General features: G+C 63.7%; 195 protein-coding genes, 7 pseudogenes, 2 riboswitches and 1 other annotated feature (2 of these 205 running past the window's edge). Of the genes and pseudogenes, 106 read left to right on the top strand and 96 right to left on the bottom strand.

Annotated elements, in window-relative coordinates; genetic code table 11:
* Together ASF00_RS07155 and ASF00_RS07160 are read right to left on the bottom strand one after the other, a co-directional pair.
* Positions 1-896: the start of a TonB-dependent receptor plug domain-containing protein gene (locus tag ASF00_RS07155; protein ID WP_055876286.1), read on the bottom strand. 1,552 nt of this gene lie to the left of the window's left edge; 896 of the gene's 2,448 nt are visible here — the first part of the coding sequence; the start codon lies at positions 894-896; its stop codon lies off the left edge, out of view.
* Between the two features lie 65 nt (positions 897-961).
* Positions 962-1,756 (bottom strand): gamma-glutamyl-gamma-aminobutyrate hydrolase family protein, encoded by a 795-nt coding sequence (locus ASF00_RS07160; RefSeq protein WP_235525663.1) that lies wholly within the window; start codon positions 1,754-1,756, stop codon positions 962-964.
* Positions 1,757-2,383: 627 nt separating this feature from the next.
* Between ASF00_RS07160 and ASF00_RS18950 the strand changes: the two are divergent.
* A pseudogene (locus ASF00_RS18950) lies at positions 2,384-2,820 on the top strand (glycoside hydrolase family 3 N-terminal domain-containing protein); the annotation flags it as partial.
* Positions 2,821-2,830: 10 nt separating this feature from the next.
* A pseudogene (locus ASF00_RS19285) lies at positions 2,831-2,917 on the top strand (hypothetical protein); the annotation flags it as partial.
* Between the two features lie 166 nt (positions 2,918-3,083).
* On the opposite strand, the gene ASF00_RS07170 reads toward ASF00_RS19285, so the two are convergent.
* Together ASF00_RS07170 and ASF00_RS07175 are read right to left on the bottom strand one after the other, a co-directional pair.
* Positions 3,084-4,751 carry an MFS transporter gene (locus ASF00_RS07170; protein WP_055876292.1) on the bottom strand — a complete coding sequence of 556 codons (1,668 nt, stop codon included), beginning with the start codon at positions 4,749-4,751 and terminating at the stop codon, positions 3,084-3,086.
* A 49-nt stretch (positions 4,752-4,800) separates the two neighbouring features.
* Positions 4,801-6,258: a DcaP family trimeric outer membrane transporter gene (locus ASF00_RS07175; protein ID WP_055876295.1), complete on the bottom strand. Its 1,458-nt coding sequence runs from the start codon at positions 6,256-6,258 to the stop codon at positions 4,801-4,803.
* 145 nt (positions 6,259-6,403) lie between these two features.
* Here ASF00_RS07175 and acs point away from each other — a divergent pair, with 145 nt between their 5' ends.
* A complete protein-coding gene (gene acs, locus ASF00_RS07180) occupies positions 6,404-8,359 on the top strand; it encodes an acetate--CoA ligase (protein WP_055876298.1) in 1,956 nt (651 codons plus the stop codon).
* Entirely contained in the window at positions 8,356-8,979 is a 624-nt protein-coding gene (locus tag ASF00_RS07185) for a response regulator transcription factor (RefSeq protein ID WP_055876301.1), read from the top strand. The genes acs and ASF00_RS07185 overlap by 4 nt, the downstream gene beginning before the upstream one ends.
* A gap of 255 nt (positions 8,980-9,234) precedes the next feature.
* Here ASF00_RS07185 and ASF00_RS07190 read toward each other — a convergent pair whose 3' ends face one another.
* The 5 genes from ASF00_RS07190 to ASF00_RS07210 all read right to left on the bottom strand — a co-directional run bounded on the left by ASF00_RS07190 (position 9,235) and on the right by ASF00_RS07210 (position 18,826).
* Entirely contained in the window at positions 9,235-12,552 is a 3,318-nt protein-coding gene (locus ASF00_RS07190) for a PAS-domain containing protein (RefSeq protein ID WP_055876304.1), read from the bottom strand.
* A 205-nt stretch (positions 12,553-12,757) separates the two neighbouring features.
* Positions 12,758-15,106 (bottom strand): xanthine dehydrogenase family protein molybdopterin-binding subunit, encoded by a 2,349-nt coding sequence (locus ASF00_RS07195; protein WP_055876307.1) that lies wholly within the window; start codon positions 15,104-15,106, stop codon positions 12,758-12,760.
* Positions 15,103-16,089 (bottom strand): FAD binding domain-containing protein, encoded by a 987-nt coding sequence (locus ASF00_RS07200; protein ID WP_055876310.1) that lies wholly within the window; start codon positions 16,087-16,089, stop codon positions 15,103-15,105. The genes ASF00_RS07195 and ASF00_RS07200 overlap by 4 nt, the downstream gene beginning before the upstream one ends.
* Positions 16,086-16,592 carry a 2Fe-2S iron-sulfur cluster-binding protein gene (locus tag ASF00_RS07205; protein WP_082463269.1) on the bottom strand — a complete coding sequence of 169 codons (507 nt, stop codon included), beginning with the start codon at positions 16,590-16,592 and terminating at the stop codon, positions 16,086-16,088. Before ASF00_RS07205 ends, ASF00_RS07200 begins: the two co-directional genes overlap by 4 nt.
* Positions 16,593-16,759: 167 nt before the next feature.
* Positions 16,760-18,826, bottom strand: coding sequence for a catalase (locus ASF00_RS07210; protein WP_055876317.1), 2,067 nt, complete (start codon positions 18,824-18,826; stop codon positions 16,760-16,762).
* Between the two features lie 165 nt (positions 18,827-18,991).
* On the opposite strand from ASF00_RS07210, the gene ASF00_RS07215 reads away from it, so the two are divergent.
* The 10 genes from ASF00_RS07215 to cobJ all read left to right on the top strand — a co-directional run bounded on the left by ASF00_RS07215 (position 18,992) and on the right by cobJ (position 32,127).
* Complete coding sequence (locus tag ASF00_RS07215; RefSeq protein ID WP_055876320.1) at positions 18,992-19,438, top strand: hypothetical protein; 447 nt, start codon at positions 18,992-18,994, stop codon at positions 19,436-19,438.
* A 120-nt stretch (positions 19,439-19,558) separates the two neighbouring features.
* Positions 19,559-21,586: a TonB-dependent receptor gene (locus ASF00_RS07220; protein ID WP_082463270.1), complete on the top strand. Its 2,028-nt coding sequence runs from the start codon at positions 19,559-19,561 to the stop codon at positions 21,584-21,586.
* 38 nt (positions 21,587-21,624) lie between these two features.
* Positions 21,625-22,731, top strand: coding sequence for a PepSY-associated TM helix domain-containing protein (locus ASF00_RS07225; RefSeq protein WP_200910491.1), 1,107 nt, complete (start codon positions 21,625-21,627; stop codon positions 22,729-22,731).
* A 30-nt stretch (positions 22,732-22,761) separates the two neighbouring features.
* A riboswitch (cobalamin riboswitch) is annotated at positions 22,762-22,980 on the top strand.
* A gap of 176 nt (positions 22,981-23,156) precedes the next feature.
* A complete protein-coding gene (locus ASF00_RS07230; protein ID WP_443024392.1) occupies positions 23,157-24,221 on the top strand; it encodes a HoxN/HupN/NixA family nickel/cobalt transporter in 1,065 nt (354 codons plus the stop codon).
* Positions 24,222-24,276: 55 nt separating this feature from the next.
* A riboswitch (cobalamin riboswitch) is annotated at positions 24,277-24,493 on the top strand.
* Positions 24,494-24,597: 104 nt separating this feature from the next.
* On the top strand, positions 24,598-25,647 hold the full coding sequence (gene cobW / locus ASF00_RS07235; protein ID WP_055876327.1) for a cobalamin biosynthesis protein CobW: 1,050 nt from the start codon (positions 24,598-24,600) through the stop codon (positions 25,645-25,647).
* Positions 25,648-25,656: 9 nt separating this feature from the next.
* Positions 25,657-28,887 carry a cobaltochelatase subunit CobN gene (gene cobN / locus ASF00_RS07240; RefSeq protein WP_055876329.1) on the top strand — a complete coding sequence of 1,077 codons (3,231 nt, stop codon included), beginning with the start codon at positions 25,657-25,659 and terminating at the stop codon, positions 28,885-28,887.
* Positions 28,884-30,017, top strand: a complete 1,134-nt coding sequence (locus ASF00_RS07245; protein WP_055876332.1) for a cobalamin biosynthesis protein CobG — start codon at positions 28,884-28,886, stop codon at positions 30,015-30,017. Before cobN ends, ASF00_RS07245 begins: the two co-directional genes overlap by 4 nt.
* Positions 30,018-30,647 carry a precorrin-8X methylmutase gene (locus tag ASF00_RS07250; RefSeq protein ID WP_055876335.1) on the top strand — a complete coding sequence of 210 codons (630 nt, stop codon included), beginning with the start codon at positions 30,018-30,020 and terminating at the stop codon, positions 30,645-30,647.
* A complete protein-coding gene (gene cobI / locus ASF00_RS07255) occupies positions 30,644-31,381 on the top strand; it encodes a precorrin-2 C(20)-methyltransferase (protein ID WP_055876338.1) in 738 nt (245 codons plus the stop codon). The genes ASF00_RS07250 and cobI overlap by 4 nt, the downstream gene beginning before the upstream one ends.
* Positions 31,378-32,127: a precorrin-3B C(17)-methyltransferase gene (cobJ, locus tag ASF00_RS07260; RefSeq protein WP_055876341.1), complete on the top strand. Its 750-nt coding sequence runs from the start codon at positions 31,378-31,380 to the stop codon at positions 32,125-32,127. The genes cobI and cobJ overlap by 4 nt, the downstream gene beginning before the upstream one ends.
* Here cobJ and ASF00_RS07265 read toward each other — a convergent pair.
* Positions 32,103-32,852: a cobalt-precorrin-6A reductase gene (locus ASF00_RS07265; RefSeq protein ID WP_055876344.1), complete on the bottom strand. Its 750-nt coding sequence runs from the start codon at positions 32,850-32,852 to the stop codon at positions 32,103-32,105. The genes cobJ and ASF00_RS07265 overlap by 25 nt on opposite strands.
* Between ASF00_RS07265 and ASF00_RS07270 the strand changes: the two genes are divergently transcribed.
* The 7 genes from ASF00_RS07270 to bluB are packed head-to-tail and all read left to right on the top strand — an operon-like array spanning position 32,851 to position 38,631.
* Entirely contained in the window at positions 32,851-34,050 is a 1,200-nt protein-coding gene (locus ASF00_RS07270) for a bifunctional cobalt-precorrin-7 (C(5))-methyltransferase/cobalt-precorrin-6B (C(15))-methyltransferase (protein ID WP_055876347.1), read from the top strand. The two genes, ASF00_RS07265 and ASF00_RS07270, sit on opposite strands and share 2 nt — an antisense overlap.
* Positions 34,047-34,424 carry a cobalamin biosynthesis protein gene (locus tag ASF00_RS07275; RefSeq protein ID WP_055876350.1) on the top strand — a complete coding sequence of 126 codons (378 nt, stop codon included), beginning with the start codon at positions 34,047-34,049 and terminating at the stop codon, positions 34,422-34,424. Before ASF00_RS07270 ends, ASF00_RS07275 begins: the two co-directional genes overlap by 4 nt.
* Complete coding sequence (gene cobM / locus ASF00_RS07280) at positions 34,421-35,206, top strand: precorrin-4 C(11)-methyltransferase (protein WP_055876355.1); 786 nt, start codon at positions 34,421-34,423, stop codon at positions 35,204-35,206. The genes ASF00_RS07275 and cobM overlap by 4 nt, the downstream gene beginning before the upstream one ends.
* Positions 35,203-36,510 carry a cobyrinate a,c-diamide synthase gene (locus tag ASF00_RS07285; protein ID WP_055876358.1) on the top strand — a complete coding sequence of 436 codons (1,308 nt, stop codon included), beginning with the start codon at positions 35,203-35,205 and terminating at the stop codon, positions 36,508-36,510. Before cobM ends, ASF00_RS07285 begins: the two co-directional genes overlap by 4 nt.
* Positions 36,507-37,226, top strand: coding sequence for a uroporphyrinogen-III C-methyltransferase (gene cobA, locus ASF00_RS07290; protein WP_055876361.1), 720 nt, complete (start codon positions 36,507-36,509; stop codon positions 37,224-37,226). Before ASF00_RS07285 ends, cobA (ASF00_RS07290) begins: the two co-directional genes overlap by 4 nt.
* The gene (cobF, locus tag ASF00_RS07295; RefSeq protein WP_055876365.1) at positions 37,223-37,984 is read left to right on the top strand and encodes a precorrin-6A synthase (deacetylating); all 762 of its coding nucleotides are present in this window, start codon (positions 37,223-37,225) and stop codon (positions 37,982-37,984) included. Before cobA (ASF00_RS07290) ends, cobF begins: the two co-directional genes overlap by 4 nt.
* A complete protein-coding gene (bluB, locus tag ASF00_RS07300) occupies positions 37,981-38,631 on the top strand; it encodes a 5,6-dimethylbenzimidazole synthase (protein ID WP_055876368.1) in 651 nt (216 codons plus the stop codon). The genes cobF and bluB overlap by 4 nt, the downstream gene beginning before the upstream one ends.
* Before the next feature lie 27 nt (positions 38,632-38,658).
* Here bluB and ASF00_RS07305 read toward each other — a convergent pair whose 3' ends face one another.
* The 3 genes from ASF00_RS07305 to ASF00_RS07315 form a co-directional block, all read right to left on the bottom strand.
* Entirely contained in the window at positions 38,659-40,956 is a 2,298-nt protein-coding gene (locus tag ASF00_RS07305) for a TonB-dependent receptor (RefSeq protein ID WP_082463271.1), read from the bottom strand.
* A 166-nt stretch (positions 40,957-41,122) separates the two neighbouring features.
* Positions 41,123-42,247, bottom strand: a complete 1,125-nt coding sequence (locus ASF00_RS07310) for a nucleoside hydrolase (protein ID WP_082463272.1) — start codon at positions 42,245-42,247, stop codon at positions 41,123-41,125.
* 103 nt (positions 42,248-42,350) lie between these two features.
* Positions 42,351-44,513, bottom strand: coding sequence for an ATP-binding protein (locus ASF00_RS07315; RefSeq protein ID WP_055876372.1), 2,163 nt, complete (start codon positions 44,511-44,513; stop codon positions 42,351-42,353).
* A gap of 140 nt (positions 44,514-44,653) precedes the next feature.
* Here ASF00_RS07315 and htpG point away from each other — a divergent pair, with 140 nt between their 5' ends.
* From htpG to ASF00_RS07340, 5 genes are all read left to right on the top strand, one after another.
* Complete coding sequence (htpG, locus tag ASF00_RS07320) at positions 44,654-46,606, top strand: molecular chaperone HtpG (RefSeq protein WP_082463273.1); 1,953 nt, start codon at positions 44,654-44,656, stop codon at positions 46,604-46,606.
* Positions 46,607-47,307: 701 nt separating this feature from the next.
* Complete coding sequence (locus tag ASF00_RS07325) at positions 47,308-48,207, top strand: hydrogen peroxide-inducible genes activator (protein WP_055876376.1); 900 nt, start codon at positions 47,308-47,310, stop codon at positions 48,205-48,207.
* Positions 48,208-48,295: 88 nt separating this feature from the next.
* Complete coding sequence (locus tag ASF00_RS07330; RefSeq protein ID WP_055876379.1) at positions 48,296-49,981, top strand: ABC transporter transmembrane domain-containing protein; 1,686 nt, start codon at positions 48,296-48,298, stop codon at positions 49,979-49,981.
* Positions 49,971-51,059, top strand: a complete 1,089-nt coding sequence (locus tag ASF00_RS07335) for an efflux RND transporter periplasmic adaptor subunit (RefSeq protein ID WP_055876382.1) — start codon at positions 49,971-49,973, stop codon at positions 51,057-51,059. Before ASF00_RS07330 ends, ASF00_RS07335 begins: the two co-directional genes overlap by 11 nt.
* Positions 51,056-52,474, top strand: coding sequence for a TolC family protein (locus tag ASF00_RS07340; RefSeq protein ID WP_055876384.1), 1,419 nt, complete (start codon positions 51,056-51,058; stop codon positions 52,472-52,474). The genes ASF00_RS07335 and ASF00_RS07340 overlap by 4 nt, the downstream gene beginning before the upstream one ends.
* Before the next feature lie 329 nt (positions 52,475-52,803).
* Here ASF00_RS07340 and ASF00_RS07345 read toward each other — a convergent pair whose 3' ends face one another.
* From ASF00_RS07345 to ASF00_RS07355, 3 genes are all read right to left on the bottom strand, one after another.
* Positions 52,804-54,027, bottom strand: coding sequence for a hypothetical protein (locus ASF00_RS07345; protein ID WP_443024393.1), 1,224 nt, complete (start codon positions 54,025-54,027; stop codon positions 52,804-52,806).
* 396 nt (positions 54,028-54,423) lie between these two features.
* Entirely contained in the window at positions 54,424-54,858 is a 435-nt protein-coding gene (locus ASF00_RS07350) for an acyltransferase (RefSeq protein ID WP_055876390.1), read from the bottom strand.
* A gap of 70 nt (positions 54,859-54,928) precedes the next feature.
* The gene (locus ASF00_RS07355; protein WP_082463275.1) at positions 54,929-57,844 is read right to left on the bottom strand and encodes a TonB-dependent receptor plug domain-containing protein; all 2,916 of its coding nucleotides are present in this window, start codon (positions 57,842-57,844) and stop codon (positions 54,929-54,931) included.
* Positions 57,845-58,018: 174 nt separating this feature from the next.
* On the opposite strand from ASF00_RS07355, the gene ASF00_RS07360 reads away from it, so the two are divergent.
* The 3 genes from ASF00_RS07360 to ASF00_RS07370 are packed head-to-tail and all read left to right on the top strand — an operon-like array spanning position 58,019 to position 61,013.
* Positions 58,019-59,296: an extracellular solute-binding protein gene (locus tag ASF00_RS07360; RefSeq protein ID WP_162233562.1), complete on the top strand. Its 1,278-nt coding sequence runs from the start codon at positions 58,019-58,021 to the stop codon at positions 59,294-59,296.
* Positions 59,293-60,174: a carbohydrate ABC transporter permease gene (locus tag ASF00_RS07365; RefSeq protein WP_055876397.1), complete on the top strand. Its 882-nt coding sequence runs from the start codon at positions 59,293-59,295 to the stop codon at positions 60,172-60,174. The genes ASF00_RS07360 and ASF00_RS07365 overlap by 4 nt, the downstream gene beginning before the upstream one ends.
* A complete protein-coding gene (locus ASF00_RS07370) occupies positions 60,165-61,013 on the top strand; it encodes a carbohydrate ABC transporter permease (protein ID WP_055876401.1) in 849 nt (282 codons plus the stop codon). Before ASF00_RS07365 ends, ASF00_RS07370 begins: the two co-directional genes overlap by 10 nt.
* Here ASF00_RS07370 and ASF00_RS07375 read toward each other — a convergent pair.
* A complete protein-coding gene (locus tag ASF00_RS07375; RefSeq protein WP_055876404.1) occupies positions 60,974-62,083 on the bottom strand; it encodes an ABC transporter ATP-binding protein in 1,110 nt (369 codons plus the stop codon). The two genes, ASF00_RS07370 and ASF00_RS07375, sit on opposite strands and share 40 nt — an antisense overlap.
* 385 nt (positions 62,084-62,468) lie before the next feature.
* Here ASF00_RS07375 and ASF00_RS07380 point away from each other — a divergent pair, with 385 nt between their 5' ends.
* The 3 genes from ASF00_RS07380 to ASF00_RS07390 are packed head-to-tail and all read left to right on the top strand — an operon-like array spanning position 62,469 to position 68,340.
* Positions 62,469-65,021: a TonB-dependent receptor gene (locus ASF00_RS07380; protein ID WP_055876406.1), complete on the top strand. Its 2,553-nt coding sequence runs from the start codon at positions 62,469-62,471 to the stop codon at positions 65,019-65,021.
* Positions 65,018-66,169 (top strand): YdcF family protein, encoded by a 1,152-nt coding sequence (locus tag ASF00_RS07385; RefSeq protein WP_414893363.1) that lies wholly within the window; start codon positions 65,018-65,020, stop codon positions 66,167-66,169. The genes ASF00_RS07380 and ASF00_RS07385 overlap by 4 nt, the downstream gene beginning before the upstream one ends.
* Positions 66,166-68,340, top strand: coding sequence for a glycoside hydrolase domain-containing protein (locus ASF00_RS07390; RefSeq protein ID WP_235525665.1), 2,175 nt, complete (start codon positions 66,166-66,168; stop codon positions 68,338-68,340). The genes ASF00_RS07385 and ASF00_RS07390 overlap by 4 nt, the downstream gene beginning before the upstream one ends.
* Before the next feature lie 264 nt (positions 68,341-68,604).
* On the opposite strand, the gene ASF00_RS07395 is transcribed toward ASF00_RS07390, so the two are convergent.
* From ASF00_RS07395 to ASF00_RS07410, 4 genes are all read right to left on the bottom strand, one after another.
* Entirely contained in the window at positions 68,605-69,417 is an 813-nt protein-coding gene (locus ASF00_RS07395) for a universal stress protein (protein WP_055876409.1), read from the bottom strand.
* 211 nt (positions 69,418-69,628) lie between these two features.
* A complete protein-coding gene (locus ASF00_RS07400; protein ID WP_055876412.1) occupies positions 69,629-70,294 on the bottom strand; it encodes an NAD(P)H-dependent oxidoreductase in 666 nt (221 codons plus the stop codon).
* Between the two features lie 122 nt (positions 70,295-70,416).
* Entirely contained in the window at positions 70,417-71,019 is a 603-nt protein-coding gene (locus ASF00_RS07405; RefSeq protein ID WP_162233563.1) for a LysE family translocator, read from the bottom strand.
* A gap of 118 nt (positions 71,020-71,137) precedes the next feature.
* Positions 71,138-72,058: a universal stress protein gene (locus tag ASF00_RS07410; RefSeq protein ID WP_235525666.1), complete on the bottom strand. Its 921-nt coding sequence runs from the start codon at positions 72,056-72,058 to the stop codon at positions 71,138-71,140.
* A gap of 167 nt (positions 72,059-72,225) precedes the next feature.
* Between ASF00_RS07410 and ASF00_RS07415 the strand changes: the two genes are divergently transcribed.
* From ASF00_RS07415 to ASF00_RS18345, 4 genes are all read left to right on the top strand, one after another.
* Complete coding sequence (locus ASF00_RS07415; RefSeq protein WP_055876421.1) at positions 72,226-72,873, top strand: hypothetical protein; 648 nt, start codon at positions 72,226-72,228, stop codon at positions 72,871-72,873.
* 176 nt (positions 72,874-73,049) lie between these two features.
* Positions 73,050-73,619, top strand: a complete 570-nt coding sequence (locus ASF00_RS07420) for an alpha/beta hydrolase (RefSeq protein ID WP_055876425.1) — start codon at positions 73,050-73,052, stop codon at positions 73,617-73,619.
* 214 nt (positions 73,620-73,833) lie between these two features.
* The gene (locus ASF00_RS07425) at positions 73,834-73,980 is read left to right on the top strand and encodes a hypothetical protein (RefSeq protein ID WP_162233564.1); all 147 of its coding nucleotides are present in this window, start codon (positions 73,834-73,836) and stop codon (positions 73,978-73,980) included.
* Between the two features lie 419 nt (positions 73,981-74,399).
* Complete coding sequence (locus tag ASF00_RS18345) at positions 74,400-75,104, top strand: hypothetical protein (protein WP_156348219.1); 705 nt, start codon at positions 74,400-74,402, stop codon at positions 75,102-75,104.
* A 171-nt stretch (positions 75,105-75,275) separates the two neighbouring features.
* Here the strand turns inward: ASF00_RS18345 and ASF00_RS07430 are convergent, their stop codons facing one another.
* Positions 75,276-75,707 (bottom strand): winged helix-turn-helix transcriptional regulator, encoded by a 432-nt coding sequence (locus ASF00_RS07430; protein WP_055876431.1) that lies wholly within the window; start codon positions 75,705-75,707, stop codon positions 75,276-75,278.
* Between ASF00_RS07430 and ASF00_RS07435 the strand changes: the two genes are divergently transcribed.
* Entirely contained in the window at positions 75,687-76,733 is a 1,047-nt protein-coding gene (locus ASF00_RS07435) for an aromatic alcohol reductase (protein ID WP_235525667.1), read from the top strand. The genes ASF00_RS07430 and ASF00_RS07435 overlap by 21 nt on opposite strands.
* Before the next feature lie 314 nt (positions 76,734-77,047).
* On the opposite strand, the gene ASF00_RS19140 is transcribed toward ASF00_RS07435, so the two are convergent.
* The 5 genes from ASF00_RS19140 to ASF00_RS18960 all read right to left on the bottom strand — a co-directional run bounded on the left by ASF00_RS19140 (position 77,048) and on the right by ASF00_RS18960 (position 78,843).
* Positions 77,048-77,221, bottom strand: a complete 174-nt coding sequence (locus ASF00_RS19140) for an SDR family oxidoreductase (protein ID WP_268795090.1) — start codon at positions 77,219-77,221, stop codon at positions 77,048-77,050.
* Positions 77,208-77,591: an SDR family NAD(P)-dependent oxidoreductase gene (locus ASF00_RS18955; RefSeq protein WP_327196351.1), complete on the bottom strand. Its 384-nt coding sequence runs from the start codon at positions 77,589-77,591 to the stop codon at positions 77,208-77,210. Before ASF00_RS18955 ends, ASF00_RS19140 begins: the two co-directional genes overlap by 14 nt.
* A complete protein-coding gene (locus tag ASF00_RS19220; protein ID WP_200910495.1) occupies positions 77,491-77,802 on the bottom strand; it encodes an SDR family NAD(P)-dependent oxidoreductase in 312 nt (103 codons plus the stop codon). Before ASF00_RS19220 ends, ASF00_RS18955 begins: the two co-directional genes overlap by 101 nt.
* A 293-nt stretch (positions 77,803-78,095) precedes the next feature.
* A complete protein-coding gene (locus tag ASF00_RS07445) occupies positions 78,096-78,401 on the bottom strand; it encodes a transcriptional regulator (RefSeq protein WP_055877212.1) in 306 nt (101 codons plus the stop codon).
* Complete coding sequence (locus ASF00_RS18960) at positions 78,391-78,843, bottom strand: hypothetical protein (RefSeq protein WP_055876436.1); 453 nt, start codon at positions 78,841-78,843, stop codon at positions 78,391-78,393. Before ASF00_RS18960 ends, ASF00_RS07445 begins: the two co-directional genes overlap by 11 nt.
* A gap of 249 nt (positions 78,844-79,092) precedes the next feature.
* Between ASF00_RS18960 and ASF00_RS07455 the strand changes: the two genes are divergently transcribed.
* The 4 genes and pseudogenes from ASF00_RS07455 to ASF00_RS18350 form a co-directional block, all read left to right on the top strand.
* On the top strand, positions 79,093-79,350 hold the full coding sequence (locus ASF00_RS07455) for a hypothetical protein (RefSeq protein WP_055876440.1): 258 nt from the start codon (positions 79,093-79,095) through the stop codon (positions 79,348-79,350).
* 786 nt (positions 79,351-80,136) lie between these two features.
* Positions 80,137-81,504 (top strand): glycoside hydrolase family 27 protein, encoded by a 1,368-nt coding sequence (locus ASF00_RS07460; protein WP_443024394.1) that lies wholly within the window; start codon positions 80,137-80,139, stop codon positions 81,502-81,504.
* A gap of 71 nt (positions 81,505-81,575) precedes the next feature.
* Positions 81,576-82,144: pseudogene (locus ASF00_RS17880) on the top strand (FadR/GntR family transcriptional regulator).
* 65 nt (positions 82,145-82,209) lie between these two features.
* Positions 82,210-82,346 (top strand): annotated as a pseudogene (locus tag ASF00_RS18350) (IS3 family transposase); the annotation flags it as partial.
* A gap of 274 nt (positions 82,347-82,620) precedes the next feature.
* Here the strand turns inward: ASF00_RS18350 and ASF00_RS07480 are convergent.
* The 4 genes from ASF00_RS07480 to ASF00_RS07490 form a co-directional block, all read right to left on the bottom strand.
* Positions 82,621-85,101, bottom strand: a complete 2,481-nt coding sequence (locus ASF00_RS07480) for a TonB-dependent receptor domain-containing protein (protein ID WP_055876451.1) — start codon at positions 85,099-85,101, stop codon at positions 82,621-82,623.
* Between the two features lie 774 nt (positions 85,102-85,875).
* A complete protein-coding gene (locus tag ASF00_RS07485; protein ID WP_055876453.1) occupies positions 85,876-87,405 on the bottom strand; it encodes a glycosyltransferase 61 family protein in 1,530 nt (509 codons plus the stop codon).
* A complete protein-coding gene (locus ASF00_RS18355) occupies positions 87,402-87,710 on the bottom strand; it encodes a hypothetical protein (protein ID WP_162233566.1) in 309 nt (102 codons plus the stop codon). The genes ASF00_RS07485 and ASF00_RS18355 overlap by 4 nt, the downstream gene beginning before the upstream one ends.
* A complete protein-coding gene (locus ASF00_RS07490) occupies positions 87,711-88,379 on the bottom strand; it encodes a hypothetical protein (RefSeq protein ID WP_055876455.1) in 669 nt (222 codons plus the stop codon).
* A gap of 507 nt (positions 88,380-88,886) precedes the next feature.
* Between ASF00_RS07490 and ASF00_RS07495 the strand changes: the two genes are divergently transcribed.
* Positions 88,887-89,090 carry an IS66 family transposase gene (locus ASF00_RS07495; protein WP_055876459.1) on the top strand — a complete coding sequence of 68 codons (204 nt, stop codon included), beginning with the start codon at positions 88,887-88,889 and terminating at the stop codon, positions 89,088-89,090.
* Positions 89,091-89,226: 136 nt separating this feature from the next.
* Positions 89,227-89,748 carry an IS66 family transposase gene (locus tag ASF00_RS19290; RefSeq protein ID WP_162233567.1) on the top strand — a complete coding sequence of 174 codons (522 nt, stop codon included), beginning with the start codon at positions 89,227-89,229 and terminating at the stop codon, positions 89,746-89,748.
* A gap of 233 nt (positions 89,749-89,981) precedes the next feature.
* On the opposite strand, the gene ASF00_RS07500 is transcribed toward ASF00_RS19290, so the two are convergent.
* The 9 genes from ASF00_RS07500 to ASF00_RS07525 form a co-directional block, all read right to left on the bottom strand.
* Positions 89,982-91,103, bottom strand: coding sequence for a glycosyltransferase family 61 protein (locus ASF00_RS07500; RefSeq protein ID WP_082463281.1), 1,122 nt, complete (start codon positions 91,101-91,103; stop codon positions 89,982-89,984).
* 33 nt (positions 91,104-91,136) lie between these two features.
* On the bottom strand, positions 91,137-94,193 hold the full coding sequence (locus ASF00_RS07505) for a glycosyltransferase (RefSeq protein ID WP_162233568.1): 3,057 nt from the start codon (positions 94,191-94,193) through the stop codon (positions 91,137-91,139).
* Positions 94,194-94,898: 705 nt separating this feature from the next.
* Positions 94,899-95,597, bottom strand: coding sequence for an acyltransferase (locus ASF00_RS17890; RefSeq protein WP_082463283.1), 699 nt, complete (start codon positions 95,595-95,597; stop codon positions 94,899-94,901).
* 128 nt (positions 95,598-95,725) lie between these two features.
* A complete protein-coding gene (locus ASF00_RS17895; protein ID WP_082463284.1) occupies positions 95,726-96,451 on the bottom strand; it encodes a glycosyltransferase in 726 nt (241 codons plus the stop codon).
* A gap of 37 nt (positions 96,452-96,488) precedes the next feature.
* On the bottom strand, positions 96,489-97,133 hold the full coding sequence (locus ASF00_RS18360) for a hypothetical protein (RefSeq protein ID WP_156348221.1): 645 nt from the start codon (positions 97,131-97,133) through the stop codon (positions 96,489-96,491).
* A 123-nt stretch (positions 97,134-97,256) separates the two neighbouring features.
* Positions 97,257-100,235, bottom strand: a complete 2,979-nt coding sequence (locus tag ASF00_RS07510) for a glycosyltransferase family 9 protein (RefSeq protein ID WP_055876470.1) — start codon at positions 100,233-100,235, stop codon at positions 97,257-97,259.
* Positions 100,232-101,122 carry a hypothetical protein gene (locus tag ASF00_RS07515; protein ID WP_055876473.1) on the bottom strand — a complete coding sequence of 297 codons (891 nt, stop codon included), beginning with the start codon at positions 101,120-101,122 and terminating at the stop codon, positions 100,232-100,234. The genes ASF00_RS07510 and ASF00_RS07515 overlap by 4 nt, the downstream gene beginning before the upstream one ends.
* Complete coding sequence (locus ASF00_RS07520) at positions 101,119-104,268, bottom strand: hypothetical protein (RefSeq protein WP_055876477.1); 3,150 nt, start codon at positions 104,266-104,268, stop codon at positions 101,119-101,121. Before ASF00_RS07520 ends, ASF00_RS07515 begins: the two co-directional genes overlap by 4 nt.
* A 232-nt stretch (positions 104,269-104,500) precedes the next feature.
* Positions 104,501-104,929: a DUF6165 family protein gene (locus ASF00_RS07525; RefSeq protein ID WP_055876481.1), complete on the bottom strand. Its 429-nt coding sequence runs from the start codon at positions 104,927-104,929 to the stop codon at positions 104,501-104,503.
* A 705-nt stretch (positions 104,930-105,634) separates the two neighbouring features.
* Here ASF00_RS07525 and ASF00_RS19295 point away from each other — a divergent pair.
* Both ASF00_RS19295 and ASF00_RS19300 read left to right on the top strand, forming a co-directional pair.
* Entirely contained in the window at positions 105,635-105,805 is a 171-nt protein-coding gene (locus ASF00_RS19295) for a hypothetical protein (protein WP_443024386.1), read from the top strand.
* An 89-nt stretch (positions 105,806-105,894) separates the two neighbouring features.
* Positions 105,895-106,137, top strand: a complete 243-nt coding sequence (locus ASF00_RS19300) for a hypothetical protein (RefSeq protein ID WP_055876485.1) — start codon at positions 105,895-105,897, stop codon at positions 106,135-106,137.
* Positions 106,096-106,202, bottom strand: a sequence feature (AL1L pseudoknot). Its footprint overlaps the gene before it by 42 nt.
* A 124-nt stretch (positions 106,203-106,326) precedes the next feature.
* On the opposite strand, the gene ASF00_RS19305 is transcribed toward ASF00_RS19300, so the two are convergent.
* Positions 106,327-106,482 (bottom strand): hypothetical protein, encoded by a 156-nt coding sequence (locus ASF00_RS19305; RefSeq protein ID WP_443024387.1) that lies wholly within the window; start codon positions 106,480-106,482, stop codon positions 106,327-106,329.
* A gap of 205 nt (positions 106,483-106,687) precedes the next feature.
* Positions 106,688-106,882 carry a hypothetical protein gene (locus ASF00_RS07540; protein WP_156348222.1) on the bottom strand — a complete coding sequence of 65 codons (195 nt, stop codon included), beginning with the start codon at positions 106,880-106,882 and terminating at the stop codon, positions 106,688-106,690.
* Positions 106,883-107,402: 520 nt separating this feature from the next.
* Between ASF00_RS07540 and ASF00_RS07545 the strand changes: the two genes are divergently transcribed.
* From ASF00_RS07545 to ASF00_RS18975, 4 genes are all read left to right on the top strand, one after another.
* Positions 107,403-108,098 carry a glutathione S-transferase family protein gene (locus tag ASF00_RS07545; RefSeq protein ID WP_055876491.1) on the top strand — a complete coding sequence of 232 codons (696 nt, stop codon included), beginning with the start codon at positions 107,403-107,405 and terminating at the stop codon, positions 108,096-108,098.
* A complete protein-coding gene (locus ASF00_RS19310; protein WP_055876494.1) occupies positions 108,095-108,814 on the top strand; it encodes a DUF1428 domain-containing protein in 720 nt (239 codons plus the stop codon). Before ASF00_RS07545 ends, ASF00_RS19310 begins: the two co-directional genes overlap by 4 nt.
* Before the next feature lie 11 nt (positions 108,815-108,825).
* Positions 108,826-109,611: a VOC family protein gene (locus ASF00_RS07555; protein ID WP_055876497.1), complete on the top strand. Its 786-nt coding sequence runs from the start codon at positions 108,826-108,828 to the stop codon at positions 109,609-109,611.
* 157 nt (positions 109,612-109,768) lie between these two features.
* Positions 109,769-110,134: a VOC family protein gene (locus ASF00_RS18975; RefSeq protein ID WP_327196354.1), complete on the top strand. Its 366-nt coding sequence runs from the start codon at positions 109,769-109,771 to the stop codon at positions 110,132-110,134.
* A gap of 405 nt (positions 110,135-110,539) precedes the next feature.
* On the opposite strand, the gene ASF00_RS07565 is transcribed toward ASF00_RS18975, so the two are convergent.
* Positions 110,540-111,205 carry an HAD family hydrolase gene (locus ASF00_RS07565; RefSeq protein WP_055876500.1) on the bottom strand — a complete coding sequence of 222 codons (666 nt, stop codon included), beginning with the start codon at positions 111,203-111,205 and terminating at the stop codon, positions 110,540-110,542.
* Between the two features lie 546 nt (positions 111,206-111,751).
* Here ASF00_RS07565 and ASF00_RS07570 point away from each other — a divergent pair.
* The 4 genes from ASF00_RS07570 to ASF00_RS07585 all read left to right on the top strand — a co-directional run bounded on the left by ASF00_RS07570 (position 111,752) and on the right by ASF00_RS07585 (position 114,404).
* The gene (locus tag ASF00_RS07570; RefSeq protein WP_055876503.1) at positions 111,752-112,924 is read left to right on the top strand and encodes a zinc-dependent alcohol dehydrogenase; all 1,173 of its coding nucleotides are present in this window, start codon (positions 111,752-111,754) and stop codon (positions 112,922-112,924) included.
* An 80-nt stretch (positions 112,925-113,004) separates the two neighbouring features.
* The gene (locus tag ASF00_RS18805) at positions 113,005-113,469 is read left to right on the top strand and encodes a hypothetical protein (RefSeq protein ID WP_200910496.1); all 465 of its coding nucleotides are present in this window, start codon (positions 113,005-113,007) and stop codon (positions 113,467-113,469) included.
* An 84-nt stretch (positions 113,470-113,553) separates the two neighbouring features.
* Complete coding sequence (locus ASF00_RS07580; RefSeq protein ID WP_055876506.1) at positions 113,554-114,057, top strand: ferritin-like domain-containing protein; 504 nt, start codon at positions 113,554-113,556, stop codon at positions 114,055-114,057.
* Between the two features lie 62 nt (positions 114,058-114,119).
* Positions 114,120-114,404: a hypothetical protein gene (locus tag ASF00_RS07585; RefSeq protein WP_055876509.1), complete on the top strand. Its 285-nt coding sequence runs from the start codon at positions 114,120-114,122 to the stop codon at positions 114,402-114,404.
* Positions 114,405-114,441: 37 nt separating this feature from the next.
* Here ASF00_RS07585 and ASF00_RS18365 read toward each other — a convergent pair whose 3' ends face one another.
* The 6 genes from ASF00_RS18365 to paoA all read right to left on the bottom strand — a co-directional run bounded on the left by ASF00_RS18365 (position 114,442) and on the right by paoA (position 120,300).
* Complete coding sequence (locus ASF00_RS18365; protein WP_156348223.1) at positions 114,442-114,711, bottom strand: hypothetical protein; 270 nt, start codon at positions 114,709-114,711, stop codon at positions 114,442-114,444.
* A 518-nt stretch (positions 114,712-115,229) separates the two neighbouring features.
* Positions 115,230-115,985 carry an SDR family NAD(P)-dependent oxidoreductase gene (locus ASF00_RS07590; protein WP_055876514.1) on the bottom strand — a complete coding sequence of 252 codons (756 nt, stop codon included), beginning with the start codon at positions 115,983-115,985 and terminating at the stop codon, positions 115,230-115,232.
* A 37-nt stretch (positions 115,986-116,022) separates the two neighbouring features.
* Complete coding sequence (locus ASF00_RS07595; RefSeq protein WP_235525668.1) at positions 116,023-116,514, bottom strand: (R)-mandelonitrile lyase; 492 nt, start codon at positions 116,512-116,514, stop codon at positions 116,023-116,025.
* Positions 116,514-118,724 carry an aldehyde oxidoreductase molybdenum-binding subunit PaoC gene (gene paoC / locus ASF00_RS07600; RefSeq protein ID WP_055876520.1) on the bottom strand — a complete coding sequence of 737 codons (2,211 nt, stop codon included), beginning with the start codon at positions 118,722-118,724 and terminating at the stop codon, positions 116,514-116,516. The genes ASF00_RS07595 and paoC overlap by 1 nt, the downstream gene beginning before the upstream one ends.
* Entirely contained in the window at positions 118,721-119,671 is a 951-nt protein-coding gene (locus ASF00_RS07605) for an FAD binding domain-containing protein (RefSeq protein ID WP_055876524.1), read from the bottom strand. Before ASF00_RS07605 ends, paoC begins: the two co-directional genes overlap by 4 nt.
* A complete protein-coding gene (paoA, locus tag ASF00_RS07610; RefSeq protein ID WP_055876527.1) occupies positions 119,668-120,300 on the bottom strand; it encodes an aldehyde dehydrogenase iron-sulfur subunit PaoA in 633 nt (210 codons plus the stop codon). Before paoA ends, ASF00_RS07605 begins: the two co-directional genes overlap by 4 nt.
* 117 nt (positions 120,301-120,417) lie before the next feature.
* Between paoA and ASF00_RS07615 the strand changes: the two genes are divergently transcribed.
* Positions 120,418-121,323: a LysR family transcriptional regulator gene (locus ASF00_RS07615; protein WP_055876530.1), complete on the top strand. Its 906-nt coding sequence runs from the start codon at positions 120,418-120,420 to the stop codon at positions 121,321-121,323.
* A 338-nt stretch (positions 121,324-121,661) separates the two neighbouring features.
* Here ASF00_RS07615 and ASF00_RS17910 read toward each other — a convergent pair whose 3' ends face one another.
* Complete coding sequence (locus tag ASF00_RS17910) at positions 121,662-122,561, bottom strand: SGNH/GDSL hydrolase family protein (RefSeq protein WP_162233569.1); 900 nt, start codon at positions 122,559-122,561, stop codon at positions 121,662-121,664.
* A gap of 202 nt (positions 122,562-122,763) precedes the next feature.
* Between ASF00_RS17910 and ASF00_RS07625 the strand changes: the two genes are divergently transcribed.
* From ASF00_RS07625 to ASF00_RS07675, 11 genes are all read left to right on the top strand, one after another.
* The gene (locus ASF00_RS07625) at positions 122,764-124,257 is read left to right on the top strand and encodes a carboxylesterase/lipase family protein (RefSeq protein ID WP_055877220.1); all 1,494 of its coding nucleotides are present in this window, start codon (positions 122,764-122,766) and stop codon (positions 124,255-124,257) included.
* Positions 124,254-125,030: an SDR family NAD(P)-dependent oxidoreductase gene (locus ASF00_RS07630; protein ID WP_235525669.1), complete on the top strand. Its 777-nt coding sequence runs from the start codon at positions 124,254-124,256 to the stop codon at positions 125,028-125,030. Before ASF00_RS07625 ends, ASF00_RS07630 begins: the two co-directional genes overlap by 4 nt.
* 114 nt (positions 125,031-125,144) lie before the next feature.
* Positions 125,145-127,331: a TonB-dependent receptor gene (locus ASF00_RS07635; protein ID WP_055876536.1), complete on the top strand. Its 2,187-nt coding sequence runs from the start codon at positions 125,145-125,147 to the stop codon at positions 127,329-127,331.
* Entirely contained in the window at positions 127,331-128,731 is a 1,401-nt protein-coding gene (locus ASF00_RS07640) for an FAD-linked oxidase C-terminal domain-containing protein (protein WP_156348224.1), read from the top strand. The genes ASF00_RS07635 and ASF00_RS07640 overlap by 1 nt, the downstream gene beginning before the upstream one ends.
* A 31-nt stretch (positions 128,732-128,762) precedes the next feature.
* Positions 128,763-129,698: an alpha/beta hydrolase gene (locus tag ASF00_RS07645; RefSeq protein WP_055876539.1), complete on the top strand. Its 936-nt coding sequence runs from the start codon at positions 128,763-128,765 to the stop codon at positions 129,696-129,698.
* Complete coding sequence (locus ASF00_RS07650) at positions 129,698-131,011, top strand: MFS transporter (protein WP_055876542.1); 1,314 nt, start codon at positions 129,698-129,700, stop codon at positions 131,009-131,011. Before ASF00_RS07645 ends, ASF00_RS07650 begins: the two co-directional genes overlap by 1 nt.
* A 52-nt stretch (positions 131,012-131,063) precedes the next feature.
* Positions 131,064-131,819 carry a helix-turn-helix domain-containing protein gene (locus ASF00_RS07655; protein WP_055876545.1) on the top strand — a complete coding sequence of 252 codons (756 nt, stop codon included), beginning with the start codon at positions 131,064-131,066 and terminating at the stop codon, positions 131,817-131,819.
* Complete coding sequence (locus ASF00_RS07660; protein ID WP_156348225.1) at positions 131,816-132,511, top strand: FadR/GntR family transcriptional regulator; 696 nt, start codon at positions 131,816-131,818, stop codon at positions 132,509-132,511. Before ASF00_RS07655 ends, ASF00_RS07660 begins: the two co-directional genes overlap by 4 nt.
* Before the next feature lie 233 nt (positions 132,512-132,744).
* Positions 132,745-133,911 carry an alpha-hydroxy acid oxidase gene (locus ASF00_RS07665; protein WP_055876551.1) on the top strand — a complete coding sequence of 389 codons (1,167 nt, stop codon included), beginning with the start codon at positions 132,745-132,747 and terminating at the stop codon, positions 133,909-133,911.
* A gap of 319 nt (positions 133,912-134,230) precedes the next feature.
* Positions 134,231-135,073 (top strand): DUF3667 domain-containing protein, encoded by an 843-nt coding sequence (locus ASF00_RS07670; protein ID WP_162233386.1) that lies wholly within the window; start codon positions 134,231-134,233, stop codon positions 135,071-135,073.
* A 15-nt stretch (positions 135,074-135,088) separates the two neighbouring features.
* Complete coding sequence (locus ASF00_RS07675; RefSeq protein ID WP_082463287.1) at positions 135,089-136,735, top strand: TPM domain-containing protein; 1,647 nt, start codon at positions 135,089-135,091, stop codon at positions 136,733-136,735.
* A 77-nt stretch (positions 136,736-136,812) separates the two neighbouring features.
* Here the strand turns inward: ASF00_RS07675 and ASF00_RS19315 are convergent.
* The 7 genes and pseudogenes from ASF00_RS19315 to ASF00_RS18370 form a co-directional block, all read right to left on the bottom strand.
* Positions 136,813-137,144 (bottom strand): annotated as a pseudogene (locus ASF00_RS19315) (DDE-type integrase/transposase/recombinase); the annotation flags it as partial.
* A gap of 57 nt (positions 137,145-137,201) precedes the next feature.
* A complete protein-coding gene (locus tag ASF00_RS07685; RefSeq protein ID WP_235525670.1) occupies positions 137,202-137,963 on the bottom strand; it encodes an enoyl-CoA hydratase/isomerase family protein in 762 nt (253 codons plus the stop codon).
* A 55-nt stretch (positions 137,964-138,018) separates the two neighbouring features.
* Positions 138,019-139,061, bottom strand: a pseudogene (locus ASF00_RS07690) (phosphotransferase).
* A 26-nt stretch (positions 139,062-139,087) separates the two neighbouring features.
* Complete coding sequence (locus ASF00_RS07695) at positions 139,088-140,245, bottom strand: acyl-CoA dehydrogenase family protein (protein WP_055876560.1); 1,158 nt, start codon at positions 140,243-140,245, stop codon at positions 139,088-139,090.
* Positions 140,242-141,510: an ABC transporter ATP-binding protein gene (locus ASF00_RS07700; RefSeq protein ID WP_082463329.1), complete on the bottom strand. Its 1,269-nt coding sequence runs from the start codon at positions 141,508-141,510 to the stop codon at positions 140,242-140,244. The genes ASF00_RS07695 and ASF00_RS07700 overlap by 4 nt, the downstream gene beginning before the upstream one ends.
* A gap of 17 nt (positions 141,511-141,527) precedes the next feature.
* Complete coding sequence (locus ASF00_RS07705) at positions 141,528-143,276, bottom strand: ABC transporter permease (protein ID WP_055876565.1); 1,749 nt, start codon at positions 143,274-143,276, stop codon at positions 141,528-141,530.
* A 54-nt stretch (positions 143,277-143,330) separates the two neighbouring features.
* Positions 143,331-143,471, bottom strand: a complete 141-nt coding sequence (locus tag ASF00_RS18370; protein WP_156348226.1) for a hypothetical protein — start codon at positions 143,469-143,471, stop codon at positions 143,331-143,333.
* A gap of 289 nt (positions 143,472-143,760) precedes the next feature.
* Here ASF00_RS18370 and ASF00_RS07710 point away from each other — a divergent pair, with 289 nt between their 5' ends.
* The gene (locus ASF00_RS07710; protein WP_055876568.1) at positions 143,761-144,039 is read left to right on the top strand and encodes a metal/formaldehyde-sensitive transcriptional repressor; all 279 of its coding nucleotides are present in this window, start codon (positions 143,761-143,763) and stop codon (positions 144,037-144,039) included.
* Positions 144,040-144,051: 12 nt separating this feature from the next.
* On the opposite strand, the gene lysA is transcribed toward ASF00_RS07710, so the two are convergent.
* The 6 genes from lysA to ASF00_RS07740 form a co-directional block, all read right to left on the bottom strand.
* Positions 144,052-145,284, bottom strand: coding sequence for a diaminopimelate decarboxylase (gene lysA / locus ASF00_RS07715; RefSeq protein WP_055876571.1), 1,233 nt, complete (start codon positions 145,282-145,284; stop codon positions 144,052-144,054).
* Between the two features lie 17 nt (positions 145,285-145,301).
* Positions 145,302-145,568 (bottom strand): hypothetical protein, encoded by a 267-nt coding sequence (locus ASF00_RS07720; RefSeq protein ID WP_055876574.1) that lies wholly within the window; start codon positions 145,566-145,568, stop codon positions 145,302-145,304.
* Complete coding sequence (locus ASF00_RS07725) at positions 145,565-146,080, bottom strand: methyltransferase domain-containing protein (RefSeq protein WP_156348227.1); 516 nt, start codon at positions 146,078-146,080, stop codon at positions 145,565-145,567. Before ASF00_RS07725 ends, ASF00_RS07720 begins: the two co-directional genes overlap by 4 nt.
* 13 nt (positions 146,081-146,093) lie before the next feature.
* A complete protein-coding gene (locus ASF00_RS07730; RefSeq protein ID WP_055876580.1) occupies positions 146,094-146,357 on the bottom strand; it encodes a hypothetical protein in 264 nt (87 codons plus the stop codon).
* A 366-nt stretch (positions 146,358-146,723) separates the two neighbouring features.
* A complete protein-coding gene (locus ASF00_RS07735; RefSeq protein WP_082463288.1) occupies positions 146,724-147,185 on the bottom strand; it encodes a VOC family protein in 462 nt (153 codons plus the stop codon).
* A gap of 390 nt (positions 147,186-147,575) precedes the next feature.
* Complete coding sequence (locus tag ASF00_RS07740) at positions 147,576-148,067, bottom strand: DUF4262 domain-containing protein (protein WP_235525671.1); 492 nt, start codon at positions 148,065-148,067, stop codon at positions 147,576-147,578.
* Between the two features lie 352 nt (positions 148,068-148,419).
* On the opposite strand from ASF00_RS07740, the gene ASF00_RS07745 reads away from it, so the two are divergent.
* On the top strand, positions 148,420-148,920 hold the full coding sequence (locus tag ASF00_RS07745) for a peptide-methionine (S)-S-oxide reductase (protein ID WP_055876589.1): 501 nt from the start codon (positions 148,420-148,422) through the stop codon (positions 148,918-148,920).
* Positions 148,921-149,073: 153 nt separating this feature from the next.
* Here ASF00_RS07745 and ASF00_RS18985 read toward each other — a convergent pair whose 3' ends face one another.
* Positions 149,074-149,529 carry a class I SAM-dependent methyltransferase gene (locus tag ASF00_RS18985; protein WP_235525672.1) on the bottom strand — a complete coding sequence of 152 codons (456 nt, stop codon included), beginning with the start codon at positions 149,527-149,529 and terminating at the stop codon, positions 149,074-149,076.
* 586 nt (positions 149,530-150,115) lie between these two features.
* A complete protein-coding gene (locus ASF00_RS07755; RefSeq protein WP_055876590.1) occupies positions 150,116-151,003 on the bottom strand; it encodes a LysR family transcriptional regulator in 888 nt (295 codons plus the stop codon).
* 95 nt (positions 151,004-151,098) lie between these two features.
* Between ASF00_RS07755 and ASF00_RS07760 the strand changes: the two genes are divergently transcribed.
* From ASF00_RS07760 to ASF00_RS07775, 5 genes are all read left to right on the top strand, one after another.
* Positions 151,099-152,202, top strand: coding sequence for an aldo/keto reductase (locus ASF00_RS07760; protein ID WP_055876596.1), 1,104 nt, complete (start codon positions 151,099-151,101; stop codon positions 152,200-152,202).
* A 72-nt stretch (positions 152,203-152,274) separates the two neighbouring features.
* Positions 152,275-152,625, top strand: a complete 351-nt coding sequence (locus tag ASF00_RS19320; protein ID WP_443024388.1) for an NAD(P)-binding protein — start codon at positions 152,275-152,277, stop codon at positions 152,623-152,625.
* Positions 152,626-152,897: 272 nt separating this feature from the next.
* Positions 152,898-154,622: a DUF885 domain-containing protein gene (locus ASF00_RS07770; RefSeq protein ID WP_055876601.1), complete on the top strand. Its 1,725-nt coding sequence runs from the start codon at positions 152,898-152,900 to the stop codon at positions 154,620-154,622.
* An 81-nt stretch (positions 154,623-154,703) separates the two neighbouring features.
* Positions 154,704-155,153 carry a DUF885 domain-containing protein gene (locus tag ASF00_RS17915; protein ID WP_235525695.1) on the top strand — a complete coding sequence of 150 codons (450 nt, stop codon included), beginning with the start codon at positions 154,704-154,706 and terminating at the stop codon, positions 155,151-155,153.
* Between the two features lie 136 nt (positions 155,154-155,289).
* The gene (locus tag ASF00_RS07775; RefSeq protein WP_156348229.1) at positions 155,290-155,853 is read left to right on the top strand and encodes a DUF7010 family protein; all 564 of its coding nucleotides are present in this window, start codon (positions 155,290-155,292) and stop codon (positions 155,851-155,853) included.
* Between the two features lie 313 nt (positions 155,854-156,166).
* Here the strand turns inward: ASF00_RS07775 and ASF00_RS07780 are convergent, their stop codons facing one another.
* Positions 156,167-156,535, bottom strand: coding sequence for a MerC domain-containing protein (locus ASF00_RS07780; protein ID WP_055876607.1), 369 nt, complete (start codon positions 156,533-156,535; stop codon positions 156,167-156,169).
* An 86-nt stretch (positions 156,536-156,621) separates the two neighbouring features.
* On the opposite strand from ASF00_RS07780, the gene ASF00_RS07785 reads away from it, so the two are divergent.
* The 4 genes from ASF00_RS07785 to ASF00_RS07800 all read left to right on the top strand — a co-directional run bounded on the left by ASF00_RS07785 (position 156,622) and on the right by ASF00_RS07800 (position 160,935).
* The gene (locus ASF00_RS07785) at positions 156,622-157,839 is read left to right on the top strand and encodes a GTP-binding protein (RefSeq protein WP_055876609.1); all 1,218 of its coding nucleotides are present in this window, start codon (positions 156,622-156,624) and stop codon (positions 157,837-157,839) included.
* Positions 157,839-158,480 carry a DUF1826 domain-containing protein gene (locus ASF00_RS07790; protein ID WP_055876612.1) on the top strand — a complete coding sequence of 214 codons (642 nt, stop codon included), beginning with the start codon at positions 157,839-157,841 and terminating at the stop codon, positions 158,478-158,480. Before ASF00_RS07785 ends, ASF00_RS07790 begins: the two co-directional genes overlap by 1 nt.
* 84 nt (positions 158,481-158,564) lie before the next feature.
* A complete protein-coding gene (locus ASF00_RS07795) occupies positions 158,565-159,353 on the top strand; it encodes an acid phosphatase (RefSeq protein WP_055876615.1) in 789 nt (262 codons plus the stop codon).
* Positions 159,354-159,363: 10 nt separating this feature from the next.
* Entirely contained in the window at positions 159,364-160,935 is a 1,572-nt protein-coding gene (locus tag ASF00_RS07800; RefSeq protein ID WP_082463291.1) for an alkaline phosphatase D family protein, read from the top strand.
* Between the two features lie 263 nt (positions 160,936-161,198).
* Here ASF00_RS07800 and ASF00_RS07805 read toward each other — a convergent pair whose 3' ends face one another.
* From ASF00_RS07805 to ASF00_RS07820, 4 genes are all read right to left on the bottom strand, one after another.
* Positions 161,199-161,612 carry an alpha/beta hydrolase gene (locus ASF00_RS07805; protein WP_055876618.1) on the bottom strand — a complete coding sequence of 138 codons (414 nt, stop codon included), beginning with the start codon at positions 161,610-161,612 and terminating at the stop codon, positions 161,199-161,201.
* 327 nt (positions 161,613-161,939) lie between these two features.
* A complete protein-coding gene (locus tag ASF00_RS07810; protein WP_055876620.1) occupies positions 161,940-162,431 on the bottom strand; it encodes an alpha/beta fold hydrolase in 492 nt (163 codons plus the stop codon).
* Between the two features lie 610 nt (positions 162,432-163,041).
* On the bottom strand, positions 163,042-163,902 hold the full coding sequence (locus ASF00_RS07815; protein ID WP_156348230.1) for a hypothetical protein: 861 nt from the start codon (positions 163,900-163,902) through the stop codon (positions 163,042-163,044).
* Between the two features lie 14 nt (positions 163,903-163,916).
* Positions 163,917-164,831 carry a PQQ-dependent sugar dehydrogenase gene (locus ASF00_RS07820; protein ID WP_235525673.1) on the bottom strand — a complete coding sequence of 305 codons (915 nt, stop codon included), beginning with the start codon at positions 164,829-164,831 and terminating at the stop codon, positions 163,917-163,919.
* 581 nt (positions 164,832-165,412) lie between these two features.
* Here ASF00_RS07820 and ASF00_RS07825 point away from each other — a divergent pair.
* Both ASF00_RS07825 and ASF00_RS07830 read left to right on the top strand, forming a co-directional pair.
* Positions 165,413-166,906 (top strand): FAD/NAD(P)-binding protein, encoded by a 1,494-nt coding sequence (locus tag ASF00_RS07825; RefSeq protein ID WP_156348231.1) that lies wholly within the window; start codon positions 165,413-165,415, stop codon positions 166,904-166,906.
* The gene (locus tag ASF00_RS07830) at positions 166,903-167,835 is read left to right on the top strand and encodes an AEC family transporter (RefSeq protein WP_055876633.1); all 933 of its coding nucleotides are present in this window, start codon (positions 166,903-166,905) and stop codon (positions 167,833-167,835) included. Before ASF00_RS07825 ends, ASF00_RS07830 begins: the two co-directional genes overlap by 4 nt.
* A 71-nt stretch (positions 167,836-167,906) precedes the next feature.
* Here the strand turns inward: ASF00_RS07830 and ASF00_RS07835 are convergent, their stop codons facing one another.
* Entirely contained in the window at positions 167,907-169,193 is a 1,287-nt protein-coding gene (locus ASF00_RS07835; protein ID WP_055876636.1) for a glycoside hydrolase family 130 protein, read from the bottom strand.
* Positions 169,194-169,374: 181 nt separating this feature from the next.
* Between ASF00_RS07835 and ASF00_RS07840 the strand changes: the two genes are divergently transcribed.
* The 3 genes from ASF00_RS07840 to ASF00_RS07850 all read left to right on the top strand — a co-directional run bounded on the left by ASF00_RS07840 (position 169,375) and on the right by ASF00_RS07850 (position 172,161).
* Positions 169,375-170,727 (top strand): APC family permease, encoded by a 1,353-nt coding sequence (locus ASF00_RS07840; protein ID WP_055876640.1) that lies wholly within the window; start codon positions 169,375-169,377, stop codon positions 170,725-170,727.
* Between the two features lie 264 nt (positions 170,728-170,991).
* Positions 170,992-171,612 (top strand): SAM-dependent methyltransferase, encoded by a 621-nt coding sequence (locus ASF00_RS07845; RefSeq protein WP_055876643.1) that lies wholly within the window; start codon positions 170,992-170,994, stop codon positions 171,610-171,612.
* Between the two features lie 183 nt (positions 171,613-171,795).
* Complete coding sequence (locus ASF00_RS07850) at positions 171,796-172,161, top strand: hypothetical protein (protein ID WP_055876647.1); 366 nt, start codon at positions 171,796-171,798, stop codon at positions 172,159-172,161.
* A 97-nt stretch (positions 172,162-172,258) separates the two neighbouring features.
* On the opposite strand, the gene ASF00_RS18810 is transcribed toward ASF00_RS07850, so the two are convergent.
* From ASF00_RS18810 to ASF00_RS07865, 4 genes are all read right to left on the bottom strand, one after another.
* A complete protein-coding gene (locus tag ASF00_RS18810; RefSeq protein WP_200910497.1) occupies positions 172,259-172,642 on the bottom strand; it encodes a class I SAM-dependent methyltransferase in 384 nt (127 codons plus the stop codon).
* A 51-nt stretch (positions 172,643-172,693) separates the two neighbouring features.
* Positions 172,694-172,885 carry a hypothetical protein gene (locus ASF00_RS18815; RefSeq protein WP_200910498.1) on the bottom strand — a complete coding sequence of 64 codons (192 nt, stop codon included), beginning with the start codon at positions 172,883-172,885 and terminating at the stop codon, positions 172,694-172,696.
* 100 nt (positions 172,886-172,985) lie between these two features.
* Positions 172,986-173,963, bottom strand: a complete 978-nt coding sequence (locus ASF00_RS07860) for an SDR family oxidoreductase (RefSeq protein ID WP_082463295.1) — start codon at positions 173,961-173,963, stop codon at positions 172,986-172,988.
* A 198-nt stretch (positions 173,964-174,161) separates the two neighbouring features.
* Positions 174,162-175,211, bottom strand: a complete 1,050-nt coding sequence (locus ASF00_RS07865) for a serine hydrolase domain-containing protein (RefSeq protein ID WP_055877234.1) — start codon at positions 175,209-175,211, stop codon at positions 174,162-174,164.
* 179 nt (positions 175,212-175,390) lie between these two features.
* Here ASF00_RS07865 and ASF00_RS07870 point away from each other — a divergent pair.
* The 3 genes and pseudogenes from ASF00_RS07870 to ASF00_RS07885 all read left to right on the top strand — a co-directional run bounded on the left by ASF00_RS07870 (position 175,391) and on the right by ASF00_RS07885 (position 179,302).
* Positions 175,391-176,184: pseudogene (locus ASF00_RS07870) on the top strand (SDR family oxidoreductase).
* 156 nt (positions 176,185-176,340) lie between these two features.
* Positions 176,341-176,877 carry an MAPEG family protein gene (locus ASF00_RS07875; protein WP_055876652.1) on the top strand — a complete coding sequence of 179 codons (537 nt, stop codon included), beginning with the start codon at positions 176,341-176,343 and terminating at the stop codon, positions 176,875-176,877.
* 619 nt (positions 176,878-177,496) lie between these two features.
* The gene (locus ASF00_RS07885) at positions 177,497-179,302 is read left to right on the top strand and encodes a DUF885 domain-containing protein (protein WP_055876659.1); all 1,806 of its coding nucleotides are present in this window, start codon (positions 177,497-177,499) and stop codon (positions 179,300-179,302) included.
* Between the two features lie 345 nt (positions 179,303-179,647).
* On the opposite strand, the gene ASF00_RS18820 is transcribed toward ASF00_RS07885, so the two are convergent.
* On the bottom strand, positions 179,648-181,075 hold the full coding sequence (locus ASF00_RS18820; protein WP_055876663.1) for a carbohydrate porin: 1,428 nt from the start codon (positions 181,073-181,075) through the stop codon (positions 179,648-179,650).
* A gap of 494 nt (positions 181,076-181,569) precedes the next feature.
* Here ASF00_RS18820 and ASF00_RS07895 point away from each other — a divergent pair, with 494 nt between their 5' ends.
* From ASF00_RS07895 to ASF00_RS07905, 3 genes are all read left to right on the top strand, one after another.
* Positions 181,570-183,264, top strand: coding sequence for an ABC transporter ATP-binding protein (locus ASF00_RS07895; protein ID WP_235525674.1), 1,695 nt, complete (start codon positions 181,570-181,572; stop codon positions 183,262-183,264).
* Positions 183,265-183,718: 454 nt separating this feature from the next.
* Complete coding sequence (locus tag ASF00_RS07900) at positions 183,719-184,834, top strand: sigma factor-like helix-turn-helix DNA-binding protein (protein ID WP_055876670.1); 1,116 nt, start codon at positions 183,719-183,721, stop codon at positions 184,832-184,834.
* 379 nt (positions 184,835-185,213) lie between these two features.
* Positions 185,214-187,661, top strand: coding sequence for an alpha/beta hydrolase family protein (locus tag ASF00_RS07905; protein ID WP_055876673.1), 2,448 nt, complete (start codon positions 185,214-185,216; stop codon positions 187,659-187,661).
* A 170-nt stretch (positions 187,662-187,831) separates the two neighbouring features.
* Here the strand turns inward: ASF00_RS07905 and ASF00_RS18375 are convergent, their stop codons facing one another.
* Entirely contained in the window at positions 187,832-188,086 is a 255-nt protein-coding gene (locus ASF00_RS18375; RefSeq protein WP_443024389.1) for a MerR family DNA-binding protein, read from the bottom strand.
* Positions 188,087-188,204: 118 nt separating this feature from the next.
* Positions 188,205-188,873 carry a helix-turn-helix domain-containing protein gene (locus ASF00_RS07910; protein ID WP_055876676.1) on the bottom strand — a complete coding sequence of 223 codons (669 nt, stop codon included), beginning with the start codon at positions 188,871-188,873 and terminating at the stop codon, positions 188,205-188,207.
* Positions 188,874-189,132: 259 nt separating this feature from the next.
* Here ASF00_RS07910 and ASF00_RS18380 point away from each other — a divergent pair, with 259 nt between their 5' ends.
* Positions 189,133-189,291, top strand: a complete 159-nt coding sequence (locus ASF00_RS18380) for a hypothetical protein (protein WP_156348233.1) — start codon at positions 189,133-189,135, stop codon at positions 189,289-189,291.
* A gap of 553 nt (positions 189,292-189,844) precedes the next feature.
* Here ASF00_RS18380 and ASF00_RS07915 read toward each other — a convergent pair.
* From ASF00_RS07915 to ASF00_RS07925, 4 genes are all read right to left on the bottom strand, one after another.
* Positions 189,845-190,120 (bottom strand): hypothetical protein, encoded by a 276-nt coding sequence (locus tag ASF00_RS07915; protein ID WP_235525675.1) that lies wholly within the window; start codon positions 190,118-190,120, stop codon positions 189,845-189,847.
* Positions 190,121-190,451: 331 nt separating this feature from the next.
* Positions 190,452-190,730, bottom strand: coding sequence for a hypothetical protein (locus ASF00_RS07920; RefSeq protein ID WP_055876679.1), 279 nt, complete (start codon positions 190,728-190,730; stop codon positions 190,452-190,454).
* Positions 190,727-190,849 (bottom strand): hypothetical protein, encoded by a 123-nt coding sequence (locus ASF00_RS19145; protein WP_268795091.1) that lies wholly within the window; start codon positions 190,847-190,849, stop codon positions 190,727-190,729. The genes ASF00_RS07920 and ASF00_RS19145 overlap by 4 nt, the downstream gene beginning before the upstream one ends.
* Positions 190,846-191,070 (bottom strand): hypothetical protein, encoded by a 225-nt coding sequence (locus ASF00_RS07925; protein WP_055876682.1) that lies wholly within the window; start codon positions 191,068-191,070, stop codon positions 190,846-190,848. The genes ASF00_RS19145 and ASF00_RS07925 overlap by 4 nt, the downstream gene beginning before the upstream one ends.
* A 102-nt stretch (positions 191,071-191,172) precedes the next feature.
* Here ASF00_RS07925 and ASF00_RS07930 point away from each other — a divergent pair, with 102 nt between their 5' ends.
* A complete protein-coding gene (locus ASF00_RS07930; protein WP_055876687.1) occupies positions 191,173-193,275 on the top strand; it encodes a TonB-dependent siderophore receptor in 2,103 nt (700 codons plus the stop codon).
* Positions 193,276-193,840: 565 nt separating this feature from the next.
* On the opposite strand, the gene ASF00_RS07935 is transcribed toward ASF00_RS07930, so the two are convergent.
* Positions 193,841-194,503 (bottom strand): hypothetical protein, encoded by a 663-nt coding sequence (locus ASF00_RS07935; RefSeq protein WP_156348234.1) that lies wholly within the window; start codon positions 194,501-194,503, stop codon positions 193,841-193,843.
* A 208-nt stretch (positions 194,504-194,711) separates the two neighbouring features.
* Between ASF00_RS07935 and ASF00_RS07940 the strand changes: the two genes are divergently transcribed.
* On the top strand, positions 194,712-195,578 hold the full coding sequence (locus ASF00_RS07940; protein WP_055876696.1) for a hypothetical protein: 867 nt from the start codon (positions 194,712-194,714) through the stop codon (positions 195,576-195,578).
* Between the two features lie 76 nt (positions 195,579-195,654).
* Here the strand turns inward: ASF00_RS07940 and ASF00_RS18385 are convergent, their stop codons facing one another.
* Together ASF00_RS18385 and ASF00_RS18390 are read right to left on the bottom strand one after the other, a co-directional pair.
* Complete coding sequence (locus tag ASF00_RS18385; protein ID WP_156348235.1) at positions 195,655-195,792, bottom strand: hypothetical protein; 138 nt, start codon at positions 195,790-195,792, stop codon at positions 195,655-195,657.
* A gap of 223 nt (positions 195,793-196,015) precedes the next feature.
* Positions 196,016-196,258, bottom strand: a complete 243-nt coding sequence (locus tag ASF00_RS18390) for a hypothetical protein (RefSeq protein ID WP_156348236.1) — start codon at positions 196,256-196,258, stop codon at positions 196,016-196,018.
* Here ASF00_RS18390 and ASF00_RS07945 point away from each other — a divergent pair.
* From ASF00_RS07945 to ASF00_RS07995, 12 genes are all read left to right on the top strand, one after another.
* Positions 196,242-196,820: an ANTAR domain-containing response regulator gene (locus ASF00_RS07945; RefSeq protein ID WP_055876699.1), complete on the top strand. Its 579-nt coding sequence runs from the start codon at positions 196,242-196,244 to the stop codon at positions 196,818-196,820. The two genes, ASF00_RS18390 and ASF00_RS07945, sit on opposite strands and share 17 nt — an antisense overlap.
* Positions 196,820-198,034, top strand: a complete 1,215-nt coding sequence (locus tag ASF00_RS07950; protein ID WP_055876703.1) for a CmpA/NrtA family ABC transporter substrate-binding protein — start codon at positions 196,820-196,822, stop codon at positions 198,032-198,034. Before ASF00_RS07945 ends, ASF00_RS07950 begins: the two co-directional genes overlap by 1 nt.
* Before the next feature lie 296 nt (positions 198,035-198,330).
* A complete protein-coding gene (locus ASF00_RS07955; RefSeq protein WP_055876706.1) occupies positions 198,331-199,713 on the top strand; it encodes an MFS transporter in 1,383 nt (460 codons plus the stop codon).
* Positions 199,714-199,751: 38 nt separating this feature from the next.
* A complete protein-coding gene (gene nirB, locus ASF00_RS07960) occupies positions 199,752-202,253 on the top strand; it encodes a nitrite reductase large subunit NirB (protein ID WP_055876709.1) in 2,502 nt (833 codons plus the stop codon).
* Positions 202,250-202,588, top strand: coding sequence for a nitrite reductase small subunit NirD (gene nirD, locus ASF00_RS07965; RefSeq protein ID WP_175518279.1), 339 nt, complete (start codon positions 202,250-202,252; stop codon positions 202,586-202,588). The genes nirB and nirD overlap by 4 nt, the downstream gene beginning before the upstream one ends.
* A 115-nt stretch (positions 202,589-202,703) precedes the next feature.
* On the top strand, positions 202,704-205,298 hold the full coding sequence (locus tag ASF00_RS07970; protein ID WP_055876712.1) for a nitrate reductase: 2,595 nt from the start codon (positions 202,704-202,706) through the stop codon (positions 205,296-205,298).
* Positions 205,288-206,106 (top strand): uroporphyrinogen-III C-methyltransferase, encoded by an 819-nt coding sequence (gene cobA, locus ASF00_RS07975; RefSeq protein ID WP_055876715.1) that lies wholly within the window; start codon positions 205,288-205,290, stop codon positions 206,104-206,106. The genes ASF00_RS07970 and cobA (ASF00_RS07975) overlap by 11 nt, the downstream gene beginning before the upstream one ends.
* A gap of 296 nt (positions 206,107-206,402) precedes the next feature.
* A complete protein-coding gene (locus ASF00_RS07980; protein WP_235525676.1) occupies positions 206,403-207,020 on the top strand; it encodes a tyrosine-type recombinase/integrase in 618 nt (205 codons plus the stop codon).
* Between the two features lie 332 nt (positions 207,021-207,352).
* Positions 207,353-208,057, top strand: coding sequence for an RNA polymerase sigma factor (locus ASF00_RS17925; RefSeq protein ID WP_235525677.1), 705 nt, complete (start codon positions 207,353-207,355; stop codon positions 208,055-208,057).
* Positions 208,058-208,322: 265 nt separating this feature from the next.
* Entirely contained in the window at positions 208,323-208,967 is a 645-nt protein-coding gene (locus ASF00_RS17930; RefSeq protein WP_235525678.1) for a FecR family protein, read from the top strand.
* Positions 208,968-209,088: 121 nt separating this feature from the next.
* A complete protein-coding gene (locus tag ASF00_RS07990; protein ID WP_235525679.1) occupies positions 209,089-211,854 on the top strand; it encodes a TonB-dependent siderophore receptor in 2,766 nt (921 codons plus the stop codon).
* A gap of 78 nt (positions 211,855-211,932) precedes the next feature.
* Complete coding sequence (locus ASF00_RS07995; protein ID WP_055876729.1) at positions 211,933-213,954, top strand: hypothetical protein; 2,022 nt, start codon at positions 211,933-211,935, stop codon at positions 213,952-213,954.
* Here ASF00_RS07995 and ASF00_RS08000 read toward each other — a convergent pair.
* The 4 genes from ASF00_RS08000 to ASF00_RS08015 form a co-directional block, all read right to left on the bottom strand.
* Positions 213,951-214,622 (bottom strand): DUF6445 family protein, encoded by a 672-nt coding sequence (locus ASF00_RS08000; protein WP_055876732.1) that lies wholly within the window; start codon positions 214,620-214,622, stop codon positions 213,951-213,953. The two genes, ASF00_RS07995 and ASF00_RS08000, sit on opposite strands and share 4 nt — an antisense overlap.
* Positions 214,619-216,127, bottom strand: coding sequence for a tryptophan halogenase family protein (locus ASF00_RS08005; protein ID WP_055876736.1), 1,509 nt, complete (start codon positions 216,125-216,127; stop codon positions 214,619-214,621). Before ASF00_RS08005 ends, ASF00_RS08000 begins: the two co-directional genes overlap by 4 nt.
* Positions 216,128-216,549: 422 nt before the next feature.
* The gene (locus tag ASF00_RS08010) at positions 216,550-216,888 is read right to left on the bottom strand and encodes an immunity protein YezG family protein (RefSeq protein ID WP_156348237.1); all 339 of its coding nucleotides are present in this window, start codon (positions 216,886-216,888) and stop codon (positions 216,550-216,552) included.
* A 144-nt stretch (positions 216,889-217,032) separates the two neighbouring features.
* A complete protein-coding gene (locus ASF00_RS08015) occupies positions 217,033-219,060 on the bottom strand; it encodes a putative bifunctional diguanylate cyclase/phosphodiesterase (protein WP_055876743.1) in 2,028 nt (675 codons plus the stop codon).
* A 522-nt stretch (positions 219,061-219,582) separates the two neighbouring features.
* Here ASF00_RS08015 and ASF00_RS19150 point away from each other — a divergent pair.
* From ASF00_RS19150 to ASF00_RS08030, 4 genes are all read left to right on the top strand, one after another.
* On the top strand, positions 219,583-220,320 hold the full coding sequence (locus tag ASF00_RS19150; RefSeq protein ID WP_162233571.1) for an AAA family ATPase: 738 nt from the start codon (positions 219,583-219,585) through the stop codon (positions 220,318-220,320).
* Positions 220,278-221,858 (top strand): AAA family ATPase, encoded by a 1,581-nt coding sequence (locus ASF00_RS08020; protein WP_055876747.1) that lies wholly within the window; start codon positions 220,278-220,280, stop codon positions 221,856-221,858. Before ASF00_RS19150 ends, ASF00_RS08020 begins: the two co-directional genes overlap by 43 nt.
* A gap of 537 nt (positions 221,859-222,395) precedes the next feature.
* Positions 222,396-223,136, top strand: a complete 741-nt coding sequence (locus tag ASF00_RS08025) for a hypothetical protein (protein ID WP_055876750.1) — start codon at positions 222,396-222,398, stop codon at positions 223,134-223,136.
* Between the two features lie 175 nt (positions 223,137-223,311).
* Positions 223,312-225,402, top strand: coding sequence for an epoxide hydrolase family protein (locus ASF00_RS08030; RefSeq protein ID WP_055876755.1), 2,091 nt, complete (start codon positions 223,312-223,314; stop codon positions 225,400-225,402).
* Between the two features lie 64 nt (positions 225,403-225,466).
* Here the strand turns inward: ASF00_RS08030 and ASF00_RS08035 are convergent, their stop codons facing one another.
* The 7 genes from ASF00_RS08035 to ASF00_RS08065 form a co-directional block, all read right to left on the bottom strand.
* Positions 225,467-226,177, bottom strand: coding sequence for an SDR family NAD(P)-dependent oxidoreductase (locus ASF00_RS08035; protein ID WP_055876758.1), 711 nt, complete (start codon positions 226,175-226,177; stop codon positions 225,467-225,469).
* Between the two features lie 96 nt (positions 226,178-226,273).
* Positions 226,274-227,035, bottom strand: coding sequence for an SDR family NAD(P)-dependent oxidoreductase (locus tag ASF00_RS08040; protein WP_055876761.1), 762 nt, complete (start codon positions 227,033-227,035; stop codon positions 226,274-226,276).
* A complete protein-coding gene (locus ASF00_RS08045) occupies positions 227,035-227,604 on the bottom strand; it encodes a type 1 glutamine amidotransferase domain-containing protein (RefSeq protein ID WP_055876763.1) in 570 nt (189 codons plus the stop codon). Before ASF00_RS08045 ends, ASF00_RS08040 begins: the two co-directional genes overlap by 1 nt.
* A gap of 37 nt (positions 227,605-227,641) precedes the next feature.
* Positions 227,642-228,727, bottom strand: coding sequence for a catalase family protein (locus tag ASF00_RS08050; protein WP_055877245.1), 1,086 nt, complete (start codon positions 228,725-228,727; stop codon positions 227,642-227,644).
* 76 nt (positions 228,728-228,803) lie between these two features.
* A complete protein-coding gene (locus ASF00_RS08055; protein WP_055876765.1) occupies positions 228,804-229,895 on the bottom strand; it encodes a catalase family protein in 1,092 nt (363 codons plus the stop codon).
* Positions 229,896-229,964: 69 nt separating this feature from the next.
* Positions 229,965-230,426: a hypothetical protein gene (locus ASF00_RS08060; RefSeq protein ID WP_055876767.1), complete on the bottom strand. Its 462-nt coding sequence runs from the start codon at positions 230,424-230,426 to the stop codon at positions 229,965-229,967.
* Positions 230,423-230,686, bottom strand: partial view of a carboxymuconolactone decarboxylase family protein gene (locus tag ASF00_RS08065; RefSeq protein ID WP_055876770.1) — the 3' portion only. Its footprint extends 345 nt past the window's final position; the window shows 264 of its 609 coding nt (coding positions 346-609); its start codon lies off the right edge, out of view — the gene reads right to left on this strand; its stop codon occupies positions 230,423-230,425. The genes ASF00_RS08060 and ASF00_RS08065 overlap by 4 nt, the downstream gene beginning before the upstream one ends.

Raw genomic sequence — 230,686 nt, forward strand, 5'->3', positions numbered from 1 at the left:
TGATAGCCAAGCCAGCCATACAGCTTCCACGTCCCCGTCAGTGTCGTGCCGGCATTGGCGAAGATGCTGTACTGTTCGACCGCCGGATCACCGAAACGGCCCGTGACGCGTTGCCCCGCGACGCGCGGATCGAAATCGGCGCGATTGGTCGCCTGACGGTTCAGATATTCGCCCGAAATCGTCAGGAAGCCGTCTTCGCCGAACCCGAGCCCCTGCCAGCCGGAGACGGTGACGGCATGCTCGCCGGTCCTGCTGCGACTGCCGTGCGCGGTATCGATATCGGTGTTGTAGAAGCCGTAATTGACCGTCGCGCCGCCGCCCGACCGCGCCTCCCGCAGGCGAAGGTTGACGACCCCGGCGATCGCATCGGAGCCATATTGCGCCGATGCACCATCCCGGAGCACTTCGATCCGGTCGAGCGCGACGGTCGGAATGGTGTTCAGATCGACCGCTGCCGAGCCACGCCCGACCGAACCACCGACATTGAGCAGCGCCGACGTATGGCCGCGCACGCCGTTGACCAGCACGAGCGTCTGGTCGGGCGACAGGCCGCGCAACGTCGCCGGGCGGATCGCATCGGTGCCATCGACCGCAGAGGGGCGCGGGAAGTCGATCGAGGGCGCGATCGCCGCGAGCGCTGCGCCAAGCTCGGTGGTTCCCTGGCGCTGAAGCGCGGCCGAGCTCAGCACGTCGACCGGCGACGCACTGTCGAGCCGGGACCGGCCGACCGTGCGCGTTCCGGTGACGATGATGTCGTCCTGGGTGTCGGGCATTGCGGCCGCGGCAGGGGGGGTGGCAGCGGGTTCGGCCGGTACGGTCTGGGCGAAAGCCGAGTGCGCGCCGACAAAGGCAATGGTCGACGCGGCGAGCGCCAACGCGGTACGATAGGCAGTCATGTCATGGTCCCTGATAGTGGATCGTTCGGCGACGATCTTGGTGCAAGTAAAACGAACGGACGCGCTCAATGGTCCCGACGGGTCCCTAGCGATTGCCCGACGAGCGAGAAAAAGGCCTGGCCGGACGCGCTTGCGGCGACGTTCCATTCGGGATGCCATTGCACCGCCAGAACGTCGCCGCCGCACGGCCGCGCAGAGAACGCCTCGACCAGACCGTCCGACGTCGCCCGCGCCTCGATGCTGAGCCCGGATCCCAGCCGTTCGATCCCCTGGCGATGCACCGAGGTGACCGACAGGCTGCGCCGTGCCGTGACCGTCGCGAGCATCCCACCCGCCTGAAGGTCGACGTCGTGGACATGGTCGAACAGCGTTTCATACGCAGTCGCGTCTTCGGTGACGCGGTGGTGTCCGGCGTCGAGCGTATCGGTCAGCGTTCCGCCGAACAGCACGTTGAGTTCCTGCAATCCGCGACAGATCCCGAACACCGGCCGCCCCGCTTCGATCATCCGCCCCGCCAGCTCCATCGCCACCGCATCGCGGTCGAGATCGAGCGCATCACCCGCCGCATCGGTTTTGCCATAGCGAGCGCCGGCGACGTTGGATCGCGATCCGGTCAGCAGCAGCGCGTCGAGCCGCCCCGCCAGCGCGCGCGTGTCCATTGCGTCCGCGACGGCGGGCACCAGAAGGACGGTCGCGCCGGCATACTGGACCAGCGGCTCGACGAACCGCGTCGCGACCGCCTGGATCGGGCGATCGGTGATCTCGTTACAGCATAATACTTCGATCACCGGCTTGATCGGCCCGTCATCGCTCCGGCAGCACGCAAACCGCATCATCCGCGCCCGATGTCGTTCGTCCATCGCCTCTGCATCGACCCCGCCTTTCGCAATCAATATCTATCAATCGCATGGGATATTGGAGCATTTTAACCTTTGGCCCGCGCAAAAATTGATTGTTCGTGCCGTGACGACGGCGCGTCGCAAGGGCTTGGTCAAATAAGTTAGGGGTTTGCCGACGATCCGGATGGATTTCGGGTTTCGGGGGTAGATACAGTAGGACGTGCAGCGGACCCGGCTTAAGATTGATGGCGGGGGTCTGACGATGGCGGGGGTGCCGAAGTCGCAAGGTCGTCGCGCGCCTCAGCCTCGAAGGCCAGCACGACGTCACGTTCGTCGCTACGACCGGTCTTGCCCTCACCGGCTGCCACGCGCATCCTACGACCGCAGACGATCGCCGTATCACCGCAGCGCTATCGACCTATATCGACGCGCATCGCGAAATCTCGGCAGAAGTACGCAAATGTTTCGCACATCGCTAGCGACACCCGGTAGCGGAACGGCCAAGGTACGGGCCGACATCGCATATCGTCCGGGGGAATGATGATGCAGTCAGTTTTGCCAGCGTCACGATCGCACTGCTGCTGTAATCGGTGGCAACGCCGGTAGCGCAACGTGGCGCCTCCGTGTCGGGCGCCGTCGCAAATCCATTTCGACGGCCTCGCCGTCAGCGACGGGAACGGCCACGGCCAGGTCGACGGCTGTCCGAACGAGAGCAGCGCGGCCGCGATCAACGCCGGGCTCGACATGGTCATCTATTCCTGCAGCGGCTGGAAGCCGCTCGATACCAACACCTCAGACAGGCGCAGTCGGGCAAGATCCCCGCCGCGCGCCTCGACGACGCGGTCCGCGGAATCCTGCGCTTGAAAATCCACGCGGGCAGTTTCGATCGCGGTCGCGCGTCGTCGCGCGCGCTCGTGGGCAAGATGACCCTGATCGGTGCCGCCGGCCACCGCGCAATCGCCCGGCGCGCCGTTCGCGAATCGATGATGTTGCCCAAGAACGAAGGCGGGCTTCTCCCGCCGAAACCGTCGGCCACCATCCTCGTCGCGGGTGGCAACACGGGCACTATCCCGCGACAGGCCGGTCGCGATCGGCATGGTCTGCACCGACGGCAAGCCGGTCACCGTCCCGATCACGAGGACACTCGCTACGGCCAAGGCCGGCGACTGGCGGCAGGTGATCGTCCCGCGGCAATGCTTCGTCAAGCGCGGCATCGACATGGCGCAGGTCACCGCGCCCGCTCGACGTCGTGGCGGTCGTGCTTCGACCCTGACGCCCAGAACGCTTCGGGCCCGAGGCGCCCCTAAGCGCCTCGGGCCCTATCAGATCTCGTCGGGACCGCTGTCGCTCAGCTGTGCAGCGACCGGCGGAACGTCTCAGGCAGGAACACCAGCCCGACCAGCGCGGTCACCGCGCACGCGAGGATCGGATACCAGAGCCCGTAATAGATGTCCCCGGTCGCCGCGACCATCGCGAACGCCGCGGTCGGCAGGAACCCGCCGAACCAGCCATTGCCGATATGATAGGGCAGTGACATCGACGTGTAGCGGATCTTGGTCGGGAACAGCTCGACCAGCAGCGCCGCGATCGGCCCGTAGACCATCGTCACGTACAGCACGAGGATGACGAGGATCGCGATGACCAGCGGCTTGTTGATCTGCGCCGGATCCGCCTTTTCGGGGTAGCCGACCGCGGTCAGTGCGGTCTTCACCTCGGTACCGAACGCCTTGATCGCCGCAGCCTTGTCAGGACCCGACACGACCGCCGGGTTGACGACCGGGATGGTCGCGCCGCCAATATGGATCTGCGCGACGGTGCCCGCGGGAGCAATGACGTTAGCGTAGGAGATGCCCGCCTTTGCAAGATACGCCTTGGCGATATCGCACGAGCTGCTGTCGAACTTGTTCTTGCCGACCGGATCGAACTGGACCGAGCATTCGTCGGGATTGGCGACGACGCTCACCGGCGAATTGGCCTGCGCCGCATAGAGTGCCGGGTTAGCCGCCTTCGACAGTGCGTGGAACAGCGGCATGTAGGTCAGCGCGGCAAGCGCGCAGCCGGTCAGAATGATGTATTTCCGCCCGATCTTGTCCGACAGCCAGCCGAAGAAAATGAACGCCGGCGTCGCGATCAGCAGCGCGATCGCGATCAGGATGTTGGTGGTCGGCCCGTCGACACGCAGGTTCTTCTCGAGGAAGAACAACGCGTAGAACTGGCTGGTGTAGAACACGACGCCCTGGCCGACGACCGCCCCGAACAGCGCGATGAGGACGATCTTCAGATTGCTCCACTGCCCGAACGCCTCGGTCAGCGGTGCCTTCGACGTCTTGCCCTCGTCCTTCATCTTCTGGAACACCGGGCTCTCTTCGAGCTGCATGCGGATCCACAGCGACACCGCGAGCAACGCGATCGAGACGATGAACGGAATACGCCAGCCCCAGGCGGCGAACGCCTCTTCGCCGACCAGCGTGCGCACGCCGATGACGATCAGCAGCGCCGCGAACAGCCCGAGCGACGCAGTCGTCTGGATGAAGCTGGTGAACAGCCCGCGCTTCTTGTCGGGCGCATGCTCGGCGACATAGGTCGCAGCGCCACCATATTCGCCGCCGAGCGCCAGGCCCTGCAACAGCCGCAGCACGACCAGCGCGATCGGCGCGGCGACGCCGACCGACGCGTAGCTCGGCAGCAGGCCGACCAGGAACGTCGACAGCCCCATGATCGCCATGGTGACGAGGAAGGTGTTCTTGCGGCCGACGACATCGCCGATCCGCCCGAAGACGAGCGCGCCGAACGGCCGCACCGCGAACCCGGCCGCAAACGCCGCGAGCGCGAAGATGAACCCGGTCGTCTCGTTGACGCCCGAGAAGAACTGCGCGGTGATGATCGTCGCGAGCAGGCCGTAGAGGTAGAAATCATACCATTCGAACACCGCGCCGAGCGACGACGCGATGATGATCAGCGGCTGACTTTGCTTCACGTGACCAAGGGGCGATGCGTCCCCGGTTGTCGTTGCCATGGCGGTATCCTCTCAAGTGGATCGATGGGAATTCTGCAGCGTTGGGCAATCAGAACCCGTATTTGAATGCGAATTCGAGGCGGTCGAGCGCGCCGGTGTCGCCCGAGACCAGCTCGCGGACGGCGTGGCGATACTCGACGCCGATGTCGAAGCCCTTGCCCGGCGACCAGAACAGGTTGGCCGCGCCGCCATAGGACTTGGCATTGGCCAGCCCCGTGACGATCACGCCGGCCGGATAATCGGCCGATTGGTAGCTGCCCATGACGGTCGAGTGAATCGCATCGGTCCAGCCGATCCGCAGCGCCGCGAAGCCCGCGAAATTGTCGATCCGCTCCAGCTGCGTCGCGGTGCCGCCGTAGATCGCGTCGGGGACGTATCCCAATCCCAGATACCGGCCGATGCCCTGCCCGTAGGTCGCCATGAAGCGCAGGTCGTGACGCTTGCCGATCGGAATCTTGCCCGACCCGGAAACGCCCCACCCGAAGGCGGTATCGCCGCTGCCCAGCGTATCGGTGCGCAGTTCGCGCGCGATACCGGCCAGCGCAAAATCGCCGAACGCCGACTTCCAGTTCACCCGCGCCACCACGTCGGGCAGGCGGTCGTCATCCGTGTCGACCAGCGCGGCGTTGCCCGGCAGCGCGGTTTCCGTTTCGGGATTCTCGACCGCGACCTGCAACGTCAGCCCGGTTCGCAAGGGGATGGAGTAGCGGATCAGCGCCTGGCGGTTGAACACCGTGCCGTCCAGCGGTCCGACGAAATCCGTCGTCTCCGGCAGCACCGCGATGTTCTGGAAGGTCGACCATTCCTGCCCGACCAGCAGATTGCCATATTCAATGAAGCCGCGGCGGAAGGTCGGCGTGTAGGGATTGGTCGCGCGCTGCGCGCCGACCGGCGCCGTCGCGAGCGCGAAATCGAACTCCACCAGAGTCTTTATGTCGGTGCCGTTCATCGGGGTCGCGGTGCTGAACTGCAGGCGGGTCTGGCGCGCGGAAAGCAACAGGTCCTGGCTGGAGAACCCGCCGCCGACCGGAATCTGCTGCGGCAGGAAGAACTCCTTGCCGAGCCCCCCGACCGCGATCTCGCCACCGCTGTAGCGGCTGGCAATGGCGTTGAGGCGAACGAAGCCGCCCAGCTTGACCGTCGTGTTCCCAACGCGAAAACCGTCGGTCGGTGCCGAATTTGCCGCGACAGGCTTGGCCTGCGCCACATTGGTCGCGCCGGGCGATCTGCCTGGCGACGCGGGTGCCGCGCTCATCGAAGACGCGGTCATGGGATTGGTGTTCATGGGAGTCGGGTTCATGGACGTCGGGGCGATCGGCGCCGCGGCCGTCGCGCGCGCCGCAGTCAGCTCGCCGCGCAAATCCTGCACCGCCGCTTCAAGGGCCTTCAACCGCGTCTCGAGCTCGATCTCGCGCGCCGTCTGGGCCTGTGCCATGCCCGGTACCAGCGCGGTACTGCCAAGCAATGCCGTGAAAGCCAGTCGCGTCCTGAACGCCATCCGTGTCATCCCCGTCTCCGTGCTCTTCCACTGGTCTTGCGCGTGGAATAAGCGTCGTGATCATGGCGCACCGCGCGCGCCTGGCCATCCCTGACTTTGGTGCGGGATGATCTGCCCGACACGACCGCGTATAGCGCGGCAAAAGGAGAGCCAGATGACCGAGGCAAGCTATCCCGTCCCCGCGGAATGGGCGAAGGACGCCCTGATCGACGCCGCCGCCTATGACCGGATGTATGCCGAGGCCGCGACCGATCCCGACGCGTTCTGGGCCAAGGAAGCCAAGCGCCTCGACTGGATCGTCGCCCCGACCAAGATCAAGGACACGTCGTTCGACGAGAGCGATTTCCGCATCCGCTGGTTTGCGGACGGCCAGCTCAACGTCGCCGCCAACTGCGTCGATCGCCACGCCGACGCCCGCCCCGACGCGACCGCGATCCTCTGGGAAGGCGACAACCCGGACGAATCCCGCAAGATCAGCTATGCCGAGCTGCGCGACGAGGTCTCGAAGCTTGCCAACTGCCTGAAGTCACGCGGCGTCAAAAAGGGTGACCGCGTCACGATCTACCTGCCGATGATTCCCGAGGCGGCGTTCGCGATGCTCGCCTGCGCGCGGATCGGCGCGATCCACTCGGTCGTCTTCGGCGGCTTCTCGCCCGAGAGCCTGTGCAACCGCATCCACGACTGCGACAGCCGTGTCGTCATCACCGCCGACGAAGGCCTGCGCGGGGGCAAGACCGTGCCGCTCAAGGCCAATGTCGACGCCGCGCTCGACCACGGCGATCTCGGCGTCGAGGCGGTCATCGTCGTCCGCCGCACCGGCGGCACGGTCACGATGACCGAGGGTCGCGACTGCTGGTATCACGATTGTGTCGCCGACCAGTCGACCGACTGCACACCCGAACCGATGAACGCCGAGGACCCGCTGTTCATCCTCTACACCAGCGGCTCCACCGGCCAGCCCAAGGGCGTGCTGCACACCAGCGGCGGCTATCTGGTCTGGGCGTCGATGACGCACGAATACGTCTTCAACTACCGCCCCGGCGAGATCTTCTGGTGCGCAGCCGACGTCGGCTGGGTCACCGGCCACACCTATTCGCTCTACGGCGCGCTTGCGAACGGCGCGACGACGGTGATGTTCGAGGGCGTGCCCAACTATCCCGATCACAGCCGCTTCTGGCAGATCGTCGACAAATATCAGGTCAATATCCTCTACACCGCGCCGACCGCGCTGCGCTCGCTGATGCGCGAGGGCGACGACTGGGTGACGCGGACCAGCCGCAAGTCGCTCCGCCTGATCGGCTCGGTCGGCGAGCCGATCAATCCGGAGGCGTGGAACTGGTACCATAACGTCGTCGGCGACGGCCGCTGCCCGATCGTCGATACTTGGTGGCAGACCGAGACGGGCGGTCACATGATCAGCCCCCTCCCCGGCGCGACCGCGCTGAAACCCGGCAGCGCAACGAAGCCGCTGTTCGGCGTTATGCCCGAGCTGGTCGATGCGGACGGCAAGGTCCTCGACGGAGCGGTCGAGGGCAATCTCGTCATCGCCGACAGCTGGCCCGGCCAGATGCGCACCGTGTGGAACGATCACGACCGCTTCTTCCAGACCTATTTCTCGACCTATCCGGGCAAGTATTTCACCGGCGACGGCTGCCGCCGCGACGCGGACGGCTATTACTGGATCACCGGTCGCGTCGACGACGTCATCAACGTCAGCGGCCACCGCATGGGCACCGCCGAGGTCGAGAGCGCGCTCGTCGCGCATTCGAAGGTCGCCGAAGCTGCGGTCGTCGGCATGCCGCACGATCTGAAGGGCCAGGGCATCTATGCCTATGTGACGCTCAACGCGAACGCCGAGCCGAGCGCGAACCTCCGCAAGGAACTCGTCCAGTGGGTCCGCCGCGAGATCGGCCCGATCGCGACGCCGGACATCCTCCAGTTCGCGCCCGCGCTCCCCAAGACGCGCTCGGGCAAGATCATGCGCCGCATCCTGCGCAAGATCGCGGAGAACCAGCTCGACCAGCTCGGCGACACCTCGACGCTCGCCGATCCCGCGGTGGTCGACGCCTTGATCGCAGGCCGCGAGGAGGCCACACTCGTCCCGGCATGACGCGCACAATCCTCATCGCCGACGATCACCCGCTGTTCCGCCAGGCGCTCAAGCTGGCGGTCAGCCGCGCCGCGCCCGACGCGGTGGTGATCGAGGCGGGGCAGCTGTGCGAGGCGGTGGCCGCGGTGCGCACCGCGGCGCGGCTGGACCTGATCCTGCTCGACCTGCGGATGCCGGGGTCGGAAGGGTTCGCAGGCGTCGCGCTGCTTAATGCCGAACGGCCCGATACGCCGATCCTGGTGATCTCCTCGGCAGACGCGGCCGAAGCGGCACCGCGTGCGCGGGCTTATGGTGCTGTGGGTTTCGTTTCGAAGACCGCAGACCTCGCAACGCTGGAAGACGCCGTCGCTCGCGCACTGGCCGGCGACCGCGACGCGCCGATCGAGGGCACGCCGGTCGACGACATGGCCGCGCGCGTCGCGAGCCTGACGCCGACCGAACTGAGGGTCCTGCTCGGCGTGCTCGCCGGTCGCCTGAACAAGCAGGTCGCGTTCGATCTCGGCATCTCCGAAGGCACGGTAAAGGGCCACATGACCGCGATCCTGCGCAAGCTCGGGGTGCAGAACCGGACCCAGGCGGTGCTGGCGGCGCGGGCGATGGACATCCACTTTGCGGATTAAAAGCGCGCCACCCGCACCCTGTCCGTCGTCCTGACGAACGTCAGGACCTGGCGCTACACTCGCTGAGGGCGGTATCCTGGATCCTGATTTCCGTCAGGATGACGTGTCGGATCGCCCCCGCACGATCCTTCCCTGCCAGGATGAGTCGGCGCCGGAGGCGTCGGAGGGGGGAGGATACGCGACGGCCGTTTCCCTTTCCGCCCCTCCGTCAGGCATACGCCTGCCACATCCCCCCGGCGGGGGAGGATCGCAGGTTCAACTCCCCCGCGCCGCCGCAGCCGCCGCCGCATTCTCGATGAACCGCCACAAATCCGCCGGCACCACCGGCTTCGTCAGCACCACCAGCGCAGTGCATCGCGGATCATCCGCAATGCCGCGGTCCGCGGTCACCAGCGCGATTGTCGGCGCGGGCGTCATCGCCTGCAACCGCGCGATCACGTCCAGCCCGTCGTCCGCCTCGTCGAGATGATAGTCGACCAGCGCGACATCGGGCTCCTCGTCCGCCGCCAGCTCGAGCGCCGCGGCGATCGTCCGCGCCAGTAGCGGCACGCACCGCCGCGCACGCAACGCCGCGTCGAGCGCCGCCAATATCGTCACGTCATTGTCGAGGCATAGCACGCGCAGGCCCGGCATTAGCGCGCGTGTGGCGGTCGGCGTCGGCAGCGGTACGTCAAGCCCCGCAGGCGCAATCGGCACGCGCACTGCAAATGTCGTCCCTTGCCCCGGCGCCGACCGCAATTCCACGGCCGCCCCCAGCAAGCGCGCGATCCGCCGGACGATCGCTAGTCCCAGACCGACACCGCCACCCGCGCTCCCCTTGCTTTCGAGCCGCTCGAACTCCTCGAAGATCCGCTCGCGGTCCGCCGCGGCGATGCCGGGCCCGTTGTCACGCACCTCGATCAACGCATCATCGCCCCGCCGCCGCGCACCGATCCAGATCCGCCCGTCTGCGGAATAGCGCACCGCGTTCGACAGGAAGTTCTGCAGGATCGACCGCAGCAGCGAGCGATCGGTCGCGACGCTGAACGAACCGGGATGCGACGCCAGTACCAGTCCCCGCTCGCCTGCAAGCGGCCGGAACTGCGTCGCCAGTTCCTCGATCAGCGAGCCGAGCGCAAACCGCTCGACCTTAGGCACCACGCCTCCCGCATCGAGCCGCGACACGTCGAGCAGCGCGCGCAACAACGTGTCCGCCGATCCGATCGCGCCGTCGATCGCGCGCACCAGCTCCGCCTGATGCGGCGCCTTGCCCTCGTCGAGCGCCGCGCAGAACAGCCGCGCGGCATGCAACGGCTGCAGCAGATCGTGGCTCGCCGCCGCCAGGAAGCGCGTCTTGTCGCGCGTCGCGGTCTCCGCCACCGCGCGCGCCTCGCCGAGCATCGCGTTCGACTGCGCCAAATCCTGAGTCCGCGCTGCCACCCGCGCCTCGAGATCGGCCTGCGCCGCTTTCTCCGCGGTGATGTCGGTGAAGCTCTGCACGTACCCGCCGCCCGGCATCGGCCGCCCGACCATCTTGATCCACCGCCCCGACGGCCGTTGCCGCTCGAAACTATGCGGCGTTCCGCGCGCAAGATGCCCCATCCGCCGACCGACATGCGCCGCGATGTCGCCGACCCCCTCGCGCTCGGCATTGTAGCGGATCAGGTCGGCGATCGAGCGCCCGACCACGACATAGCCCTCGGGATAGTCGAACATCTCGACATAACGCGGATTCCACGCGACCAGCCGCAGGTCCGCATCGATCACGCTGACCCCCGGATCGATCGTCTCCAGCGTCGCCGAAAGCAGTGTGCGCGAGAACCGCAGCGAGCGCCCGCGCTGGTCGAGCAGCCGGACCACGTCGCTGACGTCGATCGCCGATCCGGCAATGCTCGACGCGACGATCTTGCGCGCCGATGGAGCACCGATCACCCCCGCGATCAGCCGCTCGGCGGTACGCGCCGCCGGGCCATCGATCGGCGCCCGCAGGTCCGGCGACCCCAAACCGATCGCCTCCGCCTCGCCATCGCCGACGAACCGCGCGACCAGCATCCGCAACTCGCCGAGCGTGGTGACATGGTCGAGCGCGCTGTTCCCGCGATGCCGTTCGATCACATGCAGCCCGGCCATCAGCGTGACGTTGACGCCCAGGCTCCACACCGTGCCGTTGACCAAAGGCGAGCCGATCCGCCAGCCAAGCAACGCGTCGGGATCGAGCCACCCTTGCGTGAAGTGCGCCAGGGCCGGACCGACGCCCTCGCCGATCGACGGCAGCAACAGGCAGTAGATCCAGACGACCACGCCACCGATCAGCCCGGCGCGCGCCGCGCTATGGTTGGCGAAGTTCCACGCGACCGTCGCGATCAGCGCAGGCGCGAACTGCGCGACGCCCGCAAAGGCGATCAGCCCGATCGACGCCAGCGGCAGGTCCGCGCCGAGGCTGCGGCCATACACCAGCGCGACCGCGACGATCGCCGCGATAATGACGCGCCGCACGCGCAGCATCCGCCGGCCCAGCTCGCCCTCGCCCGCCTCGCCGTGCCGCCGGAGCAGCATAGGCGCGAGCAGGTCGTTGGCCGCCATCGTCGACAGCGCGATCGTCTCGACTACCACCATCGCCGTCGCCGCCGAGAACCCGCCGAGGAACGCGAGCAGCGCGACCAGATTTTCGCCACGCTGCAACGGCACCGTCAGCACGTAGAGATCGGGCTCGGCATCGCCCGGCAACAGCGTCATCCCCGCCAGCGCCAGCGGCAGCACCAGCAGCGATATTGCAACCATGTAGGCGATGAACGGCCAGCGCCCCCGCGCCACCGCGTCGGGCCCGCGCGCCTCGATCACGCCCACATAGAATTGCCGCGGCAGGCACAGGATCGCGAGCGCCGACAACAATGTCCGTACCCAGAAGTCGGACGTCAGCGCGCCCCAGGTGAAACCGGACCGAAGTCTGGCCAAAGGTGCCGCCAGCGTCGCGGCGGGCACGTCGACGAGTATCGCCAACGTCACTACGCCCAGCACGACGAAGCAGAGCAGCTTGATCAGCGATTCCGCCGCGATCGCCGCCACCACGCCCGGGTTGCGCCCCGCCACCTCGTACCGTCGCGCACCGAACAGGATCGCGAACACCGCCAGCAGCAACGCGACGAAGGTGCCGACCTCCGCCGAACTCCAGACGCCCGCGATCGCGCCGAAGCTGAGCGTAACCGAGCGCAACTGGAGCGCGATATAGGGCACCGACGCGAGCAACGCCGTCCCCGCGACGATCGCCGCGGTTCCCCGGCTGCGCCCATAGCGCGCGGAGATGAAGTCCGAGATCGAGCTCGACCCCTCCTCGCGCGCCAGCCGGACCAGCCGCGCAAGGAACTTGGGCGCCAGCAGGAACACCAGCGCCGGCCCGAGATAGATGGCGAGATAGTCCCAGCCGCGCGTCGCCGCGGTGCCGACCCCGCCAAAGAACGTCCAGCTGCTGCAATAGACCGCCAGCGACAGCGGATATGCGATTCGTCCGAGGCGCCGCGACAGGCCCCGCCGGTCCACCACCCACGCAATCCCGAACAGCGTCGCGCCGTACCCGAGAATGGCGAGGATGATCATCGGACGGGTGATGGAGGCGCTCCAGTCTGGCGCCGCAGCGCAGGGTCGCGGAAGACATAGCGCCAATCCGGATGGGCGGCGACCATGCGATGCGCGACGCCAGGCCGGAGTCGATTGTCGAGCCGGGTCGAGCCGGTCCCCGCTTAGCCTATGCCATCGCCGCTACCGTCGTCCCGCTGGCCGGACGAGCCGCCACGGCCTGGTATCACAACAGCTTGTCGAGCGTGATCGGCAGGTCGCGCACGCGCTTGCCGCAGGCGTTGTAGACCGCGTTGGCCACCGCTGCCGCCACGCCGGTGATGCCGATCTCGCCGATCCCGTGCGCGCCCATCGGCGTGTGCGGGTCGGCGATGTCGGTCCAGATCACATCGATCTCGGGCACGTCGAGATGCACCGGGATGTGATATTCGGCGAGACTGGGGTTCATGATCCGGCCGTTGCGTTCGTCGAACTGCGTCTCCTCCATCAACGCCATGCCGAGCCCCATGATGATCCCGCCGCGAAACTGGCTCCGCGCCGTCTTTGGATTCAGGATGCGCCCGGTATCGAACGACCCGAGAAAGCGGCTGACGCGCGTTTCCCCGGTAACGCTGTTGACGCGCACCTCGCAGAACATCGCGCCGTAGGAATGCATCGACCAGTGCATCAGTTCGAGCGGCTGTGACGCCTCCTGCGTGACCGTGACGCTGTCGCGCTGCGCGCGCGCCAGGATCGACGCATAGCTTTCGCGCCGCGACGGATCGTCGAGCTTGGCGAGCCCTGCATCGTCGCTGCCGACATCATCGGCGGAGAGGCCGGCGAGCGGCGAGTCGTTGCCCGCGAGCTTGAGCAGTTCCGCCACCAGCGCGTTATGCGCGGCGATCACCGCCGCGCCGATCGCCGCGGTCTGCTGCGATCCACCCGCGAGGATCGCGCCGGGAATGATCGAATCGCCATAGCGAACCTCGACCGCATCCATCGGCAGTCCGAGCCGCTCGGCCGCGACCATCGCCGTCGTCGTCGCGGTGCCCATCCCCATCTCCTGTGCGGAGACTTCGACGATCGCGGTGATGGGGGCCGCCGCCGATGACGACGACAGCGTGATACGCGCAGCCCCGCCGGGCATCCGGTAATAGGGGTAGGTCGCGGTCGCGCAGCCCATCCCGATCAGCCACTCGCCGTCGCGGCGCGTGCACGGCTCGGTCGGGCGCTGGTCCCATCCGAACGCCTCCGCCCCAGCGCGCCACGCCTCGACGATGTTTCGCGACGAGAAGGGCAGACCGGAGAGCGGATCGGTCTCGGGCTCGTTGCGGACGCGCAGCGCGATGGGATCAATCCCCAACTCCACCGCAAGTTCGTCAATCCCCGATTCCAGCGCGAACGTGCCCACAGACTCGCCTGGTGCGCGCATGAACGTGTTGGCCAGCATGTTCAGCCGGACGACGTCGACGGACAGCGTCACGCTGTCGGCGGCATAGCCCGATTTGGAGCCGACGATAAACGGCTCGGGCATGTCGTTGTGCGGCGTGGTCGCGGTGGTGCCCGCGTGGATCATGGCCTGGAAGTGCCCGTCTGCCGCCGCACCGATCGCCACGCGCTGTTCGGTCAGCGTACGCCCGCCGACGATCCGATAGACGCCCTCGCGGCTCAGCGCGATCCGCACCGGCCGCGTCGCCAGCTTCGCCGCCGCCGCGCCGAGGATCTGGTGGTCCCAAAGGCACTTGCCCCCAAACCCCCCGCCCACATAGGGCGACAGGACGTGCACCTGGTCGGCGGCCAGGTCGAAGACGTCGGCGATCGTCGCCGCCGCCGCGGTCACCAGCTGGCTCGCGTCGTGGATCGTCAGGCGGTCGCCTTCCCACACCACGGTCGCGGCATGCGGCTCGATCGCGTTGTGGTTGTGGCGCGGTGTCCGGTACACGTTGTCGACCGCGTGCGGCGCCGCCTTCAGCGCGGCCTCGGCATCGCCGACCTCGACCTTCAGTGCCTGCCCCATGAACGCACCGGGTTCGGTGCCCGCGGCCTTGGCCTCGGCGAACGATGTCAGCGCCGGCTCGGCGGCATAGTCGGCGACGACCAGCGAGGCGGCGTGATCCGCCTGCTCCTGCGTGTCGGCGAGCACGACGGCGATCGGCTGGCCATTCCAGTGGATCCGGTCGTCCTGCATGATCGGCAGGTCGGCAGGCGCTGCCGCGGTCGGCGACGACCCGAACACCGCGGGCGTGTTCATCCGGGGCGCATTGCGGTGGGTCATCACCAGCACGACGCCCGGCGCGGCCTCGGCGGCGTCGGTGTCGAGCGTCGCGATCCGGCCGCGCGGTATCGTGGAATAAGTGAGCGCGGCATAGACCATGCCCGCCAGCGGCACTTCGGCCGCAAAGCGCGCGGCACCCTGAACCTTCGCCGCCCCGTCCAGCCGCGAGACGGGCGTCCCGATCAGGCCGTGCTGGCGGCGGATCAGCGGATCGGGAACGCCGCCCGGGATCCAGCTGTCGGGCGCCAGCGGTACCAGTTTCTCCATCGCGCCCTGCACCGCGCCCTGCACAACACCCTTGACGCTATCGACGATGCTCATGCGTGTGCTCCTGCAAGATCGCCCAGCACGGCGACGAGGGTTCGCTTGACGAGTTCGATCTTGAACCCGTTGTCGCGCAGCGGGTGGGCGTCCGCGAGTTCGGCCAGCGCCGCCTCGCCGAACAGCGCGTCGCTTGGCACCGCCCCGCGCAGGACCGCTTCGGCCTTCAGTGCGCGCCACGGCTTGTGCGCCACGCCGCCCAGCGCGATCCGGACGTCGCCGATCCGTCCGTCATCGACGCGCAGCGCCGCTGCCACCGACACCAGCGCAAACGCATAGCTCGCCCGGTCGCGCACCTTGCGATACGTCGAATGCCGCGCGAGCGGCAGAGCCGGCAGGCTGATCGCGGTGATCAGCTCGCCCGGCGCCAGCACCGTATCCTGGTCGGGACGGTCACCCGGCAGCCGGTGGAGATCGCCGAAGGGCAGCGTCCGCGCGCCACCGACCCCGTCGATATGCACCGTCGCATCGAGCGCGGCGAACGCGACGCACATGTCCGACGGATGCGTCGCCACGCAAGCGGGCGACGCGCCGAGGATAGCGTGAATCCGGTTGAACCCCTCGGCTGCATCGCATCCTGTGCCCGGCATGCGCTTGTTGCAGTTCGCGCCATCGGTATCGTAGAAATAGGTGCACCGCGTCCGCTGCAGCAGATTGCCACCGACCGTCGCCATGTTGCGGATCTGCGGGGACGCACCCGCCAGGATCGCGCGCGCCAACACCGGATAGCGCATCCGCACCGCGGGATGCTCGGCAAGCGCGGTATTGCGGACCGAGGCGCCGATCAGCAGCCCGCCGTCCGCGGTTTCGGCGATCTCTGCGGACAGGCCGGTGACGTCGACCACGCAATCGGGGCGCGCGATCGTCTCGCGCATCAGATCGACCAGGTTGGTGCCGCCCCCCAGATAGGCGGTCGCCGGCTCCGCACCGAGCCGGATCGCATCGGCGACACCGTCGGCACGGGCGTAGGTAAACGGCGTCATGCCACGCGCTCCGCGTCGAGGGTTTGGCTGATCGCGTCGATGATGCCGTTATGCGCGCCGCAGCGGCACAGATTGCCGCTCATCCGCTCCTGAAGCTCCTCGCGGGTCAGGGTGACGAATGCGGACAGATCCGCGGTGACGTTGCTCGGCAGCCCGCGTTTTGCCTCGCTGGCCATGCCGATCGCCGAGCAGATCTGCCCAGGCGTGCAATAGCCGCACTGGAACCCGTCATGATCGATGAACGCCTGCTGCAGCGGGTGCAGCACGCTATCGGTCGCGAGGCCCTCGATCGTGGTAACGCTCCGCCCGGTATATTGCACCGCCAGCGCGAGGCAGGACACGATCCGCTCGCCATCGACAAGCACGGTACACGCCCCGCACGCGCCCTGGTTGCAGCCCTTCTTGGTGCCGGTCAGATTGAGATGCTCGCGCAGGAAATCGAGCAGCGAGACACGCGGATCGGCGGGCGGGTCGGCCGTGATCCCGTTGATGGTCATCGACATCGCGATCTCCTGTAGCGTGTATCTCTTGATTGCCGGCGGTTTATCCGAAGCCGCGTGCCGCCACCATAGCGCCGTCACCCTCGCCGATGCGACGAGACAAAAAAATACCGGAGGCGCATCGACTGCGCCCCCGGCCATTCTTGTTCACGCCGGATTTGAACCGGCGATCAGGCCAGCGTGCGGACGCTGGCTTCGCGGTCCCAATAGCGCTTGGTGCCGGCGGTCGCGATCTGGCCGAGATCGACGACACCGGCATCGGGCTCGACGCCAGCCTTGTCGAGCAACGGCTTGGCTGCCGCATTGGCTGCGACCGCCTTGAGATGTCCGAACGCGTCCATGACCCACTGGACGGCTGCGCCTTCCTTGAGCAGCGCCTTGCAGCCCTCTTCCGAAAGCACCACCGCAACGGCGTCGAAGATTTGCGAGGGGCTGCCGGCAAGCTGCCCGTGCGCCTTCTTCTTGCTGCCATCGGCGAGCTTGGCACCGCCGACCTTGGGCGCGACCAGAACGGCCTTGCCGCCGGCCGCCTCGACCGACTTGACGACCGCATCGATCTCGCCGCCGTCGGATCCGTCCGCGATCAGGATACCGACCTGGCGACCCTCGAGCGTCTCCTTCATCGACTTTTGGATCGACAGCGCGTCGCTGGCTGGCATGTCGACCGGCTCGCGGTAGGCGGGGTTCGCCGCGGGCAACTCGATACCGAGACCGTCAGCGATGCGCTTGGCCAATTCCTCGTTCACGTTGCGCAGGTTGGCGACGGTGCGCGCCTGAACATGGGCGAGGCCAACCTTCGACAGTTCGAACGTGAACGCCGATGCGATATGCGCCTTTTCATTGTCCGTCGCAGATACCCAGAACAGCCGCGCCTGACTGTAGTGATCGCCGAACAGTTCGGCGCGCATCCGCAGCTTCTCGCCCTGCTCGTCCGCACCGGTCGGGTTGGTCGTCGTGACGAACCCGTTCGGCGACTCGCGCGGACCACCGTCCTCGCCGACGACCGACAGGCTGTTGGGCTCGTAGTTCGCCCGACCCTTCGGCACCTTGGTCTGCATCATCCCGTCGCGCTGGAAGTTCTGTGCGTTGTTGCGCGGCGCATTGACCGGGATCTGATGGAAGTTGGTTGTCCCCAGACGCGACTTCTGCGTGTCGAGGTAGCTGAACAGGCGGCCCTGGAGCAGCGGATCGTTCGAGAAATCGATCCCCGGCACGACATTGGTCGGCAGGAACGCCACCTGCTCGGTCTCGGCGAAGAAATTGTCCGGGTTCCGGTCGAGCACCATCCGGCCGATGATCCGGACGGGCACGTCCTCCTCGGGGATCAGCTTGGTCGAATCGAGCACATCATAGGGCTGCGCTTCGGCAAAAGCCTTGTCGAACACCTGGATGCCCAGCTCCCACTCGGGGAAGTCGCCGGTATCGATTGCTTCCCACAGGTCGCGACGATGATAGTCGTTGTCGGCGGCCTGAAGCTTGAGCGTCTCGTCCCAGATCGTCGACTGAAGACCGAGCTTCGGCTTCCAGTGGAACTTCACGAAGCTCGACTTGCCTTCGTCGTTGACGAGCTGGAACGTGTGGACGCCAAAGCCTTCCATCATGCGCAGCGAGCGCGGCAGCGTGCGGTCCGACATGGCCCACATCTGCATGTGCGTCGATTCCGGCGTCAGCGAGGCCCAGTCCCAGAATGTGTCATGCGCCGAACCCGCCTGCGGATAGGCGCGGTCTGCTTCCATCTTCACCGAATGGATCAGGTCGGGGAACTTGATCGCGTCCTGGATGAAGAACACGGGAATGTTGTTGCCGACGAGATCCCAGTTGCCCTCGGTCGTATAGAATTTGACCGCGAACCCGCGAACGTCGCGCGGCGTGTCCACCGAGCCTGCACCGCCGGCTACGGTCGAGAAGCGCGTGAACAGCTCGGTCTTGGTGCCCTTCTTGAACACCGCCGCTTTGGTCAGGTCGGAGATATCGTCGGTCGCCTCGAAATAGCCATGCGCGCCCGAACCGCGGGCGTGGACGATCCGCTCGGGGATGCGCTCGTGATCGAAGTGGAAGATCTTCTCGCGCAACACGAAGTCTTCGAGCAGCGTGGGGCCGCGCACGCCCGATTTCAGGCTGTTCTGGTTGTCGGAGACGGGTACGCCGTGGTTCGTCGTAAGAACGGGCACATCGCCACCGGCGCGCTGGTGCGTTTCGCCACCATTGCCGGGATTGCGCTCTGCGGGGTCGCTCATTGCAAATCCTTGTCAGTAATCAGAGTTCCAAATAGTGAACGATCTTGGTCTGCGGCTGGGTCCCACGCGCGCGAAAGAATTAGGGGTCCTTGCGCAAGCTGGCGGGCGGGGCGGTGGACGGGATGTCTCAGTGACACCGCCAGCAATGCAGTCTACCCGTGCGCCGTGTTCGCTATACGCCGCCTCTTCCGGTCCTGCCCGTTGTTCGTGCGCTGGCTGTGCGTGGCGGCGTTGGCGATGAAGCTGCTGGTGCCGACGGGGTACATGATCGCGAACCAGAGCGGCCATATCGCGATCACGCTGTGTCCGGGCGTTGCTCCCACGACCGCCACGTCTGGCGGCATGCACATGACAACACCCGACCATGCCATGTCCGGCCATGCGATGCCGGACCATGATCCGTCCACCAGCCACGGCAAGACAGAGCTTCCCTGCGCATTCTCGGGGCTGTCGGCGCAGGCGCTGGCCAGCGTCGATGCGATCCTGCTGATCGCGGCGATCGCGTTCGTCGTGGCGACCGGCGTGCGCCCGATCCGTCCCCCCGTCCACCCCAGCGCGCCGCATCTGCGTCCGCCGCTGCGGGGCCCACCGACCTTGCTTTCGACTGTCTGATCTGAACCGCGCGTCGCTGGGCGCGCGGTTCGCCACCTCTGTCGACGCGCGTCTGTGTGGCCGCGCGCCTGTCGAAAGCCACTTATAATGTTTGCTACTCCGCCTCCGTTCCGGGCGGCGATGGCCATTGCCCTCGCCGTTCCCGCCTGCGTCGTCGCCTCGCCCGCCACCGCGCAGACCCCCGCCCCCGCCCCCTCCTTCACCGGGGCCGAGTCCGATACGCGCTTCATGATCGGCGACGTCGTCGTCACCGCGCGCAGCATGGCGCGCTCGACCGAAACCATCCTGACCTCGGTCGACATGCTCGGCGGCGACATCGCGCAACGCCAGTCGGTCGACAATGCGTGGGAGCTGTTCGCCCGCCTTCCCGGCGTCGTGCTGACCGACTTCAACCAGGGCACCACGTCCGGCCGCTTCTCGATCCGCGGGTTCAACGGCGAAGGCGAGATCAACGCGGTCAAGCTGACGATCGACGGCATACCCAGCAACGACAATGCCGGCGGCATGACCGGTATCGACATGATCTCCCCGCTCGACGTCGCCGGGATCGAACTGGTGCGCGGCACGTCCGATCCGCGCTGGGGGCTGAACAATATCGCTGGCAACGCCAATATCCTGACGCGGATCGGCGGCAATTATCTCGACGCGCGCCTGATCGGCGGTGCGTTCGGAACGGTCGACGCACAGGCCTCGGCTGGACTGGAGCGCGGCGGGTTCAGCCAGAACTACCTGATCGGCTACCGGCGGACCGACGCGTATCGCGACCATGCCGACCTCGATCGCCTGAATCTCGCGGGCAAATGGTTCTATGATTTCGGATCCACCCGGATCGGCGCGATCGTCCGCCATTCGGTCGCGCACGCGCAGGAGCCGGGCTATCTGACCGATGCCGACGCCGATACCGACCGCACCCGATCCTATGCGGTGTCGGCTACCGATGGCGGCACGCGACGGATCGGCCAGTACAGCCTGCATCTCGACGCCGATCTCGCCGACCCGCTCGCGCTCAGCGTCAAGGGCTATGCCAACAGCCTGCACGACGACCGCTACGTCCGCTACTCCGCAGGCGTCCCGCAACAGCGGCGCCTGACCGAGGAATGGCAATATGGCGCGACCGCCGCGCTGCATTACCACCCCCGCGTCGACTTCCTCCACGCGCTGATGATCGAGGCTGGCGGCGACGTGCAGGTGCAGGACAATAAGAGCCTGCGCTGGCTGACCGACCGGCGCACGCTCACCAGCCAGACGCGCGACCAGAATTTCGGGCTGACCGTCTATGGCGGCTATCTCCAGGCGGTGATCGAGCCGACCGACTGGCTCAAGATCACCCCCGCCTGGCGGATCGACCGAGTCGCGGGCGATTTCACCAATCGCCTGGCGGGCACGACCGCGCCGATCAACGACTATGGCACGATCAGCCAGCCCAAGCTGAGCGTCGCGGTCAAGCCCGTGACCGGCGTCACCGCCTATGCGAATTACGGACGCACCTTCCAGATCGGCGCAGGCTCGGCCTCGTATCTGGTGCCACCACGGACGACCGACGTCGCACCCTCGATCAACGAAGGCTATGAAGCAGGCGTCAAGCTCACGCGCGGGCGCTGGCTCGAAGCGCGCGTCGCATTGTGGCAGCAGACCGCGAGCGGCGAGCTCAAGCGACGGCTGAACGATCCGTCCGGCGATGTCGACAATCTCGGCCGGACACGGCGCCGCGGGATCGATCTGCAGCTCGACCTGAAGCCGGTCCGCACCGTCGCGCTATGGGGCAGCTATTCGCACCAGACCGCGCGGATCGTCACGCCCGATCCCGCCACCCCGTCGCAGGCCGGCAACGCGATCGACCATGTCCCGCAGAACGTCTTCTCGGGCGGGCTCGACGTCACGCCCGACCACAAGGTCCGGCTGTCCTTATGGGGCAACGGCCAGTCGAGCTACGAACTCGATCCCGCCAACACGCAGGGCCGCTACGGCGATTACGTCGTCCTCAATGCCGAGGTCGCGTACAAGCTGACGCCGAAGATCGAGATATCCGCGCAACTGAAGAACCTCGCGAACGAGCGTTACGAGTATGTCTGGTACGACGGTACGCAGCGGCTTCACGCGCCCGCCGATTCGCGGTCGCTGTTCGGTGCGGTCCGGTTGACGCTCTGATGCACCGCCGCCCACCGCTACGCGCCATCGTCCGGCGCGTGCATCTCTCGCTTGGCCTGTCGATCGGCGCGCTGTTCGCGTTCGCCGGGCTGACCGGCAGCATACTCGTCTTCTATCCGGAGATTGACGCAGCGTTGAACCCCGCGTTGCGCGCGGTGCCGGACGATGCGCGCGCCCGCTCCTGGCAGGCAATCGTCGACACGCTCCACCGCGAGCATCCCACCAGGACCGGCGCATGGCGGATCGAGGTGACCGTGGACGGCGGTGCGGTGCCGGTTCGCTATTACCGGCCGAGGGAAACCGCGGACCACGACTTCGCGCCGTTGCTGGCCTGGGTCGACCCGGTCCGCCTAATAACGATCCGCACCGGATTCTGGGGCGATACGGTCGTCACCTGGATCTACGATCTCCATTACCGGCTGCTGCTGGAAAAGCCCGGGGGGTTCGTCATGGGGATCGCAGGCATCGTCATGCTGGCCATGATCGCCAGCGGGATCTGGGCATGGTGGCCCCGCCCCGGCAGCTGGTGGCGCGCGCTCCGTTTCAAGCGCGACGCCGCGCCGCTCCGCCGTCTGTATGACTGGCACAAGCTGATTGGTCTGGGCGGCGCGCTCCTCGTGCTCGTCGTCACCGCTACCGGGGTGATGCTCGACCTGCCCGATCAGACCCGGTTCGTGATTGCGCGCGCCTCGCCGCTCTACCGGACGCCGCCGCTGGCCGTGGTGGCACGCGGCGCGCCCCTGCCGATCGATCGCTTGGTCGCCATAGCCGAACACGTCTTCCCCGGGGCCGCGCTCGCCTGGATCGAGACTCCCGCCTCGCGGACCGGCGCCACGCGGATCAACCTCGCGCAGGCCGGCGAGCCCAGCCGCCGTTTCCCGCGCACCAATGTCTGGCTCGATCCCTATACCGGCGCCGTCCTCGCGACGCGCGACGGTCTTGCCGATACAGGCGGCGACGTCGTGATGAACTGGCTCCACCCGCTCCACGGCGGCGAGGCGCTGGGGCTGACGGGGCGCATCCTGGCCTTCGTCGCAGGCCTCGTGCCGATCGCGCTGTTCGTGACCGGCCTGCTCCGGTGGCAGCGTCGTCGCGAGCGCCGCACGCCGCAAAGGACGATTGGCACTCGCGGCGAACCCGGCTAGCACGACGCGCGAGCAGCCGGTTCGACCGGAGGCTCGCTAGATCGCGTCGGTGCCCTTCGGGGCTTGAAGGGGAATGCGGTGCGGAGGGTTCGCCATCCAATGCCGCAGCTGTCCCTGCAACTGTAAGCGGCGAGCGAAACGCACACGCCCTTCGCGACGAGGGGCAGCCACTGGGTCGACGACCTGGGAAGGTGTGGCGTGGAGCCGTGACCCGCGAGCCAGGAGACCTGCCGGCGTCTGGTCGCTCTCGTCCCGGCCCAGGGGGTGGCCGAGGCACGGTGAACGCCGTCTGAGCGACGACCTTGTGGCGGGGGCCGCATCGACGACGCGCGTCGGCCGCTCATGGCGTCCGGTCTTCCTGCGTCCCGGCCGCATGCGGCAGGTCCCCGTCCTCGTCGGACGCCGGGGAGTTCTGCATGACGACGATGACGATCGATAAGCCCGCCAAGAAGACGTCCGGCAAGCCGGCACGGGTGGCCACGCGCAAACGCATCGGCTGGATGTTCGCAAGCCTGGTCGCGGCCAATATCACCGCCTGGGGCTGGGCGTTCTCGCTGTTCCATGCGCAGCCGCTGATGCTCGGCACCGCGTTGCTCGCCTGGGGGCTGGGCCTGCGCCACGCAGTCGATGCGGATCATATCGCCGCGATCGACAATGTGACGCGCAAGCTCATGCAGGACGGCCAGCGCCCGATCACGGTCGGCTTCTGGTTCGCGATCGGCCATTCGGGGATCGTGCTGATCGCCGCGGTCGCCATCGCGCTCACCGCCAGCGCACTGGCGCAGTTCGAGGCGTTCAAACAGGTCGGCGGCGTGATCGCCACCGTCATCTCCGCGGTGTTCCTGTTCACGATCGCGGCGATGAACCTCGTCATCCTGCGCTCGGTCTGGCGGACCTTCGGCCATGTCCGCAGCGGCGGCGTCTATGTCGAGGAAGACCTCGATCTGCTGCTCGGCAACCGCGGCCTGCTGGCGCGCCTATTCCGGCCGATGTTCCGGCTCGTTACGCGCAGCTGGCATATGGCGCCGCTCGGATTCCTGTTCGGGCTCGGCTTCGATACCGCAACCGAGGTCGCGATCCTCGGCCTGTCCGCAAGCCAGGCCGCGGACGGTCTGTCGATCGGCACCATCCTCGTGCTCCCGATCCTGTTCGCCACCGGCATGGCGCTGGTCGACACGGCGGACGGTGTCGTCATGCTCGGCGCGTATGAATGGGCGTTCGTGAAGCCGATCCGCAAGCTCTACTACAACATCACGATCACGCTGATCTCGGCAATCGTCGCGATCGCGATCGGCGGGATCGAGACGCTGGCGCTGCTGGGTGCCAAGCTCGGCCTGTCGGGGGGCGTGTGGGACCTGGCGGCCGCGCTGGGCGAGAATTTCAACGGCCTCGGCTTTGCGATCATCGGCCTGTTCGTGTTGTGCTGGGTGCTGAGCTTTGCGATCTATCGCTGGAAACGCTTCGACGAGATCGAGGTCGTGCACGGATAGCTGGCGGCCCGGTGAAAAGTCCTTTAGGTCCCACCCCGAGGCTCGGTTTTACCGAACTTCAACAGATCGCGCCGGTGCCCTTCGGGGCTTGAAAGGGAATGCGGTGCGGGAGGATGTCCTCCCAATGCCGCGGCTGTCCCTGCAACTGTAAGCGGTGAGCGAGACGCACAGGCCCTTCGCGAGGAGGGCAGCCACTGGGTCCAAGACCTGGGAAGGCGTGTGTCGAGCTTTGACCCGTGAGCCAGGAGACCTGCCAGCGTAACGGTCGCTCTTGCCTTGATCCAGGGGATGGTCGCGGCACGGTACTCCGTCTGAGCGACGAACGCGTGCGGCCGAAAGGTCGTGCGTGCCTGCGTATGCTCGAAGGAGAACAAGAATGTCGGACCGCTCGCCCACTTTGGCAAAAGTCCCCGTCACCATCGTCACCGGCTTTCTCGGCGCGGGCAAGACGACGCTCATCAGCCACCTGATCCGTAACGCGGGCGGCCGCCGGCTGGCGGTCGTGGTGAACGAATTCGGCACGCTCGGCATCGATGGCGACATCCTCAAGGGTTGCGCGATCCCCGATTGCCCCGCGGAGAACGTCGTCGAACTGGCCAATGGCTGCATCTGCTGCACCGTCGCCGACGATTTCATCCCGACCGTCGAGACTTTGCTCGCACTCGACCCGCGCCCCGATCACATCCTGATCGAGACGTCGGGCCTCGCGCTCCCCAAGCCGCTGCTTAAGGCGTTCGACTGGCCCGCGATCCGCTCGCGCATCACCGTCGACGGCGTCATCGCGCTTGCCGATGCGGAGGCGGTCGCCGCCGGCCGGTTCGCGCCCGACATCGCCGCGCTCGATGCGCAGCGCGCGGCCGATCCGAGCGTCGATCACGAGACGCCGCTCTCGGAAGTGTTCGAGGACCAGCTCGCCTGCGCCGATCTCGTCCTGCTCACCAAGGTCGATCTCGCCGGTCCCGAGGGCGTCGCCAAGGCGCGGGCGGTCATCGCCGCCGAGTCCGCCCGCCCGCTTCCGGTGATCGACCTGACCGACGGCATCATCGACCCGCGCGTGATCCTCGGCCTGAACGCCGCTGCCGAGGACGACATCGCCGCCCGCCCCTCGCATCACGACGGCGAGGACGATCACGAGCATGACGATTTCGACAGCGTCGTCGTCGCGCTGGGCGAGATCGCCGATCCGGCCGAGCTTGCCGCCAGGATCGAGGCGCTCGCCCGCAGCGCCGACATCCTGCGCGTGAAGGGCTATGCCGCGGTCATCGGCAAGCCGATGCGCCTGCTCGTCCAGGCAGTCGGCGCACGCGTCCGCACGCAATATGACCGCCCCTGGCGCGCCGACGAGCCCCGCCGCACGCAACTGGTGGTCATCGCCGAGCATAATCGCATCGACGAGGCCCGCATCAAGGCCGCGCTGGACGCCTGAGGCGCCACGATGCACGTCGTCTTCCGCGAGACCCACGGGCTGGAGGAGAACGCGGTCCCGCAGGATCTCGCGCAATCCCCCGCAGACCTCGTCGTCCTGTCCTTTTCCGACGGCGACCTCGGCGCGTTCGCCGCGGGCTGGCGGCGTGCGGACGCCGCCGGGCGTCGCCTGCCGTCGCTGCGGCTCGCGAACCTGGCGGCGCTCCAGCACCCGCTGTCGGTCGATACCTATGTCGAGCAGACGCTGGCGGGCGCGAAGGGGATCCTGATCCGGCTGATCGGCGGGCGCTCCTATTGGAGTTACGGCCTGCAACAGGTCGAACATCTCGCGCGGGAAAAAGGCATCGCGCTGGCGGTCTTGGCCGCGGACGGCCGGATCGATGCGCGGCTCGATGCCGCCTCGACGATCCCGCTCTCGACGCTTCGCCACCTCGCGAAGCTGTGCGATACCGGCGGCGCGGTCGCGGCGCACGCGGCGCTGGCGCAGTTCGCGCTCGCCGCGGGCTGCTATGCCGGCCCGGTCGCCGGGGTCCGCGCGATCGCCGATGTGGGGGGATGGCAGCCGCAGGACGGCGTGACCTGCCCCGCCGCGTTCGCGCTGACCGCGAAGCGCCCGCGCGTGCTGATCGTCTTCTACCGTTCGTATCTCACCGCGGCCGATCTCCACCCGATCGAGGCGCTCCACGCCGCACTGACCGGACGGGGCTTCGACGTGATCGGGCTGTTCGCGCCCTCGCTGAAAGCGCCCGACGCAGCCGGCTGGCTGGCGCGCTGGGTGGGCCCGCTGGCGCCGGCTGCGATCGTCAACGCCACCGCCTTCTCCGCGCGCGGGGCGACCGAAGCCACGCCGCTCGACGGCGCCGAAGTCCCGGTGTTCCAGATCGCGCTGGCGACCTCCGACCGCGCCGCCTGGGCGGGCGCGACGCGCGGCCTGTCGCCCGCCGACCTCGCCATGCACGTCGTCCTGCCCGAAGTGGACGGCCGCGTGTTTGCCGGCGTCGCCAGCTTCAAGGAAGCCGCATCCCGGGACGGCGATCTCGAATATACCCGCCGCGAACACCACGCCGACCCGGATCGCATCACAGCGATCGCCGCGCGGATCGCAGCATGGACCAGCCTCGCCAGCAAGCCCGTTGCCGATCACCGCATCGCGATCGTCCTGTCGACCTACCCCGGCAAGGCGTACCAGATGGCCCACGCGGTCGGGCTCGACGCGCTGGCGTCGACGCAGGCGATCCTCGCCGATCTCACCGCCGCCGGCTATGCGATCACGCCCGACGACCGCGACTTGGCGACGGCGCGGATTCACTGGCCGCTTGCCGCGTATCGCACGGCACTCGCAAAGCTCCCCGCAGCGCTCCGCCAGGAGCTTCACGACGTTTGGGGCGAGCCTGGCGAAGACTTCGCCTTCACCGCGATCGACGGGGGCGGCGCGCTGATCGCGCTACAACCCGAACGCGGCCGCAGCGAAGACCGCGCGGACGAGTATCACGACCTCTCGCGCTGTCCGTCGCACGCCTATGTCGCCTTCTACCTCTGGCTGCGCGACCGCGGGGTCGACGCGTTGGTCCATGTCGGCGCGCACGGCACGCTCGAATGGCTGCCCGGCAAGTCGGTCGCGCTGTCCGACGGCTGCTGGCCCGAGGCGCTGACGGCGGCGATGCCCGTCATCTACCCGTTCATCGTCAACGATCCCGGCGAGGCAGCCCAAGCCAAACGCCGCATCGGCGCGGTCACGCTCGGCCATGTCCCGCCGCCGCTCGAACGGACGCGAACCGGCGCCGGGCTTGGCCGCCTCGAAGCGCTGCTCGACGAATTCTCCAACGCCGACGGGCTCGATCCCGCGCGGCGTGATCGGCTGCAGCGCGACATTCGCGACGAAGCAACCGCCACCGGCCTCGCCGCGACGCTGGGGCTCGACGCCGCGCAGTCGCCAGCGGACGCGATTACCCGCATCGACACGTTCGTGTGCGACGTGAAGGAAAGCCAATATGGCGACGGCCTGCACATCTATGGCCGCGGCGAGCACGGCGCGGCGGAACGCGCCGGCTTGCTGTCGGCGCTCCAGGGGAAACGCATCGCCTCGGGCCCGTCCGGTTCGCCGTGGCGCGGGCGATCCGACATCCTCCCGACCGGCCGCAACCTGTACACCACCGATCCGCGGGCCGTCCCGTCGCGCGCCGCGCATCGCCAGGGCGTGACGCTCGCCGACGAACTCGTCCGCCGCCATTTGCAGGACCATGGCGACTATCCCCGCACGCTCGTCGTCGACCTCTGGGCGTCGGCGACGATGCGCACCGCGGGCGAGGAGTTCGCGATGGCACTCCATTTGCTCGGTGCGGAGCCCGTCTGGGACATGCAGTCCGACCGCGTGACGGGCATCGAGATCCTCCCGCTCGCCACGTTCGACCGGCCCCGCATCGACGTCACGCTGCGCATATCCGGCCTGTTCCGCGACGCCTTCCCGACGCTGTGTACGATGTTCGGCCAGGCCGTGCGCGCGCTCGGCGCACGCGACGAACCCGCGGACTGGAACCCGTTCGTCGGCAAACCGTCAACGCCGCGCATCTATGGTCCCGAACCGGGCCGCTACGGCCTGAGCATGGGCGACGCCGCCGAGACCTACACGCCCGAGGCGCGCCTTGCTGCCGGCAAGGCGTGGCTGTCGGCCTCCGCCCACGCGTTCGACGACGGCAACGACACCTTCGACCCTATCGGCATCCGCGACCGCGTCGCCGCCGCCGATGCGTTCGTCCACGTGCAGGACCTGCCCGAGACCGACCTGCTCCTCGCGGCAGACTATGCCGCGCACGAAGCGGGCTTCGCCGCCGCGCAATCGGTCGCGGGCGGAAACGCCACGCTCTACCATCTCGACGCGCGCGACCCGAGCCAGGCCGGGGCCCGCCCGCTGAAGGAAGAGATCGCCCGCGTCGTCCACGCCCGCGCGCATCCCGGCTGGGTGGATGGCATGATGCGCCACGGCTTTCGCGGCGGTGCGGAGATCGCCGCGACGCTCGACCATCTCGGTGCGTTCGCGCATCTAGCCGGCGCAGTCCGCCCCGAACTGATCGACCTCTATCACAATGCGACGCTCGGCCGTGACGATGTCCGGGCGTTCCTCGCCCAGGCCAACCCCGACGCGCTCGCGGCGATGCAGGCGCGCTTTGCGGCGCTCCACGCCGCCGGTCTATGGCCGACCCGCCGCAACTCGATCCTCGCGCGGCTCGACCTGCCGGCATGAGCGCGTTCGTCGTCAAGGGCTGGTGCCCCGATGCGTGGCGCCCGATGATGGCCGGCGACGGCCTGCTCGTCCGCATTCGCCCGCCGCTGGGCCGCCTGACCCGGGCGCAAACCATCGGCCTGTGCGCCGCTGCAGCACACCACGGCAACGGCCAGATCGACGTCACCAGCCGCGCCAACCTCCAGATCCGTGGCGTCCACGATGAGTCCTGGCGCCCGTTGATCGACGCCATGCTCGAACTCGGCCTGATCGACCCCGATCCGGTGCGTGAGGCCCGCGCCAACATCCTCGTCGCCCCCGATTGGCGCGAAGGCGACGACACGCACCGCATCGCATCCGAATTGCGCACCCGTCTGCACGAGCTGCCGGAGCTTCCCGGCAAGGTCGGCTTCGCGATTGACGCCGGCGTCGCGCCGATGCTCGCGGACGCATCCGCGGACTTCCGCATCGAACGCGCCGCAAGCGGCCACCTGATCCTCCGCGCCGACGGCCGGGATCACGGCATGCCGCTGTCGCCCGGCACCGAAGTCGACCGACTGATCGCTCTGGCCCGCTGGTTCGTCGACAGCGGCGGCACCGCCAGCGGCCGCATGGCACGGCACCACGCACCGCTACCCGAATGGGCCGCCGCAACGCTCGCCCCCGCGGCTTGCGCACCGCGGCTCGGGCCCGGCCCGCACGCGCTCGGCCTGCCCTTCGGTCGCATCGAAGCGCCAGCGCTGACCCGCCTGCTCGAGGCCGAGCCCGCGATCCGCACGATCCGCCTGACGCCGTGGCATATCGCGGTCCTCGAAACGGAGTCGCCGCTCGCGGCTACACCCGATCCCTCCGCCTTCATCACCACGCCGTCCACGGCGCTGCTCCGCACCGACGCCTGTGTCGGCGCGCCCGCCTGCCCGCAAGCCACGGTCGAGACCCGGACCCTAGCCCGCCGTCTCGCGCCGCACGTCGCCGGCCGCCTCCACGTTTCCGGATGCGCCAAGGGGTGCGCGCGCGGTGGCCCGGCGGACGTCACGCTGACGGGTCGCGACGGCCGCTACGACCTCGCGTTCGATGCGCGCGCCGGCGCCCCCCCTTCCCGCGCGGGGCTCGATACCGCGCAGATCCTCGCCCAGTTCGGAGCCGCCTGAATGCCGTACGCCTATGAAACCGACGGCGCGGCGATCTATCGCCAGTCGTTCGCGATGATCCGCGCAGAAGCCGATCTCGCCCGGTTTTCGCCAGAAGAAGAACCGGTCGCCGTCCGCATGATCCACGCCGCCGGGCTGGTCGGCCTCGCGAAACATATCCGGTTCTCGCCGGCCTTCGCGGTCGATGCGCGCCGCGCGCTGCAGGCGGGCGCGCCGATCCTGTGCGACGCCCGCATGGTCACCGAGGGCATCACGCGTGCCAGATTACCCGCGGACAACCGCATCGTCTGCACGCTCCATGCCCCCGAGACGCCCGATCTCGCGCGCGCGATGGGCAACACGCGATCGGCCGCCGCGCTCGAATTCTGGCGCCCGCGTCTGGCCGGCGCGGTCGTCGCGATCGGCAACGCGCCGACCGCGCTGTTCCACCTGCTCAACATGCTCGAGGACCCGGATTGCCCGCGGCCTGCCGCGATCATCGGCTGCCCGGTCGGCTTTGTCGGTGCGGTCGAATCGAAGGCGGCGCTGTGGACCGACCAGCCCGTCCCCTGCGTCGTCGTCGAGGGCCGGATGGGCGGCAGCGCGATCACCGTGGCGGCGATCAACGCGCTGGCGAGCGGCACCGAATGACCGCGATGCGACCGGGTGGCATGATCCACGGCGTCGGGCTCGGCCCGGGCGCGCAGGACCTGATGAGCGTCCGTTCGGATCGCCTCGTCCGGACTGCGCGCCACGTCGCCTATTTTCGCAAGGCCGGGCGACCTGGGCAAGCACGCAAGATCGTCGACGGCATGCTCCGCGCGGACGTAATCGAATTCCCGATGGAATATCCGGTGACAACCGAAATTCCGGTTTCGGACCCACGCTACAATGATTGCCTGTCGGCGTTCTACAGCCGCTGCATCGACCATCTCGCGTCCCTCGCGCGCGCGGGCGAGGATGTCGTCGTGCTCTGCGAAGGCGATCCGTTCTTCTACGGCTCGTTCATGCACCTCTATACGCGCCTCCAGACGATCGCGCCGGTCGCGGTCGTCCCCGGCATCACCGGGATGTCGGGCGCATGGACCGCGAGCGGCGCGCCGATCACCTGGGGCGACGACGTTCTCACGGTGCTGATGGGCACGCTCCCCGAGGCGGATCTGGTCCGCCGCATCCGCGACACCGACGCGCTGGTGGTGATGAAGATCGGCCGCCACCTCGACAAGCTCCGCCGGGCGGTCGCCGCTGCCGGGCGCGAGGACGAGGCATGGCTGGTCGAATACGCTGCGATGGCAGATCAGCGGGTCACGCGGCTGTGCGATGCCGACGCGATCACGCCCTATTTCTCGATCCTGCTGATTCACGGCCAGGGGCGGCGCCCATGACCGGCTGGCTCGTCATCGCCGGCCTCGGCCCCGGCGATACCGCGCTCGTGACGCCGGAGGTCACCGCCGCGCTCGCCGATGCGACCGACGTCATCGGCTACATCCCCTATGTCGCGCGGGTCGCGCCGCGCGACGGCCTCACGCTTCACCCGAGCGACAACCGCGTCGAACTCGACCGCGCCGCGCACGCGCTCCAACTCGCGGCGGAGGGCCACCGCGTGGTCGTCGTATCCTCTGGCGATCCAGGCGTGTTCGCGATGGCCGCGGCGGTGTTCGAGGCGCTCGAAGCCGGCCCGCCCGAATGGCGCGCGCTCGACATCCGCGTCCTCCCCGGCATCACAGCAATGCTTGCCGCCAGCGCGCGCGTCGGCGCGCCACTCGGCCATGATTTCTGCGCGATCAACCTGTCTGACAATCTCAAGCCCTGGCCACTTATCGAGCGCCGCGTACGTCTCGCCGCCGACGCGGACTTCGCGATCGCCTTCTACAACCCTCGCTCCAAGGCACGTCCCGACGCGCTGATCCGTGTTTTCGAGATTCTCCGTGCGACCTGCTGCGACGAGCGCCCGGTCCTGTTTGCCCGCGCCGTCTCCACGCCTGAAGAAACGCTCCGCATCATCCCGCTACCGGAGGCGCGCGCGGAGATGGCCGACATGCGGACGATGATCATCATCGGTTCCAGTCTCACCCGGATCATCGAGCGTCCGTCAGGCCCACTCCTCTACACGCCGCGATCGGCAGCATGATCGAGCCAGTGCAGCACGTCCTCGGCCGCATGCACCTCGAGCCGAGGCGGCGGGACCGGCCGTGCGATCATGATCACCGGCAGCCCAAGCGCGCGGGCGGCAACGATCTTGGCCTGCGCGCCAGTGCCACCGGCATTCTTGCAGACCATGATCTCGGTCCCGTGCGCTTCCATCAAACAGCGCTCATCCTCGACATCGAAAGGTCCGCGATCGACGACCAGATGATGACGCGGCAATCCCGGCGGACGATCAGGCGTATCGACGAACCGCAGCAGATAGTCATGCTGCGGCTGAACCGAGAACGCATCGACGTGCATCCGTCCGAGCGCGAGCATCACGCGCCGCGATGGTCCAGCCAGCGCCGCGACCGCAGCGTCGATATCGGCCAGCATCGTCCACCGATCGCCCGCGACGGGCGTCCAGGCCGGTCGCGTCAACGCGATGTAAGCGACGCCAGTATGTGCCGCGGCGACGACGGCGGTCGCGCTCATCCGCGCCGCGAACGGGTGCGTTGCGTCGACCAGATGCGTCACCGCGTGATCGCGCAAATATCCGACCAGCCCTTCGAGACCGCCAAAGCCACCGATCCGTACCGGGATCGGCTGCACCTTCGGGCTCGCCACACGCCCGGCATAGCTCAGCACCGCCGCTGTTCCTCGCGCCGCCAGCAATGCCGCGAGCCCGCTCGCTTCGGTCGTGCCCCCCAACACCAGGACGTTCGACATGGCTGATACTCCCTGGCTAACGATCGTCGGAATAGGCGAAGACGGCGCGGCCGGCCTGTCCGCATCGGCAAAGGCGGCGCTTGCGGACGCCGACGTCGTGAGCGGCGCCACCCGGCATCTGGCGCTGCTCCCTCGACTTACGGGCGAGGTCGTCCCGTGGCCAGTCCCGTTCGATGCGGGCATCCCCGGCCTGCTCGGTCACCGTGGCCGGAAAACCGTCATGCTCGTGTCCGGCGATCCGTTCTGGTTCGGCGCGGGCACGTCCATCACCCGCCATCTCGACGCTTTCGAGTGGATCGCGCACCCTGTGCCATCGACCTTCGCCCTCGCTGCGGCACGGCTCGGCTGGCCGCTCGACGACACCGCCTGCCTCGGGCTCCATGCCGCGCCACTCGCACGACTCCGCCGACACATCGCCCCAACCCGCCATGCCCTCGTCCTCGTTCGCGACGGCGAAGCAGTTGCCGCACTGGCACGCTATCTGACCGACCTCGGCTTCGGCGGATCGCGGCTGCACATCCTCGAAGCGCTCGGCGGCCCCCGCGAACGGGTTCGCGAGATGACCGCCGCTGGTCGCGCCTTCGGCGATATCGCACATCCGGTGGCCGTCGGCATAGCCTTCGCAGGCACTGGCGCGGTTCTGCCCCAGGCGTCGGGCCTGCCCGATGCATGGTTCGAGCATGACGGCCAGATCACCAAACGCCCGATCCGCGCCCTGACGCTGTCCGCGCTCGCACCAAAACCGGGCGAAACGCTGTGGGATATTGGCGCTGGCTCCGGCTCGATCGGCATCGAATGGCTGCTCGCCCACCCGTCGACGCAAGCTACCGCGTTCGAAGCCGATCCCGTTAGGGCCGCCCGCATCCAAGGCAATGCCGCCGCGCTTGGTGCCGACCGCCTGCGGATCGTTGAAGGCCGTGCGCTTGACGTCCTCGAGGGCCAAGCCGAGCCCGATGCGATCTTCATCGGCGGCGGGCTGTCGGATGCTCTACTTGAACGGCTCTGGTCGGAGCGCGGGTCCGGCACCCGCCTAGTCGCCAACGCGGTCACGCTCGAGTCCGAGGCGCTGCTGACCCGCTGGCACGGCATGAAGGGCGGCACGCTCCTGCGCATCGACCTTTCCGAGGCCGTGCCGCTCGGCACGCGGCGCGGCTGGCGAGCGAGTTATCCCGTCATGCACTGGAGCGTGATGCTATGATCGTCGCCGGCTTTGGATTTCGCGGCGCGGCAAACCTCGCCGCGCTGCGGGCCGCGCTCGCCCGGGCGCAGGCTGGGCACCCTCTGGTGACGGCGCTGGCGGCGCCGGACGACAAGCTGGCATTGGTCGCGGCGCTCGCCGAAGCGATGGCCGTGCCCGCGATCGCGGTATCGCCGGACGCGGTGCAAGCCCCGCGAACACCGACCCAGTCGATTGCCAGCCTGTCCGCGCGCGCGACCGGCAGTGTCGCCGAAGCATGTGCGCTTGCCGCCGCCGGCCCGGGCGCGCAGTTGCTGGCACCCCGCCATATCTCGCCCGATCGGATGGCGACCTGCGCCATTGCTCGATCGGGCGCCGAAGGACTCGAAGCATGACCGTCCATTTCATCGGTGCAGGCCCCGGTGCGCCAGACCTGCTCACACTGCGCGGGCGCGATCGCATCGCGGGATCGCCGGTCTGCCTCTACGCCGGGTCGCTGATCCCGGCGGCGATGCTTGATCACTGCCCGCCCGGCGCGCGGATCGTAAACACCGCAACCTTGTCGCTCGACGCGATCATCACCGAGATCGTCACCGCGCACGATGCCGGCCACGACGTCGCGCGGCTTCATTCGGGAGACCTGTCGATTTGGTCAGCGATGGGCGAGCAGCTGCGGCGCCTGCGCTCGCTCGGCATCCCCTTCACGATCACCCCGGGCGTCCCCGCCTTCGCCGCCGCCGCCGCCGCGCTGGAGGTCGAACTAACGCTTCCCGAACTCGTGCAGTCGGTGGTGCTGACCCGCACGCCAGGCCGTGCCAGCGCGATGCCGCCCGCCGAGACGCTGACCGCGTTCGCTGCCACCGGCGCGACGCTCGCAATCCATCTATCGGTCCACAATCTTGCCAAGGTGGTGGCAGATGTGACGCCGCACTACGGTTCAGGCTGCCCAGTGGCGATCGTCTGGCGTGCGAGCTGGCCCGACCAGCAGATCGCGCGCGCCACGCTCGCGACGATTGCGGAGGTGATAGCAGACAAGCCCGACCGCACCGCGCTGATCCTCGTCGGTCAAGCACTTGGCGCACGAGACTTTGCGGAGAGCAGCCTCTACGCGGCGGGGTACGACCGCCGCTTCCGACCGCAATCGGCAGACTCGAAGTTCGCAGGACAAAACGTATGACCCCAGGTCTCCTGATCGCCGCCCCCGCCTCGGGCACCGGAAAGACCACCGTCGTGCTCGGACTGCTTCGCGCGCTTCGCGACGACGGTCTTGCGGTTCAGCCGTTCAAGAGCGGGCCGGACTATATCGATCCCGCGTTCCACCGCGCCGCCAGTGGCCGCGCGTCGTTCAACCTCGACAGCTGGTCGATGTCGCTGGAGATGCTCGACACGCTCGCCGCCAAAGCCGACGACGCCGACTTCGCGCTCGCCGAAGGCTCGATGGGGCTGTTCGACGGCGTCGCGAAGGTCGGTGCGACCGGCAACGGTGCCAGCGCCGATATCGCCCGCCGGATGGCATGGCCGATCGTGCTGGTGATCGACGTCTCGGGCCAGGCACAGTCCGCCGCCGCCACCGCGCTCGGGTTCAGCCGCTACGATCCCAGCGTGTCGATCGCAGGGGTTATCCTCAACCGCGTCGCCAGCCCACGTCACGAACGGCTGGCGCGCAGCGGCATGGAGGCGGTCGGGATCCGCGTGTTCGGCTCGCTCCCCCGGCGCGGCGACCTCAAACTGCCGGAACGCCATCTCGGACTGGTGCAGGCGGCCGAGCATCCCGACCTCGACGCGCGGATCGACGAATATGCGACGTTCCTGCGCGCGCATGTCGACATAGCTGCGCTGCGCGATGCTGCAACGGCCGTCGCGCGCAAACCCGACGCTCAGACCTGGATCCGACCGCCGGCCCAGCGGATTGCGCTCGCCCAGGACGCAGCCTTCTCGTTCACCTACGCACACGTCCTCGATGGCTGGCGCAATGCCGGTGCCGTAATCCTGCCGTTCTCGCCGCTCGCCGACGAAACCCCCGCCGCGGACGCCGACCTGGTCTGGCTCCCCGGCGGCTATCCCGAGCTCCACGCCGGCAAACTTGCCGCCGCCGCCACGTTCCGCGCGGGGCTTGCCGAGCACGCGCGCACGCGCCCCGTCCACGGCGAGTGCGGCGGCTATATGACGCTCGGCGAAGGCTTGATCGACGCCGATGGCACGCGTCACCAGATGGCGGGACTGCTCGGCCTCGTGACCAGCTACGCGCAGCGGAAGATGCATCTCGGCTATCGCTACGCGACGCTGCACGCGTCGATGGGCAGCTTCGCGGCGGGCGCAGCACTCACCGGACACGAATTCCATTACTCGACGATCATCGAGCAACCCGATGCGCCACTCGCACACGTGACCGATGCGGAGGACAATGCGGTCCCCGAAACCGGCTCGTATCGCAATCGAGTCACCGGCAGCTTCTTCCACATGATCGCCGCCGCCTCGTGACCGGGTTCGTCTCGTTCGTCGGGTCGGGACCGGGCGATCCCGAACTGCTGACGCTGAAGGCGGTCGCGCGGCTACAGGCGGCGGATGCGGTGCTGTTCGACGATCTGTCGTCCGCGGTGCTTGGACACACGCACGCCGGGGCAGATCTGGTCGCGGTCGGCAAGCGTGCCGGGCGTCCCTCGCCAACCCAGGCGCATGTCTCGCACTTGCTGGTCGAGTACGCGCAGTCGGGTATCCGCGTGGTACGCCTCAAGTCTGGCGACGCGGGCATCTTCGGTCGCCTCGAGGAGGAGATCGTAGCGCTCCGTGCCGCGGGTATCCCGTTCGAGATCATTCCCGGCATCAGCGCGGCGAGTGCCGCCGCCGCCGCCGCCAATATCCCGCTCACCCGGCGCCTGAGCGCCCGCCGCGTCCAGTTCCTGACCGGCCACGACGTCACCGGGGACCTGCCCGAACAGCGCAACATGACCGCGCTCGCCGATCCCGACGCGACCACGGTCGTGTTCATGCCCAAGCGCACCTTCCCCGCGCTGGCCGCCTCGCTGATCGCGCACGGCCTGTCGCCCGATACGCCTGCGCTGATCGCCGAGAATGTCGGCCACCCCGACCAGGCGCTGACCCGATCGACGGTCGCCGAGCTGGCCATTCGGTTGCAGGCTGGCTTCTCCGGCAAGCCGGCGCTCATCCTGTATGGTCCGCTGATGGACGCCGAATGATCGACCTCCAGCTGATCGGAATCGGCACCGGCAACCCCGATCACCTCACGCGCGCGGCGATCGCCGCAATGAATGCCGCTGACCTGATCCTCCTCCCGCGTAAGGGCGATGCGAAGTCCGACCTGATCGATCTGCGCCGGACGATCTGCGCCGACGTGTTGATCAACGCGATACACGTCGTCGAATTCGACCTCCCCGAGCGCGACGTCGACGCGTCCTATCTTGACGCCGTCGACCGATGGCACGACGCGATCGCCACCGCCTGGGCCGACCAGATCACGCGGCATCTTCCGAACGGCGGCTGCCTCGCGCTGCTCGTCTGGGGCGATCCTTCGCTCTATGACAGCACGCTGCGGATCGCCGCTCGGCTGCGTGCGGACGGCCTGCCGATGACGGTGACGGTCGTCCCCGGCATCACCAGCCTCCAGGTGCTGACCGCCGCCCATTCGATCCCGCTCAACGACCTCGCCGCCCCCGTGCTCATCACGACCGGCCGGCGCCTGCGCGAGGGCGGTTGGCCCGACGGGATCGATACGCTCGCGGTGATGCTCGACGGGGCATGCGCGTTTCAAAAGTTGGACCCGGTCGGCGTGACGATCTGGTGGGGAGCCTATCTTGGTATGCCGCACGAAGCGCTCGCCACCGGTCCGTTAGCAGAGGTCGCGGCGCGGATCGTAGGCACGCGCGCAAGGTTGCGGGCCACACACGGCTGGATAATGGACACCTATCTGCTGCGCAGAACGCCGATCTGCGAATGACCGCCGACACGCCGCCGGTGTTCGAGGCCGACTTCGCCACGCAGTTCGACACACTGCTCCGCTGGCGCCGCGACGTCCGCCATTTCCTGCCGAGCCCGATCGCCGACGCCGATCTGGAGGCCTTGTTCGACACCGCTGCGCTGGCGCCGTCGGTCGGCAATGCGCAGCCATGGCGCTTCGTCCGCGTCCGCTCGGCATGCCTGCGCACAGGCCTCACCGATCATGTCGAGGCCGTCAACGCACGCGCGGCCGCGGCGCAGCCCGACGAGGATCGTCGTGCGCGCTATGACAGCCTGAAACTTCATGGCCTCCGCGAAGCCCCCGAGATCGTAGCCGTCTTCTCCGACGAATCGCCGATCGCCGGCCACACGCTCGGCCGCGCGACGATGCACGAGACACTGCGCTATTCCACGGTGATGGCGATCCACACACTGTGGCTCGCCGCCAGACTCCGCGGGATCGGCCTTGGCTGGGTCTCGATCGTCGATCCGACCGCGGTCGCCGCGATGCTCGACGTCCCGCAAGACTGGACGCTGATCGCGGTCCTGTGCCTCGGCTATCCCGAGCATCCGTCAATCGTGCCGGAACTCGAACGACGCGACTGGCAGTGCCGCGAACCCATTGCCGACCGGATCATCGAACGCTGATGCGCCCGACGATCCGCCCCCGTCGGCTCAGAAGGCGACCTTAAACTGGCCGCCGATGATCCGCGGCTCGTTGATCATGCCCGTCAGGTTGTTGAAATCGATCGCGCTGATGCTGCGATACTGGTTGGTGATGTTGCGCACGAACGCGCCGACCTCATACCCCTGCGGCGATTTATAGCCGATCTTCAGACCGCCCTCGAGCGACGACTTGCCCCTGAACTCGACCGCTTCGTACAGGAAGAAGTTGACGCGGCTGCGATACACCCAGTCGGTATAGGCATAGACTTCGCCGCCATTGGCCAGCGGGATCCCGTAGCGCGCGGTCCAGTTGGCGATCCAGCGCGGCGCCTGCGGCAGGTCGTTGCCGTCGATCACTGCAAACCCGTTCACGATCGGATCGCGCACGGTGCAGGTCGCGCAGAACCCCACGCCGATCGAACGATCGCGGATTTCGGTGAAGTTGTAGCTGCCGCTCGCGGTCAGCGACAATTCGGGCACCGGCCGCGCCTCGAACTCGCCCTCGACGCCATAGCCGATTGCCTTGTTCGCGCTGATCAGACGTGCCGAATTGCTGTTGCCGCCGACGGCGGTGATCTGCAGATCCTTGGTGCTGTACCAATAGGCGTCGAGCGAAAAGTTCACCTTTCGATCGAGCAGCGTGCCCTTGAACCCACTCTCGCCCGAGAAGGTCGTCTGCTTGGGCGCGGTGCTCTGGACGCTGCCGAACGTCACGCGGTCCTGGATCGCCGGGCCCTGATAGCCGGTCGCGAGCCGCGTATAGACGTTGATCGCCGGAGTCAGCTCATAGGTCGCGCTCGCGTCCCAGGTCACGTTCGAGCCGCGGACCACCGCGCGTGCCGGCAGCGTGTCGCTGATCCCCGTGCCGGGGATCGGTGCGGTGACCAGGTCGTTGCGATAGTCATGCGAGTAGCGGACGCCCGCGCGCAACGTCAGCACTTCGGTCGGCTTGGCCTCGATGGACGCGAAGGCGCCGTAATTCTCGTTGCGATTGTCGTGGAAAACGTCCTGCGTCAGGTCGGTCGCACGCGATCCGGTGCCGCCGAACGCATAGTCATATTGGTGATAGCGCAGCGTCTGGTGGAAATAATACAGCCCGCCCTGGAGCCGGATGCCGTTCATGTCCTCGCTGGCATAGCGCAGCTCCTGGCTGAACTCCTTGGGCTTGGTGAGGCCGCCGGTGTTCGAGGGGAACAGCCCGACGCCGATCGCGCCGATCGTCCCGCCGGTGAACGGATAGCTGTTGCCGCCGTCGACATCGCCGGTGCTCTCGACCTTGGCCTGTTCATAGCCGGTGACCGAATAGAAGGTGCCGATGCCGTCGAGATGATAGTCGAGCCGCAGGTTGGTGCCCCATTGCGTCAGGCTCTGGCTGGTATAGCCGTCGAGCGTGGCGTGCTTGGGGTCGAAGCCGGTGTTGAAGTCGTTGGTGCCCGGCTTGAACAGTCCTGCGCGGAAGATACGCGGCGAGCCCGTCAGGTCACGGACGTGCACGTTCAGCAACGCATTGAAATCGCTGCTGGTATAGCCGAGCTGGAAGCGGCCGGCGACGTCGCGATAGCCTTCGAGCTTGCGGTCGGCATTGCCCGTCGTGGAATCGTTGGTGACCCAGTCGTCGCGCGACTGGATCAGGCCCGATGCGCGGAACGCGAAGCCGTTGCCGATCGGCAGATTGATCGCCGCCTCGCCGTTGATCGTGTTGTAGGTCGCCCAGGATCCCGTCGCGTAGCCCGACACCTTGTCCGGGTTCGGCTTGGCGGAATCGATCTTCACGACGCCCGCCGGCGTGTTGCGCCCGAACAACGTCCCCTGTGGGCCGCGAAGGACCTCGACGCTCTGCAGATCGAACACGGGGAACGACTTCAGCATCGGATTTTCGAGCGCGACATCGTCATACACCACCGACACCGGCTGTGCGGCGTTCGGATCGAAATCGGTGTTGCCGAGCCCACGGATGTAGAAGCGCGGGAAGGTGCGGCCGAACGACGACTCGACCTGGAGGCTCGGCGTGCGGCCGGCGAGGAACCGGATGTCGAGACCGCTCGAGTTGAGTACGTCGAGCTTCTCGCCGCTGATCGCGGTGACCGCCAGCGGCACGTCCTTCGACGATTCCTGCCGGCGGGTCGCGGTGACGACGATCTCACCTACGCCCTGCTCGGCGACGGGATCGGCGACGGCCTGGCCAGCCGCCACTTGATCCTGCCCCCCCTGATCCTGGGCGGCGGCAGGCGCGGCGAAGACGAGCAGCGGCGCGCTGGCGGCGAGCAGGCGGGCGATGGCAGACGTACGAACGGGCAAGCGAATCATGGATGGTCCCCCCTTGGGTTTCGAACATCCTCCGGCGTCGATCCGTGTGCCCCGGATCTGTCGTGGATCGGTAACACCGCTGTAACGCGCTGCAATAGGCGGGATCAGGCTGGGTGTGCTTTTACCGGCCACCGCGACATCTTTGCGCCACTCCGCGACGGTCGCCTCAGCGCCCGACGCGCCGCATGTAGAACGTGCGCATCGCCGTCTCCATCTTTGCCCGGTCGACGCGCAGCACGACGGTCTGCGCGCGTTCGCCCAGATGTGGCCGGTACGCCTCCTGCCACGACAACGTGTCGCCATATCCCGCGGTCTGGCTGGTGTCGAAATCGATGTAGAGCGTCTCGGCGCGCGTGACGATCGCGGGCTCAAGCCAGACCATCGCCGCGATCTCGTCCCACATCGGAAACCCCGGTTCGAGCCCGCTCTGGAACGTATCGGTGAGCGTGCTGTGCGCAGGCTTCAGGCTGTCGAGGAAGCCCCGAGTCCACTGCGTCCCGGTCGACGGATCGATCGGGACCATCGTGACCTTCGGCCAGGCACCATGCGCCATGATCCGCGCCGCCTCGGGATCCCAGCGGATGTTGAACTCACGCCGCGGCGTGTCGAGAAAACCACGCGCGAACGCAGCGGCTGCCGGCGTGTCGAGCGCCTGCTGCGGGCTGAGACTGCCCCCCATATACACCAGCTCCTTCACGTTCGCGGCAAAGCTCGGGTCGAGGCTTTGCGCGATCGCGATGTTGGTCATCGGCCCGGTCGCGAACAGCGTAATCTCGTGCGGATGCGCGCGCACCATCCGGACGAGAAACGCCGCGGCGATCTCGCTGCTGGGCTTGATGACGGGATTGCCGATCGACAGGCTCGGCACGACCGCGGGCGACGGCACGCCCAATCCCGACCCGCGCGCAACCGCCGGCGCTGGGTCGGTCCAGGGTCCCTTGAACTCGAGGCGGCCGTACAGCCCCTCCCACCGCGCGGTCGCGGCTTCGTTGTTGAGCAGCGGATAGGTCGCACCGGGCACCACCGGGACATCGGACCGGTTGAGGATCTCGACCGTCCGCAACGCATACGCTGTGGCGGTATCGCGCCATACCGATCCGCTGGTCGTGGTAATCCCAAGCACATCGACGTCGGGCGCCTGCAGCAGCAGCGCCGGCACGCCATTCAACCCGACGACGTCATCGTCGATCAGCACCAGCCGCCTGGCCGGCGCCACCTTTGCGATCGACGCCGCCGGCGCGGTAAGCACAACGATCGTGCAAAGGCAAAGGGCGGCAACGAATCGGCGCATCGGGCTATTCCTGACTATGGACCCGTCCCGTCCGATGGAACGGTCCGCACCTTGGCCGTCTTTCTCGGCCGGTCAGCGACAATCCGTCAACCGAGCATATCTCCTAGCTCGTCGCGGCATTGACGCGCGCGGCGAACTCGGCGGCGGTAAACGGCTTGGTCAGCACCTGCATTCCGTGCGCCAATTGCCCAGCGCCGACCGCGGCGTTGGCGGCATAACCGGTGACGAACAGCACCGGCAGGTCGGCGCGGATGTCCCGGCATGCATCGGCAACTTGGCGGCCGTTCAGTCCACCGGGCAGCCCGACATCGGTGATCAACAGATCGATCCGCTCGGTCTGACTGGCCGCGTACTGCATTGCGTGGAGTCCCGCTGGGCCATCTTCGACCGCGATCGTGCGATAGCCCATATCGCCGAGAATGTCGGTAATCAGCGCGCGCACCGCGGGTTCGTCCTCGACGACGAGCACGGTCTTGTCATGCAGCGCGTCGGGCTCGACGAGCGTAGCCGACATCGCGTCGTCAGAGGTTTCGATCGGCGCTGCGACGCCCAGATACCGCGGCAAATAGAGACAGACGGTCGTGCCCGCGCCGACCGCAGAGCGAATCCGCACCTGCCCGCCAGATTGTCGGATGAAGCCATAGATCATCGAGAGGCCGAGCCCGGTACCCTGCCCGATCGGCTTGGTCGTGAAGAACGGTTCGAACACGCGCGCGATCACCGCGTCGGACATGCCGGTGCCGGTGTCTGTGACAGCCATCGTCACGTAATCGCCCGGCGGCAGATCCTCGACCGTCGCGCTGGCGTCGAGGGTGACGTTGCTCGCCGCGATCGTGAGCCGCCCGCCTTCAGGCATCGCGTCGCGCGCGTTGATGCACAGGTTGAGCAGCGCATTCTCGAGTTGCGGCGCATCCGCGAGCACCTCCCAGAGATCGGCCGCGGTCGCGACCTGCACCGCGATCGCCGGGCCCAGCGTGCGGTCGATGATGTCCGTCATCCCAGCGATCAGCGCGGCCGCATCGACTGACTTCGGCGCTAGCGTCTGACGCCGCGAGAACGCGAGCAGACGCTGCGTCAAGGCCGCTGCGCGCGTCGCGCCCGACTGCGCCATCTCGAAATAGCGATCGAGCTGATCGTAGCGGCCTTGCTGCAGACGCAGCTTCAGCAGTTCCAGTCCACCGCTAACTGCGGTCAGCAGATTGTTGAAATCATGCGCCAATCCGCCGGTCAATTGGCCGACGGCCTCCATCTTCTGACTCTGCCGCAACGCCTCGCGAACCTGCTCGAGTTCTTCGTCTGCCCGCACGCGGGCAGTAACGTCCGTAACGACCTGGAACGCGCCGATCCGCGCGCCGGACTCGTCGTACAACGTGTTGAACTTAATCTGATAATGGCTGCGCGGCGTGCCGAATGCGGCAGTCGTCGTAAATTCCTCGCCGGCCAGCGCGCGCGACCAGATTGCTTCGACCCCGGCGCGTTCCTCAGAACCTTCGCCGAGAACATCGAGGAGGTGGTCGCCCACTTTGGGTATCACACCGAAAATCCGTAAAAATTCGGCGGCGCCCGCCTGGTTCAGCGCGAGCCACCGATAGTCCGGCCCGACGACGTGGACGAACGCGTCGGTCGTCTCGAAGATGCTGGCGAACAGGTTCCGCTCGGCGGTGCGCTCTTCGACGCGGCGTTCGAGAGTCTCGTTGAGCGCACGCACTTCTGTCAGCGCCGCGGTCAGATCCGCCTGGCTCTGCGCCAGCGCTGCATCGGACAGCACCCGCGCAGTCGTCTCGTTGGTGAAGATGAACAGCCCGGCGACACCACCATCGCGATCGAGGATGCGCGAGTAGGAGAAGCTCCACCACGTATCCTCAGCCCCGCGATCGGTCGCCAGCTTCCACGGCAGATCGACATAGCGCGTACTGTTTCCCGCCAACGCCGCGTCAATGATCGGCGTCGCCTGATCGAGCCCATCAGCCCAGACCCGATCGAACCGCTCGCCCATCGCCCACGGCAAGCGCGGGCCAAGCAGGGGAAAATACGCGTCGTTGAAGAAAAAGAAGAGCTCCGGCCCCCAGCACAGGATCATCGATTCGGGTGAGTTGAGCACCAGGCTGAGCGCGGTACACAGCGCGTCCGACCAGCCCGACGGATCGCCGAGCGGGTGCGCATGCCAATCGCGTGCGCGGATCATTGCCGCCGCCTCGCCGCCCCCGTTCAGAAACTCGGCCGTCGAAAACTCGTGGCCGTGCGGTGAGTTGGAGGACGTCGTCATGCTTTAGCCCATAATCGCGAAACCCGGCGCTGGGGAGTGCGATCGTGGCGCAATCGACTGCCAAACCCGTCTCCCCTTGAAATCATTTCGGTGCCCGTCCAACTCCCGATCATAAATTCCAGCGAAAGCCGTTCCGCATCATGACCACCGACACGCCGATCGAACCCGAAACGCACGCTCCTACCCCTGCCCCTGCCCCTGCCCCTGCCCCTGCTGCAACGCACGCGTTCGAGGCGGACGTCGCGCGCTTGCTGCACATGATGGTCCACTCGGTCTATTCGGATAAGACCGTATTCCTGCGCGAACTGATCTCGAACGCCGCCGATGCGTGCGAAAAGCTGCGCTATGAAGCGTTGAGTGCGCCCGAATTGATGGCCGACGAGTCCCGCACGCAGATCACGATAACGCTCGATCCCAGTGCGCGCACGCTGACGGTCGAGGACAATGGCATCGGCATGACCGCCGACGACATGGCCGAGGCGCTCGGTACGATAGCACGCTCGGGCACGAAGGCGTTCATGGACCGGATCGCCGCCAGCAGCGGCAGCGCAAATACCGGCAGCGATGGCGCACAGCTCATCGGCCAGTTTGGCGTCGGCTTCTACTCCGTGTTCATGGTTGCCGAAACAGTCGACGTCGTTTCGCGCCGCGCCGGCGCCGACACCGCGTCGGTCTGGTCGTCGGACGGGCTGGGTACCTACAGGATCGCGATCGTCGATACCGCGGACGCACCGCCGCGTGGGACCCGGGTCGTTCTTCACCTGCTCGAAGACGCGACGACGTTCACCGACCGCTACACCGTTGAGCGGCTGATAAAGGACCAGTCAGGGCATGTCCCCGTCCCCATCGTCATGCGCGAGACCCCCGATGCCGAGCCCGTCGAAATCGCCGATGGCGCAGCCTTGTGGACCAAGCCCAAGACCGACATCACGCCCGAGGACTATGCCGATTTCTATCGCAGCGTCTCCGGCCAGTTCGACGAACCTGCGGTAACACTCCACTACCGTGCAGAAGGCTTGCATGAATATTCGGTGCTCGCGTTCGTGCCGGGCGCCAAACCGTTCGACCTGTTCGATCCCGACCGCAACGGCCGGATGAAGCTGTACGTCAAGCGAGTCTTCATCACCGACGATGCCGAGGTCCTGCCGCGTTATCTCCGCTTCATGCGCGGGCTCGTCGATTCGTCCGATCTGCCGCTTAACGTCTCGCGCGAGATGATCCAGGAAAGCCCGATGCTCGCCGCGATCCGCAAGGGCGTGACCGGGCGCGTGCTCGGCGAACTCGACAAGCTCGCGACCCGCGATCCAGAAGCGTATGCGAAGATCTGGGAGAATTTCGGCGCGGTCCTGAAGGAGGGGCTCTACGAAGACTTTGAACGCCGCGATACGCTGCTCAAGCTCGCCCGTTTCAAAACCACCACGTCGGCCGGTGCATGGCGTTCGGTCGCGGACTATGTCGCGGCGATGAAGGAGAACCAGACCGCGATCTATTATGCGGTCGGCACCGACCTCGACCGCCTCGAAGCCTCGCCACAACTCGAAGGGTTCCGTGCGCGCGGGATCGAAGTGCTGCTGCTACCGGACTCGGTCGACGGATTCTGGGTGACGGCAGGAATCGATCATGACGGCAAACCCTTCAAGTCGGTCACGCAGGGCGCCGCCGATCTTGGGCTGATCCCACTCGTCGATGGCGCGGCCGCACCGACCGCGGACGCCACACCCGAAGTCGCGGACTTCATCACCTTCGTGAAGACCACGCTCGGCGACGCGGTATCCGACGTTCGCGCGTCCGAACGGCTCACCGACAGCGCGGTCTGCCTCGTCGCTGCGGACAGCGGGATGGACCGTCAGCTTGAACGCATCCTGGCGGCAAGCGGTCAGGCGATGCCCGCCGCCAAGCCGGTGCTCGAGATCAACCCGCGCTCGGCGTTGATCGCCAAGCTGGCGGCGCTGGGCGGGGACGAGGCCGATCTGCGCGAAGACGCCGCGCATCTCCTGTTCGACGAAGCGCAGATCGCCGACGGCGAGCGCCCGGTCGACGCGCGTGCGTTCTCCGCGCGTCTCGCGCGCTTGTTCACGCGCGCGCTCGGATAAGGCTGACGAAACGGAGGGAGACGCGGCGGCCGGGTCGCGCCCCCTCTCAGCTGCCCGCGACGCCCCGTCCGAAGAGCGGGCGTTCGCGCTTGCCGGCAGGTGACCGTCACGGTCGTCGCGCGTTAGCCAGGGCTCGACGATATCCAGCCTTAGCGTCAAGATCGCGCGAAACGGCGCAGCGCGATCCGGGTCAGGCCAGCCAAAGTCCGCGTCGTCCGGCGCCGCGTCCTCGGCTGCCGACGCTGACCGCAAAAACCTGCGCGGATACGGGTCCTCCCGCAAACGGTCAAAGCTTGGAAATGACTAGGATGGCGAGGAAAGCGGCCGATCTGCTGGCAGGAAAATCGGGGCGATAGCCAGCATCGCGCGGCTGCTTTCGCCAAGACGATTAGGATTGTGCACGAACCGTCTTCGAACAGGCATGGGTCCACGATGTCCGACACCGTCGGCGTGCCGAGCTAAACCGGGCCGGCTGGCCGAGCGAAATGGACCAAAAGTGCGCGAGCCCGTGGCCTTCGTACCTGTTTTCCGGGCGATACTATGGTGGCCCTGGCGCGCCATGCTCTCGGGCAGCGCGATGCTCAACACGCAATGCGCTTTTACGTCTCAGCCCGCTTTCTGCGCGGTTCCGAAAGCTGCGCATTCGTCCCGTTCAACGGGCAACGCGTGCATGGACGCATGCTTACGCGGTAGCGTGGGTGATGCCTTTCCCCAAAACCACGATTCGTCACCTCAGCTATTTCGTCGCGCTGGCCGAAGCGGGCAGCTTCACGCGCGCGGCCGAGCGTATGGGGGTTTCGCAGCCGTCGCTCTCGCAACAGATCCGCGCGCTGGAAACCATCGTCGGCGCGGCTCTGTTCGAGCGCGGCGGCCCCGCGATCCTGACCCCGCTGGGCCGCGACCTGCTCGACCGGGCACGGCGCATCCTGCTCGATGTCGTCGATCTCGAGGATTTCAGGGCGACTTCGGCAGATCCCTTGGTTGGTACGATCCGGCTGGGCGTCTCGCCGACGCTCGGCGCGTATCTGATGCCAGCGCTGGTCGCGCGATTGCACCGCGAGCATCCCACGCTGCGCGTCCATGTCCGCGAAGGCCTGCCGCCCGCCCTCGCGTCCGGGCTCGCCACCGGCATCCACGATCTGATCCTCGCACAACTGCCCGTGACGGGCGGCGCGTTTCACAGCGAGCGGCTGTTTCGCGAACCGCTCTATCTCGCGATGGCGTCCGATCATCCGCTGGTGGCGAAGACGATCATCGCGCCATCCGATCTGCGCGGCACCAGCCTGTTGACGCTGCAGCCCGAATATCGACTGGCCGAACAGGTCGCGGCGATCGCGGTCGATGTCGGCGCCAGCGTGATGCGCGACTATGAAGGGACCAGCCTTGATGCGATCCGCCAGATGGCGGGCATGGGCATGGGGCTTGCCCTGCTCCCCGAACTCTACGTCCGGCAGGAAGTGCGCGAGGGCGACGACGTCGTCGTGCGGCCGATCAAGGGCAGCCGCTATTACCGGGACATCGGATTGCTGTGGCGACAGGGTGCCGGGCGCGCGCCGGCCTATGGCTTGATCGCAGGGTTGCTACGCACTGTTTTTGCATAGGATTTTCCTATCGGTCGCATAAGGCCCGCTGCATTGTCCTAATGGCCTGGATGGGAGATACTTATCTTCGATCAGACACGAGGGGCATATGGCAGGCGAGCACATCGGATGGCGTTCAGCGGCCGGGTGGCTGGCGGAGACCGTCGGGCCCGACATGCCCTATGTCCGGCTGACGATGGTCTACGGCGTCGCGATCAGCCTGTTGTCGCTCGCCACGCCGATCTCGGTGCAGCTGCTGATCAACAGCGTCGCCAACACCGCGATGCCAGCCCCGTTATGGACGCTCGCGGGCCTGTTGCTCGGGCTGTTGCTGGTGGTCGCGGGGCTGAGCGCGATGCGGTTCTGGATGATGGCGCTGTTCGAGCGGCGGCTGTTCGCGCGCATCGTCGCCGAGATCACCGTCCGCGCGGTCCATGCGCAAAACCCGTTCTTCGCCGACCAGAATCGCGGCGACCTGTTCAATCGCTATTTCGACCTTGTCGTCGTGCAGAAGGCGGTGCCGAGTCTCGTCATCGGCGCGTTCACGATCATCCTGCAATCCGCGGTGGGGCTGATCGTCACCAGCTTCTACCATCCCCTCTTCCTCGCCTTCAACGCGATCCTGCTGCTCGTCATCCTCGTGATCTGGCTGATCTGGTCGCGCGGCTCGATCCGCTCGGCGGTCGCGCTGAGCCACGCCAAGCACGAGGCCGCGCACTGGCTGGAAAGCGTCGGCGCGTCGAACGGCTTCTACAAGTCGAGCCGCCATTTCGATTTCGCGATGGACCGGTCCGAAGCCGTCACTGCCACCTATGTCGAGCGCCACCAGCGCTATTTCCGTTACAGCTTCACGCAGACGGTCGCCTTCCTGCTGCTCTACGCCTTTGCGAGCGCCGCGCTGCTGGCGCTGGGCGGCAACCTGATCCTGAGCGGTGAATTGTCGATCGGACAGCTGGTCGCGGCCGAACTGATCCTCGGCGGCGTCTTCTACGGTGTGTCGCAGCTCGGCTGGTATCTCGATTCGCTCTACGACATGGTCGCCAGCGCGGAGGAATTGTCGCTGCTCTACGCGATCCCGCAGGAGAGCGCGGTCGCCGCTGAAGGACAATCCCCTGGCGATGGCGCGGTGCGGCTCGACCGTGTCGTGACCGAGGGCGCACGTTTCGATTTCCAACTCGCGGCGGGCGAACAGCTCGTCACGCGCGCGGACGGCGGGGCCGAGCGGCTGCTGGCGCTGGTGCTCAAGCGCCATGTCATGCCCGAGCGCGGGCTGGTCCTGGTCGGCGGCGCCGACATGGCGACGTTCGACATGTATCTGCTGCGATCCGAGGTGATGGTGCTCGACCGGCCGAGCATCGTCGAGGTCACGATCCGCGAATATCTGACGCTCGCCGCCGCCGCATCGACCTCCACGGTGATGCTCGACGCGCTCGAGACGGTCGGCTTGCGCGACCGCGTCGTCGGCTTGCCGCACGGCCTCGACACGCCGCTGGCAGCCTCCGGCTATCCGCTGTCGATCGGCGAGGTCATGGCGCTGAAGCTGGCCAATGCGCTGCTGGTGCGCCCGCACGTGCTGATGCTGTCGCAGCTCTACGATCTGATCCCGACCAGCCGCCTTGCCGAGGTGCTGCGCCAGCTCAAGGCAGCGGGTACGACGGTCCTGCTGTGCACCGGTCGCCCCGAGGATATCGTGCTCGACGGGTGGTTCCATCTCGAACCCGATCGCCAACGCCGCTTCGACAGTTGCGCGGCGCTGGTCGCCGCGACTCAGCAGGGAGGCGGCCATGCCGTATAAGCCCGATCGCCTCGCGCATTTCCGGACGCTCACCGCGATGCGGGCACCACGGGTGGCGTCGGCGGTGGCGTGGATGCTCGTGCTGGGCATCGCGATCGCCGCGGCGATCATGGCGCTGGTCCCCTGGGTGCAGACCGCCAGCGGCACAGGGCAGGTTATCGCGCTCGATCCCGGCGACCGCCAGCAGCAGGTGACCGCGCTGGTGCCGGGCAAGGTCGAGCGCTGGTACGTCCAGGACGGCCAGCATGTCGCGCGCGGCGATCCGATCGCGCGCGTCGTCGATCTCGACCCCGACCTGCTCTCGCGGCTGGGGGCCGAGCGCGCGCAGGTGCAGGCGGAAATCGCCGCGATCCAGCAAAGCCGCGCGGTCGCCGGAATCGACGTCGCGCGCACCGGGCAGTTGCTCGCCGAAGGGCTCGCTGCCCGCCGCGATTACGAGCAGACGCAGATCAAGGTCGCCGACGCGGGTGCCAAGCTCGCCGAGGCGCGCGCGAAACTCAACCGGATCGACATCCAGCTCAACCGCCAGTCGGCCCAGCTGGTGCGCGCGCCGCGCGACGGCCGCGTCCAGCAACTGAATGCGGCGAGCGGCAGCGCGCTGGTGTCGCCCGGTACGGTGCTCGCGGTGATCGCGCCCGAGCGCGTCGAGCGCGTGGTCGAGCTGTACGTCGATGGCCGCGACATGCCGCTGATCCGTCCCGGTCGCCCGGTGCGGCTCGAGTTCGAGGGCTGGCCCGCGATCCAGTTCAGCGGCTGGCCGTCGGTCGCGCAAGGCATGTTCGACGCGCGCGTCCGGATGATCGACCCCAATGCCGCCCCCGACGGCACCTTCCGCATCCTGGTCGAACCGCGGCCGGGCAAGCCGGGCTGGCCGACCGCCAACTTCGTCCGCCCGGGCGGCAAGGTGCGCGGCTGGGTGCAGGGCGAAACCGTCCTTGTCGGCTACGAACTGTGGCGCCAGCTCAACGACTTCCCGCTCGAATTCGGCCAGCGCGGCGCGACATCCAAGGCGCAGCCCAAGCCGCCCGCCAAGCCCAGCGCGGACGAAACCGGCAAGGACGGGGACGCCAAGAAATGACGCGGGTCCCCCCTCTTCTTAGCGTCGCTTTCCTGCTCGTCCTGATGGCACCCGCCGCCGCGTCCGCGCAAACCACGCCGCTGACGCTCGACGAGGTGCTGCGTTCGTCCGCGCGGTCCGCGCCGCAGATCGTCGAGGCGCTCGCCAAGGTGCGGCAGGCGGATGGCCGCGCGCTGTCCGCGGAGGGGGCGTTCGACACCGTGTTCGACGTCGACTCGAAGTCGCGCGTAGCGGGCTATTATGACGGCACCGTCGTCGAGGGGCGAGCGACGCGACCGCTCACCGGCAATGGCGGCTATGTCTATGGCGGCTACCGTGCGTCGCGCGGGACGTTCCCGGTCTATGAGGACCAGGCCTATACCAACAAGCTGGGCGAGGCGAAGGTCGGCGCGCTGTTCGCGCTGCTGCGCGACCGGGTGATTGACGAACGCCGCACGCGACGGACCATCGCCGGTACCGAGATCGACGTCGCGCGGTTCGAGGCGGAGATGGTCGCGGTCGGCGTGCAGCGGCGCGCGGTCGACGCCTATCAGGCCTGGGTCGCGGCGGGCCTCCGCCTGCGCGCCTATCGCGACCTGCTGAACCTCGCGGAGCGGCGTCGCAGCGCGATCGGCCGGCTCGTGACGCTCGGCGCACGCCCCGAGATCCTGCTCGTCGAGAACGACCAGAACCTCGTCCGGCGTCGAGCGCTGGCGGTGCGCGCCGAGCAGGATGTCGCTGGTGCCGCCAATGCGCTGTCGCTCTATCTGCGCGACGAGGCGGGTGCGCCCGTGACGGTATCGGACGATCGCATGCCCGCGGGTGCCGGTGCGCTCGCCGCGCTGTCCGTCGCGGCGACGCGGGCGGGGCCAGTCGAGCGCCCCGACTATCGCGCGGTGCTCGCGCGGATCGAGCAGGCGACGTCGCGACTGGCGCTGGCGGAGAACGACCTGTCGCCCCGGCTCGACCTGCGCGGCGAGGTCGGCAAGGATGTCGGTGCGGTCGGCCTGGGTGGCCCCAACCGGACCCCGCTCGAGGCTGCGATCGGTTTCCGCTTCAGCGTGCCGCTGCAAAACCGCGCCGCCAAGGGCCGCGTCGCAGAGGCGCGTGCCGAGATCGACGCGCTTGGCCAGCGCGGTCGCTTTCTACGCGACCAAATTTCCGTCGAGGTCCAGGGTATCGTCATCGCGGTCGGCGCTGCGGAGCGGCTGGCCGCGATCGCCGACGAGGAGCGGCAACTGGCCGACCGTCTGGCGGCGGCCGAGCGTCGTCGTTTCGAATTGGGATCCGCCGATTTCTTCCTGGTGAACCAACGTGAGGAAACCGCCACCGATGCGCGCGTGCGTCTTATAGACGCGCAGGCGCGGATCGCGTCCGCGCGTGCCGAATTGGCTGCCGCTGTCGCCGATCGCGATGCGTTACGGCTTATCCGCTGACCAAAATTGCAGAAACGGGGCCGATGATATGCAACAGATGCCTGCTTGCCGTGTCTCGGATTTCGGACCTGCGTGCCCCAATTTGGGCGACATCGGCACCGCGGATATGAAAGTCTGGCGTACATCGCGCGCCATCGCGGGCAAGACACGACCAAAAGGGCGTCCCGAACGCAGCAGATTTCGTACCGGCGGTTTTGCAGGTTTGCAGCGCGTAAAGCCGAAATGGCGGAACTGCGACGGCTGCGTTTTCCATTGAAGGCTGCAGGCTATCGCGGCGCTTCCGCCGCGCTGGAAGCCGACCGAAACCGTCGAACGAAACCGATACGACTTCAGGATGCTGGTGCGAGATCGGACGCCGTCGGTGATGCGGTCGTCTCTGGGCCGAGATCCGCGCGAACGAGACGCGGCGTCGGGTCGCGGGCCTGCAGCCGCGACCCCGTCACCGCAACAAGGTTCGCGGTAAAAGTATAGCGTTCGCGTCCATAGCTTGGCTGCGCTTGCGGGGCATAGCGACGGACCGATATCGCGCGGACCACCTGTTCGGCCCAGCCCTTCTTCAACGCCACACGATCGCCACTCCGCGAGATGTGCGCGTCGCTGATTCGGCCATCGGCGCCAATCGTAAAGGCCACATCGATCCATTGCCCGACATAGCTATCCATCCCCGTGGCCGGCATTCCGGCGTTGAACAGGCCAATCGCGCCGGAGTTCGAGCCGAAGCCGTTACGCACTCCCTGGGGAGACGCGGTCAGCGCAATGGCGGGGGCGTATAACATCCGTGCAGGCGCTCCGGCAGGCTGCCTTGGATATTGCGCAACCAGGCGATCCAGCTCTGGCCCGGGGGTCGTCTGCGCAGCCAGCAAAAAGCTAAGTTGCCCGGCGGCCACTTGATAAGGCTGCAACGCCGGTTCACGCCGGGCGAGCAGCGCATCGATCGCCTGGCGTGCCGAGGAGGCGAACATCGCGTGATTCTGTTCGGCGAGGCGGGTGTTCAGCGTCGCTATGCGTAGCAGAGCAAGCCCTTCGATCTCGACAAGGCCGAGCTTGTGTGCGCGTCGGGCGATGCCCGCATATTGCATCTCGCTGCCTTTGAACCGGCCGGCGCGAGCATAGGCATCGCCAAGCTCGATCCGCTCCAGGAACACACGCGGATCGTCTTCAGCAGTGCCGGCCTTGATCGCGCTGACGGTATCGAGAGCGCTCGACCATTCGGCGTCGGCTAGGCCGAGATGCCCCGCGATCACGCCATTGGCATGGTGAAGATTGGCCACCGCCACCGGATATTGCTTTGCGAACCGGGCGTTGCGACGCCGTGCTGCCAGCAGCGACGCACGCGCGGCATCATATGTGCCGGCTTCAAACTGCGCCTGGGCCAGCGCAAGTGTCGCGGCGATGTCCTTGTCAGGCGCGCAATGCTCCGCAAGGCAGGCGTCCAAGACCTTTTCAAAATCCGGGATACGGCTGCCGACGACAACGATATCGCGAGCCGGTGCCGCCTCTGCGGACGGTGGCGGCGGCGTACCCTGGCCGGGCAGAGGGGCGGCGGCCAACACGCTGCCTGCAACCAACCAACGCCCTATGACCATCGCCAAGACTCCGCAATCCGTCGCCAACGCTAGGCGTCAATCACGTCCTCGTCCACCATACCCGGCCATCGGTCGCGTACGCGTTCAAGCCGCATCGAACCATTTCTGCAGGTGATGAGCGGCTGCCTGCAGGAAGCATCGCGCTCAAAAATATTCCGGCGCGCTCGCGTGTCGGGACCGGGTGGAACGCCCAGCCAGCGCAGGCCCAGCAAGACCCAGTACGCGGCTATTCGGGGTCTCATGGCTGCAAGCCGCTATCAGCCATTCGTGTATCCGGCCGCCAGTTGCGGCACGCCCGATCAGATCCTTTACGGGTTGCCGCGGCGAATGCCGAGCAACGGCCCAGGCGTCGCCCTCATGCCCTCACTCGAAGTCCAGATTCTTGATACGCACGGCATATGGCGGACAGTAGAGTCCATGTGCTTCGGTAGATTTCGCCACGACCGATCCGGCGTTGATGACGCACCCCTCCCTCACGATCACGCCCGGGTAAATCGTGACGTTGGCACCTACCCAGCAGCCGCGTTCGATCAGGACAGGCCGAAGTCGATCCCCGTCCACGCCCCGTCGCCAGACCGAGCGTGTGATGTGGTGGGTCAGCGAGATGATCGTGCACCGGTAACTGATCCGCACCGCTTCGCCGATCTCGACGCCACCGCCGGCGTCGATCAGTCCCTCCGGGCCGACGAACGCACCCTTGCGCAGCGTCAGGCGATGCGGATCGATAACCGTGCAGCTCGGATCGATAAAGGCCCCTTCCTCCATCGTGATGCGTGTCATCATGTCTTCGGTCAGCACGGGGTTCGGCTCCCAAATTCGGCATTTTGCCATCCGTTGTTGACACGTCGCTCCCGGTCAAGGGTCTGTCTCAGTACCGAACCCTGGCCCCCGCGTAGAAGTAGCGACCCACCGGCGAGATCGGCACGTTGGTCTCGAAACCGATGTCGGGCTTCTGGTCCGCGAGGTTGTTGATGCCGCCGTAGACCGAGAACCGCGTGTCGACGGCGACCTCAGCCTGCACATCATGCTGCCAAAGTTCCTTGTAGCGGAAATAGCGTGGATCGACGAGGCTGGGGTTTGCGTCGGTATCGGCCTTGGCAAAACGACGGACACCGTCCTGCCAGCGCAGATTGTAGCTCAATGTGAGCGCACCCGCGGTCCAGCTCGGCGAGAAGGTGAAGGTGTATTTCGGCCGGAAGGGCTGGTCGACATTGTTCTCGGTGATCGCGCCGGGCGTCGCGACCTGTTCGAGCTTGTCGAGATACCCCCCGACCAGGCGGATATCGAACGCCCCCGCGCGCGCCGTCCGGAAGCGATAGGCAATGTTGAGTTCGGCGCCAGCGGTGCGGAACGCCGCGACGTTCTGCGGCTGGACGACATAGCCGTTGATGAACCCGGTGCCGCGCTCACGGCTGATCGCGTTGCAATAGGCGTTGTCGAGCGTCGGCTGGTCGACGCACAGCGAGGCGATCGTGTTCGCATCGGGCGTGTTGATCGCATCGCGCAACCGGATGTCGTACCAGTCGAGCCCGATCGACAGCCCCGCGATCGGCCGTACCACGACGCCGGCGGTCCAGGTGCGCGCGACTTCGGCGCGCAGCTCCCGATTGCCCTGCTGCGTGCCGGGGATAAAGATCGTCGCGTTCGGGTTGTTCTGCGCGGTGAAGGTGGTGGGATTGCCCCCTGCGCCGGTGATCAGCGTCTGGCAGTTCGCGGTGCGGAACTGCGTCCCGAGCGTGCGGTTGCCGAGGTAGCAGGGATCGGAGAAGAAGTTGCTGCTGCCGGTCTGCGGACGGAATATCTCGCCGATGTTGGGCGCGCGGACCGAGCGGCCGTAGGAGCCGCGGAAGCTGATCTCGCGGATCGGCGCGTAGATACCGTTGAACTGGTACGCACGGGTCGAGCCGACCGTCGAATAATCCGAATAGCGTCCCGCGGCACCGACCGAGAGCAGGCTGGCGAACGGTACGTCCTTCAGGATCGGCGCGTTCAATTCGCCGAATGCTTCCCAGACATCGAAATGGCCGCTCGACGGGGTCGGCAGGATGTATTCGTCATACTGGTAGAACAGATTGTCAGTGATCGCCTGCGCCGGACGGAAGCTGCTCGACTCGCGGCGATATTCGCCACCGACAGCAAATGCGACCGGGCCGCCGGGGAGGGTAAAAAACTGTCCGAAGTCGCCGTTCAGCGAGGCGGCAGCGACGTGCTGAGTCAGTCGCGCATTGCTGGCCGGGTTGCTCAGGAAATAGCCGAACGAGGCCGGGTCCACGGTGTTGCCGCCGAACGTGTTGACCGGGACGCAGCCGGCCGCGCGGGCCTCGGCCGAACGGCAGACGATCGTTCCCCCCGGCGCGCGCACCGCATCGAGCGCGTTCAGGAAGCGGTCGTTCAGACGGTCGTTGAGCTTGGTCGCGCGGACATCGGTCTGGCCGTAGGTGTAGGACACGTCGTAGCTGGCGTGCTCCGAGATACGGCCGGTGACGTCGATGACGCCGCGATAGGTGCGGCGGCGGTCCTCTTCGCCGCGCCGCGGGATGTCGAAATTGTTGCGGTTGACCTCCACCGAGCCGAGGCCGGCTGCGGTCGCGGCAGCCAGGATGCTTGCCGGGATGTACGGATTGTCGAGCGCGATGGTCGCCGGGTAATTGCCGCCATAGCCACCGAGGCTGGTCACGGTCGACTGGACGAACTTGCCCTCGAGGCTGATCTTGAACGCCTCCGAGGCGTCGTAATGCGTCAGCGCGTTGACCGCGTGGCGGCGGGTGCGCGGGAAGATGTCGCCGATATACCCCGCGACCGGCGTATCGTCGCCGCCGACCGAATAGCCATCGTTCTGGAGGAAACGGCCGGGCGTATAGAGCGCGCCGTCGCCGCGGAACGTCTGGTCGCCGATATACACGATGCCTTGGTTCGAGCTGTACGGATAGCGCAGGTCGCCGACCGGTCCGATCTTGTAGCTGCCAGCGCGCGTCGGATCATAAGTGTCGAGGTTAACGAAATACTGGCGGTCGCCCGGTGCGAGATACCGACGATCGTCGTTCGCGAGCGGCTGGTCGGCATTATACTCATAGGCAAGCGTCAGATTGCCGCGACCGTCGGCGAAGTTGCGGCCCGCGATCAGCGAGGCGAAGCGGTTGGCGGCGTCGCCGCGCTCCGAGATGCCGAACTGGCTGCGGGCTGCGACGCCGTCGAAGTCGCGCTTCAGCACGAAGTTCACCACCCCGGAGACGCCGTCGGCACCGTACACAGCCGATGCCGCCCCGGTGAGCACGTCGACCCGCTCGATCAGGTCGGTCGGGATCGCGTTGATGTCGACCGCCGCTGTGTCAGGCTGGCCGGCGACGTGGCGGCGGCCGTTGACGAGGACCAGCGTCCGGTTCGGCCCGAGACCGCGAAGGTCGAGCAGGTTGAGCCCGACTTGCCCGAAACTGCCATCGGCCTGCGCATTGCCCGCGGTCCGCGTGCTGTCGCGCGAGTTTGTCAGCGCCGGCACACGCTGCAGGAAGGTGGTGACATTGGTATTGCCCGACTTCTGCAGGTCAGCCGCGCTGAACGAGACGATCGGGTTCGGCGCCGCATAATCGGGGCGAGCGATACGCGAACCGGTGACGACGATCTCGCCCGCTGGATCGGCGACGGGATTGGCAGCTAAATCGGGGGCCGGATCGGTAGCGGCTGACACGGGCATATCGGCGCCCTGCGGGCCAATCTGCGCCTGTACCGAAGTCGCCGCAAGCAGCACAGCGCCGGACAACAGATGACGGCGGCGAAGGATACGCATGACTTCTCTCCCTGCTCGACGGCATTGCCCCCTGCCGACGTTGTTGCGTCTGGCTTAACCGAACCGCCGGTTACTGAGCAAGGAGGCTACCTGCGCAAACCCCGCCAAGCTATTAACCTAGCGCAAAATTCTGCGCGTTACTGGTTTGTACAGGGGGTGGCGTGGACGGTCGCAATGCGCCACGATCTGATGATGGGGGAGCAGGCACACGACTGGACGCGAAGAGCCGCATTGGGACTCGTGCCGACGCTGGGTCTGGTGGCTTGCGGCGGCAGGCGCGAGCCCGAACCGCTGAGATTTTGGGCGATGAGCTACGAAGGCGACTATTCGCCGATGCTGATGCCCGCATTTGCAGCTGCGACGGGGATCGCGGTCGATGTCCAATCGCTCCCGGCGACCGCGAGCCATGAAAAGCTGCTAACGGCGCAGGCGGGTGGCGCGATGCCCGACGTACTGATGCTGTACAACGGCTGGGTCCAGGAGTTCGCGACGATCGGCGCGATCGCCCCGGTCGCTTACCCGACGCTGACCGCAGATATGTTTCCCGGTGTGTTGGATGCCACCAAGGTCAGTGGCCGGGACTTTGCAGTGCCATGGTCGGTGGCACCGCAGGTTCAGTTCTACCGCCGCGATATTCTCGCCAAGGCGGGCTATGCCGCGCCCGCCGACGATTGGGACGGCTGGCTCCGCATGGGCCGCGCGATCAAGCGACAGCGGCCCGACGATTTCGTCTTCATGCTTCTGCTCAACTGGCCGGACATGCTCATCACGATGCTGATGCAAACGGGTACGACGATGCTGCGCGACCATGACACGCGCGGGAACTTTGCGACGCCGGAAGCACGGGCGGCATTCGCCTATTACGCCCAGATCTTTGCCGAAAGGCTCGCACCCATCGCGCTCTCGACCGAAATACAGGACCCCGTCGCGGCTTTTGCGCAGGGGTATTTCGCGATCTGGCCGACCGGTCCGACGACGTTGCTCGACCTTCACCGTCGCGCCGCGGAGCTCCCCGCCGAGCGTTGGGGAACCGCGCGGCTCGCCGGCCCGCACGGTCTTGGCGCCGTGTCGGCGCTGAGCACCAGCCTGTGCGTATCCGCCGCGACGCCGCGCGCGGCGGACGCCTGGGCGCTGGTTCGCCACCTCAGCTCGCCGGTGAGCGAACTCCGCTACCAGCGCCTGATCGGCAATCTGCCGGCTCGCCTGAGCGCGTGGTCGTCGCCGCAACTCCGCGCGCCAATTCTCGCCCCGTTCAAGGAGCAGATGCGGTTTCCCGCCACCGCGCCGAAAGTGATCGAATGGGAGCGGATCAAGCTCGAGGTCCAGTTCGCCGCCGAGCGCGTCGTGCGAGGCGTCCAGACGATCCCGCAGGCGCTGGCAGGCCTGGACACGCGCGTCGACCAGTTGCTTGCCAAGCGGCGCGCCCTCATCGAGGCAGGGACGCTCGCATGACGCGTCAGGAACGCACCGCCTGGCTCTTCTCCGCGCCGGTCCTCGCGATCATCGCGCTGGTCTTCGTTCTGCCGACCACGCTCGCGATGGCGCTGTCGGTCACCGATTACTCGATCTACGCGCTCGCGGACTGGGCGAATTTGCGCTTCGTCGGGCTCGGCAATTTCGTCGATCTGTTTTCGACACCGCTGTTCTGTCGCGCGATGGCCAACACCGCCCTGTTCGCGCTGCTCGGCGTGCCGATGGCGATCGGTACGTCGCTCGCCGTCGCGATGCTGCTGAACGACGCGACGGTGCGGTGGAAGCCGCTGTGGCGCGTGCTGTTGTTCGCGCCCTACGTCACCAGCATCGTCGCGACCGCGGTCGTGTGGCGGTTCCTGTTCAACGAACGCTCGGGGCTTATCAACCGCGTACTCGCGACGGTCGGCCTCGCGCCGGTCGACTGGTTGGGCGACCCGCACACCTCGATCCCGGCGATCCTGATCTTCGTCACCTGGAAGATCTTCGGCTACAACATGATCGTCTTCACCGCTGCGCTGTCCGCGGTGCCGCAGGATCTGATGGAGGCGGCGCGGCTCGACGGCGCCGGGCGCTGGAGCCGCTTTCGCCACGTCACCCTCCCCGCGATCGGTCCGACGTTGCTGCTCGCCGCGGTGATGAGCGTCGCTGGCTTCCTCCAGATCTTCGCCGAGCCCTATGTCATGACGCTCGGCGGCCCTGCCCAGAGCACCACGACGATCCTGTATTTCATGTTCGACGAGGGCTTCAAATGGTGGAACCTCGGCCAGGCCAGCGCGGTCGCGTTCGTCCTGTTCCTGATGATCCTGGCGCTGACGATGATCCAGACGCGGATTGGGAGGCGCTACGAATGGCTTTGAAACCTCGCGCGGTCCTCGCCAATGTGGCGGTGCTGCTGCTGACCGCACTGACGATCGCGCCGCTGCTCTACATGGTGATCGTGTCGTTCATGCCCCGTGGAGAATCGAGCACCCTCCCGACGCCGCTCTGGCCGTCGCGTTGGTCGTTGGAGAATTACCACGAGCTGCTCGTCCGGCGGCTGATCGACGGGGCGTGGTTCGACTACCGGATCGTCCCCGCGCTGTTCAACAGCATCGCGATCGCCGCGATCTCGACGCTGCTCGGCTTGCTGCTGACGGTCCCCGCCGGCTACGCGTTCGCCAAGCTGCGGTTCCGCGGACGCGAGCGGCTGCTGAAGATCCTGATCGCGTCGCTGGTCGTACCCGGCCAGGTCGCGATGCTACCGCTGTTCCTGATCTTCAAGCAGCTCGGCCTCGTCAACAGCTACGCAGGCGTCATCTTGCCAAGCCTTGCGGGCATCTTCGCAATCCTGTTCGTGCGGCAGGCGACGCTGGCGATCCCCGACGAGATGATCGACGCGGCGCGGATCGACGGCGCCAGCGAAACGCGGATTTTCGTGACGATCGTGCTCCCGCTGCTGACGCCGATCGTCGTGACGCTGGCGCTGTTCCTGTTCCTGGGCTCGTGGAACGACTTCCTGTGGCCGTTGATCGTGCTGGCCGACCAGCATCTCTACACGCTGCCCGTCGCCGTCGCGGCGATCGCGCGCGAGCATTCGGCGGACGGCGAACTGATGATGGCGGCGGCCGTCGTCACGACGATGCCAGTGCTGCTGCTCTTCCTCGCGTTGCAGCGTTATTATCTGACCGGATTGCTCGGCGGCAGCGTGAAGGGATAGGCGCGGCCATCGGCGCCGAACACATGCGCGTCCTTGGGCGCAACGCCGACGCGTAGGACTTCGCCCAACGTTACCGAGCGCTCCCCGGGGAGCTGCGCGACAATCGTATTTGCCGCGCCCCGGGCCCCAAGATGCGCGAACGACAGCGGCCCGAGACGCTCGAACAGCTCGACCGCGCCGACGAACGGCCCCGCATCATCCACGTGCAGATGTTCAGGCCGAACGCCGAGCGTGACCGCCGCGCCGACCGCACCCGCCGGGACGATCGCGCCGGTGTTTACCGTCCCGCCCCCCGCCAGCCTGACGGTCGCACCATCGGAGCCGACCCCCGCGACCGTCGCCGGTAGCAGGTTCATGCCAGGCGATCCAATCGCCGCCGCGACGGCCAGGCTCGCTGGCCGGCGGTACACCTCGATCGGCGGACCGACCTGCTCGACGCGCCCCTCGCTCATCACGACGATCCGGTTGGCGAGTGTCATTGCCTCGAGCTGGTCATGCGTGACGTAGATCATCGTTGCGCCAAGCTGCTGATGCAGCCGCGCGAACTCGTGTCGCATGCGCGCGCGCAGATTGGCATCGAGGTTCGACAAAGGCTCGTCGAGCAGCAGCACTTTTGGCTGGCGCACCACAGCGCGGGCGATCGATACGCGCTGGCGCTGACCACCCGACAAGGCCCGCGGCCGTCGGTCGAGCAAGTCCGACAGATCGAGCATCGCCGCGACCTCCGCGACCCGCTCTGCGACCTCGCGCCTGGCGATCTTCGCGACCTTCAACGGAAATGCGATATTCTCCGCGACCGTCAGATGCGGGTAGAGCGCGTAGGACTGGAACACCATCGCCAGCCCACGATCGGATGGCGCCGCGTCCGTCACGTCGCGTCCGTCGATCATCACGCGTCCCGCGCTCGGCATCTCAAGCCCGGCGATCATCCGCAACAGCGTCGACTTGCCGCACCCCGATGGCCCGACAAGCACGACGAACTCACCCGCCTCGATCGTCAGGTCCGTCGGCTGGAGCACCGTCGTATCACCGAAACGCTTGAACAGTCCGCTGATTTCGACGCTTGCCACCGCATGTCCTTTTGCCTCAGCCCCGTGGGTAACGGCAGACACGACTGCGGGCAAAGTCATCCTACCCACAGCGCTCGGATTTTTGCGATGCGCAGACCCGGAAGCGGTCATTCCGCCCGTCCCTCACCGTACCAAAGCCGGAGATTTGGTCAGATAGGCCAAGCCGCGCTCGACTGCTGCACCGCTCACGGCAAGCTACGAAGCGGAATGGGGATGGCTACAGAAGCAGTTTTCGCAGCAAACCCTATGTTCAGTTCTCCGCGATCGCCCCCGTCGTTACACGACCGACTAGGTCGACTACTTCATCGCGTTATTTCATCCGCTTAATAAAACTGTCACTTTGCGCGTCCAACGGCCCTTCATCGAACAGGGCTGGGACGACTTAATGACGAAATTTGGATTGCGCACGGGTTGCGCTTTTATCGCGCTGAGCATCGCGGCGCAGTCGCCGACATCGGCGCAGACCGCCCCCGCGACGCCGCCCATCGAGACAGCCCCGGACGCGACCGCGCCCGACGTGGCGATATCGGACACCGGCGGCGACATCATCGTCACCGGTTCCGCCCGGCAGCAGCGCCGTTTCGACGTCTCCTACGCGGTTAATTCGCTGAGCAATGCCGACATCCAGAAGCTGGCGCCGATCAACTTCGCCGACCTGCTCGGCAAGCTGCCGGGGTTCGCGGTCGAGAACACCGGCGGTGAGGTCCAGAACATTATCCGTCTGCGCGGCCTGCCGAGCGACGGCGGCCTGGTCACGTTCCAGCAGGACGGACTGCCGCTGTTCCATGAGAATGACGGCAATTTTTTCCGCGGCGACAGCATCAACCGGTTCGACCTGATGATGCAGCGCGTTGAGGTCGTGCGCGGCGGCCCTGCCCCGGTCTATGCGAGCTATGCCGCGGCGATCGTCAACAACATCACCGTGTCAGGCACCGACGTGACGCGTGGCAAGGCGCAGGTCACGCTCGGCGACACCGGCCTCTACCGGCTCGACGCCTATCAGGCGGGTCCGATCGACGAGTCGACCTATTACGCGATTGGCGGGTTCCTGCGCCGTCACGACGGCTACCGCGACAACGGCTTCCCGAACGATCGCGGCGGCCAGATCCGCGCCAACATCAAGCACGACTTCAGCAACGGCTCGCTGCGTCTGTCGGGTAACTATCTGAACGACCACAACGTGTTCTACCTGCCGATCCCGACCGCCGACCCGCGCGATCCAACCAAGTCGCTCAACCGGTATATCGACTTCTTCAGCGGCACGATGAACTCGCCCGCGCTGCGCAACGCGAACATCCGCTTCCGCGAGGCCGACGGCACGACGCGCAACGTCGCCGCCGATCTCGGCAATGGTCGCCACACGCAGTTCGGCAATGTCGGCGTCCAGTACGACGCCGATTACGATGGCTGGAAGGTCGCAGCCAAGGGCGGCGTCAGCATCGGCAAGCTCCATTTCGACGCGCTGTATTCGACCAGCAACCCGTCGGACGCCAACGCCTATGCCAACGCGACCAGCAATGGGATCGGCACCCCGACCAACCTCGATAACGCGCGCAAGGCGTTCGGCACCGGTGTGACCCGGCTAGGCTATGCGATCGCGGGCACCAACGGCGCCGAACTCTACGACCCCGGCACCGCGTCCGGGCTGGTCGTCCCCGCCCAGTTCCGCGACGTCGTCTCGAAATATTATTCGACGCAGGGTGACCTCAGTGTCACGCGCTCGATCGCGACCGGCTTGGGCACGCACGATCTGCGCATAGGCGTCTATGGCAGCCTTTACGGCGAGACCAACGAAGTTGCGTATCAGGACTATCTGCTCGAGGTGAAGGGCAAGCCGCGGACGCTCGATCTGATCGCGTACAACGCCGCGGGGCAGGCGGTCGGTTCGGTCACCGACAACGGCGTTCTACGCTACACGACAACGCTCAACCGCGGCAACACCGATGCCAAGATGTACGCGCTCTACGCGAACGACACGTGGGAACTGACAAAGGGCCTGACCCTCGACGGCGGTGTTCGCCACGAGCGCTACAGCTTCAACGGCTATGCGTTCGCGACCACCGCCGCCAACCTCGGCGATCCGTCCACGCTCGCCGACAACGCGGTGCGCGCGTTCACCGGGCAGATCATCAATGCCAAGCTGAGCCCGAGCATCACCAACTGGACCGGCGGCATTAACTACGACGTCACGCAGCACCTCGGTGCGTATGCGCGCGCCTCGCATCTCGAAACGCCACCGTCGACGCAAGTCACGTACCAGATCGCCCCGACGATCATCACCTCGAAGGCGAACCAATACGAGGTCGGCCTCAAGGCCGCGTTCGGCCGGTCCTATCTGTACTTGATCGGCTTCTACACGCGCTACAATCCCCTCAATGCTTCGTTCGTCGCGCTCGACCCGGTCACCGGCCGCAATGACCAGTCGGTGCCGTTCGTCGGCAAGGCAGAGATCAAGGGCATCGAGATCGACGGCAACCTTGCGCTGCCGCACGGCTTTGCGTTGACCGGTGCGCTGACGATCAGCGATCCGCAGTATAAGAGCCTCGTCAACGCCAACGGCGCGAGTGCGGGCGACGTCGAGGGCAACCAGATCGTCCGCGAGCCCAAGGTCTATGGCAATATCCGTCCGTCGGTCGACTTCGACGTCGCGGGCAATGCCGTCCAGCTCTATGGCCGCTACGAATATACCGGCAAACGCTATGTCGACTTCTTCAACAATACCGCCCTGCCCTCCTACCAGACGGTCGGCGCGGGCATGACGCTGACGCACGACACGTGGCAGATGCAGGTGGTCGGCGACAACCTGTTCAACGCCAAGGGCCTGACCGAGGGCAATACGCGCACCGACCAGTTGAGCGGCCAGGGCACTGCCGACGCGATCTACGGCCGGCCGATCTTTGGTCGCAACGTCCGCCTCGTGGTCAGCAAGTCCTGGTGACGGCGTTGCGTTTAACGCTTGCCGCGCTGGCGATGACGGCCGCCGTACCGGTTTGGGCACAGGCGCCTGTACCGGTGGCGGTGGCGGACAGCGTCGTCGACGGCGTGTCGCAGCGGCTGTTCCCGATGCTCGGCGCGCTCGGCCGGTCGCCGGCGCTCGATTTGCGAGCGCGGGCGGCGCGGATTGCCGCGTGTGGCGAGGCCCCGGCCTGCGTGGTCGAGGCGACGATATGGACCGATCAAGACCGGGCGGCGGTCGCTGCAGCCGTTGGGCGGCTGGGAAAGAAGGCCCCGCTGGCGAATGCGGACCTGTCGGTGGCGGCGGGCGTCGACCAGGAGCTCGAGGCGCTGGACGTCGTCCTGCGCGTTTACGGATTGGGGCTGCCGGGACGTTATCCGAAGATCGACGGTCCGGTCTTCGCAACGAACACGCCGTTCTTCGCCGACAGCGTAAAGGTCGCGATCAATACTGCGCGCGCCGCGTCCGATGCGCCGCCCGAGACGATCGCCGCGAGCGTACGGCTGGCGGTGGCGCTGCTGGATGTGAACGACGCGACGGCGGCAACGCGGTTCGACCCGCTCGACCAGCGCGAGAATGCAGGTGCGCGCGCGCTGGCGCACCGGACCGACTGGAACGCCTTCCGCTATGCGCTGCTGATCGTGCCCGGCGTCGGTCCGGAGGACATCGGCACCGCGCTCAGCCCGCGCAGCAAGCTCCACGCGCTGCTTGCCGCACAACGCTATCGTCAGGGTCTCGCACCGTTCATCCTCGTGTCGGGCAGCGCCGTACATCCGCGCGGTACGCGGTACGTCGAGGCAGTCGAGATTCGCCGTGCCCTGATTGAGCGCTATGGCATCCCCGCCAACCGCGTGATCCTAGAGCCATATGCGCGGCACACTACCACCAATCTGCGTAACGCGACGCGCCGGATGGTGGCGCTCGGCATCCCGCTCGACCGATCGACGCTAATCGTGACCGACGCCGAGCAAAGCAAATACATCGAAAGCCCGACCTTTACCGACCGCAATCGCCAAGAGCTGGGCTATTTGCCGGGTGCGGTCGGTCGGCGGCTTTCGGTATATGATCTCGAATTTCAGCCGTCCCGGCTATCGCTGCGCCACGATCCGCGCGATCCTCTCGACCCATGAGCCGATATCTGACGCACGCGCTGTCCAGCATGCCCCACATCGCCGGTTTAGCCTCGGCAAACGCCGGGGCCCGATCGGGGGACGGGCTTAGCGAAGCATCGCGCGCCGTCACCCCGACCGTTCCCAGCGTACCCCGGCGGTCGCCGCGGCGGTTGAGCTATCCGCTGCTCCTCGCGCTGCTCGCTACCCCCGCGGCTGCCCCCGCGCAGGACACACCCGCAGACCTTGTCGACCCGTTCGTCGGCACGCTCGCCGATTTCGGCCAGCTCTCCCCCGCCGCAGTCGCACCGTTCGGAATGATGCAGCTTGGCCCCGATACCAGCCCCGCCAATCACGCCGGCTACGACCATGCCGCGACCACCTTGCTCGGCTTTTCGCACACTCGTGGCGTCGGCGTAGGCTGCAGCGGCGCGGGTGGCGACCTGATGATCTCGCTGCGCTATACCGCGCAGAGCGGCCCGGCGCTGATCGACAAATCCAGCGAGACGGCGCGGGCCGGCACCTACCGTGTCCGCTACGACGGCGGCATCTATGCCGAGATGGCAGCGACGCGGGGTGCAGGCGTGCTGCGCTTCACCCTGCCCCGCGCCGGCACCGTCGACCTGCGGATTGATCCGCGACACAGCTATTCGAAACGCTTGGCAGCCCGTTGGGCAAACCTTGCGAGCGATGACTTCCGCGCCGACCTCGTCGCGGGCACGGTTTGCGACCAGGGTGCCTATCATCTTCACACCGCCAGCCGGATCCTCGTCAACGGACGGCCGATCCACCGGACTCTGACTGTCGGCGCGAACGATGCGGCGACGCTGCAAATCGCCGGCAAAGCGGGCGATGCGATCGAAATTCGCACAGGCATGTCGACCGTCGATGGACGCGGGGCCGCATTGGTTCGGGACACCGAAGTCGGCAGCAAGCCTTTCGCCGCCGTCGCGATCGAGACGCGCAGAGCCTGGAACCGCATCCTCGGCGGTGTGACGCCGAGCGGCTCGCGAGACCAGCGCTCGCTGTTCTACACGTCGCTTTACCGCGTCATGGAAACCCCGGTCGCGATCGACGATCCCGATCACCGCCACCGCGACAATAAGGGCGTGGTACAGACCTCACCCGACGGACAGACGCGCTACGCCAACTGGTCGCTATGGGACAATTACCGTTCACAGATGCCGTTGCTCGCCCTCCTCCAGCCCGAGCGCAGCGCCGATATCGCGCAGTCGCTGGTCGCGCTCTACGCGGACGGCAAGGCGCAATGGTCGACCCCGCACGAGCCATTTCTGACGGTCCGCACCGAGCATGCCGGGATCGCGCTGCTCGACATGCACCGCAAGGGCATTGCGTTCGATGCGGACGCTGCGCTGGCGGGGATGGCCGCGGACAGCCACACGCTCCACCGTGGCACGCCCGACGAGCAGATCGAGGCAGCGTATGACGATTGGGCAACCGCCGAACTTGCGCGCGACCTCGGCCGAACCGACATCGCGCGGACCTTCACCGCCAAGGCGCAAAACTACCGCCCGATGTGGCGATCGGTGTTCCAGACGCCGGGCGCGGACGGTGACGTGGTCAAGGCGCGTGGGCTGTATCAGGGCACTTTGTGGCAATATCGCTGGGCGCCGATCTTCGACCTGCCGTGGATGACCGCAACGGTCGGGCGCGAGCAGCTGCTCGGCGAACTGCATCATTTCTTCGATGCCGGGCTGTTCAACATGACTAACGAGCCCGACATCCAGGTACCGTGGATGTTCACCGCGCTGGGCCAGCCGCAAGCCACAGCGAACCTCGTGCGGACGATCCTGACCACGCCGATCGCGCATCCCTATACCAACAACGGCAAACTGCCGGTCCCGTTCGTCGGTCGCAGCTTCGCGCTGTCGCCGCAGGGCTTTGCCGACGGGATGGACGATGATGCCGGCGGAATGACGGCATGGTACGTGTTCGCCACGCTTGGCCTGTACCCGCTGGTCCCGGGCGAACCATGGTACGTGGTCACGACCCCGGCGTTCAAGCAAAGCGCGATCGATCTCGGCAATGGCCATAAACTGACGATCCAGCGCGCCGGACCGGCGCACGGCAGGATGACGCGCGCGACCTTGAACGGACGGTCCCTGCCGAACTTTCGCGTCCAGCATGCCGATCTGCTCCTCGGCGGGACGTTGAAAGTCACGACTCGATGACAGAATCCGTCGACATCAACGGCGCTGCCGTGATCCCGGATGTCCTACCACCACCCGGCTCGGGATTTGCGGCCCCGGCAGCACTTATGGACGATCGGTCCTGCGACGATACGCCAGACAAAGATCCAAACCCCGACCGCCGCGCCCCCTTCGCCGCTCCCCAACGTCGGGCACGCAAATAGTCCCCCCGCAAATCCCGACGACGAAAGCGTCCACGACCGCCGTCGTGGGGGCTCTCCGTGGACTGCCTTGGCCGCCAACCCGCTAGCGCCGGTGGACCAGCAGCATCGGTACGTCGCATTTCAGCAGCATGGTCCGTGTTGCCCCACCGAAGATCGCCTCGATCGTCCGGGTATGACCGAAGCCGCCCATGACTACGAAGTCGTACCCTTCGCTCGCCACCTCACGCACCAACGCCTCGCTTACTCGCTCGAGGCCGATCGGTTCGTTCTTGACCGTGCTCTTGATCCCGTGACGTGACAGGTAGCGTGCGGCCTCGTCCACGTCGGTCGTCATCGCGCCGGTATCGGCATGGAACAGCGTCACCGACTTGGCAATCCGAAGCAGCGGCAGCGCCGAACACAGTGCCGCCTCGGCATCCTGTGAGCCGTCCCACGCAACCACTGCGCGGCCCTGGGCCGTGAAACCGCAGTTCGCGGGTGGGACCGCCAAAACCGGCTTGCCGGTATGGACAAAAAGGTCGCCGATAACGTGCGTCATGTGTGCAAAAAACGCCCCGGTATGATCGGTGCTGACGACGATGAGGTCGATCAGTCCAGCCCGCGCCTCCAGCGTCTGCGACAGGAAACCGGTCGTGCTGGTCCAGTCGAACGGCACGTCCTCGCGCTCGATCCTGCTACGCATCCGGCTGGCATGCGCCGCCTCGACCGCGGTGTCCTCGGCGAGAAGCAATCCACCCGCCGTCATTGGTACGGAATAGTCGCCGACATATTCGGGAACGATGGTCAGGTCGAGACACGCGAGATGGCCACCCACCCCACGGGCGACATCCAGCGCGGCCTGATAGCGCGCCTCCTGGCCCTCATCGTCGTGGATCAGCGAAAGGATGGTCTTCATCGGTCGTCTCCTTTCATGGGTTGCGTGGCATGGGTACGAGACGCGAGCCAGGGTCGATCGACGCAGCGTCCCAGATATCCGGGGCCGCGGCGGCACGGACGGTGCCGCATCGGCCCGCTTGATCTCATCCGCGTCGCGCCGTCCGAGATAGCCTTGCTTGGCGAGGTTCGGATCGGTGGGGGAGGCCCCCCGCGCACCGACGTCGCGCGCATCATGACTCATCCACCTCTACGAGAAGGCTATCGTCCACCATGGCGCATGTTCGTGCAGCGGTATGGCGGACGCGATCGAGTTGTGCGGTCGCGTATGCGGTGCTCATGTTCGGCACGACGGACTCGATCATGACGTGCTCGCTCTGCTTCATGCCGAAGCCCCGCCACAGATAAACATCGAGGATCTCGCGCAAAGACAGCACCTGCCCGCGCTCGCTCAGCCAGTCGAGCGGCAGACCCGACGTGCTGAACGACAGGAGCGGCTTACCTGCCAGTCCCGGCTGTCCGCGCCGGTCGTGGACCGCACGGAACGAGTAGTTCGCGCCGAGGACGCGATCGATATACCCTTTCAGGATCGCCGGCGGCAGGCCGTACCAGATCGGATATACCAGCACGATCACGTCGGCGTCGCGGACATGACCCAGTTCCTCGGCGACGTCGGCGCGTGGCGCCCATCCGGCGTGGCCGGGGCGCTCGTCGTCCTTCAGCACCGGATCGAATCCCAGCGCATAGAGGTCGCGGACCACCGCCTGGTGACCGCACTCGCGGACGGCGACCGAATAGGCATCGACGATCGCGCTGTCGAAACTTGTGGACGACGGGTTGGCGCCGATGACGAGGTGCGTCGCTCGCGCGGTCTGCAGTTCGGGAACAGCGGTGTTCATGGTCGGAGTCCTCGTCACGCCCCAGCATGATTGAGCCGGCCACATCATCGCCCGTGACGCAGGCGCGAGATATGCGTAGTTATACAGATGCCCCGCGCAGCCGTGCTGCCCGGGGCTGGCGGTCAAGCGGACGCGCGCGTGCTCCATGCGAGCCAACCCGCCACGGCCAAGAGTGCGACCGCGTAACTCCGGCCCAGCCATTCTGAGGTGCGGTTCTCAACCAATCTCTGCGACCGTGACGCGAGCGCGACGATGCCGCAATGGACCGTGGTGGCGATGACGAGATGCACTGATCCCAGGATCAACGCCTGCAATGGCAAGCTGCCGCGCGTACCGTCGAAGAAGCCCGGCAAGAGAACGGCGTAGAGAATCGCGGCCTTCACATTTAACAGGTTGGCAAGCAGCCCGCGCAAGAAAAGCCGCGCTCTTCGCAACGGCAGCGCGCGCATATCGGTCATCGTTGCTGGATGCCACGCATCGCACGCCAGCCAGACCATGTAGACCACGCCGGACCAGCGCAACGTCTGGTAGACGTACCGGTTGTCGAGCGCGCCCTGCGCGACTCCGGCAACGGTTGCCGCGAGATAGAATGCCAGGCCGAGCGTCACGCCGGCGATGACTGTCAGTCCCGCGGATCGTCCCCGCTGCGCGGCGACGATGGCAAGATAGCCCATGTTCGGCCCGGGCGTCAGTTCGATCAGCAGCGCCGTGGCGGTGAATCGCAACAGCGTCGGGAGCGCTATCGGGCCTAGCGTCAGCGCGATGTCATGCATGATCTACCGTCCACCGCGTATCGCACGTGTTCGTCCGCGAGACTTGGGGCCTGGCGAGACAGGATTTCGCTCAGCCCACGATCAGGATGGGGACCGTGCTGGACTCTACGAAGTCGCGGGTTACTCCCCCCAGCACGATGTCGCGGACGCGCGTATGCGCGAACCCGCCGATCACGAGCAGATCGGCGTTCTGCTCCTTGGCATAGAGCGTCAGCGTTTCGGCGGGGGGTTTCTCCGCGTTGACGATCCAGTGCCCCTGCGCTGTGAAGCCGTGCCGGGACAGATGCCGCTTCACCTCGCCATGCGCATCCTTCTCTCGCTCGCATTGATGCAGCTTGTCGCCGACCGTCACGATATCGATGACCGCGTCGGGTTCCGCCAGCTGAATCAGCGCGTGCAGCGCGCGTGTGGCTTCGGGCGATGGCGTCCAGCCGAGTATCGCCCGATGAACCCGGGTGATGTCGGCGTCGAAGGGCAGGATCAGCAGCGGTGTACCGCTCGCCCGGATCAGCGTCTGCGCGACACGCCGTCGCAGCCATGGTGTCGCCCATGTTTCGAGCGCGCCCAAGACGATGATATCCGCCACCTGCCGGCTCCGCCGCAGATCTCCCGCGAGCCATGCCACATCGTCGTGAAAGCCGAAGACATCCCTGGCGGCGCCGAAATCCCGCAATGCGCCCTGCACCTGCGCAACGTTGGCGGCATCGTCGCCCATCAGGACGACCTCGGGCACGTACAGCGCGCCGAAGGGGGCCAGAGCCGGGGAGGTCATCGGTGCCGGCGTAAGAACGGCGACCTCCAGATGGGCGCCGCTCGCTTCCGCAAACCGAGCGACCGTCCGGAGGAAGGGGGCAGCGACATCGCCATTGTCGACGACGGCCAGAACGCTCTTGAGCATGATCACTTCTCCTTGCACCAGCAATGACAGCCAAATGCGCCGGTGGCCTTGCGTAGATTCCCGTAGGTCCGGGAAAGTGATGCCGTCGATCATAGAGGCTGATAACGCAGTCGCGCGACGGACAGCCGACCCAGACGATCCGTCGTGGTGATAAAAAAGGAGGCCAGACCCGAGTGTACGGGTGTACGGGTGTACGGGTGTACGGTACAAAAGCTGCTGCGTCATAGTCTAGTAAGTACATTCGCCGTTTGAATCAGAGAATGATCCAGATCGGCCTAAATGCCGGCTGCGAATGGCGAACGATTCGTTCGCGTAGACGAGCCGGCGTAGCAAATCACGTTTCAACGAACTTTCTTGCCTATACGCGCCGCAAGCTGCTGCCACTGATCGCGTGTCTTTTCAAGAATTTCGGGCTTGACCTGAAACATACAGCGCCGTTCTTGGGCGGCGTGCTATTGGGTGGCGTCGTCGGCGACGGGGTCGGCGCAGCGGTGAGCGATTATATCTACCGCAGGGCTGGCAGCCTGCAGGCAGCGCGGCGCAACCTGATCATCGTCGGGATGGTCGGCGCGTTCGTGTTCCTCGTGCCCATTGTCCTCACCCATGATCTGACCACGGTCGCAATATGCCTGTCGCTCGCGTTCTTCTTCTCCGAGCTTGTGGTGGCGCCGATCTGGGCCGTCCCGATGGATATCGTGCCGTACTATGCCGGCACCGCCAGCGGCATGATGAATTTCGGCTTCGGGATAGCTGGTATCCTCTCTCCGCTGGTGTTCGGCGCGGCGGTAAACATGACGGGAAGCTGGTCGATCCCGTTCTTTGCTTCGCTAGCGCTACTCCTGGTCGGCGCCGGTCTGTCGTTCTTCATGCACCCGGAAAAGTCGTCTCAGGCCAACGGACCTCGCTGAGTCGGACGGGGAAAGCGCTGCGTGGCATGACCTGATGACCTATTGCACGCAATCAAATCGCCCTGATCTCGGTCGGGACCCAGGATAGAACGATCTGGCGCGTATCTGAACAGCTGCATTGCGCCGCCGACCGGAAGCAGGCAGCTTGCGCGTCCACGCAAAAGGGAGACCGGATTGTGTCTGTTGCTGTCCTGGATAGCCATCGGCTGACGCTCATCGCACTCGTCCCCGACCAGGCCATTTCCATCTTCGAGCGGTTCCGGGAGTTTCCGCGGTTTGGCGAAGCGCAGCATATCGCGGTGCGCAATCGTACTGCCGCTGAGCGCACGGCGCTGGCCGCGCGGATCGATGCCGCCGTATCGGCGTCCGATCGAGCTGTCATGCTCCTGGCGCAGGGTAGTGCCTGTGCGGCGGCCGCATGGTGGGCGCGACTGTCACCGAAAGCCTATACCGCAAACGTCGCCGGTGCCTTGCTGGTCGCGCCCGAAGGCACCAGCTCGCATAACCGTCATTTTGCGGCGCCGAAAATCGGCCTGCCCTTCCCGTCGATCGTCGTCGGCGCCGATGACGAAGCGCAGCGCCTGGGCGTGGAATGGGGCAGTCGCCTCATCGATGGCCCGCTCCTTAGCGCGGCAACGGCACCGACCAATCGCCTGCGCGCCATCATCGAACGCTTCACTTCCGCCGTCGTCGAGCGTGACGTCGATGCCGCGTACCGCATCATCCAGGCGATCGGCGACGCCTAGCTGGACGCCGGCCCTCTCGTGAGAGCAGCCGATGCTCGGACCATGCGAGCGCCCTGTCGGAGATCGCCAGACTTCATATCTGGGGCGACGCTCGCGGATCATCGTGAAGAAGCAAACGTATCCCGACGGCGCACCTTTGCTTGCTTTGATTCCCTTCTATCGAGCGGGTTTTGGCGCAGCAAAGAAGGTGGATATCCGAAATCTCGTCGCGAGGATGCCCGTCAACGCGTTACCCACGCTCGCCATCGCCGTCCTGATCTACGCCGGCGCGTTCGCGCTTATCGCGGTTCACGCGCAGGGTCCGCTTCCCGTGCTGATCGGGCTCGGCGGATGGCTGGTCGCCTGGCAGGGATCGCTGTAGCACGAGACGATTGACGGCCATCCAAACGTGATCGGCCGCGTCGACGGCGGGATTGACTTTGCCCCCTTGTCGCTCTGGCTGCCGTATCGGCCGTATCGCCGAAGCCATCCGCCGCATCATGCCGCCAGCGTGATCACCGACCCCCAGCACGATCCTGAATCGCGCTACCGCCTCTCCCGCCACGGCACCCTCGCCGCCACGCTGCAAACGACCTTGGTCGGCCTTGAGGGCCGCACCCCAGGAAAACGGTTATTGAAACGGGCGTTTCGGATGCGTCATTCTTTTGCGTCGGCGAAATTTTCTCGGTTTCCCACCATGCATTGTGCGATGCAAACTCTCTTTGCGTCAGGCCGACTGCGAACATGTCAGCTGGCTCTTTTCCAGCACTGTCGTAAGTTGCTTCGATCGAGGAGTAGCAGATGAATAACAAGGCATCAGCATGGGCCCGTACAACCACGGGAATTAGCGTAGCCGTCGCAGCGATCAGCGCTCATGCGCAGTTCGTCCCGTCCGCTGGATACAGCGGTAATGGATCGCGACCGGGCGTCGCGGTGCCGTCAGATCTGAGCGCGCCGGCACTTACCCGCATCCCTGATACGACGGTATCAAACGTGTTCCGCGTCGATCCGGCCTACACGCGCGGCTCGGCTGTAGGCCATGCCAAGGTTGTTGGCGCATTTGCGATAGCCGAAACGAGCAAATCGCATGTCGTAGCCGCATGGTCCACGGGTTTTCTGCCCGTTACTGTCTCATTGAGTGACGGTCGCTGCTACGTGCTCGAAGCTGATTATGAGGGAGGCACACTCTCCAATGGCCGGTTGAGCAAAACAGGATGTGAGGGGCCGCGATCGTTGTATGAACCGGCCGCTCCTCCGGCACCGGCCAACCGCTCACTACGGTTCATAGGGGCAGCATGGGGCTACAGCGCTTGGGTTGATGATCGGGCGAAGGTCACCATCGTTACCGCGCCGGGAACAGCAATCTTCAAACCTCTTTTCACGGCTCAAATGACGTCCACCGCCATCATGGCAATGAGCAGCCCTGACTCCCCTAGTGGCAATGTCACGTTGGTCGGTAAAATCAGAGGTCGACTGACGATCGCGACGCTGGAAGTAGGGTATTGACGCTGATCCAAAACTTTTGGTTTTGCATCACAAATGTCTGGGATAATTGGAAAGCGGACGGTCCGCTTACGGTGCGATTTATTCAGATAGCAGACATAGTGGGATGCGGCCTTTCCGAAGACGATGCTATTTCTGGACGGCTAAGCCTGTAAGCCTATCTCACCTTCAGGGTTATTCTGCCGTGTGTTGTCGATCAAACATCTCGCGTGACGTCCGAAAGCTGTCGACGTTCTCGACGATCCACGTCCACAGGGGGACCATCATGAGCAGCAGCTTCAGTCCGGTTTCGGACAGAGCATATTCTACGTGAGGAACGACCTCCTCGAAGTCGTGACGCACCACCAATCCATCGCGCTCCAGATGGCGCAGCGTGCGCGTCAGCATCCGCTGCGTGATACCGTGCATCCGTCGCCCGATTTCCGCATGGCGAAGCTGGCCGTACACGCCGAGCGTATGGATGACGCCAAGCGACCAGCGGTTGCCGGCATGGGCCAACACCTCACGGCGAACCCCGTCGTCATCGTCCCGCAGGCCATCGCACACCGTTTGCGAATATCGGAGGATGTCCTCCTCGCTTAGAGATTGAACGGCAGTATCACGCATGTACCCATCTTTCACGCTTGCCCGTGGCTTGCCAGATCACCGGCATCCAAGGTGAAACGAGTTAGAACGATGAACGATACAGTCTCCAATGTGAAATCCCGCAATATCCTCGTTCTGGGTGCCGGCGAGCTTGGGATGCCTGTGCTCCGCAATCTGGCGCGTCGCGCCAAGGGCATCGACGGTGCCAAGATCAGCGTCCTTCTCCGCGAGAGTGCCGTCGAGTCGGGCGATCCCTCCAGGCAGCGTGACATCGCCGAAATCCGCGAAGCCGGGATCGAGATCGTGCTCGGCGACCTGGTGAACGACACGATCGAGGAGCTGGCATCGCTCTTTTCGGACTACGATACGGTGATCGGCTGCGCGGGCTACGCAGCCGGGATCAACACGCCGATGAAGCTCGCCAAGGCGGCGCTGCAATCCGGTATCCCGCGCTATTTTCCGTGGCAGTTCGGCGTCGACTTCGAGGCGATCGGCCGCGGCGGGCCGCAGGACATCTTCGATGCCCAGCTCGACGTGCGCGAGCTGCTGCGCTCGCAGGACAAGACCGAGTGGGTCATCATCTCCACGGGCATGTTCATGAGCTACCTGTTCGAGCCGGACTTTGGTGTCGTCGATCTGGAGAAGAGCGAGGTTCACGCGCTCGGCAGCCTCGATACCGCTGTGACGCTGACGACGCCGGATGACATCGGCGTGCTGACCGCCGAGATCGTATTCTTCGAGCCGACGATCCGCAACGAGATCGTCTTCCTGGCCGGTGACACCGTCACCTATGGCGAGGTCGCGGACAAATTGGAGGTGGCACTGGGCCGGGCCTTCAAGCGGTCGGTTTGGACCGTGCCTTTCCTGATGGAAGAGCTAGCGAACGATCCGACAAACATGATGCGCAAGTACCGCGCCGCATTCGCGATCGGTCGCGGTGTGTCGTGGCCGAAGACAGGCACGTTCAATGATCGGCAGGGTCTTTCGGTCACCGACGTTGCGGCCCTGATCGGTGCCGATCTGCGAGGGGCGCAATCAGATAAGTGATGGAGGCGGGATGACTATAGAAAACTTCCCAAAGACGCCTCCAGAGTGGGACAGTTGCCCCGGCGATCACGCCGATAGCGATCTGGCGCAGCTTGCTGCCCAAAATCCGTTCCCGATTGGCATTTCCCGACTAGCCAATCGGAGACGGGGAACAGGAAGGATCGCGCTCGACGAATGGCCATTATGGGCGCCCCGATTGCCAGCCTGAACGTCCAAAAGTGGGCGAGACTGCTAAGCAACTCGAAAAGACTGCTGATTGGGGACGGTTGCGGCTTCCAGACCATGCACTCGAAGCCACCGATCGTCAGAACTTGCTAAAGTTTTACGGCCGCGTTGCCGCCATCCGCCCAAAGCGCCGATCCCGTGACGAAACTCGACATATTGCTGGCCAGGAACAGCGCTGCCTGGGCGATCTCCTCGGGGTGAGCGATCCGCTTCATCGCATGGAGGCCGGCAGCCCATTCGCGCTGGCCGTCATCGCCGGCCATGTCGGTCGCTGTGCCCCCCCGGCAGGAGCGCGTTGGCGCGAATGCCGACTGCGGCATAATCGGCTGTGATGCCACGCACCAGGCCCATAATCCCAGCCTTGGCTGCCCCATACGCGCCCATGCCAGGCAGACCCACGCTATTGCTAACGAAGCTGCCTGTGAAACCAAGCGCGCCGCCCCCTTGCTCGATCATGGCAGGGATCTGCGCTCGGGCGCCAAGAAAGGCCGCAGTCAGATTCACTGCCAGCACGTCCGACCATTGGCGAGGCTCAATCTCGGCAAGTGGCCCAAATGGTCCCAACCGAGCCAGCATTGTTGAAGGCGATGTGCAAGCCGCCAAACGTATTATGTGCTGCGGCAACCGCCTCATCGTGCGTGCGCGCTTTCGTGACGTCACCAATGATGGCGCGCGCGCGACCACCTCGATCCTCGATTTTATCAACAGCCAGTTCCAACGACGCTTTCCGCCGGGCAACGAGCACCACGGACGCTCCGTGCGCGGCAAACAATTTTGCAGCCGCCTTGCCGATGCCAGAACTAGCTCCCGTGATAATCGCGACCTTACCGTCCAGCAGTTTCATTTATCGGCTCCTTCATGGAGGCTATCGGCTATTCAGCCTTTCTGCTGTGCGCGTCCCGTTCCTTGTCATCGAAGTCATTAGATGACTCTGGTCTGGGTGAGCTTCCGCGCGTGGGATCTCATAGCGGGAGTCGCCCCGGCGATCGCGCTTGACGAATGACCGTCATCGGGATCCGGATCGCCAGCCTGAACGTCCGGGGTGGGAGGAAAGCGGCACGGCAGCTTTCTGGCGCAGACGATGCGGCCATTCCTTCAAAATCCGCTTAGCACGACCTGAACGCCTGACGCTCCTGACTACCTCTGCGAAAGCGCTCGACCGGATGCAAGGGTTTGCAACGCGGCCACATGGTTTTTGAAGGCTTTTCGGCCCGCGCCCGTAGCTGCGATCCAGGTCCTTTGCCGTGTGTTGACTGTTGCCTTTCGCAACTCGATGTACCCGCCGTCGCTGAGCTGTGCGAGGTGCTTGGACAGAACCGAGTCGCTGACACCGAGAACGTTGCGTGCGGTCCCGAACTCCATCTCGCTCACATCGGCCAACAACGCCATGAGCTGCAGCCGCGCTGGAGGGTGAATCAATGGATCCAGCCTCTCAACGCCCATGTCGCGCTCCACCTAGCTCCCGCCGGTAGACACGTTCCCATACGATACTGAGAGTCGTTGCGAACACTGCCATGCCGCTCCCCATCGCGACCGGCGCCCAGGTCAGACCATAGCGTGTCTTGAGGACGAGGGCGCCCACCAGCGCACCGAATGCGACCGCCAGCATCGCGAATGTCACCCATCGCGTTTGCCCAGCTCGATAGCCGCTAACGACGAACCCATCCCGGCGCCGATCGCGTGCAACGACCATAGCGGTAGCGGCCATGCAAGCGGAAGAAACGATCACCGGCCATGCACCGGGGAGCGCATACCCGGCGATTAGTCCGCCCAGCAACAGTCCGACCACGGCGTGGCGACCGAAGGACCATTTCATCCGCCCGGCCAACGCGTCGCGCGACGTCCGCATCATCTCCAGCGAACGCGCCGCCTCTGCTTTGTCCATGGGTCATTCTCCCGCGAGCCCTCCGCCCGCTTTCTCAACCGGCAAGTTACGACTTGACGATATGGAAAGCAATGATCATTTTCCAGTTTGGAAAATGAGCCAGTCGGAATGAACATGGTGCCTACCTTGGCTTGGATCGCGACCATGCGTGTGGCCGGTGCATGATGGCTGCGGCGTGATGTAGCGGCAAACGCATAGTTCCAGACGCAATCCGACACATTCGAGCGGCAGCATCTCTACCGCCGATGGTTGCCCGAAAGCTTCGTGGTTCTCGCCGGTGCAAGTGCTGTCAGCCTTTGGCTGGCGCACGCGCTGTGGCCCTTCGACGGATTCCCCTCGGCGTTCGAACCAGCGAACCGGCTGCTGCAGTCCGACGAGAAGATTTCCACGGATCAATGGCTGCCAATCGCACGGGGGCTTTCGGCCGGTATCGCGCTCTCCCTCGCCATCCAGTGGCGCCGCCTCCAGAAAGCCTATCGCCGCGAGTGGGCCCTGCCCAAGCCCTGATACCCCAAAACCGCCGGGAAGCCGTGCTCGCGCTGTTGCTGAGTCTAAAAGCAGCTTTCATTGAAGAGCTCTTCTTCCGACCTGGCGCTGCCGTTGCTTCTGTTTCGGGTCACGGGCTCGCACACGGTCTCTCACCACCGGACCGATCGATTGCGACGCCGATTATCCTCCGCAGCGATTCGGCTACGTTGTTGTCGACAAAATTCCGGTATCTTCAGCCGAATTGGAATCATCTATGTCGGCTGCATTGCGCTTGGTCGCGACCGAGGATCGCAGGCTGCTGCGAATACCCGTAACGACGACGTCCTGATCGGTTCGCGCAACCTCTGACGGGCCCATCGGCTCCATCGGCGTAACCGCCTGCGGCGTACCGGTCGGCGCTACCGAATCCGCCTTTGATTGAGCAAAAACCGGCACCGAGCAGAATGCGAGCACAGTCGAACCCGCAAGCCGATGTGCTCTCATACCTCCTTCCATTATGCCCTTCTGACTGACCGTCCGCTCATTAACTTGTCCGAGCATTTCAATATCAAGAAGTTACGTTTCGGCCATATCCTAAGCTGAAATATGCTAGGACGAGTTCCTACCATATCGGTAGCGGATGTTAGCGATGTTTATACGCTTAACTTATCGGGAAGCACCGTTTTATGGGTGCTTACCCGCTCTGAGGCTTCTGGCAAATATAATCGACAATACTCTGAGCAATGATGTAGCCGTAGCAGGACCAACGGTATGCGCGCTGGCAATACGACATGCGTATGAGACGCAGCGATGGAACACAGGGAGATGATGATGCGGAGCATGAACGTAAGTCGCCGGGGCATTCTGGCATCGGGCGTGGCCGGAGCGGCCACGTCGATGATGCTGTCGAGCGCTGCGGGTGGGCAGACTGCCGCATCCGGTACCGCAGCGCTTGCGCCGCGTCCGCCGATGGGATGGAATAGCTGGAACAGCTTCGCCACGACCATAACGGAAGCGCAGGCACGCGAAACGGCGAAGATCATGGCCGATCGACTGCTCCCCTTCGGTTACGACGTCTTTACCGTCGATATCCAATGGTACGAGCCCGAAGCATCGAGCTACGAATACAACCGCAACCCGCTGCCGACGATCGACGACTACGGCCGGTTGCTTCCCGCCCCCAACCGCTTCCCTTCAGCAGCCGGCGGCAAGGGGTTTGCGCCGCTCGCCGCAGACGTTCACGCGATGGGCATGAAGTTCGGCATCCACCTGATGCGCGGCATCCCGAGACTTGCCGTCAAACGCAATCTCCCCGTGTTTGGGACAAGGTACCGGGCGGGCGACATCGCCGACATGACCAGCATCTGCACCTGGAATCCTGACATGTATGGTGTCGACATGACGAAGCCGGGTGCACAGGCCTATTACGACAGCGTCTTCAAGCTCTACGCCGACTGGGGCGTTGACTTCGTCAAGATGGATGACATGAGCCGCCCCTACGACGCGCATGCGCTCGAGATCGAAGCTGCGCACCGGGCGATCGGCAACACGAGTCGCCCGATGATGCTCAGTCTGTCGCCGGGAGAGACGCCCGTGACCCGCGGCGAGCATGTACGCCGACATGCGCAGATGTGGCGCATTTCAGACGACTTCTGGGACGAGTGGGCGATGCTGGAGGCGCAGTTCACCCGGCTGGAGAACTGGAACCAGTGGCGCCGCCCGGGCGCGTGGCCCGATGCCGACATGTTGCCGCTCGGCCGTCTGGCGCTTGGCAAGCGTGATACGAAATTCACCGTTGACGAACAGCGGACACTGATGACCTTGTGGTCGATCGCGCGTTCGCCACTCATCATGGGCGGCGATCTGCGTAACCTTGACGCACCGACGCTGGCGCTGCTGACCAACCGCGCGGTTCTGGCTGTAAACCAGGCGTCTACGGACAATCGTCCCCATTTCGTAGAGGATGGTGCCCGTATCTGGTCTGCAAAGCCCGAGGGCAGCGACGACCGTTACGTCGCCTTCTTCAACACCACCGACAAGGTCAAGGCAATCGGCATTGGCTTGCGTGCTCTCGAGAAATCGGGGCAGGTCGCGGTGCGTGATCTCTGGACCGGCCGCACGCTCGGTTCGGCAGATGGGCGGATTCAAGCAACCGTTGCGCCGCACGGTGCCGAACTCTACCGCCTGACGTAACAATGGACTGATTATTTTCCTAAGCCAAGGCGACCTGGCCGAATGATCGAGACCTCCAAACTGCGGGCACGATGGCGAAGACATTGGCAATGATCGAGGCGGTCGATGACGGGAGGACGCCGCAAACGTCCGGCCGTCGGCTGGGCGGTGCGGTCGCGCACACGTTTGCCGCGCGATCCTGGCCGGAGACTATGCGCCGGGCGATGCTCTATCGGGTGCGCTTGTCCTCACCGACACGCTGGGAGTGTCGCGCGGCGCTTATCGCGAAGCGGTGCAAGTATTAATCGCCAAGGGCCTGGTGGAGAGCCGGCCTAAATCGGGCACGCGCGTCTTGCCGCGGCATCGCTGGAATATGCTCGGTCCAGACGTTTTGGCCTAGGTGTTTGCAGGCGAACCCGACATGCAATTGCTGCGCAGCCTGTTTGAACTGCGCGCCGTCGTGGAACCCGCGGCAGTCGCGTGGACGACGCAATTGAAACGGCACGAGAGAGCGCTTCCACGAGATCCGATGCCAGACCATGATGCAGTCTATGACGCCATCGTCGACAAGAAGCCCGAGGCTGCCGCGGCGGCAATGCGCAAACTTGTCGACTTGGCGCTTGCTGATACTCGCGCAGCGCTAAACGGAGAGATGGCATAAAAGCTTTACAGCCGGCTGGGCTATTTCGTTAAAGCAAAAGCAAGCCAGGATGTCGGGCGGGCTATTGTAACCGGCGCGGCCGCTGGCGCAGCTTCGAAGCCGTCGAGTACGCCACGCTCGAATGGTCGACGGGTTCAACCATCGTCGACTGTTGCAGCCCATCGACAACATTCCGGCTGCCGAAGCCAAAGATCATTACTAACCTGCCGCAGGCACGATCGATATGGCAGCATGACTAACGATCCGAGGCCGCCGGCATAATCGGGGCGGTTCCGTAGCCCAGACGGTTTGCCCCATCAGAGCGCCCTTCTTGTATTCGAAGTGAAACAGCAAAACGTGATCGTCCCAATCAAGAACCAACAGTCGGGAGGATGATCGTCAAAGCACGCCCTCCCCCTAACACTGCAGTAACCGATCCGGCAAAGTAGAACCGTTTCGAACGGCCAACGTTTGTAGCAATCCGCGAGCCGCACGTCTTAGAAGAGCTTGCGCAGACCGATCTGGACGGAGCGACCCAGCGGATCGATGTACGCAGCCTGGAAACGGTTTGGGACTCGCCCGAGCCGGTCGCGCACATCGATCCGATCGTTCAACAGGTTCTCGACCGTGAATTGCAGCGTCATCGCTTTCGCCCAGGGACGTTTGACGATCTGGTCGACCTTGAGAGATGCGTAGGGCACGAGCCAAGTCCGCCCCGAAAAGCGAAGGTCCGACGCCGCTAGGTCGCTGCGGATCCGAGTCGGCCCCTGCAAACGGCCGTACAGCCCGATGTTCGCGGCCCCGAGCGATCCGCTCAGGTTCAATTCGGTTTCCCAGCGGGGCCGCCCGCCGGTGCCGGTCAGCGTGTCGCCATCCAGCAAGTCCAGCGCTGGCAGATCGTTCCGCAACGACAGGCGATCGTCGAGCCGCCACGTCGTGGTCATCGACACATAGATCTGCGGCCTGGGTTTGGACGCAGCAGGCGGCGGGCGGTCTTTCGCCGCGATGCCAACGGGCGGCGTCTGTGGCGGAGGGGTTCGACCGATCGGAGTCGACAGGCTGAGCGTGACCTGCACCTTCTTTTCGCGTTCGCCCGCGATATTGACCGGCCTAAGGTCGGCACTGACGAGGTGCCCTGCAGCATTACGCTGAAACGCGTCGGCAAAGGCAGTCTGGAATGCCGCAGTGGCGCTGCCCAGCGTCGCCGTCTGATTGCCGATGCGCATTTCGATATACTTGGCGGTAAGCCGCAGATCCTTTGCCTTGATCGGCGATACGGCCACGCCCAGCGTGACAATCCGTCGTCGCTCCGCGGCCAAGGCAGGGTTGCCACCGGCGATCGTCGTGACGAGCACGCTGGTGCCGGTGGTGAAGTCGAAAAAGGGCGTGTTCGGCGTGGTGACCGTCGGATTGGTCAACAGCGTGATCGTCGGCGGGGTCTGTGCTTCGTTGACCGACGCGATCAGTTGGATCGGTCGCACCGGCGACCATGTCAGGCCATAGTTGGAACTGACCAGCCGACCATAATCGGATACGTCCGACACACCGATCATGCCGTTGACCGACAGTTGCCCGAGGAACGCGAGCACGTCCTGATTGGCGGAGGCGATCGGAAGATCCGCGTTGACGCTTGCCCCCTTCGTCGTGCGCCTGAGGTCGAGGGTCGATTGCCGCAAACCCGGCAGGCTCCCCGAACTGCTCGATCGGGCGTAATCGCCCGACAGCGTGATCTGCGCGTCGCCGGCCGGCAGCTTGACCAGCGGACCGTTCGCGACCGCCTTCGTCAGCAATGTGCCGGTCACGGTCCGGCTTCGATAGTCCTGACGCAGCGCGGAGGCTTCGGGGCTCAGCATCGCCAGCGGATCGCCGCCCGCATCGATCGAGGTCTGCAAGTCGTCGATCGGGACGCCTTGTTGCGAACGTGTCAGAGCCTGCACCCGGTCGTAGCTGGTCGTGACGTTCCACCCCCAGCGCCGGATACTGCCTTGTACCAGGCCGGAACCGTGCAGGGTCAGGCTCGTGTTCCGCTGCCGGAGAACCGCGTCGGGAAGATAGCGGTAGAGCAGGACATCGTCGGTAAAGGGAAGCACGCCGCTCCCGCCCGGTACGCTCAGCAGGGCGGGCGCCAGGCCGTTCAGGCCAGTGTTCCTTTGCGCCTCCATCGACAGGTTGAGCGACCCGCTCATCGACTTGCCGATCGGCGCCGCGACCGTGCCATCGACAGAGATCCTATCGTTCCGCTGCTGGAGTGAGCGATAGCGCCCGACATCGGTAACCGCGGGCACCCCTGCGCCGGCGACGTATCCCGTCAAAGTCCGCCGACTTGCCGGGTCGTTCGGCACCGCGGCGATCGTTACCGGATTACCGCCCAGAGCATCGAGCGCTGGATCGATACTCCCCCCGCCTACCCCCGTGATGTTGCCGCCAAGCGCATAAAGCGTGTCCGGATCGGGCACGATCGCCCGTTCGCTTTGCAGGATCGGGTTGAGCCGCAGATGCGACATCGTCAGCGTTGCGCGGCGCGGGCCGTCGATGCGGGCGGCGGTTACCTCGACATAGTTCGTTTCGCCGCCGCCTTCCGTCGTGGTGCCGGTGGCCTGTTGGTACGTGATCGCACGAAACTTCTTTTTGGTGATGAAGTTCATTACGCGAACGGTGGCAGGAAAACCGAACCGTGCAGCCTCGGACTCCGGCAAGACCTCGATCTTTTCCATCGCCTCCTGCGGCAGGCTGTAGAGTTCGTTCATGCTCGACATCCGTCGGCCGTTGAGCAGATAGACCGGATCCCCGCCGCTTGCCGACGTCGTGAGCGTTTTGAGGCGTTCGAGCAAAGTCTTTAGATCGGTCGCGCCCAACGCCTGGATCGCCGCCTGATCCAGCGTCGCGGTCGGATCTACAGCACCAACCACGCTACCGGCGGTCCGTTGACCGGTGATGACGATGTCGTCCTTGCTAGATGACTGTGCCTCCAGAGACATTTTCTGAGCCAAACCAATCCCGGGAAATGCCACGCTCCCCGCAAGGCAAGCGAGTATCGTTCGAAAAGGGTGAACCTCTAAGCGATACCTCACGAGACGCAGATCAAGATGGCAGGGGTGTCGATGATGGTCACGGTCTCGCGAGTGGGTCGATCAGCAGTGGAACGAGCTATCGTGTCTGGAATACGGCGATTTGTGGCAACAGAAGTGGCAAGAGCAAAGATCGGTTTGCTCTCGAAGCATTTGCCGCCGATTCTGCCCCTTCGCTTTTGATGTCGTCTGATCGGAGAGTCCTGGAGACACGTCTTGGCGCACGCACCGCGGCCATGATCAAGATCGTTCCATGGTTTTCGTCGGCAGATGTGGTTCGGTTTGCATACCGGTCGAACACAGGATTTTCCGCGACGGGGAGTACTAGAAACGCCATTTGAATGGCACAATCGCTGTTCCTCCCGACATCGGTTTCGATGTGGACGTTACCCGCGCGATATTTAAGCTGTGCATTGACGGGCTTCCGGCCCCTACAGGATCGTACTGCTCAAAGGCCTTACGCCTTATGTCTTCACGTGGCATGCGTCGATCCATTCGCGGGTTCCGCATGTAGAGCGTGGCGGCAAGTCCGCTCGCACCACCCAATCGGGTGTCTATCCCCTTTGGAGCCCACACAATGATCTCGTCAGACTGACCACGGTCCAGGAAGTTCGACTCTCTGGGCCGCAACCTCTAGAGGTCGAGATTTAGCGGGCGTTGACCTCTAGTTTAGACGCGCTTTTTCTACCTGATCATCCCCTTGTCTTTCATGAAGCGTTCGACCTGCTCAATATCAATTCGCCAGGAAAGGGTATCAAAAGGACTCTCGGTCGCTGGCACCAAGTTAAAGCGAGTGCCTAGAAAGCGGAAGTAATGCTGCTGACAAAAATTTGTCGCATATACAAAGCTCCGATGTCTGAAGCCCACATTCTTGGAGAAATCTGGCGGAATAAGCTCCAGAACCTGTGTTCCGGCGCTTGCGACTATGGCGTTGGAGAGACCTGCACCATGTTCGGCAACAATAATTTTGGCGTCTTTCAACAGCCCTGCCTGCGTCGACAGATCGAGTCCGGAAAGCGTCACCACTTCGAAGCCATGCTCCCGCAGGAATCGTTCTAGATCCTCGCGGTTTAAGAGCGGCCGCTTGGATGGCGCGTCGGCACGGGAAATAAAGACTCGTTGGTGACCGGTCGGCTTCGCAGCCGCGGCTAGCCGGCGCGCAAAGCGCCGCAGCGCATCGCCATGGACGATGTTATGTGGCTCGATTACGACGACTTCACCGAATTGTCGGGCAATCGCGCCAGCCTCGATCGTTTCGAACCGAGCACGATCACCGAATAGCTGCAACGTATCCTCGACGAATTTGGCCGGCGAATTGACAATGGCGATGCGTGGCCGATCATGTGCCGCGACCAGCCATTCGATCACCGGCGCTGTCTGGATAAGCCAGTGGAAGAAATTGAAATGGAAGAACGATGCAATAACGTAGATTGGGCTGCCATCAGGATCAATGTTGACTGCCGGCGTCGGCTGGACGCAATTCTTATAATTGGCCGGCAAGAGCCAATTTTGGATCGACTTGGATGAGTCGGCGATGACGCCGCGGGCATTGAGTACATAGCCGTTTCTGAAGTGCCACTGGTTGAAGCCGGACTCAACCCGGTGGGTAATTTCCCCGTTCACCCTGATATCATGTGGCTCGTCACGAACCTGGACCAAAGGCGGCCTTCCTTCGGCAGGGGGTTCCGTCATAGTAAAGGCCGATTCCAGCTGGCCAAGCTGCTGCTTCGCCACCGCAATCATGCGTAGGGTGGAGGCGTTCCGGCCGGCCGCTTCCTCATCTTGCTCTAACACAGTGAGCGCCTGCTCGTAGAGCCCATGCTCTAATAGCAGGCGCCCCGCTCGCTGACTCAGGCGGCCATTGGACGAAATATCTTCGGCCAGCTTTCCGATCCCGGTCCGGTCGTTCGCTTTCAGCAGGAGCGTCAACAGGCGGAATGCCGTCACCGCCCGGCCGGTCTGCACGGGCGCCGCGACGACGAGCCTGAGGCAATGGATCGCGGTTGCCGGATCCTCCTCCTCCAACGCCCGGGCAATGCCCTGCAGCACGCGCACGATGTCTGGCCCCGGATCCCCCCCGGGGGTCAGTCCCGGCGCAAGCTGCTCCAGCGCTGCGATCGCGTCGCCACGGGCTAGCGTCGCCGCCGCGCGTAAGGCCAATTGCCGACGGGAGATTACCGGCGCCTTTTCGGCCGCCGCCGCACGGTTGCTCATGCCGCAGTCACAGATTGCGAACCCCCTGCCAATGTCATCGCATCGTCGCCCTCATCCGGCTGCCGTACTGCCATGACACCTAAAATATTGCCTTGCCGAGGCCCGGCCCACCCGGTGCCCTTGTCGAGCGCGATGTCGGGAATATCCGACAATTGGGCTATGGTAAAAGAATTGGACGGTAAACCGCGTTCGAACCAGTATGAGTAGCGCCGATAATATGACTTTTTATCGTAGGCGAGTCGTTTGCGCTTTTGGCGAAAATCATGGAATGCGAGCCGTAACCAACCCGTCTTCGGGCCCATCAACTACATGATTCCAATATAGACGTGTCTTTCCGGCATCGTGATCTTCAGTTCGCTTCCTTCTTCAAGTTTATAATATGTCATCTTGAGCCTACCACGCACGAAGCTCTCAAATTCTCCAGAGTCCGTTAACGTATCGATCGGAATAAATACCTTTGGGGATGTCGCCCCGCCACTCCGGGTCCACCGACCCTCCGCATCGCCGGCAACGATGTCGTCGATGAACTGGAGCAGTCCCTTGGCATAGAATTCAGTGCCAAGGTCGGCAGTATGTGTACCGTCCCGCAAATAGGTCTGTAAGGTTCCCTTGTTGCGCTGTTCTACCATCGCCGAGAACAGATCAAGGCAGGGAAGCCGGTTGTCGGAGGCAAAGGTCTGGATGGCATCGGTGAGCGGGTCGTCGGAATAATCGATCGCGCGGCGATACAATTGTATGAAACAAGGAATTGCACCCCTCGCCTGGCAAAGACCGGCGATTTCTTCCAGGATTCTCATATATCCATCCCGCGTCTTACTGAATCTGACGCAGGAGGATATTTCCAAAATAACATAATCTGCCCCTTCGAGACCGAGATACTCGAAGAGATAGGGAACGAGATTGAATGTAGCTCCGCCGATCGCCTTATAGTCGAAATCATAGCGGCTGTCGGAGGACTCGCATTGCGTCCTCACCCTCTCAGCGTAGCCGTTGCTTTGCTCGCTGATGCTGAAGCCGAACAGGCGGACGACAGGTTTTGTACGAAATACCGCCGATGCAGATAGCTCCCCCTGGGAAGTGTCGTCATGGCATCAAGCCATTCTCCGCCGCGTCGTGTGATCTTACCATAGCCCAGAAGCCACTTGTGGCCATGGGTCTATCTGATTGTCAGACCTCATTAACATAGTACAGGATCTTGTCGACCTTGGCCAGCAAGTCATCGCTGTCGGCGGGCCGGTACCTAGAGTCTGCGAAAGGTCTGACGCCCTGACTACGGCGCGAGGTCGTTGTGCACGGCCAAGCGTATTTGCCCTTACCGAGCGGCACAACTGCTCAGCGTTTGGCGTCGAGCGGTCGTCGGCGAGCCCCATTTCGCACAAGCCGGAACAGACAGCTGGTTATGCGCATCCGTGATCGGCGGCACCGCGGACGCGCTATGATGTCTTCTTTATCTGCATCCCGCCGCGCCGGAAAGCAAGATCGTGAACTACATCTACGCCCGCCAAGGGGTGGATAACTCGCCTTCTGCGCTCGCTGACTGGATCGAGCACTCGGCCCAGCTTCTCACGCCGTTGGTCGAGGCGCTCGAGCGTCACGACATGGGCGGAGGCCAGCTGCACGCTGACGACATACCCGTGCCAGTCCTCGTGCTCGGTACCGGTTGCGCCAAGACCGGCAGGTTGTAGGCTCATGTCAGTGACAACCGCATCTCTGGCGGCAGGACGCCAGCCGCCGCGCTGTTCCGCCCCCCCCCCCCGCCGCAAGCCCCAGCGCCCAGCTGAGCACAGGCGGGCACTCCGGGGCGATCTCACGACCACGGCTATGCCCAGGGTTGATTACATATGCTGTGGGGTCGCCTGCCGGGCGGAGGTCCCACGCAATCTCTTTGACGTCCACGCCGAGACCGGCTCGGCGACGCCCCGTGAGGCGCTGAACCATATCGCCGGCCTCTACGCGGTCCAGTACGACGTGCGCAGCAAGTCGCCGGGCAAGCGACGATGTGGGCGCCAAGACAGGGCCGGACCACTGCCGAAAACGTTGCGCCATTGGCTCGACGGAACCGGCCGAAGCGGTCGCGGCACTCAGACCTGTGGGTCCCTGTCCGCTACGCGCTCACCCGCTGGCCGCGCTGACCCGCAAGCGCGTTACCGTCGGCTCGAGATCGACGACAACGCAGCCGGGCACTCGCTGCGGGCCATTGCCATCGGCCTCACGAGCTGGCTGTTTGCGGACTCGAACCAGGGCGGCCGCAGTGGCGCCCACATCTATAGCCTTCGAAGCCGAGGTCTGGCCGACCGATACCATCAGCCGTCACGCCGACTATTTCACCCGTGGCGCCACTGAACTGCTGCTCTGGATTTACCGGCCAGCTTGCCCCGCCTCCTTTGTCCGATGCTTGCGGACAGGCAAGTTGGTCACGAGGTAAGTCGGCATACCCTGGCGACGCGGCAAGCACGGTGTCCATAGCGTCAGCTGACGCTCACATTACGCCTCTGTCCATGCCGAATAAGAAAACCGCAACGACGTCCAGGCCTGACGTCCACGACGTTAGTCAGCGCAACCGCAAATTTTTGCCCTCATGTCGAAGTACCCAATCGCGTCGCCAGTCGGTTTTCTGCCTGAACGACGGCCAAGTCTAAATGAGCAGGATCAATCCGAAAATCCGAATTATACCGCAACTCCGGCTGTAGGCTTTCACCAAATACATACGTGTACTGCTGTCCACAAATTGTTGCGCAGTCATAGAAGAAGGTTTCTCTTCCGCCTCCAGGACAAAGCGTTATGACTTGCGCATGCGATGGTGCAAAAATGATATTTGCAAAGGCTGCGCCGACCGGACCCACGATAATTCTTGCATCGCTTACTGCTGCGGCCTGCTGCGACAGGGACATACCCTGAACATCGAGTATCACGAAGCCGCTATTTTCAAGGTGATGTGCAAGTTTTTCCTGGTCGATGAGTCGCCGCTTGTACTTTGAACTACGGTAAAGCCAAATACGTTTCGGCTGAAACAGGGCTCCGCTAGCCGTTATCAAGTCACGGGTCTGCAACAGGTTGGGTGGATATTTCGAACCGCCGTGAGACCCGGCGGTCGTGATGAATACCAGCCAGTCCACTCGGCGGGGCCGTTCGTGAAAGACTAGCGGCAGCGCCAGCCTCGTCGTTGCGATCGCTTCCGCATAGATGTCGCGGATGTGCCCCCGCACGCGACGACCAATCAAAGCTTGTATGCCACGGACGTCCGTCACCGACGCCGCAAACGGCAGCTTCGGAAGGACCTCGGCTACAAAATGGCCATAGTTATCGGCGGACCACTGGTTCAGCAGAAGCGCAGCAGGAATATGGACGATATCTTCGGTCGCGAGTGCAATCCGGGAAGCTTCGGCGGCATCAAGGAACTCGTCCAGCCGCTGCTTCGATCCCGGACGGGAGTGAAGCACGGACTCTGTTATCACCCTGCCATCTTGGAGAGCAACTACGCCGCTGGGGAACACAATCGCGTTGTTGATCGCGAAAGCCGTCATCCCGTCTACATTTACCATCCCCTGGTTGAAGATGCTTTCAAGGTGGGTAAGGTCATCCGGCGTCAGATGTTCAGCACCAATCACCGAGGGTCGCGGGCGAAAGTACGTCGAAGATTGCTGACGTTTGAGCAAGTGAACGCCATCGCTATGCGGCATGGCTTCATGAATTGACATCAGGCCGGGTGGTAAGTCAGTCAATATGAGCTCTCAACCCGCAGACTGGTTGAGTAAGGCATGCAAAACGGTCTCAACCGACATTTCGGACATGCAGCGACATTGGCCGGCCAGAAAACGCTCCGTACGAAGGCTAGTATGCAGTTCGCACGGTGCACAAGGCTTGTCGATTACTAGCGCTGCGCTCGCCTCTCCCAGCGGTCCCCGCGTCCGTGCGTTGGTGGGGCCGAAAAGCGCGATCAGCGGGATGTTCAACGAATTGGCGATGTTCATCACGCCGCTGTCGTTTGCAACAAACTGCGAGCAATTTAGCATTCGCGTCGCCATTTGCTCTATGTTGCCGCCGGTCATGTCGATCGTTCCAGGGATAGCCTCATCAGGCGTTCCAAAGGATGCTACTGGAATGCCGCGCGATGTCAGTTGCCTCGCGAGTTCCGCGAACCACGGCCAACGCTTGGTCGCCCACACGCCATCCTTGGAACCGGCGTGGAAGCCGACCAACCGATCCTTCGGCACCGTCCATCTCAGGTCGCCACAATAGGGCGCGCGCACGTCGTCTATGTCGTAGGGAACGCCCAGCAGAGCGTCGGCGGCGGCGAGGTTGAACTCGGCTTCATGTAGGGCGTGATTAGGATGGAAGACATCCCAGTCGCGGGAGCATAGCGTTCGCCGCGCAGAAAAACGAGGAGTCATTGCGCCGAAGCTGTGCGTTAGGAAAACCGTATCGTACCGCCGCTCCAGCACGTTGTCGCCGATCAAAAACGCCTGGTTCACGATTCCAGACAAGGACACGACAAAAAGCAAATCCCCATGATCCCCGGCAACGACCACATCCACCGGCCGGCCCCAGCGCTTTGCCAAGTTGCGCAACATCGGCGTGGTATGAATGATGTTGCCAAGCCCAGACCCTACGCCGACGAGAATAGGTTGCTGGATCGGAAGCACGATCTGGGACAACCTCTCGCGCTGCTGTGCGAAGGCGTAACGGGCCGAGTTTTCGTACGCGGCAACTGACTGATCCTGCCAATATGGCTCGTCCGTAAACAACCGCTCAATCTGCGCCGCCCAAAGCGCAGGGTCTTCCTGAAGAACTGTTCCACTTTCTGCCAACAGCAAGGGAACGTTGCCGCGATCCGAACCAATCACCGGGGTTCCGTGCCGCTGCGCCTCGATGACAACGCGGCTAAACGTCTCAACAAAGTGATAACTCGGTACCATAACGACGCGCGCCCGCTTGTAGAGCGCCGCCATGTCGCTGGTGCGCTCCAGGACAGTTATGTTATCTAGCCCCATTGCCGTGATCGCCTCCTCGGCGAACCGACGTTCGGTTTGGGTGGCAATGGTTACAAAATTTCGACCCGGGAGTCGTTCGGCGACGCGCAGTAGCAAGTCGAATCCCTTGTCCGACCGCGCGTTCACCAACAGCACTTCGTCGCGGGATGCCGGATCAATCTCGGTTATCGGCTCATCATCGGGTAGCGAATAAATCACCGGTGCCCGGAGATCGAAGCTGCTCTCCAACGTATCGCGTGTAAACTTCGAATTGACGTACGTCGTGTCGAAGCGTCGCAATATACTGTTGAATTCCGGCCGTGGTTCGGCACCTATGCCAACGTCCGGATAGTAGCCGGGAGACGGCGTCGGATGGTAGAAAATCTCGCGCCAGAAATGCACACCGAAAATCAATCGCCCGCGCAAAAATCTGAGGCCGGTGAGAACTTCGTAGCCCAGACCCGAAACAACATGCGTGATCGTTGCCTCTTCCCGGACGGCGAGCCGCAACAGGCTTTCCGGACCGGAGCCGACATACACATAGGGGATGCCATTAACGTCGCCGGTTTCACCCTCCAGTTCCTCACGAGTGCCGACGATCAGCGGTTCATAGCCCAGATCGCGATACAGCCGGGCCATTTGTTCGAGAAAATGCTCTGCGCCACCAAATTTGCGCGCGCCGAACTGTGAGATCAACAATACTCTGCCCCCGACCCCGTCACGTTGGCCAGGTCCGTCTTCAGGCTCTACAATTGCACCATGCTTGTGCGCTAAGGCCAGCAATGCCCGCAGCCCCCCGTCTGACGGCGTCAGACCTGCGTCGATCAACTCCAACAGGAACACACGTCGCCAGAGCCATTCGTGATGCACCGCGCCAGCGGATGTGACGATGCCCCCCGCCCATTCGAAACCGCGCTTTTCGGCTAGGTCCGAGGCGGAATTTGGCTGCATACTGCCGAAACGCATCCAATCCGCGTCAACCTGTTGCAGGCAGCGCGAGATGTCCGCGACGTCCATTTCCGCTGCATCGGCAAGATGCGCCACGCCCGCGTGGCCATGCTTGCTCTGACCCAAATGGGACAGGAAACGCACTGTAAACTTCGCCGTGTCATTTTCGGGAGCAGCCGCGACCGCCCGGTCTGCGGCTTGTGCCGCCAGCTCCAATCTGCCAATCCGAAGCGCCGTCCCCGCCAGCGTCAGTTGCGCCGCCGCCGACCCAGGCGCGCGCGCTGCAGCAGCCTCGGCGGCCTCCAGCGCACCCGAGGTGTCGCCCAAATGCATGAGCAATCCTGCAAGCTCCCGCGGGGCCCGGAAATCCTTTGGCGCAAGTGCGTTCGCGGCCTGAAGGTGTTCAAGGGCCTCGGGTAAGACGTCGCGATCGGGTGGCATGGCCCCGTATCCACCGAATGCGACCAACTGCGCCGCCCTCCCCGCCTCTAGCCGGTAGCGGTGCTCCTGCGGCCTTGCCTCAGCCAGCGCGGAAAATAGCGAATAGGCATCAGCAGCGCGCTGCAACCGCAATAAGGCAATACCGAGGTAATAGTCGACTTCGTAACGCCCCGGCATGATCTGCTGCAGCCGTTCAAGTGCGGCGAGCGCCTGCTCGGCGCGTCCCGCCCGCAATAGGCTCCGCCCCAGGAACACCAGCGCCCGGCCATTGGCCTGCAGCGTCGGCCAGGCAACCTGTCCCAACGCGGCAAGTTCAACATCACGCTTGTCGTTGAAAAGCCGCTCGCAAAGGCTTGCAAGACGGTCCTCACTCGGAGCCGCGGCCGCAAGCAGGTCTTCCATCAACGCCAGCACCTGATCGATCGGCACGTGCGCGGGCCCCGTTGCACCGGGAGCAGGCCGCGGCGTCTTAGGCACCGAGGGAAACATGCGGGGCATGGTGCCGTTCGCTACCGGCACGGACGACGTCGACGTCGACGTCCATCGTCCCGGAGCGCCTTCGGGCGCTCGCGGTGGGAAACGTACTTCGGGCCCTGGCTCCGCATCCGCGTTGAGGGGGGGCGTCTTCAGGACCGGCAGCGTGGGAGAGCAGGGTTCCGCCGTTGCGACCGTCACCGAATTACTGCTACGATCGAGCCATTCGGGCCGTAGCGGAATACGGAAGCCATGATCGCCTGACCCGATCCCGGCCCGTTCAAGATCCCCTCGCATACGATTGGCGATGAAGCTGCCGACCCGGCGATCGTTCACGACGAGGTCAAATGTCACATGGAGATCAGGCTTCGCCTCGTTCCAGAGCCATCCAATCGCTGCACCATCGAGAATGCGTTCGAACTTACCCCGCATATCAGGCTCGGCCCTCGATCATTTTCGAGGAATAGCAGGACGACAAACGTGCTCTCCGTCTACCGAGGATAGCTCCGGAGACGGAAAGACGCCTTGGACACTATGTTGATTTTGATCGTTATCATCCCTGCAGTGTACGATCAACGTGCAACCGCGAATTAAGGTACAGCGAGGATGGACAGGCTGGTGTTTCGCCGGAAAGTTATGGCGGCCGGGGCTGGCCTCACATTAGTCGGATGGCGAACATCCATTGAGGAATGCTGTGGCCTCAGCATCAATTTCGTCAAGTTGCCTGGTCCATGACACTCCGGTTTTTAACACGGTCGCCGGGTTGCCAGCCGCCACGGTAAAAGGCGGCACCTCCTTCGTCACAACACTAGCTGCGCCAATGATTGAGCCTTTGCCTATTACGGTTCCGGGGCAAACCGTCACACCTCGAGCCACCCATACATGCTCACCGATTGTGATGGTGCGCTTCGTGTTAGTTATAGTCCGGCTTTCAACATCTATAATGCCATGCTGATCGCACGCTTGCAGATGCACGTTATGCGACAACATGCAGTCGGATCCGATTGATATGCCGCCGTTGACGATCACGCCCGTGGCCTCATTGATCGATGTCTTGTCTCCAATCTGCAACGTCGCGTGGCCGTAAATCATGCAGGACAGATTTAACTTTCGGCATTCGCCTATTTTCACTCGAATGTTCGGACGATTCATAGTTAGCCGGATAGTCCCAGCAAAATCTCCAACCTCGATCTGAGTGCCAGCAATCACGCTACGTGCGTCGAGGATCAGTGACGCTGTTTTCCGTTCCAAAGATGCGATTGCCTTGGGGCCAAGATGTAACGACATCTGGTCCCAGGCACTTTCGCTCACACGCAGCCCAGGAAGGTTACGCGCAGCTTCAAAGCCAACAAGCTCCATATTACCATTTCCCCGACCATTAATATTACAGATAGCATGCTCCGACCCTAAACACTCCACCTGTCACCGTGCGAGTTTTACCGATTTCCATCGACGCCCATATCCAAAGCCGAATCAGCTCAAGATAATTAAGCTTCGATTCCGAACAACGATTGCAGCATATCGGTCCCGACCTCCTTGGTACCATGAACAGTGTTTCCGACATTTTGATCATGAATAGCAATAAGCCACATAGGATCTAGCGTTTTGATATTAAAATTATCGAGCTCTTTGAATACATTGACATGATGAAATTCGGTAGCAAAACGGAGCTTTTCTCCACCGGATCTATCACTTACAAGACTAAAAAAGTTGCTAGTGGGATAATCCCTCAAAAATAGTTTACGCTTAATAACATCATAGTCCGCGCCCGATCTGAAATTTATTACATGCGGCATGCTCATCGAACTATTTATACCCGCGAAGGCTATCTCGCGAGCGCGAAAGAGGTGAGACTTTTCAAGTGCGTCATCGTTGTCGAGCCGGGTCGATACACAGTACTCGAAAGACTCAAGCGACGTATTGATCTTATCATGCGCCTCTTGCTGCGACCGAGCAAATACTGGAGTGATTACCCCGTCCAGATAGTCATAGTATTCAGCGGGCGTGTCTGGATCAAACATTACAAACCATGTAAAGTTTGTTAAAGACTGATGCCGGACCGAAGGAAGGCAATATCTATTGAATAAATCTCGCCGATGCGCCAGCCATTTATTGTCAAGATTCAAGGATGACTTATCAGATCCGATAAAGTTAGCCCTTATGTTGTACCGCGTTATCAAGACGCTGGCCATTTTATCAGATAGATTGCTCATAAATATTCCTATAATCACCGAACATAGCTGACAGCACTCAGCAGCGGTCCAATACAATTCCCCGCCTCAACCAGTTATGCTTTCTATCGGGAGGCGTCTCGACGTCCTTAATAACTTCTGAATAAGTAACTGGCGTAACCGAGTAGTTCATGGCCGCCAAATCTTTACCCTCCTTGAGCGTAAGTGTCGCAATGCCATCAAGGTAGAAATATTCATTGCGCCATTCTGGCTTAACGCCTCTGGACAGGTAGCTTGACCGGTAGCCCGGTCGTCCCAATTCGCTTCGGCCTGGCTCGTTTACCCACTCGTCATTTACTTTGCGCCCTCCCCCTGACGCTACGTGGAGAAGCTTGCCTTCAACATTGTGAAACCCAAGCTTGTCCACTCTACCAGGCTTCTTCCAGTATTCGATTTCGTTACGTACGCGAAAATAGCCTTGCCCTTTGAGCGTTACAAATTCGCCATTGTGAAATAAGAGCCAACGACCAGCTAGCGCATTTTTAAATGGCTCGATCCAGCGGCCATCGACGACGCCAATCGGACCATTAGAGGTGCGGTTTTGGAGATCAGAAGGTGTCGAACACACCATGAGAAAAAATGCCGACTGCAATAACACATTCTCACTCCCGTTGTGCCCCGTGCCACCAATCACGTACCGCGCTGTAATGAGCTTAACGGCCACTAACCTCTGTCGTTTCAAACCGCGCGTATTTGATCCGAAAGATAAGCGGCACGGATGCGTCCGGTTGGATGGACGACCAAGCGCCTACTACGCTTGGCAAAAACTGTCCACAAAGCGTAGCAGCTAACGGCTGCTGACCCGACCCGAACATCGTCGCGCCGCGATCCGCAGGGACGCAATCCAAGATTCTTCCTGATCTGGATGCGGGGGCGCCACAACGCGGTCCGAAACCACAGACGAAGCCGCGACCACGTAGAGCCCTTGGCTTAGAGCCTCATGTGCTTCCGCGCAGAGGCTGGCACCGGCCATTCCAAACTGGAGGAATATGCTCGCTCGATCGATTTCGGCCTGAAAGTCAACCCTGGCACTGCGCAGTACAAACCGCATGTTGGCCTCCGGCCCGCGGCTCACACCGTCCGCAATGACGGTGAACTGCTGATCCGGGTTGCGCCGTATGACGTGAAGCAGCGATCCCATTTGGCTGAAATCGTTCAAGATCGCCAGAACGCCCCTCCCGCCTGGGACGAGCGGCTTTGATCCGGTCCCCTGAGGAAGGATCTGTGAGAGTACTTCTACATCTTCGCCCGACATGGTGACTTCGCTTTGGGCAAAAAAGCCAAGCTCAGTGCTAAAGAGCGCGGCCAGGCCCGTTATATCGTGTAGGCCATGCAAGGTAATGGGTATCAAAGGGGAGTCGATCGACGATCGAATGCCCATGTTCTCCGCCATATTGGCAATGGAGAGAATCAGCCCTGGCCGGACATCCCCGATTATCCGACTCCAGACGTCATTTCCCCATAGTGGCGAGCCATGAACTAGCGTCACGTTGTCGCGGAACTCGAAATAGGCGCGCTCGCTGGACTGAATGTTCGTGACGATGATCGGGCATAGATCCATCGCCGCGATTTGCCGTGCCAGACGGATAAGCGCATTCGGAACCGTACCCGGTTGCTTCATCATGGGATCGCAAAACGGCGCCGCAATAAGAACGGTAGTCCATGGTGCCAACGAGATCTGCCGCCCGCCCAAGTTCAGCACGATCGGCGGTGAAAAGCTACGCGCACCGGAAAGCAAGCTATCGCGACCAAAAGCGAGCGGTGTAGCAGTTGTCACTATAGTCTCGCCGCCTAGGAACACAGACCATCTTTCAAGCACATCGTCTTCATCGAATGCGTGATCGAGACGATGGGTCAGCCCCTTGTTGCCGGCAGCCAGCTGGCGGAACCGGCCCTCGTTGGCGCGGGCCTGGACGGGGGCGAGTGCGAGAGCTCCTCTAATCCACTGCCTAGCTCCCCAATTCGCCAACGTGCCGCTGGCTTTCCCCGCAAATTGTTCCAAAAGCGACAGTGCCGCGTCATTCCTCCCTACGCGTAAACACGCTTGCAATTCAATTTCAACAAGCGCCCGTGTCTGTCCCGGCGTCAGCCGAGCGTTGAGGATCGCGGCAATAAGCGCAGTCGCATCCAACGCCGTCGCATCCCGGTCGACGCGGCCCCGTCCTGGCGCGTCGTCGGCTACAATTTCAATCGCGTGAACGAGGTGACGAAGAGCTACAGAGTCCGGCATTCTCAGAGCGGCGGCTTGCGCGGCGCTGCGAGCGCCTGCCAGATCCCCCGAACGCAGAAGCTCAGCTATAACGGTGAGAAACGTCGGCTCCGATGTCGGCAGCGCTATCAAGCGTTCGGCATCAAGCATCGGCTTGAAGACGTCTCGCGATGGCCGATCCACGGCCTCAACCTCGTACCGCATTTCGTCGACCTGTACCGGCCTCCAGACTGGCATAGGGCCAAGTGCCTCCGCGTTTTTTCGCATCTTCGCGAACGCTACCAAAGCATCCTCAACACTGATGTCGCTCATGCAGAACGGCTCGTCGCAGCGCACCCAGTCGATCTTGAAGTTGCAAGGTCCACACGGCACGAATTGCGACAGGATCGCACTCTGCGAGTAAAACGGTCCGTTTTTGCGGATCGCTGTGGGACCAAACAGCCAAAGCGTGGGAATGCCCAGCGTTTCGGCGATGTGCACCATGCCGCCGTCATGCCCGATGAAATAGGAACACCGTCCTATACCCTCAATCGTTTCGCGAATGGAAAGTCCGGTCCAGTCCTCTGCTTGGGGTACGTGCTCTTCCGGCAGACCGAAACACCGAACGGTCCAGCCCTGTGCTGTCAATCGCTCCACCAGCGACGCCATATGAGGCCATTGCCGCTTGGCCCAGGCGCCCTGTTTGATGCCGTTCGCCACGCCGATGACGCGAGGCCCATCGGGTCGAAGATTTACGTCGCGAAGAAAGCTGATCGGCAGCGGCGCATCAAGAGCAGGCGTAGGTCCAAACGCCTCTTCCAGGCCAAGGAAGTAGACGTCGGCCTCCCTAATAAAGCGACCGTCCAGGTTGTAATCATACCGCTTATTCTGCTGGATCCAGGTGTTTGCCGTGCAGAACGGCTCCGAATGTCCTGCTAGAGACGTTGTAATGAGCACATCATAGTGACGACCCAGTGCATACTCGTAGCCTGGGAAAACAAAGTTTACCCAGGGCGCGCCATTGAAAAGCGAGACGCCAACCGGGGGGCCACCGTTGACGATGACGGAGACGCGCCGCCCGCTTCGCTCCGCGATCCATCGGATCATCGGCGTGGCGTTCATCATGTTGCCAAGCCCCGATCCGATCACGACTGCGACCGAGTCCTGAGCCAGCGTCAATGCTTCCGCCAAGCTGACGGCTGGCACGCCGACCATCAGATCGACTTCAACCCGGTCCCGAAACGCTTGTCTTGCTCCTGCAACTGCGTCCACCCGCGCGAGCGCCTGTGCTACCTGCCGGCGCACCTGCGCGTTGTCGGCCATGCGTTCGGCCAACGCATCGCCACCATCGGGCAATTCCCAAACGATGGGCACGTTCAGACTGGCAATGCTCAATATGTCGCCGGGCTCTTTGGCGATCGCGCAGATTGCTTCTGGCGTCCGCGCGAACACGGAACGGATCAACTGATCACTGCCGCCGGTGACAATCTGAAGCCGATCACCAGCGACGCCTCGCCAACGGCGACGCTCGCCCACGTTCAGGGGATCATGACTCCAGAATGTTATGATGCTCGTCATAAGACCTTCCGAAGCATTCGAAGAGATTCCGCACTCGGCACTTCGAATCCTCCATGAGGCTCGTTATACAACACGGTTCGGTGATACCCCAAACTGAAGAAGCGCTCCTCAGTCATGTGCAATCCCTTGCGGCCGATATACCGGGCATTATTAGTGTGCGTCGACACGCGGTGAATGCCAAGCACCTCGCAAGCCATGTTCTTGATACTATCCTGTGATGATAGATACCCTTTACCGCCCCGCCCCAAGCTACGAAGCATATGGTTGATCTCGGGATGCTTTTCTTTGCGGTCCCGGTAAGAGAGACCGTCGATGATCTCAAGGTATTGCGTGACGATCTTGTTACGTGCCTGCCAGCACTGACGGGTAATGCCAAACGCCCAATTATGTTCGTTCATAAGGCAGAGCGTCTTTGACTTTGCCCGCTGCTCAGCGATCGGCATGTCCTTGCTAAGCCCATAAGCGCTTACAAGACCGATGTGCGGATGCGCTATCGCCATGTCGATCAGTTCAGTCAGCACCTCCATATAGTGCGGCTGGAGTGGCATATCGTCTTCCAGGAAGACGGCTGCCTCATACGCATGATCAACGAAAAACAGTCGCTCCGCACGATCAAAGTTGTGTGCCACCCCAAGATTGAAGGGTGCCAAGACCACATTGCCTTCGGGAAGGTAGCGTTTGAAAACAGCGACGGCTTCTCGGATCTGCTCCGGGTCGGCGTAAGCGGTGCCGCTCTTCTCATCCTGCGAGCCGTCCTGAAACAGAAAGAAGCGCGGCGTCCATCCGCCATAGCCGAGCTGCCTCACTACTGTCTGAAGCACAGTCTCCAAGTAATCCGGGCGATCAAATGACATGATGCCGATCGGTAGAATTCGCTGCTTGCTCATCCGAACACCGTTACTGACCGCGAAGTCTGGGCGAGCCTCGCGTCAGCCTCGGCCAAAGATGCCTTGCCAAGATGCTCGACCAATTCGCCGCGTACAGCAAGGCCGCTAAGCTCGCCGGGCCCCGCGCTTGTCGAGTTGAGCAGCCTTACCACGCCGATGTCCAAGCGCCGCGCGTCGAGCATCCGCGCCAACAACGCTGGATCATGTTGCCGGTCCTCTACGAGAAACACCGCCCAGTCACCAATCAATGGCGCGCCACCCACGAACGAGTCTTCCAGCCGCGTCACCAAGGTGCACTTCGGTCCATAGGCATCGAAATCGTTCGCGAGCGAGCCTTTGCGAAGCGCCGGGGGCAAGTAGAAGACGGCAAATCGTTCATCCGACGCTTCCGGTGGCGCCCCCAGCAGTGCTTCGGCTGCGCCGAGGCGTTTGTCGAACTCGCCACCACCGCCGCGTGGGAAGGCACTGCGCGCCCACAGCGTCCAGCCGGACACGAACCCGGTTCGCGCCAGACGCGCATCCAGCGTCGCATCGTTTACGCCAGCCAGAATACCCTTGCCGCGCGTGGCGGCGTGCAGCGCGCCCAGATGATCACCTTGGCCCTGTTTCAGCAGCGACCATGTCACCAGCGCCTCCGCATGCATGGGCTTGCGCGCCAACACCCTCTCGGCAAGTTCCTCGGCCACCTCCGCGCTCCCAAATCGCTGTTCGCGACGGGCAGCGACCGACAGCAGATCGATATGGTCTTGGTTTTCCGTCAGCGCATCGTCGATGATAACCCCTGCCAATGCAGGGCGGGCAACATTCGCTGCAAGCCTAGCGGCTTCGACGGAAAGCGCGACGTCCTTACGGTTCCGCTGCCACAGCAACATCGTAAGGTCGATCGCCCCATCCTTCAGCGGCGTGATTGCCACGACACGGCGCTCAAGCGGATCGATCGAAGCCAGCAATGCAGTTGCAATCTTCGTGTAAAGCCGCTCCGGCTTCACGCCCGAGGCAAGCGCGTCAAACCACAGCTTGTCGTACAAAGGTCTCAGCACCGGCCCCGCCGTAAGAGGCGAGGCTACCATAGCGCGCAGCAGGAGCGCCAACGAGTCGATAGGCTCAGGCAGATGGTTGCTCGTAAACCACGCGAGCAATAGATCCGCGCGCGCAAACCGCGCAACCGTCTGCAGCCTCTGCATAGTTGCCTGACCGCTTTTACCCGCAAGTGCGCGGTCAAAAGCTGCCTGATCGTAGGCGAAGTGGCGACTTTCTACCGCAATGACCGGCCCGCCTGTCGTGAAACACACTTCTACCAGATGAGGCGCGCCATCGTAGCATGACTGGGGTAATGGGAAGCGAAAACCTCCGGCGACCCCCAACGCAATAAGCGCCTTATCATCGATAAAACTACCAGCCGTCTCGTCCACAAATGCGCCATCGATACGAAGCGAGAAACCTCCCGATCCAAGACGCTCGAGATCGGCGAGCCAGTAACCGGAAACCACCCCATCATCATCGATAGTCAACGCGCTGTCAGGCGCTTCAATAAAGTCCATCGTTATGGAACGTCGAAGCTGCTTCCCGCCGATACCTTCCAAGCTGACACGCCGAGAACGTCCGTCCAAGTAATGGAAGGGGAGCAAAAATATAGTGTGCCCAGTAAATGCAGGAGACGGCGATAGCGACTGAAGCGTCAGCTCTTTTCCGTCGATGACCAGACTCGCTTCGTGACCCGTACCTTCGACAGAGACGATTCGGCCATGCGCAACGATTTTGGGAGGAGCCGGCCGCGGCTCAGTTGGGGGAACGCTCGATTCACGACTGTTCGCGGAACGCGCCTCGATCGGCGGCGCGTCGAAACGAATACTGCCTATCGTCGGAGTTACGCCGTGGCCGCCCTGCAAAAGCTCGACCTGCCCAAACACGTGTCGCTCGCCAACTTTGAATTCAGGCAAGGGGAGCTCAAACCGATGTGCAACCTGCGCAGGATCGAAGTCAATCGGCGCCACGACCGGCGGGTAATCTGCTGACAGCGACAGCTTGACCGCGGAACCTTCCGCTACGCCCTCGACGCTGCCCTCAATTGCCCACTTCGCCGGGTTGAGCCGCAACCCACGCGGAATGCCCGGTTGGTCCGCGCGGCACGCTGCCGCTGCCCTGGCCAGCAGATAGCGTGTTTTCGGCGACAGATCGGGCCGGTCACCGTCGAAGGCGCAAGCGCAGAATGAAGCATCACCGAGCAAACCAAGGAGAAGCTGCCGCCAGCTTTGCGCCTCAAGAACCGCGGCCGCAGATTGCGGCCCGACAGGGAGCGTGTCCACCACCCACTGACGTAACGCCCCGCCCGGCCGTGGAATAAAATCATCGTGCGGCGCGTGACGCCTATCGATCAGTCCGCTCATGACGCGCTGATCGAAATCGCCCGACTGGAACAGGCCGCGTAGAATTTTCGTGAGCGGCTTGCCTTTATAATCGGCGGCGCGCTTGTCGTTTTCGGCCCGACGTCCAAGCGCGATCAGATAGATGTTCCGCACCGCGTCTTCATCGGCAAGCGCCTTACTGGAAAACTTGTTGAGCAGCGTGGCCTGCTCCGGCAAAGGCATGACGACAACTGGGGTCGTCGGGGGCGTTTGAAGGACCTCAACTATAGGGACGCCGGCCTTCAACGCATCTTGCGGTGGGACGTTCAGCGCCAACACGTCGTCAGCGGCGGGCACGGCTGCAGGCGGCTCCGTCGCGATGTTTGCAATTTCCACCTTCGCGACATGCTCACGCACTTCTCTCGACAGCAGCGCCTCGCGGAACAGATCGTCGTTGAAAACACGATCGAAGAACTCTCGCCAGTCCCCCACGTGTGAAAGCTTCGCAGCCACTTGAACGCTATCGCCCAATAATGCGGCGAGCCAATTGATAAGTGCTTCGGACGGCTTGACGGAGCGCTGCTCGTGAGGGAAGCGACGTCCATCCAGCCATGCATTCGCCACATTGTTTGCAAATTCCGGCGAACGTGTAACACGACCTAATGCCGCGGCAACGGACCTTTGCTGCATTTGCTCGATGACCTGCGGCGGGCTGGCGGCGCGCCCGAGCATCAGCTGGAAGACCTTCTGAACGTCGTCCCGCGTGGCGATTGCCGAAAGTTGCATATTGTCAGCCGCCATAAATAGCCTCGTCCACTCGTTGCGCTGCAGCTAGCCGAGATGCTCACCATAGAAAACAAGGGCCGGCCCCAGCCCTGAATCGCGGGCTTGGAACTTATCGCGACGCGGTCAGTAACGTCGACGAGCGATGCCAATGATTTTTGGACCGTCGGTCACTGCTCTAATCAACTATTTAGCCGACCTTGACTGTGCTTTAATGAGCGTTCTTTCTACCTGGAATTATCACCGAGCCTCAGGCCCGCGTGACACGGTAGTCGGCGTAAGACTTCTCTTCCACTAGTTCGGATCCTAGAGCAACGTTAATTTCACGCTTCAATTTGGCGCGCTCGTCGTTGGTGAAATACACAGAACGCGCAAGTTCGACGAAATTGGGACCAAAATCCTGATTGCGCTCACAGTTACGAAGATCATCTTCAATAACCCAAAGCTTCTGGTTCACCGATTGAAGTTTTTCGGTAAGCGCTTCAACTGCCTCGGGAATAGTGCCGACATGCTTGAGATAAATCGCCTGCAGCGCGCTAAGCTCTTTATTAACATTTGCGAGCTTGAGATCGTCGCGAATTTCCACCTGCTTGATGCGCAATATGGTAATCTTATCGACAGCCTCACCAATCGAGACAGGCGCGAAAAATTCAGTCGTTGCGACCTTAGGCGTGCTCATACAATCTTCCCGATACTATGTCGCTCGGAATGACGCGCGGGTCTTCGCAGGTCAATCTTCCTGCGGCAGGGATTTTCGTACAATGCCTGCCGAGTTGACTCAAACGCTGTGGTGGAGCTCCGCCTGCCGCGCCTAACCCGCTCCTCTCACGTCTACATCGGCTTAATCGGGAAAGCGGACTGACCAGCAAGACGACAAATCGTGAACGGCTACGCTCTCTCTCGTTCCTTGTATACGACCCGGCAAGCATCCCTTCGCAGTGACACTTATCCCGACTCGGGACATTAGCCACCCCTGGCTTACAGGGAAACCCTGAACAGTCAGCTTCATACCCGCGGTCGCCAAGCAACCACTGCGCCTTTTGCTGATCATCGAAGCGCTGCTGCGCCGGTTTAGTCGCTCACTTCCCCGGCAGTAATGACGGAGCTCAAGGGGTGCCCGTTGCGGTCGACGAACTGGTGGCAGCGATGTTCGCTTGAGTGCCGCAAGTTCTGACAGCGGTCTACGAGGCGACCCGCATCCTGCGCATTAGCGCGGTGACGTCGATCATGCCGCGCGACCTGCTTTTGTCGCCGCGTATCGAATTGACCATTCTGCCGCGGCCCCGATCTTCTATGACCTGCTGCTTAAACCACCCCGAATCTGCCGGACGCACCGGATTGTTAGTCATGCTGCCATATCGCTGTTGCCTGCGGTAGGTTAATAATGATCTTTGGCTTCGGCACGCGGGATGTTGCCGCTGGGCTTCAACAGTCGACGATGGTTGAACCCGTCGACCCTTCCGAGCGTGGCGTACTTGACAGCTTCGAAGCTGCGCCAGGGGCCGCGCCGGTTTACGCGCAAAGCCTGTTCGGCGCTGGCGCGAAGAACTGGTGACAGACGTGATTGCGCGGGCACGGTGCCGCCATGCCGCTGATGATCGTACGCACCGGCATGCCCCAGATCACGCCTGCCGGGCCCATCTCATGCATCAGCCGTTCGACGGTGCATCATGCGATCACAAAGCCCTCCCGCATCATCTGCCGCCAGACTTTGCGCACGCCGCAAGCCGCGAAGTCCACGGCGAACACACGGGCTATCTCGGGTTTGAGGGCGACATCCTGCCTCGCCTGCGCCGACAGGCGCGATGGATCCCGTCGCTGCGCGACGTGTTCGTCGTCGGTGGATGGGGCGTTCGGCAGGACAAAGCAGATCGGTTCGACGCATAGGCACCGTCAATGAAAGCGATCATCGCCGGAACGGGCGGTCGAGCGCCGCCTGCGCGAAATATGCCGACGCCTTACGCAAGATCTCGTTGGCTTACCGCAGTTCACGGACCTCGCGCTCCAGCGCCTTCATCTTGTCGATCACCTCGGCCTGAACACCGCCGCGCTTGCCGCTATCGACTGCGCCTTCACTCACCCACGCAGCGTCTGCGGAACGCAGCTGACCTTCTCGGCAATCGATACCACGGTCGCCCACCTTGACGGGTGATCCGGCTCGTGATCGAAAACCGTCCGCACCGCTTGCTCACAAACTTCGGGCGAAAGCTTGTTGGTCGTCTTGCTCGTCATGGCCCCATCTTCTCAGGAGGTCGAGCCTCAGACAAACCCGGGGCGATTCAGAACTATGGGCAGCGTCGTATAGCAGTAACGGCGGAAAAGGCATCGATCCCGTTTTGCCAGCGGCAGGCGGCGAGCGGCGAGCGATGATGCGGCGTCACGGTCCTCGATTGGCTCGCCGCGCCCAAAATTGATGACGTCCGCCGCCATCGCAGCATTACCGCGAGGTGCGCACGCCAAGGCCGGCCACTCGTATCGAACCGAGACGATCAGGCGAGGACACCGGCAGGCTGTTCCACGAGAATGCGGAGCGGCAGGCGGCCGCGTCGGACCAGTTGCGCCGGGCGACAATCATCATCGCCTCCTGTGCCGGCGCCCTCCCCGCACCCATGCGATCGATGACGGCATCCACGACCAAGGGGCTGGGCGATCGCGACATGCTGCAGCACCCCATCGCGGCTTGGGCCCGAAACAGGTGCCGGCGACCTCACCGACATGGCGGTAGACCCGATGCGCGCCAGACCGAATACTCCACAAGCCGGACCGCGCGGACGCTGTATCTCGCCAAGCTGCACCGGCGTATGCTATCCCATCGCCATCACCCTTGCCGCGAGCACCGTGACGATGGAAAGCTGGGATCAGCTTCCGCCCGCAGTGCAGAGGGCCTGCCATGCCCGACGTTCAAGACTATGATCTCGCCACAGCAAGAAGCGCGAACAGGCCGAGCGGCAGGCGTCGGCCTTGGCGAAGAACATGTGTTCCAGGGCCGTCCATCGATCGTTGGCACTGCACTATGGTAACCATGTCATCTCTGCCCGGCGCGCGATCATCGAGAGCAGCTTGAGCCCATCGGGCTAGCCGTAAAGCGACTCTGAGAATGAATATGGGCGTCGCAGCAATGATCCAGCCAGAACCGCGATAGGAGTGTCTCGATGCGTCCCACCATCACCGCATTCGACTGGGTTCCCGATTTTGCGAGGGGGCAGGTCCGCGACCTCCGTGTCCGCTGGGCGCTCGAAGAGGTCGGCCAGCCCTACGACGTGATGTATCTGACTCAGGGTGAGCAGAAGCAGGCACCGCACCGGGGGCGTCAGCCTTTTGGCCAGGTTCCGACCTATGAGGAGGGCGACGTGCTGCTCTTCGAATCCGGCGCGATTGTCCTGCATATCGCCAACACGCATGGCGATATGCTGCTGCCCGCCGATGCCGCGGCACGCGCACGCGCGATCGAATGGATGTTCGCCGCGCTCAACACGGTCGAGCCGCCGATCATGGATCACGCAATCGCGACGCTATTCGAACGCGGCGAGCCGTGGTCGGCGCCGCGCCTGCCCTCCGTTCTCCATCGCATCGACGAGCGGATCGGCGAACTGTCGCGGCGGCTGGGCGACCGGACCTGGCTCGACGGCGACGTCTTCACGGCCGGCGATCTTCTGATGGTGGCAGTGATCCGGATCATTGCCGACGAGGGCCTGCTGGACAGCCATCCCAACCTCATCGCCTATGTCGAACGCGGCACGGCGCGTCCCGCCTTCGTCAAGGCACTAGCCGACCAGATGGCGGGGTTCACCGGCAGCCCGCCGCCCGAATTTGCGGCATGGCTCGCCGAGCAGGGAGAACAGGCATGACGTATATCGAAGGCTTCGTCCTCGCGGTGCCGACCGCCAATCGCCAGGCCTATCTCGAGCATGCGACCGGCGCGGTGGGGTTTCTCAGGGAGTTCGGCGTGGCGCGGATGGTCGAGAATTGGGGCGACGACGTCCCCGTCGGCACGCTCAACGACTTCGCAGGTGCGGTTCAGGCGACCGCGGACGAGACCGTCGTCTTCAGCTGGTTCGAATATGCCGACAAGGCCACCCGCGATGCCGCCAGTGCCAGGATGATGACTGACCCGCGGATGGATGCGATGGGCGCATCGATGCCCTTCGACGGCAGCCGGATGATCTATGCGGGGTTCCAGGCGGAGGTCGAAGAAGGCTCGGCGGCGGGCACAGGATATGTCGATGGCATCATCCTGCCCGTCTCGCCTGCGAACAAGGACGCGTATTTTGCGTTGGCGCGTACGGTGTCGGCAGCCTTCCTCGAAAACGGCGCGATCCGCGTGGTCGAGACCTGGGGCGACGACGTCCCCACCGGCGAGAAGACGGACTATGCACGCGCCGTTCATGCGATAGGTAACGAGGTTGTCGTCTATTCCTGGGTCGAGTGGCCGGACAAGGCAACCCGCGACGCCGGCATGCCCCAAGTCATGGCGGACGCGCGGATGCAGACCCCACCCGCCGACCTGCCGTTCGACGGCAAGCGCATAATCCATGGCGGCTTCACCACGATCCTGGATGAATGAGGAAACGGCCGATGCAAAATCCCGAGGGCACCCCGGTCTGGTTCGAACTCAACACCAACAATGAGGCCAAAGCGCGGCACTTCTACGCCGCGACAATCGGCTGGACGATCGCGCGCGCGCTTATGCCCGAGCATGGCGCCTATCTGATCGCCAACGCCCCCGATGGCGCGGCGATCGCAGGCATCACGACACCGCCGCCGAGCGCGCCATCGCTGCCCGACTGGTTGATCTATTTCGGCACCGCCGACGTCGACGCGGCTGCCGTGCACGTCAAGCAATTGGGCGGGTCGATCCAAGTCGAACCGATGGACATTACCGGCGTCGGCCGTTTTGCAATCGCGAGCGACCCGCAGCATATCGGCTTTATGCTGATGACGGGCGTAAGTCTCGACCCGTCGTCCGCGTTCGTCCAGGGTCCGCACCACGGCCATGCCGTGTGGATCGAACTCGCCACCCCCGACCCCGACGGCGCACTTGCCTTCTACGGCGCGCTGTTCGGCTGGACCCGGGAAGGCGCGATACCGATGGGGCCGATGGGCGAATATGTCTTCCTCGGCAGCGGCGACGCTCGCCCCGGCGCTATGATGTCGAGCGCAACCACCGGTGCGCCCGCACGCTGGAACTGGTACGCCTATGTTCCCGATATCGACGCCGCGATCACTACCGCGACGGGCCTTGGCGGCGTGCTCCTGCAAGGCCCCGACCAGATACCCGGTGGCGGCTATTCAGCAAATCTCGGCGACCTGACTGGCGCACAAATCGGCATTGTGGGCCCACGGATCAGCAATGCGGCATGACCAAGATCGCATCCTGCGTCTGATATGACGGTACCGCCGAAGACGCGGCAACGTTCTACGCCGCAACTTTTCCCGACAGTCACGCGATGCGATCCACCACGTGCCGGGCGATTATCCACTTGGTAACGTTCTAACCGTCGAGATCACGGTGTGCGGCATGGCGTTCCTCGGTCTCAACGGCGGCCCGCACGTCCTGCAGGCTCAGGCCGTGTCGTTCCTCGTCTATACCGACTATCAGGCGGAGACCGACGGTTATTGGAATGCGGTCGGCGGCAATCGCGGCGTTGGAAGCGCCTGCGGGTGTTGCAAGGACCACCGAGGCGTGAACTGGCATATTACGCCGCACGTCCTGATCGAGGCGATTAGCAGTGCCGACGCCGCGATCGCCGCGCGCGTATTCCGAGCCATAACAATGATGCAAGATAGACGTCGCCGCGATCAAGGACGCCATCGCAGGAAGGACCGCGTATTTATGGAGAAGTTGTACGCCGGCCGATCAACGGCCGTATCGATGTGTAGGTAGCCAGGCTAACGCCGCCTCGTTCGCGGCGCTATCGTCTAAAGGCCAGATCCTGGCCCGATCATCATCCAACTTGCTAACGGCCATCAGTCGGTCGGTACCACGCTTTGGGAGCCATCGGATCGCCAAGACATCCGCGTATTCAGCGCGGTTCGGGCGGCACTGCCCGCCGGCTCGGGCGCGGCGTTCGCCTGCGGCATGATCTGCGGGGACTGGAAGCTGGCTATCCGATCGAGTCAGAAGCGGCGGAAAGCGGCACGCTCCATCGAACCTTCCGGCGCTTGCCGCTCGCGAAGTTCTTAAGAAAGCGGCTCCCGCATACAGCGTCCGCCGCGAGGTCTCGCACGCGCACACCACCGCGTTGGCGATGACCGGGCGCGGAGGGGTTCAATGTGATGGCCATACCGTTTAGTGCCCCAGTGGCGAGGTTGCATAGCTGGCGAGCAAAGCGGCGACGTCATCGTAGATCGCGATCGCACCTGCAGATTGAAGCTGCGCATCCTTGAACTTGCCTGACCGGACCGCCAACGCGGCGATCCCGCATTTGCCGGCTGCCTCAATGTCATACGGGGTATCGCCGACCACGATCGCATCAGCAGGGGTAATGCCAGGTACCCTTTTGAGCGCGGTCGCGAAGATGTCCGGCGCAGGCTTGGTCCTTTCGACGTCATCGCTGCTCGTCGTCGCGGCGATCAGATCGCGTGCGTCGAGCAGGTCGATATAGTGATTGAGTTCCGCGTCCGAGGCCGACGATGCGAGTATAACCCGCTGCCCGAGACCATGCGCGTGCGCCATCAGCTCGCCCGCTTGCGCAAAGGGCTTGGCGACATGCAAATATTTCGCCTTGAAGATCGCGGCATGCGTGTCTCCTAGTTCTTTCTGTTGATCCTCGTCCGCGTCGGGCAACAGCGTCGGCACGAGCATGTCCGTCCCCTTCCCGATCTGGTCATGAATCACCCGGCGATCGAACGCCGCGCCGACGACTGCGAACGCCTCCTCCCAAGCAAGGACGTGCATGTCGTTGGTGTCGACCAACGTACCGTCGATATCGAAAAGAATGGCTTTGATCTGCATAAGACGGTCCCTGACCTGATGTCGTGCGCCTGCCGTTCAGAACCTCGTAGTGCCATTGAAGGCGCAGGGGGCGAACAACGTCGGCAATGTGATGACGATACAGCGGTCCACTTCCCGAGTCAGCTCCGGCGTCCGCAGACTCGGGAAGGGCATTCGTCGCGCCTCAGAACGATCCGCAGCAGATATGCCACCAGCGATCCGCCACTACGGAGCAACCAGCCTTGGCAAACACTTATAAAATATAGATTTTCAGTTCTATTTTACGGTTTCGCGCAAATCTTTGTAGATTGATCACAATCAATACAAAGTTTTTAGCGGTGAATATCTCGGCGATGCAGGAACGATGACGCCGCTTTGATCGCTATACTCTGCGGATTGTGTTCACGCTGATAGCCGCAAGCCGAAAGATTATTGCCCGATACTCCGTGGCGGCACGCATAGTTTTGATGATGGTCATGCGGCATTTTTCGCGACCGCCAAGTCCAGGCTGACGCAGGGCCAATGCATGGTGAGCACTCACTGTAATTTAATGACGGAGATATTCAAATGCGCGCACTGGTATGGCATGGAAAAGGCGACGTTCGGGTCGATACTGTTGCAGATCCGGAGATCAAGCATCCGCGCGACGCGATAATCAAGGTATCGGCCTGCGCGATCTGCGGCTCCGATCTTCACCTGCTCGACGGCTACCAGCCGACGATGCAGGCGGGTGACATCCTCGGCCACGAGAACATGGGCGTGGTCGTCGCACTCGGCTCCGAAGTCACCAATCTGAAGATTGGCGACCGCGTCGTCGTGCCGTTCACGATCAGCTGCGGCGATTGCTTCTTCTGCCGCAAGGGCCTCTTCTCTGCCTGTGAGCGGACCAATCCGAACTCGGAGATGGCGATCAAGGCGATGGGTCATTCGCCCGCCGGCCTGTTTGGATTCAGTCACATGCTTGGCGGCTATTGCGGTGGCCAAGCCGAGTATCTGCGCGTGCCGATGGCCGATATTGGTCCGATCAAGGTACCCGACAGCGTCACCGATGAGCAGGCGCTGTTCCTGTCCGACATCTTTCCGACCGGCTATATGGCAGCCGAGAATGCGCAGATCGAAGAAGGCGATACCGTGGCAATCTGGGGCTGCGGTCCAGTCGGCCAATTTGCAATCCGCTCGGCGCTGATGCTCGGCGCGGGCCGCGTGATCGCGATCGACGAAGTGCCCGAACGCTTGGCGATGGCCGAGGCCGGCGGTGCCGAGACGATCAACTTCGCCGAAGTCGACAGCGTCTATGACGAACTCCAGTTCCGTACTAAAGGCCGCGGTCCCGACAGCTGCATCGACGCAGTGGGCGCGGAGGCCTCGGGTCATGGCGCAATCGATGCGGTGATCGATAAGGTCAAGGCGGCGACGTTCCTCGCAACCGACCGCGTGCACGTCCTGCGCGAAGCGATCATGAGTTGCCGGATGGGCGGGACGATCTCGATTCCTGGCGTCTATGTCGGCATGGGCGACAAGATCCCGATCGGCGCAATGATGAACAAGGGTCTGACGATCAAGACCGGCCAGACGCATGTCCAGGCCTATACCAAGCCTCTGCTGGCGCGGATCGAGGCGGGCGACATCGATCCGAGCTTCGTCGTGACTCACCCGGCAAGTCTCGAGGATGCGCCCGAGATGTACCAGAAGTTCCGCGACAAGCAGGACGGCGTGATCAAGGTCGTACTGCGGCCTTAACCCTCAACCGACCCGGTCCGCCGCCGACGAGCGGACCGGGTCGGTTGGTTTTTATCCGCAACAGTCAGAAGGACATGCCGATGAGCGACAAGGTTCAGACCCCCGTTCCCGGCCACCCTGGGAGCAAGGGCGCACCGGACGGTGTCTCGGACTCGCCGCGCGGCAATGATGGCGCCGATGTTCACGGGCGTAGCGAGGGCGGCGAAAGTGGTGGCGGGTCCTATCCGAACCCACACGCGGGCAAGACAGGGGCGAGCACCGGCTTCATGGCGCATGGCGGCCAGACCGACATTGCCTATCACGGCGGCGGCCAGGCGGGCGAAGACGGCGGCAATGCCGGAAACGGTGTCGCAAATTCGGACGGCGGTGACCGCACGACGATCGCCGCCGACCCTGATGCCGAACGCGTACCGCATGCGATTGCTTCCGAAGGTCACACGATCGAAGTCGTCGAGACGTCGGGCATCGCCGAAGCGGAGGCCGGCGGAAAGATCGGTACCGATGCCGATTATGAGGACGAGCAGAACCAGCCTGGAGCCGGCTGAGCTCGGCGAACCTCGTAAACGCCTGTTCCAAATTCAAAACCAGCTACCGCGCATTCCGCTCGGTGGACACACGAGGATGATCCCATGTCTGCACCCGAGGACCTCCAGGAAATCTACATCGACGAGCTGAAAGATCTGTGGTCCGCCGACGACCAGATGAAGAAGATCCTGAAGAAGATCACGTCGAAGGCAAGCGACGCATCGCTGAAGGAGATGCTGACCAAGTCCCAGGCTGATATCGATAAGCATACTGACCTGCTCAAAGAGCTGATCGCCTCAAACGATGAGAAGGTTTCGAAGGAGCATTGCAAGGGTATGGAAGGCCTCGTGGCCGAAGCCACCAAGCATGTGCTCGAGGAAGGTCCCGAAAAGGGCCCACTGCTCGATGTGATGATCATCGCTCAGTACCAGCGGATGACGCATTACGGCATCGCTGGGTTCGGCACGGCTACCGCCTACGCCAAGGCGCTGGATCTGAAGGCCGACCAGAAGATACTTAGTGCCGCTACGAAGGACATATACGGCGGCGACGAATATATGACGAAGCTCGCCGAGACGACCGTCAACATCGCCGCCGAAGACGAATGACAGGATCGCCCGCCGAGGCCGACCTGGCCGGCGACGACCTGCCCCACTAGACGATGGAAGCGATGGCGATGACGACCTACGCATTGAGCGAACCCGCTACGATCTTTGTTGCTGATCCCTCCGGCGACGCGACCGCAGAGGTTGTAGGACACGGCACACTGGAAGAGTGCGTTAATACCATCGCTAACTTCTCGGCGGATCGGCGGAGATTCGTCATGATCCAGTTGGATGATATCGACCTCAAATATGGCCCCCGAGAAGTCCAAGAACTTCTAGGGTTTTTGCGCGAGGAAACTCCAGGCCTGTCGAACACAAAGATTGCCGAGGTAAATAGGTCCGATTTGTAAGCTGTGAGTGCACGGTGCGGCACCAGGCGGGCACACGTCAGTCCCCTTGCGGACGGAATCGACCCGCCAGCGCTTCAGCATCTGCCATGCCTTCATCAGTTTCAAGCGTTCGGATCCGCTGATTTGCCGAGATGCCGGTTGATGAGGGCTGCGCGCGTTCGTCGTGTGTGGCGACGACTTGGTCGGCGCGCTCGACGGTCAGGCGATCGGACCAGTATCCGAGGCGGCTTGAACTGGCGCGCGCAAAGTTAAGCAAAGAGGCATGCTTTGGCACAATAACGGACACCAGCACGAGCGACTCGTCCACCACAGGCGTAGCGGAGGCGTTACGGGGACATCACTCATTCTATCGCGGGTAAACGCCGCCGGTACTGCCGCCTATTTGGACTATCGAAACTAGCAAGTCCCGTCCAATTACCCGTTGGGCATCGTCAAGAACGGCCACATTGACAAGCTGGACGCCGACCTAGCGACGCGACAGACGGCCATGATCGCCGAGTTGCTCACGCGCATAGACGGCGTATCGGCTACAGTCCTCAGATCAGCCGATCATACCCTTGGGGCGCACCCCGCACTCGGTGCCGATTCTAGAGCGCGCTCCGCATGTGGCCCAAAATTAGAGCCGGGCTAACCTGCCCAACGGACATGGCCGAGGAGATAGGACCCAGGCGCGGACACCGGCGGCCCTATCTACGCTCTCCAGTTTCAGCCGTTCGTTCATTTTCGATCCGCGACGCCGCTCCATTCAATCGCAAATGCCGCAAGGCGGGGATTGATAGCGGCTTTCGCGCGCCTACCGTCTTCAGGCAGGCTCTACTCGGGTCGTTAAAGCGACCAGCCTCCATCCACGGAGATTGCGGCACCGGTGACGAACCCGCCAAGATCCGCGCTCATCCAGAGCACGGCGTCGGCGATCTCGTCGGGCTTTCCCAGACGACCGACCGGCTCGAGGTCGATGGCTTTCTGGATGTCACCGTTGGTGAAGCGATCCATCATCGGCGTCTCGATGTTGCCCGGCAGGATCGCATTCACGCGGATATTCTGCTTCGCATAGTCGAGCGCGGCTGACTTTGTCAGGCCGATGATCGCGTGCTTGGACGCGGCATAGGACGCTCCGCCCGCCACGCCCCGGACACCAGCGCCCGATGATGTGTTGACGATCACGCCGCTACCCTGACGCACCATCTGCACTAGCTCGTACTTCATGCAGACGAACGTGCCTCGCAGATTGATGTCGAGAATTCGGTCCCATTCGTCGAGCTCGATCTCGGCGACAGGGGCTGCCTTGTTCTCGACTCCGGCATTGTTGAAGGCGATATCGAGCCTGCCGAAGGTCTCGATCACCTGCCCGATCGCTGCCTCGACCTGTTCGGGCTTCGACACGTCGCAGGCAATGGTCAGGACCTGTGCGCCTGCGTTTCTCACAGCCTCCGCGGTGTCGGAAAGCGCATCTTCGGTTAAGTCGAGGATCGCAACGCGTGCGCCCTCACGTGCGAAGGCAACCGCGGTCGCCCGGCCGATGCCGCTGGCGGCGCCGGTGACGAATGCGACCTTGTCGGAAAAACGATTGAGATTGGTCATGGAAAATACTCGGTTTCGATGGGTGGATTGCGACCGTTCACTCGGTACCGAGCGGCGCGAGATACTGTTCGTCCGTCACCTTCTCCATCCAGGTTACGGCCGAGCCGTCGACCGACTCCTGAATGGCGACATGCGTCATGCCCTGCTGCGGCGTGGCGCCGTGCCAGTGCTTGTGGTCGGCCGGGCACCACAGGATGTCGCCAGCGTTGAACTCCAGCTTCGGGCCATCCGCGATCTGCGTCCAGCCTACACCTTCGGTCACGATCAGCGTCTGGCCGGCGGGGTGCGTGTGCCAGGCACTCCGGGCGCCGGGCTCAAAATGGACGATCGCGCCGGAGACGCGCGACGGGTCGTCGCGCTGGAATCGCCCGGTGATCGTAACCTTGCCGGTAAAATACGCCTCCGGCCCGTCGACGGTCTTCATCTCGGATTTGCGGGCGATGGTCATGTCGGAAGTTCCTTTTTGGGCTTTAGCGAAGCTGATGGGCAGCAGCAAGGCGACGATCGTGCCGATTTTCAGCAGACGCATCACGTCAGCGCCGGCAGCGCGTCGAGATGCTTCTCGAGCGTGATCGGATACTCGCGGACGCGAACGCCGGTTGCGTTGTAGATCGCGTTGGCGATCGCTGGCGCGACCCCGGTCAGGCCCAGCTCGCCCACGCCCTTGGCCTTTACCGGCGAGATCGTTGGATCGACCTCATCTATGAAGAAGGCATCGAGATGCGGGATATCGGCATGCACCGGCACCTCGTAGCCAGCGAGATCGTGGTTGACGAAGAAGCCGAAGCGCTTGTCGATCGCCATGTCTTCCATCAGCGCGGCGCCGACGCCCATCACCATCCCGCCGATCACCTGACTGCGCGCGGTCTTGACGTTGAGGATGCGCCCCGCAGCGCACACCGCGAGCATACGCCGTACCCGCACCTCGCCGGTATAAGCGTCGACCGCGACCTCGACGAAATGCGCCCCGAAGGTCTGCTGCTGGAACTGATCGGCGAGCTTGGCGAACTCCATCACGTCCTCGACGACGAGATCGCCGTCCTTGGCCGCGTGGGCGAGCTTTACCGACCGGTTGCCGCTGCAGACCTGCCCGTCTGCAAAGTCGACGTTGGCGGTTTTGAAGCCGAGCCGCTGCGCGACCGTTTCGCGCAGCTTCATGCACGCCGCATAGACGCCCGCCGTTACGGAAGGCGCGCCCTGCTGCCCGCCCGATCCCGGCGTTTCCGGGAAGGTGGAGTCGCCGAGCTTGACCACGATCCGGTCGGGCGTGACGCCCATCATCTCGGCCGCGGTCTGCTGGACGACGGTGTAGCTGCCGGTGCCGATATCCGTCATGTCGGTCTCGATCGTCACGACGCCGTGCCGATCAAGCCGGGCTCGTGCGCCGGCTTTGGCGATCTTGCCGCCACGGATCGCCCCCGCCATCCCCATGCCAATCAACCACTGCCCTTCGCGGATTGCACCAGGCTTGCTCTGGCGCCTGTCCCAGCCGAAGCGCTCCGCGCCCTCCTGCAGGCAACGGACAAAGGCTCGGGTCGAGAAGGGCTTGCCAGGATCCTCCGGATCGACCTGCGTATCGTTCACGACGCGAAGCGCGATCGGATCCATTTTCAGCTTTTCCGCGAGTTCGTCCATCGCGACCTCTAGTGCCATCAGGCCGGGTGCTTCGCCGGGCGCACGCATCGCGTTGCCTTCGGCTAAATCGAGCGTGGCCAGCCGCATCCGGGTCAGCCGGTTCGCGCCTGCATAAAGCGTCCGCGTGGATGTAACGGTTGGCTCCGTACGCCCGCCGACGAGGTTACCCGACAGGCTGTCATGACCGATCGCCGTCAGCCGCCCATCACGGCCCGCCCCCAGTTGCACTCGCTGGATTGTCTTCGGCCGGTGGATCGTGGTGTTAAAAATGATCGACCGCTGCAGCGCGATCTTCACCGGGCGCTTGACCACGCGCGCCGCAATCGCCGCCAGCGCGAGATCGATCTGCACGGTCCCCTTCCCGCCGAAACCACCGCCGATATAGGGCGAGATCAGGCGGACGTTCTGCTTGGGGATCCCGAGAATCAGCCCGAGGTCGCGCGTTCCCCAGTTCATCTGCTGGATCGACGTCCAGCACGTCACGCGATCGCCGTCCCATTTCGCGATCGAGGCGTGTGGCTCCATCATCGCATGCGCCTGGTCGGGCACGGTATAGGTCTCGTCGACCTTGACCGGTGCCGCCGCGAACGCCTTGGCGAAGTCACCGACCTGCTTCTCGTTGGGGCCGCCAAACTCGCCTTCCGGCGGGACCGGCGCGCTGCCGTTCTGCGCGGCCAGATCGAACCGCCCCGCCGTCCGCTGATAGTCGACCCGCACAAGTGCCGCTGCCGCACGGGCCTGTTCGAAGGTCTCCGCAACGACGACCGCGACCGGCTGATGGTAATGGTCCACCTCAGGCGCGGCGAGCATCTTCTGAACGTAGAACTTGCCAACTCCGGGCTTGCCGGCATTCAGGTACGTGACGACACCGACCACGCCGGGCGCACGTTCGGCATCACGCGTATCGATCTTCGTGATCCGCCCCTTGGCGATCGCGGCGCCGAGAATGTAGCCGTACGCAAACCCGGGTGCGACATCCTGCCATTCATGGGCATAGGTCGCGGTGCCGGTGGTCTTCAGATGCCCTTCGTAGCGATCGAGTGGCTTGCCGAGCACCTTCATCCGATCGGTCGGGTTCGCGCCTGCGGGTGCGTCGAAGATCATGGCTTTACCTCCGCAAGCACCGCCGCGAGGGTGCGCGTCGCGAGTGGGATCTTGAATGCGTTGTCGTGGGTCGGCCGCGCATCGGCGAACACCGCCTTAGCCATCTCGACCGCGCCATGCGGCATTGCCGCTTCCGCTGCCTCCACCCGCCACGGCTGATGCGCGACACCGCCGAACGCTGCACGTCCGCTGCCGTCGCGCTGGACGATGGCGGCGACCGACACGAGCGCGAACGCATAGGACGCGCGGTCGCGCACCTTGCGGTAGACATGCGTACCACCGACCGGACGCGGCAGCGTGACCGCGGTGATGAGTTCGCCGTGATCAAGCACGTTATCACGCTCGGGCGTGGTACCAGGCAGCGTATGGAAAGTACCGATCGGTATGGATCGTGTCTTCCCGTCCGCCTTCACCGTCTCGACTGCCGCATCGAGCACGCGCATCGCGACCGCCATGTCGCCCGGATAGGTTGCGATGCACGACTCACTAGATCCGATGACGGCAAGCTGGCGCGAATAGCCACCGATCGCAGCGCACCCCGACCCCGGCTTCCGCTTGTTGCAGGGCTGGTTGGTGTCGTAAAAATACGGGCACCGCGTCCGCTGAAGCAGATTGCCCGCGGTCGTCGCCTTGTTCCGCAACTGACCCGAGGCACCTGCGACGATGGCGCGGCTGAGTACGCCATAGGCACGCCGCACTCGCTCGTCGCTCGCCAACGCGGTGTTACTGACGAACGCACCGATCCGCAGCCCGCCGGCGTCGGTCGGTTCGATCCGGTCGAGCTTGAGGTCCTGCACATCGACCAGATGGGTCGGCGTCTCGACCTCGAGCTTCATCAGATCGAGCAGGTTGGTACCGCCGGCCAGGAATCGCGCGCCAGGATTGCGCGCAACGATCCGAGCCGCGTCTGCAGGCGTCGTTGCCCGCTCGTAGGTAAAGCTCTTCACGCGCGTGCTCCTGCGACATCGGCCATCGCCTCAGCGATGTTGGAATAGGCACCGCAGCGGCAGATGTTGCCGCTCATCCGCTCCCGCATTTCGGCGCCGGTAGACTGCGGGGCCGCCATAAGATCGGCTTGCGCGTGGCTGGGAATGCCTCTCTTAATTTCCTCGAGAACAGAGATGGCAGAGCAGATCTGCCCCGGGGTGCAGTAACCGCACTGATATCCGTCATGCTTCACGAAAACGGCTTGCATCGGATGCAGGCGCTCGGGTGTGCCGAGCCCTTCGATAGTGGTTACGGCATCGCCCTCATGCTGGACGGCGAGGCTGAGACAGGCGTTGATACGCTCGCCGTTGACGATGACCGTGCACGCTCCGCACTGCCCGTGATCACAGCCCTTCTTGGTGCCGGTGAGATGTAGATGTTCGCGCAGCGCATCGGGCAGGGTCGTACGCGGATCGAGCGTCAGCGCTTGGGCTGTTCCATTCACGCTCATGGCGACCTTGTATGTCGGCAGGGTTTGCGCGGGCGGCGCGGCGTCGGCCGTTTCGCTCACGGTGGCGGATACTGCCGCAGTAGTGGCGCTGCTCATCAGCATCTGCCTTCGGGACAATTGAAAAGTTTCACTGGCCATCGGCGATCCTCCATGGGCGCGCCAACAGGCGCCGGTCAGGACCATTAAACGCTTTCAGCAGAAGTAGGTTACCCGTCAGTAGCTTGATGCGATACTGAATCTGGTTCAACATCAGGAATGCTTGTTACCCGCACCAACCTTACCGACCTTGCCTATTTCCTAGCGATCGCGCGGCATCGCAATCTTCGTCGGGCCGGCCTCGAGCTTGGCGTGTCTGCCTCCGCGGTCAGCCATGCTCTCAAAAGTTTCGAAGAGCGCGCGGGTGTCCGACTGATCAACCGGACCAACCGATCCGTAACCTTGACGTCGGCTGGAAAGGCGCTGGAGCAGTCGGTCTCCGGGTCGTTTGCTGACATCGGCTCCGCGTTGGAGAACCTGGATCAGCTCCGCGTCTCTCCTGGCGGAAAAATTCGCATCAACGCCGTGGTCGATGCGGTAACGCTGGTGCTTGGTCCTGTGCTTGCCGAACTGTCTCGCCGTCACCCTGATATTGAGGTCGATCTGGTATCGAGCAATCGCATCGTCGATGTCGTCGGCGAGGGGTTCGACGCAGGCGTTCGGTATGGCGGCACCGTCCCCGAGGACATGATTGCGCAGCGACTTTCAGCCGACCTCCGGTGGGTTGTCGCGGCTTCTCCCCGTTACCTTGAGGAACATGGCACACCAGCGCACCCGGACGAGTTGAAGCAGCACCGGTGTCTTGGAGTGCGTCTTGGGGACGACAGTATCTACCGCTGGGAATTCGAGGGGCCTGACGGAGACTTTGATGTGCTTATCCAAAGCGCGATGACTGCCGACGATAGCCGATCAACGCTGGCAATGGCACTCAACGGCGCGGGGCTGACGTTCGGTCTTGAAGCCCTGTTCGCCAAGCATGTCGCAGACGGCACCCTGCGCGTTGTGCTAACCGAGTGGGTGACGACCGGGCCGGGCTTCTACCTTTACTACTCCGGACGACGACAGTTACCCGCGGGTTTGCGCGCGCTTCTGACGATTGCAGGTGAACTAAAACCACTTGGCTGACGCGTCTGTTCAACATCAAGCATTCGAGGCGTTTGAAAATTGATTTCAGCAACGAAGGACGAGTCAGTAGCGGGCGTTCGTCGGGGGTTATTAGCTTCCCAACTTCAGCCGTTGGTTCATTTTGCCGAATGTTCGGCGACCAGCCATCTAAGTTCAGGCTTGCGATGAACCGCTGGCTAGAGTTGGGCGTCGGTGGAGCGCGGCTGCCTCACGCGTGCCTGCGCATCACGTCTCCACGGGGCAAAAGACTCGCTTATATTATACCACCGGACACATGTGTAACGGCATCCTGTGCAAGGCTGGTCTGCCTAAGCCGGCAGCGGACCATTGTGAGACGCTTAATGCTCGGAAGCGAGAATAGGCGGATCATCTCTGGTTCGGTAGGCTGCGCCTGCGCAATGACCATTATTTGGACCGCATTGCGTCTTAATCCGTGACGCAACTGCGTGAGCTGTCGCGGCTGCACCAATTCGGGTCGGATGGAAGGGCGCGATATTGCCGTTCATCCAGCCACGGACCCATGGTTCCGATGAGCAGGCGTTATGGGTCGTCCCGAGCGTGTGCATGTCGACCAGGATTGCGCCGCCTGCCTCGGCCGCCGACCGCGTGACGGCTGCGAGCGTATCGCCAACCTGACGCATAGTGCCGGCTTCGGCGGCAGTCAGACCTAACACTGGGCACGTGCCTGACGGCGGCAGGATCGTTGGGTAGGTCGCTATCACCATGATAGCTTGTGGGGCCGCGGCATGGATCGCTTGGAGTGTCGCGATCAGGTCACTCCGAAGTTGATCGTAGCCACGCGCGTCGGGTCGCCGGGGCCCGTCCCAGAACCATCGGACGAAGCGGCCGAACACCGTGTTTGTATTCCGTGCCGCCAGCATCGACAGGTCGGCAACATAGCCGACATCGTTGCCGCCGATTGTCAGCGTCACGAGCCGCGTGCCACGCGTGATCGTCCGGATCTGCGGCCCCTGGAAATACTGACCGCCGTGTAGCAGATGGCGGGTCACGGCACCGCCGCAACTCATATCGACGAGCGGAACTGCACGCAGCCGGGCGAGTTGCTGCGGGTAGCCTTCTACGCCACGCGCGCACAGCGTTGGACTACCGGGTTCTAGGGCGCCTAGTCCCGCTCCCGCCGCGAACGAGCTGCCCAGCGCGATATAGTCCGGCCGACCGCTCGGGGACCGCCGACCTTCGGCAATGGCAATTATCAGGCCGATGCCGATGATCGCCAACAGTCCCCCCAGCAACCAAAACCTAACTTTCCGCCTGCGTCCACGCATCACGCCTCTCCCCTGCCGCAAGACGCCATCGGCGCAGGTCGGCGTGCGGCGGGCAATGCTCCGGCTGCTCGCGCACCGCATGGGCACACCCTGCGAGCGATGCCGCATAGTAACCGGATGTTCTGGCGCGACGCGGACGGTGTACATCGACGCGATGTCAATCCGTGAACATCTCGATCCGATCGTCCACGTCACCGCCGGCGTGGTCCAAGGGCGCACGACCGGGGGCGTCCAGCGCTATATAGGCATTCCCTATGCAGCGCCGCCCGTTGGCGCCTTGCGGTTTGCGCCGCCTTCGCCGCCGCCGTCGTGGACGGGCGTGCGCGCCGTCACGGACGCTGGCCCGAACGCGCCGCAGCGGATCAGGCCGGTGCCTGGCCTCAATGTCGAGGCGCTGATCGGCAGCGGTTGGATGCCGGGCGACGACTATCTGACACTCAATGTCTGGCGCCCCGACGACGACCGCACCGGCCTGCCGGTGATGGTGTTCGCCCATGGCGGCGGCTTCGTGATCGGCAGCAAGGACGCGCCGGTGCAGGACGGGACGACCTTCGCGCGCGACGGCGTGGTTTGCGTTGCGATCAACTATCGCATGGGGATCGACGGCTTTCTGCCGATCCCGGGCGTCCCGACAAATCTCGGTCTGCGCGACATCGTCGCCGCGCTCGAATGGGTCCGCGCGGAGATCGACCGCTTCGGAGGCGATCCCGGCAACGTCACGATATTCGGCGAATCGGCGGGCGCGATGGCGATCGCCGACCTCGTCACCTCACCTGTCGCCGAGGGCCTGTTCACCCGCGCGATCATTCAAAGCGGACATGGCGGCATGACACGTGATGTAGGCGTCATGCGGCGGCTGGTGACGAAGCTCGCCAAACTGCTCGGCGTCTCGCCGACCCGTGATGGGTTCGCCAGCGTCGCGGCCGAGCCGATGCTCGACGCAGTAGAAAAGGTGTCGTTACCGACCGCGCGGATCGACCTGCGCGGGGCGGACGGCCGCGAGCCGGTCTTCGGGATCAGCCGCTTCGTACCCGTTCATGGCGACGACATGCTGCCGGTCCCGCCGTTGGATGCGCTCCGCAACGGCGCGGGCGCGGACGTCGATGTGCTGATCGGTACGAATGCCGAGGAAATGAACCTGTACCTGGTCTCGTCCGGGGTCCGGGACAAAATCGGGCGGTTGCTGGCGTGGTTCGTGCTGCGAAAGTCGCAGCCTCGAGCGTGGGCGGTGCTGAACGCCTATGGGGCTGGCAAGCGTCCCGGCGGGCGTGCGCTGACCGATGCGATGACGGACCTTGTCTTTCGTTGGCCCGCCAGGCGGTTCGCCGAGGAACATCGCGGCCGCACGCATGTCTATGAACTCGAATGGCGCTCGCCCGCGTTCGGCGGCGAGCTTGGCGCGGCGCATGCGATCGACGTGCCGTTCGTCTTCGATGCGCTCGCCTGCGCGACTGGTCCCGACGGATTGCTCGGCGAAGCGCCGCCGCAGGATGTCGCGACCCGCATGCACCGACTGTGGGTCGATTTCGCCCGCGACGGGTCCCTCCCCTGGGCGCCGTTCGATCGTGATACGCGCCAAGTCTATCGCATCGTTGCCGGCGAGGCGGCATTCGAGCCGGTCATGCCTGCCGCGCCGTTCCTACCTTGAAGGACAAGACCATGTACGCCAATCGCCTGCGGCTAGATGGTCGCAAAGCCTTCGTCACCGGCGGCGCGCAAGGCATCGGCTGGGCTTGCGCGGACGCGCTCGCCGAGTTCGGCGCCGTGGTGACGATCGCCGATCGCGACCCGGATCTGCTCGCTCGCGGTGTGGAAAGCCTCCAAGACAAGGGTCACCGCGTCACCGGCATCGTGCTCGACGTGACGGACTCCGCTGCGGTCACTGCAGCCGCCGACGCGGTGCGCGACGCCGAAATTCTGGTCAACAATGCCGGCATCGCCCGCAGTGAAACCGCGGCGGAGGACGTCGCCGACGAGCATTGGTTGAACGTCCTCGACGTCAATCTCAACGGCACCTTCTGGTGTGCACGCGCCTTCGGACGCAACATGCTGGCCACGGGCCGCGGATCGATCGTCAATATCGGGTCGATGTCGGCCTTTGTCGTCAACCGGCCGCAGCCGCAGAGCTATTACAACGCGTCTAAGGCGGCGGTGCATCAACTGACGAAAAGCCTTGCCGCCGAATGGGCCGGCCGTGGTGTTCGCGTCAATGCGGTGGCGCCGACCTATATCGCAACTCCGCTCAACGCCTTTGCCGACAAGACCAGCGAGATGTACCGCCGTTGGATCGACGGCACGCCGCAAGGACGTCTTGGGGAGGCGTACGAAGTCGCCTCGGTCGTACAGTTCCTTGCAAGCGATGCGGCGAGCCTGATGACCGGCAGCATCGTGGCGGTCGATGGCGGCTACTCCTGCTGGTAGGCCAATAACCGGAGCCGATCGGCATAGCCGTCAGACCTTTCGGACAGCTTTGAAAACCGGCACACCTCTCTGACAGGTAGACGACTCGATCTGCCGATATTCGGAGAGGTTTCCATGCATCGTCGCTCGCTGCTCGCCCTATCTTCCGCGCTTACCCTTGCGTGGCCCACGCTCGCCGCGGCGCAGTCTGTCGACCCGAAGGGCGCGCAGACCAGCAACCAGGGCACCCCCGCTGACCCGCAGGTCGATACGCGTGCTGGCAACGCTCCCGCAGCCTCCGATATCGTGGTCACGGCACGCCGTCGTGAAGAACGGTTGCAGGACGTACCGATCGCCGTCACCGCGATCTCAGGCGACGCGATCAAGCAGCAGCAGCTCGTCGTCGTCCGCGACGTGGCCGCCTACACGCCGGGCCTCAACATCAATTCGGATTCGGTCGGTCGTGCATTCGTGTCGATCCGCGGCGTCGGCACCACGCTGATCGACACGGTGCAGCCAGGCGTCGGCATTTTCATCGACGGCATCTACCAGCCGAACACGACCTATCTCAATTCGCCACTGGTCGATGTCGCCCGCGTCGAAGTGCTGCGTGGGCCTCAAGGGACGCTGTTTGGCAACAACACGCTGGGCGGCGCAATCAACGTCGTCACCCGCCAGCCGTCGAACGAGTGGCAGGGGCGGGTCGACGGTGCACTGGCCACCGGCGACAATTACGCCTCCGCGTCGGGCAGCATATCAGGGCCGATCGTCAAGGACGTGCTCCAGTTCCGCATTGGCGCGGCCTATCACAAGGAGGACGGCTTCCAGCGCAACCTCCTCGCAGGCGGCAATCAAAATCCACTCGAGACGAAAAGCATCAACGGCACGATCCGCTTCGTCCCCACAAACTGGGCGCGCTTCACGGTGAACGGCGGATACGACCGCGTGTTCGGTGGCTCGACGCCCTATTTCAACGTGACCGGCCCGCGCGACTATTCGCTCGACGGCCGCAGCAATCAGCGCAGCCTGGGTACAATCGATTACTACGCCGCCAATGTGAAGGGCGAGTTCGACGTCGACAGCATCGATACTACGATCACCGCGATCGGCGCGTACAACCAGAGCGATACGAAGGGCGCGGGTGACGCCGACTACAGCCCGATCGACTTCTTCCGCTCGACCGTCAGCCGCACGCTGAAGACCCGCACCGGTGAAGTCCGCTTCGATACGAAGTGGAGCGAGAATTTCTCGACGCTGGTCGGTGCCTTCTATGCGCGCTCGACAACGGATGCCACGACCACGACGACGGTGGTGCCGGCCAACCTGACCGTACCCGGCACCGCCACGTCGGAGAACGAGAACATCGCCGGTTTCGCCACCGGCTTTTTGAAGCTCGGCGATGGCCTCGATCTGACGGTCGGGATCCGCTACGACCATCAGAAGCTCGATGCGTCGACCGCCGGCCTTGCCGCCGCCTACAAGGCGAACGAGTGGCAACCCCGCGCGACCCTGTCCAAGCGCTGGAACCCGCAGTTCATGACCTATGCCTCGGTGGCCCGCGGCGTGCGCGGCGGAGGGCAGAACGGCCCCGGCGCGCCCAACCTGACTTATCGCGGTGACAGCGTCTGGACCTATGAAGTCGGATCGAAGGCGAGCGCGTTCGATGGTCGACTGACGGCCAATGTCGCTGCGTTCTATAACGACTACAAGAACTTCATCGGCGCCAACGCGCTCGCCCCGTCGACCATTCTCAATCCCGCCACCGGCCAGCCGGTCGGCTTCGTCGCGATCAACCTCAATTCGGGCAACGTCGAAAGCTATGGTGCGGAGGCCGAATTGTCGTTCAACGTCAGCGACGCCTGGCGCGTTTATGCCAATGCGACGCTGCTACATGCCCGCGTGACCGATTCTAGCCAGTTCACCGCGGTGACCGGCTATGCCTATCCGGGCGATCGCATCCTGTTCGTTCCCGACGCGAACTACTCGATCGGCACCAATCTGCGCGTGCCGTTTCACCGCGACCAGGCGATCGAGTTCGACGCGAACGTCGTTGCGAAGGGTGAGCGCACGGGCGGCTCGCTCGACGCCGCGTCGGTCCCGGTGCTGGAGGCCTATCATCTCGTGAACGGATCGGTATCGTGGCAGGCCGGACCGCTTGAAGTCGCAGCCTTCGCGACCAACCTGTTCAACGAGAAGTACGTCGAGACCTATCTCGATGCCTCGCTGTTGCGGCGGGCCGGATTGCCCGCGCCTCTTGTGTCGAACCTCGCTATCCAGTCGCCACGTCGGCGTATTGGCATTCGTGGCACGGTACGATTCTGATGAAGCACATGCCAACGCCCCCCCGCCCGCCTCTCGATGAGGCGTTCGTCGCGGTGCTTCGCCAGCGTTTCGGCGACGCGCTGGCGATGGGCGAGGGTATCCGTCGCCAGCACGGCACGAGCGAGGCGCATTTCGCCGAGGCCTTGCCCGACGCGGTCGTCTTTGCCGCGTCGACCGAGGAAGTTGCCGACTGCGTGCGGCTGTGCACAGCGGCCGGCGTGCCGATCGTACCGTTCGGCGCGGGTACGTCGATCGAGGGCAACGCGCTTGCGGTTCTTGGCGGGGTCAGCGTCAACCTTTCGCGGATGGACGCGATCCTTGCTATCAATGCGGACGATTTCGACTGCGTCGTCCAGGCCGGCGTGCGCCGCGAGGAACTGAATGCGCACCTGCGTGACACCGGGCTGTTCTTTCCGATCGATCCCGGTGCCAACGCGACGATCGGCGGCATGGCCTCGACGCGCGCAAGCGGCACCAACGCGGTGCGTTATGGCACGATGCGCGAGGCCGTGCTGGCACTGACCGTCGTCACGGCGGACGGCAACGTCATCCGTACCGCGACCCGGGCGCGCAAGTCGGCTGCGGGTTACGACCTCACGCGCTTGTTCGTCGGCTCCGAGGGCACGCTAGGCATTATCACCGAGATCAGCCTGCGCCTCCATCCGATACCCGAACAGATCATGTCTGCGGTCTGCGGGTTCGAGTCCTTGCAAGGTGCGGTCGATACCGTCGTCCATTCGATCCAGTGCGGCGTTCCGCTCGCCCGCGTCGAAATCCTCGACGACAAGCAGATGGCGGCGGTCAATCGCTGGTCCAAGCTCGAATATCCCGAAGTGACGACGCTGTTCTTCGAGTTCCACGGCTCGCCTGCGGGCGTCGCCGAGCAGGTCGAAACCGTTGCCGCACTCGCCGACGCGAATGGCGGCGGCGCGTTCAAATGGTCGAACCAGCCGGAGGAACGCGCTAGGCTGTGGAAGGCGCGACACGAGGCCTATTACGCCGCTGTCAACGTGCGGGCAGGCGCGGTCGGCTGGACCACCGACGTGTGTGTGCCGATCAGCCGCCTGCCCGAGTGCATCCTGGCGACGCGTGCCGACATCGATGCCGGCACTGTCCCCGCTGCGATTCTGGGTCACGTCGGCGACGGAAATTTCCACGTGATCTTCTCGATCGACCCCACCGCCCCGCATGAGTTCGAAGAGGTGGAAGCGATCAACCGTCGCCTGGTCGAACGGGCAATCGCGATGGACGGCACATGCACGGGCGAGCACGGCATTGGCATCGGCAAGCAGGACTGGCTCGTCGCCGAACTGGGCGATGCGGTCGACCTGATGCGGACGATCAAACGCGCACTAGACCCGCTGAACCTGATGAACCCGGGCAAGATCTTCACGCTGTGACCGGTAGCGCACGACCCCAACGGAGTATCCGATGACCAGCCTGCCTCTCGTCGATCCCGAGCTCCGTCCGCTGCTCGATGCGTGGCCGACCGTGACGCTCACCCCGGAGTCGCTGGCGGCCCTGCGCGCGCGCGCGTTGCCTCTCCCGCCCGCCCCGGACGGCGGCGTCGATCTGGAACGGCACCGGATCGCCGGGCCCGCTGGCGCGCCTGACGTCTCGCTGCACATCTACCGCCCCCGCGACACGAGGGGCGCGCTGGGCTGCATCTATCATATCCATGGTGGCGGCTATGTCGGGGGCGCCGCCAAGGAATTGGAGGTCGTCCACCGTCCGCTCGCCGCCACACTGAACTGTGTCATCGTGTCGGTCGACTACCGGCTCGCACCCGAGACGGTCTTCCCCGGTGCGATCGAGGATTGTTATACGGGCTTGACCTGGACCGTCGCGAACGCCGACGATCTTGGGATCGACGGTGCGCGAATCGGCGTGATGGGCGAGAGCGCGGGCGGCGGCCTGGCCGCGGCACTCGCACTCATGTCGCGCGACCGGGGCGGACCTGCCCTTGCCTTCCAGCACCTGACCTATCCGATGATCGACGATCGCACCTGCATGGGCGAACCGCATGCACATGCCGGAGAGTTCATCTGGACATCGCACAACAACCGGTTCGGCTGGACCGCGCTGCTCGGTGAGGAGCCAGGCGGCGACACCGTCTCCCCCTACGCCGCAGCCGCCCGCGCGACCAATCTCACCGGACTGCCGCCGACGTTCATCATGACCGGTGCGCTCGACCTCTTCGTCGATGAGGATATCGACTATGCGCGTCGCTTGATCGCTGCTGGCGTGCCGACCGAGTTCCACGTCCACCCAGGTGCCTTTCATGGCTTCGATCTGCTACCGGGGCCCGGCGTCGCCGACCGCGCGCAGGCGATGCGGATCGACGCGCTGCGCCGGGCGCTTCGCTGATGACGACGCCGATGGCTGCCCCCCCGGCACTTGGTTTTGGTCGCGCTCTGCCGTCGTTGCTCGCGCTCACCCTCGCGATGACGATCGGCTTCGCGATGATGGGTTCGTTCGCGACGGTACAGGAAAGCGTAAAAGCCGAGTTACGGCTGACCGACACGATGTTGGGGCTGATCCAGGGGGCAAGTGCGGCACTGGCACTGGTCGTATGCTCAATTCCCGTCGGTATCCTGGTCGATCGGGTCAATCGCGTCCGGCTGATGATCGGGCTCGCACTGGTCTGGACCCTTGGCACGGCGCTGACCGCGGTGGCGACCGGCACCGCAATGCTGTTCGCCGCCCGCGTCTTGACCGCGACGGGCACGACAGGCGCTCTGACTGCGGCGCTGTCGTTGACAGCCGATCTGTGTGCCCCTGCCCAGCGTGGCCGCGCAATGCTGATCGTCAACCTCGGCAAGACCGCGGGCATTGCGGGCGCTTTCGCGCTCGGCGGCTGGCTGTTCGGACGTTTTGCCAGCGGCGCGATGCCGGTATTCTCCGGGCTGTCGCCTTGGCGGGGCACGCATGCGGTGCTGGCCTTGCTCAGCCTCGTAATGATCGTGCCTCTTCTGTTGCTCCGCGAACCGGCACGTCGCGAAGTCGCCGCAAGCATTCGGGCGCCGTTCGCGGTGCTGGTCGGCGAACTCTGGTCACGGCGAAGGTTCCTGATCCCGCTATTCGTCGGTCAGGTCGCAGTGGTGATGGCCGACAACGCGGCGCTAGTCTGGGCTGCACCGGTGCTCTCGCGTCATTTTGGCCTCCAACCGGGCGATTTTGCAGGATGGATGGGAGGCTTGATCCTGGTCAGCGGACTCGCTGGCACGGTGCTAGGCGGCTTCGCCGCGGACATCGGACAGAAGAGTGAGGTCCGTGGCGGGTTGCTGATCGGCGCCTTGGCCGCCGCCACGCTCGGTGTCCCTGCCGCACTGTTTCCGGTCGGCCCGACCGTCATGTGGTTCGCGATCGCACTCGGCACCCTGACATTGTGTGGTGCGGTGACGGGACTCATTACATCGGTGGCGCTGACCGTGCTCATCCCCAACGAACTGCGCGGGTTGTGCATCGGTGCGTTCATCGCGATTGCTGGCTTGATCGGCTTCGGGATCGCTCCGTCACTGGTGACGTGGACCAGCGGCTTGCTCGGCGGCGAATCACATCTCGGCACCGCGCTTGCCATCGTCGGCGTCGCGACGAGCCTGTTATCGGTCATTGCCTTCCTGATCGCCATTCAGATGGCGCCGCTCTCTGCAACTGCAGACCTATCAGATAGCGATTGACGACGTTTCAGAAAGGTGCATTATGCTTCTAACCTCAGAGGAGGAGAGGATTATGACGGTCACCCCAAAACGGCGGATCGACGTTTCGCCGGAAATGCTCTCGTTCATTGGACGCGGGCCTATCGAGCCCGGTACATGGAGCGACGACGCGGTCGTCCTTCGCTTCAGTCTGGGCGATGACGGTACGGCCGCTACGATGAGCTACGCCACCGGATCGGACCATGAGGCGATCGTCGTACTCGCGGTCGCGGCGACTGCGTGTGAGCGTATCTTCGGCGCGCTTCCCGGCCCCTGCGCGACATGGCATCTGCCGACCGAGTTGCGCACGCTGGTCCTGTCTCTGCGCGATTGCCCGTTGCCCGAGCCGGCGCGCGATACGCTGTGCCTCGCCAAGAGCATCGAACTGCTCTGTGCGAGCTTCGCCTGCCTGCATGAGGGCGCATTGATATCGGCTGATGGCGCCGGCGACCTGTCGGAACGCGACGCCCGCCGTCTTGCCGCGGCACGCCAGCTGATTGACGATCGCTGGCAGGAGAAACTGACACTCGATACGGTCGCACGCGCCTGTGGCCTCAATCGCGCAAAGCTGACCCGCGGTTTCCGCCAGATGTTCGGCTCGAGCGTGGCCGACGCGATCGCTGACAAGCGTTTGTCCGGCGCGCGCGGCATGTTGCTGGCGACCGATCTGCCGGTGTCTGCGATCGGCTATCGCTGCGGCTATCGGAACAATGCAAGCTTCACCCGAGCGTTCGCGCGCCGCTTCGGCGTGCCGCCCACACGTCTCCGCGCGTTGCAGCTGGCGGCATGAAGATAATGGATCGCCTGGAGGAAGGCGGCTCGCTGGTCGATCGCGCGGTACGCCGCGTACGTGATCACATGCGCGATCAAGATATGAAGGTCGGTGACACGCTGCCCGGCGAAGGCCAGTTTGCGACCGAACTTGGTGTCAGTCGCGCCGTGATGCGCGAGGCGTTCGGCGCGCTGGCGGCACTCCGGTTGATAGACGTGGCCAACGGGCGCCGCGCCCGCGTGGGCGCGATCGACGGATCGGTGATGGGAACCTCGATCGACCATGCGGTCGCGACGGCGCAGGTGTCGGTAGCCGAGGTTTGGGACGTCCGCCGCACGCTCGAGCTACGCACCGCCGAACTCGCCGCTCGCGACCGCAGCGACGCCGACGCCGCCATCATACGAACCGCCGCGCAAGCGATGGCCGCAGCGACCAACATCACTGACATAACCCGGCACGATATCGTCTTCCATCAGGCGATCGCCCGCGCCAGCGGCAACGCGTTGTTTCTCCAGGTCGTCCGCTCGTTCGAGCCGATGATGACTGTCGCGATCCCGGCAGCTTGGGAAACTCGCCACACGGAGGAGGCGCGATCAATCGTACTGAAGCGCCACGTGGACATCGCGCTCGCTATCGGCGACCGCGACGCTATCGCGGCAAACGCGCTGATGGATGCACATTTCGATCAGTCGATCGGCGCCGTACTTTAGCGGCCGCACCGCCGCGGCAGGTCGACCTTTCTGCCCTTCCCCCCGTTTGGACCGCGTGTTCGTCGGCACGGCCGCATTCGGTGGTGAGCGCCGAGACCGATCCGTTAGGCGGCGGGGGGAACTGATCAAGATCAATTCCGGCAAGACCGTATTGTTCGACATGGCCATCCGCCTGCGTGGACACGTTCCGCGCGGAACTGGCGGCTTCAGGCTTACTCCGTTCAGGGTTAGATATGACGCGATTAGACCGTGCGAACAACGTTGCCGACCTACGCCTGATGGCCCGCCGTCGACTGGCCAGGCCGATCTTCGACTATATCGATGGAGGCGCGGACGATGAGATATCGCTGCGCCGGAACGCCACGGCTTTCGCGGACTACGAACTGGTTCCCGACGTGCTCAACGATGTGTCGGAGATCCGAACGGAAACCAAGATCTTCGGGCAAGCTTCGCGGTGGCCGCTCATGCTCTCGCCCACCGGCCTAACGCGCATGTTTCATGGTCATGCCGAGCTTGCCGTGGCCCGCGCAGCGGCGCGTCACGGCCTTCTGTACAGCCTCTCGACGATGGGCACGACGCGATTGGAGGATCTTGCGCGAGCCTTTGCCGGGCCGAAGGTTTTCCAAATCTACATCTTCAAGGATCGCGGGCTGACCGCCGAGTTCGTGGCGCGATGTCGAGACGCCGGCTTTCACGGACTTGCGCTGACGGTCGACACGCCGGTCGCCGGCAACCGGGAACGTGACCGGGTCAGCGGCCTTTCGCTGCCGCCAAAACTTACGCTTCGGTCATTGCTCAGCTTCGCACTCCACCCCTCGTGGTCGATCCCAGCGCTCACCGGATCGAAGTTCGACCTCGCGAACGTCAGCCACAAGGTCGATGCGCTGTCGTCGGGGCCGATGAGCCTGTTCGACTATATCGGCGGCCAGTTCGACCGCTCGGTTGGCTGGCGCGAGGTCGAATGGCTTGCACGCGAATGGAACGGGCCGCTCGCGATCAAGGGTGTAATGACACCCGAGGACGCACGTCGCTCGATCACCTCGGGGGCCACCGGCGTCATGATCTCCAACCACGGCGGGCGTCAGTTGGACGGTGCACCCGCCCCAATTGATCAGATTGAGGCGGTGCGAAACGCCATTGGCGACGCACCGGACGTGATTTGCGACGGTGGTATCAGGCGGGGCTCGGACGTGGTTAAGGCGCTTGCCCTGGGGGCGACTGCCTGCTCGATCGGGCGCCCGTATCTGTATGGCTTGGCCGCTGGCGGTGAGCAGGGCGTCGATCGCTTGCTGACGTTGCTAAACCAGGAGTTTGAGCGCACCCTGACACTAGCAGGGATCAACGACATCGCCTCGTTATCCCCCCGCCATATCCGCCATCGACCGAACGAGAGGGCTTAAGCCCGTCGAACATCATCAGATCGCCGATGGCGTAATCGAATGCCGCTGCCGCCTCACAAACTATCGGCCCTAGTCGTGAATGGGCGTCCACCGCTAGAAAGCTCTCGCCGGACAGGACCCACAAGTGGTCACTGAGCGGCTGTTCGGCTCTCCTCAGAAACGGGCCTTTTTTAATCTCGCGGGTTCGGCCTTAATTGGCCGACCTCTGTCGAGCTGCTTCGAAGAAGAACCTATTCTCCGGGCACAGTAGACCATGAGGCATGTTCCACCGTCTATCGGTCCCATGCTAAGCCGAAGCAGAGCAACGTGGGGAGATAAGATGCTGGATGTCCGCCGCACAATTGCCGATGCCTTGGGTCCGAACAAGCAGAGCTCTTCTTCCCTTCCCGACGTTCCGGTTTCCAACGACTGGTTCGAGCAACCGACGTGCGGAAATTGCGCTACGCCGATGACAACCGCGTATTGCAGTGGATGCGGGCAGAAAGCGGCGAAGCGGTTCGTCTGGCACGATATCCGCAAGGAAACCTGGGATCGGCTCCGCCTGTTCGAACTGCCGGCGGTGCGGACGCTCGGCAAGCTGATCGTCACGCCCGGTACGGTCGCCCGGGAATATGTGATGGGTCGGCGCACGACGTGGATGCACCCGCTGAAGCTGCTCGTGGCGACCGTCGCCGTCCTGGTCCTGATGCTTGCGACCAATCAGTATTTCAGCGTCTATGCGGGCGTTGATCGCGATGGGGTCGTCAAGCGCATGGCTGCCCAGGTGCTGGCCTACTCAAACTGGAGCTTCTCGCTGGGCATCGTCGCCATCGTCGCCGCGGCAGCGATCGTGTTCCGGCGCCGGCTTGGCTATAATCTGGTCGAAGTGATGGTGCTGGCGATCTACTGTCAGTCGATCGTGTTGGCGTTCATTAGCTTCAACATGTTGCCGACGCTGATCTGGCGTGATCCGGCCTTCATCCTGACCCACAAGGCGGCGTCGCAAATCTACGTGCCCATTCTCAAGACGTTGATCGTCGTGGTGGCCTATCGCCAGTTCTTCCTCCTGTCATGGCGCACCGACTGGCCAAGGCTGGTTTTAGCCGGCATCATGGTCGCCGCGATCAACTGGACGCTGTTGCGCATCTACGCATGGGCGATCCTGTGGCTGGTAAGCCGCTGACGAGGAGACGGTGACATGCGGACCCTGCATCTGGCATCAATGAGTGCGCTGGCAGCCCTCCTGACAAGTGGATGCGGCAAGGCGGACGACACGAGCAAGACCGTGTCCAGCGCGGCCAAGGTCGAGGCGATTGCGTCGACGCTCCAGGCCTGTTCCTATGACGGCAAACCGGTCCAGGCGGATGCCGCCGCACTGACCGGCGGCGCGCCGCAGGATTGCGCCAGCGCCGTCACTAGGATCATGGGCTATACCGGCCTCCCCGCCAATTTCGTCGTCGTGTCCGGACCGGTGCCGAACGCCGCCGCGGTCATCATGCTGGACGACAAGCGGGTGCCGCGCCGGGTGATCGCCTTCAACCCCGCGTTCATGAAGGCTGCCGAGGCGCAGGTCGGCGGCAGCCCTTGGGGTCCGATCAGCATCATGGCGCACGAGATCGCGCACCATCTGTCCGGGCACACGATCGTGCCCGGCGGCAGTCGCCCGGAAATCGAATTGGAAGCCGACAAGTTCAGCGGGTACGTCTTGCAGAAGATGGGCGCGCCGCTCGCCGAGGCGCAGCGGATGATCCTGACGGTTGGCAGCACTCATGGCTCGCCGACCCATCCGGCAAAGGATCAGCGCGCAGACGCGATCCAGCAAGGGTGGCGACAATCCTGCACGCAATCGGGCGGTCTCGAGTGCGCGGGCGGGAAAGCGCCTGCGGCACCCGGCGGTGCCTCGGCAGGTCCGATCGCGCAAGGACCGACAGCGCCTCAGGCTGCTACAACGCCGGCGGTCGTCAATGCCTCGGTCCCTGCCCGCCTGTTACCGGCACCCGGATCGATACCCTTCAAATACGGCCGCTTCATCGTAGACGAGACCGGACGGCTCGATCCGGCGCGTATGAGAACGATGGAGCAAAGACTGTATCGCCTCGCCAAGGACTCGGGCGTCGAAATGAGCATCCTGGTGGTCGACGACCTGAAGGGGCTTTCCGCGAATGACTACGCCTGGGCGATGATGCGGCAGTTGCGGATCGGCAAACTCGATGTCGGCAACGGCGCGGTCGCGGTCGTCGCGCCCCGGCAACATCAGGCCGCGGTCGCGTTCGGGCCCGGTCTTGCCAAGGAAGCCGAATTCTCGGACCCGAACACGCAGCTCGTGCAGTGGATCAATGCGGCATGGCCTAATTGCGAGGATGCCGATGGATGCGCCGGCTGGACCGACGCGCTGTTCACCGTGTTCGACGGAACCTTGTTCTGGGCCGAGCGCAGCAAATGGACGATCGACTATCAAAGTCTTGGCCAGCTGCTCAACCATTACAACACGGTCAATGCCGAGCGGATGCGGACCAAGCGGCCGTTCAACGCCGCGACCGACCTGCCCAACGGCAATCTTGTCCGGGTGACGGGCCGCATCACGAGCCTCAAGTCGCCGACCTCATTTGGCCAGGCGAACGAACGGCTGCTGGGTGGAAAGCTTGGCTACACAGCGGTCAGCATGATTACCGACGATGGCCATGACCTCGTGTTTTATGTCGCACCGCGGCTCGCACCCCTGATGCCGTCCGGTTCACTCAAGGACGGCGCCAGATATACCGCCGTCGGCCGGCTTCAAAGCACCGGCGACAAAGCGAGCAGGCAGGCCTCGTCAATGTGGCTATTCAGCTACGATGCGATCTGACCTTTGCACGCGCGTTCCACGATACGGCAGCCAGGACCCACAGTCGGACGCTCACGCCCGTTCCCTCGACTCCCAGCTTCCGACGCGTGATCCACCGCCCGCCAGAGGTAGACCATCTCGCCGTTCAGCTTCACGTACGTTTCGTCCAGGTGCCAGCGCCAGCGCGCAAACCCCCGCATGCGGCTGACTCGCTGACGGCGAATGTCGCCTGCGAACAGCGGACCGAACCTGTTCCACCACAGCCTGACCGTCTGGGAGATCTCGATCCCACGCTCGTACAGAAGTTTCTCCACGTTGCGCAGGACAGCGGGAAGCGCACGTACATCAGCACCACCAGCCGGATCACCTCCGCGGACGAGTTGGAACGGCGAAACGGGCTGGGCGGCAATGCCCTCGACTTCCGGCTCATTCGCGATCGATATCAGCCCCTCGCTTCGCCTGCCACGTTGGTTTGACGGCGCCAGACCTACCCTGCCCGGCAAACTTTTGGATGAGAGCCTGCGCTTCGCCTGATCCTGCCGACCGCGCGATCATGCGCGCCTCGGTGCCCAGCTGTTCTTCCAGGGTCGCCCCGCAGCTGGAAAATAATAGCGTTCTGGTGCTTGCAAGCGCCGTCACGGACGATGCCGCGAGCCCTGCAGCGACCGTTATCGCCGCGTCGAACAGAGCAGCAGCATCGACTGTCCGTGTCACCAAACCGATCGCCGCGGGCTTCGGTGGCGTCCAGCCGCCGGTTGGTCAACGCGATCTCCTGGGCACGGCGCAGACCGACCAGCCGTGGCAGAAGCCAGCTCGTCCCTGCATCCGGCGTCAGGCCGATCAGTCCGTAGGCCGTCGAAAACGAACTCGCACTGTTCGCGATCGCGACATCGCGCATGATGGCCAGGCTGAAACCCGCGCCGGCGGCGGCACCGTTGATCGCGGTTACCAAGGGCTTGTCCATCCGCAACAATCCGGCGATCGCAGCATGAAGGAACGTCGTCAGCTCCGTGACCAAGGCCGGTGTGTCGCCTCCCGCCGCCGCGAACGTCTTTACGTCCCCGGCGACGCAGAACAGCCGTCCGGAGCCAGTCAGCAGCACACATCGCACGGTCTCGTCAGTTGCGCATACCAACACGATCTCGAGGAGGGACCGCGCCAGAGCCGCATTGATGGCGTTACCCTGATCCGGACGGATCAATGTGATGACGGCGACGTCACCGTGCCGATCGAGCAGAGCTTCGTTCACTCTTCTATCCTTTTGAAAAGGTGCGGGCCACGTCCTTCGAACCTCGGTATGAGCATCAGGCCGCGGTGGGAGTACTATCCTGCATGGCTGCATGACCAAGTCGTGCGAGCCTCGGGAAGTTGGCGGCACGTTCGCGTGCGTGAAGCGACGCCGCGGTGCCGCGGATCACCCGGCCCTTGATACCGTGGAAGATCGCGGCGAGCCGGAAGAAGTTGAACGTGACGTAGAATTGATAGTCCGGCATCGCCGAGCGGCCGGTCTTGGCGCAATAGGCGGCGACATAGTCCCGTTCGGTCGGAATGCCGAGCGCCGCAAGATCCGCGCCGGCCAATCCGGCGACGATGTCGGGCGGCATCCGGTACATGAGCGCATGGTAGGCGAAATCGGCGAGAGGATTGCCGAGCGTCGACAACTCCCAGTCCAGCACCGCCAGCACCCGCGGTTCCGTGGGATGGAAGATCATGTTGTCGCAACGAAAGTCGCCGTGGACGATGCTGCTTTCATCGCCATCGGGAATGTTGGCGGGCAGCCATTCGAGCAAGGCATCCATGTCCGGATCGCGCCCAGCCTGCCCGTCGCCGAGATATTGCCTGGACCAGCGTGCGATCTGGCGGGCAAAATAGTTTCCCGGACGGCCATATTCGCCCAAGCCCACGGCGAGCGGATCGACGCGATGGAGCGCCGCGATGGTGGTGTTCATCGCGTCGAAATAGCGGGAGCGATCGGCTCGCGGCACGTCGGGAAGGTCGCGTCCCAGATGACGCGCCCTTCGACCATCGCCATGACGTAGAACGCCGTGCCGATAATGGCATCGTCCTCGCAAACGCCATAGACGCGCGCGACCGGCACGTCGGTCGCGGCCAGCGCGGCGAGAACGCGCGCCTCGCGCAGCACGTCATGCGCCCCCTTCAGCAAGGTGCCCGGCGGTTTGCGGCGCAGCACATAGTCCCGGCGTGGCGTGCACAGCCGGTACGTGGGATTCGACTGGCCGCCCTTGAACTGTTCGACGCGCAGCGGTCCGGCGAAACCGTCGACGTGTCGGGCCATCCAGTCGGTGAGCGCGCGCTCGTCGAAGCGGTGTGCGGCACGCACCGCCATCGTTCCGATATCCGCCTCGGACGCGGTCACGACGCCGCCTTCCAGTCGCGCTTGATCTTCTTGGCGAGGCTCCACTTGTGCACCTCGGTCGGCCCGTCGTAGATCCGGAAGGCGCGGACTTCGCGGAACACCTGTTCGACGATCGTATCGCCGGTGACGCCGGTCCCGCCCATCACCTGCACGCAGCGATCGGCGATCCGCATCAACGCCTCGGACACCGCGACCTTGGCCATCGAGCTTTCCGCACCGCCGAGTGCGCCGCCATCGAGCACGGCGGCGCACCAGTCGATCATAAGCTCCGCCTGCTTGAGGTCGATCAGGTTCTCGGCGAGCATAAAGCCGACCCCCTCGTGATCGACGAGCGGCTTGCCGAACGCATGGCGGCGGCAGGCGTAATCGGTAGCGATCTCGTTGGCGCGGATGCAGGCGCCGAGCCAGCGCATGCAGTGCGTCAGTCGCGCCGGGGCGAGGCGCACCTGCGCGAGCTTGAAGCCGTCGCCGGGATCGCCGAGCATCTGGTCCGCCGGCACGCGCAGCCGGTCGATAGCGATGACGGCGTGGCCGCCGGGCATCGAACTGTCGATCGTGTCGAGCACTCGTTCGATCCGGATGGCGGGATCGGGCAGGTCGACGAGGAACATCGAGGTGCCTTCTTCCGCCTTGGCCATGACGATGCCGACCCGAGCCCCGTCCGCTCCGGTAATGAAGGCCTTGCGTCCGCTGATGACCCAATGATTGCCGTCGCGCTCGCAGGTCGTCTGCATCATCGACGGGTCGGACCCGGCACCGCCCTCGGCGGCGGGCTCGGTCATGAAGAACGCCGAGCGCACCTCGCCGCGGACCAGGGGGTCGAGGAAGCGACGCTTCTGTTCGTTGCTCGCCACCCGGCCGAGCAGATACATGTTGCCTTCGTCGGGCGCGGCGACGTTCACCGCCACCGGGCCGAGCGGCGACAGACCGGCGGCGCGCAGCACCACGGCGACCTCGGCGTGATGAAGATGCTCGCCGCCCGACAGAATGTGCGGTGTTAGCACGCCTGCAGCACGGGCCTTCTCGCGCAATTCATCGACCAGCCCGGCGGCAGGACCATGCGCGCTGCACCGTGGGTCGCGTTCGTAGGGCACGACAATGTCGCGCACGAAGACTTCCACGTGGGCGGCGATGGCGTTCGCACGGGCGCTCATCGCGGTGACATCCGGATCGCGCCGTCGAGCCGGATCACTTCGCCGTTCAGCATCGGGTTGGTAACGATGGTCTCGACCAATGCCGCATATTCTTCCGGTCGCCCGAGACGGCTAGGATGGGGAACGAGAATCCGGCGGATGTGCTGCGCGAGCGGGACGTGCGCCAGCAACGCCTGCGCGAACAGCGCTTTCCGGACGTCGACATCGGCCTGTGGATAGCGCCGCGCCGCCGGCGTCAGCAGGATATCGGCCCCCTGCAACTCGGCGAACCGCACCAGCTGGAGCGTCTCCGCCATCGGAAACAGATCGTCGACCTCCAGCTGGAGCTGATCGGCGAGATCGGCCATCGCCGCGCGGCCGTCGAACGGGCTGGCGTCGACTTCCTCGATCAGCCCGGCGAGCGCATTGGTCGAGACGCGGGGCAATACCATCTGGATGCCGGTGCCGGGGAACAGCCCGTCGCGGACCGGCTCGACCGGCGCGCGCGCGGTCATTTGCGCATAGATGTCGTCGACCAGCTTGCGGAAGGCGGGATCGAGCCGGTCGCGCGGTTGCGGCAGGTCGACCTTGATCTCGGCGGCGACGCGGCCGGGGTTGGACGAGAAGACGAGGATGCGGTCGCACATCAGCACCGCCTCCTCGATATTGTGCGTGACGATCAGGATCGACTTGATCGGCATCCGCCCTTCCGCCCACAGATCGAGCAGGTCGGTCCGCAAGGTCTCGGCGGTCAGCACGTCGAGCGCGGAGAATGGTTCGTCCATCAACAGCAGCGACGGATTGACGACGATCGCGCGCGCCAGCCCGACGCGCTGGCGCATCCCGCCCGACAGTTCCTTGGGATAGGCGTTCTCGAACCCGTCGAGGCCGATCAGGTCGATCGCCGCCAGCGCGCGGGTGCCGCGCTCGTCCGCCGGAACGCGCTGCGCCTCCAGGCCAAGCTCGACATTCTGGAGCACGGTCAGCCACGGGAACAGCGCGAAGGTCTGGAAGACCATGCTGATCGTATGCCCAGGGCCATCGGGCACGTCGGCGAAATGGACACGGCCCTCGTCGGGCCGGATCAGCCCGGCGATCGAGCGCAGCAGCGTCGATTTGCCCGAGCCCGAGCGACCGAGCAGCCCGACTACCTCGTCCTCGTGCAGCGTCAGGCTGACGTCGTCGAGCACCGGCGCGCCGCCATCGCCGCGGCCATAGCGATGACTGACATGCTCGACCCGAACGAGCGGGCGGCTGGCCGGAGCGCGGAGAAATGCTGTTGCCATGTCTTGTCCTTTCGACATCAGGCGAGCCGGAGACGGCGTTCGGCAAAGGCGTACATCGGACGCCAGACGAGCCGGTTGAAGGCGATCACGAACATCGACATCACCGCGATGCCGAGCGCGACGCGCGGATAATCGCCCGCTTCGGTCGCCTTGGCGATGAACGTGCCGAGCCCGTGCGCCTCGACCTTCTGGGTTCCCCACGAGACCGCTTCGGCGACGATGCTGGCATTCCACGATCCACCCGATGCGGTCAGCGCGCCGGTGACGTAATAGGGAAACACGCCGGGCAGCGCGACCTGGCGCCACCATTGCCAGCCGCGCACTCCGAACATCCCCGCCGCCTCGCGCAGGTCGGTCGGGATCGCGCTGGCGCCGGCGATGACGTTGAACAGGATGTACCACTGCGTCCCGAGGATCATCAGCGGCGACAGCCAGATGTCGGGCGACAGCCGCCAATGGACGATGCCGATCACCGCGAACGGGAACAGGACGTTGGCGGGGAACGCCGCGAGGAACTGCGCGACGGGTTGCAGTCGCTCCGCCCCTTTGGGGTTGAGGCCGATCCAGACGCCGATCGGCACCCAGACGAGGCTGGCCAGCGCGATCAGCACGACCACGCGCAGCATCGTGATGCAGGCCAGCCCGAACACCGCGACCGCATCGCCCAGCCGCAGCGTCGCGAAGACATAGCGCCCCGCGAGCCAGAGTGCGGCGACCACCGATACCAGGACCACTGCTTGCCACAGCCGCTCCAGCACGATGCTCGGTTCGCGAACGCGGCGCTCGCGCGGGCGTGCCCTGCCCCGGTCAAGCGTCAGCAGGAGCTGGCCGAGCGCGGTGACCGGCGCGAACAGCACCGGCAACAGTCGCGTGCGGCGGAACAGATCATAGGCCCAGGACTGTGGCCGCTCTGTGCTGGCGATCTGCTCGAACCGGAAGCGATCCGCCCAAGCGACCACCGGCCGGAAGACGAGCTGATCGTACAGCAGGATAACGATCCCCATCGCGAGCACCGCCAGCCCGATCGCGGTGAAGTCCTTGCGGGCGATCGCGAGTGCCAGCCATGAGCCGACGCCGGGCAGAGTCACGGTCGTGTTGCCGACCGTGATCGCTTCGGACGCGACCACGAAGAACCAGCCGCCCGACATCGACATCATCGCGTTCCAGACCAGCGACGGAGTCGCGAACGGCAGGTCTAGCCGGAGGAAGCGGCGCACCGGCGACAAGGCGAAACTGCGCGTCACCTCGTCCAGATCGGACGGTACCGAGCGCAGCGACTGGTGGAAGCTGAACGCCATGTTCCACGCCTGGCTCGTGAAGATCGCAAACACCGCCGCCAGCTCGACGCCGAGGATCTGGCCGGGGAACAGCCCCATGAACGCCGTGACGGTAAAGGTCAGGAACCCCAGGATCGGCACCGATTGCAAGATGTCGAGCATCGGCACGATGATCTGCCCGGCGCGGCGGCTGCGCGCGGCCAGCGTCGCGACGACCAGCGTGAAGACCAGGCTCGCCGCGAGTGCTGCGAACATCCGGATCACGGTGCGCAGCGCGTAATAGGGCAGATACCGCGGATCGAGCGTGACCGGTTCGACGCGCAGGCGCGACAGCGGCTCGGCCACGCCCTCGGCGCCGCGGACCAGCAGCACGGCGACACCGATCAGCAGCACCAAGGCGATGAGGTCGGCGCGGTTGGGCTGCGTCAGGCGGAGGATGCGCGAGAACGAGCGGACTCGGCCGGCAGTCGCTACCGTGTCAGTCGCCATGTCATTCCTCTCCGCCGACGGGACGCGCTAGCGTCGCCGCGTGACAGGCGTGCGTCATGCCGAGCGCTCGGCCACGGCACGGGATCCGCGCGCCGCCCATCCTCGCAGGATGCGGCCACGGTGAAGCGGCGCGGCGGCCAGCGCGGCGTGGATAGCGCGATCATGCTGGATCGTGCGGAAAACGATATTGGTCATCATGCGTCTCTTCCGGGCTCGTGGGCCAAGTCCGGGACAGACGCTCAGCCGGATCGCACTCGCGATTCGTGAACGGCGTGCCCGAACCCGGGACGTCCAGCCGTGATCGCCAGCAGGGCAGAGCCGCTACTGTCGCCATCGCCGGACAAGGGGGTAGATCGGGGTTTCATGTGCGTCCTGTTCGTTACCGGTGCCGCGATTGCATCACCTGTCGGGCGCCCTTGGCGTCGCAACGAGCGCCCGCTATACCCTAGGGGGGTATAGATCAAGAGGGTGATGCACGTCGGCCATGAGCCATGTCGAAAAAGAGAAAAAGAAGCTGCTCAACCGGCTCAAGCGGCTGAAAGGACAGATCGAGGCGCTCGAACGCGCGATCGAGGAAGACCGGGAATGCGCGCGGGTTCTGCAGCAAGCCACCTCGTGTCGCGGCGCGCTCGACGGGTTCATCGCCGAGGTGATCGAGGATCATATCCGCGAGCACATGATCGATCCCGCGACCTCGCGCGACGATCCCCGCACCGTCGCGGCCGAGGAGCTGGTCGAGATCGTCCACGCGTACCTCACCTGATCGCCGGCGCCACTACGCCGCGAACTCTTCGGGCAGGTAGCGATCGGCGACGATGTCGAACCGGTCGCCATCGACCAGCACCTGCGGGCTGAGTGCGCGGCAGTTGTAGGTCGACGCCATCGCCGCGCCATACGCACCTGTGGCGTGCAGCACCGCGAAGTCGCCGCGGCGGACACGGTCGATGTCGCGCGCGACCGCGAACACGTCGCCGCTTTCGCAGACCGGGCCGGCGATCGTCGCGACCATTCGCTCGCCGTCCGGCATGACCGCTTCGAACCGGTGAAAGGCATCGTACAGCGCCGGCCGTGCGAGGTCGTTCATCGCCGCATCGACGATCACGAACGGATGGTCGACACCCGGCTTCACCCAGATCACCCGCGTCAGCAGCACGCCGGCGAGCCCTGCGACCACCCGCCCCGGCTCGAACGTGAGTTCGACGTCCCAGTCGCGCGTGACCTGCGCGACCATCGCGGCATAGGCGTCGAGCGTCGGAACGACGTCGTCGGCGCGGTAGGCGATGCCGAGGCCACCGCCGAGATCGACGCGACCGACGACATGGCCGCGCGCGCGCGAGTCCGCCACTAAGCGGCCGATCCGACCATAGGCCTCCTCCAGCGGCGCGAGATCGCGCAGCTGGCTGCCGATGTGTAGCGCCACCCCGACCAAGTCGAGACCCTCGAGGCGCGACAGGCGATCGTACATCCCGGGCACGTCGGCGATCGGCACCCCGAACTTGTTGCCGCGCCGCCCCGTCGAGATCTTGGCATGCGTGCCGCCGTCGACATCGGGATTGACGCGCAGCACCGCCGTCGCCCGCCTGCCCTGCGCACGGGCCAGCGCGGCGAGCACCTGTCCCTCCTCCTCCAGTTCGAGGTTGAACTGACCGACGCCGGCAGCGAGCGCGTCGGCGAGTTCGCGTTCGGTCTTGCCGACGCCTGAAAAGACGATGTCCGATGCCGCGATCCCCGAGTCGAGCGCGCGCCGCATCTCGCCCCCGGAGACGATGTCGGCGCCGAACCCGCACTCCGCCAGCAGGTGCAGCACCGCGCGGTTCGGGTTCGCCTTGACGGCAAACGCGACGCGCACGCGTGGCAGGATCGACAGCGCCGATCTGAATCGCTGCGCCGCATCGCGCAGCGCGGCGGCGGAGTAGACGTGGACGGGTGTCCCCACCGCCTCGGCGATGGCGGGGAGCGGCACGGCTTCGGCGCACAGGACGCCGTCCCGCGGACTGAAATAGGTCATGCGTGTTCGGTGTCCGGTTATCGAGAATGCGGCGGGTCGGCCGGCCGGCGGGTACGACGGAGTCGCACGGCGTGGATCGCTTGCGCGGTGTGCCCGTGGCCATGACGTTCGGCGCGCAGTACCACCGCCACGCGCTTGCCGTTGATCATCAGCGTCAGGCCCAGCAGTGCAATCGGAAACACGAGCATCGCCTGCGCCGATCCGTTCATCGCCGCGGCCGCTCCGCAGGCCCCGGCGGCGAGTACCAGGCCGATCCCGCGCCAGAGCATATCGCGCCGGATCATGCCGCGATTCCTCGAACATGGCATGCCGCATCGTCGGCGATCACGATCCGCCCGGCGTTTAGGACGGCACACCCTGCCTCCGGACGACGGTCGCGCGCGCGATCGTGGCAGATCACGATATCAGCCGGCAGGTCCTGCTCGTCGCGCAAGGCCGCGACCATGTCCGCCACCGCGAAGTCGACGCCGATCGCCAGGTCGATGACGCGGTGCGCCGCCGACCGAGCTCGCCCGATCAACAGCGGCGAACGGTCGATGCCGCGTCCCTCGATCGCCGTGAAACCGAGCCGCCGCGCCTCCGCCAAGGCCTGCAGCAACAGCGTCCCAGCCCCACATTCGGCATCGACGATGCGCACCGCGTGCCGGCCATTCGTCCGCAACGCCGCCAAGGCCGCCTCGATCCGGGGCCAGCGCGAGTCATGGGCGGCGGCCTTCGACACGTGCCGCGACGGGCAAGTCGACGTGACTCCGCCGATCGCCGTGCGCAACCGGACGGGAAGAGCATGTACGTTCATTTCCATCCCTCCGTCAGGCTGCCCGCGGCAGCGCACGCTCGTCGCGACCCACCGGAGCAAACGACACGAGCGGCGTCAGCGGCAGTGCGGCGATCTCGACGCTCGCATGGTAGATGTCCCGCTCGGCCTGCGCATAGCGCATCGCGGCGCCGTACGAGATGAAGCGGCCTTCGAGGTTGCGCCTGCTGTCCTGGACCAGCCAATGGCCTGCGCGATCCTGGCCGACATAGATGACGAGCCCGGTAGGATCGGGCTCCGATTTGGGTTCAGACGACATTTCGCCTACGTGCCTTTCGTATCGCGAGCGTCCTGCCCGCTCCCGATAGTTACGGGTCACGGCATAGCGCTTCGAGATCGATCCCGACCGATCGCATAGTGCGCGCATAGTGTTGCGCTCGCTTCACCGCGTTCCTGCCACTCAGGTGCCTCGCCTCTCGCGATCGATGGGCATTCACAGACCAAAACGGTCGACCAATTCCATAAACGGAACGACCCACTTGCGGTCATTCGCGGCCTCTTTCTGGCTCCCCAACTTCTGCCATCCATTCAGGATTGCAGCAGAGAAGGTGCTGAGCCTCGGCCCTGCCCGCTACCTCGCCAGCTTTCAAATGGATGATGAGGCGGCAAAGCTTTTACCGGCCCATTAACTGGCTGTCGGCTGCATAAGCTCTATCGTGATATGATCGGGGCCTGACACGTAGGCCACCAACGTTCCCTTCCGTGGACCACCCGGGATCGGCAGCGGATTGCCTTTCGCCTTCCATCCTGCCGCCTCGACGCGGGCAATGGCGACGTGAATATCCTTTACGGTCAGAGCCAGGTGGGCCGCTCCGATCGATCCCGCGCCGCTGGGCACCGTCCCGTTCTGAAGCCCGTTTGTATATTCCAACAGTTCGACCACGTGGCCGTCTTGTGCCTTGACGATCGCCGTTTTCACACTCGGATCATCGACACCTGTCACCTGATGCAGGAAGTCGCCCCCCATCTCCGATTGCCGCTCAAGTGTGAAACCGAGCGCTCCCGTCCAGAACCGAACGGCTTCGTCCAAAGACGACACAGCGAAGCCTGTGTGGTCCACGGCAATTACGTTTGCGGCGTCCGTCATTACTGCCCTCTCACTGGTATTCCGCCCGTGCTTACCACGCGACCGTTCACCATCGTAAACCGCTTTCCCTAAACCCTTCCCCGCATACACTTTCCCAATATGGGCTGGTGGACACGGAGAGACGGAAAGGCTTCGAGCCTCTTAAAGCAGCGAGTTCCAGGATGCGAAAGACCTTGGGAGCAGACCAGCTTGGTCATGCAGCGATCAGGCGACCAGCGGCCGCGGAGACCCAGAACCGGACGTTCACGCCCCTTCCCTCGCTTCCCAACTTCGGACGCTGGTTCATCTTTGCGAATGCCCGATTTTGAAGCCCGGCTAGCCGCTCGCGAATGTCGTGATGGGAGGAAAGCGGACCGGCGGCTTTTGAGGCCAGTTCGATGGAAAGCGGACTCACGGTGTAAGCGCTGACTCCCAACCATTTTCTGTCAAGTCGATCTGGTCGGCTGCGAAAGCTGTGTCGAACCCTTGCTCCCATGGGAAAACGCCACTCCGATCCGGCCAGACAATTTGAAGGCAGGGGAACTCGTCGCCGCCGTAAAACCATCGGCTCCAGCCCAAGTGATCGCGGTAGAACCGCTTCGCCACCGGAAATGCATAGGCAAGAAGATTTTCGAATGCTCTATCGGTTGGCTCACCCACTGGTAGCGGCAATCCTGCCTTAGCCTCTCGGAACAACTCCCAGAACACGTCATGAGCCATCTCACGCTTCATGCCGAACATGATCAACTCTGGCTGACCTGTGTTCACCCATAACCCCGTGGTAAATGAAAAGCCCGGCCCTTCGACGTCGCCAAACACTGCGGTGTCGAACCAGCCATGCTCTCGGACCTTGGCTATAAACGCTCGCTCGGGATCATCCAGTGCCTCAGGCGGCGCGTTCATGGCTGTTCGCATGAGCGGTAGCTAACCCTCCTAATGAACGTCCGCAATCAGGAAGCGCAACAGCCACTCCGAATGCCTTGTTCTGGGCGAAGGCACCCTGCCCCCAGCTTCCGGCCAGACCCAGTTGTGGACGTTCAGAGCGGCTTGAGCGTATCTCGAAACCAGCCGTTCGTTCAGGTGTTGTCTAGCGGGTGTAATCAGGCCGGTATCGGTTAGCATGGTCGGCGTACAAGCTCAGTCGGGAAGACGGCCCGGCCGATGATAGGCCGCGATCCAACCCGCGGTATACGTTGCCGCCATTAAACGCAGAAAGCGGAAGGGCATCTCGCCGGACCGGGTGGAGAAGGTGAGCATGGAAACGGCAGGCTTCGGCGGCGGGTGTCATTGGTGCACCGAAGGCGTGTTTCAAATCCTGCGTGGCGTCTCCCAGGTCAATCAAGGCTTCCTGCAATCGACCGCACCCGACGATGCCTGGGCAGAAGGAGTGGTAGTCCGCTTCGATTCTGGGATCATTTCGCTCGACATTCTGATTGAGGTCCATCTGCGCACTCATTCGGCGAATAGCGGCTATTCGCCGAACGGGCGTTACCGCAGCGCTGTCTATTTTGGGAATGCCGACCAGCGGCATCGGGCAGATACGGTGATCACCCGGCTCAGGCAGAAAATTGACAGCGCTGTGCGGACGAAGGTGTTGCCGCTCGTCGGGTTCCGAGCATCGGAAGAGCGCTACCGCAACTATTACCATACCGACCCGACCCGACCGTTCTGCCAACGCTATATCGACCCCAAGCTGGATGCGATCCGACGAGACTTCGCCCGGCATGTCCTGTCCGAGGGCGACGGAATGCGATAGCGATTCCGACGGCTGTCAGGCCAGGACGTGGCCGCGACTCCTGCTATTCCTCTGCCCCGCCGCGATTCTATCGCGATCTACGTCGTCTTCGCCGCTGCCCTCTAGATCAAACCGCCTTCGGTACGCCGTGTGCAGGTCTGCAAACCAGTGCGATTATCGCGCCTTTACGAACCGTAGCGTGAACCGGTCGCTCACGCCGATCGCAGCATATTTCGCGCGATCAACGTCCTTCAATCGATAGCTCGGCGGCAGCGTCCAGACGCCTTCCGGATAATCGTATGTATCCTTGGGGTTGGCATTGATCCGAGATTCTGCGGCTAGTGCAAAGCCCGCCTCTTGCGCCAGCCGACCGACGGTCGATCTTTTGATGTAGCCGCTCGTCTTCTCACGCGCCGCGTCCATCTCCTCCGGCAAGCAATGATCGACGACACCGAGTACGCCACCCGGCTTAAGCGCCGTACAGAATGCCTTGAACACGCGGCCTGCGATGGCAGAGTCGTCTTGCATCAAGAGGTTGTGGACGTTGCGGAACGTCAGCAGCACATCCGCACTCCCCGCCGGAATCGAGAACGCTCCGGTCTTGAAGTCGATCGTCGCAACCTGCGTCACGCCATACTCCGCGGTATTACCGGCAAAGCGCTGTGGGTGCGCTCTGCCTTCGCGGTCGGCACCGCAGAGCTTCGATGATCGTCTGCGTCGACTTCACGCCGAAAAAGGCCAATGTCTGCGCCTGGTGACGATAGCGATCACGCGCGCGGTTCGCTGGCGTCCGCGTTGACGATGCGAGCACGGCAACGATATCCTTCGAGGGGGCAACGGATTGTGCCCCCACCCCCGTAGCGCCAAACGCGACGACACAGGTCAAGGCGGCGAGCAGTCGGTCATAGCGTTACACTCCCTGAGCGATTCATCCGCAACAATGCCCTGCGCGAGCCGCGCCACACAATCTCGATGGCCTTCGTCAACAGTCAGATGACTACCATTCCCACCCGCAACTTCGTGCTTTCGACGGCACCACGCTGCCCCCGGCGCTGACCTAATTCCAGACGTTCGGACCGGCCTTCCCGTTTCCCAGCTTCAGACACTCGTTCATGCCCTTAGGTCTTTGAAACTTGACGGTGACGTCACTCACCAAAGCGCTTCGTGGTCATCCAGATCATCAACTGCTCTGAATCTTGTCAAAGCACATTTGCAATCACACGCGCATTGCCGTCACGAAGGCCTGAAAGGCGGCAGTCGGTTGACGTCGGCTGGGATAGTAGAGGTGGTTCGGGGCCAGCGTGGGTGCCCAGCCGCCCAGCACTTCGACCAGAGTACCGGCGGCCAGTTGCATTGCGGCATGTGGCAGCGGCAGGCAAGTCACCCCCAGCCCTGCCACTGCAGCGTCGCGCATCACGTCGATATCGTTGGTGATGAAGTCGCCGCGGACTGACCGTTCCACTGCCCGGCCATCCCGCTCGAATTCCCAGCGGTGTACGACGCCAGAGGACGTGTATCGGTAACACAGACAACGATGAGCGGCGATATCGTCGGGATCGACGGGCGCGGGATGATCGGCGAGATAGGCCGGCGCGGCGACGAAGACGAGCGGCACCGGCGCGCTGATACGGACCGATATCATGTCGGCTTGCAGGGTCTGGGCATGCCGGATCCCGCAATCGAAGCGGTCCGCGACGATGTCGACGAACCCGTCGTCGACCACCAGTTCGACGGCGATATCGGGATACGCGCGCGCGAAGTCGGCCAGCCGCGGCAGGATGGCGTAGATGACCGCGACCCGGTGCGCACTGACCCGGATCCGCCCCGCCGGACGTTCGCGGGCATTGTCGAGGTCGGCCAGCGCGCCCGCGACCGAAGCGATCGCCGGCCTTAACCGCGCCAGCAGTTCATCGCCTGCGGGCGTGGGCGCCAGCGACCGAGTAGTACGGTCGAGCAGCCGGACGCCCAGTTTCGTCTCAAGCGACCGCATCGCATGGCTGAGCGCAGAAGCGGACAATCCAAGCCGCGTCGCCGCTCGCGCGAAGCTGCCAGCCTCGACGATCGTTTCGAACACCGCGAGACCGGCCCAGAGATCACGATCCATTCCTGAACATCCTTCAGCAACCCATGCGCCGCAGACGATCTAATCCGCGGGCGGTCCGGCGTCCATCTGGAGGTAACACAACGCAGGATACCACGATGACCCTCGACATCTATCGCCCGCTTGGCCGCTCCGGCCTTCTCGTCAGCCCGCTGGCACTTGGCACGATGACCTTCGGTACGCCGCGATGGGGGCTGGACGAGAGCGGCAGCCGCGCGGTGTTCGATCGCTACACTGATCTAGGTGGCAATTTCATCGACACCGCAGACGTTTATGCAGGCGGGCGATCGGAAGAAATGGTCGGCAGTTTCGTCGCCGCACAATCGTCGCGCGATCGGCTGGTGATCGCGACGAAATCGGGGTTTGCGACCGGTCGCGGCTATCATGCAGGCGGCAATGGCGCACGCCACATTCTGGCGTCCGTCGAAGGATCGCTCCGCCGCCTCCGGACGGACTTCATCGACCTGTACTGGGTGCACGTCTGGGACGGTGTCACCCCCGCCGAGGAACTGCTGCGGACGATGACCGCGCTCGTCGCAGCGGGCAAGATCCGCTACTGGGGCATATCCAACACCCCGGCCTGGTACGTCGCCGAACTCGCGACGCTGGCGCGAGTGCAGGGCGATCCTTCGCCGATCGGCCTGCAATATTTCTACTCGCTGGTCGAACGCGGGGTCGAGGCCGAGCACCTGCCGCTCGCCCGATCGGCTGGCATGGGCCTCGTCCCCTGGAGCCCCCTCGCCTATGGCCTGCTCACCGGCAAGTACGACCGCGCGATCGTCGAGGCGGGTCCGAAGCGCGCGGGCGGCGTTCCCAACCAGGCCGGGCGGAACGACACCGCGAGACCCGCCGACGACAAGCGGCTCGATGGCGACAATCCGTTCGGCGACACGCTGTTCACCGAGCGCAACTGGCACATCCTCGAAATACTGAAAGGCATCGCAGTGGAGATCGACGAGACGCCGGCCCGCGTCGCGCTCTCCTGGGTGGTCGGGCAACCGGGCGTCGCATCGACGCTGATGGGCGTGAGCCGACCCGAACAGGTGAGCGACAATGTTGCCGCACTCGACCTTCATCTGCCACCCGAGCACCGTGCTGCGCTCGATGCGGTGAGCGGTGACAAGCTGCCGTTTCTCTACGGCCTATTCGCCCCTGCCGTACGCAACCAAGTCGTCTTCGGGGGCGGAGACGTTCGAAGCTGACGCGTCATCCGGAGCCGGCAGCCTGAGCCTAAAGTCTGCGCCTGGGCCGGCTCCAATCGACAAGCCTGGCGCTTGCGGTCCTTCGGTCGGTCGCAAGTTCAGTCGCTGCAGGCCCGCACGGAGGAATATAATGCGGATCGGAATCATCGATGCGGGGATGGCAGGACCTCCTGCGCCCAGGCGCTCCGCCACCGGGGTCACAATGCCATTGTGTTCGACAAGAGCCGCGGGCCCGGTGGCCGTATGTCTACCAGTTGCATCGACACGCCGCTGGGTGATGCTGTGTTCGATCAAGGCGCGCTAGAGCTGCCGGCGCACGCGCCCGACGAGGATTTCGCGGGGGCCGCCGAAGAATGGAACAAGCGGCTCGACGCCGATCCTCCAGCACGGCAAGGCACCAAGATACCAAGGCGGATCGCTTGAATGAAAGTGTCGATAGTGATGATCGCTGAAGCCTAATATCACTCGCTGAACTGCTTCCGTGCGTTCAGCATTGGCACCTTTATGACCCAAATGCGGACGTTTAGACCGTCCTACACGCTTCCCAACTTCAGCCGTTCGTTCATCCACAGCCGGCAGGATGCGACAACGAGGACACGACACAGTCGAATTTCACGCGGCCGACCAAAGCGAAGCCGGCGCGCTTTCCCTTGCCAGCCGGGGCAGATACGACTGCCGCAAGCGAAGGGGAAACGATGAGGTTTAAATATGTGGCGGCGACGGTGCTTCTCGCACTTGCTCCAGCAACGGCGTGGGCCCAGCCGAGCTCGGCTGATGCGCAGCTCAAGGCGATCTACGACGCTGAATGGAAATGGCGACAGAAGGATTTCGCGCAGATTACGGACGGCTTGCGAAGCAAGCCCACCGACCATTTCCCTGGCGTCGCCCCCGCTGACTGGGCGCGCCGGCGCACCTACTGGAGCACAGTTCTCGACCGCATCGCGCGTATTCCCGCGACGCAACTCTCGCCCGAAGAGCGATTGAACGTCGCTGTCCTCAAGGAATCGCTCCGCGCCGAAGTCGCGAACATCGACTTCCGCACCTACGAGGCGCCGCTCAACAGCGATTCCTACTTCTGGGGCGAAGTGAAGCCCTATGCCCCTCTCGAGACCGCCAACGACTATCGTCGGTACATCGGCCGGCTCAAGGACGTGCCGCGCTGGTTCGACCAGAACATCGCCAACATGCGCGCCGGACTGAAGCGCGGCTTCACGCCACCACGCGTGTCACTCGCCGGGCGCGATGCGACCATTGCCGCCTTCACCACGCCGGGCGCGGACAATCCACTGGCCGAACCATTCAAGACGATGCCCGCTTCGATCCCGGCGAGCCAGCAGGCGTCGCTGCGCGCCGAGGGACTGGCTGCGGTCGATACCGCCGCGGCCCCCGCCTATGCGAAGCTCCTCGTCTTCTACCGAGGCACCTACCTGCCCGGAACGCGCACGACGGTCAGCGCCGCTGCACTGCCCGACGGCGAGTCATTCTACAAAAGTCAGATCCGCGAATACACAACCCTCGAGCTCACACCGGAGGCGATCCATCAGATCGGCCTCAAGGAAGTCTTGCGCATCGACGCCGACATGAAGGCGACGATCGCCACCACCGGCTTCAAGGGCAGCTTCGCCGACTTCCTCGCGTTCCTGCGCAGCGACCCGCAATTCTACGCACGAACCCCCGACGAACTGCTCGGCTTCTCGGCCTATGTAGCGAAGCGGATGGACGGACGGCTGAAGGACGTCTTCACCACCCTTCCCCGTTACCGCTTCACCATCCAGCCGGTGCCCGACGCGATCGCGCCGGTCTACACCTCGGGTCGCGGTGGGCTCAGCGCATGCCTCATGAATACCTACGACCTGAAGTCTCGCCCGCTCTACAACATCGTTGCGCTGACGCTGCACGAATGCGTCCCCGGTCACAGCCATCAAGCCGCAATGGCGTTGGAAGCCCCCAGCCGCCCCGCCTTCCGCCGCCAGACGTACTTCTCGGGCTATGGCGAAGGTTGGGGGCTCTATTCGGAATGGCTCGGCACCAAGCTCGGCATGTACCGCACGCCCTATGAAGAATTCGGTCGCGAGACCTTCGAGATGTGGCGCGCAGCGCGCCTCGTCATCGACACCGGCATCCACGCGATGGGGTGGAGCCGGGAGCAGGCGATCGACTATCTCGCCGGACACACGGCGCTCGCGAAGCTCGACGTCGAGATCGAAGTCGACCGATACATCAGCTGGCCGGGCCAGGCGCTTTCCTACAAGCTCGGCGAGATGAAGATGCGCGAGTTGCGCGCGAAGGCGGAGGCGGAGTTGGGCGACCGCTTCGACCAGCGTCGCTTTCACGACGCCCTGCTCGACATGGGCTCTGTCCCTCTGCCAGCGATGGAAGCCGAGATGATAAAGTGGATCGCGGTAGAGAAATCACGCTGATACGGTCGGCTTCGCCTCGGGTGCTCGCAGCGCGAGGTCGAGCGCTATTGCGTTTCACCCGGGCAGGCGTGCCGCTACAAGATCGGCCATGCTGCCCGGCTGCGCGCACCGGCGAAGGCCAAGGCAATCGCCGGCGAGCGCTTCGATGTGAAGCATTTCCACGATGTACTGGAAGCCGGTGCGATGCCGCTGACGATGCTTGAGCGGATTGCCGAGGAACATGCGCGCGGGCTTTCGGGCATGCTCCTTCGAAATTCGATGTGTGCCTACGCACTTAAACCCAGTTGCGGACGTTCAGACCGCCCTTCCCGCCACCCAACTTCGGCCGTTCATTCAGGTCGTCGCGCGGCGGCGTTCGGCTGGCCAGTACGGCCGGACGTATGTCTCAAACGGGAAGGAAAGCGGACGGTCCGCTTTGGCGGCCGCACCCTGGGACGCCGGCCACTGAACCGGCATCCCAGATGCATCAGTCTTTTGCATCGGCGGAACCCTCGATTTCCCGCCGCTCTTTGGTCGATGCAAAACCTGTGATTTTTGCATCATCATGCAAAGCGCGTTGGATTGCGTGAGAGCTGTTTTCTTTTTGTTGAAAGCCTGAGCAGTCATTGTAGGTGAGCTTGGGACAGGGAATACATGTGCTTCTGATTAAGCGTTCAGGGGGGCACACATGCGAGATTATTCAAGCATCTCATTAGCCGATGCGCGGAGGAATTATCTCGCTACCAGCACCACGGCGATGCCGATCGGTGGTTTTATAGCCTGGAGCGCATTGGCGATCACCGCGTACCTTCTTGGCAACCAGCTTCCGAGCTTTGCGCCATTTATTGCCGCAGCCATCCCTTTTCCGTTAGCCCTGATCATAGACAAAGTACGCGGCGCGCCTGGGCTTCAATCGGAAAGTCGGCACAACCCCGTGACACAGCTGTTTATGCGATTCATCACGGTAGTTGGGCTACTTATACCGTTTGTGATTATCGCCGCGCGAGCCGCTGATAACCTCGATATTCTAATTCTGGGCCTCGCCATCCTCGCCGGAATGGTATGGGTGCCTCACGGATGGGGCGCTGATGATCCGGCTGGGTTCATCCATTTCGTGATGAGAGCGGTCCTTTGCTACGCAGCTTACCTGTTCGTCCCCGAGGGGGTTCGCGGGGCTGCGATAGCTGGCGCTGCGGCGCTGACGTACGTTTACGCTATCGTTGCGATGCGGAAACCTTCCTCTGCACATTGATGCAAAACTTTTAACTTTTGCATCAGGAGGAAGCGGCTCGGGAGGAACCGACCGGAACGAATGACCGCTTTCGGAGCCCTAATTTGTGACACTCAGTGTCCGTCTTTGGGCGGAACTGCCCAGCAACGCGGGGCTTCCCAGACCCATTCCAAACACCTTGCGGCTGACCCGTCGATCGCTATCTCGGCCGCTCATTCATCGGCATAGCGCAAACTATAGATGTAAATGGCCGCTTTACCTTCGCGTCTCACTCTAGTGTCGCGAACTTCGACCGCCATTTCATTTTCATCTGTCGTATTCCGGACATAGAATATCATGGAGCACCGCAGCCATGCCGGAGACGCAAATTGGCCGCGTGCGCTAGCGCCACCAGGATGCCCCCAGTTACCGTAACCGCGCTTTCGACGTCGCCTTCCGGCAGGGCGAAGGCACCTACCGTCATCAGACCCAGTCCAGCGACGCCAAGGCACAGGGGCCACAACGCCGCGTGGCGCGCATGTCCGCCGAGGAGCGCGACCGCCGCGAGCGGTACCGCCAACAGCAGCAGCCAGCGGTGGAAGCTTTCAGGTATGACGATGATCACGGACACCGCCGGCACTGCCGCCAGGAGGAGCGGTAGCGCGAGGCAATGGACCATGCATGCTGCCGATCCCGCCATGGCTGCGCGATCGAGCCAATCCATTCCGCAAATCCGTATCGTTCTCATCTTGCCACAACCAATATCGATGTAGTAATGATATACTGTATCACGCTGTATGAGGTTAGTCGATGCTCGAAGTTGAGATGCCGCTGCTACCGGTAACCGTCCTTTCCGGATTTCTGGGTGCCGGAAAGACGACGCTCCTCAATCACATCCTCGCTAACCGCGAAGGCCGGCGCGTGGCGGTGATCGTCAACGACATGTCCGAGGTGAACATCGACGCCGATCTCGTGCGCAGCGGCGATACAGCGCTATCGCGCGGCGAAGACACGCTGGTCGAGATGACCAATGGCTGCATCTGCTGCACGCTGCGCGAGGATCTGCTCGTCGAGGTGCGCGCGCTGGCCGAGGCCGGGCGGTTCGACTGTCTGGTCATCGAGAGTAGCGGCATCTCGGAGCCGTTGCCGGTCGCCGCGACCTTCTCGTTCGAGGACGAGCAGGGCGAGAGCCTGTCGGACGTTGCGCGGCTCGACACGATGGTGACGGTGGTCGATGCCGCGAACCTGCTGCGCGATTACACAAGCACCGACTTTCTCGCCGACCGCGGCGAGGCGCTCGGCGACGACGACCGCCGCAGCCTGGTCGGGTTGCTGGTCGAACAGATCGAGTTCGCGGACGTGATCGTCATCACCAAGGCCGATCTCGTCGATGCCGCGCAGCTGGCAACCGTGCGCAAGCTGGTGGCATCGCTCAACGCCGATGCCCGCATCATCGAGGCGCGCCACGGACACGTCCCGCTCGACGCGGTAATCGAGACCGGACTGTTCGACGACGAAAAGGCGGAGCTCCACCCGCTCTGGGCGAAGGAACTCTACGGTCATGCCGATCATCGTCCCGAAAGCGAGGAATACGGCGTCGAGAGCTTCGTCTACCGGGCGCGGGCGCCGTTCGACCCGGCCAAGTTCCACGATTTTGCGCGCGGCGGTTGGCCGGGCGTGGTCCGGGCGAAGGGGCATTTCTGGCTCGCGACACGCCCCGATTGGTGCGGCGAACTGGCGCAGGCCGGGGCGCAGACGGTGACGGAGGCGCTGGGCCGCTGGTGGGCGTGCGTACCGGAACCCAAGCGTCCGAGCGGCGATGCCTGGGGCCGGATGGTAGCGGCGAAATGGTCGCCGATCTGGGGCGATCGGCGACAGGAATTGGTCTTCATCGGCATCGACATGGACGAGGCCGAGATCAGGCGCCGCCTCGATGCCTGTCTTGTGCCGGCGGCTGCGTTCACGCCCCGGCTGTGGGAGGAAATGCCCGATCCATTCCCCGTCTGGGGCGTGCGGGAGACGGCCTGATGAAAGGTATGTCGACCCTCGCCCCATCCCGCTCGCATGTCCATTGCGCGCGGACCGTTGGCGATCTCGCGGCGATCCTGGACCCCGCGGTGACTCTCGCAATCTGGGAGCGACCCTCGGTGGTGCCGGTCGGACCACTGAACGGCTTCGGCACCATCCAGATGACGACTTCGGTCGATCGCGCGCACGCCGCGCTGACCGATGCGTTTGCGCAGCAGCCCCAGGCCGCCTGGCATGCGGATATCGCCGCGGACATCGCTGCGCTCACGGCGTCCTTTGCGGCGATCATGGCGCTGTCGCACGTCGTGATCCGGCTCGAGCGGGTGGTCGGCGACGCCTGCAAACGCTGGCACGCGGATTACGTGTCCGTCCGGCTGATCTGCACCTATCGCGGATCGGGAACGCAGTGGATCGAACGGGCGATCGAACGCGCCGATGCACCGCCCGTCGAGACGCCGCGATCGCTTGCGCCCGGCGCGGTCGGCCTGTTCAAGGGTCGCGTCCTCGCCGGCGATCAGGCGATCGTCCACCGCTCGCCCCAGATCGCCGGCACGGGCGAGGAGCGGTTGTTGCTCGCGCTCGACGCTCCACCACCAGCGGAAACCGCCGCGCTTTGGGAGCAGGCGATGCAACGTGGCTGACATATTCGCGGCGCACCCTCGTCACGCGATCGCCGAACACCGTCTCGCTCCTCCCATGATCCACACCATCAGGATCCACCCAGCATGACCCGTTTGCCGCTCATCATCGCTATCACGCTGGCGAGCCTCGGTGCCGTTGCCGGTGCGCAGCAGGCGCTCGGGCCGGCGGGCTATCTCAACCCCGGCGCTTTCGACGTGCTGGCCGTCCTGCCGCCTGCGCCGAAGCCGAGCGACCCTCGCGGCATTGCCGACCGCGCGATCTTCAAGGCGACGCGCGCTCTTGAGGGAAGTCCGCGCTGGGCGATGGCGACCAACGACGTCAAGCTGGCGCCCGCCGACCTGTTCCGCGATTTCAGCTGCTCGATGGGGATCGCGATGACCCCCAAAAACGCCCCGCGGACCGCTGCGCTGCTCCGGCGCGCGATGGTCGACACCGCGCGACAGAACGGCATCGCCAAGACATTCTATAGGCGCCAGCGCCCCTTCCTGATCGACCGCGGGCCGATCTGCCAGCCCGCCGCCGAGGTCGCGGACAGCTATGATTACCCCTCGGGCCATACCACCGCGGGCTGGACGATGGCGACATTGCTCGCGCAGATCGCGCCCGATCATGCGACCGCACTGCTCGCGCGCGGACGGGCTTACGGAGAAAGCCGGATCGTATGCGGCGTCCACAATGCCAGCGCGGTCGAAGCGGGACGGCTGTCGGCGTCGTCGACGCTCACCGCACTGCAAGGCGACCCGGCCTTCACCGCCGATCTCGCCGCGGCCAGGCAGGAGATCGCGGCGCTCCGACAGACCCGCGGCGTGGCAAGACCCAACACGGCACTCTGCACCCGCGAAGCGGCACTCGTCGCCCAGCCGCTCTACTGACGAGACACTGATGACCGATACGACCGGCTCGCACCTGCTCCTCAATCGCCGCACCATGATAGGGGCCGCTGCCGCCATGATCGGCGCACCGGCGATCCTGCGCGCACAGCAACTCTTCGCCGCCTATCCGTTTCGCCTCGGCATCGCGGCGGGGGATCCGGCCGCGGACGGGTTCGTGATCTGGACCCGGCTCGCCCCCGACCCGCTGGCCGAGCATGGCGGCATGCCGATGCAGCCAGTCGAGGTCGAGTGGCGGGTCGCGACCGATCCGCGCTTTGCGACGCTGGTTGCCGGCGGCAAGGCGCTAGCGCGTCCCGAACTCGCGCACTCGGTCCATGTCGAGGTCGCCGGCCTGTTACCCGATCGCCCCTATTGGTACCGTTTCACGGTCGGCAGCGAGCGTTCGCCCGCGGGATGTGCGCGCACGCTGCCGATCGCCGGCGCATCCCTCGACCGGCTGCGCTTCGCGGTCGCCGGCTGCCAGAATTTCGAGGACGGGCTCTACACCGCCTATCGTTACCTCGCGGCGGACGATCCCGCCTTCGTCTTCCATTATGGCGACTATATCTACGAAGGCCGGAGCGCGCCGATGCCGGTCGGCTATGACGGCAAGCCCCGCCGATTCGTCCGCGCGCATGCCGGGCAGAAGCTGTTCGACCTCGCCGATTATCGCCGCCGCTACGCCCAGTACAAGACCGACCCGGATCTCCAGGCCGCCCATGCGGCGGCGGCATGGTTCGTGACGTTCGACGATCACGAGGTCGAGAACAACTGGGTCGGCGAGATCGACCAGGAGAAGGACCCGCCCGAAGTGTTCGCGCTACGCCGTGCGGCTGCATTCCAGGCCTATTACGAGCATATGCCCCTGCGCCGCTCGGCGTTTCCGGGCCCTGCCGGCATGCAGATCTATCGGCGCGCGACGATCGGCAACTTGCTCGACCTGCATTTGCTCGACACCCGGCAATTCCGGACCGACCAGCCCTGCGACGACGGCTTCAAGCCGCGTTGTGCAGGCTGGGCGGATCCCGCGGCGCAGGTGATGGGACGGACCCAGGAGGCATGGCTGTACACGGCGCTCAAGCAAAGGACGGCGCGCTGGAACGCGCTGGCGCAGCAAGTGATGATGATGCCGCTCGACCGGCGAACGGGTGACGAACCCGCGCCGATCCGCAACATGGACAGCTGGGGCGGCTACGACGCGCCGCGCGAACGCGTCCTCAAGATGGTCGAAGGCCTCGGCAATATGGTCGTGCTGACCGGCGACGAGCATCAGAACTATGCGGGCGTCCTGCGCACCGAAGGCGGCCAAGGGGATGCCGTCGCCGTCGAGTTTGTTGGCACGTCGATTACCTCGGGCGGCGACGGCGCGGACCGGCGGGTCGGCGAAGACCGCATCCGCGCTCGTAACCCGTTTCTCGCCTGGACCAACGACCGGCGAGGCTATCTGCTCTGCGATGTAAACGCGAACCAGTGGAAGACGGAGTTCCGCACCGTCGATACCGTGATGCGTCCGGACGGCGTGGCCAAGACGTCCGGTACGGCGATCGTCGAGCACGGCCGGGCCGCTGTGATGGTGACATGACCGCACCTTAGTATGAAACCGATACCTCGATCTGTGCCGATGCGGGCAAAAGCCGCGTTTAAGCCCCGGTTACCCTGCGCATTCCGGCCCGCTTGCGCTTTTATGTGCGCGCGTCGATTGTGAACCTGGCGCGGCGATAGGCGCCTGGTCATGACAAGCTCGACCCAGTTCCGGACGTTCAGTTGCCCTTCCCCGCTTCCCAACCTCAGCCGTTCGTTCATCGGGCTGGAAGTGACCGACGCTGATCGCTGGCGCCTGCGATCTCACTGGCTGCGTGCTGCAATGTCTTTGCCTGTGCCGAAGGCGGTCCCCGCCATGTTGGCAATGCAGTCTCCGTTCAGCCGCGCCCGGGGGTCACGAAGGAAGGCCATCGTCATCTGCCCACCGCAACGGTTGAACATTGCTCCATGGGACTGCCCAGAAACCTGCACGAACCTTGCGTTGGTCATAGTACGGAGCAGGCGACGGCCCCAGGCCGGTGGTGTGATTGGATCGAACTCACCAGCGAGGATGAGGACCGGCACGTCGCTTGTCACCGGAGCGTTTGCCAGCGCATCGGCGGAAAAGACGCGCCACGCCGCACACATTTCCGGCGTCGCCGTGCGATTGTCGGTTCCGCCCAGACCCAACGTCGGGGATATCTGCGAGGTCATCCGATGGGCGTTCTCGAACGGCATTTCTTCACCGCACCAGATCGACTAGCGCAATCCCCAGTTGAAAGTCGATGCGACCCGTCGGGTCCGCGGCAGCAGTCCGGTCAAACGGCCTCCGGCGGTCTCGCTAATGATGTTAGGCAAGGCCGGAATAACGCCGGGTTGCTGTAGACCGGCGCCTACAGCCTCGACGATATCGCGACCACGCAGCACGCGACCCGGTGCCGGGATACCGTCGCGATCGGCATCGGCGACTAACGCGGCGAAGCGAGCGCGAAGGTCCGGGTAGCGGACGTCGCACACCTGATCGCGGGCGCAAGCGTCCAGCAGGGCGTTAATCGCGCGCCCTAGTTAAGAGGCAGCCGTCTCGTCATAGTTGACGTCGACGGGCAGCACTGAATCGAGAACGACACTACGCACACCCTCCGGATGGCGTTGCAGCACCGTCTGGGCCAGACGCGTGCCGTAGGGGAAGCCGATCAGGTTCCATTGCCGGATACCCAGCGCGCGACGCAAATCGTCAAGGTCATCTGCGGTCTCGGCCGAGGTATATCCATCGAGATCGACGCCCGACGCGCTTAGCTCTGCCCGGCAGCGGGCTGCCGCCGCTGTCTGCACGGTGGGAGTCGCATTCGCGGCACGAAGATCGTTTATCTCAGGGCAGCCAAGCGACGGCCGGGCGAACTTGTTGCCCCGACCTTCCAGAAGGATCTGGTCGCGTTCCGCGAGGAACGGGTTCCCTTTACCTGTCGTTCGTCCGTCGATGCTGCTCAGACCCGGTCCCCCGGGAAGATAAACGACCGGGTCGGCCGCGGGAGCGGAGGCGGTGCTGCGAAAGATCATTACCGGAAGACTGATCGTGCGGCTTCGAGCCTTTCGCCGGTTCTCAGGCACGAATAGCAGACCGCATTCAATCCTTTCGGTGGGCACGACCTTTACGACGCACTCTGACTTTTCGAAGCGTGGCTTCACTCGCCTGCCATCGGATGCACTCGCTGTCGTCGATGCCATTATCGCAAGGGGTATCAGGGTAAATCTGACGCGGTGAAATTGGATCAAAACGGTCCCCCGGCAAAACAGCATAGCAGTGTACTGCTGTAATAATACGCCATTACAACATAGCTCGTTGCCAGCACTCTCGGTTGGAACTCGTAACGGACAGCCGCAACTTCCAATCGGCCAGTTAGAGAGAGCTCAGGCCCAGAAGCAGCCATTCCGCTGGCTTTGCGCCTTCGCCGCTTTCGGAAATTCGTTCAGATACACTTAACTACGCAAGTTTTCTCGGCCGGATAATAGTCACACGGCCGCTTTTCCGACAATCTATCACATTAGCCAGTATATTGGGCGGTGCGCTGCAGTTTAACTTGGCCGACATCTATTCAACAACTATCAGCAGGTCTCGACCTACGTTCGCCTACACCCGGTTACTGCCGACCGGCACGTGCAAACTACGTTACCACGCCAATGTAAGTGATATCGTCGCCAGCGGAACGATAGAGGCTGTCGTGCCATCGGGAGCGTCGCGCCGTCGGAGTTGAGCGTCGCGAACTAAAGCGAGAACTTCGCCCTGCAACGTCGCCTTTGCGCCAGCGATCTTCAACGGCTGGGCAACGCTCACCCCGCCGCTGCCGTAAACCCTGTCTCCGCTATCCGCTGCATAGAAGCTGCGCCAACCGCCACCGACCGAGACTGACAATGTGAGCGTGAGGCCATCCTTTGAGCGTGTGAGGGGGAACGCGGGGGCTATGCCGACGATCGTGTAGAAGCCCCCCTGCCCCTTCGTCCGCGTCGTGGCGGCAAAGCGGGGAGCAAGGAATCCCACTGCGTCCTTGCCGGTGTACAGGAACGTCAGGCTGGCTTCATGGGTCGTGCTCGCCACGCCGTTGGGACTTGCCTTGATGGCATAGGCTGCGGCGGCCGACAGCCCATCGACCGGTCGCCATGCCAGACCGACGATCGTGTTGCTCTCGTACCAACCGCGCGGACGGGATCTTTCGTCGGGGCGGGGCGCGTGAAAGCCGTTTGAGCTTTGCCCTACGAGGAACAGCGTCCCCTGCCCGTCCGCACCGCGCTTCAGCACTGCGGCGGCGCCGACCGAGACATGGACCGGAACCCTGCCAAGACCGGCGGCATCGTCGTCATACGCACCTCGCGCGTAATCGCCGTTGCGGACGTCGAACGAGACGATCGGATGAACGCTCGCACCGCCGACATCGACCTCAGATAACGTCGCATCCTCGGTGTCGATGAACGGCACGGTCTGCGACGACGCGGGTGACGCAGCGACCAACGCGAGCGTCGCTGCGAGAACCATCAAGGCCGGTATGGTCACGAGGTGCGTCGCACCATCCACACGGTATCCCCGGCATCGTCGACGACGAAGATCGCGCCGTCGTCGCGCGTCTGCACGCTCACCGGTCGACCATAGACTTCATTCGTCTTCTCGTCTGCGACGAACCCGGTCAGGAACGGCTGCGGCGCGGCCGTCGGCCTTCCGTTTGCAAATGGTACCGCGAGCACGTCATACCCGATGAACGTTGACCGGTTCCACGAGCCATGCCGCGCGACATAAGCAACCTGTTGGTCGGCCGGCGTTCCCTGTGCGAACGCTACGCCCAGCGCAGCGGCATGGGGACCGACCGCGACGTCGGGCATCAACGTCGTCGCCAATAGTTCGCGCCTGTCATTCGCATGACGCGGATCCTGCTTGCCGTAATAGCTGTAGGGCCATCCGTAGAAACCACTATCGCGCACACCGACGAGATAGTCTGGCGCAATATCGTCGCCGAGCTGATCGCGTTCGTTGACGGCGGCCCACAGCACGTTCGATCCCGGCGCCCACGCCATACCGACCGGGTTGCGAAGCCCGGATGCATAAAGACGCTCTCGTCCGGTACGAAGATCGACCGCGAGAATTGCTGCCCTGCGTGTCTCCTCGTCCATACCATGCTCACCGACATTAGACGCCGAGCCGACCGACACGTACAACGTTCGCCCGTCCGGACTGAGCAACAGGTTCCGCGTCCAGTGGTTATTGTAGCCACCCGCGGGCAGCGACACGAGCGGCTGCGACGTTGCGGTTACGCGCGTCTGGCCGGGCGTGAACGGGACGCTGACGACACCGTCGGTATTGGCGACATACAGGCGACCGTTTGCGTACTGCATGCCGAACGGCTGGTTGAGCCCCTCCATCAGTACGAAACGCTGTTCGGCAACGCCGTCGCGGTTCGCGTCGCGTAGCAAGGTGATACGGTTGGCGCTGAAGCCCGTCGTTTTTGACAGGGCTTGGCCCCGCTGAACGTCCGGCTCGGCGTCCAGCTTCGGCTTCGTACGAGCCTCTGCGACAAGCACGTCGCCATTGGGTAGCAACAACGCCTGGCGAGGATAGTCTAGTCCGCCCGCGAATTTAACGACCTCAAACCCTTGCGGCGCCTTTGGCTTACGTCCCTCGGGCCACCCGATCGTCTTAGGATGGTTGACCACGGACGCAGTCGCATAAGGCTCTGCTTGCGCCTTCAGGCCTACCACTGCCGGTGTTTGCTGTGCGACGGCGCCGCTTGTCAGGCTTAAAAGGCTGACGGCTGCGAGAATCGTTTTCATAATGTCTCCCGGATTATGATCGATAGTGTAACCCCCTGACAATCAAGGATATCCGCGAGACAGACAGCCGTGCGAATTATTTAGGCTCCGAGCGATCGGCCCTTGGTGCAACGTCCCATGGCCGGGGAACTGCTCGAACCACTTAAAATGACAAAAGTTTCACGTTCACCGTGGCACGAAAAGGCTGCCGCGCGTTGTCGCCGTTCCTCAGCGAACGGGATATCATGCCGAAAACACTCACTATTATCGGCATGGGCGCCTGCGGTGTTGCCGCGTTCGCCGAAGCTGTAACGCGGCTTAGCTACGATCCGGGCGAAGGTTGGATGATCCACCTGATCGAACGTGACGATGAGCTTGCTCGGGGATTGGCGTTCGGCACCGAGCAACCCGGACATCTTCTGAACACGGAATCCCGCCTCATGGGGCTCTACGACCGGGAGCCGGGCCATTTCCGGACCTGGCTGGAAGCGCGGCGCGCGGCATCCGGCTCCCCGCTCGATCCCGATGGTGTCGAATACCCGCAGCGCCGCGAATACCGCGTCTACATGCAAGGGGTTCTCGACCACGCGCTCGATCAGGCACGGACCACCGGGATCGATGTCCACGTCCACCGCGAGGAAGCTATCGCTATCGAGGGCGATCATGCCGCGGCGACGGTTCGGCTCGCCAACGGGTCGACGATCGGGACGGACGTCGTCCTGTTGACGATTGGCACGCCCGATCCGAATCGGTTCGGCGATCTAAACGGTATGTCCGGCTATTTCGACTCGCCCTATCCCGCCCACCGCATGACCGAGGGGATCGAGCGAGATCAGTCCGTCGTCATCCTCGGCAGCGGCCTGAGTGCCCTCGACGCAGTGATGACCCTGCTCGACGATGGGCATCGCGGTCACATCCACCTCGTATCGAAGGAGGGGATGCTGCCACGCGTCGAAATCCCGGCACCCGAGACGGGGTATGACCGTCAGCACCTCACGCTCGGAAACGTCCATCGACTGATCCGCGAGCGGGGCAGTGCCTTCTCGGTCGTGGACCTGTTCCGCCTCTTTCGTCTGGAAGCAGAGACTGCTGCCGGACGCGCGATCGATTGGCAGGCGGAGGATCGCTACGACGGCGATGCCGAGACTGCCTTGTTGCACGACATTGCCGCAGCGGAAGCCGGGGACGAACCTTTCCAGCGCATTCTCACCGCCGCACGGCATGATTCAACGGCGATCTGGAACCTGTTGCGGCCCGCCGACCAGAAACGGTTCGGGCAATGGCTGGCCCCGCATTTCGCCGCCGCACGCTTCGTCACGCCGATGGCGAACGCACGGCGATTGGCGGATGCAATGACCCGCGGGTTGCTCAGCGTACGCGGGCGGATCAGCGAGACCGTTGCCCACGAGAGCGGTACGGGCTTCACGGTCCGGTTCGAGAATGGCGACACGCTCGACACACCGATCGTCGTCAACGCCACGGGCCAGGCCACCACGCTCGACGAGATGAAGGAGCCACTTATCAAGGACCTGCTCGCGAAGGACTGGCTGCAACCGCATCCGGTCGGCGGGGCCATCGCGCACCGGGCAACGTGTCGGATCATATCCGCCACGCGCGACGCACCTCGGTTGTACGCGCTCGGCCAATTGCTGAATGGCGAGTTGCGCGACACCAACGCAGTCTGGTTCAACGTCGAATGCGCCGGTCGTGCGGTCGACGATATCCTGCGCCAGCAATGAGCGCGCTCGGTAATATCGCGGCGGCGCTGCTGCCGCTCTACGGCGTAATCCTGCTCGCATGGGCCGTCGGCGCCCGCGTGCCCTGGGCGGCGAAGCTGTGTTCAAAGGTCCTCGTCTTCGCCCTCATCCCGTTGCTGGTCATCGACAAGGTGCTCGGCACGGAACCACGACAGCTGCTGGTGATTCCGCCGCTGATGTTCGTTGTCTCGGCCCTGATGAGCATCCCCGCATACCGGTTGGCCAAGCGGCTGGGCGACGACTTCGACCCCAAACTGCTGTCGGCGTCCTTCTCGTTCTTCAACGTTGCGTTCTTCGGGGTGCCCGTCAGCCAGGCGTTGTTCGGCGAGGTCGGCGTATCGACGGTAATCTGCGCATATATCGGCAGCGCGCTGTACGGCAACACGATCGGGTATTTCCTCATCGCCCGGACCAAGGAGGGTACGCGCACCGCCGCGACCAAGGCGTTGCGGGTGCCGCTCGTCTATGTCGTCATCGGCTCGATCATCGCGAAATGGGCTGGCGTGACGATGCCTGAAGCGGCCGCGCCGATCGTCTCGATCGCCAGCACGCTGGTGTCGGTCCTAGGCATGGCGGTGATCGGCCTCAACCTCGCCGAAACCGGCCGGGACGACTGGCGGCCAAAGCTGATGGCGCACATCCTCGCGGTCAGGCAGGTCGCCGGCCTGACACTGCTCGGCGCAGCGCTGGCCCTCGAAGCGGCATTCGTCGACGTGCTAAGCCCGCGCGACCGCGTGATCGTCGGGCTCGTCGCGCTGTTCCCGATCGCCAGCAACGTGACCCTGTTCGCGACCCTCCTCGACACGAACCGCAAGGCGGCCGCGATCCTCGTCGCGCTGTCGAGCGCTGTATCCCTCGTCCTCGTTCTGCTGGTCGTGGGCGCCTTTCACTCGGTCATGCCGACAAGTTAGTCTCGGTTCCTTGGGCAGTCCGGCTTTCAGCCGATGGCAGCGCCGTAAAACGCTGCCATTGACACGGCGGATCAACAGGCGGTCATGACCGACAGCAGGTCATCCACGTCTCCCACGGCGAACGCCGAGAACTCGTCGCCGATCGCATAGGGGAGCAGGATGCGACGATCCTGGATCAGCGCGCCGCAGCTATAGGTCACGTTCGGCACATAGCCCCCGCGTTGCTCCGCGCTCGGGAACAGCAACGGCGACGCGGTGCGCGCCAGCACCTTGGACGGATCCTCCTTGTCGAGAAGGCAGGCGCCAATGCAATATCCCCGGACCATACCGACACCGTGCGTGAAGACGAGCCAACCCTCGTCTATCTCGATCGGCGAGCCGCAATTGCCCAGCTGCACGAACTCCCACGGATATTTCGGCGCCATGATCGGCGCTCCGATTTCCCACGTGTAAAGATCGTCCGATCGCAGCAACCAGATATTCTCGCTGTCCTGCCGCCCCAGCATCACGAACTGATTACCGATCCGCCGCGGGAAGAGCGCCATACCCTTATAGCCCGTCATGGCTCCGGTAAGCGGCCTCATCTCGACACGGCGCAGGTCGACCCCGCGCAGGATTTCTTGGCGCGCGTCTTTGCCGTCGAACGCGGTGTACGTGCCGATGATGCTGCGGACGCCGTCGTGATCGGTGAAGTTGACGAGGCGAAGATCCTCGATGCCTTGGCGCTGGCTGGGTAGCACGGGGAAGATGACGGTTTCGGACGCGTTCTGGCTGTCCTCGCACAGCAGCCGGACCCATCCGTCATCCTGGCGTTCGATGCGCGGCGGCACGCCGTGGGCGCTCGGCGGATCGATCACCAGCCGGTCGCCCGGCCCCCATTCACCGGTGCGAAACGTAATCGACGAGATATGCCCCTCACCGATCCCGCGCAACGACAGGACGAAACGGACGGCGCCGGGCATGCTCGGCTCCTCGTCCGTCAGAGAGACGATGCTGGGATTGAATAACGCGGCGGACTCGAACGCGTATTCTTGACTGAAATACGCGCCAATTAGGAGGCGCTCGGCATTGGTGAAATCACCGTCGCTCAAGTCCTGCCGTACTTCGTCGTAGCGCCGCAACAGCACCTGCTCGACGTTGCGATGACGCTCGCGCATCGGCGTCAGCAACAAGTCGAGCATCCTCGCCCGCATCGTATCGTCCAGCGCCAGGATGCGGTCTACGACCACCTGGCTGCGTGGCGGGTGGTCCGCCTCGAACGCCTGCGGATAGCCAAAGCTGAACGGCCTGATCACGGTGCGCGACGGATCGGGTTTCAGTTCTACGTCGAGCGTAGCGAAAACATCGGCAGCGTTCATCGGCGTCGGGCCTTTCGGTTAGCGCGAGAGAACGCTCGCAACAGACCGTGTAACGATACCGAACCGGCCATGATCCCAAGCTGGCAGCAAAACGCGCGCTTTGCGGCTTCAAGTTGCAAGATCGCAGCGAGCGCTCAATCAAACGGTTTCGCGACGTCGCCGAGCGTTGCAGAAGGCGGCAATGAACGACACTACCTTGCCAGCAGAAGACGCCCTTGCGAAGCCCAAGCCAACGCTTGGTATTCGGCATGGTATGGCGTTGTGCGTCGGCATCGTGGTTGGAGCGGGCATCTTTCACGCTCCCGCAATGGTTGCGGGGGCAGCTTCCAGCGAAGCAATGTTCCTTGGAACCTGGGCTTTGGGTGGCCTGCTCTCCATCATTGGCGCGCTCTGCTATGCCGAGCTCGCCTCTGCCCACCCAAGTGCCGGGGGCGACTTCCACTTTCTCGAACTGGCATTCGGCCGCAGCGTGGCCTTCCTCTACGGCTGGGCGCGTCTCGCCGTAATACAGACCGGCTCGCTGGCGCTGCTGGCCTACGTCTTCGGGGACTATGTCGCGGCCGTCTGGTCGTTCGGACCTAATACCAGCAGCATCTATGCGACGCTCCTCGTCATCGGGCTCACGTTTCTCAATTGGCTCGGCATCCGACAGGGTGCCGAGGCGCAGTTCTGGATGACCTGCGCAGAAGTCGCAGGTCTTCTCGCCGTCATCGTCGCCGGGTTGCTCATTGCGCCAGAAGCCGCACCTGCTCCTCCTACCGAACGGGAGGGTGCCTTCGGGCTGGTGCTTGTCTTCGTTTTGCTGACCTATGGTGGGTGGAGCGAAGTAGTCTACATCTCCGCCGAGTTGAAGAATTCACGTCGACGTATCGCACCGGTGATCGTCGCCGGACTGGGACTGGTCACGCTGCTCTACCTGCTCGTGAACTGCGCCTACCTGAGGGCGCTGGGGTTGGAAGGCGTGGCAGGTAGTCAAACCGTGGCAGCCGATGTGATGGCGCACGCTTTTGGCCCCGCCGGCGCTACTTCGATAAGCTTAGCGATCGCGGTTGCGGCGCTCAGTTCGGCCAATGCCACCGTCATCACCGGTGCGCGCACGAGCTATGCATTGGGCCGCACATTCCCTCGTCTTGGCTGGCTCGGAGCTTGGAACGCCACCCGCGGCACGCCGGGCAACGCCATGCTTCTCCAAGGTGGCATCGCCCTCCTCCTCGTCCTAGGCGCAACGTTCAACCGCAACGCTTTCGGCGCGGTGGTCGAGTACACCGCGCCGGTCTTCTGGTTATTTCTGTTAATGGTGGGTGGAGCGGTGTTCGTGCTCAGACGTCGCGGTCCGCCCCCACCGGGTAGTTTTCGCGTCCCCCTCTATCCAATTCTACCGGCACTATTCTGCGCGACGAGCGCCTACCTTCTTTATTCGAGCATTGCCTATACCGGAGTAAGCGCGCTGGTCGGTGTCGCTGTCCTCGCGGTCGGCGTGCTCCTTCTGTTTCTGGTGCGAGATCCATCGCGACCCCCAGTAGGACAGGACTAACGCCACCGTCATTCGTGCGATAAGTCGTGCAAATACGGCATATTAATTCTGTGGAATACTGGCCTCACGGAATACTTGACGGTACGATTCAGATCGATGGCTCGTCGTTTCAATTTACCCGCGCTAGCTCTCACGCTGCTCGTCAGCGGGAGCGTCGCACTCGGTGCTCGGTGCCTTTCGCCGGGCGGTGCCCGGTGTTTCTGGGAAACGTTGACCGGTCATGGACCGACGCTTGACGTACCCTATCTCGGCACCCGACCGGAGGTGATCGACAAGATGCTAGACATGGCGGCCGTTGGTCCAGGCGACCGCGTGCTCGACCTCGGGACAGGTGACGGTCGCATTCTGATTGCTGCTGCCAGGCGTGGTGCTTCAGGAACCGCGATCGACATCGACCCGGTGTTGATCGGCGAGGCAAAAGCTGCCGCAATCAGGGTCGGAGTCGCTGACCTTACGCGCTTTATGGCGCAAGACCTGTTCGTAACTCCGGTGCGCGGCCACTCGGTCGTGACCATGTTCCTATTACCCCAAGTCAACTTACGTTTGCGCTCTCGCTTGCTGCGTGATCTTGCGCCTGGCTCGCGTATCGTCAGTCATGCTTTCGATATGGCGGATTGGGCGCCGGACAGCACCGGTCGGGTTGGTGGGTCGCATCCCTACCTTTGGCGAGTGCCCGCGGCGGTGGCTGGCGAGTGGGTGCTCGATGATGGCGCCCGGGTAACCCTACACCAACACTTCCAGGATATTGGTGGTGCGCTACGTCGCGCAGGGTCGACGGAGACGCTAACTCGCACCGGACTGCGTGGCAGCCTCATTCGCTTTACGGCACTGGGCCGTAACTGCGAGGGAGTGGTAAACGGTGATAGCATTACGGGCGCTAACTGACGCGCGCATCGCGCGATCAGAAAACCAGAACAAACCGCTTCCTGAGTAGGGTGCTGCTCGATCATACTCGACCCAGATCCGAAACTTCGGAAGCCAGTTCGCTGAGCGATATTGCCGTAGCAGCTTCAAGTCATCGGAACCCTCCCCCCTCCTTCCGCGCTTGAGCCATGAAGGAGAGACGGCATGGACGACCAGCGCGTGTGGGAATTCGAAGGTAGCCTATGGGATGCCCGCGGCGAGCATTACCAGGACCGGATCGACGCGGAGATCGTCATGGTCTTGCCCCGGCCGCCTTATGTCTTCCAGGGGCAGGAAGCGAAGGATGCGGTCAAGGCTACGCCCGATTGGGATTCGGTTGAGCTATCGGATCGACAAGTGTCACGACCTCAAGAGGGTCTGATCGTCGTTGCGTACACTGCGCGATGCGCGAGCGGCGACGAGAAGTACGAGGCCCACTGCACCTCGACTTTGCGGATGCGGGGACACGACGATTGGCTGGTCGTTCAACATCAGCAAACGCCACCCTTAACCGCTAGCGTGGAGGCCTGACCGCCGGCCTGCCGTTGCGCCTTATACATACCTGTACAGGTGTGACGGTACCTAATCGGGAGTCAGCGCCCTCATTGCTGGTGTAATCCCGACAGCCTCAACTGCGGCCTGTTATCGCGACCAATGGATCACCCAGGCGACCGTCGGCGAGTATGGAAGCCGTAGCATCGCGGAACCCTGCTGTTTCCAAATAGAGGCGGACAAGCGATGCGTGGCCCTGCGTATCGAGAGCGCGCAAGACCGCCACGGCCTTAGTCGGGAAGCAGCGGTTCGAGAAGCTTACGATGACGAGGCCTCCCGACTTCAGCACACGACGAACCTCGCGCAGTACCGCCAGGGGGTGTTGCAGATATTGAACGCCGACACAGATCAGTACGGCATCGTAGCGCGCGTCCTCTTCGGACAGGTCAGGCACATCGTTCAGGTTCTGGACGAACCAGCGATCAAGGCGCGGGTTGGCCGCGAGTTCCTCTGCGTTCATGCCCTGGCCGACGACCTCGGCATAGGCGACGTCATCCGGCAGGTGGCTGACCTAACTTGACATGAGGTCGAACACCCGCCCGCCAGTGGGGATCGAATCGCGGTACAGGCTGGTCAGGGCGCCGACAGCTGCCTCGTCGATGTGCGTGACTAAACGCGGGGGTGCGTAGAAGCCAAGGTCGTCGCCATCATCCTGACGGTCGAAGGCCCGCGCCGGCAGTCCCAATTCGATCGCTTCGGTCATGCGGTAAGCCCCTGCAATGCCAAGCCGCCAGTATCCGCGACCACAGCGTCCGTTGGGAACCGTATCCAGGGGCGCACCGCGAGATAGCGGTTGTCCTCAATCACCGGCGGCGGCCGAGCCAGACACCGGCCCCCGCGAGGCCAAGAACCGCCATACCGCCAGCCGCGGCTGCCAGCTTGCGCCCCCGGTGTGGATCGCGCCGGCCACCACCCGGACCGGCGGAGACGCCTGGTTCGAACAACACCCCATCGCTGTCGTCACCGTTGGGCGCGCGGGCGGACCAGGTGTCGAGGAAGCCACTCATGATCGCCGCCAGCAGGTTCGGCGCCGCGAACTCGCCGAGTTTGAAGGCGATTGCCGCCGCGCCGACCGCAGTGAGGTTACGGGGGTGCGTGGCGAGCCGCACGACAGCCTTAGCAACCGTCTCTGGTGCGAGCGAACCCGGGGGTAACGAAAGCTGTGCGCCAGTATAGTTACCGGCGTGGTCAACGCCGGGTGTGTCGACGAAGGTTGGGCGGACGTCGCATATGTGAATGTGCGGGCGCTTCGATACCTCACCGCGCAAGGCCGAGCTGAACCCGCGCAACCCGAACTTACTCGCCGAGTAGGCCGCAGCGTACGGCGTGGCGACAAAACCGCCCGCCGAAATCATGTTTACCCAGGTGCCGTGATCCTGCGCTAGGAAAGTCGGCAGTACTGCATGGACGTCGTTCATGTGGGCGACGAGGTTCACGTCGACGACACGGGCATGATCCGCGATCGGCACGTCTTCGTACCGGCCGAGCACACCGACGCCTTCGCAGCTGAACCAAAGATCAATGCCACCAAGCAGATCGCACGCCTCGGCTGCGAACGTCGCCACAGCGCTCGCGTCGGTGCAGTCGACCGGACGGACAGTCGCGTGGCCGCCCGCCGCTGCGCAGCACCGCGCAACGTCATCCAGCCCTTCTTTACCGCGGGCACCTATGACGAGGTTTGCGCCCGCCTCAGCGAACGCCACGGCCGTCGCGGCGCCAATGCCACTTGACGCACCGGTGACGACCACCCGCTTCCCGGCGAGAGTATGACCAGCACTCATTGGAAGCTGCCCAACGCGTTAGGCACCGGACCGATGGGGAGGCGGCGCTGTCGCGTCGAAGGAACTGTCCTGTGATCAACCATGGACCCTAACGTTCCGACACCCCCCCGGTGTTCCGCGTCGGGGAGGCGTCTCACGATCTAGTCCTGCCGACATTGGCCACGGAGACCTACTGTAATCCATCTAGCGTTTGTCTCGCTAGGCACCTCGATCTGCAGCGGGCACGATCGCGCTCTCGACGATGCCATGCAGCGCATCAATGTGCCCCGCGTCTCTGGCGCCATTTGGGTCCGACGTCATAACCACCGTTATTCGCAGATCGGGGATGACGTAGATCATCTGGCCGCCATAGCCCCAGGCAAAGCGCACTGGATGACCTCTCATCTCGGTAAGGAACCAGCCATAGCCGTACTCCTTCCCGCTCCACGGTGAGATCGCGCGTGGCGTCCAGCTTTGCGCGATCCATTTGGCCGGGACGATGCGCCGGCCTTCAATCATACCACCTAATCGATAAAGCTCGCCAAAACGGGCAAGTGCTCGGGGCGAGAGTTTCATCTCGTTGCCACCAAAGTAGATGCCTTGCGGGTCAGCCGGCCAGGACGGGATCGCGATCTCGAGCGGCTCACCGAGCCACGCCCGCGCGTTGGCAAGCGTGCTCTTTCCTGTCGCGCGCGTCAGCATCGCCGAGAGCAGGTGGGTAGATCCGGTGGAGTAGAGCATCGCCGTTCCGGGATCAGCGACGAACGGCCGGGCCAGCGCGAAACGTACCCAATTGGGGCTAGATACCCAGCGGCCGTAGTTCTCGCCGGAAGTGCGCTCGAGCCCAGCTTGCATCGACAGGAGGTTGCCGATGGTCACCCCCGCGAGACGTGGGTCAGGATCGGCGGGCGCGTCTCGTCTGAGCAGCGGCAGTACCGGCTGGTCGACGCTGTCAAAGACACCGCGTTGTATAGCGATGCCGATCAATGCCGACATTACCGACTTCGACGCCGACTTGATGTTGACCGGCTGATCTAGCGGGGGACCGCCGTTAAACACCTGCGCTGTCAGCGTCTGTCCGTCGCGAAGAATGAGGAGCGAACGGAGCCGCGGGAGTACGGCGGCCCGGGCCTGCACGTCGCGCATCGCTGCGGCGTTCATCCCTTTCGTGTCCGATCCGGCGACCGCGCTCGAACTGGCCGCACCGGCGGACGACGCTGATCCGTCGCAGGCGGTGAGGAGGATAAGCAAGGGAAGGATGAGCCGCATCGGCAACATGTCGCCCGTCAAATTTGCCTTACAAGCCCGCTACACGGCACGTTATCTCCGTTGAGCCGTTTCCTGCTGATGCCACCAGCAGGAACTGATATGACCGACGATCCACGCACCAGCCATCCGACAAGTTTTCCAATGAGCCGCAACAGCCGCGGCCCGGCTTGACGACGAACATGCGAACTAAGCCTGATCATGGCGAGGAAAGTTACGTCGGCAAGGGCCTGCTCAAAGGCAAGGTGGCGCTCATAGCAGGAGGAGATTCCGGTATCGGCCGGGCAGTAGCGATTGCTTATGCCCGTGAAGGTCCAAGCGTGGCGATCTCATACCTTGCGGATGAGCAGACCGACGCTGAGGAGACACAGACCTCGGTTGAGCAGGCAGGGCAGCGTTGCGTTTTGCTACCAGGCGATCTCCGCGACCGGGATCATTGCGTAAGCATCGTAGAGCGTACGATCGCGAATTCGGCGGTATTGATGTGCTCGTAAACAATGCCGCCGCTCAGACAATGAACGACGACCTGGATAGCATCGATGATGACGAGATGCAGGGTGCCTTCGCTGCTAACGTCTTTGCCATGATCCGTTTAGCCAAGGCGGCTGCGCCGCATATGAAGCCTGGTTCGGCGATCATCAACAGGACCAGCGAACAGGCAAAGGTCGCTGGCAAGAACATGATTGTCTACGCGGCGACCAAGGGCGCTATCTCGAGCCTGACGGTGGGCCCGTCCAACCTTTTATCCAGTGACGGCATTCGCGTGAACGCGGTGGCGCCCGGTCCAATCTGGGCGCCTATCCAGCCGATCGCCAAGTCACCCAAAGAACTGGAAACGCTCGGCCAGGACACTCCGATCGGCCGCGCTGGCCAGCCGGGCGAACTCGCTACCGCCTATGTGATGCTCGCGTCGGCAGAGGGGAGCTACATGTCCGGTAATGTCGTGGCCGTGACCGGCGGGGTTCCGATTTCCTAATCCCTGCCGGCATAACCTCAGCCGATCGAGACTAAGCGTTCAGCTGAGGTTGCCACAAGACCCAGAAGGCGACGCTCACGGCATTCGAACAGCTCGCCCAAACCGGACGCTGGTTCATATGCTGCGGCCAGCCCAGTGTGGTGTTAGAGAGGGCCGATGGCTGTCTTAAACAATTTCCAGCGTGACCAAAGTGGCGTTGCTACCAGAATGGTGGCGGCACTTTGTGTCACTATCCTGGTGACGGCGGCTTGCATGCACGTGAGTGTCCCGGCGTTTCTCCCGCTGCAAGATCGCCTGATTGCTGTCGCAAGGGCAGACCTTTTGGTCCTCTTCTGGCTTGCAGCGACGATTGGAAACGTGGCGCGACTACGTTTCTTCTCGGCAACCGATATCGCCGGCAGTGCCTCCACGACCGGCAGTGCGGACATAAGCAGCGCCAACGCAGTGTTGCAAAATACCTTGGAGCAGGTGACGTTGGCGGTTCCGATCCATGTCGCGCTGGCAGTGCTGGTTGAGTCGTCGGTGACGCTGATCATTGCGCTTTCGATGCTCTTTGCCGTCGGGCGTCTCCTGTTCTGGATTGGCTACGCGAATGGTGCGAGGTCTCGGGCATTCGGATTCGCGTTGACCTTTTACCCGAGTGTCGTTGGACTAATCATCGCGGTGGTCGCGGTAGTGCAATCGTCGCTCTAGCGATGTGAGCCGGGCAGCGACGGCAGCGACGACCCAGTTGAGGACATTCAGGCCGGCCCCGCCTCTTCCCGAAACCAGCCGTTCATTCATGTTCCGGTTTCGCGCTTAAGCTCCCGTCTTCGGCGCTTCCATAGATTCGCGGGTAGGTGCCTGGTCACCTTGATCTCGAGGAGGCTGACCATTTCTGGCTGCAGCAAAGCCTAATCATCCGGTATGTCGAGGCAAATTACGCGCGTGCCTGCCAGAGCCTCTCGGAAGCGTCGCTGCAGCTCGCTTTGATGCGCCTTCTCCATGACGAAAATCAGGTCAGCGTATCTGACCAGTTCAGCAGTGAGTGGGTTTTCGGCATCATGGTTGGTCCCGGCAGAGCCAACCTCCAGTTCTTCTTGCAACGAAACCATCTGCTAGGCCGTCGGGCTTCGCAGCTCGTTCTGGCTACACACCAACAGAACCGATGCTGTCCAAACTAGCCTAAACCGGCCAGAGCTTCTCTGTCGTCCGGGCACGACCGCATGCTTCGGTCCGAGCGCCCCGGAGCATGCTCGACAAATCCGGTCGGGGCCTTCAAACCGTGTCCGTACCGCGCAGGGTGCGCGTAACCGATCGGTCTGGAGCGCTCATGCATCGTCGCCACTTTCTCACGTCCGCCGGCCTCGCCTCTGCTCTTATGGCCCTGCCAGCGATCGCGCGCGCTGCGATCGGTCGCGACGACGCGAAATTGCGTGCCATGCTCGACCAGTTCTTCTACGCGCGGCTGGACAACAGCCCCGAACAGGCGACCTCGCTCGGTCTCGACACCGGCGCGCAAGTCGGACTTAAATCGAAGCTTGACGACACCTCACGCGCCGGCGAGCTGCGCCAGTTCGCGCGGGCCAGGACCGAGCTCGCTGCGCTGAAGACGGTGTCGCGCGACGCGCTGGGCGACGCGGGAAAGATCGATTACGACGTCGTTGAATACAGCCTGGACCGCATGATTGCGGGGCAGCGCTTCGCGTACGGCGCCAGTGCGGGCCGGTACGCGCCCTATGTGCTGACCCAGTTGAGCGGCGCCTATCGCGACGTCCCGGACTTCTTGGCCAACCAGCATGCGGTGAAAACCGCCGCCGACGCGGACGCCTATGTCGCCCGCGTGCAAGCCTTTGCAGGCGCGATCGATGCCGAAACTGAGCGGCAGCGCGAGGATGCCGCCAAGGGCGTGTTCGCGCCGGACTATATCCTCGACACCACATTGAAACAGCTGGCGTCGGTGCGCGACAAGGCGCCCGAAACGTCCGGCCCGGCAACCGATCTGGCTGCCAAGCTTAAAGCGGCCGGTTTGCCGCCCGAGCGCCGCTTGGCGGTTGCGGCGCTGATGCGCGAACGAGTGTTTCCCGCGCTTGATCGGCAACGCGCGCTGGTGACCGAATTGCGCAGCAAGGCGACGCACGATGCGGGCGTCTGGCGCTTACCGGACGGCGACGCATATTACGCCGCCGCGGCAAGTGCCGCCACCACGGTGGAACTGACCGGAGACGAGATCCACAAGCTCGGTCTGTCTCAGGTCGCGGAAATCGGCGCGCGCATTGACGGCATCCTCAAGACTCAAGGCATAACGCAAGGTAGCGTCGGCGAGCGTCTAGTCGCGCTTAACAAGCGACCCGACCAGCTGTACCCCAACACCGATACAGGTCGCGAGGCGCTGCTCGAGCAACTCCGTGCGCAAATCGCCGCGATGGCGAAGAGCCTGCCCGAGCAATTTGCGGTTCTGCCCAGGGCGCCGGTCGAAGTGCGTCGCGTTCCCGAGGCGATCCAGGCCGGCGCGCCAGGTGGCTATTATCAATCCGCCTCACTCGACGGGTCGCGATCGGCGATCTATTTCATCAACCTGCGTGACACGTTCGACCGCCCGAAATTCGGCCTGGCGACGCTGAGCTATCACGAGGCGATCCCCGGCCACCATCTCCAGGTCATGACGGCGCTGGAGAGCGAGGACATCCCGCTGATCCGCCGCCGCGGCTTCTATTCGGGGTATTCCGAGGGCTGGGCGCTCTACGCCGAACAGCTTGCCGACGAGATGGGCGTTTACGATGGAAACCCGCTGGGCCAGGTTGGCTACCTCCAGTCGCTGCTGTTTCGCGCCACCCGTCTGGTGGTCGATTCAGGCATGCATGCCAAGCGCTGGAGCAGGGAGAAGGCGACCGATTACCTGATTGCCACAACCGGTATCGCCCGTGGGCGCAGCCAGGGTGAGATCGACCGCTACACCGTCTGGCCCGGACAGGCCTGCAGCTACAAGATCGGTCATACCGTGTGGGTCCGCCTGCGCGACGAAGCCAAGCGGAAGGCCGGCGCCAACTGGGACCCGAAGCAGTTCCACCGCGTGCTGACCATGGGAGCGATGCCATTGACGGTGCTGGAGAAGGTCGCGCGGGAGCGGATCGCGTAGCAGACCAGATCCGGGAGTCCCGGAGACAGGGCAGAGCATATCGTTCTTCGGTACCTAGGCGGCAGTGATTCCCCATGAAACGCGCAACGCGTGCGGGTTAAATGTCGCGCCGTACGTTCTCATTGACGCACTGAATCGCAATCCTTGCAGCGTATGAATACCCACAAGCGGACGTTTAGGAGGCCTCGCCCCTTTTCCAACTTCGGACACTCATTCATCTTTAAAATGATAGTGCATATTGCCAAAGTTTGATCGTTAGCATCCTATTACGGTGGCAATACACAAAGCTTCGACGATATAATTTCAGCGCAACCAGGCTGGTCGGAAAGTATATAAGGTCAGTAACTAAAACAACGTAATCAGGCTAAGGTAGCCGTTCAGCGCCGGCTCGAATCTTGGGCTAAAGATCGGATGCACCGTTACTCCCAAGCCCGGCTGGATATAGATCCCCGCCGCAGCGCGATAGGCGTAGCTGGCCGTGGCAGCCCAGGTACCTTTGTAGAATGATTGGGTTGTCGGGACACGAGCGCGCAGTCCCTCCGGACTATACACGTTATACGTTGTTACCAACGACGCCAGATCGAACGGACGGCTTTTGATGAGACCGACGCCATAGACGCGGCCTTCGTAATATTGCGTGAAGAAGTTCTGTTCCGGTGGCGCGTAGTTGAATGTCGCTCCGGCATAGATTCCGCGAAAGGGTTTCGCCGGATCGGTCTGCGTCAGCTGTCGATCGGCAGCGACGAAAACGGCCCAATTATCTTTTTGCGCACCATCCGAGAAACGAGTGTAGCGCGTCGAATTGTGAATGCCGCCAAACCGTACCCAGGCAGATTTCGTTCCGGGCGCCGATGCCCGATTGAAACCGATTTCGTCGATCAATAAGACGCCAGTACCTGGCGGAGAGAAACGAAAACCTCCCGGGTTTACGGCGTTTTCCGCCGTCGCGCCCCCTGGTGGCAAGCTGCGCTGAATACCGAATTTGTTGTAGAAGCCGGCCTTGGATCGTACCCGGACGTTGATACCGGGAGCGGCAAACCCGCCATAACTCAAACCGAGTTGGAACGGGATCGTCGCCTGCGGTCCAAGGTTTCCGGTTGCCAGATTGCCACCGACGTTGATCCCGAGGAACTCCTGCGTGTTGTCGATGTAGCCCGCTTTGAAGTCCAACACCCCCGCGATCACATCCTGATAATAGTGGAGACGACCGATCCGGATTTTCTTCGGACCGTTCACTGCTGGAAAGCTGTTGTCGACGATGCTCAATGTCGTCGCGATCTGTCCACCCTTGAGCCCAATACGGCCGAGGTCATAGGTCGCGGTGAGGCTGGCCGTGGTATTGGTCCGCGTTATACGCTGACCGTTATAAAGCTGTGGTCCACGATAGCCGCGATCGTTCTGCAAGAAATCATATTGGAAGTTGGCCGTATTGATCGGCGAAATGCCTATCCCGATATCGGCGAGCGCATCACGAACGCCCAGATGATCGGCGAGGATCGTACGCTCGGACGTCTTGTCGAACAGGATCGCACGAACCGGACGAGCGTCGGGTCCGAGCGCGGTGGCTGCTATCCCACCGATCGGTCCAGCGACGCCTAGAAACGGCTTAAGCTTGCGTCCTTCCCCGATCCGAACTCCCGGCACATTCGCTGGAAGCGCAGCCAAGGCGGCCTCAAGGCGAGTAAGCGCGGCTTCATCCAGCGCCTGGGCGAAGAGTTCGGCCCCGTCCTGGTCGAGGTCGAGATCGGCGGTCTGATCAAATCTCGCAAGCATGTTGATGAAGGTAGCCGAGACCTCTGTCGTGGTCGACCTCTCGACGACTACGACAGCGGTGATCCAGAAGCGGACATTTACCCTGAGCTACTAGCTTCCCGACTTCGGCCACCCATTCATGTTTTTGGTTTCGGGGTTTCTGCCTGGCTGGACCGAACGACACCGAGAGATCCAAGGGTGCCCCTCTCAGCTATTTTCAGATGGCAAAACCGCTACACGCCCCTGCCCTTGGCGGGTAGTGGATGCAGATGACCCTTGCGCATTCGGCTTCGATACCTGGGCGGCCGGCCCTAACATCTTCTGGCAAACCATAGATGGCGGTCGCCAGCAGGCCCGGTCGCGGAATGCCACTTCCGCCAACCACGTGGCGTGAGCGGCTCGGCGCGCTTAGGAACCTGCCGCCGTTCCTCGCCATGGTTTGGCGCACCAGTCGATCTCTGACTGCAATCACGCTCGCGGTTCGGCTGGTAAGGGCTCTGCTACCGGTAGCGACCTTGTTCGTTGGCAAGCTCATCATCGACGAGGTTGTCCAACTACGTGGGCTTGCCGCCCCTCCCGTTAGCCTTGCCGCATGGCTGGGATCAAGTCTGCTCGGCCGCTTGGAGGCGCTGCTGCTCGCCGAACTTGCTCTCGCCATCGCCTCCGATCTTTTGGGCCGGATCGTATCTTTGGTGGATGGCCTGCTCTCGGACCGCGTCAGCAATGATGCCAGCGTCCGCCTGATGGAGCACGCCGCCACCCTCGATCTTGCCGACTTTGAGGATGCTGCCTTCCAGGACCGCATGGATCGCGCGAGAATGCAGGCAAGCGGGCGCATGTCGCTGATGGGCCAGCTATTCGGGCAGGCGCAAGACATCATCACGGTCGTGAGCTTTGCCGCCGGGTTGGTCGTTTACGCACCCTGGCTGATGGTGCTGCTCGCCGTCGCCCTAATACCTTCGTTCCTAGGTGAGGCGCACTTCAATGCGTTGAGCTATGCGCTAAGCTATGTACGCACACCGCAGCGTCGTGAACTCGACTATGTCCGCCAGGTCGCTGCCAGTGCGGATACCGCCAAGGAGGTCAAGATCTTTGGCCTCAGCGCGTTCCTGATCGACCGCTACCGTACGATCTCGCGCGACACCTACGATGCGAGCCGCCGGCTAGCGCTCCGTCGCGCCGTCTGGGGTTCCGGCTTCGCGGGGCTGGGTACGATCGCCTATTATGCGGCTTACGCCTACATCGCCTGGCGCGCGGTCGCCGGGTCGCTGTCGATCGGCGACCTCACCTTTCTCGCCGCATCGTTCTTGCGGCTGCGTGGGTTACTCGAAGGTCTGCTGAGCGGTTTTTCTGCGACGGCGGGCCAGGCGCTCTACATCGACGATCTGTTCTCGTTCTTACGGACCGTGCCCGGGATCAGGTCACCCGAGAATGCATTGCCCTTCCCCTCCCCGGTCCGGCAGGGCTTCGTCTTCGAAGACGTTGGATTCCGCTATCCGGGTGCGGAGCGTTGGGCGGTACGCCATTTGTCCTTCGCCCTGGCACCGGGCGAAGTGCTGGCGCTGGTCGGCGAGAACGGCGCCGGGAAAACGACACTCGTGAAGCTGCTTGCCCGGCTCTACGACCCCGTAGAGGGTCGCGTGCTGCTCGATGGTCGAGACCTGCGCGACTTTGATCTCGATGCGTTGCGCGGCGCGATCGGCGTGATCTTCCAGGACTTCGTGCGCTACAATCTACCAGCTGCCGACAACATCGCGGTCGGCCGCATCGAGGCGCGCGGTGATCGTCAACGGATCGAGACCGCCGCCGCCGCCGCCCTCGCGGACGACGTCGTCGCTAAGCTGCCCGGCGGCTACGATCAGATGATCGGCAAGCGGTTCCGCAACGGTGTCGATCTATCGGGGGGTGAATGGCAGAAGATGGCAATTGCCCGCGCGTATATGCGCGACGCCGAGGTCCTGATCTTGGACGAGCCCACCGCTGCTCTCGATGCGCGCGCCGAGTATGAGGTGTTCCAGCGGTTTCGAGAACTCAGTACGGGGCGGTCGGCGGTGCTTATCTCACACCGGTTCTCCAACGTGCGCATGGCAGACCGCATCTTGGTTCTCAGCGATGGCCGCGTAGAAGCATCTGGTACGCATGACGCCCTGCTCGCCGCTGGCGGGCGATACGCCGAGTTGTTCGAGCTTCAAGCTGCTGGGTATCGATAACTGGCATCGCTTACGCAGCGACTCACAAGGCGACATTCGCCCGCGGTTCCTGGCTCACCAATTTCGGACATTCATTCACTTTTTCGGGTGATCTCGACCAGGGCCTCGTCCACGGTGCGAGCATCTACTTTCGACAGTTTTCAGACGACTAGCTTTACGCTGTTACATGCAATTTGTGCTGGCAAGGCTGGTGGCCATCGCCCAAAACTTTAAATTCAATGTCATTAGCGCGCCACTCAGGGCATCTGTTCGGTATCAGCCCTGACTGAACCCCGCCCCATCAAGGCTGCTCGTCACTAACCCCACCGACCTAGCATCGGCTCCCGAATCCCGATTGGCTGGTCGATCTCGCCAGAAGGCAAGCGCGCAACGCCGCCGGAATGGGCTGGTACCCAGTCAGGGTACTAGAGCGGTACCAGCCGCCATAGTTGGTACTTTCTCCATAAGCGCTACCATGGCCGGCATGACGACAGACGAGATAGACCACAGCATGCGGGCCGCGATCCAGCGCCTTACGACAGGTGAGCGGGAGTGCCTGAAGCGTTGTCTGGATCATCAGACGGCCAAGGAGATGGCGCTGGATCTGGGCGTGTCTCCTCACGCTGTCGAAAAACGTCTTAAGATGGCGCGTGCCAAGCTGGGCATATCGTCCTCGCTTGAGGCGGCAAAGCTGGTGGCAGCAGCCGACGAGGCCAACCGCCTGGTACCCCAAACGTCCGGACTTTCGGGAACCAACGCGATCGTTGAGGAGGTTCCGGCCGCCATTCCTCTTCCGTCGACCACGCAGGGTGAGCGGCGCCCCTCCATCTATGTGATTTCAGGAGCGATCGTTATGATCTTAGTCGCTGCAGCCGCCCTCATGTTCTGGCTCCAAGGCTCTGGCACTGGCGGCCAACAGGCAATTCCACCCGTCGTTGCTGATGCGGCGCTGGCAACACCAGCGAACGCAGCACCAACACCAGGCACCGAAGCTATGCTACGGCAGCTTGTCGCCGGCCTCGCGAGCGGCTCACCCGATTACAAAAAACTTTCGCCTGGGTTCGCGGAGGTAGTTCAACGCGATCTCCCCATGACACACCCCATGTTCAAGGCCCTCGGCGAGCTAAAATCTGTGACGTTTCGCTCACGCGGCATGAAGAACGATGACATCTACAACCTTGTCTTTACTAATGGTCAGGTTCTGATGTCGGCCGCGCTCGATCCCGATGGCAGAATGGCGGGCGGCATAATGCAACCGGGCAACCGCATTCCTTCTGCAGCGATGCCATCACCTGGCACTGAGGCTGCAGTTAGGAACCTTGTTGCTGGCTTGGCGAGTGGCTCGCCAGATTACGACAAACTTGCCCCAAAATTCGGTGATCTGGTGCGGAGCGATATGCCGATGTCACAACCTATGTTCAAATCTATGGGCGAGTTGAGGTCGGTCACTTACAAAGGGAAGGGCAGAATGGGAGACGACGTCTACAATCTGGTCTTCGCCAACGGTGGAGTATTGATGTCTGCTTTTCTCGACGCGAACGGACGAATGGCCGGAGGGTTCATCGCTCCGCCGAGTACACCTCTCCCTTGATCCTGCAAGTGGCGGAGCGAAAAGCTTCCTCCATGAGACGCAACTGCTCAAGCGTCGGAAGCGGTTGCGTTTTTCATCTGCTTCGCGGCTTCGCTCAGTCGCCCGAGACAGGGGATTGCCAAACGAGCTCTGCCACGGCTCGGTTTGGGAGAAAACGCCCACTTCTCTGTGCAGCGAGACCCAATGTCAGCCGTTCAACGGCCAGCAGTCGCTCTTCAGGACCAGAAATTCGTTCATGTTAGCTGAAGAGATCCCGAGGCTGGGTCCCAACAACTTGCCCCACGACGAAACTCACGTAAGCTCTGACCTCTCGCCGTGTTGGCACCGCCTACCAAACCCTGGCGCTAAACGACTTGGCGATAGCGACAAAGGAATTCGAATGCTCGCCGGTGTCTGTCTGTTTGCCCTGCTTCTCACCACCACCGCCTACGCTCAGACGCCCGGCGACAGCGCCTACCATCGCGCACCCGACGCAATCGCCAAGGCGCTGGAAACACCGCCCACCCCCGGCGTCGCGGTCAGCCCCGATCACCGCACGCTCGCTATCCTGGGACGCGAGAATCTGCCGTCGATCGCCAATCTGTCGAAACCGATCCTTCGGCTGGGTGGCTACCGCATCGATCCCGCCACCAACGGCCAGGCCGAGGTGCGCGTGCAATGGCTGAACGCGCTCAGTTTCAAGGACGTGGAGTCCGGGCGGACCGTTGCGGTCACGCTGCCCGCCGGCCTGCGCTTCGCCGCGCCCGATTGGTCGCCCGACGGCACCCGGCTCGCCTTCTACGCGCAAGAGGCCGACGGCCTGTCACTATGGATCGCCGAGCGCGACGGCAACGCCCGCGCGGTCGCCCGCGGGCTGAACGGCACGTTCGGCTCGCCCTTTGCCTGGATGCCGGATGGCAAGGCGCTGGTCGCCTATACCGTACCCGCCGGTCGCGGCGCGGCGCCCGTCACGAGCAGCACCCCGACCGGCCCCGTCGTACAGGAAAGCGCAGGGCGCACATCGGCGGCGCGGACCTATGAGGACCTGCTCGGCGATGCGCATGACGAGGCGCTGTTCGACCATTATTTCACCGGCCAGCTGGTCCGGGTCGATCTCGCCGGCGCTACGACGCCGATCGGAACGCCGGGCCTGGTTACCGATTTCAGTGTCTCCCCGGACGGTCGCTATCTGCTGACCGAGCGGCTCAAGCGGCCTTATTCCTATCTGCTGCCCGCCCGCTTCTTCCCGACCGAGATCGCCGTCTCGACGATCGACGGCCAGCCGGTGAAAACCTTGGTCGATCGCCCGCTCGCCGACGATTTGCCGGTCGATTTCGACGCCACCGTCAAGGGGCCGCGCGAGGCGGTTTGGCGGTCGGATGCGCCGGCGACGCTGGTCTGGGCAGAAGCGCTGGACGGCGGCAATCCGCGCGTCAAGATCGCGTTCCACGACAAGGTGATGATGCAGGCGGCGCCGTTCGCTGCGGCACCGGTGGAACTGGCGCAGACCCCGGCCCGCTATGCAGAGACCCTTTGGGGAGATGATGGCTTCGCGATGGTCATCGATCGCGAATGGCGTACGCGCACTGAGCATCGCCTGGCCGTTGCGCCATCACGACCGGGCCAGACGCGGACGGTATCGACGCTCAACTATCAGGATCAATATGGCGATCCCGGCGAACCGCTCGTCGAAGAAAATGCCGCCGGCAAGCCGGTGATGCGCTTCACGCCCGCGCGTGACGGCGTGTACGTCACCGGCGACGGCGCGACCAAGGCGGGGGCGTTTCCCTTCCTGGCGACGATGCCGCTTGCCGGGGGCGAACAGACGCGGCTCTGGACCGCCAAGGCGCCCTATTACGAAACGGTCGTCGCCTTGCTCGACGAGCGCGGGCAGCACATCCTGACGCGGCGCGAGAGCGCGAAGCTTGCGCCCAATTACATGATCCGCGGCGTGAAGGGCGGCAGCGCCAAGGCGGTCACCGCCTTCGCCGATCCCGCTCCGGTCTTCGCCGGCGTCACGCAGCGCACCATCACCTATCCCCGCGCCGACGGACTGCGGCTGTCGGGCTCGCTGTATCTGCCCGCCGGCTACGACGCGAAACGCGACGGGCCGTTGCCGACGCTGCTTTGGGCGTATCCGGCGGAGTTCACCGACGCGAAGGTCGCCGGCCAGACGGTCGATCAGGGCAACCGGTTCGTTCGCCCGCGCGGCATCAGCCACCTGTTCCTGCTGACGCAGGGCTATGCGGTTCTCGACAACCCGTCGATGCCGATCATCGGCGAGGGCGGCGCGGAGGCCAACGACACCTACGTCAAGCAGTTGCAGCAGGATGCGCAGGCCGCGGTCGATGCGGTGGTCAAACTGGGCGTCGGCGACCGCGCCCGCATGGCGGTCGGCGGGCACAGCTACGGTGCGTTCATGACCGCCAATCTACTCGCGCATACCGACCTGTTCCGCGCCGGCATCGCCCGGTCGGGCGCGTACAACCGCACGCTGACGCCGTTCGGCTTCCAGGCCGAGCAACGTACCTATTGGCAGGCTACGCCGACCTACACCGAGATGAGCCCGTTCACCTATGCCGACCGGATAAAGGCGCCGATCCTGCTGATCCATGGCGGCGCGGACGACAATAGCGGCACCTTCCCGATCCAGTCGGAGCGCATGTACGCGGCACTGAAGGGCAACGGCGCGACGGTCCGCTACGTCGTCCTGCCCAACGAACCGCACGGCTATCGCGCGCTGGAATCGACCGAGGAGACGTTGTGGCAGATGACCGACTGGCTCGACCGCTACGTCAAGCCGAAACAGACCGGATCGACGGTGGCGGCGGTAGCCGCGGAAAAGTGATCGATGCACCGGTGACGGTCCGGAAGTAGGCAGGCAATTTGACCCACAACTAGACGCTCAGCCTGCCATTCCCGCCTCCCAACTTTGGACACCCGTTCATCTTAATATTCTGACCCGCTTCCACCTGCCAAGGTATGATTGGTGGTAAGTGGCATTTCGTAGATAGAGCGCTAGGGAACCTCGAATGCGGTCAGTATAGGGCACGGTCCCGCCGATCCTGATCCGCACTCGCCGGCTAGCCGGGCGAGCGGCTGACGCGCTGACATCATTCCTGCGATGTTGGCATCCAGCGCCGCAAGGCGTGACTGGGCGAGCTCGCGCGCGCGGCTGAAGTCCTGCGTCGCGTCCAGCGCTAGGAGTTCGCTTATCTCGTCCAGTTTTGAAGCCAGCTGCCTGCACTTAACGTATGAAGCGGAGGCGCGCACGTCGCTGGCGCTTTAACTGCGAAACCGGTCCCGCCGGGTTGAGCTGGCTCGCTAGGCACGATTGCCATGGCGGTCTGGATGCTTGCCAGAATGTGAGCCGCGTCACCAAGAAAGCTCCTCACGACCCGATATGCAAAATCGCATCGGGAACGTCGTAAACCGCCGCGAGCATAGCTTCGGTTCGCAACAGACCTTCTTGCGAAAGCTGAATACCATCTAACGCGTCTGCGCCCATTTGGACAAAACCGCGCTCCTGTAACAGCTTAAGCCAACGCGATGCCGCAGTCGGAGCCACCCCTGCATACTCAGCGACCTCAGCAAGAGCGAGATTGCGCCCTTCGGCTTCCGCCAAATATATGCCGATAAGGAGCGAACCCACAGGATCAGTGCTGAGTTCGTTACCGAATAGGTTCACGCGTGCGGTATGAACGTGGCGAATCCGTAACGCTGCTTCCCAAAGTCGTGCTGGCGGAAGCTGGCGCCCGTGATCGCGCCAAAAAAGTGTGCTGACCAACCTGTCGGGATTGGAAAAGCGAGTGACGAACAGATTGGCTGCCACACTGCTGCCGTCAGGGCGGATGTAGCGCTTTTGCAGACGGACCGGCGCGGCTCCATCCTCCAGAACCGATAACATGCGAGTGCTGCGATCCATGTCCCTGGGATCGGTGAACAGCTTGTAGGATCGGCCGACAAAGTCAGCCTCCTCGCGCTGCAGCAAATCACAGAAACCTCGATCGCCTGCGAGGATGACACCCTCAACGGTCGATACACAATGAGCCGACGGCATTCACGTTCTCCGCCTCGTCTTTATCATAGGTAGGCTCAGGCTGCTATTAGGCAACAGCCGACATGAGGCGCACGCCAAGATCTGCACCAAGCGCCGCCCCTGCTCGAATGGCTGCCCTTGCACGTCAGGATGGCGTCAAACGTGACCGCTTGTGTGAATGGTTTGTCATGCATTGGTTCAGTTTCAGTTCGGGAACCTATGTTAGCGTCAGTCGATTAGTCCCACGCCGCTGGACATGCCGCGCTACTGAGAAAATTTCATGAAAGATGAAAAACCGCCAGCTCAGCTCGATGAGGCTATCAAACTGCTGTCTCAAGCGCTCCAACTGGTTGATGCAGACAATTGCACGCTAGTTGCAGCCCACATCCAAATGGCACTTGACGCTGCCAACCAACACAGCCGTAGTCAAAACGATTAGTTTACAGCAGCCTCAACGATTGGGGTCCGATGCATCTGTGAAGCGTTAGACATTGATTGTCCCTCGGCTAGGATATTAGTTAGCGTTACCCGATTGGCGCCCCATGACGCGTTAGCTAGTTCCCGCGCGAGATGGTCGACAAGAGCCTGGACGTACAGATAGTCGGTAGCTGGCTTGCTGAGTCCACGATCCTGCACGTGGCCTCGCTACTCGAGAGCGTCAGCCCAGTACGATATCTGCACCCTACCCTGTGACGGCGAAGTGCCACCCGGTCGAGTTCACCGGGGGCGCTACCCGGCTCCCGCCGCCCGCTATGTGACCGGCTTCGCAACCTGCTTAAGTATAAGATCCTTGGCCGTGTTTCCGCCAAGAACACCTAGCCACCCGCGATACAGCGAGGCCGGCCTACAGACAGCTCATTGGAGTGACGCCCACTTGTGGAGGGTCGGGGCCATTCCGCCGTTTCCCGAAACCTGCCGTTCGTTCGTCACGTTTGAACACCTAGATCGAACGCGAGTCTGGTTGAATGGTAAAGCCCGCGAAGGCGACCATCCTACAATCCAGCTTGGTCAATCATGGATGCAACCTCGACCGGCAATACCAACTCTGACTTTGGCAGGAACCGGTTAAACGCAGTCTGCACTCGCTTGCGTGCGACCTGATATGCCTTGTGTCGGATCGCGCGCGTCGCATTCGTCCGCCATGATGGGCTCTCACCAAGCAGCGCCTCCCACTTAGCCTCCTCTGCCTCCAGGATCGACAGCGCCAAGCGCAGTCCATCTCGCCGCCCGCGTGCGTAATCTTCGGACATCGTCAGCTTCTCCGTCATGCGCGCACCGTTGGTCTCGCACCCGATCCTTGGCAAGGCAGCCCCCCCGGGTGGCACGTCCGAAATCGAATCAAAGACCCAGTTCCGGACGCTCAGCCGAGATTTCGCGCCTCCCAGTTCCGGACATCTGTTCATATCGGCTATACGCGTCGACAAGCGGCGCTTTACAGGAGGAAGTGGAGCAAAGCGGTTGCTCACGCGTCCCGGCGGAACCGCAGCTCGCGATGGGATTGGACATTACTGATTGCGAATGGTTCTGACTGCGAATGCCTGATTCTGGACTGAGAACGGAATGGCCGCTCAAGTCCGCAGCAAGCTGGCTCAGCCGCAGCTAATCTGTTCGGTCCTGAGTTCGCGCAGCAGCACTGGCTGCTGCGGCCCAACCCAAAAGCCCGATCCCACCCAGCCACACCATGAAGGCAGCGCTGTCGCCGAGCAACGCGCAGGCGAAGCCGGGAACGCACGCTGCGGCGACCAACATCGCGCGTGGCTGGCTCGCGGCCCGGTCACGGTCGCCGGTGGCGCGCCGCCGCTTCGGATCGCCGATGCACAACAGGATCACCGGAAACGCCGAGAGCAGCAATGCGCCCAGCGCGACAGCGATCGTCATGCCTCGACCGGGTCCAGGATCAGCCCGTATCCCCGCGACGCACGCGGCCACATCGTCCGGCAGTCGCGGACCAGCCATGCGCCACCGATCACGAACGCGAGGTCGAGCGCCGCAATCACCGGCTGGCCGGCGCGATCGCCTCAGCCCAGCCAGGGCCGCCGGCGGCGAACAAGCGCAGCAGCGGCAGCGTGAGCATGACGCCGCCCGTCGCGACCTTGAGCATGGTGGTCAACACGGCGTTGCTGCGCGCCACGGCGCCCGCAAGGATCGCGGCGCCCGCGGCGATAAGGAACGCCGTCATGGTCCAATAGACCGCCGCGGTCGCCACGAAGGACCGCATAAATGCAGCGAATTATACTGGCAAGCTTAATGCTATTGATAATCTGTCGCAACGATATAGGAGCGCCCACAATCGAACTGGAACGAGACGAAGGGGCGGAATATGGGGAAGTTGATCGTTGTGGCCGGTATGGCGGGCGTGCTGGCCAGTTCTGAGGCCTGGGCGCAGGATGCGGAGCCGGTAGCGCCGGATAACGAAATCGTGGTGACCGGCACCATCGCCGGCACGAAGACCGAAACCCCGCTGATCGAGCTGCCGCAGCCGCTAACCGTCATCACGGCGGACCAGTATCTGTCGCAGGGCGCGATCAACATCAGCGACACGGTAAAGTACGCCGCCGGCGTCCTCGCCAATCCCTATGGCCGCGATACGCGAGTCGACGGCTTCAACGTGCGCGGCATCAGCGCGCTGCAGTTCCGCGACGGCATGCGCGACATCTTCTCCTATTATGCCAGCATCCCCTCGGACCCGTATAATTTCTCGCGGGTCGAGATCGTACGCGGCCCGGCATCGGTGCTGTTCGGCCAGGGCTCGATCGGCGGTCTCGTCAACCTCGTCTCCAAGACGCCCGAGTTCCGCACCGGCGGCGAGCTGAACCTCGTCTATGGCAGCTATGACCGCAAGGAGGCGCTAGGGGATGTCAACCTGGCGCTCAGCGACACGCTGGCGATCCGTGCGGTCGGCCGCGTGCGCGATTCCGACACCTTCATCGATCATGTTCCCGACGACCGCGTGATGTTCGCGCCGTCGATCCGCTGGCAGCCGACGCCGGATACCGACCTGATCCTGACCGGCCTGTACCAGAAGGACGACACCGGCTCGACCTCGCAGTTCCTGCCGATCGTCGGCACCTTCGCGCCCAATCCCGACAATCCGGGCGGGCGGCTCGATCCCTACACCTTCGTCGGCAAGGCCGGCTGGGACCGCTATGCCGGCCGCTCGCTCCAGGGTGGCGGAACGCTGATCCACCGCTTCTCGGACACTCTTCGTATCAGCCTGAAGGCACGATACATCGACAGCGACCTCGAATATTTCACCCATTACGCTGACAGCTATACCAACCCGACCAATCCGTTCGCAGTCTACGGCACCGATGGCCGCACCATCGGGCTGTACGCCGAAGCCAGCGATGCGCGAATGAACGTCTTCTCGACCGACAACAACGTCCAGTTCAAATTCAACACCGGCGCGGAGATCGAGCACACGCTGCTGGCTGGTCTCGACTATAGCTGGAACAAGGTCGGCAAGCGGTTCGCGACCACGGCGCTGGAGACGGTCGATCTCTACGACATCGATTATGATGCGCTGCAGACCTACGACCCCGGCGGCCCGTTCGCCTATGATTCGCAGAAGCAGCTCGGCGTCTATCTCCAGGACCAGATCCGCTTCTTCGACCGCGTCTCGGTGATCGTCGGCGCCCGCCGCGACCATGTGACCAACTCCTCGGGCCAGGAGGACAATGCCACCACCTTCCGCGCCGGCATCATCGGCGAGGTCGGCGCCGGCTTCTCGCCCTTCTTCAGCTACACCGAAAGCTTCCTGCCGATCGCCGGCCGGCTGACCGGGCCCGGTGGCGTCCCGACCGCCCCCTTCAAGCCGCAGATGGGCACGCAATATGAGGCCGGGCTGAAGTGGCAGCCCGATCTCCGGACGCTGGTAACCGTGACCGGTTTCAAGATTAAGGAGCGCAACCGCGTCCTCTATCTGGCGAACAACGTAACGACCCAGTCCGGCGAATTGTCCACCAAAGGCGTCGAGTTTGAGGCGAGCCGCGTCCTGCCGGGCAATTTCGAGCTGCTGCTGAACTATGGCTACAGCCAGCTCGATTCCGAGGTAAACACCAGTCTCGACTATATGCCGCGGCACACCGCGTCGATTTGGTCGACAAAGACCTTCGGCGACACCAGCGAACCGCAGCTGAGGCTCGGCGCAGGCGTGGTGTATAGCGGGGAGAGCAAGTCGACCGGGACGCTCGATCCCTACGGTCTGAACGCCGCAATCGCTCCCGGCACGTTGTACACGGTCGTCACCCCGTCGCGCACGACGGTCGACGCGCTCGCGGAGATCAGCTGGGACAAATGGCGCCTGGCGATCAACGCGACCAACCTGCTGGATAACCGTGGTTTCGCCTCCTGCCTCGCGCGTGGCGACTGCTTCATGGCCGCCCCGCGCAACGTTATGGTAACGCTGGGCTTTCGGTTCTAGCGGGCGACGGCTTGGCATCACTGCTCGGCGGCATGGATGCCCGCGTGGCCAACGCCACCCCGGTTGGTTCTTCCTGCGGTAGAACCAACCGGACTACCAGCGCATCACGGTCAATTGGGCCCTGTTCGTTTCAGCTTACCCATCGGTGACTTTAACCGATTTGTACGGAGGACCGCATTCAGGGACGGTCGAGAACGTCGCAAGCGGCCAGTTCGGACCCGTTCTGCCTGTCCGGTTTGTGCCACGCGAACGGAAGAATCTGTCAGGAGCAGCCGTTCGCCGGCTAACGCAGCGATGGCTTGAAGTGGTCGGAAGCCGCCGCGATCGCCAAGACCCATAGTCGGCCATTCCCGCCCTCTCCCCCGCTTCCCAGAATCGGACGTTGACGCCCCTTCCCTCGCTTCCCGACTTTGGACGCTGGTTCATCTTTGCGAATGACCGATGTTGAAGCCCGGCTTTCCGCTCGCGAAGGGAAGGAAAGGCGACCGTCCGCTTTCGGGAAGGGGGTGGCGATAGCCGACATGTGGGGCTCTGGCGTCTTTTCGAAAGGATCGAGAAACGGGGATCATCGAGTGAATAAAAATCCTACCCCGAACAGGAACGTGGCACCTTCTAGCAGCCCCACACAGACGTTTCCTGCGGCACGCAATAGGTTGATGCTCAGCGCCTGTGCGAACCATCGCGTTTCTACGATCCAGAAATTCACGATGCTCAATCCGACGAGCCAATGGCCTACCATACGCGTCACTTCGTGATGGTCGGCACCAAAGCTGCTGCCGACACTCAAGCCGAGAGCAAAAACTGCGGCCGGATAACATTGCTCGTAGAATGGCTGCTGCAGAGAACCGCGATCAAGCTTGATATGCCGCTGGCGCACCATGCGCGCTGCCAGAAAAAGTGGGAAGCCAGCGAAGACGACGACGCGCAGAACAAGAGCGCTTGCATTGTCGTTGACCAGGTCAGCGAGGCCGTGATGATTTGCGATAATCGTGTCGGTCTGGCCCAGCGCCGTCGCGACGGTGTGGCCCAGCAACAGCGTTAGAGCCAAAAAAAGGGGTGGGCTGAGCACCGACGCGTATCGTTCGTCGTCAGGAAGCGCCGCTTCGCGCTCGATCTCCTTCATCGTATCGATCGGTCGCAACAGAGCCTGCCAAAGCGTCAGGGGGAAGAAGATCACCCAGCTCATGACCTCGTATAGGAGTTCATCGAGCGAATTTAGCCACTTCATAAAGTCCATATCGCATGATGTGCGATACGGACCTTGATCGCAACGGTTCGCTAGTCGTTATCGTTGAGTTTCTGAAGGTCGCCCACAGCGGAGCCCGCGGCGGGAATAAGTGTTTGAGATGCATTGACAGTGATGGACGCCGTCGTCCCGATTCCATAAACTCCCTGCATTGATGGAGAGGTAGTTTCGAGCCAACGGGAGAGTCGCCATGCGTTATCCAGCACACCTGTCGCAGATCACGACCGCACTGCTTTTGGTAACAGTATTGCCGGCGGTTGCCGATGCGCAATCCACGGGTCTCGAGGACATGGTCGGCGCGCGTGCCGGCCAGGGCGAGATGGAGCTGCAGCGGCGTGGCTACGTCAACATTCGCGGTGAGCAGGGTGACGATCGCGCCTATACCTATTGGTGGAACGCCGATCGCCGCCAGTGCGTCAGCATCGCTACGATGGAAGGCCGTTACAATTCCGTCCAGCCGACCACGCCGCCGGATTGCAGGAAGCCGGCGAGCCTTCGTCCCAACCCCAACTATGGTGGTCCGCCTGCGTCCCGGCCACGGCCCGACTATGACCCCGATCCGGCATATGGACGCGCGCCAACGGCCCCCGGTGGCGGCCAGGCCGGCTATCCATCGGGTGGGCCGATAGTCGATGGAAGGAACGTGGAGCTGGGGCTCGTCTGTTTTGGCGACGGGTCGAAAACCGGTTTCGCCAGCGGTACGACATGGAATTGGAACCATGATCGTGATCGCTATGAGTCCGGCAATTATACCGAAACCAGACGGGAGGTCTTCGATGCCTCGCTCACGATCCAGACTTGGCCAGGGGGTGGACGTATTCGGCTACCCAAGTCGCTGATCCCGCCGATCAATTCGCGTGGCGATCAGGGATGGTGGGACTTGCGCGACGTATCTGTGACCCCCGATACGATCCGGGCCAGTTACCGCCTGAACGGGCTGAACAAGCCACGGCTTACGATCGACCGGCGCAGCGGCCGAGTCACGGTCGAGGGCATGAGCAACTATGGATTTCGAGGCACGTGCGACATGATCGGGCACGAACCGCGCCGCTTCTAGAGTAGCGCTTAACGAATGGCCGGTATTGGTCGCCCCGATCGCCAGCGTGGACGACCGGGTTTGGGCGATATCGACATCAACCCATCAGATAGACGGCAAGGGTAATTGCCCCGACAGTTAGCGCTAGAACGGCAAGGATGCTAACGATCCATGTGGCTGCTCGACCGAACCGATCATCGACCCAACCGACAACATCTTCCGCGATGAATGTCATGAACATCTCCATCGACTGAGCCTACCGCATTGACGAACGGCAGCAATCGGGAAATTCGATAGAGGGTATGAATGTCCGCAAGTGGGCGAACGTACCCTTCACTTGCTGCGTACGGCCAGACCCATACCCGGACATTCGCGCTACGTCCGCAGCTCCCCAACTTCAGACACTCATTCGTATCTGTGCGGGTAGCTATTTTAGTACGATTTCGACAGAAAAGCGGTCAGTCCACATCCGCTAAGGCAACAGCGATAGCTGACATTAAGTCGTCGCCGCCTTTTCCATAAAGATTGGATTGTGGGAAGGCGGCTACGCCGCCGCAATCGGGAGGCATCGCGCTTAAGCCACCGAACAGTCCGTTACCCCGCTGCGTCAGGACATGCTTGACGACATGGCGATGCGTTCGATGTGCCCTCGCCATGAGGATCGGTGCAGCATAAGACTGCGTGATGAGGATCGCGATCATCGACACGAGCACGACGCGTGCTGCGATCATTTCGGAAGGCCTGCGTGAGGCCGGACTCGACGATATCGTCGTTATCGACGGCATGCTCGGGATGGTCGCGGCTTTGGAGAAGGCAGCGCCCGAAGTAGTGCTGATCAACCTCGAAAATCCAAGTCGCGACGTGCTCGAGGAGTTCTTTGCCGTATCGCGCGCCCTCGCCCGACCGATCGCGATGTTTGTCGACCAGAGCGATGCGGAGTCCACGAACGCAGCGGTCGATGCAGGCGTGTCCGCCTACATTGTCGACGGGCTCGCCAAGCAGCGGATCAAGCCGGTCATCGACCTCGCGATCCGCCGGTTCCAGGCGTTCGCGCGGTTGCAGGCCGAACTGCACGAAGCCCGCAGCGCGCTCGCCGATCGCACCACCGTCGACCGTGCCAAGGCGATCTTGATGAAGCGCCGCGGTATCGACGAGCCGACCGCGTATGGCCTGCTTCGCGCGCAGGCGATGCGATCCAACCGCAGGATCGCCGAGATCGCCGACGCTATCATCACCAGCGACGCGCTCATGGGAGATTTGTGATGGCGCTCGACCGGGTCCGCATCGGTTTCCTGCCGCTGGTCGATGCCGCGCTGCCGATCCTCGCGCGCGAACGCGGCTTCGCGGAGGCCGAGGGGCTGGAGATCGAACTCGTCCGCGACATGACCTGGGCGACGGTGCGAGATCGGCTACTCTACGGCCATACCGATGCCGCACACATGGTCGCACCGCTGGCGATCGCGACCGCGCTCGGGCGTGGGCGGCCGGCGGTGACGATGGCGGTACCGTTCGTGCTGGGGCTCAACGGCAACGCGATCACGCTGTCGTTGCCGCTCGCTGCGCAGGTGATGGATGGGGATGCGCTGGGTGATCCGATCGTGTTGGGTGCGCGGCTTAAGGCGGTCGCGGCCAAGCGCGCAGCGGCCGGGCGGCGGCTGCGGTTCGGCGTAGTGCATCGCTATTCGAGCCATAACTACATGCTGCGCTACTGGCTCGCGGCGGTCGGCATCCGCCCGGATACCGACGTCGAGATCGTTACGACCAGCCCGACCTTCGCCGCCGATGCGCTGGCGGCGGGCGAGGTAGACGGCATCTGCGTCGGCGAGCCTTGGAATGGCGTCGCGGTCGATCGCGGCGTCGGGCGGATCGCGTTGGTAACGGCGCAGGTCTGGCAGCGTGGCGTCGAGAAGGTGCTGGCAATGCGCGCGGCGACGCTGGCCGAGCGTGGCGACGTCGTCCACCGGCTGATCCGGGCGCTGCACGCTGCGGCTGCGCAGTTCATCGATCCGGATACGCTCGAGGAGAATGCGGCGATACTTGCTCGCGCGGAGTATCTTGATGCCCCGGTCGATGCGGTGTCACGGGCGATCGGCGACCGGGTGCGGCTGGTGAAGGACGCGGTGCCGATCCACGTTCCCGATTTCATGTTCCAGTACCGCGAGGCGGCGAACTTCCCGTGGCGCAGTCAGGCGGCATGGCTGTACTCGCAGATGGTGCGGTGGGACGGTACGCCCTTCTCGGCCGAGGAGGCGGACGTCGCGCAAGGTGTGTTCAGGCCAGACATTTATCGCGCTGCGCTGGCCGGGTCGGGCGCGCCTTTGCCGAATGCCAGTTCGAAGCTCGAAGGGGCTATCGGCGCTGACAGCATTGGGGCGGGATCGACGCAGGGGCGGTTGATCCTCGGGCGCGATGCGTTTTTCGATCGGCGGGCGTTCGATCCGGATGATATCGAGGGGTATCTGGCCGGCTTGCCCTGAACTCTCTTCTCCCCTCCCTGGAAGGGAGGGGAGTTTTAGCGGCCAATCGCCCAGCCAAACCCAAATCTGCTGCACCCGCGAAATGACGCTTGCGCGATACGGCCACTTCGGTCATCTTCGCACCGTCCGGCAAGGGAGCCGGACACGAAATCATCGCGAGACCGGTTCCAACGACGGGACCTGACCGCGTAGGGCGATCCACCGATCGTCCATAGGCAACGAAGCCGCTCCGATGCGTCCGCAAGGTCGCCGTCGGGGCGGCTTTTTCTTTGTCCGCCGCAGATGGAGGGCCGACCATGTTGTTCGCATCACCGGGTATCGACACCGCCGCACCCAAGGCTACCAGGATCGACCTGTTCAGCGCCGCCACGCCGCAGATGCGCGCGTTCCACGTCACGTGGCTAGCGTTCTTCGTGTGCTTCTTCGCGTGGTTCGCCGCCGCGCCGTTGATGCCGCTGATCAAGGCCGAGTTCGGCTTGAGCAAGGATCAGATCGCCAACATCAACATCGCCGCGGTCGCGGTGACGATCCTGGTGCGGCTGGTGGTCGGACCGCTCTGCGACCGGTTCGGCCCCCGGCGCACCTATACGTGGCTGCTGCTGCTCGGCACGGTCCCGGTGTTCGGGCTGGCGTTCGCTCAGACCTACGAGACGTTCCTGTTCTTCCGCCTCGCGATCGGCGCGATCGGCGCGTCGTTCGTGATCACGCAATATCATACCAGCGTGATGTTCGCGCCCAACGTCGTCGGCACCGCCAACGCGACCGTCGGCGGCTGGGGCAATGCCGGCGGCGGCGCGGCGCAGAGCCTGATGCCGCTGGTCGTCGCGGCGCTCGTCGGGCTCGGCGTCGAGCACGCGTTCGGCTGGCGTGCGGCGATGTTCGTGCCGGGGCTAGCGATGCTCGCGATGGCGTTGGTCTATGCGCGCTACACGCAGGACACGCCGCAGGGCGACATCGTCGACCTCCGCGCGGCGGGCATCGAACTCGACGGCGGCAAGGCAACGGGCATGGCGATCTTCCGCCGCGCCGCCGCCAATTACCGCACCTGGATGCTGGCTGCGACCTATGGCGCGTGCTTCGGGGTCGAGATCTTCATTCATAATATTGCCGCAAGTTATTACGTCGACCGGTTCGGCCTTTCACTGACCAATGCGGGCCTCGCCGCCGGGATCTTCGGTGGTCTCGCGCTGTTCGCCCGTGCGCTCGGGGGAATCGCCAGCGATCGGATCGCGCTCGTGAAGGGCCTCGATGGCCGCGCGTTGCTGTTGTTCGCGCTGATGCTCGGCGAAGGCGGCGGACTGGTGCTGTTCGGTCATGCCGGCAGCGTCACGCTCGCGATCCTGGCGATGACGATATTCGGGCTGTTCACGCACATGGCGTGCGGCGCGACCTATGCGCTGGTGCCGTTCATCGACCGCAAGGCGCTGGGCGGTGTCGCCGGGCTGATCGGCGCGGGCGGCAACATCGGCGCGGTCGCGGCGGGGTTCCTCAACAAGGCGTCGGCCACCCCGCAGCAATGTCTCATCGTGCTCGGCTACGTCGTCGCAGGCACCGCGGTCTGCGCGCTCGCCGTCCGCTTCTCCGCCACGCACAAATCGGACGAGCGCGCGCTGCTCGACGCGGCGCTCGACGCACGCCGCACCAGCGACCGCTCGGTCAACGGCGCGCTCCCCGCATGACCCTCCCTTCCCCGGCTCCAACCCGACTGGACGATCTGATGGAACACCAAACCCCCTTCCCCGACACCGCCTTTTCCAAGAGGCGCGAGCACCTCGTCGTGATCGGCAACGGCATGGCCGGCTGTCGCGCGGTCGAGGAACTGATCGCGCGCGATCCGACCCGGTACCGCGTGACGATCTTCGGGGCCGAGCCGCACGTGAACTACAACCGCATCATGCTGTCGCCGGTGCTGGCGGGTGAGAAGACGTTCGAGCAGATCGTCATCAACGATCACGCCTGGTACGCGACCAACACCATAGAGCTGGTGACGAGCGACCCGGTGCAGGCGATCGACCGCGCCGCAAAGACCGTGACCGCACGGTCGGGGCTGACGGTATCGTACGACCGGCTGCTGATCGCGACCGGCTCCGATCCGTTCATCATCCCCGTCCCCGGCAAGGACCTGCCCGGCGTGATCTCGTTCCGCGACATGGCGGACGTCGACCACATGCTGGAGGCTGCGGGCAAGGGTGGAGCGGCGGTCGTCATCGGCGGCGGGCTGCTCGGGCTGGAGGCCGCACACGGGCTCACGCTGCGCGGGATGAGGGTCACGGTGATCCACCTGATGCCGACGCTGATGGAGCGGCAGCTCGACGAGGCGGCGGGGTGGTTGCTTAAGTCGGCGCTGGAATCGCGCGGTCAGGTCATCCTCACCGAGGCGAACACCGCCGAGATCGTCGGCGATACCCACGTCGAGGGCGTGCTGCTGAAAGACGGCACGCTGATCCCCGCGAGCCTCGTCGTCATGGCGGTCGGCATCCGCCCCTCCGTCGCCCTCGCGCGCGACGCCGGGCTGGAGATCGGCCGCGGGATCAAGGTCGACGACCACATGGTCACCAGCGACCCGTCGATCCTCGCGGTCGGCGAATGCGTCGAGCATGACGGTAACGTCTACGGCCTCGTCGCGCCGCTGTGGGACATGTGCCGCGCGCTCGCCGATGGGCTGACCGACAGCCACACCGGCTATCGCGGATCGGTGACCTCGACCAAGTTGAAGGTCGCCGGGCTCGACGTATTCTCGGCGGGCGATTTCTCGGGCGGTGCAGGCGCGGAGGACATCGTCCTGCGCGATGCCTCGCGCGGCATCTACAAGCGCGTCGTGGTCAAGGACGACCGGATCGTCGGCGCAGTGCTGTACGGCGACACGACCGACGGCGGCTGGTATTTCGACCTGCTCAAGCGGGCGGAAGACATCGCCCCCATCCGCGACATGCTGATCTTCGGCCAGTCCTTCGCCTCGGGAGGAGGCACTGCGGACCCTAAGGCGGCCGTTGCGGCGCTCTCCGACGATGCGGAGATCTGCGGCTGCAACGGCGTCACCAAGGGCAAGGTCGTGGCGTGCATCGGTGCCGGCAACGCGACGCTCGACGCGGTCCGCGCGACCTGCAAGGCGTCGGCGTCGTGCGGATCTTGCACCGGACTGGTCGAGACGCTGCTCGCGGTCACGCTGGGCGACGAGTATTCGGGCGAACGTTCGGTCAAGACGATGTGCAAATGCACCAGCTTCGGCCACGACGACGTCCGCCGCGAGATCGTCACGCAGGGCATGCGATCGATCCCCGAAGTGATGCAGAAGATGAACTGGTCGACCCCCGACGGATGTTCGTCGTGCCGGCCTGCGCTCAATTACTACCTGCTCTGCGCGTTGCCGGGCGACTACAAGGACGACCAGCAGAGCCGCTACGTCAACGAGCGCGTGCACGCGAACATCCAGAAGGACGGCACCTATTCGGTCGTGCCGCGGATGTGGGGCGGGCTCACCAACCCGCGCGAGCTGCGCGCGATCGCCGACGTCGTCGAGAAATACGATGCGCCGATGGTCAAGGTGACGGGCGGCCAGCGGCTCGATATCTTCGGGATCAAGAAGGAGGACCTGCCCGCGGTCTGGGCCGATCTCAACGCCGCCGGGATGGTCAGCGGACATGCGTACGGCAAGTCGCTGCGCACCGTAAAGACCTGCGTCGGCTCCGACTGGTGCCGGTTCGGGACACAGGACTCGACCGGGCTCGGCGTGAAGGTCGAGCGGATGACCTGGGGCTCGTGGATGCCGCACAAGTTCAAGATCGCGGTCAGCGGTTGCCCGCGAAATTGCGCCGAGGCGACGATCAAGGATTTCGGCGTGGTCTGCGTCGACAGCGGGTATGAGCTGTCGGTCGGCGGCAATGGCGGGATCAAGGTCCGCGCGACCGACTTCCTGTGCAAGGTCGCGACCGAAGACGAGGCGATGCATTACTGCGCCGCGTTCATCCAATTGTACCGCGAGGAAGCGCGCTATCTGGAACGCACCGCACCGTGGATCGAGCGGATCGGCGTGGAATATATCCGCGAACGGATCGCCGACGATCCGGAGGGCCGCGATGCGTTGGCGGCACGGTTCCTGTTCTCGCAGCAGTTCACGCAGGACGATCCGTGGGCGGCCCGCGCGGCGGGCGAGCACCGGGAGCAGCATGCGCCGATGGCGCGCTTCACGCCCATCGATCAGACGAGGGAAATGGCATGATCGGCGAATGGCTCGATATCGGCTGGGTCGACGAGATCCCGGTCCGCGGCAGCCGGACGGTCCAGGTCACCGGCGGCGACGACATCGCGGTGTTCCGCACCGGCGACGGCAAGGTATTCGCGCTGGCCGATCGCTGTCCGCACAAGGGGGGGCGGTTGTCGCAGGGGATCGTGCATGGCGGCGCGGTGGCGTGCCCGCTGCACAACTGGCGGATCGCGCTGGATACGGGCGAGGCGCTGGGCGAGGACAAGGGGTGCACGCCGGTTATTCCGGTGAAGGTGTCGGGGGGTCGCGTGTTGCTCTGCCGCACCTCGACGATGAAAGCCGCCGCGTGATGGCGTTACTGCTCCCTCTCCCCGCTGGGGAGAGGGCCGGGGTGAGGGGTCGGGGCGCGTGCTGCGTTTCCCAACTACCCTTCACCCAACCCTCTCCCCAAAGGGGAGAGGGCTAATGGCGGCCGTTCGCACGACGTGCGCGTATTGCGGTGTCGGCTGCGGTATCCTCGCCACGCCGACCGGCGAGCGGTCCGCCACCATCAAAGGCGACCCCGATCACCCCGCCAACTCAGGCAAGCTCTGTTCGAAGGGCACCCACCTCGGCGAGACGATCGGACTCGAAGGCCGCCTGCTCACCCCGATGATCGGCCATCGCCGCGCCTCCTGGGACAAGGCGCTCGACCTCGTCGCGAAACGCTTCCGCGACACGATCGCGCAGCACGGGCCGGACAGCGTCGCGTTCTACGTTTCGGGGCAACTGCTCACCGAGGACTATTACGTCGCGAACAAGCTGATGAAGGGTTTCATCGGATCGGCCAACATCGACACCAATTCACGGCTCTGCATGGCGAGCGCGGTCGCCGGGCATATGCGCGCGTTCGGCGAGGACATCGTGCCTGCGAGCTACGACGATCTCGACGTCGCAGACCTGATCGTGCTGGTCGGATCGAACACCGCCTGGTGCCATCCGATCGTCTATCAACGCATCCGCGCGCGCTGCGACGCGGGCGCGAAGCTCGTGGTGATCGACCCGCGCCGGACTGAGACCGCGGACGAGGCCGACCTGCACCTCGCGATCCGGCCCGGCACAGACGTCGCGCTGATGAACGGCCTGCTCGCCTGGTGCCGTGACGCGGGCGTGGTCGACTACGACTATCTCGCCGCACATGTAGCAACGCCCGATGCGTTCTGGGACCAGGTCGGCGAGGGCAACGACCTGTGGTCGGTGGCGCGCATCTGTGACGTTCCGCCGCAGGACCTCCGGCACTTCTTCGAACTGTTCGCCGCGACGCCGCGCACCGTGACGATGTTCAGCCAGGGCGTGAACCAGTCGCTGTCGGGCACCGATCAGGTCAACACGATCACCAACCTGCACCTCGCCACCGGCCGCATCGGCAAGCCGGGTGCGGCCCCCTTCTCGATCACCGGCCAGCCCAATGCGATGGGCGGGCGCGAGGTAGGCGGGCTCGCGTCGAGCCTCGCCGCGCACATGGATTTCGCGCCCGCGAACGTCGCCCGTGCCGCGCGGTTCTGGGCCGCGCCCAACATGGCGACCAAGCCGGGGCTGAAGGCCGTCGACCTGTTCCGCGAACTCGGCAACGGCCGGATCAAGGCGCTGTGGGTGATGGCGACCAACCCCGCGGTGTCGATGCCAGACGCGGGCCGTGTGCGCGAGGCGCTGGCCGCCTGCCCGTTCGTCGTCGTATCGGACGTGATCGAGACGACCGACACCTCGGTCCACGCACACGTCCGCCTGCCCGCCGCGGCATGGGGCGAGAAGGACGGCACCGTCACCAATTCCGATCGCACGATCAGCCGCCAGCGTGCGTTCATGGCCGCGCCCGGCGACGCGAAACCGGATTGGTGGATCATCGCTGAAGTTGGGCGGCGAATGGGGTGGAAGACCGCGTTCTCCTATGACCGGCCGGCCGAGATCTGGCGCGAGCATTGCCGGCTATCGGCGTATGAGAACGACGGCACGCGGCTGTTCGCGCTTCCCAGTCATGCCGCCAAGGGCAATGCGGAATACGATGCGATGACGCCGTTCCGTTGGGGCGGCGCACCCTTCGCGGACGGCCGGTTCTCGACTCCCGATGGCCGTGCCCGCCTAGTGCCAGTGGGGCAAAAGCCGGTTGCCGCACAGCTCGCCCGATGGCCGATGACGCTCAACACCGGGCGCTACCGCGACCAGTGGCACACGATGACCCGCACCGGCCTGTCACCCAAGCTCGCGCGCCACCGCGAGGAACCGCTGGTCGAGATTCACCCCGACGACGCGGTGCGACTGGGGATCGTCGATGGCGGTTTAGCGCGCGTAACGACGCCACAGGGCGACAGCGTCTTCCGCGCAAGCGTCGTCGCGACGCAGCGGATCGGCGAGTTGTTCGTGCCGATCCACTGGACCGACCGTACCGCGACCGGCGGCCGTGCCGGGCTGCTTCCCCGCCCACTCGCCGACCCTGTCTCGGGTCAGCCGGGCTTCAAGTCGACCCCGGTCCGGATCGAGGCCGTGGCTACCGAATGGCGCGGCTTCGTCGTCGTGCGCGGCGAACTGGCCAGCCGCCCGGACTGCCTTTGGGCGACGCGGGTCGCGGTACCGGGTGGAACGGCTTGGGACATGGCTGGCAACGGCGACGCCGCCGCACTCGACGCGCTGCTGCCCAAGGGCCAGCGAATCGAGGCCGTCGATGCCGCGCGAGGATCGCGTCGGGTCGCGATATTGGAGGGCAGCAGGCTGACGGCAGCGCTGTTCGTCACCCGCGACGGCACGCTGCCGCCGCGAGACTGGCTCGTCGCGCAACTGAGCGAGGCGGTCGTCGCGCCCACCCTGCTCGCGGGGCGCGCGCCGGGCGTGCAGGTCGACCGTGGCCCGATCGTCTGCGCATGCTTCGACGTCGGGCTGAAGATCATCCTCGCCGCGATCGCCGACCAACATCTCGCCGACGTACCTGCGATCGGGGCTGCGCTGAAGGCCGGCACCAATTGTGGTTCGTGCCGCCCTGCCCTCGCCAAACTCCTCGTCACGCAAGGATCAGCCCATGTCGCATGATTTCCCACCCGGTTCGGTCTGGCTGGTCGGTGCCGGGCCCGGCGATCCCGACCTTCTGACGCTAAAAGCAGAGCGACTGCTCGCCGACGCCGACATAGTCTTCTTCGACGCGCTGGTCGGCCCCGGAATCCTGGCGCTCATACCCCCCGGCACCGAGCAGGTCGGCGTCGGCAAGCGGTCGGGCCGCCATTCGAAGGACCAGGCATCGATCAACGCCCTGCTCGCCACCGCCGCGAAAGCCGGCAAGAGAGTCGTCCGCCTGAAGGGCGGCGATCCCTCGATCTTCGGCCGCTCGACCGAGGAAATGGAGCATCTCGCGGCCAACGGCATAGCGGTGAAGATATGCCCCGGCATCACCGCCGCTAGCGCCGCCGCAGCATCGGGCGGCGCCTCGCTGACGCTCCGTAGCCTCGCCCGCAAACTCACCTTCGTCACCGCGCACGCCCGCGCCGGCGAAGTGCTCGACCTCGACTGGACCGCCCTCGCCGCACCCGATGCCACGCTCGCCATCTACATGGGCCGCGCCGCTGCCGGCGAGATCGCGCGCAACCTGATCTCAGCCGGTCGGGCGCCCGACACAGCGGTGCTGGTCGCGGTCAACGTGTCTCTCCCAAGTGAACGCATCATCCGGGGCCGATTGTCCGCGCTCGCCTTCCTGGTCGATACGATAAGCGACAGCGATCCATCACTGCTGCTGATCGGCGAAGCCGTCGCCGCGGCCCGCGACGAACGTACAGGGTATTCCGGCTTGCTATCGACGGTGGTAGCTCGTGCGGATCAAATCTTGCCCGAGGGCAGTTTGCACTGAGAACTGACGATCTCTCTTGGCGACTGGCACTTCCGGAATTGGGAATCTACCACGAGCCGGCGTAGTACTGCGCTTCTTGCTCGGCAGGCGGTTGGGGTACGTGCTCCCGGCGGGTTGGGTAGCAAATGACCCACTTCCGGCTGCACAGAGACCGCCAGGCGCCGCCCGAAACCGACAGCTCGTTCAGCATCATCGACGGCTGATCAACCACATTTCTAAACCGGCGGTTTACTGCGCATGCGTGTACTGGATTGACCTATCTGGGCCGATGGAGATGATCGATGGGTCACTCGTCAATGGACCCCGCCTTTCACGAACTTCGGCCTTGGAACGAAGGCCGGCTGATTGGTGCGAAGCGGGCGCTGAAACAGCAACAGGTCTGGGCCATTCGCTTCTGGCTCGACCAGCAGAGGAGACTGCGCGACCGAGCGCTGTTCGACTTCGCCATCGACAGCAAGCTCCGCGACTGTGACGTGGTCAGGGTGCGGATTGGCGATGTAGTTTCCGGCGGGCGCGTCCGTGACCGCGCCGTCGTGGTTCAGCAGAAAACCAAACGACCGGTTCAGTTCGAGATAATGGACACGGCGCGAAAGACGATGCGAGCATGGTTGGAGCGGCGTGGGGGGACACTGAACGACTTCGTTTTCCCGAGCCGCAACGACTACATGGACCACATGAGCACGCGGCAATATGCCCGCCTCGTGCGCGAGTGGGTGGTCGGCATCGGCCTACCGGCGCAGGATTATGGGACGCACTCGCTACGGCGCACGAAAGCGTCGATCATCTACAAGGCGACTGGCAACCTCCGCGCCGTTCAGATCCTTCTCGGCCATGCCAAGATCGACAGCACGGTGCGCTACTTGGGCGTTGACGTGGAGGACGCTTTGGAATTGGCCGAACGCACCGAGGTCTGAGCGGACCCACAAGCGGACACTCACGAGCAATTTCCTCTTTCCCAATCTCTGCCGTTCGTTCATCTTCAGCCTGCACGAAATGTCGCCGATTTTCGAACTCAAAGAGGCTTTGTACGTGCAAGCCATGCCGCCCAATGCTCATGGCTCAGTGAGACGAACTCAATCTATCAGCGGTGGGGGATCAGCGTCGAAAGCGAGCCCCTGCTGCTAGCGAAGCAACTGACTGCAACCATTTGCAAAATGTCGGTCAGGGAAGGGTTCCGATCGGCGCCGATCTAGCCCCTACCATGTAGGTTTTCGAGGTAGTTCCAATAAATTAGCGATACTCTGCCATGGCAGAGCTTTCGACGCCGATCCACAACCGGCGTCATCGAATGATGGGAGCACAGATTTGGTCTTCGCTCGGTAAAACCGTGACGGAAATATCGGGGCCATGCATCTATGCTGTGGTCAGGAGTGAAATGAGGCACGTAACTACCGAACTCGTAAACTGGGTTGCCCGGCAGATTCTGCCGCATGAGCCCGAGTTGCGACGGTGGCTCCGGGCCGGATTTCCTGGTGTTGATGTAGATGATGTCGTCCAGGAAGCCTATTGCCGGTTGGCGGCGTTGGCAGATTTCAAGCGTGTAGAGGATCCGCGTCGTTATCTGTTTCAGACAGCACGCAACGTAGTTCTGACCGAGCTACGCAGAGCTCGCGTCGTGCGTATTGAGGCCGTCGGAACCATTGCCGATCTCGAACTTGCGCTAGCTGCCGACCATCTTTCACCTGAACGTATCGTCGCAGGGCGGGGACTATTAGCGAAAGTCGAACATCTTCTAGCCGCGCTTCCAGAGCGAAGCCGAACCATCTTTCGCATGCGAAAGGTCGAAGGACTGTCGCAGCGGCATATCGCAGAAGAATTGGGCGTGACTGAGATGATCGTTGAGAACGATCTGGCACGGGGATTAAAAATTATCCTTAGTGGCCTTTCAACAGATGACAGGGCTGACTTGCCATCGCGAAACGAAAGGAACCGCAATGCGCGACCATCCTGACGCTATCGACGTTGCTGCAGCGAGGTGGGTCGCGCGGCTGGATCGCGCACCTGACGATGCGAACTTGGCAGGCGAGATCGACCGTTGGTGTGCAGAACATCCGCGACACGTTGGTGCCTTGCTGCGTGCCCGTGCTGTTTGGAGTGGGTTGGACGCGGCTGATGCCCGCATAGTAGCGAGACCGTTATTCTCTCGTCGGCGAGTACTGACGGTCAGCGGGGGCTTAGCGGTTGCTGCCGCGGCCTTAGGCGTGGTCTGGCTAGAAATGCACGGCAGTATGGGCATAGAAACAGCTGTCGGCGAACGCCGTCTAGCCAAGCTTGAAGACGGATCAACCATCGTTCTCAACACCGCTAGCCGGACTCGTGTACGAATGACGCCGGAGCAGCGGTCGGTAGCGCTTGACGATGGCGAGGCCTGGTTCGCGGTAGCAACGGATCATGCTCGACCGTTTGTGGTCTCTGCGGGCGACGTGCGGGTTCGTGCGGTTGGAACGGCCTTCGCGGTTCGCCGTTATCTGGGCCGCGCTGAGGTGACGGTAACGGAAGGGCGTGTTCGAGTCTGGTCGGTTGCTGCCCCAGAACGCTTCGTCATGTTAAGCGCTGGCAAGCAAGCAAGCGTAGCAGATGTGTCCGGTACCGCCGAAACCGTCGTCGCAAATGCGAAGCCCGCCGAGTCATTAGCATGGCGACAGGGTGAAATCATACTCGATGGTATGACTTTTGGCGACGCTGCAGCCGAGTTCAACCGGTACAATAGGCGACAATTATCCGTTGATACACAACTAGCCGACCGCAGGATCGTGGGTTGGTTTCGCACCGATGATCTGGACGGGTTCGCACGCGCGGCTGCGATAATGACGGGTGCGAAGATCGAGAGAGACGGCACTGATTTACGGATCGTCAAATAAATCTCGCAAATCCTGACGGAAACGGGAGCGCGACGCATCTTCTCCTGCAGGCGCGCTAAAGACGCGGTCGGCAGATCGTAAGGGGAGGATTATAATGCGTTCGCAGTTCTATTTGGGCCTTATGTTGACCAGCGTCGCGGTTGCCGCATCGCCAGCAGTTGCTTTCGGACAGACCCGAAACTTTGATGTTGCCGCCCAGTCGGCATCGACCGGTATCGTCGCATTCGCACGCCAGGCGGGCATTCAGATCATTGCGCCTGAAGACGCTACGCGCGGCCGACGGATCGTCGCAATCAAGGGCAATCTTGCAGTCGCCGACGGCCTTCGCCAGATCGCCAGCGCCTCCGGTCTCAAGATCGTGTCATTCAATGGCCGCACGGCTGTGCTCGCGACCGGGGTTATGGCGGCACCCCGCTCGACAACTCAAGTATCAACCGCAGTTGCGCAGGATACAACCGCCCCAACTGCGGTGAGCGCATCTGATGAGAACGCGGACATCGTCGTCACGGGGCAAACAACCCGTAACCGAGCTCTAATCACATCGTCAGCTGATATTACGCTAGCGTCGCGCGCCGATATCGACCGCAAGGCTCCGCGGTCGACAGCAGACATGCTCGAACTGATCCCCGGCATCTTCGTGGAGTCGACCGCGGGCGCCGTATCGAACAATTATTCGGTGCGCGGCCTGCAAGGCGGCGGCCAGCGCTTCATCCAGCTGGAAGAGGACGGCATGCCGATCCTGTACAGCGGCGGCGGTGCCGACTTCTTCTTCGACCAGGACCTGACGATCGATCGCCTCGAAGCGGTGAAGGGCGGCTCGTCGGGTGTATTGACCGTCAACGGTGCCGGCGCGACGATCAACTTCATTTCGAAGACGCCGAACTTCACGCGTACCGAAGCCATGGCGCGCGGTAGCTATTACAATTACGGCCAGAAGCGCGGCGAAGTGTATCTGTCGTCGCCTATCACCGACAAGCTGGCGTTCAACGTCGGCGGCTATTTCCAGTCGAGCCCTGGCGTGCGCGACAACCCGTTCGACTATCGCGGATGGCGCATCAAGGGCGCGCTGGAATATCGCCCCGAGGCCGGTGGCTATATCCGCATCTCCGCCAAAGGCGGCGATATCGAGAATGCCTTTTATGCGGATCAGCCGTACCGCTTCATTGATGGCGAGCCGAGCGGTATCCCAAGCCTCAGCACGCAGTTCGGCAATGTCGGCGGTGATGCGTTCAAGAGCATCCAGGTCCCGGTCTCGACTTTCGCGCATCCAAGCGGCTTCCGCGAATTTCGTTATCAGGATGGCATCAAGGCGAAGACGGCGCAGTTCCGCATCGACATGGAAACGCCGGTCAGCGACAGCGTCAACCTGTTCCTACACAGTCGCTACTTGAAATACTCGTACGACTTCAACGGCCTGTTCCCCGGCTCGGGCACCGGGAACGCCGGTCTGACCAGCGCCGTCAACTATCTGACGCCCGGCGCCGGTTCGCCGATCAACGACCTGCTGACCGCGGGGCGAACGGCGTTTCCAACCGCGACGCGCTTCGGCATCCGCAACCTGCGGACTGGCACGGTGCTGGGCAGCAACCAGACCACGGACCTGAATGCGCTGAACGGCAACGGCTTCCTCCAGCGCACGACGCTCAACCACGATTACATCGACGGCAAGGATTTCGGTCTCAACGGCGGCGGCACGTGGGAATATGAGAGCGGCGGTTTCAAGAACTCGCTGACCGTCGGCGCGATGTATTACGACGTGACACGCGAGCAGGACCAGTCGGCGACGGCCAGCGTCGTCAACGACGTGCGGTCGAACAGCGACATCTACGACATCGTTGCGCTGAACGCGGCTAATGGCGTCGTCGGTACGCTGTCCGATAACGGCTTGGTTTCGTATGGCGACTGGGGCGCTGGCATCCGCACGCGCAAGGACTCCACCGTCTCGTTTTATGCCAATGACGAGCTGTCGATCGGCGACCTGCATCTCGACGGCGGCATCCGCTGGGAGCGCGACTCCGCGACGTTCCTGGACGGTCAGGCAGCGGCGGTGAACCAGCCGGTGCAGCCAAACGTGCCCGGCCTCATCCGCACGGTCGGATCGACCTTCGACGGGACCTTTGCACGGACGCAGCGGACACAGTCGAAGGCAGCGTACACCGCCGGCGCGAACTATCAGTTCACGCCGAACCTCGCGATCTACGCGCGCTATGCGAACGGTTTCCAGACCAACAACACCGATCCTATCACGACGATCGAGCTGTACGAGGCTGGTGTCCGCTATCAATACCAGCGCTTCATCAGCGGCTCGGCAACCGTTTTCCAGACCAACTTCAAAAACCAGAACTACAACTTCGCCAACCCGACCAACCCATCGCAACAGCAGAACATCAACGCCGACCTGCGCACGCGCGGCGTCGAAGTGGATGTGAACGTCCGTCCGATCACGTGGTTCTCGGTGGATTTCCAGGGCGTGTTCCAGCAACCCAAGCTGCTCAACCTCGAGATCGACGGCGTTAGCCAGGGTGCTCAGTACGAAGGCAACCGCCCCGAACGCACGCCTGCCAAGCTGTTCACGATCACGCCAGCGATCAAGCTGCCGAATGGCTTGGGCGAAGTGTACGGCCGCTACAAATATGTCGGGCGAATCTTCGCGGATGCCGGCAACGGGGTCGCTCTCCCCAGCTACGGCGTGACCAGCGCGGGGATCACGATCAACGTCAACGAACGGATCCAGGCGAACTTCAACGCCGACAACATCTTCAATGTCGTTGGCCTGACCGAGGGCAATCCGCGGCAGGGCCAGACACAGGCGGTAACCGATGGCTATTTCTATGCCCGCGGCATTGTCGGCACGACCTATGGCGGATCGGTTACGCTGAAATTCTGAACGACTGACGATTTGGGGGTTCAAACGGGGCGGCGAGCAGGCAACTGTTCTGCCGCCCCTTTTCGCGGAGTGACAATCATGAAGACGATAGCGCGCATGGCGATGGCGGGTGGCCTCGTGCTCCTCACTTGCGCCGCGGCGCCGATCACGGCTCGACCGGAGCTTGCGTATCAGTTGACCGAGGGGAAGAACCTCAACGCCTTCGTCCGCGACAAGGCGGTGGCGGCGCATGTCCTGCTGCGCAACGGTAACGATCCGCGCATCCTGGTAGCGTTTCCGGCGGGCAACAGCGGTGTCGGCCTGTGGTTCGCGAACACCGCACGCCCCGTGACCTGGCGGCTGGACCAGGCACCGCTACCGTTGAACCGCGGGAGCCTGCACGGCATCGTTGCGGTCGCGACCGTCGATGCGCCGCGGCTGGTTCCAAAGCAGGCGGTGTTGTCCAACATCCGCTTCCTGCGCGACTATCAGGCAGTTGGGACGTTCCCCGTGGAACTCGCCGCGACGCCGGCAATCGCCGGGGATGTAATCACGTGGCACCGCAAGCGCCTCGACGGGGCGGCAGGCTATGAACTGACGCTGCGGGTTGTCGAGGGGCGGATCGACCGGGGCGCCATCGTTGCCGGCCCGAACGGGCAGATCCGGTTGGAGATCACTGCGCTGACCGGCGACGCACCGTTGACCCCTATCCCGGCGGCGGAGTTGCTCAATGCGACGGCGGCCGCCGATCCCGCCGCGCGCAATGCACTGGCGTTTCTCAGCTATCGGGAAAAGTTCCTGGCGGGTTCCTGGCGCTTCGATACGTATTTCGGGCGCGACACGCTGATGTCGTTGCGGCTGCTGATGCCGGCGCTCAAACCCGTCGCGATCGAAGCTGGCCTCAATGCCGTCATCGCGCGACTGTCGGCTGGCGGCGAAGTCGCGCATGAAGAAGGGATTGGCGAATTCGCGATCCTTGCCAATCGCAAGACGAGCCGCAGCGGTGACGCCGCCGAACTCGATTATGGCATGGTCGACGACGATTACATGCTCGGACCGGTCGCCGCTGACTATCTGCTCGGGGCGGACAAAGCACGTGCGTCCGCCTATCTGGCCGCGCCGCTAGCAAGCGAGAGCCAGCCGGGGCGCGGCGAGACGGTCGGTGCAGCGCTGGTCCGCAATCTCCGCTTCGTGCTGGCGCAGGCGAGTGCGTTCGCCGCAGCCCCATCGGCCCGCAACCTCGTCGCGATCAAGCCCGGGCGGATGACCGGCGAGTGGCGCGACAGCAATGAAGGCCTTGGCCGCGGCATTTACGCGTATGACGTGAACGCCGCCCTAGTCCCCGCGGCAATCGAAGCGGCAGATCGCCTCGCGCAGGCCGGACTGCTCGACAGATATCTGTCGGCGGGCGATCGCGCGGCGTTTGGGCGGGCCGGCACGATGGCCGAAGTCTGGCGGACAAAGGCACCCGCGCTGTTCCGCGTCGAAATTCCTGCTGCAACGGCCGCGGCGGGCGTGCGGCGCTATGCAGCGACCCTTGGGCTGCCCGCAGCACCGGCGCTGGCGGCACTGGGCAAGGCCCCGGTCGTATTTCATGCGCTATCTTTGGGCGCCGATGGCGCGCCGGTTAAGATCGTCAATTCGGACGAGGGCTTTGCGCTGTTGTTCGGGCGACCGTCCTCAAACGATCTCGATACCTTTGTGGGCGGGATCATGCAGCCCTTCCCGGCGGGTCTGATGACCGACATCGGCTTGCTGGTAGCTAATCCGGCGTTCGCCGATGGGGCGGCACAGGCGCGCTTTACGCCCGCGGCATATCACGGCCCAGTCGTCTGGTCGTGGCAGCAGGCGTTGCTGGCGGCGGGGCTTGAACGCCAGTTGCAGCGGACTGACCTGCCCGCGGCGACCCGGACGCGGCTCAGGACGGCACAGGCGGCGTTGTGGCGCGCGATAGCGGCAGGCAGGACGATCCGCGGATCGGAACTCTGGTCGTGGACGTACAAAGACGGCGGCTACCGCATCGTCGCCTTCGGTGCAGGCAAGGCCGATGTCGACGAATCAAACGCGGCGCAATTGTGGAGCACGGTCTATCTCGCCGTGCAGCCGCCGGAGGCTCGCTAACCGGCGAAGAAGCCAGTGATCGTCAGGCGTCCGGTTTGCGGGTCGGACGCCAGCGACGTGCCGTCCGCGATCTCACCCGAATGCAGCAGGCTGCTGCGATACAGCAGCGCCCGATTGTACACGCCGTCGATGCGCGCGATCCGTTCGAACAGCGGCGTGTCGCCGGCGATATAGGACTCGGGTGCGCCGTGCTTCGCCAGATCCCGGTTGAGCGCGGCGAAGTAAGGATCGCGGCGACTGGCGTCGATCGTCTCGAACCCGGTCGAACGATGCCGGTAGAACGCGGTACCGCCGGTTTCGTCGGGCACGAGATAATGGATCAGCGCCAGCCGTCCGGGCTCCACCGCATCAACGTGCGGCAGGCGTTGCTCGATCGACAGCGCGGACGGCGCCATCGTCACGATCGAGAAGCGCGCCTCCAGCAGCGACAGCCCGGCCGACATCCCAAAAACCTGCTTCGCGATCGTCGCGATGAGCGCCCCTTGATCGCGCATATAGCTATCGGGAAGCGACGCGGCGATTCCGGGGTAATGTCGTCCTGCCGGGCCATAATCCTGCGTCGCGGCAAAAACTCGCAGCGCGTGGGGATCGGGGACGAAGTGGTCGATGACGACCACCGGCTCCCCTTCCGTACCGATAAGGCGCGCCCGCACGTCGGGCGTCGTCATCTCCCGGCGACCTGCGGGGCAACGAGCGCTGCGATGGCCGCGTCATGCAAGGGCAGCGTGGGCGTCGCGCGCGCGATGACAGTCTCGATCTGGTTGAGCTGGCGGCGGTTTGTCGCCGCATCGAGGGTATCGGCCAACGGCGCATGGCCCAAGGCGCCCACCCCCTGCCCCTCCAGCACCGCGAGCCAGCTTGCCTCGCGGAACAGTTCGTCGGCACTCAACATCAGACGTCCGGCGCGCGTATATTGCGCGATCTTGTCGACCAGCGTGGGAGGCGGCGTCATATGGCGAGTGTGTTGCCAGAGCGGCGCGTCATGGCCCTGCGTGGCGTGATAGTGCAGGATCAGAAAGTCGCGGATGCCGTCCATATCACGTGCGAACAGCGTGTTGAACTGACGCGCCAGTACGGGGTCGCAATCGGCATCCGGGAACAGCGTGATAAGCTTCGCGATACCGCTCTGGATCAGGTGGATACTGGTCGACTCGAGCGGCTCGAGGAACCCCGATGACAGCCCGATCGCGACAACATTGCCGCGCCATGCCTCGCGCCGGAACCCTGCGGTAAAGCGCAGCATCCGTGGAACTGCCAGCGCTTCGCCGTCTAGGTTGGAGAGCAGGGTCGCCACCGCCTCGTCGTCCGACACGAAACTGCTTGCATAGACATAGCCGTTGCCGGTGCGGTGCTGGAGCGGGATCCGCCACTGCCAGCCGGCGGGGCGCAGCGTCGACCGCGTGAACGGCGTCGTTGCGGCGATGCGCGCGCACGGCACGGCGACTGCGCGATCGCAGGGCAGCCAATGCGACCAGTCCTCGAACCGAGCGCCCATCGTCTCGCCGATAAGCAGCGCACGAAACCCCGAGCAGTCGATGAAGAGATCGCCCTCCAGCCGCTCGCCCCGGTCGCTCGTCAAGGCGGTGACGAAGCCGGTTTTGGGATGACGCTCGATATCGCGCAGCAGGCCCTCGTGCCGGACGACGCCGCGTTTCTCTGCAAGTTGGCGCAGGTGGCGGGCGTAGAGGCCGGCGTCGAAATGATAGGCATAGCCGAGCGTCGACAGGATCGACCGCGGATCGTCCACGGGCTTCGCGAAGCGGCCGGCGGCGGCAAGCTGCGCGGCCAGCGAATAAACCGAAAGCGGCCGATCGAGTCCGTCTCCCTTCCCGCGCAACCAGTGCTGGTGGAACGGCACGGGTCCAAGATCGACGCCGTAGCGACCAAACGGGTGGAAATACCGCGTGCCGGGTCGCGCCCAATCGACGAATTCGATGCCGAGCTTGAAACTCGCTTTCGTCGCCGCGACGAATGCCTCCTCGTCCAGTCCGATCAACTGGTTGAACCAGTGGATCGTCGGGATAGTCGCTTCGCCGACACCGATGGTGCCGATTGCGTCAGATTCGAGGATGCTAATGTTGACCAGGTCGCCGAACGTGGCGCTCATGGCCGCGGCGGTCATCCACCCCGCGGTTCCTCCGCCAAGGATTACAAGACGTTGCACGCGCTTCATGCCACGCAGTCCTGCGCAATTTCTCTTGGATAGCAAGCTGCTTCCTTACTCATGCCGGCGCGACGGTTAGCGTCGATAGGTACCCATTGGCCTGCAGTCCCGGTTGGCCAGCGGCGTTCTGCCGGCGCGTGGTCGATCACTCGCGTAGACTGGCAGCGCGCACGCAGCGGGTCAGTCATTCGGGCCCGTGAACGGACCCAGTTGTGGACGTTCGCGAGGTAATCTCCGCTTCCCAACTTCGGCCCTTCGTTCATGTCGAGGTGGGGCTCATGCGGCACGCATTGCCCCAAGCCTAACAGCAAGCCGAATTTGCCGAAAAGGGATGCTGTTACGTGAACGGCGGAGAATGGTAGGCAGCGGAATGGCCGAGTGCGGAAACGAGGCGGTTAGCTGTTCTGCCACAGATCTCCAGTTGTCGACATTCACGCGCTCGGCGGCGTGCTACGATCGAAATCCATTTTGAATGAGCCGTCAGCCCTCAAGACATACGAACAATGATGCCAGTCCTCCTGACCTTCTTTGAGCATGTCACGCCGCAACGCGGATAGAGCATCGTTGACGGATCGGTTCACGAGACGCTCGCCCTCAACGCCTTCCACGAGCTTCCCGTTCTGCACGATATCATACCGTCTCTCCACCCAATCGTCATGAACCTCCGCTACGACTGTGACTTCAGAGACGGAATCATCAAGCATGGTCGCAATTGCGATGCCGATCTTCTCCAACTCACGACTACTTTCCATTTCAGGATCACCTCGCATTCGTAAATTCCCTAAATGTGACCTTCCCATTTATCGAGTACGTCAAGTCGATAAGTTAATAACAGCTTGATTTATAGGGAATATGAGATCTATCTTCGCATACGTAATTTGATGCAGTGTTGCGTTTGGAATACTTAATTAATGTCATTTATTGAACGCAGGTGAGCACTTAGCATCTGCCAAACTTTCTACTGGTTTTCCAGTTAGAAAACCCTGAACTTGATCGCAACCCCATCGGCATAAAGCCGATAATTGGTCCTCGGTCTCAACTCCTTCAGCAACGATAGTTAAACCAAGGCTCTTGCCTAGACCGATCGTCGCCTTAACGATCGATGCCGACGACGCATGACTGTGCATCGTGGCCACGAAACTTCGATCGATCTTAATCTTGTCGAAGGTAAAATCTTTTAGATTGCTGAGAGAAGAATGTCCTGTTCCAAAATCGTCCATCACAATCTTGGCGCCGTACTCGCGGAGCTTCTCCAGCGTTGCCAGAACGTCGTCCCGTTGAAAACCGAGCAGCGTCGCGCTCTCGGTGACTTCGAGTTCTAATCGGTCGAACGCGACACGCCAACGCAGTGCGGCATCGCATATCTCAGACGCGAGGCTGAGCGAACGAAACTGTATCGGCGACAGGTTTATCGCCAGTGATACCTTCGAATCCCAGGTCGATGCCGCACGAAGGGCCTGATCGATCATCCACGATCCAATAGTTCCGATGAGTCCGCTGGACTCGGCTATAGGTATGAACACGTCCGGTGGTATTTCGCCCAGGCCGGGATGCCGCCAGCGAAGTAGAGCCTCGTACGCTACGATTTCCAGCGACACCGTATCGGCGATCGGCTGGAACACCAGACGAAGCTCTTGCGCCGAAACGGCATTCTCGAGGTCCCTGGCCAACCGGACGCGCTGACTTTCCTCGTCCTTCAGATGCTTGTTGTAGATTCTCGCCGTATTTTTCCCATCGGCCTTAGCGCGGTACAATGCGAGATCGGCGAGTTCGTGAAGTTCATCTCCGGCCTGCCCGGGTTCTGACAAGGCAACTCCAACGCTCATTTTTATCGCCACGCCCTCGTCCGACGATGTCGAAGCCATCTTGAAGATACGGGAGATCAGCGCTTCTGTAGCTGCGGGTTGAGCACGCGCCACCTGGATGACAGCGAATTCGTCACCGCCGATGCGAGCCACAAGATCATCGCCGCGCACGCAAGAGGACAGAAGCTGCGCCGTACGCTTCAGGACACGGTCTCCGCCCGCATGACCGAGTCGATCATTGATGGCCTTGAACGCGTCCAGATCAATGGCAAACACCGCTACGATGTCACCTGTTCGCGCGCTTCGAGCGAGCTCGTGCGAGAGCCGATTTTCGAACAGAAGGCGATTTGCTAAACCGGTCAACATATCGTGGTTGGCAAGGAACTCGGCGCGGCGCTCGGCGGTCCGGCGACTCTCCACGGCATTGCGGTATTCGTTCAGGCCCCGCGCCAAGTCGCCAAGTTCGTCGGCCCGCTCCAGCCCAGGTATGTTTCCGTGATTTTCACCGACCCGGAATTCGCGCAGGCGAGCGGCTACAGTGCTTATCGGCAACACCAGCCTTTGACGAAGCCAGACGGTCATGCCGAATACGATCGCCACGATGACCAGCCCGCCGAGCAGCACGGAAATGATATCCCGTCGGCTCTCACGTCGATTCTTGTCCGCCGCCTTCCAAATCGCCGAGGTCAGTTCCTGGCGCGCTTGACTACGGCTCGTCTCCAACGCCGTTAGCGCACTCAAGAAACGCGGCATGGCAGCCTTGATGCCGGAGGGGTTAGACCGGCTCGTTTCGATCAGTTGGTCGGAGACCATGACAAAAACGGTGGAGGCTCGCTTCTCGTCCTGGGCAGCTTCCGATCCCAGTTGCGACCTGTAGTCGGGTGATTGGCCCGTTTGTTGCGAACGGTTTTTAAACTCCGTGATGCGCTTGTGCAGATCGTTCCAGCTTGCATCGGGTACCTTCGTGCCGCGTTCGGCGTCGCGGGTCAGGCGACCAATTTCCTGGCGCAATTGACGTTGTAACTTCTCCAGCCGGTCCTCGCGGCCGAGCGCGAAAGTGAGAGATGTGATGCGCAGATCGGCCTTATGGATTTTATTGCTGACCGAAAGACCGACTGCCAATACTGCTAGCGCCATCAGGATGACAGACGCGCAGGCTATGGATACGCGCGCTGATATTGATAACCGCACAAGCTTCTCCCCGAACCCTGCATGACGCCAATGCGTTACGTTATGGTTAGAAGACGCACGGACTCGGTCTGCCAAACGCTCATCACGACCCAGCTCCGGACATTCGAGGGCTCTTTCCGCCTTCCCAACTTCGGCCGTTGGTTCATGTCTCTGAGGGCGGGTCGAAACGGCTTGGTTTGGGACTTTCCTGCCAGTCGCCGTCGCTCATGGGAACGTCCGGTTAGAGCCGAAACCGGTCATCCAAGGGGCGGCGCAAGCCGTCTCTCCTATGATCGGGTTTGGGGACGATCCGGAACGGCGGCTTTACGAGAACTAGCGCGGATATAAGAGACGTTTCACCTCGTGCGCTCATCTTCTCTCCCGTCGTAGCTGGCCTCTGTTTTCGCTGTGCCATACTGGCCAATCGTCAATTGTTCCTGCTACCGTTTGTCTAAGGGCAGGAATCGGTGAGGGCTGACTTTGGCAATCGTGAAAAACATCAGGGCGCTGAAGGGGGCGGCTGTCCTGGCAGATCGGACGGGAGCATCGCCTTCTCTAGACCTGAAAAAGTTCAACCTCATCTACGGTTTCAACGGTTCAGGTAAATCTACCCTGTCCCGCATTTTGGCATCACTGGAACACGGGAAACTTCAGGCCGGATTGCCTGAAGCCTGTTCGTTCGAAATCGAGTTGGCAGACGGGCTGCGATATTCGTCTCAGGCCAATCTAACAGGGCTTGAGGAGCGGGTGCGCGTCTTCAACAAGGACTTCATCGCGGCGAACTTGCGATGGGAGACAGGGCAAGCCAGTCCAGTTTTCTACATGGGCGTCGATCAGACCGACAGCGCCGCCAAGATCAAGCCGATTGAGGATGCCTTGCCAACTGCTCAGGCTGTCGCTGAAGGCGAGCGCAATGTCGCTGAGGAACGAGAGAAAGCGTTCGCGGAGTTCAAAAAGTTGGTGGCACGAAATGTGTCAGGACGCCTGCGGCAGCCTTCGCGATATGAAGCACCCCAATTTATTGCCGACATTGAGAAGCTGGGACCGGCAGACACCGACAAGTTGAATAACGCTGAGTTGGATGCTGCTACCGCTACCTGCGCTCGGTCCAATCCTCCCGCGAAGGTAATGGCGGTTGGAATTCCCGTCTCGGGATTCCTTAACACAATTGACAGCGCACTTAATTGGCTCCGAAGACCATCGGCAGCATTATGGTGGAAGACCTAGCGGAGAATCCCCAGATGGTTCCATGGGCCAAGCAAGCTCACGAGTATCACGTCAACCACGATTTGGCGACATGTCTCTATTGCGCCAACGTGATCTCACCTGAGCGAAGGCAAGCTCTAACTGATGCTTTCGATGACAGCTTTTCCCATTTCGTAACGGAAGTTAGAACTGCCGCGCATCATGCGCTTCAAAGCCTTGAAGCAGTCAATATCGTCCGAAACAATGTACCTAAGGCCGCTGAGTTATCTGCCGAGTTCGAGCCCCCCTATAAAGCGGCAGCGAAAAAATTGGATGCTGCGTTCGAAGACATAAATCTGTTGGTTGCGGAAGCGCTCAGGGCGTTGAACGCGAGGCTAGCCTCGCCCACGGCCGCTATTTCGGTCGAGCTTCCGCCCGTTCAGGAAATACAAGAACGCTTCATGGGTTTGGAACGAGCAGGTGAGGAGTTGAACGAGATCTGTGAACAGCACTCGGACTTGGTTGACAACTTTGTTCAGCATCAACGGCGCGCGCGAGACGCGATCCGTAGGCATTTCGCTATCGAAAGTTCTCAGGCTTTCAAAAACCACGTGGACGTTATCGCGTCTGCTCACGAAGCCGAGCGTGTCGCAAGAGAGCACATTCACGAGCTTGAGAGCGAGCTTGCCGACCTTAGATCCAAGATACGCCAGCATGGACCGGCAGCAGAGAAGATAAATGCCTTGGTGGCCTCGTATCTGGGGCACAATGAACTTTCCGTCGTTGCCGTAGGTGAGGGTTACGAACTTCACCGACATGGTTCGCTCGTAAAGGGCGAGCCAAGTGAAGGTGAGAAGACAGCTATCGCGATCTGCTATTTCCTTTCGTCGCTGGAAGCTGAAGACCGGAAGCTTAAAGACCTAATTGTCGTGGTCGATGATCCTGTTTCAAGCCTCGACACGAAGGCAATGAACTATGCCTGCTCCTTAATCAGAAATCGGCTGAGTGGAGCGTCGCAGGTTATCGTTCTGACGCATAACCACCACTGCATGAATGAATTGAAGAAAGCGTGGAAGGGGGCGTCAAGAGGCGATCAACCGGCTGCCACTTTGAAGTTTATCGATGTGCGGATTCCTTCAGACACAGGTCTTCGTACATCCACAATCGTCAGGTTGCCCAACCATCTGCGCGATTATGACTCAGAGTATCACTTTCTTTTCGAGAAGGTGATTACCTTCTCGGCCGCTGGTGATATCCATTACGATTACACGTTCATGATGCCCAACGTGTTGCGCCGCGTCCTCGAAATCTTTCTAGCCTTCAAGACTCCACGCGACGGAAACATAAGTGATAAGCTGGGCACGCTCTGTAAGCGGAACTCCGACCTCGATCCCTCGCGATTGAACGCTCTTGAGAGATTGTCCCAGATAGAGTCTCATTCCGACAATCTCGACGACCTGATCTCGCAATCGGCAATGACCATTGAAGAAAGCCAAGCCGCTTGCGCGGCGTTGTTGGACTTGATGAGAACCGTCGATCCTCACCATCTCGCTGATATGCGGAAACATTGCGCGCCATGAAAAGAACGGATCTTTGGGTTTCCTTCGGGAGTTCGCCTAGGCGCTACCTGTAGAACCCCTTCGACCCACCTTTATGCCCGGGCCGTTCTCGTGAGGCTAGTTTGGATCGAGCGTCTTGTAGTCCCCGAAATGGGGTGGGAGATTTGATCGGAAGCAGAAACGGTATTCTGGATGATCGCAGGCTCCAGACGCAGCGCTGAACCTGAACGAACGGAAGATTTTAGGGGCCGCATGAATCGGTGCGAACGGCGGCTGTGTTGGCGGATTCCGGAGGGAGGGCTGAAACGACCCAAATGACCGCTATTGTCGGGGGTAGACGTTAGCGCTGGCCGATCTCAACGACCGGCATTGGTCGAGAGCTGCCGCCCGATTGGGAGGGGCGCTGGACGCAGAACCGGCCGATCGTAAGGCTATCTCCCGCCCGACATCAAACATTTGCTCACGTCTCGATGTGACTTTCGGCTTCGCTTCAGGGCGCGTAGGCCTGACTGGAGTGTGCCGGTCGACGCTGGTATCGAAGGGGGGCTGAGCGATCGAATGAAACTGAGGATCCGCATCGCAATACTCGCGGTTATTGCTGCGCCCACGCCGGCATTCGCGCAAAGTCAGACCCATCAGGACCGGATCGACGAAGTGTCGCGGTTCGTAGTGACGGCGCCGATTTGCGGCAGCCTAGGGATGACAGTCGATCCCGCTTTGCCCAACAAAGTCGAGGGTGCGTTTAAGTTAGAGACGTCAAAGTGGTCAGCCCCTCCGGCGGCAATCGAGCGGCTGAAGCTAGCGTCGATTCAGCGGCAATCAAACGTCCTAAAGGTAGACCTTGAGACCGCGTCGGCCAACGCAAAGACCGACGCGCAGCTTCGTCAAGTCGGCTCGATACTGCGCGGTTATGGGCGGACGTGTCTGGATGCGACGCGTGACCCGATCTTCTCGCAGGTTATCATTGCGCCGTCCGGTTTCGATCTTGGTCGCGCTGTGACCGACATGGCGGACAGCATGCTGGAAGCTGGGGGGCTGGCGAGTTGGCAGACACCGGCGATCCAGTCCCGCGGCGACATGATGATGGTAGCCGGCGCGTGCCGTAAGAGAATCGGCAAGGCGCGCTCGGACGCATTGATTGCGGAGTTTGGTAAGTCCGAAAGCCCGCGTACCCGAGAATATTTTCTAAAGGCATTCGACGATGCTTTAAACGACCCTGAGCTCGACTTCGATATCGCGCAGTGCAATCACCTGATCACGCGCTATCGCGCAGCTATTGCGAAGGCAGGCGCGCTATAGCTGCTTCTATCCATCGCCCCTGACCCAATTCCAGACGTCCAAACCGCCGTGCCCGCTTCCCAAAAGCAGCCGCCCGTTCATCTCGCCTCGAAGCGCCTTTAGGCGACCTTCGCGCGTTCGACGTTAGGCTTTCAATCGGGGAAATAAGATTTACCCCCATCGGCAGGATCGACACATGGCAGAACCCTTCTTCATAGCGGTACTCGACGACCGCCTCGCCGCCATCCGCGCAAAGGTCGAGGCGTTCGACTTGAGCCTTATGCCGGACGCGGGAAGCTGGCAGTCAGGCGTCGGCCTCGCCGATCTCAAGCGGCTCGTCGACTATTGGCTGGCGGACTACGACTGGCGCGCGCAGGAGCGGCGGCTCAATATGCTGCCGCAGTTTACGGCCGACGTGCAGGGGCAGCGCCTCCACTTCATTCATGCGCGGGGCGATGGCTCACGTCCCCCGCTCCTGCTGCTGCACGGCTGGCCGGGGTCGTTCCTCGAATTCGAGGCGCTGATCGCGCCGCTCGTCGCCGACGGTCACGACGTCGTTGTTCCCTCGCTCCCCGGCTACGCGTTTTCGGGCCGCCCCGTGTCCCCGATCGGACCGAAGCAGACCGCAGAACTCATGCACGGCCTGATGGTCGAGCTGTTCGGCACGCGACGCTATCTCGTGCAGGGCGGGGACTGGGGTTCTGCGATCGGTGGCTGGATGGCGCACGCGCATCCCGATGCGATCGCCGGACTCCATCTGAACATGGTGCTGCTCCAGGCCAAGGACGCGGTGCCGAAAAAGCCCGACGAGGTCGCCTGGGCCGCGAAACGCGCCAAGCTCGCCAAGGAAGAAACCGGCTATTCGCAGGAACAGGGCACGCGCCCGCAGACGCTAGGCGTGGCGATGTCGGACAGCCCGGTCGGCGTCGCGGCGTGGATCCTGGAGAAGTTCGGCGCATGGGCCGATGTGCCACGCGACGCACGCGGCCGCCCCGACCTGTGGCAGGCGTTCGACGAGGACCTGCTCCTTACCAACATCATGCTGTATCTGGTCGAGGGATCGTTCGTAACCTCGACCTGGATGTACCGTGGCCGCATGCTGGAGGATTCGGGCACTTTCCCCGCGGGAGCGCGGATTACCGTACCGACCGGAGTCGCGGCATTCCCCGACCCGGTCTTTCCGCCGCCGCCGCGCTCGCAGGCGCAAAAGACCTATGACATCGCCCAGTGGACCGAGATGCCCGCGGGCGGCCACTTCGCCGCGCTGGAGCAACCCGATCTTCTGCTCGCCGACATGCGCCGCTTCTTTGCGTCCAAATCGGTTTCCGATGACGCCCCGAAACGCTCGATCGCACTTCGCTCGGCTGGGATCATCGCTGCGACGCTGGCAGCGGCCGCGGTTTACACTCGGGTGGCGACCAAGCAGATCGAGCAGGACGTGCCCGCCGACGGCCGTTTCATCACCGTCGCGGGTGCACGGATCCACTATGTCGATCGCGGTGCAGGACCGCCGATCGTCCTGATCCACGGGTTGGGCGCGCAGCTCCGCAACTTCTCCTACGGTGTCGCCGATGCGCTGGCCGACGAGTACCGTGTCATCCTGGTCGACCGGCCCGGCTCGGGCTATTCGGTGCCGACCGGCGAGCAGCCCGGTATCCTAGGCCAGTCGGCGATCATCGCAGGGTTCATCGACACGCTCGCGCTCGATCGTCCGCCGCTGCTCGTCGGTCATTCGCTGGGCGGTGCGGTCGCCCTCGGCGTAGCCACGCACCGCCCTAGTTCGGTCGCCGGCCTCGCGCTGCTGGCGCCGATGACGCAGCCGCCTGGATCGATGCCCGTCCCGGTGGCAAACGCGATCGAAAGTAACCCTGGCGGGCGCGCGCTCTTCGCCAATCTGCTTGGCACGCCGATCAGCCGTGCGGCGTATGGCCTGCGCTGGGGTAAGATCTTCGCTCCCGATCCGGTCCCGGCCGATTTTGGCACGCGCGGTGGCGGCGCGCTTGGCGATCGCCCGGTTGCGGTCAATGCTGCGCTAGTTGAATTGGCCAGCGCCGACGTTGACCTTGCCGCGATCGTCAGTCGCTATGCCAAGCTGACGGTCCCGGTCGCGTTGCTCTATGGTCGTGATGACCAAGTGATCGCCCCCTCGATCGATGGCGAGCAGGCAGTAGCCGCAATTCCTGGCGCGACGCTGGAGATGACCGGCGGAGGCCATATGCTCCCAGTCGCGCATCCACAGGCCAGCGCCGCGTTCGTCCGCCGATGCGCCAAACACGTCTTGCAGTAGCGCCAAGGGGGTCAGGGGGCTCGGCGCCCGCTGACCCCCTCAGAGATCGTACCTTTCTGATCTGTCAGTGACCGGCGACCTGCCCACCGTCGACGTGGAGTATTTCGCCGGTCACGAAACTGGCATCCTCGAGGTACAGTACCGCGCCGACCACGTCCGCGACCGTGCCCATCCGACCGAGCGGGTGAAACGCGCCGAGCCCGGCGCGCGTCTCGGGAGGGTGCATCGGCGTTTCGGTGATGCCGGGCGACACCGCGTTGGCGCGTACGCCGCGGGAGGCATATTCGATCGCCAGGCTGCGCGTCGCCGCAGCCAGCCCGCCCTTGGTCAGCGACGCCAGCACCGAGGGGAATTCGACATTGGCGTGCTCCGCCAACGTCGTGACGATCTGCAGGATATGGCCACTGCCCTGCTCGACCATCAGCGGCAGCGCCGCCTGCGTCATGTGGAAGAAGCCGTCGAGATTGGTCTGCGTGATCTGGCGATACTGCTCCGCCGTGTAATCGGTAAAGCGCTCGCCGATAAAAACGCCGGCATTGTTGACGAGCGTATCTACTCGCCCGAACCGGTCGCGCGCGGCCATCACGACGCGCTTTGCTGTTTCGGGATCGGCAACGTCCCCCGCAACGGTGATCCAGTCGTCCGATTGCGACGCTGCGATCGATCGTGACACGCCGACGACACGCCAGCCGCGCGCGCGATACGCCTCTGCGATCCCCTCCCCCAAGCCTTGCGAGGCACCGGTGACGATAGCAACCTTAGGCGCGTCAGACATCGACAGCGCCGATCTGCGCGGGGAGGTTAACGGGGGTTGTCATTGCCGAATGGACTCCGAAAAGGATCGACAGCGCGTTACTGCGCTCTCGCGATGTCAGGACAGCGGGGGTTGGCCGTTGGACGCGGTCAGTCCGCCGTCGACCGGCAGGTTGACGCCCGTCACGAAGCGCGCATCGTCGCTCGCCAGGAACGCGATCGCACCGGCGATGTCGACGGGCTCGGCACCCCGTCCGATCGGGATCCGCTCCTCGAACTTGGCGATCAGGTCAGGTTGTTCCTTCATTCCCGCGGTCAGCGCGGTATAGGTCAGCGACGGGTTGACCGCATTGACGCGCACGCCGTTCCTGGCCTCGTCCATCGCCAGCGCGCGTGTGAAATTGCTCACCGCACCCTTGGCCGCGCAGTAGAAGCTATGGTTCCAGTCGCCGCCGAGCCCCGACACCGATGACACGTTGATGATGCAGCCCTTCGACGTGCGCAGATGTGCGATCGCCGCGCGGCTCATGTGGACGACGCCGTACAGGTCGGTCTCGATCACCTTGGTGAATTCGGCGAAGTCGCCTTCGTCCAGCTTGCCGAGATGATCGACGCCCGCGTCGTTGACAAGCACGTCGATCCGGCCGAAGCGGTCGATTGCCGCCTCGACCAGCGCCTCGCACGCGGCGCGGTCGGTGACGTCGGTTTCCCGCGTCTCGACGGTGCCGCCCAGTTCGGCTGCCAACTTGCCGAGCGCGCCCGTGTCGATGTCGCCCAGCACCAGCGTCGCGCCTTCCTCGGCAAAGCGACGCGCGGCCCCCTCGCCGATGCCCGAGGCGGCACCGGTGATTACGACGACCTTGTCGGCAAAGCGCGCCATCATGCGTTCTCCGCCTGCGACTCGTGCCTGCCCTCGCAGAACTCCTCGACGAGCTTTGCACAGAACGCAGGCAAGTCATCCGGGGTGCGGCTGGTGACGAGGCCCTGGTCGACGACGACCTCCTGATCGACCCAGGTCCCGCCCGCGTTGCGGATGTCGGTGGCGAGCGTCGGGTACGACGTGAGCGTACGACCGCGTACCTGATCGGCCTCGATCAAGGTCCACGGCGCGTGGCAGATCGCAGCGACCGGCTTTCCGGCGGCGAAGAAATCGCGGACGAACGCCACGATCTTGTCCGACGACCGCAGCGTATCCGCGCCGACGCACCCGCCCGGGATTACCAGGCCATGGAAGTCGGACGCCGATACGTCGTCGATCGCTTTGTCGATGGCGAACGTCTTGCCGGGATCGAGGTCGTTGTTGACCGTCTCCGCGTCGCCGGTTTTGAGGCTGATGACGGTCACTGCGCCGCCCGCCTGCTCGACCGCTGCCTTGGGCTGCGCGAACTCGGGTTCCTCGGTGCCGCGGGGTGCGATCAGGATCGCGATTGTCTTGCCTTGGAGCTTCATGGGTATCCTTTCGAAATCTGAATAAGCGTGAGCGGCGTCAGGCCGGAATATCGGCGATGGCCGCGGTGTTCGCGGCAGTGATGCCGGTCTCGCGGTGGCGGAAATCGCTGAGCGCGCGGTACACCTGCATGCGTGCGCGCATCACGCCGCCGAGCGGGCGGTGCGCTTCAAGCGCGTGCGCCGGGCGAAACGTCATGACCTCGTCGAAATAACGGACTCGATCCGGGCCATAGGCGGCCTGCCGCGGCAGACTGATCGTCGCGATCGTGCGGTATTCGCTGACCCGCGTCGGCCAGTCGACCGAGGTATCCTCGATCGGCTGCGTCTCGGCATCGGCCCAGAGTTGCGCGCGCAGTTCGAACACCGCGTCGTTGTCGTCGAAATACGCGATCGCGGCGTGACGGAAGCCATCCTCATCCTGATGCGGATCGAGCCGCCAATCGTCGAGCGCACGCTGCTCAGGCGCAACCGGAAACACGCCGAGTTTCGCGACATGACCGCCGTAGCGGATCGGGCACTGGCTGAAATAGGTCTCGACGAGCGGGTGGCTGAACGGATGGCCGTAAAAGTCCAGCGTCGGGCTCGGTTCGGCACCGACCGCGTTCAGGACCTTGTTGATGTTGCGCGCGATCGATGCGGCCGCGCTTTTGACACCTTCGGGCATCGGCACGGTCATGCCGATCTTCTTCGCCTGCGCTAGGAACCCGGCGGCGGTGCCGGCCGGAAACGTCGTACCGCTCGCCAGGACGAAATCCTGCGTCGGCGCGTCATGACCGGGCAGCTTGGCGCCTTCGACCCCGAAGACCTTGATCGCCATGCCACGGTGCGTCGATACGCGGTCTCCGAGCTTCTCGCCCGGCCCTTGCGCGAAGCGGACCGCGACGTCGAACGTCCCCGGGTTCGCGAACAGCCCTTGCGCCAGTTCGGGCGGCAAATCCGCGGCGACGACCATCGTTCCGATGACGCAGGCCGTGCTCTTTGCGTGGCTGGCGCGCACGGCATGGCCGTCGCGCTTCTCGACCGTCTCGCTCTCCTGCGTCATCCCCTTGATGATGCCGTCGATACTTTCCTGCTCGCCGGGCTCAGGCGTCTCGATGTCATCGCGATAGGGTAGATAGGGCATGGGAAGCTCCTGCTGGATCATGATGTTAACACCCGAATGCCCTGCGACGTTTCGGTACGGTTCCGTGCAGACCCGATCAGTCGAGCGCAGGCAGCGACCGTGGCTCGTGCATCGGGCAGCCGTTCAGCTGGCTGCGCAGATCCTGGATCACCGGATACACCGCACGGCGCGCGCGCATGACCGACCCGAGCGGTCGATGCGCCTCGACGCCGTGCCAGGGGCGGAACGCGGTCTGTTCGTTGAGCACGGTGACGCGCTCCTCGGACCAGCTCTTCTGCGGCTTCACCGTGATGGTCGCGACCGGGATGTAGGGATTGCCCTGCTCGGGCCACGGCGTCGCGGCGTCCTCGATCGGGTTCTCCTCGAGATCGCGGCAGAGCTGCGCGCGGAGAGTCCAGGCACCACCCTCGTTCGCGAAGATCGCCATCAGTTCTTCGCGGATCGAGTCGGGGCTCTTGCTCTCGTCGAGCTTCTGGTCGGTCAGCGCGCGAAAGTTGGGCGATTCCGGCACGATGTCGAACTTGGCGATATAGTCTCCGAACCTGAGCGGCGCCTGCGTACCATAGCGGTCACCGATCGGATTGGTGTCGGGATAGCCGCCAAAGCCCTTCAACAACGCGCTCTCGCCGCCGACCGCTTCCAACGCCTGCTCAATCGGGCGCAACACCTTCGACAGCGCTTCCTTCGCCCATTCCGCGCGATTGGTCGTCGCAGCGAGCAGCTTTGTGTTGCGCAGGAACCCGACCGGAGTCGGGTTCGAGAAGGCTACACCCGAAGCCATCAGGAAGTCCTGCGTCACCTCGTCCGCGGCGCCTGGTAGGCGTTCGCCATCGACGCCGATGATCTTGATCGAGAAGCCGCGCGGCAGGGAGACGCTGTCGCGGATCGGATCGCCGGGGATCGCCGACATGCGGATGATGACGGGGTAGCGACGCCCGCGCTCGAAAATGCCCTGCGCCTGCTCGTCGGCGAGATCATCGTGCACCACCATCTCGCCTTCGAGCAAGGCATGACTCTTGGCATGGACGCCGCGCTGGGCGTGACCGAGGTCCTCATGCGTCTTCTCGACGATGTAGCCGAACGTCTTGTTGAGACCGTCGATCGTCTCCTGCTCGTCGGGACCGATCGTCTCGACGTCGGGGCTATAGCGTATCGGGGTCTTCAACATGGGAAATCCTTGTGGTTTAGCGCGGTAACGCGCGGTTCGCGCTTTTGGGGCGTCGGTATTCCGGAACGGTCAGGCGTTGGCCGCTGCCTTTGCGCCGGCCGCGGTCGCGACGCCGAAGACGAGGTGGACGATCGTGTGCGTACCGATCGTCGCCGCGTCCGCCTGCCATTCGGGTTTCTTGAGCCCCAGCAGAGGCCCGGTGATCCAGTGCATCGCGACGTAAAACCCTAGGCCGAACACGATACCCGACGGCACTACGCCTGCATCCTCGTCCACCGTCAGGGCATAAACTGCGCCGGCTGCCGCGGAGAGCAGGAGGTGGCTACCTTGGACGACAGCTTGTTCGGTTACATCCGGCAGGTCGCTCGACGGTACGGAGCGGACGCCGAGTCGCCGCGCACCGGCCCGTTCGAGATCGGTGAGTTCGGACGGCGTGCCGCTCTTCTTCTCGCCCGCCATCATCATAGCGGTGATGCATAGCCCGGCCACCAACCCGCCGGCGATCGCGCCGGCCATCCGCCTGCCGTTCACGCGCGCTTTCCCTCTTCCTGGGGATCGTCGGGCAGACCTTCCTCGCGACCGGGGACCGACATGTCGTAGGCGTTGAGCAGCAGCGACACGAGGCAATAGCCACCGACCAGATAGACCAGCTCGGCCGTCCGGTCCTCGCCGAACGCGCGCACGGCACGGTTATAGGTCGAGGCCGGCAGCTGCCGTCCGCCCGCCAACGTGACCGCGACGTCGTAGGCGGCCTGTTCCTCTTCGGTCAGGTCGGCGGGACGCTGGCCGGC

This window comes from Sphingomonas sp. Leaf34 (genome assembly GCF_001421805.1).
Taxonomy (GTDB): Bacteria; Pseudomonadota; Alphaproteobacteria; order Sphingomonadales; family Sphingomonadaceae; genus Sphingomonas.

What these genes read in the sequence shown, in the direction of transcription:
- ASF00_RS07930 (WP_055876687.1), top strand. Translation starts at nt 191,173, where the DNA reads ATGGGGAAGTTGATCGTTGTGGCCGGTATGGCGGGCGTGCTGGCCAGT.
- cobI (WP_055876338.1), top strand. Translation starts at nt 30,644, where the DNA reads ATGACCGCGATGCGACCGGGTGGCATGATCCACGGCGTCGGGCTCGGC.
- ASF00_RS07745 (WP_055876589.1), top strand. Translation starts at nt 148,420, where the DNA reads ATGGAAACGGCAGGCTTCGGCGGCGGGTGTCATTGGTGCACCGAAGGC.
- ASF00_RS07175 (WP_055876295.1), bottom strand. Translation starts at nt 6,258, where the DNA reads ATGACACGGATGGCGTTCAGGACGCGACTGGCTTTCACGGCATTGCTT.
- ASF00_RS08030 (WP_055876755.1), top strand. Translation starts at nt 223,312, where the DNA reads ATGGCAGAACCCTTCTTCATAGCGGTACTCGACGACCGCCTCGCCGCC.
- ASF00_RS07520 (WP_055876477.1), bottom strand. Translation starts at nt 104,268, where the DNA reads ATGGCGGCTGACAATATGCAACTTTCGGCAATCGCCACGCGGGACGAC.
- ASF00_RS07340 (WP_055876384.1), top strand. Translation starts at nt 51,056, where the DNA reads ATGACGCGGGTCCCCCCTCTTCTTAGCGTCGCTTTCCTGCTCGTCCTG.
- ASF00_RS19310 (WP_055876494.1), top strand. Translation starts at nt 108,095, where the DNA reads ATGACGTATATCGAAGGCTTCGTCCTCGCGGTGCCGACCGCCAATCGC.
- ASF00_RS17895 (WP_082463284.1), bottom strand. Translation starts at nt 96,451, where the DNA reads ATGAGCAATCTATCTGATAAAATGGCCAGCGTCTTGATAACGCGGTAC.
- ASF00_RS07670 (WP_162233386.1), top strand. Translation starts at nt 134,231, where the DNA reads ATGCTGGATGTCCGCCGCACAATTGCCGATGCCTTGGGTCCGAACAAG.
- ASF00_RS07510 (WP_055876470.1), bottom strand. Translation starts at nt 100,235, where the DNA reads ATGACGAGCATCATAACATTCTGGAGTCATGATCCCCTGAACGTGGGC.
- cobN (WP_055876329.1), top strand. Translation starts at nt 25,657, where the DNA reads ATGCACGTCGTCTTCCGCGAGACCCACGGGCTGGAGGAGAACGCGGTC.
- ASF00_RS07925 (WP_055876682.1), bottom strand. Translation starts at nt 191,070, where the DNA reads ATGCGGTCCTTCGTGGCGACCGCGGCGGTCTATTGGACCATGACGGCG.
- ASF00_RS07565 (WP_055876500.1), bottom strand. Translation starts at nt 111,205, where the DNA reads ATGCAGATCAAAGCCATTCTTTTCGATATCGACGGTACGTTGGTCGAC.
- ASF00_RS07205 (WP_082463269.1), bottom strand. Translation starts at nt 16,592, where the DNA reads ATGTCGATGACCATCAACGGGATCACGGCCGACCCGCCCGCCGATCCG.
- ASF00_RS18810 (WP_200910497.1), bottom strand. Translation starts at nt 172,642, where the DNA reads ATGAACGCAGAGGAACTCGCGGCCAACCCGCGCCTTGATCGCTGGTTC.
- ASF00_RS17930 (WP_235525678.1), top strand. Translation starts at nt 208,323, where the DNA reads ATGCACGGCAGTATGGGCATAGAAACAGCTGTCGGCGAACGCCGTCTA.
- ASF00_RS07200 (WP_055876310.1), bottom strand. Translation starts at nt 16,089, where the DNA reads ATGACGCCGTTTACCTACGCCCGTGCCGACGGTGTCGCCGATGCGATC.
- ASF00_RS07365 (WP_055876397.1), top strand. Translation starts at nt 59,293, where the DNA reads ATGACGCGTCAGGAACGCACCGCCTGGCTCTTCTCCGCGCCGGTCCTC.
- ASF00_RS18370 (WP_156348226.1), bottom strand. Translation starts at nt 143,471, where the DNA reads ATGACCAATATCGTTTTCCGCACGATCCAGCATGATCGCGCTATCCAC.
- ASF00_RS08035 (WP_055876758.1), bottom strand. Translation starts at nt 226,177, where the DNA reads ATGTCTGACGCGCCTAAGGTTGCTATCGTCACCGGTGCCTCGCAAGGC.
- ASF00_RS18380 (WP_156348233.1), top strand. Translation starts at nt 189,133, where the DNA reads ATGAAAGATGAAAAACCGCCAGCTCAGCTCGATGAGGCTATCAAACTG.
- ASF00_RS07770 (WP_055876601.1), top strand. Translation starts at nt 152,898, where the DNA reads ATGAGGTTTAAATATGTGGCGGCGACGGTGCTTCTCGCACTTGCTCCA.
- cobF (WP_055876365.1), top strand. Translation starts at nt 37,223, where the DNA reads ATGATCGACCTCCAGCTGATCGGAATCGGCACCGGCAACCCCGATCAC.
- ASF00_RS07650 (WP_055876542.1), top strand. Translation starts at nt 129,698, where the DNA reads ATGACGACGCCGATGGCTGCCCCCCCGGCACTTGGTTTTGGTCGCGCT.
- ASF00_RS07515 (WP_055876473.1), bottom strand. Translation starts at nt 101,122, where the DNA reads ATGAGCAAGCAGCGAATTCTACCGATCGGCATCATGTCATTTGATCGC.
- ASF00_RS07775 (WP_156348229.1), top strand. Translation starts at nt 155,290, where the DNA reads ATGCGAGATTATTCAAGCATCTCATTAGCCGATGCGCGGAGGAATTAT.
- ASF00_RS17890 (WP_082463283.1), bottom strand. Translation starts at nt 95,597, where the DNA reads ATGGAGCTTGTTGGCTTTGAAGCTGCGCGTAACCTTCCTGGGCTGCGT.
- ASF00_RS07425 (WP_162233564.1), top strand. Translation starts at nt 73,834, where the DNA reads ATGCCCGTCAACGCGTTACCCACGCTCGCCATCGCCGTCCTGATCTAC.
- ASF00_RS18820 (WP_055876663.1), bottom strand. Translation starts at nt 181,075, where the DNA reads ATGCTTGCGAGATTTGATCAGACCGCCGATCTCGACCTCGACCAGGAC.
- ASF00_RS07940 (WP_055876696.1), top strand. Translation starts at nt 194,712, where the DNA reads ATGCGTTATCCAGCACACCTGTCGCAGATCACGACCGCACTGCTTTTG.
- ASF00_RS07390 (WP_235525665.1), top strand. Translation starts at nt 66,166, where the DNA reads ATGAGCCGATATCTGACGCACGCGCTGTCCAGCATGCCCCACATCGCC.
- ASF00_RS07910 (WP_055876676.1), bottom strand. Translation starts at nt 188,873, where the DNA reads ATGCCGTCGGCTCATTGTGTATCGACCGTTGAGGGTGTCATCCTCGCA.
- ASF00_RS07980 (WP_235525676.1), top strand. Translation starts at nt 206,403, where the DNA reads ATGGACCCCGCCTTTCACGAACTTCGGCCTTGGAACGAAGGCCGGCTG.
- ASF00_RS18960 (WP_055876436.1), bottom strand. Translation starts at nt 78,843, where the DNA reads ATGGACAAAGCAGAGGCGGCGCGTTCGCTGGAGATGATGCGGACGTCG.
- ASF00_RS07785 (WP_055876609.1), top strand. Translation starts at nt 156,622, where the DNA reads ATGCTCGAAGTTGAGATGCCGCTGCTACCGGTAACCGTCCTTTCCGGA.
- ASF00_RS07395 (WP_055876409.1), bottom strand. Translation starts at nt 69,417, where the DNA reads ATGAAGACCATCCTTTCGCTGATCCACGACGATGAGGGCCAGGAGGCG.
- ASF00_RS07885 (WP_055876659.1), top strand. Translation starts at nt 177,497, where the DNA reads ATGCATCGTCGCCACTTTCTCACGTCCGCCGGCCTCGCCTCTGCTCTT.
- ASF00_RS07875 (WP_055876652.1), top strand. Translation starts at nt 176,341, where the DNA reads ATGGCTGTCTTAAACAATTTCCAGCGTGACCAAAGTGGCGTTGCTACC.
- ASF00_RS07700 (WP_082463329.1), bottom strand. Translation starts at nt 141,510, where the DNA reads ATGGCAACAGCATTTCTCCGCGCTCCGGCCAGCCGCCCGCTCGTTCGG.
- ASF00_RS07990 (WP_235525679.1), top strand. Translation starts at nt 209,089, where the DNA reads ATGTTGACCAGCGTCGCGGTTGCCGCATCGCCAGCAGTTGCTTTCGGA.
- ASF00_RS07335 (WP_055876382.1), top strand. Translation starts at nt 49,971, where the DNA reads ATGCCGTATAAGCCCGATCGCCTCGCGCATTTCCGGACGCTCACCGCG.
- cobJ (WP_055876341.1), top strand. Translation starts at nt 31,378, where the DNA reads ATGACCGGCTGGCTCGTCATCGCCGGCCTCGGCCCCGGCGATACCGCG.
- ASF00_RS07480 (WP_055876451.1), bottom strand. Translation starts at nt 85,101, where the DNA reads ATGTCTCTGGAGGCACAGTCATCTAGCAAGGACGACATCGTCATCACC.
- ASF00_RS18955 (WP_327196351.1), bottom strand. Translation starts at nt 77,591, where the DNA reads ATGAGGCGGTTGCCGCAGCACATAATACGTTTGGCGGCTTGCACATCG.
- ASF00_RS07270 (WP_055876347.1), top strand. Translation starts at nt 32,851, where the DNA reads ATGGCTGATACTCCCTGGCTAACGATCGTCGGAATAGGCGAAGACGGC.
- cobM (WP_055876355.1), top strand. Translation starts at nt 34,421, where the DNA reads ATGACCGTCCATTTCATCGGTGCAGGCCCCGGTGCGCCAGACCTGCTC.
- ASF00_RS07720 (WP_055876574.1), bottom strand. Translation starts at nt 145,568, where the DNA reads ATGATCCGGCGCGATATGCTCTGGCGCGGGATCGGCCTGGTACTCGCC.
- paoC (WP_055876520.1), bottom strand. Translation starts at nt 118,724, where the DNA reads ATGATCTTCGACGCACCCGCAGGCGCGAACCCGACCGATCGGATGAAG.
- ASF00_RS07665 (WP_055876551.1), top strand. Translation starts at nt 132,745, where the DNA reads ATGACGCGATTAGACCGTGCGAACAACGTTGCCGACCTACGCCTGATG.
- ASF00_RS07705 (WP_055876565.1), bottom strand. Translation starts at nt 143,276, where the DNA reads ATGGCGACTGACACGGTAGCGACTGCCGGCCGAGTCCGCTCGTTCTCG.
- ASF00_RS07325 (WP_055876376.1), top strand. Translation starts at nt 47,308, where the DNA reads ATGCCTTTCCCCAAAACCACGATTCGTCACCTCAGCTATTTCGTCGCG.
- ASF00_RS19220 (WP_200910495.1), bottom strand. Translation starts at nt 77,802, where the DNA reads ATGAAACTGCTGGACGGTAAGGTCGCGATTATCACGGGAGCTAGTTCT.
- acs (WP_055876298.1), top strand. Translation starts at nt 6,404, where the DNA reads ATGACCGAGGCAAGCTATCCCGTCCCCGCGGAATGGGCGAAGGACGCC.
- ASF00_RS07825 (WP_156348231.1), top strand. Translation starts at nt 165,413, where the DNA reads ATGCCGAAAACACTCACTATTATCGGCATGGGCGCCTGCGGTGTTGCC.
- lysA (WP_055876571.1), bottom strand. Translation starts at nt 145,284, where the DNA reads ATGACCTATTTCAGTCCGCGGGACGGCGTCCTGTGCGCCGAAGCCGTG.
- ASF00_RS07170 (WP_055876292.1), bottom strand. Translation starts at nt 4,751, where the DNA reads ATGGCAACGACAACCGGGGACGCATCGCCCCTTGGTCACGTGAAGCAA.
- ASF00_RS07635 (WP_055876536.1), top strand. Translation starts at nt 125,145, where the DNA reads ATGCATCGTCGCTCGCTGCTCGCCCTATCTTCCGCGCTTACCCTTGCG.
- ASF00_RS08015 (WP_055876743.1), bottom strand. Translation starts at nt 219,060, where the DNA reads ATGGCGCTAGCAGTATTGGCAGTCGGTCTTTCGGTCAGCAATAAAATC.
- ASF00_RS07360 (WP_162233562.1), top strand. Translation starts at nt 58,019, where the DNA reads ATGCGCCACGATCTGATGATGGGGGAGCAGGCACACGACTGGACGCGA.
- ASF00_RS07430 (WP_055876431.1), bottom strand. Translation starts at nt 75,707, where the DNA reads ATGCGTGATACTGCCGTTCAATCTCTAAGCGAGGAGGACATCCTCCGA.
- ASF00_RS07695 (WP_055876560.1), bottom strand. Translation starts at nt 140,245, where the DNA reads ATGAGCGCCCGTGCGAACGCCATCGCCGCCCACGTGGAAGTCTTCGTG.
- ASF00_RS07790 (WP_055876612.1), top strand. Translation starts at nt 157,839, where the DNA reads ATGAAAGGTATGTCGACCCTCGCCCCATCCCGCTCGCATGTCCATTGC.
- ASF00_RS07460 (WP_443024394.1), top strand. Translation starts at nt 80,137, where the DNA reads ATGATGATGCGGAGCATGAACGTAAGTCGCCGGGGCATTCTGGCATCG.
- ASF00_RS08025 (WP_055876750.1), top strand. Translation starts at nt 222,396, where the DNA reads ATGAAACTGAGGATCCGCATCGCAATACTCGCGGTTATTGCTGCGCCC.
- ASF00_RS07195 (WP_055876307.1), bottom strand. Translation starts at nt 15,106, where the DNA reads ATGAGCATCGTCGATAGCGTCAAGGGTGTTGTGCAGGGCGCGGTGCAG.
- ASF00_RS07660 (WP_156348225.1), top strand. Translation starts at nt 131,816, where the DNA reads ATGAAGATAATGGATCGCCTGGAGGAAGGCGGCTCGCTGGTCGATCGC.
- ASF00_RS07310 (WP_082463272.1), bottom strand. Translation starts at nt 42,247, where the DNA reads ATGCGCCGATTCGTTGCCGCCCTTTGCCTTTGCACGATCGTTGTGCTT.
- ASF00_RS07735 (WP_082463288.1), bottom strand. Translation starts at nt 147,185, where the DNA reads ATGACGGACGCCGCAAACGTAATTGCCGTGGACCACACAGGCTTCGCT.
- ASF00_RS07525 (WP_055876481.1), bottom strand. Translation starts at nt 104,929, where the DNA reads ATGAGCACGCCTAAGGTCGCAACGACTGAATTTTTCGCGCCTGTCTCG.
- ASF00_RS07315 (WP_055876372.1), bottom strand. Translation starts at nt 44,513, where the DNA reads ATGACGACGTCCTCCAACTCACCGCACGGCCACGAGTTTTCGACGGCC.
- ASF00_RS07415 (WP_055876421.1), top strand. Translation starts at nt 72,226, where the DNA reads ATGATCCAGATCGGCCTAAATGCCGGCTGCGAATGGCGAACGATTCGT.
- cobW (WP_055876327.1), top strand. Translation starts at nt 24,598, where the DNA reads ATGTCGGACCGCTCGCCCACTTTGGCAAAAGTCCCCGTCACCATCGTC.
- ASF00_RS18390 (WP_156348236.1), bottom strand. Translation starts at nt 196,258, where the DNA reads ATGATCGCGATCCTCATCACGCAGTCTTATGCTGCACCGATCCTCATG.
- ASF00_RS07160 (WP_235525663.1), bottom strand. Translation starts at nt 1,756, where the DNA reads ATGGACGAACGACATCGGGCGCGGATGATGCGGTTTGCGTGCTGCCGG.
- ASF00_RS07400 (WP_055876412.1), bottom strand. Translation starts at nt 70,294, where the DNA reads ATGAACACCGCTGTTCCCGAACTGCAGACCGCGCGAGCGACGCACCTC.
- ASF00_RS07485 (WP_055876453.1), bottom strand. Translation starts at nt 87,405, where the DNA reads ATGAGCAACCGTGCGGCGGCGGCCGAAAAGGCGCCGGTAATCTCCCGT.
- bluB (WP_055876368.1), top strand. Translation starts at nt 37,981, where the DNA reads ATGACCGCCGACACGCCGCCGGTGTTCGAGGCCGACTTCGCCACGCAG.
- ASF00_RS07330 (WP_055876379.1), top strand. Translation starts at nt 48,296, where the DNA reads ATGGCAGGCGAGCACATCGGATGGCGTTCAGCGGCCGGGTGGCTGGCG.
- ASF00_RS07500 (WP_082463281.1), bottom strand. Translation starts at nt 91,103, where the DNA reads ATGTCAATTCATGAAGCCATGCCGCATAGCGATGGCGTTCACTTGCTC.
- ASF00_RS07810 (WP_055876620.1), bottom strand. Translation starts at nt 162,431, where the DNA reads ATGATCTTTCGCAGCACCGCCTCCGCTCCCGCGGCCGACCCGGTCGTT.
- ASF00_RS07830 (WP_055876633.1), top strand. Translation starts at nt 166,903, where the DNA reads ATGAGCGCGCTCGGTAATATCGCGGCGGCGCTGCTGCCGCTCTACGGC.
- ASF00_RS07805 (WP_055876618.1), bottom strand. Translation starts at nt 161,612, where the DNA reads ATGCCGTTCGAGAACGCCCATCGGATGACCTCGCAGATATCCCCGACG.
- ASF00_RS07675 (WP_082463287.1), top strand. Translation starts at nt 135,089, where the DNA reads ATGCGGACCCTGCATCTGGCATCAATGAGTGCGCTGGCAGCCCTCCTG.
- ASF00_RS07900 (WP_055876670.1), top strand. Translation starts at nt 183,719, where the DNA reads ATGGCCGGCATGACGACAGACGAGATAGACCACAGCATGCGGGCCGCG.
- ASF00_RS07840 (WP_055876640.1), top strand. Translation starts at nt 169,375, where the DNA reads ATGAACGACACTACCTTGCCAGCAGAAGACGCCCTTGCGAAGCCCAAG.
- ASF00_RS07755 (WP_055876590.1), bottom strand. Translation starts at nt 151,003, where the DNA reads ATGGATCGTGATCTCTGGGCCGGTCTCGCGGTGTTCGAAACGATCGTC.
- ASF00_RS07625 (WP_055877220.1), top strand. Translation starts at nt 122,764, where the DNA reads ATGTCAATCCGTGAACATCTCGATCCGATCGTCCACGTCACCGCCGGC.
- ASF00_RS07645 (WP_055876539.1), top strand. Translation starts at nt 128,763, where the DNA reads ATGACCAGCCTGCCTCTCGTCGATCCCGAGCTCCGTCCGCTGCTCGAT.
- ASF00_RS08045 (WP_055876763.1), bottom strand. Translation starts at nt 227,604, where the DNA reads ATGAAGCTCCAAGGCAAGACAATCGCGATCCTGATCGCACCCCGCGGC.
- ASF00_RS07210 (WP_055876317.1), bottom strand. Translation starts at nt 18,826, where the DNA reads ATGAGCGACCCCGCAGAGCGCAATCCCGGCAATGGTGGCGAAACGCAC.
- nirD (WP_175518279.1), top strand. Translation starts at nt 202,250, where the DNA reads ATGATCGGCGAATGGCTCGATATCGGCTGGGTCGACGAGATCCCGGTC.
- ASF00_RS07920 (WP_055876679.1), bottom strand. Translation starts at nt 190,730, where the DNA reads ATGACGATCGCTGTCGCGCTGGGCGCATTGCTGCTCTCGGCGTTTCCG.
- nirB (WP_055876709.1), top strand. Translation starts at nt 199,752, where the DNA reads ATGGAACACCAAACCCCCTTCCCCGACACCGCCTTTTCCAAGAGGCGC.
- ASF00_RS08040 (WP_055876761.1), bottom strand. Translation starts at nt 227,035, where the DNA reads ATGGCGCGCTTTGCCGACAAGGTCGTCGTAATCACCGGTGCCGCCTCG.
- ASF00_RS19305 (WP_443024387.1), bottom strand. Translation starts at nt 106,482, where the DNA reads ATGACGAGCAAGACGACCAACAAGCTTTCGCCCGAAGTTTGTGAGCAA.
- ASF00_RS07835 (WP_055876636.1), bottom strand. Translation starts at nt 169,193, where the DNA reads ATGAACGCTGCCGATGTTTTCGCTACGCTCGACGTAGAACTGAAACCC.
- ASF00_RS07380 (WP_055876406.1), top strand. Translation starts at nt 62,469, where the DNA reads ATGACGAAATTTGGATTGCGCACGGGTTGCGCTTTTATCGCGCTGAGC.
- ASF00_RS07740 (WP_235525671.1), bottom strand. Translation starts at nt 148,067, where the DNA reads ATGAACGCGCCGCCTGAGGCACTGGATGATCCCGAGCGAGCGTTTATA.
- ASF00_RS08055 (WP_055876765.1), bottom strand. Translation starts at nt 229,895, where the DNA reads ATGTTGAAGACCCCGATACGCTATAGCCCCGACGTCGAGACGATCGGT.
- ASF00_RS07850 (WP_055876647.1), top strand. Translation starts at nt 171,796, where the DNA reads ATGGACGACCAGCGCGTGTGGGAATTCGAAGGTAGCCTATGGGATGCC.
- htpG (WP_082463273.1), top strand. Translation starts at nt 44,654, where the DNA reads ATGACCACCGACACGCCGATCGAACCCGAAACGCACGCTCCTACCCCT.
- ASF00_RS07795 (WP_055876615.1), top strand. Translation starts at nt 158,565, where the DNA reads ATGACCCGTTTGCCGCTCATCATCGCTATCACGCTGGCGAGCCTCGGT.
- ASF00_RS17925 (WP_235525677.1), top strand. Translation starts at nt 207,353, where the DNA reads ATGGCAGAGCTTTCGACGCCGATCCACAACCGGCGTCATCGAATGATG.
- ASF00_RS07615 (WP_055876530.1), top strand. Translation starts at nt 120,418, where the DNA reads ATGCTTGTTACCCGCACCAACCTTACCGACCTTGCCTATTTCCTAGCG.
- ASF00_RS07640 (WP_156348224.1), top strand. Translation starts at nt 127,331, where the DNA reads ATGAAGCACATGCCAACGCCCCCCCGCCCGCCTCTCGATGAGGCGTTC.
- ASF00_RS19290 (WP_162233567.1), top strand. Translation starts at nt 89,227, where the DNA reads ATGCCCAGGGTTGATTACATATGCTGTGGGGTCGCCTGCCGGGCGGAG.
- ASF00_RS07655 (WP_055876545.1), top strand. Translation starts at nt 131,064, where the DNA reads ATGACGGTCACCCCAAAACGGCGGATCGACGTTTCGCCGGAAATGCTC.
- ASF00_RS07305 (WP_082463271.1), bottom strand. Translation starts at nt 40,956, where the DNA reads ATGATTCGCTTGCCCGTTCGTACGTCTGCCATCGCCCGCCTGCTCGCC.
- ASF00_RS07800 (WP_082463291.1), top strand. Translation starts at nt 159,364, where the DNA reads ATGACCGATACGACCGGCTCGCACCTGCTCCTCAATCGCCGCACCATG.
- ASF00_RS19295 (WP_443024386.1), top strand. Translation starts at nt 105,635, where the DNA reads ATGATCTTTGGCTTCGGCACGCGGGATGTTGCCGCTGGGCTTCAACAG.
- ASF00_RS07595 (WP_235525668.1), bottom strand. Translation starts at nt 116,514, where the DNA reads ATGCGTCTGCTGAAAATCGGCACGATCGTCGCCTTGCTGCTGCCCATC.
- ASF00_RS07905 (WP_055876673.1), top strand. Translation starts at nt 185,214, where the DNA reads ATGCTCGCCGGTGTCTGTCTGTTTGCCCTGCTTCTCACCACCACCGCC.
- ASF00_RS19140 (WP_268795090.1), bottom strand. Translation starts at nt 77,221, where the DNA reads ATGGCCGGCGATGACGGCCAGCGCGAATGGGCTGCCGGCCTCCATGCG.
- ASF00_RS18815 (WP_200910498.1), bottom strand. Translation starts at nt 172,885, where the DNA reads ATGACCGAAGCGATCGAATTGGGACTGCCGGCGCGGGCCTTCGACCGT.
- ASF00_RS07250 (WP_055876335.1), top strand. Translation starts at nt 30,018, where the DNA reads ATGCCGTACGCCTATGAAACCGACGGCGCGGCGATCTATCGCCAGTCG.
- paoA (WP_055876527.1), bottom strand. Translation starts at nt 120,300, where the DNA reads ATGGCCAGTGAAACTTTTCAATTGTCCCGAAGGCAGATGCTGATGAGC.
- ASF00_RS08050 (WP_055877245.1), bottom strand. Translation starts at nt 228,727, where the DNA reads ATGCCCTATCTACCCTATCGCGATGACATCGAGACGCCTGAGCCCGGC.
- ASF00_RS07265 (WP_055876344.1), bottom strand. Translation starts at nt 32,852, where the DNA reads ATGTCGAACGTCCTGGTGTTGGGGGGCACGACCGAAGCGAGCGGGCTC.
- ASF00_RS07230 (WP_443024392.1), top strand. Translation starts at nt 23,157, where the DNA reads ATGACGATCGATAAGCCCGCCAAGAAGACGTCCGGCAAGCCGGCACGG.
- ASF00_RS18805 (WP_200910496.1), top strand. Translation starts at nt 113,005, where the DNA reads ATGAGCGACAAGGTTCAGACCCCCGTTCCCGGCCACCCTGGGAGCAAG.
- ASF00_RS07370 (WP_055876401.1), top strand. Translation starts at nt 60,165, where the DNA reads ATGGCTTTGAAACCTCGCGCGGTCCTCGCCAATGTGGCGGTGCTGCTG.
- ASF00_RS07760 (WP_055876596.1), top strand. Translation starts at nt 151,099, where the DNA reads ATGACCCTCGACATCTATCGCCCGCTTGGCCGCTCCGGCCTTCTCGTC.
- ASF00_RS07275 (WP_055876350.1), top strand. Translation starts at nt 34,047, where the DNA reads ATGATCGTCGCCGGCTTTGGATTTCGCGGCGCGGCAAACCTCGCCGCG.
- cobA (WP_055876715.1), top strand. Translation starts at nt 205,288, where the DNA reads ATGTCGCATGATTTCCCACCCGGTTCGGTCTGGCTGGTCGGTGCCGGG.
- ASF00_RS07570 (WP_055876503.1), top strand. Translation starts at nt 111,752, where the DNA reads ATGCGCGCACTGGTATGGCATGGAAAAGGCGACGTTCGGGTCGATACT.
- ASF00_RS07995 (WP_055876729.1), top strand. Translation starts at nt 211,933, where the DNA reads ATGAAGACGATAGCGCGCATGGCGATGGCGGGTGGCCTCGTGCTCCTC.
- ASF00_RS07970 (WP_055876712.1), top strand. Translation starts at nt 202,704, where the DNA reads ATGGCGGCCGTTCGCACGACGTGCGCGTATTGCGGTGTCGGCTGCGGT.
- ASF00_RS18345 (WP_156348219.1), top strand. Translation starts at nt 74,400, where the DNA reads ATGAATAACAAGGCATCAGCATGGGCCCGTACAACCACGGGAATTAGC.
- ASF00_RS07865 (WP_055877234.1), bottom strand. Translation starts at nt 175,211, where the DNA reads ATGCGGCTCATCCTTCCCTTGCTTATCCTCCTCACCGCCTGCGACGGA.
- ASF00_RS07555 (WP_055876497.1), top strand. Translation starts at nt 108,826, where the DNA reads ATGCAAAATCCCGAGGGCACCCCGGTCTGGTTCGAACTCAACACCAAC.
- ASF00_RS07190 (WP_055876304.1), bottom strand. Translation starts at nt 12,552, where the DNA reads ATGATCATCCTCGCCATTCTCGGGTACGGCGCGACGCTGTTCGGGATT.
- ASF00_RS08010 (WP_156348237.1), bottom strand. Translation starts at nt 216,888, where the DNA reads ATGCGAGGTGATCCTGAAATGGAAAGTAGTCGTGAGTTGGAGAAGATC.
- ASF00_RS07780 (WP_055876607.1), bottom strand. Translation starts at nt 156,535, where the DNA reads ATGGATTGGCTCGATCGCGCAGCCATGGCGGGATCGGCAGCATGCATG.
- ASF00_RS07185 (WP_055876301.1), top strand. Translation starts at nt 8,356, where the DNA reads ATGACGCGCACAATCCTCATCGCCGACGATCACCCGCTGTTCCGCCAG.
- ASF00_RS07355 (WP_082463275.1), bottom strand. Translation starts at nt 57,844, where the DNA reads ATGCGTATCCTTCGCCGCCGTCATCTGTTGTCCGGCGCTGTGCTGCTT.
- ASF00_RS07860 (WP_082463295.1), bottom strand. Translation starts at nt 173,963, where the DNA reads ATGAGTGCTGGTCATACTCTCGCCGGGAAGCGGGTGGTCGTCACCGGT.
- ASF00_RS07410 (WP_235525666.1), bottom strand. Translation starts at nt 72,058, where the DNA reads ATGATCGACGGCATCACTTTCCCGGACCTACGGGAATCTACGCAAGGC.
- ASF00_RS08000 (WP_055876732.1), bottom strand. Translation starts at nt 214,622, where the DNA reads ATGACGACGCCCGACGTGCGGGCGCGCCTTATCGGTACGGAAGGGGAG.
- ASF00_RS07710 (WP_055876568.1), top strand. Translation starts at nt 143,761, where the DNA reads ATGAGCCATGTCGAAAAAGAGAAAAAGAAGCTGCTCAACCGGCTCAAG.
- ASF00_RS07285 (WP_055876358.1), top strand. Translation starts at nt 35,203, where the DNA reads ATGACCCCAGGTCTCCTGATCGCCGCCCCCGCCTCGGGCACCGGAAAG.
- ASF00_RS07955 (WP_055876706.1), top strand. Translation starts at nt 198,331, where the DNA reads ATGTTGTTCGCATCACCGGGTATCGACACCGCCGCACCCAAGGCTACC.
- ASF00_RS07725 (WP_156348227.1), bottom strand. Translation starts at nt 146,080, where the DNA reads ATGAACGTACATGCTCTTCCCGTCCGGTTGCGCACGGCGATCGGCGGA.
- ASF00_RS07445 (WP_055877212.1), bottom strand. Translation starts at nt 78,401, where the DNA reads ATGGGCGTTGAGAGGCTGGATCCATTGATTCACCCTCCAGCGCGGCTG.
- ASF00_RS18975 (WP_327196354.1), top strand. Translation starts at nt 109,769, where the DNA reads ATGGCGTTCCTCGGTCTCAACGGCGGCCCGCACGTCCTGCAGGCTCAG.
- ASF00_RS18385 (WP_156348235.1), bottom strand. Translation starts at nt 195,792, where the DNA reads ATGACATTCATCGCGGAAGATGTTGTCGGTTGGGTCGATGATCGGTTC.
- ASF00_RS07585 (WP_055876509.1), top strand. Translation starts at nt 114,120, where the DNA reads ATGGCGATGACGACCTACGCATTGAGCGAACCCGCTACGATCTTTGTT.
- ASF00_RS07220 (WP_082463270.1), top strand. Translation starts at nt 19,559, where the DNA reads ATGGCCATTGCCCTCGCCGTTCCCGCCTGCGTCGTCGCCTCGCCCGCC.
- ASF00_RS07815 (WP_156348230.1), bottom strand. Translation starts at nt 163,902, where the DNA reads ATGGTTCTCGCAGCGACGCTCGCGTTGGTCGCTGCGTCACCCGCGTCG.
- ASF00_RS19300 (WP_055876485.1), top strand. Translation starts at nt 105,895, where the DNA reads ATGCATCAGCCGTTCGACGGTGCATCATGCGATCACAAAGCCCTCCCG.
- ASF00_RS07950 (WP_055876703.1), top strand. Translation starts at nt 196,820, where the DNA reads ATGGCGCTCGACCGGGTCCGCATCGGTTTCCTGCCGCTGGTCGATGCC.
- ASF00_RS07915 (WP_235525675.1), bottom strand. Translation starts at nt 190,120, where the DNA reads ATGACGGAGAAGCTGACGATGTCCGAAGATTACGCACGCGGGCGGCGA.
- ASF00_RS08005 (WP_055876736.1), bottom strand. Translation starts at nt 216,127, where the DNA reads ATGAAGCGCGTGCAACGTCTTGTAATCCTTGGCGGAGGAACCGCGGGG.
- ASF00_RS07580 (WP_055876506.1), top strand. Translation starts at nt 113,554, where the DNA reads ATGTCTGCACCCGAGGACCTCCAGGAAATCTACATCGACGAGCTGAAA.
- ASF00_RS07245 (WP_055876332.1), top strand. Translation starts at nt 28,884, where the DNA reads ATGAGCGCGTTCGTCGTCAAGGGCTGGTGCCCCGATGCGTGGCGCCCG.
- ASF00_RS07590 (WP_055876514.1), bottom strand. Translation starts at nt 115,985, where the DNA reads ATGACCAATCTCAATCGTTTTTCCGACAAGGTCGCATTCGTCACCGGC.
- ASF00_RS07730 (WP_055876580.1), bottom strand. Translation starts at nt 146,357, where the DNA reads ATGTCGTCTGAACCCAAATCGGAGCCCGATCCTACCGGGCTCGTCATC.
- ASF00_RS07945 (WP_055876699.1), top strand. Translation starts at nt 196,242, where the DNA reads ATGAGGATCGCGATCATCGACACGAGCACGACGCGTGCTGCGATCATT.
- ASF00_RS07545 (WP_055876491.1), top strand. Translation starts at nt 107,403, where the DNA reads ATGCGTCCCACCATCACCGCATTCGACTGGGTTCCCGATTTTGCGAGG.
- ASF00_RS07935 (WP_156348234.1), bottom strand. Translation starts at nt 194,503, where the DNA reads ATGAAGTGGCTAAATTCGCTCGATGAACTCCTATACGAGGTCATGAGC.